This is a genomic window from Spongiactinospora rosea (assembly GCF_003315795.1).
GTDB classification, from domain to species: domain Bacteria; phylum Actinomycetota; class Actinomycetes; order Streptosporangiales; family Streptosporangiaceae; genus Spongiactinospora; species Spongiactinospora rosea.
Window position 1 is genome coordinate 287,021 of the sequence record NZ_QMEY01000004.1, and the last position, 230,686, is coordinate 517,706.

186 protein-coding genes, 1 tRNA gene and 1 pseudogene (2 of these 188 cut by a window edge) are annotated in these 230,686 nt (G+C 71.8%); 86 read left to right on the plus strand and 102 right to left on the minus strand.

Features of this window, described 5'->3' with window-relative positions; genetic code table 11:
• Nucleotides 1-1,636: the 5' portion of an alpha/beta fold hydrolase gene (locus DP939_RS13230; protein WP_113980953.1), read on the minus strand. The gene continues 923 nt to the left of window position 1, outside the view; only the first 1,636 of its 2,559 coding nucleotides appear in the window; the start codon lies at nucleotides 1,634-1,636; its stop codon lies off the left edge, out of view.
• Between the two features lie 166 nt (nucleotides 1,637-1,802).
• On the opposite strand from DP939_RS13230, the gene DP939_RS13235 reads away from it, so the two are divergent.
• Nucleotides 1,803-3,941, plus strand: coding sequence for an ATP-binding protein (locus DP939_RS13235; protein ID WP_113980954.1), 2,139 nt, complete (start codon nucleotides 1,803-1,805; stop codon nucleotides 3,939-3,941).
• Nucleotides 3,942-4,577: 636 nt separating this feature from the next.
• A complete protein-coding gene (locus DP939_RS13240) occupies nucleotides 4,578-5,585 on the plus strand; it encodes a terpene synthase family protein (protein WP_147267975.1) in 1,008 nt (335 codons plus the stop codon).
• Here DP939_RS13240 and DP939_RS13245 read toward each other — a convergent pair.
• On the minus strand, nucleotides 5,575-5,967 hold the full coding sequence (locus tag DP939_RS13245; protein WP_113980956.1) for an ankyrin repeat domain-containing protein: 393 nt from the start codon (nucleotides 5,965-5,967) through the stop codon (nucleotides 5,575-5,577). The genes DP939_RS13240 and DP939_RS13245 overlap by 11 nt on opposite strands.
• Nucleotides 5,968-6,062: 95 nt before the next feature.
• Here DP939_RS13245 and DP939_RS13250 point away from each other — a divergent pair, with 95 nt between their 5' ends.
• Nucleotides 6,063-6,968, plus strand: a complete 906-nt coding sequence (locus tag DP939_RS13250; RefSeq protein WP_113980957.1) for a proteasome assembly chaperone family protein — start codon at nucleotides 6,063-6,065, stop codon at nucleotides 6,966-6,968.
• A gap of 38 nt (nucleotides 6,969-7,006) precedes the next feature.
• Nucleotides 7,007-8,056: a Gfo/Idh/MocA family protein gene (locus DP939_RS13255; protein WP_113980958.1), complete on the plus strand. Its 1,050-nt coding sequence runs from the start codon at nucleotides 7,007-7,009 to the stop codon at nucleotides 8,054-8,056.
• Between the two features lie 150 nt (nucleotides 8,057-8,206).
• On the opposite strand, the gene DP939_RS13260 is transcribed toward DP939_RS13255, so the two are convergent.
• A complete protein-coding gene (locus DP939_RS13260; protein WP_113980959.1) occupies nucleotides 8,207-9,013 on the minus strand; it encodes a tyrosine-protein phosphatase in 807 nt (268 codons plus the stop codon).
• Between the two features lie 126 nt (nucleotides 9,014-9,139).
• Between DP939_RS13260 and DP939_RS13265 the strand changes: the two genes are divergently transcribed.
• Nucleotides 9,140-10,129 carry a hypothetical protein gene (locus DP939_RS13265; RefSeq protein WP_113980960.1) on the plus strand — a complete coding sequence of 330 codons (990 nt, stop codon included), beginning with the start codon at nucleotides 9,140-9,142 and terminating at the stop codon, nucleotides 10,127-10,129.
• Here the strand turns inward: DP939_RS13265 and DP939_RS13270 are convergent.
• Nucleotides 10,098-12,683: an ATP-binding protein gene (locus DP939_RS13270; protein WP_147267976.1), complete on the minus strand. Its 2,586-nt coding sequence runs from the start codon at nucleotides 12,681-12,683 to the stop codon at nucleotides 10,098-10,100. The genes DP939_RS13265 and DP939_RS13270 overlap by 32 nt on opposite strands.
• 94 nt (nucleotides 12,684-12,777) lie before the next feature.
• Nucleotides 12,778-14,895, minus strand: a complete 2,118-nt coding sequence (locus DP939_RS13275; protein WP_113980962.1) for a M6 family metalloprotease domain-containing protein — start codon at nucleotides 14,893-14,895, stop codon at nucleotides 12,778-12,780.
• Nucleotides 14,896-15,043: 148 nt separating this feature from the next.
• Here DP939_RS13275 and DP939_RS13280 point away from each other — a divergent pair, with 148 nt between their 5' ends.
• Nucleotides 15,044-16,210 carry a PucR family transcriptional regulator gene (locus DP939_RS13280; RefSeq protein WP_113980963.1) on the plus strand — a complete coding sequence of 389 codons (1,167 nt, stop codon included), beginning with the start codon at nucleotides 15,044-15,046 and terminating at the stop codon, nucleotides 16,208-16,210.
• Here DP939_RS13280 and DP939_RS13285 read toward each other — a convergent pair whose 3' ends face one another.
• A complete protein-coding gene (locus DP939_RS13285) occupies nucleotides 16,211-18,004 on the minus strand; it encodes a PP2C family protein-serine/threonine phosphatase (protein WP_113980964.1) in 1,794 nt (597 codons plus the stop codon).
• 68 nt (nucleotides 18,005-18,072) lie between these two features.
• Nucleotides 18,073-18,759, minus strand: coding sequence for a GntR family transcriptional regulator (locus tag DP939_RS13290; RefSeq protein WP_113980965.1), 687 nt, complete (start codon nucleotides 18,757-18,759; stop codon nucleotides 18,073-18,075).
• Nucleotides 18,760-18,852: 93 nt separating this feature from the next.
• Here DP939_RS13290 and DP939_RS13295 point away from each other — a divergent pair, with 93 nt between their 5' ends.
• Nucleotides 18,853-20,160, plus strand: coding sequence for an MFS transporter (locus DP939_RS13295; RefSeq protein WP_113980966.1), 1,308 nt, complete (start codon nucleotides 18,853-18,855; stop codon nucleotides 20,158-20,160).
• Between the two features lie 177 nt (nucleotides 20,161-20,337).
• Here the strand turns inward: DP939_RS13295 and DP939_RS13300 are convergent, their stop codons facing one another.
• Together DP939_RS13300 and DP939_RS13305 are read right to left on the minus strand one after the other, a co-directional pair.
• Nucleotides 20,338-20,742 carry a hypothetical protein gene (locus DP939_RS13300; protein ID WP_113980967.1) on the minus strand — a complete coding sequence of 135 codons (405 nt, stop codon included), beginning with the start codon at nucleotides 20,740-20,742 and terminating at the stop codon, nucleotides 20,338-20,340.
• Between the two features lie 132 nt (nucleotides 20,743-20,874).
• A complete protein-coding gene (locus tag DP939_RS13305; RefSeq protein WP_113980968.1) occupies nucleotides 20,875-21,534 on the minus strand; it encodes an HAD family hydrolase in 660 nt (219 codons plus the stop codon).
• A gap of 80 nt (nucleotides 21,535-21,614) precedes the next feature.
• Between DP939_RS13305 and DP939_RS13310 the strand changes: the two genes are divergently transcribed.
• On the plus strand, nucleotides 21,615-22,373 hold the full coding sequence (locus DP939_RS13310; RefSeq protein ID WP_113980969.1) for a Uma2 family endonuclease: 759 nt from the start codon (nucleotides 21,615-21,617) through the stop codon (nucleotides 22,371-22,373).
• Here the strand turns inward: DP939_RS13310 and hrpA are convergent, their stop codons facing one another.
• The 3 genes from hrpA to DP939_RS13325 all read right to left on the minus strand — a co-directional run bounded on the left by hrpA (nucleotide 22,374) and on the right by DP939_RS13325 (nucleotide 30,772).
• Nucleotides 22,374-26,246: an ATP-dependent RNA helicase HrpA gene (gene hrpA, locus DP939_RS13315; RefSeq protein ID WP_113980970.1), complete on the minus strand. Its 3,873-nt coding sequence runs from the start codon at nucleotides 26,244-26,246 to the stop codon at nucleotides 22,374-22,376. It abuts the gene before it with no gap.
• 193 nt (nucleotides 26,247-26,439) lie between these two features.
• On the minus strand, nucleotides 26,440-28,419 hold the full coding sequence (locus tag DP939_RS13320; RefSeq protein WP_113980971.1) for a Xaa-Pro dipeptidyl-peptidase: 1,980 nt from the start codon (nucleotides 28,417-28,419) through the stop codon (nucleotides 26,440-26,442).
• Nucleotides 28,420-28,501: 82 nt separating this feature from the next.
• The gene (locus DP939_RS13325; RefSeq protein ID WP_113980972.1) at nucleotides 28,502-30,772 is read right to left on the minus strand and encodes a HelD family protein; all 2,271 of its coding nucleotides are present in this window, start codon (nucleotides 30,770-30,772) and stop codon (nucleotides 28,502-28,504) included.
• 138 nt (nucleotides 30,773-30,910) lie between these two features.
• Between DP939_RS13325 and DP939_RS13330 the strand changes: the two genes are divergently transcribed.
• Nucleotides 30,911-31,912 (plus strand): FkbM family methyltransferase, encoded by a 1,002-nt coding sequence (locus tag DP939_RS13330; protein ID WP_113980973.1) that lies wholly within the window; start codon nucleotides 30,911-30,913, stop codon nucleotides 31,910-31,912.
• Between the two features lie 18 nt (nucleotides 31,913-31,930).
• On the opposite strand, the gene DP939_RS13335 is transcribed toward DP939_RS13330, so the two are convergent.
• From DP939_RS13335 to DP939_RS13380, 10 genes are all read right to left on the minus strand, one after another.
• The gene (locus DP939_RS13335) at nucleotides 31,931-32,440 is read right to left on the minus strand and encodes a flavin reductase family protein (RefSeq protein WP_113980974.1); all 510 of its coding nucleotides are present in this window, start codon (nucleotides 32,438-32,440) and stop codon (nucleotides 31,931-31,933) included.
• A gap of 206 nt (nucleotides 32,441-32,646) precedes the next feature.
• Nucleotides 32,647-35,313, minus strand: a complete 2,667-nt coding sequence (locus DP939_RS13340) for a fumarate reductase/succinate dehydrogenase flavoprotein subunit (RefSeq protein WP_113980975.1) — start codon at nucleotides 35,311-35,313, stop codon at nucleotides 32,647-32,649.
• A gap of 5 nt (nucleotides 35,314-35,318) precedes the next feature.
• Nucleotides 35,319-36,026, minus strand: coding sequence for an ABC transporter ATP-binding protein (locus DP939_RS13345; RefSeq protein ID WP_113980976.1), 708 nt, complete (start codon nucleotides 36,024-36,026; stop codon nucleotides 35,319-35,321).
• Complete coding sequence (locus DP939_RS13350) at nucleotides 36,023-36,877, minus strand: ABC transporter permease (RefSeq protein ID WP_113980977.1); 855 nt, start codon at nucleotides 36,875-36,877, stop codon at nucleotides 36,023-36,025. The genes DP939_RS13345 and DP939_RS13350 overlap by 4 nt, the downstream gene beginning before the upstream one ends.
• On the minus strand, nucleotides 36,874-38,295 hold the full coding sequence (locus DP939_RS13355; protein WP_225878222.1) for an ABC transporter substrate-binding protein: 1,422 nt from the start codon (nucleotides 38,293-38,295) through the stop codon (nucleotides 36,874-36,876). Before DP939_RS13355 ends, DP939_RS13350 begins: the two co-directional genes overlap by 4 nt.
• A 5-nt stretch (nucleotides 38,296-38,300) precedes the next feature.
• Complete coding sequence (locus DP939_RS13360) at nucleotides 38,301-38,528, minus strand: 4Fe-4S dicluster domain-containing protein (RefSeq protein WP_113980978.1); 228 nt, start codon at nucleotides 38,526-38,528, stop codon at nucleotides 38,301-38,303.
• On the minus strand, nucleotides 38,528-39,271 hold the full coding sequence (locus tag DP939_RS13365; RefSeq protein ID WP_113980979.1) for a GntR family transcriptional regulator: 744 nt from the start codon (nucleotides 39,269-39,271) through the stop codon (nucleotides 38,528-38,530). The genes DP939_RS13360 and DP939_RS13365 overlap by 1 nt, the downstream gene beginning before the upstream one ends.
• A gap of 216 nt (nucleotides 39,272-39,487) precedes the next feature.
• A complete protein-coding gene (locus DP939_RS13370) occupies nucleotides 39,488-40,357 on the minus strand; it encodes an NAD(P)-dependent oxidoreductase (protein ID WP_113980980.1) in 870 nt (289 codons plus the stop codon).
• A gap of 24 nt (nucleotides 40,358-40,381) precedes the next feature.
• Complete coding sequence (locus DP939_RS13375; RefSeq protein WP_113981163.1) at nucleotides 40,382-40,972, minus strand: TetR/AcrR family transcriptional regulator; 591 nt, start codon at nucleotides 40,970-40,972, stop codon at nucleotides 40,382-40,384.
• A 63-nt stretch (nucleotides 40,973-41,035) separates the two neighbouring features.
• Complete coding sequence (locus DP939_RS13380) at nucleotides 41,036-42,217, minus strand: hypothetical protein (protein ID WP_113980981.1); 1,182 nt, start codon at nucleotides 42,215-42,217, stop codon at nucleotides 41,036-41,038.
• A 332-nt stretch (nucleotides 42,218-42,549) separates the two neighbouring features.
• On the opposite strand from DP939_RS13380, the gene DP939_RS13385 reads away from it, so the two are divergent.
• Nucleotides 42,550-42,822, plus strand: a complete 273-nt coding sequence (locus DP939_RS13385) for a hypothetical protein (protein WP_113980982.1) — start codon at nucleotides 42,550-42,552, stop codon at nucleotides 42,820-42,822.
• 27 nt (nucleotides 42,823-42,849) lie between these two features.
• Entirely contained in the window at nucleotides 42,850-43,089 is a 240-nt protein-coding gene (locus DP939_RS13390) for a hypothetical protein (protein WP_113980983.1), read from the plus strand.
• Here the strand turns inward: DP939_RS13390 and DP939_RS13395 are convergent.
• The 3 genes from DP939_RS13395 to DP939_RS13405 form a co-directional block, all read right to left on the minus strand.
• Nucleotides 43,060-44,064 (minus strand): TolB family protein, encoded by a 1,005-nt coding sequence (locus tag DP939_RS13395; RefSeq protein ID WP_113980984.1) that lies wholly within the window; start codon nucleotides 44,062-44,064, stop codon nucleotides 43,060-43,062. The genes DP939_RS13390 and DP939_RS13395 overlap by 30 nt on opposite strands.
• Nucleotides 44,061-45,293 carry an MFS transporter gene (locus tag DP939_RS13400; RefSeq protein ID WP_113980985.1) on the minus strand — a complete coding sequence of 411 codons (1,233 nt, stop codon included), beginning with the start codon at nucleotides 45,291-45,293 and terminating at the stop codon, nucleotides 44,061-44,063. The genes DP939_RS13395 and DP939_RS13400 overlap by 4 nt, the downstream gene beginning before the upstream one ends.
• A 69-nt stretch (nucleotides 45,294-45,362) precedes the next feature.
• Entirely contained in the window at nucleotides 45,363-47,831 is a 2,469-nt protein-coding gene (locus DP939_RS13405) for a N,N-dimethylformamidase beta subunit family domain-containing protein (RefSeq protein WP_113980986.1), read from the minus strand.
• Between the two features lie 174 nt (nucleotides 47,832-48,005).
• Here DP939_RS13405 and DP939_RS48670 point away from each other — a divergent pair, with 174 nt between their 5' ends.
• Nucleotides 48,006-48,137: a hypothetical protein gene (locus DP939_RS48670; RefSeq protein WP_263972312.1), complete on the plus strand. Its 132-nt coding sequence runs from the start codon at nucleotides 48,006-48,008 to the stop codon at nucleotides 48,135-48,137.
• A 134-nt stretch (nucleotides 48,138-48,271) separates the two neighbouring features.
• Entirely contained in the window at nucleotides 48,272-49,159 is an 888-nt protein-coding gene (locus DP939_RS13410) for a S1 family peptidase (RefSeq protein ID WP_147267978.1), read from the plus strand.
• A gap of 2 nt (nucleotides 49,160-49,161) precedes the next feature.
• Here DP939_RS13410 and DP939_RS13415 read toward each other — a convergent pair whose 3' ends face one another.
• Nucleotides 49,162-49,710: a hypothetical protein gene (locus DP939_RS13415; protein ID WP_113980988.1), complete on the minus strand. Its 549-nt coding sequence runs from the start codon at nucleotides 49,708-49,710 to the stop codon at nucleotides 49,162-49,164.
• Between the two features lie 155 nt (nucleotides 49,711-49,865).
• Between DP939_RS13415 and DP939_RS13420 the strand changes: the two genes are divergently transcribed.
• Together DP939_RS13420 and DP939_RS13425 are read left to right on the plus strand one after the other, a co-directional pair.
• The gene (locus DP939_RS13420; RefSeq protein ID WP_113980989.1) at nucleotides 49,866-50,438 is read left to right on the plus strand and encodes an ArsR/SmtB family transcription factor; all 573 of its coding nucleotides are present in this window, start codon (nucleotides 49,866-49,868) and stop codon (nucleotides 50,436-50,438) included.
• Nucleotides 50,439-50,565: 127 nt separating this feature from the next.
• On the plus strand, nucleotides 50,566-51,930 hold the full coding sequence (locus DP939_RS13425; RefSeq protein WP_158578560.1) for an alpha/beta hydrolase family protein: 1,365 nt from the start codon (nucleotides 50,566-50,568) through the stop codon (nucleotides 51,928-51,930).
• A gap of 19 nt (nucleotides 51,931-51,949) precedes the next feature.
• Here DP939_RS13425 and DP939_RS13430 read toward each other — a convergent pair whose 3' ends face one another.
• On the minus strand, nucleotides 51,950-52,435 hold the full coding sequence (locus DP939_RS13430; RefSeq protein ID WP_113980991.1) for an MSMEG_6728 family protein: 486 nt from the start codon (nucleotides 52,433-52,435) through the stop codon (nucleotides 51,950-51,952).
• Between the two features lie 172 nt (nucleotides 52,436-52,607).
• On the opposite strand from DP939_RS13430, the gene DP939_RS13435 reads away from it, so the two are divergent.
• Nucleotides 52,608-52,865 carry a hypothetical protein gene (locus tag DP939_RS13435; RefSeq protein ID WP_113980992.1) on the plus strand — a complete coding sequence of 86 codons (258 nt, stop codon included), beginning with the start codon at nucleotides 52,608-52,610 and terminating at the stop codon, nucleotides 52,863-52,865.
• Nucleotides 52,866-52,949: 84 nt separating this feature from the next.
• On the opposite strand, the gene DP939_RS13440 is transcribed toward DP939_RS13435, so the two are convergent.
• On the minus strand, nucleotides 52,950-53,426 hold the full coding sequence (locus DP939_RS13440; RefSeq protein ID WP_113980993.1) for an NUDIX domain-containing protein: 477 nt from the start codon (nucleotides 53,424-53,426) through the stop codon (nucleotides 52,950-52,952).
• 35 nt (nucleotides 53,427-53,461) lie between these two features.
• Complete coding sequence (locus tag DP939_RS13445) at nucleotides 53,462-53,857, minus strand: VOC family protein (RefSeq protein WP_113980994.1); 396 nt, start codon at nucleotides 53,855-53,857, stop codon at nucleotides 53,462-53,464.
• A gap of 61 nt (nucleotides 53,858-53,918) precedes the next feature.
• Here DP939_RS13445 and DP939_RS13450 point away from each other — a divergent pair, with 61 nt between their 5' ends.
• A complete protein-coding gene (locus DP939_RS13450) occupies nucleotides 53,919-54,374 on the plus strand; it encodes a MarR family winged helix-turn-helix transcriptional regulator (RefSeq protein ID WP_113980995.1) in 456 nt (151 codons plus the stop codon).
• On the opposite strand, the gene DP939_RS13455 is transcribed toward DP939_RS13450, so the two are convergent.
• Nucleotides 54,346-55,305 (minus strand): CPBP family intramembrane glutamic endopeptidase, encoded by a 960-nt coding sequence (locus DP939_RS13455; protein ID WP_113981164.1) that lies wholly within the window; start codon nucleotides 55,303-55,305, stop codon nucleotides 54,346-54,348. The two genes, DP939_RS13450 and DP939_RS13455, sit on opposite strands and share 29 nt — an antisense overlap.
• Nucleotides 55,306-55,423: 118 nt before the next feature.
• Here DP939_RS13455 and DP939_RS13460 point away from each other — a divergent pair, with 118 nt between their 5' ends.
• Together DP939_RS13460 and DP939_RS13465 are read left to right on the plus strand one after the other, a co-directional pair.
• Nucleotides 55,424-56,671, plus strand: coding sequence for a sensor histidine kinase (locus DP939_RS13460; RefSeq protein ID WP_225878223.1), 1,248 nt, complete (start codon nucleotides 55,424-55,426; stop codon nucleotides 56,669-56,671).
• Complete coding sequence (locus DP939_RS13465; RefSeq protein WP_113980997.1) at nucleotides 56,659-57,297, plus strand: response regulator; 639 nt, start codon at nucleotides 56,659-56,661, stop codon at nucleotides 57,295-57,297. Before DP939_RS13460 ends, DP939_RS13465 begins: the two co-directional genes overlap by 13 nt.
• Here DP939_RS13465 and DP939_RS13470 read toward each other — a convergent pair.
• Together DP939_RS13470 and DP939_RS13475 are read right to left on the minus strand one after the other, a co-directional pair.
• Nucleotides 57,282-58,001: a hypothetical protein gene (locus DP939_RS13470; protein ID WP_147267979.1), complete on the minus strand. Its 720-nt coding sequence runs from the start codon at nucleotides 57,999-58,001 to the stop codon at nucleotides 57,282-57,284. The two genes, DP939_RS13465 and DP939_RS13470, sit on opposite strands and share 16 nt — an antisense overlap.
• A gap of 339 nt (nucleotides 58,002-58,340) precedes the next feature.
• The gene (locus tag DP939_RS13475) at nucleotides 58,341-58,817 is read right to left on the minus strand and encodes an NUDIX domain-containing protein (protein ID WP_225878224.1); all 477 of its coding nucleotides are present in this window, start codon (nucleotides 58,815-58,817) and stop codon (nucleotides 58,341-58,343) included.
• A gap of 88 nt (nucleotides 58,818-58,905) precedes the next feature.
• Here DP939_RS13475 and DP939_RS13480 point away from each other — a divergent pair, with 88 nt between their 5' ends.
• Entirely contained in the window at nucleotides 58,906-59,349 is a 444-nt protein-coding gene (locus tag DP939_RS13480; RefSeq protein ID WP_113981000.1) for a DUF4240 domain-containing protein, read from the plus strand.
• 45 nt (nucleotides 59,350-59,394) lie between these two features.
• Here the strand turns inward: DP939_RS13480 and DP939_RS13485 are convergent, their stop codons facing one another.
• The 8 genes from DP939_RS13485 to DP939_RS13520 form a co-directional block, all read right to left on the minus strand.
• Nucleotides 59,395-61,167 carry a S8 family serine peptidase gene (locus tag DP939_RS13485; RefSeq protein WP_113981001.1) on the minus strand — a complete coding sequence of 591 codons (1,773 nt, stop codon included), beginning with the start codon at nucleotides 61,165-61,167 and terminating at the stop codon, nucleotides 59,395-59,397.
• A gap of 1,159 nt (nucleotides 61,168-62,326) precedes the next feature.
• Nucleotides 62,327-62,401: transfer RNA gene (locus DP939_RS13490), tRNA-Val, on the minus strand.
• Between the two features lie 24 nt (nucleotides 62,402-62,425).
• The gene (locus DP939_RS13495) at nucleotides 62,426-63,382 is read right to left on the minus strand and encodes an ROK family protein (protein ID WP_113981165.1); all 957 of its coding nucleotides are present in this window, start codon (nucleotides 63,380-63,382) and stop codon (nucleotides 62,426-62,428) included.
• A gap of 144 nt (nucleotides 63,383-63,526) precedes the next feature.
• Nucleotides 63,527-63,844 (minus strand): hypothetical protein, encoded by a 318-nt coding sequence (locus DP939_RS13500; protein WP_113981002.1) that lies wholly within the window; start codon nucleotides 63,842-63,844, stop codon nucleotides 63,527-63,529.
• Between the two features lie 158 nt (nucleotides 63,845-64,002).
• Nucleotides 64,003-64,458 (minus strand): peroxiredoxin, encoded by a 456-nt coding sequence (locus DP939_RS13505; protein ID WP_113981003.1) that lies wholly within the window; start codon nucleotides 64,456-64,458, stop codon nucleotides 64,003-64,005.
• Nucleotides 64,459-64,609: 151 nt separating this feature from the next.
• Nucleotides 64,610-65,038 carry a DUF3052 domain-containing protein gene (locus DP939_RS13510; RefSeq protein ID WP_113981004.1) on the minus strand — a complete coding sequence of 143 codons (429 nt, stop codon included), beginning with the start codon at nucleotides 65,036-65,038 and terminating at the stop codon, nucleotides 64,610-64,612.
• Between the two features lie 147 nt (nucleotides 65,039-65,185).
• The gene (locus tag DP939_RS13515) at nucleotides 65,186-65,593 is read right to left on the minus strand and encodes a secondary thiamine-phosphate synthase enzyme YjbQ (RefSeq protein ID WP_113981005.1); all 408 of its coding nucleotides are present in this window, start codon (nucleotides 65,591-65,593) and stop codon (nucleotides 65,186-65,188) included.
• Nucleotides 65,594-65,602: 9 nt separating this feature from the next.
• A complete protein-coding gene (locus DP939_RS13520) occupies nucleotides 65,603-65,797 on the minus strand; it encodes a DUF1918 domain-containing protein (protein WP_113981166.1) in 195 nt (64 codons plus the stop codon).
• Between the two features lie 397 nt (nucleotides 65,798-66,194).
• Here DP939_RS13520 and aceE (DP939_RS13525) point away from each other — a divergent pair, with 397 nt between their 5' ends.
• The gene (aceE, locus tag DP939_RS13525) at nucleotides 66,195-68,948 is read left to right on the plus strand and encodes a pyruvate dehydrogenase (acetyl-transferring), homodimeric type (protein ID WP_113981006.1); all 2,754 of its coding nucleotides are present in this window, start codon (nucleotides 66,195-66,197) and stop codon (nucleotides 68,946-68,948) included.
• A gap of 54 nt (nucleotides 68,949-69,002) precedes the next feature.
• Here aceE (DP939_RS13525) and DP939_RS13530 read toward each other — a convergent pair whose 3' ends face one another.
• From DP939_RS13530 to DP939_RS13540, 3 genes are read right to left on the minus strand one after another with little or no spacing between them, the layout of a single operon-like run.
• Nucleotides 69,003-70,196, minus strand: coding sequence for an ABC transporter permease (locus tag DP939_RS13530; protein WP_113981007.1), 1,194 nt, complete (start codon nucleotides 70,194-70,196; stop codon nucleotides 69,003-69,005).
• Nucleotides 70,193-70,900, minus strand: a complete 708-nt coding sequence (locus tag DP939_RS13535) for an ABC transporter ATP-binding protein (RefSeq protein ID WP_113981008.1) — start codon at nucleotides 70,898-70,900, stop codon at nucleotides 70,193-70,195. Before DP939_RS13535 ends, DP939_RS13530 begins: the two co-directional genes overlap by 4 nt.
• A complete protein-coding gene (locus tag DP939_RS13540) occupies nucleotides 70,897-71,958 on the minus strand; it encodes a peptidoglycan-binding protein (RefSeq protein ID WP_113981009.1) in 1,062 nt (353 codons plus the stop codon). The genes DP939_RS13535 and DP939_RS13540 overlap by 4 nt, the downstream gene beginning before the upstream one ends.
• A 193-nt stretch (nucleotides 71,959-72,151) precedes the next feature.
• On the opposite strand from DP939_RS13540, the gene DP939_RS13545 reads away from it, so the two are divergent.
• Both DP939_RS13545 and DP939_RS13550 read left to right on the plus strand, forming a co-directional pair.
• Nucleotides 72,152-72,805 carry a response regulator transcription factor gene (locus tag DP939_RS13545; RefSeq protein ID WP_113981010.1) on the plus strand — a complete coding sequence of 218 codons (654 nt, stop codon included), beginning with the start codon at nucleotides 72,152-72,154 and terminating at the stop codon, nucleotides 72,803-72,805.
• The gene (locus DP939_RS13550) at nucleotides 72,802-74,127 is read left to right on the plus strand and encodes a sensor histidine kinase (RefSeq protein ID WP_113981011.1); all 1,326 of its coding nucleotides are present in this window, start codon (nucleotides 72,802-72,804) and stop codon (nucleotides 74,125-74,127) included. Before DP939_RS13545 ends, DP939_RS13550 begins: the two co-directional genes overlap by 4 nt.
• A 3-nt stretch (nucleotides 74,128-74,130) precedes the next feature.
• Here the strand turns inward: DP939_RS13550 and DP939_RS13555 are convergent, their stop codons facing one another.
• Nucleotides 74,131-74,655, minus strand: a complete 525-nt coding sequence (locus DP939_RS13555; RefSeq protein WP_147267980.1) for a hypothetical protein — start codon at nucleotides 74,653-74,655, stop codon at nucleotides 74,131-74,133.
• 558 nt (nucleotides 74,656-75,213) lie between these two features.
• Entirely contained in the window at nucleotides 75,214-75,930 is a 717-nt protein-coding gene (locus DP939_RS13560) for a helix-turn-helix transcriptional regulator (RefSeq protein ID WP_113981013.1), read from the minus strand.
• A 119-nt stretch (nucleotides 75,931-76,049) separates the two neighbouring features.
• Between DP939_RS13560 and DP939_RS13565 the strand changes: the two genes are divergently transcribed.
• The 7 genes from DP939_RS13565 (at nucleotide 76,050) to DP939_RS13595 (ending at nucleotide 82,925) form a co-directional block, all read left to right on the plus strand.
• On the plus strand, nucleotides 76,050-76,604 hold the full coding sequence (locus DP939_RS13565) for a DUF350 domain-containing protein (protein WP_225878225.1): 555 nt from the start codon (nucleotides 76,050-76,052) through the stop codon (nucleotides 76,602-76,604).
• A 173-nt stretch (nucleotides 76,605-76,777) separates the two neighbouring features.
• Nucleotides 76,778-77,887 carry a PucR family transcriptional regulator gene (locus tag DP939_RS13570; protein ID WP_113981168.1) on the plus strand — a complete coding sequence of 370 codons (1,110 nt, stop codon included), beginning with the start codon at nucleotides 76,778-76,780 and terminating at the stop codon, nucleotides 77,885-77,887.
• Nucleotides 77,888-78,004: 117 nt separating this feature from the next.
• On the plus strand, nucleotides 78,005-78,901 hold the full coding sequence (locus DP939_RS13575; protein WP_113981014.1) for an ACP S-malonyltransferase: 897 nt from the start codon (nucleotides 78,005-78,007) through the stop codon (nucleotides 78,899-78,901).
• Nucleotides 78,898-79,854, plus strand: a complete 957-nt coding sequence (locus DP939_RS13580; protein WP_113981015.1) for a beta-ketoacyl-ACP synthase III — start codon at nucleotides 78,898-78,900, stop codon at nucleotides 79,852-79,854. Before DP939_RS13575 ends, DP939_RS13580 begins: the two co-directional genes overlap by 4 nt.
• Before the next feature lie 76 nt (nucleotides 79,855-79,930).
• Nucleotides 79,931-80,170 (plus strand): acyl carrier protein, encoded by a 240-nt coding sequence (locus DP939_RS13585; RefSeq protein ID WP_113981016.1) that lies wholly within the window; start codon nucleotides 79,931-79,933, stop codon nucleotides 80,168-80,170.
• Nucleotides 80,171-80,257: 87 nt separating this feature from the next.
• A complete protein-coding gene (gene fabF / locus DP939_RS13590) occupies nucleotides 80,258-81,490 on the plus strand; it encodes a beta-ketoacyl-ACP synthase II (RefSeq protein WP_113981017.1) in 1,233 nt (410 codons plus the stop codon).
• 10 nt (nucleotides 81,491-81,500) lie between these two features.
• Nucleotides 81,501-82,925: an acyl-CoA carboxylase subunit beta gene (locus tag DP939_RS13595; RefSeq protein WP_199565138.1), complete on the plus strand. Its 1,425-nt coding sequence runs from the start codon at nucleotides 81,501-81,503 to the stop codon at nucleotides 82,923-82,925.
• 156 nt (nucleotides 82,926-83,081) lie between these two features.
• Here the strand turns inward: DP939_RS13595 and DP939_RS13600 are convergent, their stop codons facing one another.
• Nucleotides 83,082-83,576, minus strand: coding sequence for a DUF3145 domain-containing protein (locus tag DP939_RS13600; protein ID WP_113981018.1), 495 nt, complete (start codon nucleotides 83,574-83,576; stop codon nucleotides 83,082-83,084).
• A 249-nt stretch (nucleotides 83,577-83,825) separates the two neighbouring features.
• On the opposite strand from DP939_RS13600, the gene DP939_RS13605 reads away from it, so the two are divergent.
• From DP939_RS13605 to DP939_RS48675, 4 genes are read left to right on the plus strand one after another with little or no spacing between them, the layout of a single operon-like run.
• On the plus strand, nucleotides 83,826-84,893 hold the full coding sequence (locus tag DP939_RS13605; RefSeq protein WP_225878226.1) for a S8 family peptidase: 1,068 nt from the start codon (nucleotides 83,826-83,828) through the stop codon (nucleotides 84,891-84,893).
• Nucleotides 84,894-84,914: 21 nt separating this feature from the next.
• Nucleotides 84,915-85,505 carry an RNA polymerase sigma factor gene (locus DP939_RS13610; protein WP_225878227.1) on the plus strand — a complete coding sequence of 197 codons (591 nt, stop codon included), beginning with the start codon at nucleotides 84,915-84,917 and terminating at the stop codon, nucleotides 85,503-85,505.
• Nucleotides 85,502-85,951: a hypothetical protein gene (locus DP939_RS13615; protein ID WP_113981020.1), complete on the plus strand. Its 450-nt coding sequence runs from the start codon at nucleotides 85,502-85,504 to the stop codon at nucleotides 85,949-85,951. The genes DP939_RS13610 and DP939_RS13615 overlap by 4 nt, the downstream gene beginning before the upstream one ends.
• Before the next feature lie 10 nt (nucleotides 85,952-85,961).
• Entirely contained in the window at nucleotides 85,962-88,694 is a 2,733-nt protein-coding gene (locus DP939_RS48675) for a CHAT domain-containing protein (protein WP_147267981.1), read from the plus strand.
• On the opposite strand, the gene DP939_RS13625 is transcribed toward DP939_RS48675, so the two are convergent.
• The 3 genes from DP939_RS13625 to DP939_RS13635 all read right to left on the minus strand — a co-directional run bounded on the left by DP939_RS13625 (nucleotide 88,634) and on the right by DP939_RS13635 (nucleotide 92,859).
• Complete coding sequence (locus DP939_RS13625; protein WP_113981022.1) at nucleotides 88,634-89,449, minus strand: sulfurtransferase; 816 nt, start codon at nucleotides 89,447-89,449, stop codon at nucleotides 88,634-88,636. The two genes, DP939_RS48675 and DP939_RS13625, sit on opposite strands and share 61 nt — an antisense overlap.
• A 112-nt stretch (nucleotides 89,450-89,561) precedes the next feature.
• Nucleotides 89,562-90,152, minus strand: coding sequence for a DUF5998 family protein (locus DP939_RS13630; RefSeq protein ID WP_113981023.1), 591 nt, complete (start codon nucleotides 90,150-90,152; stop codon nucleotides 89,562-89,564).
• A 67-nt stretch (nucleotides 90,153-90,219) separates the two neighbouring features.
• On the minus strand, nucleotides 90,220-92,859 hold the full coding sequence (locus tag DP939_RS13635; protein WP_113981024.1) for a bifunctional acetate--CoA ligase family protein/GNAT family N-acetyltransferase: 2,640 nt from the start codon (nucleotides 92,857-92,859) through the stop codon (nucleotides 90,220-90,222).
• 204 nt (nucleotides 92,860-93,063) lie between these two features.
• Here DP939_RS13635 and DP939_RS13640 point away from each other — a divergent pair, with 204 nt between their 5' ends.
• A complete protein-coding gene (locus DP939_RS13640; protein ID WP_113981025.1) occupies nucleotides 93,064-93,957 on the plus strand; it encodes a carbohydrate kinase family protein in 894 nt (297 codons plus the stop codon).
• Nucleotides 93,958-93,998: 41 nt separating this feature from the next.
• Here DP939_RS13640 and DP939_RS13645 read toward each other — a convergent pair whose 3' ends face one another.
• On the minus strand, nucleotides 93,999-96,092 hold the full coding sequence (locus DP939_RS13645; RefSeq protein ID WP_225878228.1) for a RecQ family ATP-dependent DNA helicase: 2,094 nt from the start codon (nucleotides 96,090-96,092) through the stop codon (nucleotides 93,999-94,001).
• Nucleotides 96,093-96,205: 113 nt separating this feature from the next.
• Between DP939_RS13645 and DP939_RS13650 the strand changes: the two genes are divergently transcribed.
• Complete coding sequence (locus tag DP939_RS13650) at nucleotides 96,206-98,722, plus strand: DNA gyrase/topoisomerase IV subunit A (protein WP_225878229.1); 2,517 nt, start codon at nucleotides 96,206-96,208, stop codon at nucleotides 98,720-98,722.
• A gap of 86 nt (nucleotides 98,723-98,808) precedes the next feature.
• A complete protein-coding gene (locus DP939_RS13655) occupies nucleotides 98,809-99,372 on the plus strand; it encodes a thioredoxin family protein (protein ID WP_113981026.1) in 564 nt (187 codons plus the stop codon).
• A gap of 1,034 nt (nucleotides 99,373-100,406) precedes the next feature.
• On the opposite strand, the gene DP939_RS13660 is transcribed toward DP939_RS13655, so the two are convergent.
• Nucleotides 100,407-100,766, minus strand: a complete 360-nt coding sequence (locus DP939_RS13660; RefSeq protein ID WP_199565139.1) for a hypothetical protein — start codon at nucleotides 100,764-100,766, stop codon at nucleotides 100,407-100,409.
• Nucleotides 100,767-100,906: 140 nt separating this feature from the next.
• On the opposite strand from DP939_RS13660, the gene DP939_RS13665 reads away from it, so the two are divergent.
• A complete protein-coding gene (locus DP939_RS13665; RefSeq protein WP_113981027.1) occupies nucleotides 100,907-101,401 on the plus strand; it encodes a beta-class carbonic anhydrase in 495 nt (164 codons plus the stop codon).
• 42 nt (nucleotides 101,402-101,443) lie between these two features.
• Here DP939_RS13665 and DP939_RS13670 read toward each other — a convergent pair whose 3' ends face one another.
• Nucleotides 101,444-103,516 carry a DNA gyrase/topoisomerase IV subunit B gene (locus DP939_RS13670; protein ID WP_199565140.1) on the minus strand — a complete coding sequence of 691 codons (2,073 nt, stop codon included), beginning with the start codon at nucleotides 103,514-103,516 and terminating at the stop codon, nucleotides 101,444-101,446.
• A gap of 243 nt (nucleotides 103,517-103,759) precedes the next feature.
• Here DP939_RS13670 and DP939_RS47810 point away from each other — a divergent pair, with 243 nt between their 5' ends.
• Nucleotides 103,760-103,990, plus strand: a complete 231-nt coding sequence (locus DP939_RS47810) for a DUF7455 domain-containing protein (protein WP_113981029.1) — start codon at nucleotides 103,760-103,762, stop codon at nucleotides 103,988-103,990.
• Nucleotides 103,991-104,652: 662 nt separating this feature from the next.
• Here DP939_RS47810 and DP939_RS13680 read toward each other — a convergent pair.
• The 3 genes from DP939_RS13680 to DP939_RS13690 all read right to left on the minus strand — a co-directional run bounded on the left by DP939_RS13680 (nucleotide 104,653) and on the right by DP939_RS13690 (nucleotide 109,624).
• Complete coding sequence (locus tag DP939_RS13680; protein WP_113981173.1) at nucleotides 104,653-106,401, minus strand: RNA polymerase sigma factor; 1,749 nt, start codon at nucleotides 106,399-106,401, stop codon at nucleotides 104,653-104,655.
• A gap of 237 nt (nucleotides 106,402-106,638) precedes the next feature.
• Nucleotides 106,639-108,738: a SpoIIE family protein phosphatase gene (locus DP939_RS13685; protein WP_113981030.1), complete on the minus strand. Its 2,100-nt coding sequence runs from the start codon at nucleotides 108,736-108,738 to the stop codon at nucleotides 106,639-106,641.
• A 304-nt stretch (nucleotides 108,739-109,042) separates the two neighbouring features.
• A complete protein-coding gene (locus DP939_RS13690) occupies nucleotides 109,043-109,624 on the minus strand; it encodes an HhH-GPD-type base excision DNA repair protein (RefSeq protein ID WP_113981031.1) in 582 nt (193 codons plus the stop codon).
• A 148-nt stretch (nucleotides 109,625-109,772) separates the two neighbouring features.
• On the opposite strand from DP939_RS13690, the gene DP939_RS13695 reads away from it, so the two are divergent.
• The 5 genes from DP939_RS13695 (at nucleotide 109,773) to DP939_RS13715 (ending at nucleotide 114,082) form a co-directional block, all read left to right on the plus strand.
• A complete protein-coding gene (locus DP939_RS13695) occupies nucleotides 109,773-109,988 on the plus strand; it encodes a hypothetical protein (RefSeq protein ID WP_113981174.1) in 216 nt (71 codons plus the stop codon).
• Nucleotides 109,989-110,263: 275 nt separating this feature from the next.
• A complete protein-coding gene (locus tag DP939_RS13700; RefSeq protein WP_225878246.1) occupies nucleotides 110,264-111,781 on the plus strand; it encodes a hypothetical protein in 1,518 nt (505 codons plus the stop codon).
• Between the two features lie 47 nt (nucleotides 111,782-111,828).
• On the plus strand, nucleotides 111,829-112,584 hold the full coding sequence (locus DP939_RS13705; RefSeq protein WP_113981033.1) for a LamB/YcsF family protein: 756 nt from the start codon (nucleotides 111,829-111,831) through the stop codon (nucleotides 112,582-112,584).
• Entirely contained in the window at nucleotides 112,581-113,222 is a 642-nt protein-coding gene (locus tag DP939_RS13710; RefSeq protein WP_225878231.1) for a 5-oxoprolinase subunit B family protein, read from the plus strand. The genes DP939_RS13705 and DP939_RS13710 overlap by 4 nt, the downstream gene beginning before the upstream one ends.
• On the plus strand, nucleotides 113,219-114,082 hold the full coding sequence (locus tag DP939_RS13715; RefSeq protein ID WP_113981034.1) for a 5-oxoprolinase subunit C family protein: 864 nt from the start codon (nucleotides 113,219-113,221) through the stop codon (nucleotides 114,080-114,082). Before DP939_RS13710 ends, DP939_RS13715 begins: the two co-directional genes overlap by 4 nt.
• Nucleotides 114,083-114,131: 49 nt before the next feature.
• Here DP939_RS13715 and DP939_RS13720 read toward each other — a convergent pair whose 3' ends face one another.
• The 11 genes from DP939_RS13720 to DP939_RS13770 form a co-directional block, all read right to left on the minus strand.
• Nucleotides 114,132-114,689, minus strand: a complete 558-nt coding sequence (locus tag DP939_RS13720) for an NADPH-dependent FMN reductase (protein ID WP_113981035.1) — start codon at nucleotides 114,687-114,689, stop codon at nucleotides 114,132-114,134.
• 188 nt (nucleotides 114,690-114,877) lie between these two features.
• A complete protein-coding gene (locus DP939_RS13725; RefSeq protein WP_113981036.1) occupies nucleotides 114,878-116,116 on the minus strand; it encodes a beta-ketoacyl synthase N-terminal-like domain-containing protein in 1,239 nt (412 codons plus the stop codon).
• A 3-nt stretch (nucleotides 116,117-116,119) separates the two neighbouring features.
• Nucleotides 116,120-117,382 carry a beta-ketoacyl-[acyl-carrier-protein] synthase family protein gene (locus DP939_RS13730; protein WP_113981037.1) on the minus strand — a complete coding sequence of 421 codons (1,263 nt, stop codon included), beginning with the start codon at nucleotides 117,380-117,382 and terminating at the stop codon, nucleotides 116,120-116,122.
• Nucleotides 117,379-118,221 carry a cupin domain-containing protein gene (locus DP939_RS49110; protein ID WP_113981038.1) on the minus strand — a complete coding sequence of 281 codons (843 nt, stop codon included), beginning with the start codon at nucleotides 118,219-118,221 and terminating at the stop codon, nucleotides 117,379-117,381. Before DP939_RS49110 ends, DP939_RS13730 begins: the two co-directional genes overlap by 4 nt.
• A complete protein-coding gene (locus DP939_RS13740; protein ID WP_113981039.1) occupies nucleotides 118,218-118,466 on the minus strand; it encodes an acyl carrier protein in 249 nt (82 codons plus the stop codon). The genes DP939_RS49110 and DP939_RS13740 overlap by 4 nt, the downstream gene beginning before the upstream one ends.
• A gap of 66 nt (nucleotides 118,467-118,532) precedes the next feature.
• A complete protein-coding gene (locus tag DP939_RS13745) occupies nucleotides 118,533-119,900 on the minus strand; it encodes an acetyl-CoA carboxylase biotin carboxylase subunit (protein WP_199565141.1) in 1,368 nt (455 codons plus the stop codon).
• A complete protein-coding gene (gene accB, locus DP939_RS13750; RefSeq protein ID WP_199565142.1) occupies nucleotides 119,897-120,385 on the minus strand; it encodes an acetyl-CoA carboxylase biotin carboxyl carrier protein in 489 nt (162 codons plus the stop codon). The genes DP939_RS13745 and accB overlap by 4 nt, the downstream gene beginning before the upstream one ends.
• On the minus strand, nucleotides 120,378-122,204 hold the full coding sequence (accA, locus tag DP939_RS13755) for an acetyl-CoA carboxylase carboxyl transferase subunit alpha (RefSeq protein ID WP_225878232.1): 1,827 nt from the start codon (nucleotides 122,202-122,204) through the stop codon (nucleotides 120,378-120,380). The genes accB and accA overlap by 8 nt, the downstream gene beginning before the upstream one ends.
• Before the next feature lie 75 nt (nucleotides 122,205-122,279).
• Nucleotides 122,280-123,062: a response regulator gene (locus DP939_RS13760; RefSeq protein ID WP_113981041.1), complete on the minus strand. Its 783-nt coding sequence runs from the start codon at nucleotides 123,060-123,062 to the stop codon at nucleotides 122,280-122,282.
• Nucleotides 123,031-123,960: a sensor histidine kinase gene (locus tag DP939_RS13765; RefSeq protein ID WP_147267982.1), complete on the minus strand. Its 930-nt coding sequence runs from the start codon at nucleotides 123,958-123,960 to the stop codon at nucleotides 123,031-123,033. Before DP939_RS13765 ends, DP939_RS13760 begins: the two co-directional genes overlap by 32 nt.
• A 178-nt stretch (nucleotides 123,961-124,138) precedes the next feature.
• Nucleotides 124,139-124,486 carry an antibiotic biosynthesis monooxygenase family protein gene (locus DP939_RS13770; protein WP_113981043.1) on the minus strand — a complete coding sequence of 116 codons (348 nt, stop codon included), beginning with the start codon at nucleotides 124,484-124,486 and terminating at the stop codon, nucleotides 124,139-124,141.
• Between the two features lie 221 nt (nucleotides 124,487-124,707).
• Here DP939_RS13770 and DP939_RS13775 point away from each other — a divergent pair, with 221 nt between their 5' ends.
• Together DP939_RS13775 and DP939_RS13780 are read left to right on the plus strand one after the other, a co-directional pair.
• Nucleotides 124,708-125,436, plus strand: coding sequence for an SDR family oxidoreductase (locus tag DP939_RS13775; RefSeq protein ID WP_113981044.1), 729 nt, complete (start codon nucleotides 124,708-124,710; stop codon nucleotides 125,434-125,436).
• A gap of 34 nt (nucleotides 125,437-125,470) precedes the next feature.
• Entirely contained in the window at nucleotides 125,471-125,812 is a 342-nt protein-coding gene (locus DP939_RS13780; protein ID WP_199565143.1) for an antibiotic biosynthesis monooxygenase family protein, read from the plus strand.
• Here DP939_RS13780 and DP939_RS13785 read toward each other — a convergent pair.
• The 3 genes from DP939_RS13785 to DP939_RS13795 all read right to left on the minus strand — a co-directional run bounded on the left by DP939_RS13785 (nucleotide 125,799) and on the right by DP939_RS13795 (nucleotide 132,623).
• The gene (locus tag DP939_RS13785) at nucleotides 125,799-127,520 is read right to left on the minus strand and encodes an ABC transporter family substrate-binding protein (RefSeq protein ID WP_225878233.1); all 1,722 of its coding nucleotides are present in this window, start codon (nucleotides 127,518-127,520) and stop codon (nucleotides 125,799-125,801) included. The genes DP939_RS13780 and DP939_RS13785 overlap by 14 nt on opposite strands.
• A gap of 737 nt (nucleotides 127,521-128,257) precedes the next feature.
• Entirely contained in the window at nucleotides 128,258-130,603 is a 2,346-nt protein-coding gene (locus tag DP939_RS13790) for an AAA family ATPase (protein ID WP_113981047.1), read from the minus strand.
• A 181-nt stretch (nucleotides 130,604-130,784) separates the two neighbouring features.
• The gene (locus DP939_RS13795) at nucleotides 130,785-132,623 is read right to left on the minus strand and encodes a tetratricopeptide repeat protein (protein ID WP_199565144.1); all 1,839 of its coding nucleotides are present in this window, start codon (nucleotides 132,621-132,623) and stop codon (nucleotides 130,785-130,787) included.
• Between the two features lie 227 nt (nucleotides 132,624-132,850).
• On the opposite strand from DP939_RS13795, the gene DP939_RS13800 reads away from it, so the two are divergent.
• Together DP939_RS13800 and DP939_RS13805 are read left to right on the plus strand one after the other, a co-directional pair.
• A complete protein-coding gene (locus DP939_RS13800) occupies nucleotides 132,851-134,425 on the plus strand; it encodes an MFS transporter (protein ID WP_113981048.1) in 1,575 nt (524 codons plus the stop codon).
• A 61-nt stretch (nucleotides 134,426-134,486) separates the two neighbouring features.
• Nucleotides 134,487-135,221: a DoxX family protein gene (locus DP939_RS13805; protein ID WP_113981049.1), complete on the plus strand. Its 735-nt coding sequence runs from the start codon at nucleotides 134,487-134,489 to the stop codon at nucleotides 135,219-135,221.
• A gap of 9 nt (nucleotides 135,222-135,230) precedes the next feature.
• On the opposite strand, the gene DP939_RS13810 is transcribed toward DP939_RS13805, so the two are convergent.
• Nucleotides 135,231-136,451 carry an ROK family transcriptional regulator gene (locus DP939_RS13810; protein ID WP_199565145.1) on the minus strand — a complete coding sequence of 407 codons (1,221 nt, stop codon included), beginning with the start codon at nucleotides 136,449-136,451 and terminating at the stop codon, nucleotides 135,231-135,233.
• Nucleotides 136,452-136,688: 237 nt separating this feature from the next.
• On the opposite strand from DP939_RS13810, the gene DP939_RS13815 reads away from it, so the two are divergent.
• The 3 genes from DP939_RS13815 to DP939_RS13825 all read left to right on the plus strand — a co-directional run bounded on the left by DP939_RS13815 (nucleotide 136,689) and on the right by DP939_RS13825 (nucleotide 139,985).
• The gene (locus DP939_RS13815) at nucleotides 136,689-137,285 is read left to right on the plus strand and encodes an RNA polymerase sigma factor (RefSeq protein WP_113981178.1); all 597 of its coding nucleotides are present in this window, start codon (nucleotides 136,689-136,691) and stop codon (nucleotides 137,283-137,285) included.
• A complete protein-coding gene (locus tag DP939_RS13820; RefSeq protein WP_113981051.1) occupies nucleotides 137,278-138,285 on the plus strand; it encodes a CU044_5270 family protein in 1,008 nt (335 codons plus the stop codon). The genes DP939_RS13815 and DP939_RS13820 overlap by 8 nt, the downstream gene beginning before the upstream one ends.
• Nucleotides 138,286-138,353: 68 nt before the next feature.
• Nucleotides 138,354-139,985 (plus strand): heparinase II/III domain-containing protein, encoded by a 1,632-nt coding sequence (locus DP939_RS13825; RefSeq protein WP_113981052.1) that lies wholly within the window; start codon nucleotides 138,354-138,356, stop codon nucleotides 139,983-139,985.
• A 64-nt stretch (nucleotides 139,986-140,049) separates the two neighbouring features.
• Here DP939_RS13825 and DP939_RS13830 read toward each other — a convergent pair whose 3' ends face one another.
• Nucleotides 140,050-140,277 carry a hypothetical protein gene (locus tag DP939_RS13830; protein WP_113981053.1) on the minus strand — a complete coding sequence of 76 codons (228 nt, stop codon included), beginning with the start codon at nucleotides 140,275-140,277 and terminating at the stop codon, nucleotides 140,050-140,052.
• A 170-nt stretch (nucleotides 140,278-140,447) separates the two neighbouring features.
• On the opposite strand from DP939_RS13830, the gene DP939_RS13835 reads away from it, so the two are divergent.
• From DP939_RS13835 to DP939_RS13845, 3 genes are all read left to right on the plus strand, one after another.
• Entirely contained in the window at nucleotides 140,448-142,745 is a 2,298-nt protein-coding gene (locus DP939_RS13835; protein WP_225878234.1) for a transglycosylase domain-containing protein, read from the plus strand.
• A 105-nt stretch (nucleotides 142,746-142,850) separates the two neighbouring features.
• Nucleotides 142,851-144,788 carry a serine/threonine protein kinase gene (locus tag DP939_RS13840; protein ID WP_113981055.1) on the plus strand — a complete coding sequence of 646 codons (1,938 nt, stop codon included), beginning with the start codon at nucleotides 142,851-142,853 and terminating at the stop codon, nucleotides 144,786-144,788.
• Nucleotides 144,788-146,668 carry a serine/threonine-protein kinase gene (locus DP939_RS13845; protein ID WP_113981056.1) on the plus strand — a complete coding sequence of 627 codons (1,881 nt, stop codon included), beginning with the start codon at nucleotides 144,788-144,790 and terminating at the stop codon, nucleotides 146,666-146,668. The genes DP939_RS13840 and DP939_RS13845 overlap by 1 nt, the downstream gene beginning before the upstream one ends.
• An 8-nt stretch (nucleotides 146,669-146,676) precedes the next feature.
• Here DP939_RS13845 and DP939_RS13850 read toward each other — a convergent pair whose 3' ends face one another.
• On the minus strand, nucleotides 146,677-146,922 hold the full coding sequence (locus tag DP939_RS13850; RefSeq protein ID WP_199565146.1) for a hypothetical protein: 246 nt from the start codon (nucleotides 146,920-146,922) through the stop codon (nucleotides 146,677-146,679).
• A gap of 206 nt (nucleotides 146,923-147,128) precedes the next feature.
• Nucleotides 147,129-147,317, minus strand: a complete 189-nt coding sequence (locus tag DP939_RS13855; protein ID WP_113981058.1) for a DUF5999 family protein — start codon at nucleotides 147,315-147,317, stop codon at nucleotides 147,129-147,131.
• Nucleotides 147,318-147,592: 275 nt separating this feature from the next.
• Here DP939_RS13855 and DP939_RS13860 point away from each other — a divergent pair, with 275 nt between their 5' ends.
• Nucleotides 147,593-149,086 carry a M48 family metallopeptidase gene (locus DP939_RS13860; protein WP_113981059.1) on the plus strand — a complete coding sequence of 498 codons (1,494 nt, stop codon included), beginning with the start codon at nucleotides 147,593-147,595 and terminating at the stop codon, nucleotides 149,084-149,086.
• 4 nt (nucleotides 149,087-149,090) lie between these two features.
• Here the strand turns inward: DP939_RS13860 and DP939_RS13865 are convergent, their stop codons facing one another.
• Nucleotides 149,091-152,612 carry a serine/threonine-protein kinase gene (locus tag DP939_RS13865; protein WP_158578561.1) on the minus strand — a complete coding sequence of 1,174 codons (3,522 nt, stop codon included), beginning with the start codon at nucleotides 152,610-152,612 and terminating at the stop codon, nucleotides 149,091-149,093.
• 259 nt (nucleotides 152,613-152,871) lie between these two features.
• Between DP939_RS13865 and DP939_RS13870 the strand changes: the two genes are divergently transcribed.
• From DP939_RS13870 to DP939_RS13905, 8 genes are all read left to right on the plus strand, one after another.
• Nucleotides 152,872-153,342 (plus strand): carboxymuconolactone decarboxylase family protein, encoded by a 471-nt coding sequence (locus DP939_RS13870; protein WP_113981061.1) that lies wholly within the window; start codon nucleotides 152,872-152,874, stop codon nucleotides 153,340-153,342.
• 348 nt (nucleotides 153,343-153,690) lie between these two features.
• Entirely contained in the window at nucleotides 153,691-153,870 is a 180-nt protein-coding gene (locus DP939_RS13875) for a hypothetical protein (protein WP_113981062.1), read from the plus strand.
• A 236-nt stretch (nucleotides 153,871-154,106) separates the two neighbouring features.
• Complete coding sequence (locus DP939_RS13880; protein WP_113981063.1) at nucleotides 154,107-155,315, plus strand: dipeptidase; 1,209 nt, start codon at nucleotides 154,107-154,109, stop codon at nucleotides 155,313-155,315.
• On the plus strand, nucleotides 155,315-156,907 hold the full coding sequence (locus DP939_RS13885; RefSeq protein WP_113981064.1) for an ABC transporter substrate-binding protein: 1,593 nt from the start codon (nucleotides 155,315-155,317) through the stop codon (nucleotides 156,905-156,907). The genes DP939_RS13880 and DP939_RS13885 overlap by 1 nt, the downstream gene beginning before the upstream one ends.
• A gap of 16 nt (nucleotides 156,908-156,923) precedes the next feature.
• Nucleotides 156,924-157,883, plus strand: a complete 960-nt coding sequence (locus DP939_RS13890) for an ABC transporter permease (RefSeq protein ID WP_113981065.1) — start codon at nucleotides 156,924-156,926, stop codon at nucleotides 157,881-157,883.
• Nucleotides 157,880-158,770 (plus strand): ABC transporter permease, encoded by an 891-nt coding sequence (locus DP939_RS13895; RefSeq protein WP_113981066.1) that lies wholly within the window; start codon nucleotides 157,880-157,882, stop codon nucleotides 158,768-158,770. Before DP939_RS13890 ends, DP939_RS13895 begins: the two co-directional genes overlap by 4 nt.
• 14 nt (nucleotides 158,771-158,784) lie before the next feature.
• The gene (locus tag DP939_RS13900; protein ID WP_113981067.1) at nucleotides 158,785-159,630 is read left to right on the plus strand and encodes an alpha/beta fold hydrolase; all 846 of its coding nucleotides are present in this window, start codon (nucleotides 158,785-158,787) and stop codon (nucleotides 159,628-159,630) included.
• Between the two features lie 43 nt (nucleotides 159,631-159,673).
• Nucleotides 159,674-160,678 carry an Lrp/AsnC family transcriptional regulator gene (locus DP939_RS13905; RefSeq protein ID WP_158578562.1) on the plus strand — a complete coding sequence of 335 codons (1,005 nt, stop codon included), beginning with the start codon at nucleotides 159,674-159,676 and terminating at the stop codon, nucleotides 160,676-160,678.
• Here the strand turns inward: DP939_RS13905 and aceE (DP939_RS13910) are convergent.
• A complete protein-coding gene (gene aceE, locus DP939_RS13910; protein ID WP_113981069.1) occupies nucleotides 160,660-163,260 on the minus strand; it encodes a pyruvate dehydrogenase (acetyl-transferring), homodimeric type in 2,601 nt (866 codons plus the stop codon). The two genes, DP939_RS13905 and aceE (DP939_RS13910), sit on opposite strands and share 19 nt — an antisense overlap.
• Nucleotides 163,261-163,337: 77 nt before the next feature.
• Nucleotides 163,338-163,856 carry a winged helix-turn-helix transcriptional regulator gene (locus DP939_RS13915; protein ID WP_113981070.1) on the minus strand — a complete coding sequence of 173 codons (519 nt, stop codon included), beginning with the start codon at nucleotides 163,854-163,856 and terminating at the stop codon, nucleotides 163,338-163,340.
• A gap of 81 nt (nucleotides 163,857-163,937) precedes the next feature.
• Here DP939_RS13915 and DP939_RS13920 point away from each other — a divergent pair, with 81 nt between their 5' ends.
• Nucleotides 163,938-165,335: an MFS transporter gene (locus tag DP939_RS13920; RefSeq protein WP_113981071.1), complete on the plus strand. Its 1,398-nt coding sequence runs from the start codon at nucleotides 163,938-163,940 to the stop codon at nucleotides 165,333-165,335.
• Nucleotides 165,336-165,382: 47 nt separating this feature from the next.
• On the opposite strand, the gene DP939_RS13925 is transcribed toward DP939_RS13920, so the two are convergent.
• Both DP939_RS13925 and nrdR read right to left on the minus strand, forming a co-directional pair.
• Nucleotides 165,383-168,208 (minus strand): vitamin B12-dependent ribonucleotide reductase, encoded by a 2,826-nt coding sequence (locus DP939_RS13925; protein ID WP_113981072.1) that lies wholly within the window; start codon nucleotides 168,206-168,208, stop codon nucleotides 165,383-165,385.
• A gap of 136 nt (nucleotides 168,209-168,344) precedes the next feature.
• The gene (gene nrdR, locus DP939_RS13930) at nucleotides 168,345-168,827 is read right to left on the minus strand and encodes a transcriptional regulator NrdR (RefSeq protein WP_113981073.1); all 483 of its coding nucleotides are present in this window, start codon (nucleotides 168,825-168,827) and stop codon (nucleotides 168,345-168,347) included.
• A 2,678-nt stretch (nucleotides 168,828-171,505) separates the two neighbouring features.
• On the opposite strand from nrdR, the gene lexA reads away from it, so the two are divergent.
• Nucleotides 171,506-172,210: a transcriptional repressor LexA gene (lexA, locus tag DP939_RS13940; RefSeq protein WP_113981075.1), complete on the plus strand. Its 705-nt coding sequence runs from the start codon at nucleotides 171,506-171,508 to the stop codon at nucleotides 172,208-172,210.
• Between the two features lie 1,426 nt (nucleotides 172,211-173,636).
• Here the strand turns inward: lexA and DP939_RS13945 are convergent.
• Nucleotides 173,637-174,410 (minus strand): putative protein N(5)-glutamine methyltransferase, encoded by a 774-nt coding sequence (locus DP939_RS13945; protein WP_113981076.1) that lies wholly within the window; start codon nucleotides 174,408-174,410, stop codon nucleotides 173,637-173,639.
• A gap of 194 nt (nucleotides 174,411-174,604) precedes the next feature.
• Nucleotides 174,605-175,303 (minus strand): flavin reductase family protein, encoded by a 699-nt coding sequence (locus DP939_RS13950; protein ID WP_225878235.1) that lies wholly within the window; start codon nucleotides 175,301-175,303, stop codon nucleotides 174,605-174,607.
• A 132-nt stretch (nucleotides 175,304-175,435) separates the two neighbouring features.
• Here DP939_RS13950 and DP939_RS13955 point away from each other — a divergent pair, with 132 nt between their 5' ends.
• Entirely contained in the window at nucleotides 175,436-176,329 is an 894-nt protein-coding gene (locus DP939_RS13955; RefSeq protein WP_113981078.1) for a DUF4429 domain-containing protein, read from the plus strand.
• Between the two features lie 30 nt (nucleotides 176,330-176,359).
• Here DP939_RS13955 and leuS read toward each other — a convergent pair whose 3' ends face one another.
• Nucleotides 176,360-178,813 carry a leucine--tRNA ligase gene (gene leuS / locus DP939_RS13960; RefSeq protein ID WP_113981079.1) on the minus strand — a complete coding sequence of 818 codons (2,454 nt, stop codon included), beginning with the start codon at nucleotides 178,811-178,813 and terminating at the stop codon, nucleotides 176,360-176,362.
• A 498-nt stretch (nucleotides 178,814-179,311) separates the two neighbouring features.
• Here leuS and DP939_RS13965 point away from each other — a divergent pair, with 498 nt between their 5' ends.
• Complete coding sequence (locus tag DP939_RS13965) at nucleotides 179,312-180,571, plus strand: hypothetical protein (protein ID WP_158578563.1); 1,260 nt, start codon at nucleotides 179,312-179,314, stop codon at nucleotides 180,569-180,571.
• 23 nt (nucleotides 180,572-180,594) lie between these two features.
• Here DP939_RS13965 and DP939_RS13970 read toward each other — a convergent pair whose 3' ends face one another.
• The 4 genes and pseudogenes from DP939_RS13970 to DP939_RS47830 form a co-directional block, all read right to left on the minus strand.
• Nucleotides 180,595-181,869 (minus strand): cytochrome P450, encoded by a 1,275-nt coding sequence (locus DP939_RS13970; protein ID WP_113981081.1) that lies wholly within the window; start codon nucleotides 181,867-181,869, stop codon nucleotides 180,595-180,597.
• Between the two features lie 50 nt (nucleotides 181,870-181,919).
• Nucleotides 181,920-183,095, minus strand: a complete 1,176-nt coding sequence (locus DP939_RS13975) for a cytochrome P450 (protein ID WP_113981179.1) — start codon at nucleotides 183,093-183,095, stop codon at nucleotides 181,920-181,922.
• A gap of 80 nt (nucleotides 183,096-183,175) precedes the next feature.
• Entirely contained in the window at nucleotides 183,176-183,877 is a 702-nt protein-coding gene (locus DP939_RS47825) for a GMC family oxidoreductase (protein ID WP_318656287.1), read from the minus strand.
• Nucleotides 183,878-183,901: 24 nt separating this feature from the next.
• Nucleotides 183,902-184,759 (minus strand): annotated as a pseudogene (locus tag DP939_RS47830) (GMC family oxidoreductase); the annotation flags it as partial.
• A gap of 210 nt (nucleotides 184,760-184,969) precedes the next feature.
• Between DP939_RS47830 and DP939_RS13985 the strand changes: the two are divergent.
• Nucleotides 184,970-186,502 carry a long-chain-fatty-acid--CoA ligase gene (locus DP939_RS13985; RefSeq protein ID WP_113981082.1) on the plus strand — a complete coding sequence of 511 codons (1,533 nt, stop codon included), beginning with the start codon at nucleotides 184,970-184,972 and terminating at the stop codon, nucleotides 186,500-186,502.
• A 75-nt stretch (nucleotides 186,503-186,577) separates the two neighbouring features.
• On the opposite strand, the gene DP939_RS13990 is transcribed toward DP939_RS13985, so the two are convergent.
• The 3 genes from DP939_RS13990 to DP939_RS14000 all read right to left on the minus strand — a co-directional run bounded on the left by DP939_RS13990 (nucleotide 186,578) and on the right by DP939_RS14000 (nucleotide 191,063).
• A complete protein-coding gene (locus DP939_RS13990) occupies nucleotides 186,578-187,837 on the minus strand; it encodes an SAM-dependent methyltransferase (protein WP_113981083.1) in 1,260 nt (419 codons plus the stop codon).
• Between the two features lie 13 nt (nucleotides 187,838-187,850).
• Entirely contained in the window at nucleotides 187,851-189,227 is a 1,377-nt protein-coding gene (locus DP939_RS13995) for an FAD-binding oxidoreductase (protein ID WP_225878236.1), read from the minus strand.
• A 246-nt stretch (nucleotides 189,228-189,473) separates the two neighbouring features.
• Nucleotides 189,474-191,063: a serine/threonine-protein kinase gene (locus DP939_RS14000; RefSeq protein WP_113981085.1), complete on the minus strand. Its 1,590-nt coding sequence runs from the start codon at nucleotides 191,061-191,063 to the stop codon at nucleotides 189,474-189,476.
• Between the two features lie 131 nt (nucleotides 191,064-191,194).
• Between DP939_RS14000 and DP939_RS14005 the strand changes: the two genes are divergently transcribed.
• From DP939_RS14005 to DP939_RS14015, 3 genes are all read left to right on the plus strand, one after another.
• The gene (locus DP939_RS14005) at nucleotides 191,195-192,328 is read left to right on the plus strand and encodes a CaiB/BaiF CoA transferase family protein (RefSeq protein WP_113981086.1); all 1,134 of its coding nucleotides are present in this window, start codon (nucleotides 191,195-191,197) and stop codon (nucleotides 192,326-192,328) included.
• Nucleotides 192,329-192,391: 63 nt separating this feature from the next.
• Nucleotides 192,392-192,643, plus strand: a complete 252-nt coding sequence (locus tag DP939_RS14010; RefSeq protein WP_113981087.1) for a helix-turn-helix transcriptional regulator — start codon at nucleotides 192,392-192,394, stop codon at nucleotides 192,641-192,643.
• Nucleotides 192,640-193,170, plus strand: coding sequence for a hypothetical protein (locus DP939_RS14015; RefSeq protein ID WP_147267983.1), 531 nt, complete (start codon nucleotides 192,640-192,642; stop codon nucleotides 193,168-193,170). The genes DP939_RS14010 and DP939_RS14015 overlap by 4 nt, the downstream gene beginning before the upstream one ends.
• 25 nt (nucleotides 193,171-193,195) lie before the next feature.
• On the opposite strand, the gene DP939_RS14020 is transcribed toward DP939_RS14015, so the two are convergent.
• Nucleotides 193,196-193,666 (minus strand): GyrI-like domain-containing protein, encoded by a 471-nt coding sequence (locus DP939_RS14020; RefSeq protein WP_113981089.1) that lies wholly within the window; start codon nucleotides 193,664-193,666, stop codon nucleotides 193,196-193,198.
• A 170-nt stretch (nucleotides 193,667-193,836) separates the two neighbouring features.
• Here DP939_RS14020 and DP939_RS14025 point away from each other — a divergent pair, with 170 nt between their 5' ends.
• The 3 genes from DP939_RS14025 to DP939_RS14035 all read left to right on the plus strand — a co-directional run bounded on the left by DP939_RS14025 (nucleotide 193,837) and on the right by DP939_RS14035 (nucleotide 197,605).
• Nucleotides 193,837-195,276, plus strand: coding sequence for a GuaB1 family IMP dehydrogenase-related protein (locus DP939_RS14025; protein WP_113981090.1), 1,440 nt, complete (start codon nucleotides 193,837-193,839; stop codon nucleotides 195,274-195,276).
• Between the two features lie 69 nt (nucleotides 195,277-195,345).
• On the plus strand, nucleotides 195,346-196,056 hold the full coding sequence (locus DP939_RS46955; protein WP_199565147.1) for a general stress protein: 711 nt from the start codon (nucleotides 195,346-195,348) through the stop codon (nucleotides 196,054-196,056).
• Nucleotides 196,057-196,078: 22 nt separating this feature from the next.
• Complete coding sequence (locus DP939_RS14035) at nucleotides 196,079-197,605, plus strand: ATP-dependent DNA ligase (protein WP_113981091.1); 1,527 nt, start codon at nucleotides 196,079-196,081, stop codon at nucleotides 197,603-197,605.
• Nucleotides 197,606-197,620: 15 nt separating this feature from the next.
• Here the strand turns inward: DP939_RS14035 and DP939_RS14040 are convergent, their stop codons facing one another.
• The gene (locus tag DP939_RS14040; protein ID WP_263972313.1) at nucleotides 197,621-198,157 is read right to left on the minus strand and encodes a DUF1707 and DUF4870 domain-containing protein; all 537 of its coding nucleotides are present in this window, start codon (nucleotides 198,155-198,157) and stop codon (nucleotides 197,621-197,623) included.
• 535 nt (nucleotides 198,158-198,692) lie between these two features.
• On the opposite strand from DP939_RS14040, the gene DP939_RS14045 reads away from it, so the two are divergent.
• Together DP939_RS14045 and DP939_RS14050 are read left to right on the plus strand one after the other, a co-directional pair.
• On the plus strand, nucleotides 198,693-199,031 hold the full coding sequence (locus tag DP939_RS14045; protein WP_111172243.1) for a hypothetical protein: 339 nt from the start codon (nucleotides 198,693-198,695) through the stop codon (nucleotides 199,029-199,031).
• 183 nt (nucleotides 199,032-199,214) lie between these two features.
• Nucleotides 199,215-200,414, plus strand: coding sequence for a DUF4192 domain-containing protein (locus DP939_RS14050; protein WP_113981093.1), 1,200 nt, complete (start codon nucleotides 199,215-199,217; stop codon nucleotides 200,412-200,414).
• Here DP939_RS14050 and DP939_RS14055 read toward each other — a convergent pair.
• The 3 genes from DP939_RS14055 to DP939_RS14065 all read right to left on the minus strand — a co-directional run bounded on the left by DP939_RS14055 (nucleotide 200,314) and on the right by DP939_RS14065 (nucleotide 203,902).
• Nucleotides 200,314-201,081 carry an EI24 domain-containing protein gene (locus DP939_RS14055; protein WP_263972314.1) on the minus strand — a complete coding sequence of 256 codons (768 nt, stop codon included), beginning with the start codon at nucleotides 201,079-201,081 and terminating at the stop codon, nucleotides 200,314-200,316. The two genes, DP939_RS14050 and DP939_RS14055, sit on opposite strands and share 101 nt — an antisense overlap.
• A 736-nt stretch (nucleotides 201,082-201,817) precedes the next feature.
• The gene (locus DP939_RS14060; protein WP_199565148.1) at nucleotides 201,818-202,411 is read right to left on the minus strand and encodes a Maf family protein; all 594 of its coding nucleotides are present in this window, start codon (nucleotides 202,409-202,411) and stop codon (nucleotides 201,818-201,820) included.
• A gap of 576 nt (nucleotides 202,412-202,987) precedes the next feature.
• Complete coding sequence (locus tag DP939_RS14065; RefSeq protein WP_113981096.1) at nucleotides 202,988-203,902, minus strand: IS982 family transposase; 915 nt, start codon at nucleotides 203,900-203,902, stop codon at nucleotides 202,988-202,990.
• A gap of 252 nt (nucleotides 203,903-204,154) precedes the next feature.
• On the opposite strand from DP939_RS14065, the gene DP939_RS14070 reads away from it, so the two are divergent.
• From DP939_RS14070 to DP939_RS45420, 3 genes are all read left to right on the plus strand, one after another.
• Nucleotides 204,155-205,411 carry a pentapeptide repeat-containing protein gene (locus DP939_RS14070; protein WP_158578564.1) on the plus strand — a complete coding sequence of 419 codons (1,257 nt, stop codon included), beginning with the start codon at nucleotides 204,155-204,157 and terminating at the stop codon, nucleotides 205,409-205,411.
• 315 nt (nucleotides 205,412-205,726) lie between these two features.
• A complete protein-coding gene (locus tag DP939_RS14075) occupies nucleotides 205,727-206,254 on the plus strand; it encodes an RICIN domain-containing protein (protein WP_147267984.1) in 528 nt (175 codons plus the stop codon).
• Between the two features lie 109 nt (nucleotides 206,255-206,363).
• The gene (locus DP939_RS45420) at nucleotides 206,364-206,681 is read left to right on the plus strand and encodes a hypothetical protein (RefSeq protein ID WP_147267985.1); all 318 of its coding nucleotides are present in this window, start codon (nucleotides 206,364-206,366) and stop codon (nucleotides 206,679-206,681) included.
• 61 nt (nucleotides 206,682-206,742) lie between these two features.
• Here DP939_RS45420 and DP939_RS14080 read toward each other — a convergent pair whose 3' ends face one another.
• Together DP939_RS14080 and DP939_RS14090 are read right to left on the minus strand one after the other, a co-directional pair.
• Complete coding sequence (locus tag DP939_RS14080) at nucleotides 206,743-207,180, minus strand: hypothetical protein (protein ID WP_147267986.1); 438 nt, start codon at nucleotides 207,178-207,180, stop codon at nucleotides 206,743-206,745.
• Between the two features lie 843 nt (nucleotides 207,181-208,023).
• Nucleotides 208,024-209,562: an FAD-dependent monooxygenase gene (locus DP939_RS14090; protein WP_113981101.1), complete on the minus strand. Its 1,539-nt coding sequence runs from the start codon at nucleotides 209,560-209,562 to the stop codon at nucleotides 208,024-208,026.
• An 84-nt stretch (nucleotides 209,563-209,646) separates the two neighbouring features.
• On the opposite strand from DP939_RS14090, the gene DP939_RS14095 reads away from it, so the two are divergent.
• On the plus strand, nucleotides 209,647-210,267 hold the full coding sequence (locus DP939_RS14095; RefSeq protein ID WP_158578565.1) for a TetR/AcrR family transcriptional regulator: 621 nt from the start codon (nucleotides 209,647-209,649) through the stop codon (nucleotides 210,265-210,267).
• Between the two features lie 164 nt (nucleotides 210,268-210,431).
• Here DP939_RS14095 and DP939_RS14100 read toward each other — a convergent pair whose 3' ends face one another.
• Both DP939_RS14100 and DP939_RS14105 read right to left on the minus strand, forming a co-directional pair.
• The gene (locus DP939_RS14100; protein ID WP_147267987.1) at nucleotides 210,432-213,053 is read right to left on the minus strand and encodes a DUF6493 family protein; all 2,622 of its coding nucleotides are present in this window, start codon (nucleotides 213,051-213,053) and stop codon (nucleotides 210,432-210,434) included.
• Nucleotides 213,054-213,200: 147 nt separating this feature from the next.
• Nucleotides 213,201-214,151, minus strand: coding sequence for a LysR family transcriptional regulator (locus tag DP939_RS14105; protein ID WP_113981104.1), 951 nt, complete (start codon nucleotides 214,149-214,151; stop codon nucleotides 213,201-213,203).
• Nucleotides 214,152-214,260: 109 nt separating this feature from the next.
• On the opposite strand from DP939_RS14105, the gene dnaE reads away from it, so the two are divergent.
• A complete protein-coding gene (dnaE, locus tag DP939_RS14110) occupies nucleotides 214,261-217,803 on the plus strand; it encodes a DNA polymerase III subunit alpha (RefSeq protein WP_113981105.1) in 3,543 nt (1,180 codons plus the stop codon).
• Nucleotides 217,800-218,108, plus strand: a complete 309-nt coding sequence (locus tag DP939_RS14115; RefSeq protein ID WP_113981106.1) for a DUF6300 family protein — start codon at nucleotides 217,800-217,802, stop codon at nucleotides 218,106-218,108. Before dnaE ends, DP939_RS14115 begins: the two co-directional genes overlap by 4 nt.
• A 7-nt stretch (nucleotides 218,109-218,115) precedes the next feature.
• On the opposite strand, the gene ftsH is transcribed toward DP939_RS14115, so the two are convergent.
• Both ftsH and DP939_RS14125 read right to left on the minus strand, forming a co-directional pair.
• The gene (ftsH, locus tag DP939_RS14120) at nucleotides 218,116-220,155 is read right to left on the minus strand and encodes an ATP-dependent zinc metalloprotease FtsH (RefSeq protein ID WP_113981107.1); all 2,040 of its coding nucleotides are present in this window, start codon (nucleotides 220,153-220,155) and stop codon (nucleotides 218,116-218,118) included.
• Between the two features lie 96 nt (nucleotides 220,156-220,251).
• Nucleotides 220,252-220,749 (minus strand): DUF1269 domain-containing protein, encoded by a 498-nt coding sequence (locus DP939_RS14125; RefSeq protein ID WP_113981108.1) that lies wholly within the window; start codon nucleotides 220,747-220,749, stop codon nucleotides 220,252-220,254.
• Between the two features lie 444 nt (nucleotides 220,750-221,193).
• Here DP939_RS14125 and DP939_RS14130 point away from each other — a divergent pair, with 444 nt between their 5' ends.
• On the plus strand, nucleotides 221,194-222,243 hold the full coding sequence (locus DP939_RS14130) for a DUF3616 domain-containing protein (RefSeq protein ID WP_113981109.1): 1,050 nt from the start codon (nucleotides 221,194-221,196) through the stop codon (nucleotides 222,241-222,243).
• 7 nt (nucleotides 222,244-222,250) lie between these two features.
• On the opposite strand, the gene DP939_RS14135 is transcribed toward DP939_RS14130, so the two are convergent.
• Nucleotides 222,251-222,976, minus strand: coding sequence for a peptidyl-tRNA hydrolase (locus tag DP939_RS14135; RefSeq protein WP_113981110.1), 726 nt, complete (start codon nucleotides 222,974-222,976; stop codon nucleotides 222,251-222,253).
• A complete protein-coding gene (locus DP939_RS14140; protein ID WP_199565149.1) occupies nucleotides 222,957-224,243 on the minus strand; it encodes an MFS transporter in 1,287 nt (428 codons plus the stop codon). The genes DP939_RS14135 and DP939_RS14140 overlap by 20 nt, the downstream gene beginning before the upstream one ends.
• A 71-nt stretch (nucleotides 224,244-224,314) precedes the next feature.
• Between DP939_RS14140 and DP939_RS14145 the strand changes: the two genes are divergently transcribed.
• Nucleotides 224,315-225,337, plus strand: coding sequence for a GlxA family transcriptional regulator (locus DP939_RS14145; RefSeq protein ID WP_199565150.1), 1,023 nt, complete (start codon nucleotides 224,315-224,317; stop codon nucleotides 225,335-225,337).
• Here the strand turns inward: DP939_RS14145 and DP939_RS14150 are convergent.
• On the minus strand, nucleotides 225,280-226,488 hold the full coding sequence (locus DP939_RS14150) for an MFS transporter (RefSeq protein WP_199565151.1): 1,209 nt from the start codon (nucleotides 226,486-226,488) through the stop codon (nucleotides 225,280-225,282). The two genes, DP939_RS14145 and DP939_RS14150, sit on opposite strands and share 58 nt — an antisense overlap.
• Before the next feature lie 339 nt (nucleotides 226,489-226,827).
• Here DP939_RS14150 and DP939_RS14155 point away from each other — a divergent pair, with 339 nt between their 5' ends.
• Complete coding sequence (locus DP939_RS14155; RefSeq protein ID WP_158578566.1) at nucleotides 226,828-230,373, plus strand: S8 family peptidase; 3,546 nt, start codon at nucleotides 226,828-226,830, stop codon at nucleotides 230,371-230,373.
• Between the two features lie 189 nt (nucleotides 230,374-230,562).
• Nucleotides 230,563-230,686 carry the start of a S8 family peptidase gene (locus tag DP939_RS14160; protein WP_158578567.1) on the plus strand. 3,452 nt of this gene lie beyond the right edge of the window, so only the first 124 of its 3,576 coding nucleotides appear in the window; it begins with the start codon at nucleotides 230,563-230,565; its stop codon lies beyond the right edge, outside the window.

The following is a 230,686-nucleotide window of genomic DNA, read 5'->3' on the forward strand; positions in this document are numbered from 1 at the left end:
CCGCCGCCGCGTCCGGCATGGCGTAGCCGAGGTCGGTGGTGCCGATCGAGACCCTGAGCCGGTGGCCCGGGGCGAACCGGTGATCGATCGCGGGCAGCCGGAAGGTCACCTCGCCGCCGCCCTCGGGGACGGTGAGCCTGACCGGCGCGACCAGGCCCTTGGGCAGGACCGGCGCGCGGGCGTCGGCGGCCACGTCCTGGAGCCTGGCGAACAGCGTCACCTCCCGGCCCGGCGCGTCGGTGCCGGACACCCGGACGGTCACCGCCGGGCTCCCGGTCACCTGGACCGCCCGGGTCAGCGGGCGGGTCTCGAAGCTCGCGCTCTGGCCCGGCACGTCCGCCGCCGCGCCGATCAGCTCGGCCGCGCCGCCCGCGCCGGGCCCGCCGAACCCGGGGATCGAGGACACCGCGGCGGGCGCTCCCCCCGGCGGGGCGGCGACCCGCTGCTCGGGGCCGGACAGCGGCAGCGTGGTCCGCGCCGAGCCGGCCAGCCCCGGGTAGTCGCCCGCGGTGGCGTGCAGCAGCACCGGCTGCCGGCTGCCCGGGTCGCGCCCGCCGTCCCTGGTGACGGTGAAGGCGCTGCCCGGTACGCCCGAGCCGCCGTCGCGGGCCAGGAAGTGGCCGAACCAGCTCAGCGTGCGCTCGTGGATCCAGTCGATCTCGCCGTGGCCGCCGTCGTGACCGCCGTCGAACCAGGCGACCTGGACCGGCGCGCCCGTCGCGGCGATGGCCTTGGCGTTGGCGTCGGCGTGGTCGAGCGGGAACAGCGAGTCGCTCTGGCCCTGGAGCAGCAGGGTGGGGACACGGATCATGCCGGGCACCGAGACCGGGCTGGAGCGGCGCAGCAGCTCCACCGCCTCGGGGGTGGCCTTCCCGGTCTCGGCCACCTTCCGGTACAGGTCGCAGATCTCCGGCAGGAACCGGCCGCACGCCGCCTGTTCGGCGGTGAGCGGCACCGCGGGCGGCATGGGCGGCATGGGCGGGCCGGGCCGCTGCGGGGCCCCGGCCCTGCCGAAGAAGATCCCGGCCCACATGCGCTTGAAGACGCCGTGCTCGGGGCCCTGGCCGGTGGCGTCGGGGAACAGCGCGGTGGCCAGGTCGTGCCAGGTGATCTGGGGGACGATCGCGTCCACCCGGGGGTCGTGGGCGGCGGTCATCAGGGCGATGGCGCCGCCGTAGGAGGCTCCGGCGATGCCCACGCGCGGGTCGCCCTTGGCGTCCAGCCGTACTTCGGGCCGGGCGGCCAGCCAGTCCACGAGCTGCCGGGTGTCCTTGACCTCGTACTCCGGGGAGTTCAGGGCGATCTGGCCGGTGGTGCGGCCGAAGCCGCGGGCCGACCAGGTCAGCACCGCGTAGCCCGCGGCGGCCAGCCGCTCGGCCTCGTCGCGGACGCTCGCCTTGGTGCCGCCGAAGCCGTGCGCGAGGAGCACGGCGGGCGCCCTGCCGCCGTCCGGCGGGGTGAAGAACGTCGCGTCGATCCGCACCCGCTGATCGCCCGCCGGGCCGTCCAGTACGTCGATCGTCACCTCGGCCGCCGTCACCGAGGGTGACGACGGCCACAGGGCCCATGCTCCCGCCGCCGCCACGACCACGGCGGCCAGTGCCGCGATGATCCAGCGTCCCGCCCAACGCCTCATGCGGCGAGCCTACTCAGCGGTATCAGAGATCGCTGAGAGGGTTTGTCCTGATTGTGGGCTCGATGCGGAAAACCTCGATCCGGCTTATGCTTGCGCCCCCGGACAGCCGTCCGCGCCGGGGGTACGATGCGCAGGCAGGTGTCAGCTACCCCCCGGTGAGGCGGCCATGGCAGCCCCAGCAGGATGGCGGCGAGAGGGCAATCTGCCCGCGGAGCTCACCAGCTTCGTCGGGCGGACCCGGCTGCTGACCACCCTCAAACGCCACCTTCAGGAGTCACGGCTGGTAACCGTGACCGGCATCGGCGGTGTGGGAAAGTCCCGTACCGCGCTCCGGCTCGCCCATCAGGTGCGGGCCGACTACGCCGACGGCGTGTGGTTCGCCGACCTCGCCCGCCTCCAGGACGCCGGGATGGTCGAGCACACCATCTCCGCGGCGCTGGGCATCGCCGACCAGTCGGCGCGGCCCGACCGCCTGACCGAGTGGGTCGGCGCGCGGGACATGCTGCTGATCATCGACACCTGCGAGCACCTGATCGAGTCGTGCGCCACGCTGGTCCTCCAGCTCCTGCACCAGGCCCCGAAGCTGAAGATCCTGGCCACCAGCCGCCAGTCGCTCCAGGTCCCGGGCGAGCAGGTGCTGCCCATCCCGCCGCTCGCCGTACCGGGCGACGACCCCGGCGAAGATCCTTACGGCAACGAGTCCGTCGAGCTGTTCGCGGCGCGGGCGGGGGCCGTGGTCCCCGACTTCGCCCTCGACGAGCACAACATCGGCCCGGTGGCCGAGCTGTGCCGCAGGCTGGACGGCATCCCGCTGGCGATCGAGCTGGCGGCGGTCCGGCTGCGCGCCCTGTCGGTCCAGCAGATCCTCTCGCTGCTGACCGACCGGTTCAGCCTGCTGGCCGGGGCCAGCCGTACGGCCCTGCCCCGGCACCAGACGCTGCGCGCGGCCATCGGCTGGAGCCACGAGATCTGTGAGCCCGCCGAGCGGCTGCTGTGGGCCAGGCTGTCGATCTTCGCGGGCGACTTCGAGCTGGACGCGGCCAGGTCCGTCTGTCACGAGCCCGGCAGCCTGCCGGAGGAGCGGATCACCGACCTGGTCACCGGGCTGGTGGAGAAGTCCATCCTGCTGATGGACCAGCACGGCAAGGGCGTGCGCTACCGGCTGATCGACACCCTGCGCGACTACGGCGAGGAGTGGCTGGACAAGCTCGGCCAGACCGACGAGATGCGCGCCAGGCACCGCGACTACTACCTCAAGCTGGCCAAGACCGGCGAGCACGCCTGGTCGGGCAGGCGGCAGGTCTCCTGGTTCATCCGGATGCGCCAGGAGCACGACAACGTCCGCGCCGCGCTCGAACACTGCCTCAACCACGACGAGCACAAGAAGATCGCGCTGGAGCTGCTCAGTGCGCTGTGGTTCCTGTGGGTGGCCTGCGGGCTGGCCAGGGAGGGCCGTCTCTACCTCGAACGCGCGCTGGCCGCCAACCCCGAGCCGAGCAAGGAGCGGTGCAAGGCCCTGTGGGTGCTGTCCTATCTGTGCAGCGCGCAGGGCGACATCGACGCGGCCCAGCTCTGGGCCGAGCAGTGCAGCACCGAGGCGGTGATCGTCGGCGACTCCGCCTCGGTCATCCTGGCCACCAAGATGCAGGGCACCGCCGCCTCGCTCAGGGGCGACCTGAAGAAGGCGACCGCGCTGCTCGGCGTGGCCATCGAGTTCAACCGGGCGGGCTCGGAGCTCAATCCCGGCCTGCTCCCGGCGATCCTGGAGCTGGCCTACGTCCTGATCGCCCAGAACGAGCCGGTGGAGGCCGAGGCGCTGCTCGCCGACCTGCGGCACACCTGCGAACAGCGCGGTGAGCTCTGGCTGCGCTCCTACGCGCACTGGGCCACCTCGCTGGCGCAGCGGGCCGGTGGCCGGGCCGAGGAGGCGCTGTCCAACGTCCGCGAGGCGCTGCGGATCAAGGCGCACTTCCACGACGTGCTCGGGGCCATGATGTGCCTGGAGGCGATGGCCAGCATCGCCGCCGACTCGGGCCAGGCCGTCCGCGCGGCCCGTCTGCTGGGAGCGGCGGAGACCAACTGGCCGCTGTTCGGGCTGCCGCTGCTGGGCTCGCCCTTCTTCGGCGGCGAGCACGAGCAGAGCGTCAAGGAGTGCAAGAAGCTCATCGGCGAGGCCGCCTATGAGGAGCACTTCCGCCAGGGGGCGCGGCTCAACATGGACGAGGCCATCGACTACGCGCTCGACGAAGATCCGGGGGCTCGGCCGCAGGCAGGGCCGAACACACCGCCCGACCTCGGTCTCTGAGCGGCGGGGCCACCCGCTCCGAGCGAGCGCTTGGAATGGGCGGCCCGGCCATATTCGTTTCGCCCGGAGGCGGCGCGCGAGAGCGCTTTCCAGGAAAGCCGCCGGTCGCGGGTTCTGACGGGCGGGCGGGGCGGGGAAATCGCCGGCGTTTTTGTCAGGACTTCTTTTCGCCGCCCGCCGGACGGAGACAAGGCCGTGGCGGCGCGGGCCGGGCCGAGGTGCCCGCCGCCATCGCGGACGAGGGTCCGGCGGCCCCGGCGGGCGGCACCCTCCTACTATACCCATAAATCCGATCGAGATAGTATGAAATCCGGCCGGACCGGCGATCCGGAGGCGATGAGGCGGACCTTGGCGGGAGGGGTTGCTAGAGCGGGGCGGCCGGGTCAGCGTGGAGGAACCGAGAGCATCTGGGCAGGTAGGGGTGGAAATGGTGGAGGTTTGGGATGGTTAGGAGGGACTTGGCGGGAGCGACCTCCCATCCGAAATTCCGGGCTTTCTGACATAAGACACAGAAGCCACTAGATCATGATCAATCATGATTGGCCCGCCCCTACGGGGGGTATAGCCGCCTCCATCGTTTGCGGCCTATGGTGCTTAATGCTCCTTTCGCGACAGAACGGCTGTATGGAGGTATGTGTGGATAGCGTGGTACTGCCTGACTTGTGCGTACCGTTTCCGTCGCGTATCAATCCGTTCGAGGCCGAGGCGGCCGAGCACACCACTCGATGGGCCGCCCGGCTGGGTCTCATCTCCGGCGGGGCGGAGGCCGACCGGTTCGCCGGCGAGTCCTACGCCCGGCTGGTGGCCCGGTTGTATCCAGAGGCATCGCTGCCCGACCTGGCACTGGCCGCCGACCTCAACAGCTGGTTCCACGTCTTCGACGACCAGTTCGAGCTGGCGGACGTGGGCAGGGACCCCCGGCTGGCCCGGCGGCTGGCCGAGCGGGCCGAGGCCCTGTTGCGCGGCGAGCCGCCCGGGCCCTCGGCGGGTCCGGTGCTGCGGGGCCTGGCCGACCTGGGCGCGCGGATGCGGGTCAGGGCCGGTGAGGTGTGGTGGCAGCGGTTCTCCGCCGATCTGGGGCAGTGCCTGGACGCGGCGATGTGGGAGGTGGACAACCGGGCGACGGGGAAGGTGCCGGACCCGGAGACCTACGTGGACCGCAAGCTGGACATCGCCTACGTCCCGCCGTCCTTCGACCTCATCGAGCTGGTCGAGCACTTCGAGGTGCCGATGGCCATCCGCCACTCCCCCGAGTACACCACGCTGCGGCACGAGGCCGGGCACGTCGTGGTCTGCACCAACGACGTGATCGGCCTGCGCAGGGAACTGCTCCAGGGCGAGTTCCACAACCTGGTCATCGTGCTGTGGAAGGCCAACGGCGGGTCCTTGCAGGAGGCCGTGGACCAGGTGGAGCACACCGTCCGCGAGCGGATCGGCCGCTTCCTCGCGGCCAAGGACGCCCTGGAGCGCCGGCTCGACGCGCTGCGCGCCAACGAGCAGGTGCGCGTCGCCACCCGGAGATGCGTGACCGGGCTGGAGGACTGGATGCGCGGCTACCTGGACTGGGCGCTGGAGACGCGGAGGTTCACCGACACCGTGCTGCCCGGCGAGGTGGGCAGCTTCCACCGCGAGCTCATCGACTGAACCAGCGCAGGAACTCCTCGTTGCCGAACATCCGCGCGGTGTCGACCGCGGACGGCGTGCCCTGGCCGGGATCGGCCCCCGCGTCCAGGAGCGCCCGCACCACCTCGGGTTCCTTCTTGAACACCGCGCCCGCCAGCGGCGTCTGGCCCCGGTCGTTGGCCCGGCCGGGGTCGGCGCCGCGCTCCGCGAGCGCCCGGACCGTGGCCGCGTGACCGTGGTAGGCGGCCAGCATCAGCAGGGTGTCACCTTTTTCGTTGGTGAGATTGGCGGGCAGCCCGGCATCGACGTAGGCCGCCAGGGTGTCGGTGTCGCCTGCTCTGGCCAGGTCGAACATCCGGGTGGCGAACTCCTGGACCTCTTCGCTCGGCTGATCTGACTCCATGTCGGCCATTGTGCACCGGTAATGTGCGCACGGCGGAATCAGCGGTGCGCGGCGTAGGTTTGAGTGGGACAGGACTCACGAAAGGGTGGGGGAACGTGTTCGACCCGACGGATCTTTATCGGCTCGGCGATGACCTGCCGGAGCTGACCGATCCGGTGCTGCTCTACCACTTCGACGGGTTCGTCGACGCCGGGGGGGCGGGCAGGCTCGCGTTCGGCCACCTGCTCGACGAGCTGGAGCACCGGACCGTGGCGACGTTCGACGTCGATCGGCTGCTCGACTACCGGTCACGCCGCCCGATCATGACCTTCGACACCGACAGGTGGGTAGAGGCGGAGACGCCACGGCTCGCCGTGCACCTCGCGCACGACACCACCGGCACGCCGTTCCTGGTGATGACCGGCCCGGAGCCGGACCGCGAGTGGGAGCTGTTCATCACGGCGGTCGGGCAGGTCGCCGCCCGGCTGGGCGTGAGCAAGATGATCACCGCGCACGGCATCCCGATGGCCATCCCGCACACCCGGCCGCTCGGGCTGACCGCGCACGCCAGCCGACCGGAGCTGATCGGCCCGCAGAGCACGTCCTTCGGGCGGGTCCAGGTGCCGGGGAGCGTGGCGGGGCTGCTGGAGTTCCGGCTGGGCGAGCAGGGGCGCGACATGGTGGGCTACGCCGTGCACGTGCCGCACTACCTGGCGCAGGCCGAGTTCCCGCAGGCCGCGCTGGCCGCACTCGACGCCGTCACCCGGAGCACCGGCCTGGTGTTCCCGCTCGACGGCCTGCGCTCCGCGGCGGAGAAGACCACCGCCGAGATCGAGGAGCAGATCCAGGGCTCGGCCGAGCTGTCCACCGCGATCACCGGGCTGGAGCAGCAGTACGACGCCTTCGCCGCCGGTTCGGCAGGCCAGAACCTGATGGCCGAGAGCACCCCCATGCCGACGGGTGATGAGCTGGCCGCGCAGTTCGAGCGGTTCCTGGCCGAGCGGGACGAGACCGAGAGCTGATCGCCGAGGTCAGCCGCATGATCCTCTAGGGTGGAGGGATGGGTTCTGAGGAGCTGCGGGCCGGTCTGATCGGCTACGGCACGGGGGGCGAGTTCTTCCACGCGCCGCTGGTCGCCGCCACGCCGGGCTTGCGCCTGGCGGCGGTGGTGACCCGCGACCCGGCCCGCGCCGCGCGGGTGCGCACGGCGCATCCCGGCACGCAGGTGGTGGAGACGGCCGAGCGGCTGTGGCAGGAGTGCGACGTGGTGATCGTCGCCTCGCCCAACCGCACGCATGTGCCGCTGGCCACGCGGGCGCTGGAGGCCGGTCTGCCGGTGGTGGTGGACAAGCCGATCGCGGGCACGGCCCGCGACGCCGAAGGGCTGGTACGGCTGGCCGCCGAGCGCGGCCTTATGCTCACCGTCTTCCAGAACCGCCGCTGGGACGGCGACTTCCTCACCTTGCGCGCGCTGGTGGAGTCGGGCGAGCTCGGCGAGGTGCGCCGATTGGAGTCGCGCTTCGAGCGGTGGCGGCCGGTGCCCAAGGGCGGCTGGCGCGAGGCGGGCGGCCCCGGCGAGTACGGCGGGCTGCTCTACGACCTCGGCAGCCACCTGGTGGACCAGGCGCTGCGGCTGCTCGGCCCGGCCGTCGAGGTCTACGCCGAGTCCGACGTACGCCGCGAGGGCGTCGCGGGCGACGACGACACCTTCATCGCGCTCACCCACGCGGGCGGCGCGCGTTCCCACCTGTGGGTCAGCGCCGTCGCCCCGCACCTGGGCCCCCGGCTGCGGGTGCTCGGTTCGCGGGCCGCCTATGTGAAAGAGGGCCTGGACGTGCAGGAGGAGCGGCTGCGCGCCGGGGCGCGGCCGGACGAGCCGGGGTTCGGCGACGAGCCGCCCGAGCGGTGGGGCGTGGTCCGCGCGGGCGGCGACAGCCGCAGGGTGCCCACCCTGCCGGGGGCCTATCTCGACTTCTACCGGGGTGTGGCGGCGAGCCTGCGGGAGGGTGCGCCCCCTCCGGTCGATCCCGCCGGCGCGGTGGCCACGCTGACCGTGCTGGAGGCCGCCAGGGAGTCGGCGGCCGGCCGGACCGTGATCAGGCCCGGCTGACCGGCAGGGTCAAAGCGAGGCACTGCCCCACCGACTCACAGCGAGTCGCCGCCCTGCGGGCTCGGGCCGCTGAGGCGGCGGCTTTACCGCGGGTCCCGGCGGCGGGCGTCGAGCCCCCAGGGAACGCCCGCGGTGGCCGGGCCGTGAGGATCACAGAGGGTCGCGGAGGCGGGCGCGCAGGGCGCGGGTGTCCTCGCCGGTCCAGCCGTTGGCCGACAGCCAGCCGAGCGGCCCGCCGAAGCGGGCGTCGAGCCCGGCCAGGAACCGCTCGATGTACGGCGCCCGGGGCAGATGGTGGTCGATCGGGCGCTTGTCCAGATCCGCCCGGTAGGTCTCGCTGGTCCGCAGCCGGGCGATGACCTGGCGGATGCGGTCGCCGGTGGCCACGTAGTCCGCGACGATCGACTCCCGGGTGGCCCCGGCGACGCTGAGGGCCAGCGCGCACACCACCCCGGTGCGGTCCTTCCCGGCCGCGCAGTGCACGATCGCGGCCCCGTCGGCGCGGGCCAGCACGCGCAGCGCGGCGATCACCGAGTCGGGGCGGTCGCGCAGGTAGGCGCCGTAGTAGCCGGAGACGCGCAGGACGGCGGGGTCGGTCTTCACGGGTTCGGCCGGTGAGGGCAGCACCCGGCCGGCGTCCACAGTGTCGGCGGCGACGTCGGTGTGGACGCCGCGCTCGGAGAACAGCGTGTGGTGGTGGATCGTCACCTCGGGCACCTCGGTCAGCGGCCCGGGGCCCTCCAGCGCCACCTCGGCGTGCGAGCGCAGGTCCACGACCTGCCGCAGCTTCAGCTCGCCGACCAGCAACGCGATGTCGCCGGTGGTCAGGCCCTGCAGGTTGTCGGAGCGCAGGACCCTTCCCGCGCGGATGGTCCCGCCGTCGGACGTGGGCAGTCCGCCGAGGTCGCGCACGTTGGCGGCGCCTTCAAGGTCGATCCAGAGCGTCACTGCGTCCATCCCCCCATAGGCTCAGTAGCTATTACTGTCATATATCGCCGCACATGGGTTAGGACAGGAGATGTCGCCCTTCCGCGGCGTACGCCGTGCGAGGGGATCGAGGAGAGCGGCGCGACGGGAGGGCCGGTGGACCCCGAGGCCAGGTACCGGCGAGTACAACAGGCACGTGCGCCACGCGCGGAGTTCGACCCCGCGCTCGACGGGCAGGTGCGGTGGCTGCTGCAGAGCGCCCCGATGGCGTTGCGCGCCGCCAGGGCGCAACGGGCCAGGAACGGCGCCCCGGCCCCGCACCCCGGCGAGGGCCCGAGCGGTTTACGCCGCACCGCCCAGGCGCGCGGCAGGCGCACGGCCGATTCCTTCCCGTTGTTCGCGCTGATCGGTTTCCTCATCCTGGTCGCCGGTCTGACCGACTTCCGCGGCCTGCTGGTCGCGCTCGCCGTCGCCGGGATGGTGGCGGCGGTCCGCTGGGCCGCCGGGGAGTCCGGCGGCAGGAGCGAGCGGCGGCGGGTGGCGCTCGCCATCGAGCACGGCGACCGGTACGTACTCCCGGAAGACCTCGACCGCGACTGCGCCGACCTGCTGCGCCGCGCCCAGGAGGCGGCCGGCTCGGTGCTCGCCTCCGAGATCAACAGGTCGGGCCTGATCGACACCATCGACAACGCCGTGACCCTCCCGGAGGAGACCTGGCAGATCGCCCGCAGGCTGGCCCGGATCTCCGCGGTGGCGGCCGAGCACCGCAGGATCGTGCCCAGGGACCTGCCCTACGAGGTGTCGCAGGCGTTCACGCCGTACGACGACGCGCTCGCGGCGGCGCTGTCCGCGCTGACGGCCCGGGTCCGCGCGCTGGAGGACTACGCGCTCCAGGTCTACCGCGCCGACCAGGTCTACCGGGCCTTCCAGCAACTTGAGGTACTGGCCGAACGCACCCCCGACTACCAGGACCTGCTCGCCGAGACGGTGTCCGCCCCGGAGGCCGCGCCGCGCGTCGAGCGGCTGGCCGACCAGGCCGCGCAGGTGCGCGAGACGTTCCGGCAGAGCGTCGCGGAGGTCAGAAGGGCGGGGGCCGGGCTGATCGGCGGCGGCCTCAGCGAGGATCCCGGGGATCTGCGACGCTGAGGTATTCGCGCACCCGCCGCATCGCCGCCTGGTCGCCGAGCGTGGCGAAGTCGTCGTACGCCTGGCGCAGCGGCGCCTCGGCGTCGCCGGCGCGGCGGGCGTCCAGGCGCACCCGGCCCAGGTAGTACTGCGACTGGGCGGCCCACCAGCGGTCGCCCAGCTCATGGAAGGCGTGCAGGGCCGCGTTCAGGGCGTTCTCGGCATCGGCGTACCTGCCCAGCCGCGCGTGCGCCCGGCCCGCGGAGACCAGGGTGCGCGCCTCGCCCCAGGTGTCGCCGAGCGAGCTGAGGATGTCGGCCGCCTTGCGCACCTGCTCGAGTTCGAGCAGGCCGTGCTCGCGGCCGGGGTTGCCGACCTCGCCCGCCGCGCGCAGGCAGCGGGCCACCTCCCACTGCTCGCCCCTGGCCCGGAACATCTCGGCCGCCCGGTGCAGGGTGAGCCCGGCCCGGATGAACGCGCCCCCGGCTCCCGCCGGGTCGCCGCCGCTACTGCGGCTCCTGGCCTGCGCGGACAGCACCTCGCCGTAGACCCGCAGGGTCTGGGCCTCCGAGTAGCGGTTGCCGTCCTCCTCGAACACGTTGAGCGCCGATTCCAGCAGCACCGCGGCCTCGTCCAGGCGCGACTGGCGCAGCCGCAGCTCGGCCAGGTTGCGCTGGGAGCGGGCCGACCACCAGCGGTCGCCCTCGGCCCGGAACGCGGCGATGGCCTCGACCAGGAACGTCTCGCCGCGGTCCATGTTGCCCTCGCTGGACAGCGTCATCCCGACCGCGCGCATCGCGCGGGCCGCCCACCAGGTGTGGCCGCCCTGGGTGAAGATCTCCAGGGCGCGCTCGGCGTCGGCGAGGGCCTCCCGGCGCAGGCCCAGGCCACCGGTCACGGCCGAGCGTTCCAGCAGCGCGACGCCGAGCGATCTGGGGTCGTCCAGGTGCTCGGCGGCCTCGCACACGATGTCGGCGACCGCCCGCCAGTCGCTCCAGTAGGCGCGCAGCGAGTGGCACAGCGAGCAGAACGCCCGCCCGACGCCGAACGCGGGCTCCCACAGCCCGAGGTTCTTCGCCTGGTGGACCATCGCCACCAGGCTCAGCCGCTCGACGTTGAGCCACTCGGCCGCCTGGACCTGTCCCCCCGCCGCGCCGCCGGGGTGCCTGCCGGCCGGCGACCAGTCCTGCGGCCAGCGGGCCATGGCCGCCCTCTGGGCGTGGTGGCGGTAACCGGCCAGCACCCGCTCGATCGCCGCCCTGCGGCCCTCCTCGGCCTCCTCGGCGACGGCGATGTCATGGGCGAACAGCCGGACCAGCTCGTGCAGCCGGTAGCGCAGCTGCCGGGCGGCGTCCGTGCCGGAGCACTCGGCGAGCTGCGCGTCCATCAGCGCCTCCAGGTGGTCGGCGCCCTGGATCGGCTGGATGGCCAGCAGCTCACCGGCCACCCGGTCCGGTACGTCGGGCGCGGCGACCTGGCTGAGCAGCCGCAGCAGCCGCTTCTGGTCGTCGGTGCAGTCGGCGTAGCTGAGCTGGAGGGAGGCCCGCACGCCCTTGTTGGGGGCGAGTTCGAGCTGGTCGAGGCGGCGGCGTTCGTCGGCGAGGCGTCCGGCCAGCTCGGCGAGGGTCCAGTTCTCTCTGGTGGCGAGGCGTCCGCCGCAGATGCTGATCGCCAGCGGCAGCCGGTCGCACAGGCCGACGATGGCCTGCGCGGAGGCGAGGTCGGCGGCGACCCGCTCGCCGCCCGCCAGGCTGGCCAGCAGTTCCACGCCCATCGCCTCGCTGAACACGTCGAGCCGCTTGTCGTAGGTGTTGAGCAGGTACAGCGGGCGGCGGGAGGTGACGATCACCGCGCAGCCGGGCTCGGCGGGCAGCAGCGGCAGCACCTGGTCGGCGTCGTCGGCGTTGTCCAGGCCGATGAGGATGCGCCGGCCCCTGGTCCAGGTGAGCCAGAGCTGGCGCAGCTCGTCGGTGCCGCCGGGGTCGGTGGCCAGGCGTACGCCGAGGGCGCGCAGGAACCCGGTCAGCACCTCCTTGGGATCGATGGGGGCGTCCACGCCGCGCAGGTCGGCGTACAGGCGGCCGTCGGGGAACCAGTCGCCGATCTCGTTGCCGAACATGGCGGTCAGGGCCGACTTGCCGACGCCCGCCCTGCCGTACACCGAGACGACGAGCGCGGAGGTGGCCTCGGGGCCGGCGGTGTGCCCCCGGCCGTCGAACCGCTCGGCGAACACGCCGCGCAGCTCGGCCAGCGACTCTCCCCTGCCGGTGAAGTGGGCGCTGGGTGGCGGCCACTGGTCGGGGGGCCGCCAGGAGGGGCCGATCTCCGGCTCCCGCGTCTTCTCCACGCCACCGGGAAGCCTGGCGTTGCCCCAGGCCAGCAGGCCGACCAGGAGGCCGGCCACGACCGTGACGGCGACCCTGGCCAGGATCGGTAACTCGAACACGTCGGGCGAGGTGGCCAGGATGCTGGCCCCCGCCGCCGCGACCCCGGCCGCCGCGGGCGCGGCGACCCGCATGCCGCGGTGGGGGCGCGCACGCCCCCGCCTGCCGGTCCACCGTGTCGCCCCGGGCATCGGCCCAACCTCCGAGAGAGATCGGCTCGGTGTTTCGATTCAACCAGATGCCCGGGGGACCGGTGCGTTCGCGCGGCGGGGAGTTCGGCGGGGTTCAGCGGTGGGCGCGGGCGACGCAGGTGGCGGTCGCGGTCCTCGCCGGGTCGCTCTCGGAACGGGCGGTGAGGGTGATCTTGCCGATCCGGTCGCCGCCCGACCGCTTGGCGTGCACCGGTACGAACACCGTCTCGCCGAAGCGGGCCGTGGCCAGCTCGTTGGGCAGCGCCACCGACCAGCCCTTGCCATGCGCCTTGGCCGACAGCCGGTAGACGTCGGAGCGCAGGTAGGAGCCGACGTCCTCGGGGTGCGCGCCGCCCGGCGCACCCGCCCTGCCCGTGTTGCGCAGCGGGAAGGTGCACCTGGCCCAGGAGCCGCCCGCCGGGACCCCGGCGGTGGACGACAGCCGTACGCCGCGCCGCTGCTCGCCCGCGCCGTCCAGGGAGCGGATCGCCACGGTGTAGGAGAGCACGCCGCGCCGGTCGCGGTGCACGTCCAGTACGTAGAAGTGCAGCCGGTTGGCCTCGTCCACGTACTCGAACTCACTGCCCGAGCCGGTCCCGGCGTGGAACAGCGCGTCGGAGAGCTGGCGGTAGTCGCCCACGGTGATCGGCACGGCGGTGCCGTCCGGCAGCACGTAGTCGGTCATCCCGATGTCCTGCGGATTGGCGTCGATCACCCACTCGAACGGCTTGAACGGCCGGACCTCCTCGTTCCTGGTCTTGGCGAGCAGCACGCCTGCGTCAGGGGTGAAGGAGTCGGCGCCCATCCGGTCCACGACCTCGATGGTGTAGTTGTCATAGCCGCCGCCGTCGCAGAACGGGTCCTTGGCGGGGTCGCAGGCCGGGCTCTTGTCGCCGGTGCCGAAGGCGACGTTTACCCCGGAGAGGCCCTTGCTCCCCGGCTGGACGACGCGGGCGGTGACCTTGGCCACCACGAGCCCGGACTCGTCCAGCGCCTCACGCGACAGGCGCAGCACGTTGGCCTCGTCCACCAGGCCCAGCTTGATCTTGTTGCGCAGCATGTGCTGGGCGCCCATCGAGCCGCCGCCGGTGGGCGGGATGCTCCACCGGCTGTGCGGGCCGCCGGGGCCGTTGAAGGAGCCGCGGCTGAGCATCTCCCAGATGCCGGTGTAGGCGCGGCGCGGGGGCACGCCGTAGGGGTTGTTGTAGTTGTCGCCGATGCCCAGGATGTGGCTCAGCTCGTGGGCGAAGACGCCCTGCCCGGAACTCTCCGCCTGGGTGGAGGAACCGGCCTCGGCGTTCGGCCACATCGACGACGCCGACGCCCAGGAGGTCCAGTCGACGTAGCGGGTGTTCGCCCAGTTGGGCAGGGCCGGGTCGGGGGGCCCGAAGTCGTCGGTGACCTGCTCCTTGACCGGGAACTTCATCATCCCGAACTCCTGCCAGGTGGCCGACTCGTCCTGCCCGGCGCTGAGGAAGAAGACGAAGTCGAACCCGGCGGGCACCTGCTGCCCGACGTCGGCGATCCATGCGGCGCGGCCGTCGGTGCGCAGGTTGCGGTCGCACCTGTCACCGGCGGGGCAGGCGGTGTTCCCCTGGAACTCCATCCCGTACTCGTGGTCCTTGCCCGGCATCTGGTACGGGCCGAAGGAGGTGAGGTCCACGCCGTAGCGCCCGCCGGAGTCCTCCATCCAGTACTCGTGGATGGTGTGCCCGCGGTTGGTCTGGTTCGGGGTGTTGAGGAAGTCCTGGTAGAAGCGGGCGACCCGGTCGCGCGGGATGTCGTGGGCCTCGGCGCTCGGGTTCTTGAAGACCGTGGAGCCCTGCGGCTGGGTGACCACGAACGGCTGGTTGGGATAGTCCAGCAGGACGAGCGCGCCCTTGAAGGTGCGGACCGAGCCCTTGACCGAGGGGTCGGCCCAGTTGGTGCCCGGGGGCTTTCGGTAGTCGGCCCACGTCATGTTGTCGGGGTTCTTCCAGTTCTGTGGGTCGATCGGGTCCGGGGCCCCGGCCGCGACGCGTACCCGCGCGCCCGGCCCGTCGCTCTGCCACGGCTGGGCCTGCGGCCAGTGGTCGTACCGCCAGGGGTGCTCGGGCTGCGGGGGCGGCTCGGCGACGGCGGGCACCACGCTGGACACGGTCGTGCCCGTCACCGCGAGCGGGACGAGCAAGGCCGCCGCGATCAACGACCTGACGAACCTCCGGCTGCTCACAGCATCACCCCTCCGCGCTACGGCCTGCGCCACGACACACTCAGCGAAGGACGCTACATACGCTCTTGACGTAGATCACCGAACAGTTGTAGGGAAGGTGCGCGGTCATTTTTCCGACAGTTGACAAAAATGGCTGATCGGAGGTGTCATGGCCGGCGATCTCCAGGGCCTTGTGGACGATCTCGCGTCCCGGCTGCGCCGGCCGCTGCTCCTTGAGGACCGCCTGCAACGGGTGGTCGCCTACAGCGAGCAGAACGGGCCGATCGACGACATCAGGCGCGACTCCATCCTGCGCAGGCACACCGCGACGGAGGTCCGCGAGTGGCTGCGCCAGGCGGGCATCCACGAGTCGGCCGGGCCGTTGCGCACCCCGGCCGCCCCCGGGCTCGGCCTGTTACCCCGGGTGTGCCTGCCGGCCAGGCACGGCGGGCGGCTGCTCGGGTTCCTGTGGTTCATCGACGCCGGGCCGCGCATGACCGACGCGGAGGTGGAGGTCGCCGCGCGGGCCACGCCCGCGGTCGCGCTGGCGCTGTTCCGGGAGAGCATGGCCAGCGGGCTGGCCTCGCGCCGGGAACTGGAGGCGGTCACCGAACTCCTGGCGGGCGCGGCGGGGGCGGCGGCCAGGACGCTGATCGAGGCGGGGGCCTTCCCACAGCGGGGGCCGGTCACCGCGCTGGTGGTCCGGCCCGTGTCCGTGCGGGAGGCCGACGACGCCTCCCGGCTGGCGCTGGAGCAGGGGCTGCTGGCGGTGCGCAGGAGGGCGGGGGCGCGCAAGCTGCTGCACCTGGTCCGCTTCGACCACGGGGTGCTGCTGGCCGAAGGATGCGCGGTACGGCCGGACGACGTGCACGAGGCGACGGCCGGGGCGGTCGTCGTCGGGGTGGGCAGGCCGCGGCCCGCGCTGCACCTGGCGGCGGGCTCCTACCTGGAGGCGGCCCAGGCCGCCGAGATCGCGCTGCGGATCAGCGGGCTGGGCCGGACGGTGGAGTGGGCCGGGCTCGGCGTCTACCGGCTGCTGACGCAGTTCCCGCCGGGGACGTTCGGGCTGCACCCGGGGCTGGAGCCGCTGTTCGCCGACGACGCCCACCTCCCGCTGCTGGAGACGCTGGAGACCTACCTGGACCTCGCGGGCAGTGCGGTCGCCACCTCACGGACGCTGCGGCTGCACCGCACCTCGCTGTACTACCGGCTGCAACGCGTCTCCGAGCTGACCGGCGCGGACCTCAAGGACGGCGGCGAGCGGCTGACCCTGCACCTCAGCCTGAAGCTCGCCCGGCTGGCCGGGCGCTACCGCCCGCGCGGCGAGGCACCCTGATCACAGCACGCGCACGGCCAGGATGCAGATGTCGTCCTCGCCGCGTTCGTCGCGCAGCTCGCCGAGGACGCGGTCCAGCACCCGCTCCGGGTCCTCCTCGGCCGCGGCGCCGTGGGCCGCCGCCAGCAGGGCCTCGAACCCCTCCTCGATGTCGCGCCCGCGCCGCTCGACGACCCCGTCGGTGTAGAGGAGCACCAAATCACCGCGGCGCAGCGGCGTCGTCTCCAGCGTGTAGGAGGGCGACTCCATCGCGCCCATGATCGGGCCGGGCCGCACCTGGAGCAGGGTGGCCGTGCCGTCCCGCAGCAGCACCGGCGCGGGGTGGCCCGCGCAGATCCAGGCCAGCTCGCCCGTCTCAGGGTCGAAGTGCCCGATGATCGCGGTACCGGTGACCGTGATGGCGCCCGCGCCGTGGTAGATCAGCTCGTTCAGCCAGGTGCCGAGCCGGTCGGCGGGCGCGCCCGTGTACGCCAGCCCGGCCAGGCCGCTGCGCATCTGCGCCATCAGGCTGGCCGCGGTCAGGCCGTGGCCCATCGCGTCGCCGACGGCGAGCAGCACCCGGCCGTCGGGCAGCGTCCGGGCCTTGTACCAGTCGCCGCCCAGCCGATCGACCTCCTCGCCGGGATAGTAGCGCAGGCCGACGCGCAGCCCGGGAAGGTCCAGCGCGCCGCGGCGCAGCGGCAGCAGGGTGTCCTGGAGCCGGGCGGCCACCCGCTGCTCCTCCGCGGCCTGCCTGCGCGCCTGCACGGCCCGGCTGTGCGCGGCGGCCAGCGCGCGCTCGCGGCGGCGGCTCGCGGTGATGTCGATGGCCAGCACCCGGATCGCGATCAGCACGCCCGCGCTGTCCAGGACCGGCTCGCTCACCATCCGGATGTGCCTGACGCCGTGCCGGTGCATGGCCCGGAACTCGGTCTCGGCGGCCTCGCGGTACTCCAGCAGCGTGCGCACCCCCTCATCGACCACTGCCTGGTCCTCGGGCACGATCTTGCCGGGGAAGACGTCGATGGGCATCGGGCCCTCGCCGTCCTCCCTGCCGAAGATCTCGTACATCTGGCGGGTCCAGCGGACCTTGCCGGTGGCCAGGTTCCACTCGCCCCAGCCGAGTTCGGCGATGCGCTGCGCCCGCTCCCAGCCGGCCACCAGCCGCTCCTCGTCGTCGTGGGCGCGCCAGGAGGTGAGCAGGCCGTCGGCCGCGCGTACCGCCCTGGCGGTGATCGAGGCGGGCCACAGCCGGTCCCCCAGCACCTCGACGTACTCGAAGGGCCCGCGGTGCATGGACTCCCCCGTCTCCATCACGCGCACGTACTCGTCGTACAGCGAGGAGCGCACCACCCCGGGGTTGCGCACGATCAGCCGGTGGCCGGTGAGCCGGTCGGCGGACCGCCCGGTCACGTCCGTCGCGCCCGGGCTCATCGCGGCGTAGTAGAAGTCGATCACGCGGCCCGCCCGGTCGTTGATCGGCACGAGGTAGCAGGCCGAGACGTGCGGGACCTGGAGCGCGACGTTGATCCACTCCGGGACGCGGGTCCTGGCCTCCTCGGGGATCGAGGGCGGCTCGCCGCCGCGCATCGACAGGGCGACCTCCAGCACGTCCACGCCGCTCTCCCGGGACAGCCCTGCGAGGTATTCCGAGGCGTCCACCGGGCGTATCCCCATCCTGGCCGCCAGCTCGCAGACGGTCGCGCTGATCACGGCGTCGCGGCGCATGTCCCCGCGCAGCCGGTCGAGCTGCCGCCTGATCAGCTCCTGCGCCGGGCGGCTCGCGGTCAGCCCGTCGGGCGGCACTGCGCTCATCTTCGTGCTGTTCCCCGGGTCCGGTATGCGCCCGTCCGTTTCCGGGGAAATTCGTGGCCGTGAACGGCTCAGGCCGCGCCGGGCCCGGCGCGGCGGAAGGCCTCGATCAGCATCGCCTCGGCGTCGTCGAGGTAGATCTCCAGCTCGCGCTCGGCGCGGTCGTGGTCGCCCGCCTCCAGCAGCGCTACCAGATCCTTGTTCCGGGGGACGAACGGACCGTGGAACAGCCGCGGGTCGATCATCACGTGGAAGACCAGGCGCAGCTCGGCCAGCAACTGGCGCATCAGGTCATCCAGCCGCTCGCTGCCGTTCATCTTGGCCAGGGCCTGGTGGAAGCGGAGGTTGGCGGTGCCGACGTCGCGCCAGCGGCCCTCCTGGACCGCCCGGTCGCCCTCCGCGAGCGCTTCGCGCAGCGCGGCCAGGCCCTCGGGGGTGGCCCGCCGTACGGCGGCGCCCTCGATCACCCGCCGCACCCGGTAGAGGTCGGACACGTCTTCGGCGGAGAGGACCTTGACGAACACCCCCCGGTTGAGCCGGTGGGTGAGCAGCCCCTCATGGGAGAGCAGCCGGAACGCCTCCCGCAGCGTGTTGCGGGAGACGCCGAGCGCCTTGCCGATCTCCATCTCCGACAATCGCTCCCCGGGGGTGAAGAACCCCTCGGCGATCCGCTCCCGCAGGATGTCGGCGACCTTCTCGGCCGTGCTGCTGCGGCCCAGGCGCTCGCGGTCGTGCTCCAGCGCCGTGAGTTGCTCCATCCAGCCAAGAAATCATTCCACAAACCTCTTGTCGAATTGTTGAACAATCCTTATGTTGAAGGAAATCTCCCGCGCACAGAAGCGGAGCACACGATGACCGGCCCACAGTCCCAGGCGCGGCGTGTGATCGTCGCCGGCCTCATCGGCACCTCACTGGAGTGGTACGACTTCTTCCTGTACGGTACGGCGGCCACGCTCGTCTTCAACAAGCTGTTCTTCCCCACTTTCGACCCGCTCGCGGGCACGTTCCTGGCGTTCGCCACCTTCGCGGTGGGCTTCGTCGCCCGCCCGGTCGGCGGCATCGTGTTCGGCCACTTCGGCGACCGGGTGGGGCGCAAGAACATCCTCGTCGTGACGCTGCTCCTGATGGGGATCGCCACGGTGCTCATCGGCGCGCTGCCCGGCTACGCCTCGATCGGCGTGGCGGCCCCGCTGCTGCTGGTCATCCTGCGCTTCCTGCAGGGGCTCGGCCTCGGCGGGGAGTGGGGCGGGGCGGTGCTGATGTCCATCGAGCACGGCGACGCGCGCAGGCGCGGGTTCAACGCGAGCTGGCCCCAGGTGGGCGTCCCGGCCGGAAACCTGCTGGCCGCCGCGATGCTGGGGCTGATGTCGGTGACCCTCCCGGAGGAGGCGTTCCTGAGCTGGGGCTGGCGCGTCCCGTTCCTGCTCTCCGGCGCGCTGGTCATCGTGGGGCTGTGGATCCGGCTGCGGATCGCCGAGTCGCCGCTGTTCTCGGCCGTCGAGCAGGCCGGCGCGAAGGCCAGGATGCCGGTGCTGGACGTGCTGCGCGCCCACCCGAGAGCCCTGCTGTCGGCGATCGGGGCGCGGATCGGGGTGGACGTCGCCTTCTACACCTTCGCCCTGTTCATCGTCCAGTACGTGGCCAACGTGCACGGCCTGCCGCGCTCGGTCGGGCTCAACGCGGTGCTCATCGGCTCGGCGGTGCAGCTCGTGCTGATCCCGCTGTTCGGCGCGCTGTCCGACCGGTACGGCAGGCGCCCGGTCTACCTGGCGGGCACGGTGGCCGCCGGAGTGTGGATCTTCGCCTTCTTCCCGCTGCTGGACACCCGGTCACCGCTGCTGATCACGGTCGCGGCCATCGTGGGCCTGATCACCCACGCCGCGATGTACGGCCCGCAGGCCGCGTTCATCGCCGAGCTGTTCAGCACCCGGCTGCGCTACAGCGGGGCCTCGATGGGCTACCAGATCGCGGGCGTGCTCGGCGGGGCGCTCGCGCCGAGCATCGCCCTGGCCCTGCTGGAGGCGACCGGCGGCACCGTGGCCATCTCGCTGTACGTCCTGGCGGCGCTGGTGCTCACCGTCGCGGGCCTGGCCATCGCCCCGGAGACCCGTGACGTGGACCTCGCCGCGGGCGCGGCGCCGTCCGCGGCCAAGGGCTGACCACCGCTTCACCGGGAGGGCACGGAGCCCGCGCGGCCACGCGGGACTCCACCCGCACGCGGCACGGCCGTGGGGGGCGCGCCGCGTGCGGGGCCCGGCACCTTGCCCGGCATCTCGTCCGGTCTCTTGTCCGGTACGGCGTGCGGCACCGCGGGGGCTCGCACGCCGTACCGCCGTTCAGTCCGTCCGGGCGGGCCGGAACACCACGACCAGGATGGCCACCGCGACCCCGAAGGTGAGCAGGCCGAGCGGCACGTGCGTCGAAGCCGCGCCCATCCCCCCGGTCATCGACTGGCCGAACCCCAGCAGGAGCAGCACCAGGCTGGCCGCCGCCGGCCACCCCGGCCCGCGACCCGCACGCCAGTACACGACCGCCAGCACGAGTTGGACGAGGCCCAGCACATGGACCGCCGCGGACCCCGCGCCGTGCAGGCCGCGCATGTCCGCCCCGCCGATCATCTGCCCCGCGGTCACCGCCTGCACCAGGATGGAGGCCACGTGCAGCGCCACGGCGACCCGCAGGGAGGTCACCACCGCCCCCGCCCGCCCTGCCGTACGCGTGGACCCGGCCGCTGCCGTCATCGGACGCCCCTTCTTCGGAAGATCTCCCGGCACCGCGCTCCCGCGACGTTCGCGGCCAGGCACCGGCTTGCACGCCTGTCAGCATCGCGGTGGACCACCGGGCGGGGCATCAGCCCACGGTGGGCGGCCGGGCTACACCCTGGGGTGTAGGAGGGCGGTCAGCTCGGTCAGCCCGCCGATCACGACGTCGGCCTGCGCCGCCTCCGGCCGCGCCGCGTGCAGGAAGCCCCACGGCCCGCGGCGCAGCAGCGCGGTGCGCATCCCGGCGGCGCGGGCGGGCAGCACGTCGTTGTCCAGCCGGTCGCCGACGTAGAGGATCTCGGCGGGCTCGCGGCCCACCACCGACGCCACCTTGGCGAAGAACGCGGGCTCGGGCTTTTCCACGCCCCACTCGGCCGAGGTGTGGATGGCGTCCACCGGGAGGTCCATCGCGGCCAGCGCCCCGGCGGCCTGCGGCGGCTGGTTGCCCGCCAGCACCACCTGGTAGCCGGCGTCGCGCAGCGCGCCGAGCGCCTGCCGCACGTCGGGGTAGAGGTCGTCGGCGTCGAAGTTCTCCCGCAGGCCGGTGGGGTCTTCGCGGCGCCACGCGGCGGACTCGGCGGTCAGGTCGAAGTCGGGCCGGACCAGCCGCAGCGCGTCCGTCTGCGACCGCCCGAGCGCCGCCATCCCGCCGATCAGCCCCATCAGCGTCAGCCGCGGCACGCCGAGCCGATCGGCCCACCGCGCCCAGATCCGCGTCTCATCGATCAGCGTCTCGCCCACGTCGAACACCAGCGCCCGTATCTCCCGCATTCGAACACCCTAACGGCCAGCACGCCCGGCACCGGCATGCGATACTCAACGTGTCCGTTCGACCACGAAGGGATAGAGCCATGGTCATAACGAAAGTTCGTCGTGCCGCGAAGGTCGTAGCTGAAGATTCGGCGGAAGAGGAGGCGGTAGAAGCAGCGGAAGAGGCAGGAGACGAGGCGGAAGAGGCCCAGGAGACCCAGTACGACGACCCCTGGGAGCCCCTGGTGGAGCCGCAGCCCCCGGCCCCCCCGCCCCTGCCGCACGCCGAACTCGTCCCCGGCGACGACCGGCGGCTTCCCGCCACGCCGAGAGAACTCCTCGGCGCCCTCCCCCCGCTTCCCCGGCTTCGGGCCGAGATCATTGAAGGAAAGCTCATCGTGAGTCCCGCCGGCACCACCAAGCACGGTCGGCGCATCGCCGCCCTGTTCCGGGTCATGGACCCGATCGCCGCCGAGAAAGACTGGGAGGCGTTCCCCGGCCACTGCGGCGTCTGTATCGAAGGTCCCCGCGATTCCGTGGAACCCGACTTCGTGATAGCCCCGGTCGACTGTCCCCAGTGGGGCGACAGCGAGCTGGTCTCATCGTGGTTGATCATGGTCGCCGAGGTGGTCTCCCCCGGCAGCATCAGGGTGGATCGCGAGCAGAAGCTGCGATTGTTCGCCCTCGGCAGGGTCCCGATGTACCTGTTGATCGACCCCGAGGACACGCAGCCTTCGGTCACCGTCTTCAGCGGCCTCAAGGACGACGCCTACAGCGTCATCTCCAAGGTCCCCTTCGGCACGCCGATCCGGCTGCCCGAGCCGATCGGCATCGAGCTCGACACGTCGATCTTCAAGTGATCAGCCGGTGATCTTGTCCATGGCCTTGCGGATGCGCTTTTCCGACACCGGGTAGGGGGTGCCGAGGGTCTGGGCGAAGAAGCTGACCCGTAGTTCCTCGATCATCCAGCGGATCTCGGTCACGTCGTCGTCGCCGCGCCGGTCGGGGGTGAGCGAGTCGAGCAGGTCGTGGTAGTCGTCCTCGACGCGGTGGACGGTGAGCATCCACTCCTCGTCCCGGAAGGGGTCGTCGGGGAGTTTGGCCAGGCGACGCTGGGCGGCGCGCAGGTAGCGATTGAGATCGGGCAGGCGGCGCAGGCCGGTGGCGGTGACGAAGCCCGGGAAGACGAGCCTGCCGATCTGGTCCCTGACGTCCTCCACGGCGGGCCCCGAACGCATCGACGCGAGCGTCATCGTCACGTCGTGCCAGATCCCGAGGATGCCCTCGACCTTGGTCACCACGTCGAGCGTCACGTCGAACAACTCAGCCCGCACATGGTCGCGTACCCGGGCGAAGGCCGCCTCGTCCCAGGCCGGGCCGCCGGCGTCGGCGATGAGCCGGTCGGCGGCACAGTCCACGCAGTCGTCGAACAACGCCGCCGCCCCGGCGTGCGGGCTGCGGCTGAGCATCAGTTTCTGCTGGTTGCCGAGCTGCCCGAGCACCCACTTGGCCGGTGACGGGCTGCCCAGCAGCACCAGGCGGCGGGTGCCGGTCCACATCGCGCGGCGCTGCTCGGCCTCGGTCTCGAACAGCCGCACCGCGACGCTGCCGCCCTCGTCGGCGAGCGCCGGGTAGGCCCGCATCCGGCGCTGCTCGAAGGTCTTGGGCAGGGTGCCGAGGTCGGTCCAGTCGCGCAGCCCGGTGCGCTCCAGGCCGCCGCCCGCCCGCGACAGGGTGGCCCGCAGCCGGGGGGCCAGGCGGCGCTTGAGTTCGGCAAGGTCCTTGTCCTCGGCGAGGGTGCGCTTGCCCTCCACCACCCGGAAGGTGATCTTCAGGTGGTCCGGCACCTGGGCGAGCTGCCAGTCGCCGGGGGCCAGGACGACCCCCGTCATCTGCGCAAGCTCCCGGGACAGCACGGTGAGCAGCGGCTCCTCGCGGGGCCTGGCGCGTTCGAGCACCCGCCGGGCGAACTCGGGCGCGGGCACGAAGTTGCGCCGCAGCACCTTGGGCAGCGCCCGGATCAGCGCGGTGACCAGCTCGGCGCGCAGGCCGGGGATCTGCCAGTCGAAGCCGTCCGGGGAGACCTGGTTGAGCAGCGAGAGCGGGATGTGCGCGGTCACGCCGTCGGCGTCGGCCCCGGGCTCGAACTGGTAGGTCAGCGGGAACCGCAGGGCGCCCTGCCGCCAGATGTCGGGGTAGTCCTGTTCGCTGACCTCGCCCGCCCGCTCGCTGATCAGCATCGATTTCTCGAAGTTGAGCAGGTCGGGGTCGTCCTGCCTGGCCTGCTTCCACCAGGCGTCGAAGTGGCGGGCGGAGACGACGTCGGCGCCGACCCGCTGGTCGTAGAAGTCGAACAGGGTCTCGTCGTCGACCAGGATGTCGCGCCGCCTGGCCCGCTCCTCCAGCTCCTCGACCTCGGCGAGCAGCTTGCGGTTGTCCCGGAAGAAGGCGTGGTGGGTCTCCCAGTCGCCCTCCACCAGGGCGTGCCGGATGAACAACTCGCGGCACAGCTCGGGATCGACCCGGCCGTAGTTGATCTTGCGTTGCGCGACGATCGGCACGCCGTACAGGGTGACCTTCTCGAAGGCCATCACCGCGCCCTGGGACTTCTCCCAGTGCGGCTCGGAGTAGGTGCGCTTGATCAGGTGCTGGGCCAGCGGCTCGACCCACTCCGGCTCGATCTTGGCGTTGACCCTGGCCCAGAGCCGGGAGGTCTCCACCAGCTCGGCGGACATCACCCACTGCGGCTGCTTCTTGGCCAGCGCCGAGCCGGGGAAGATGGCGAACCGGGCGTTGCGCGCCCCGATGTACTCGGTGATCGGGCGGCGCTGGCCCTCCTGGGGCTGGCGCTTGTCGAGGTCCTTGACGCCGAGGTGGGAGAGCAGACCGGCGAGCAGCGAGATGTGGATCTTCTGTTCGTCGCCGGGGGTGCTGTTCAGGGTGATGCCCAGCGACTTGGACATCTGCCGCAACTGGCCATAGACGTCCTGCCACTCGCGGACCCGCAGGTAGTTGAGGAAGTCGGCCTTGCAGATGCGGCGGAACTGGCTGGAGGACAGCTCCTTCTGCTGCTCCTGGAGGTGCCGCCAGAGGTTGAGGTAGGTGAGGAAGTCGGATTCCTTGTCGGCGAACCGGCGGTGCTTCTCGTCGGCGGCCTGTTGTTTGTCCGAGGGGCGTTCGCGCGGGTCCTGGATGGACAGCGCGGCGGCGACCACCATGACCTCGCGGACGCAGCCGTTGCGGTCGGCCTCGATCACCATGCGGGCCAGCCGCGGGTCCACCGGCAGCGCGGCCAGCCTGCGGCCGAGCGGGGTGATCCGCCTGGTCTCGTCGAACGCGCCCAGCTCGCGCAGCAGGTTGACGCCGTCCTTGACCTGACGCTGGTCCGGCGGATCGACGAACGGGAAGGCCGCGATGTCGCCGAGCCCGATGGAGGTCATCTGCAGGATGACCGACGCCAGGTTGGTGCGCAGGATCTCCGGGTCGGTGAACTCCGGGCGGGTCAGGAAGTCGTCTTCGGCGTACAGGCGGATGCAGATGCCGTCGGAGACCCGGCCGCAGCGGCCCTTGCGCTGGTTGGCCGACGCCTGGGAGATCGCCTCGATGGGCAGCCGCTGCACCTTGGTCCGGTGGCTGTAGCGGGAGATCCGGGCGAAGCCGGGATCGACGACGTACTTGATGCCGGGGACGGTGAGCGAGGTCTCGGCCACGTTGGTGGACAGCACGACCCGCCGCCCCGAGTGGCGCTGGAACACCCGGTGCTGCTCGGCGGCCGACAGCCGGGCGTACAGCGGCAGGATCTCGGTGTTCTTGAGGTTCTGTTTGGCCAGGGCGTCGGCGGTGTCGCGGATCTCGCGCTCGCCGCTGAGGAAGACCAGGATGTCGCCGGGGCCTTCGGCGCACAGCTCGTCGATCGCCGCGGAGATGGCGGAGATCTGGTCGTCCTGGTCGTCGTCGAGCGGCCGGTAGCGCACCTCGACCGGGTAGGTGCGGCCGGAGACCTCGACGATCGGCGCGTCGCCGAAGTGGCGGGAGAAGCGCTCGGGGTCGATCGTGGCGGAGGTGATGATCACCTTCAGGTCGGGGCGCCTGGGCAGCAGCTGTTTGAGGTAGCCGAGGATGAAGTCGACGTTGAGGCTGCGCTCGTGCGCCTCGTCGATGATCAGCGTGTCGTACTGGTCGAGCATCCGGTCGCCCTGCAGCTCGGCCAGCAGGATGCCGTCGGTCATCACCTTGACCAGCGTCTGTTCGGCCACATGGTCGGTGAAGCGCACCTTGTAGCCGACCGCGTGGCCGACCTCGCCGCCCAGCTCCTCGGCGATCCGCTCGGCCACTGTGCGGGCGGCGATCCTGCGCGGCTGGGTGTGCCCGATCAGGCCGTTGACCCCGCGGCCCAGCTCCAGGCACATCTTGGGAAGCTGGGTGGTCTTGCCCGAGCCGGTCTCCCCCGCGACGATCACGACCTGGTGGTCGCGGATCGCCGCGAGGATGTCGTCGCGGCGGGCGCTGACCGGCAGGGCCTCGGGATAGGTGATCTCGGGCACGGCCGAACGGCGTGCCGCGACGCGCGACTCGGCCGCCGTCATCTCGGCCGCGATCTCCGCCGCGATCTTCTGCTGGGCGGCGCGGTTGCGCACCTTGCGCGCGCCCTCCAGCCTGCGGCGCAGCCGCCGCTGGTCGCGCAGGGTCAGCTCAGGCAGGCGAGCGCGCAGCTCATCGAGCGGAGATGTCACGAAGAAGGCCCCATGGTCGCTTTCCCGGCCGCCTGCGGCGCGGCCGTCCCCAGCAAGGATAGGCAAGCCTGTGGGGCACTTCCCAACGGTTATCCACCGTGCCGGGGGGCCGGGCCGGTCCGAGCCCGCCGATGGGGCGGCGCACGCCCTGGTCAGCGGGCTCGGTGATCGATGGGTCCTGTTGTCCGGGTCGTCAGTGCAGGCGCGGCTCCGGTACGGGCAGCGGGACGTAGGCGGGCCCGCGCCAGTCGGCCTGCGGCTCGGGCAAGCCGAGCTGGTCGAGCTGGTCGGGTTGGTCGGGTTGGTCGAGCCGGTCGGGGGCGGTCAGGCTCCTGGGCGGTACGAGCGGGACGTTGACCTCGCTCCTGGACAGGTCGAGCGTCACGGTCGCGCCGGTCGCGGCCTCCTGGCTGAAGTCGCGGTCGGTGCCCGCGATGATCAGGCCCAGCCGGTGCCCCTTACGGAAGACGTAGTCGTGCGGCAGGGTGTCCCAGCGGACGTCGGCGTACACGCCGGGCCGCAGCGGGGCGGGGCGGCTCACCGAACGCCGGTTCTGGGCGTCGATCCAGCCCCTGGCGATGACCTCCACAGGGCGTTCGGTGGTGTTGGTGACGGTCTTGCGGTAGCAGCCGTCGTCGAGTCCGGCCGCGTCGCCGTGGCAGCTCTCCTCGGCGACGGTGGTGATGCCCTGGCCGCGCCGCCAGTCCACCCGGGGCGCCGCGCCGTAGTCCACGAGCAGCGCGGTCAGGTTGGCGGTCGGCCGGTCCAGCTTGAGCCGCAGATCGACCTCCGGGGTGCCGGACAGGCGCAGGTCCAGCGGAAGTTCGCCGGTGACGAAGGCCAGCCTCCCGGGCGCGGGGGTGCCCACGTCGGCGACCATGACGTCCTCGGGCTGGGAGATGTCGGTGAACGACGCCTGCGCGCCGCGCCGGGCGGGCCGCAGGCCGAGCGTGCCGCCGGGGCCGGGGCGCAGCGGCACCCGGATCGCGGCGGGGGCGGGCCAGTCCCGCTGGGTGATCCAGGTGTCCGGGCCGGTCTGCACGTCGGCGCGGGGCTCGCGCATGATGCCGTTCGGCACCCGGTACAGCCAGTGGTCGAACCAGCGGTGCAGGGTGTCCACCCAGGCGTCGCGGCGGAAGTCGAAGGGGTCCACGTGGTGGTACTGCCCGACCCACACCTTGCGCGGCACCCCGTACCGGCCCAACGCCCGCCACCAGGTGGCGAACTGGTCGGGTTTGACGTTGAGGTCGTTGGCGGTGTGGACGGCGAAGACGCTGGCCCGGATGTTCCGCGCGGCGGCGAGCGAACCGGCCAGGTAGTCGCGCTCCTTCCAGAACGCGTTGTAGTCGCCGGTCGTGTCGCCGTCCTCGGCGTCCAGCCGCGCGCGTACCGCGGCGCACTTGGCCGGCGGGTCGGTGTCCACGAAGTCGGCCAGCCAGGACATGTAGTCGTAGACGTAGACGACGCCGTTCATCCGCTGGTAGCGGTACCACGAGCTGATCGCGGAGATCGGCACGATGGTCTTCAGGCCCTCCACGCCGGTGGCCGCGACCGCGTTGGCCAGGGTGCCGTCGTAGGACTTGCCGATCATGGCGGCGTCGCCGTTGGTCCAGGTGGCGGCGGCGGGAGTGCCGTCGGCGCGGTAGGCGCGGGCGCGGCCGTTCAGCCAGTCGATGACGGCCTTGCCGCCGAGCACGTCGGACCGGCCGCCGGAGTCCGGGCAGCCGTCGGACCGGGTGGTGCCCGCCATGTCCACGTTGAGCACGGCATAGCCGCGGGGGACGAAGTAGTTGTCGTAGAACAGCGGGAACCGGGACACCTCGCCCGCGGCATCGTACAGCTTGCGCTCGGACTCGTTGCCGCGCCCGGAGTTGTCGTAGTACGGGCTCTCGTCGATGATCACCGGGACCTTCAGCCGCGGCCCGGACTCCCTGGGCCGGATGATGTCCACCCGGACCCGGTCCTTCCTGCCGTCGGCGTCGCCGTCGAGCGGGGACTCGACGTAGACGTGCTCGCGGATGGCGTCGGCGTAGGAGAACACCGGCTGGGTGCGTCCGTTCTCGACCGTGACGGTGGGTCCGGCCGCCGCCGACGCGGGCGGGCTCAGCGCGATGCCGATGGCCAGCGCCATCGGCACGCAGGCTAAACCGGCCCGCCGTCGTTCGTGAGACATGCGTTTCCTCCCGGGGCTGTGCTGACGAGAGCCAGCGCAATGTCTCACGTAACATCCGGCTCGTCCACGGCCGCGCGGGGCGCTACGGGCGGGCGGGCAGCCCGGCCAGCGGCGCGGGCAGGTCGCCGTCGTGGACGACCCCGAGGCGGCGGGTGGTCCTGGTGAGCGCGACGTAGAGGTCGGAGAGGCCGCGCGCCGACTCGGCGACGATCCGCGCCGGGTCCACCACCAGCACCGAGTCGAACTCCAGGCCCTTGGCCCCGCTCACGTCCAGTACCACCACCCGGTCGCCCAGGTCGGCGCCGGCCGCGCGGTCGCCGACGATCAGCTCACGCGCCTCCCCCAGCCCTGACGTGGGCACCAGGACCGCCAGCCTGCCCTCGCCGACCAGGCCCGCCTCGGCGGCGACCAGGGCGGGCAGGTCGTCCGTCCGGGTCTGCCAGGGGGACTCGCCGGTCTCGCGTACCGAGCGCGGCACGGTCAGCTCCGGGTCCAGCAGGGTGAGCACGCCCGCGGCCACGTCCATGACCTCGGCGGGCATCCGGTAGTTGACGTTGAGCGTGCGGAGCACCCACCGGTCGCCGACGTAGGGGGCGAGCGCCGCCCGCCAGGACGTGGCCCCGGCCGGGTGGCCGGTCTGGGCGATGTCGCCGACCAGGGTCATCCACCTGGTGGGGACCCGGCGCATCAGCATCCGCCAGGCCATCTGCGACAGCTCCTGGGCCTCGTCCACGATGACGTGCCCGAAGGTCCAGGTACGGTCGGCCGCCGCCCGCTCGGCCACGCCGCGCCGGTCGCCCTCCTCGTGCCGCTCGGCGAACCGCTCGGCGTCGATCACGTCGGCGGCCGACAGCATCTCGGCCTCTCCGGCGACGTCCACGTCCAGCGAGCGCGACCCCTCGGAGATGTCCAGGACGCCCTGCGCGTAGGCGATCCGCTCGCGCCGTTCGGCGGCCTCGGCGGCCCTGGCCGCGCGTTCGTCGCGGCCGAGCAGTTCGGCGGCCTCGTCCAGCAGCGGTACGTCGGCGGCGGTCCACCCGCCGCCTGGCTCGCGGGCCAGCAGGTCGCGGCCCGGGAGGCCGGGCGCGGCGGCGGCCAGCCGTCCGGGGGCGGCGAACAGGTCGGAAAGCAGCCGCTGCGGGGTGAGTACCGGCCAGAGCCGGTCGATCACGGCCCAGACCTCGTGGTTCTCCTCCAGCATCTCCTTGCGGATCAGTTTGAGGTCGTCGGCGTCGAGCAGGTCGTCCCCGTCCTCGATGCCCTCGCCGAGCCGGGCCGCGTACTGCCGGGTGAGGACGTCCGCCACGGCCTTGACCACCAGCGGGCGCGCCTCGTTGTGCAGCAGCCTGGTGGCGCGCACCTGCTCGCGGATGCGGGCGCAGATCTCGGGCGACAGAGTCAGCTCCCGATCGTCGTGCACGACGGTGAGGTCTTCGTCAGGGACCCACTGCCGGTCGCGTACGGCGGCGGCGAGGACGTCGGCCATCTGCGGGCGGCCCTTGACCTCGGCCACGGCGGGCGGCTCGGGCCGGTCGCCGGTCACCCCGGGGAACAGCTCGCCGACGGTGGCCAGCAGCACGCCGGTCTCGCCCAGCGAGGGCAGTACCTCGCCGATGTAGCGCAGGAAGGTGGCGTTGGGGCCGACGATCAGCACGCCCCGCCGTTCGAGCAGGTCGCGGTGGGTGTAGAGCAGATAGGCCGCGCGGTGCAGGGCGACCACGGTCTTGCCGGTGCCCGCGCCGCCCTGCACGACGAGCACGCCCCGGTGGGGGGACCGGATGATCTCGTCCTGCTCGGCCTGGATGGTCTCCACGATGTCGCTCATCCGCCCGGTGCGGCCCGCCGTCAGCGCGGCGAGCAGGGCGGCCTCGCCGGTCAGGGCCTCGGGGTCGGCCGAGGTGAAGTCGAGCGTCTCGTCACTGATCGCGGTGACCGTGCGGCCCGTGGTGGAGATGTGCCTGCGCCGCTGTACGCCGTGCGGGGACGCGCCCGTGGCGACGTAGAAGGGGCGGGCGGCGGGGGCGCGCCAGTCGAGCAGCAGCGGCTCGTAGTCCTCGCCGGTGTCGTCGTGGATGCCGATCCTGCCGATGTGGTAGCGCTCGCCGTCGCTCAGGTCCAGCCGGCCGAAGCAGAGCCCCCGCTCCGCCGCGTCGATCTGCGCGAGCCGCCGGGTGTGCCGGGTCGCCGCGACGTCGCGCTCGACCAGCGCCTGACCGCTGTCCCCCGGCCCGGAGGGCAGGTCTTCGCGCAGCGTCGCGGAAAGGCGTCGCGCCGTTCGCTCCCGCAGGTCGTCGAGCCGGCCGTAGAGCATTGACACGTACTCCTGCTCGCGGGCGATCTCATCGGTTGACAACGCCTGCCCCCCATGGGATAATAAACTTGGAAGTGAGTTGTGCTCATACGTTAAGCACTAACTCCTCAATGTATCGTGCCCCGCGTCCCGGCGCCAGCCGATGTGTGCGCGGGGCCGTTTTCGGCCAGACTCGTGGGCATGCCGAATGCCATGCCGAGCAGAAACCTGCGGCGCGGGATCGCCATCTCCCTGATGCGCGCGGCGCGGGCCGCCAACCGCTCACGCGTCGTGCGCGTGGCCCTGCGCGGCCGCAGTGTCCGCCGTTTCCCGCTGGTCAACAAGATCTACCACGCGGTGTTCCGCGCGGGCGTCACCGGCGAGCACGCGAGCGACGTCACGGCCGCCTACCGGGGGCTCAGCCTGACCGGCCCGGCCTGGGACCGCACGGTCATGCCGTCGGTCGCGGGCGGCTACTACGAGAAGTTCGAGGTCTCGATCTTCGAACGGCTCGCCGCCGCGACCGGCGGCATGATCCTGGACGTGGGGGCCAACATCGGCGTGTATGCCTGCGCGGGCGCCGCCCACCTGCCCCCGCACGGCAGGCTGACCGCCTTCGAACCGGTCCCCGAAAACCTCGGCTACCTGCGACGCAACATCGAGGCCAACGACCTCGCCGGACGCGTCACGGTGGAGCCCATGGCGGTGGGGGCCGAGGAGGGCGAGCTGACCTTGCACCTGTCCGGCGAGCAGTCGGGCAAGCACTCGGCGTCGGCCGCCAACGCCGGGACCGCGCCGGACGCGCCCGGGGGCACGGTCACCGTGCCGATGACCTCGATCGACGCCTACCTGGCCGGCCGGGACGAGCGGCCGGACATCATCAAGATCGACGTGGAGGGGTACGAGGGGTTCGTGCTGCGCGGGGCCGCAGCGACCCTGGCCGGGCTGCCCACCCTCCTGTTCGAGGTGCACCCCGAGCTCCAGGCCAACTGCGGATGCCCGGCCGGCGAGCTGCTGGACCAGGTCTACGCGCACTACCCCTGGGTGTTCGTCGTGGACGAGCTGAACGACCGCCTGCTCCCCCACTCCCGCGCCGAGCTGGACGCGCCCGGCGCGATCGGGCTCTACCGCTCCAACCTGGTCGCCATCGGCAGGAAGGACCACCTGGCCGCCGTCGCGCGCTGGCACGACGTGCGGCCGTGAGCCCGGCAGGCGTTCCGGTCAGGGGTTGTGGGGCGCGAACCGCCCGAACCTTCCCTGGTGGTACAGCAGCGGGCGGGTCGCCGCCCGCACGCTCACGTCAGTGACCAGCCCGACGACGAGGAAGTGGTCGCCCACGGCGATGACCTCACGCGGGCGGCAGTACAGGTGACCCGACACGTCGTCGAGCACCGGCTGGCCGAGCGGGCCGCGGTTCCACCGGGTGGGGGCGGCGAACCTGTCGATGTCCTTGCGCGCGAACCTGGCGGCGAGCTCGGCCTGCTCGCTGGCCAGGATGTTGACCACGAAGTGCTCGGCGGTCCGCATCCAGGGCCAGGTGCTCGATGATCGGTCCACGTAGAAGGAGACGAGCGGGGGGTCGAGGCTGACAGAGGTGAACGAGGTCGCGGTGAGGCCGACCGGCGTGTCGCCGCTGGTCGCGGTGACGATGACGACTCCGGCGGCATGGACGGCGAGCGCCCGCCGAAATCGGTCCCGGTCGACCGCCAGGTCCGGCAGGGTCTCAGTCATGGGTGGTCCTGCTCATGTTCATGAAGCTACGATCCCGATGACCGAAAGCCAATATTTCCTACCAGCTTTACCGGTTTTGTTGGGGTGCTCATTGCGACGCTTCGCGTCGCGGCTCGGGCGCTGATCGCCGGTGCCCTCATGGGCCCTCCCCTCCTCTGTTCCTTTCTTCAGAGCACCGGTGCGGGCTTGGGGATTCCTTCGGGGGCTTAGTTCAGGGCGTGGCGGGCGTAGGCGCGGACGTCGGCGTCGGGGTCGGTGAGGGCGTTGCGGAGGGCGGTGGTGACGGTGGGGTTCTGGTCGGACCAGTTTCCGAGGGCCTGTACGACGGCCTTGCGGACGTCCAGGTTCTCGTCGGTGAGGGCGGCGACCAGGGGGGCGGTGGCGGTGCGGGGGCCGGCCGCGGCGAGGCAGCGGGCCGCGCCGACCCTGACCTGCCAGGCCGAGTCGCGCATGGCGGCCACGGCGAGGTCGGAGAGCGGCGCTCCGGTCGCGCCGGAGGCCTCCAGGGCCGCCGCACGCACCAGCGGGTCGGGGTCGCCCGCCAGGGTCGCCAGGGCGGGCGTGGGCTTGCCGATCGTGCCGAGGCCCTTGGCCACCCACACCCGCACCTCGCGCGACGGGTCGGCGACGGCCCCGGCCACCGGCTCGGGCTCGTCCAGCGAGACCAACCCTCGTACGGCCTCGATCCGCACCCGGTGGTCGGCGTCGTCCAGGGCGGGGGCGAAGGTGTCGCGGTCGCCGAGGCGCAGGGCCCGCAGGACGTCCAGCGCGGTCGCGCGGACCACGACGTCCGGGCTCGCGGTCCGTGCGGTGAGGCCGATGGCGAGTTCGCGGGTGGCGGGCAGTACCTCGACCAGTTCGCGCAGGCCCGCAGCGGCCGCGTGCCGTACCGTGCCGTGCCGGTCGGCGAGCGCGGTCACCAGGGCCGTCCCCGCTCCTTCGGGCACCGTCTCGGTGAGCGTGGCGATGGCCGCCCTGCGGACCTTCGGGTCGTCGTCGGCCAGGTAGGGCGCGAACCGGTCCAGGCCGGGCTGCTCCTCGGCCATCCGGTTCAGTTCCAGGATGCGCGGTGAGCGGCCGATCGCCGCGCGCTCGGCGCGTTCGGCCTCCACCCGCTCACGCGCCGCGGGCGCGAACCCGGCCACCACCGAGGCCGTCCCCGGCACCGGCCGGAACTCCGGCACCGGCACCAGGTACGGCTCGACCGGACGCTTGATGAACTCCATCCCGTCATCGGAGCGCTTGCGCAGATTGAGGTGGAACAGCCACTCCCCGTCGTCCGTCTGCGGCATGTCCGCCCGGTCGTGGTAGAGCCCCCAGCGGCTCTCCGTGCGGACCAGCGACGACCTGGCCGCCATTTCCGCGCAGTCCCTGATGAAGTCCACCTCGGCGCAGCGCATCAGCTCGTGCGGGGTCCGCCCGCCCATCGCCGCGATCTCCTCGCGCATCCGCTCGAACGCCTCGACCGCGAGGTCCAGCTTCGCGCCGGTCTTCGGCGGCGCCACGTAGTCGTTGACGAAGCGGCGCAGCTTGTACTCCACCTGCCGCTGCGGCGGCCCGTCGGGGTTGCGCAGCGGCCGGTAGATCAGCTCGTGCGCGGCGGCGATCTGGTCCTCCGGCAGCCCCTCGCCGGGGTCGCCGTGGTGGCCGGCGGCGTGCGTGCCCGCGAGGTCGCCGTACACGAACGCGCCGATCATGTAGTTGTGCGGGACGCACGCCAGGTCGCCCGCCGCGTACAGGCCGGAGACCGTGGTGGCCCCGTGCTCGTCCACCCACACCCCCGACGCCGAGTGCCCGCCGCACAGCCCGATCTCCGAGATGTGCATCTCCACGTCGTGGGTGCGGTAGTCGTGGCCGCGCCCGGCGTGGAAGGTGCCCCGGGTGGGGCGCTCGGTGGAGTGCAGGATGCCCTCCAGCGCGCTGATGCTCTCCTCTGGGAGATGGGTGAGCTTGAGGTAGATCGGGCCGCGGGCCGAGCCGATCTCCCTGGCCACCTCCGCCATCATCTGCCCTGACCAGTAGTCGGAGTCGACGAACCGCTCGCCGCGGTTGTTGACCTGGTACCCGCCGAACGGGTTGGCCACGTAGGCGCAGGCCGGGCCGTTGTAGTCCTTGATCAGCGGGTTGATCTGGAAGCACTCGATGCCGCTCAGCTCGGCCCCGGCGTGGTAGGCCATGGCGTGGCCGTCACCGGCGTTGGTGGGGTTCTCGTAGGTGCCGTACAGGTAGCCGCTGGCGGGCAGCCCCAGCCGGCCGCAGGCTCCGGTGGCCAGGATGACCGCGCCCGCCGAGACCGTGACGAACTCCCCGCTGCGCGTGTCGAAGCCCACGATGCCGACCGCTCTGCCCTCCGGGGAGGTGAGCACCCGCACCGGCATGACCCGGTTCTCGATCTGCACGCGTTCGCGGATCTCGCGCCGGCGCAGCACCCGGTACAGAACCTTCTTGACGTCTTTGCCCTCGGGCATCGGCAGGACGTAGCTGCCCGAGCGGTGGACGCGGCGCACGGCGTACTCGCCGTACTCGTCCTTCTCGAACTTCACGCCGTACCGTTCCAGCCGGCGGACCATCTCATAGCCGCGGGTGGCGGTCTGGTAGATCGTCTTCTGGGCGACCACGCCGTCGTTGGCGCGGGTGATCTCGGCGACGTAGTCCTCGGGGGTGGCCTTGCCGGGGATGACCGCGTTGTTCACGCCGTCCATGCCCATGGCCAGCGCGCCGCTGTGGCGTACGTGGGCCTTCTCCAGCAGCAGCACCCGCGCGCCGCGCTCGGCGGCCGAGATGGCGGCCATCGTGCCCGCCGTGCCTCCGCCGACGACCAGGACCTCGCATGACAGGTGCCGCCGTCCCTCGGTGACCGATGGGATCTCCATGTGCCTTACAGCTCCTTCACGATCTGCTCGCGGGTCGCGCCGGTCAGAGAGCGCAGCCCGCCGGTACGGCCGAGCACCAGGACGCGGTCGCCCAGCAGCAGCGCCTCGTCCACGTCGTGGGTGACGAACACGACGGTGGCCGCGGTGTCCCGCAGCACGTCCAGCAGCAGGCGCTGCATCTCGGCGCGGGTCTGGGCGTCCAGCGCCCCGAACGGCTCGTCCATCAGCACCGCGCGCGGCGTGCCCACCAGCGCGCGGGCGAGTTGCACCCGCTGGCGCATGCCGCCGGAGAGCTCCCTGGGCAGCCGGTCGGCGAAGCCGGCCAGGCCGACGCGGTCGATCCAGGTGAGGGCGGCGCGGCGGCGCTCGGCCCGGCCGACGCCGCGGATGCCGAGCGGCAGTTCGACATTGCGCAGCACCGAGCGCCAGGGCAGCAGGCCGTCCTCCTGGAAGATCATCGCCCGGTCGGGGGACGGCCCGCGCACCTCCGCGCCGTCGGCCAGGATCCGCCCGGCGCGCGGCGCGAGCAGCCCGGCCAGGCCGCGCAGCAGCGTGGACTTCCCCGATCCCGAGGAGCCGACCACCACCACGACCTCGCCCGGCGCCACCTCCAGCCGCACCTCGTCCAGCACCGGGTGCGCGCCGTACCCGAGCGCCGCCCCGGCGAGGACCAGCCGCATGCCCTTGCCCGTCGTCGTGGTCACCGTGGTCATCGGCCCGTTCCTTCCGCCCGGGGCAGCCAGCGGGTCGCCCGCCGGCCGGCCAGTTCGATCGCCGCCGAGGTGAGCCAGCCCAGCGCGCCGATCGTGACCATCCCGACGACCGTCGCCGGGTAGTCCACGAGCGTGTACGCCTGCCAGGTCCGGTATCCCACCCCGAACTCGCCCGAGATCATCTCCGCGGAGATCACGCAGATCCACGCGACGCCCATGCCGACCGACAGGCCGCCGAACACCCCGGGCAGCGCGCCCGGCAGCACCACGTTGAACAGCACGTGCCGGCGCGACCCGCCGAGGGTGAGCACCGCCTCCTCCCACAGCGTCGGCAGCGCCCGCACGGCGTGCCGGGTGCTCACCATGATCGGGAAGAACGCGGCGGTGAACGTGATGAACACGATCCCCTGCTCGTCGGCCGGGAACAGCAGGATCGCGATCGGCACCAGCGCGATGGCCGGGATCGGGCGTACCGCCTCCAGCAGCGGCGAGAGCACGTCGGCGGCCCACCGCGAGCGCGCCACGACGATGCCGACCGCGATCCCGGCGACGGCGGCCAGGCCGAACCCGCTCAAAATGCGGATCAGGCTCTGCAACAGGTCCAGGTAGAAGATGGACGTGCCGAGCTGCCCGGCCAGCTCCGCGGCGATCTCGTCCAGGGCAGGGAGCCGGTCGAAGCGCAGCCAGATCCGGGCGTCGGTGACGGTCAGAAGCTGCCACAGCGCGGCGGCCACGGCCACCGCGGCGATCCGCACCGCCCAGCGCCGCCACCGCGGGCCTCCCTCGCGGGCCGCCCCCGGCGGGCTCGCCACGGCCGGGGCGGCCCGTTCGGCTTTGGTGCCGGTGGTCATCGCGCCCCGCTCTCGGCCACGGCGTCCGCGTAGGAGACGGCACGCGTCTTCGGGTGGGCGGCGCGATAGGCGTCGGCGCCCTCCTGGGTGGTGAAGGGCAGGAAGCGGGCGTCCTTCTTCGCGCCGGGGTCCTTCAGCCAGACCGACGAGCCCGCGAACCAGCGGGTGCCGGTCGTGGTGTCGGGGACGTAGGCGGCGCGGATCCGGGCGTCGCCCGCCGCGGCGATCTGGCGCAGCAGGCAGGCAGGGGTCGCGGCGGGGCGGGTCTCGGCGGTCCCGGCGAGCCACAGTTCGGACGCGGTGGCGGGGTCGGTCACCGGCTTCTCGCACACGGGGTCGGTGCCGGTGATCTTGGCGGGGTTCGCGGTGGAGGCGGCGTCGGTGTCGTAGGCCGGGCCGTACGCCTTGCGGATGTAGGAGTCGTTGACGAACCGCTTGAGGTCCACCCCGGAGAAGCCGTCGCCGATCCGGGCCAGGTAGGGCACGTCGTGCCGGTGCGCGGCCTTGAGCGGTTCCTTCAGGGTGACGTCGAAGGTGGAGATGCCGCCGGGGCCGTTGTAGAGGTAGACCACCTCGGCCGGCAGCCCGGTGGTGGCGGCCACCGACTCGGCGGCGGCCAGCGGGTGTTCGTGCAGGTAGCGGGTGGCGTCCAGCTGGGCCTTGAGGAAGGCGTCCACGACCTCGGGACGCTGGTCCGCGTACGCCCGGCGTACCACCACGCCGTGGAACGTCGGCACGTCCAGCGCAGACCCGTCGTAGACCAGGCGTCCCTTGCCCTGGAAGACCAGCAGCCCCGGCCAGGCGACGAACTGCGCGTAGCCCTGCACACCGCCCGACTCCAGCTGCGAGGCCCCCACCGGAGGCTGGTGGTTGACCACCTGGACGTCGGTGGCCGGGTTCAGTCCGGCCTTCTCCAGCGCCTGGACCAGCGTGCCGTGCCCGGCGGAGCCGACGCTGGCGGAGATCTTGCCGCCCTTGAGGCCGGTCAGGTCCTTGACCGGCGAGTCCGGCGCGACGACCACCATGTTGAGGCCGCCGCGCAGGTTGTAGCCGGTGGTGGAGATCAGTTCGGTGCGCGCGGACTCGGTGGCCTGCGTGCGGGAGGCGTTGATCAACAGCGGGTAGTCGCCCATCGAGCCGATGTCGATCTTGCCCGCCACCATCTTGGCGGTGATCGGCGCGCCGGTGTCGTGGTCCTGCCACTCCACCTTGTAGCGGGGGCCGAGCCGCTTTTCCAGGTAGCCGAGCGAGCGCAGCAGCGTGCCCGCGGTCACGGTGTTGATGGTCTTGGACTGGTAGCCGACGACCACCTTGATCTTCCCGCTGTCGCCGGAGGCGCCGGACACCGAGCATCCGGCCGCGGCGAGCAGGGACACGGCGGCCAGGACCTTGCGCATGGTCTTCCTCATCGCGGTCATCGCGGTCATCGCAGCAGGTAGGGGATGTTGATGGTGACGGCGTCCACGGGGCACCTGGCGGCGCAGGGGCCGCAGTACCAGCACTCGTCCACATGCATGTACGCCTTGCCGGACACCTCGTCGATGGCGAGCGAGTCGAGCGGGCACGCCTCGACGCAGAGCGTGCAGCCGGTGATGCACAGGGCCTCGTCGATGGTCACCGGGACATCGACGCGTTGCTCCACCAGAGCCATCAGTCCTCCTCCTGGTCGCGGCGCAGGTGGCCGCGCATGGTCAGCCGGTCGCCGCGGAAGCGGATGAACTCCAGGTCCACCGGCCGGCCGTCGGCCAGGTGGGCGAGGCGTTCGACCATGAGCAGCGCGGACCCGCGCGGGACCGCGAGTACGGCGGCGGTGTGCGGGTCGGCGTTCACCGCCTCCAGCGTCAGCTCCGCCATGCCGAGCGGCTGCCCGGCGATCCCCTCCAGCAGCACGAATATGTCGTTGCAGGTGAGGTCGGCGTCGAACAGCGGCTCGCCGACCTCCCTGACCAGGTAGGTGAGGTCGAGCGACAGCGGCAGGCCGTTCAGGCTGCGCAGCCGTTCGAGGTAGACGACCTGCTCGCCGGGGGGCAGGCGCAGGCGTTCGGCGACGGCGGCGGGCGGCACGATGACGCTCATCGTGCGGACCTCGTTGGTCACCTCGCCGTGCTCGCGCAGCGTCTCGGCCAGGCCGAGCAGCTTGTGCAGGCCGTGCGGGTACTTCTCCCCCGCCACCGTGGTCCCCACGCCGGGGACCCGGTCCACGAGCCCTTCTTCGCGTAGCAGGCCCAGGGCCTCGCGCACGGTGTTGCGCGAGGCCCCGAACTCCCGGGCCAGCACGCCTTCCAGCGGCAGCGCCCCCTGCCGGAACCGGCCGTAAAGGATCTCCCTGCGGAGCACATCGGCCACCTGCCGGGCGCGGTCCGCGCGGGGCCGCCGGACGTCTGTCATCCCCATGCTCACCTCCCTGAACTGCGGCAAGCCTATCTATCAGGTAGGTAAATGGGGATAACGGACAGGTTGCGCCGGTTCCGCCCACCAGAGGGGAGCCCTGACCTGCGGAGATGTATGGGAGGCTGCAAGATCTGCCAGGTCAGCGGTGGCGCAACGGCCCAACACAGAAGGCGCCGGCCCGGTATGGGCCGACGCCTCGTCATCTCCCCAGGCGGGGGCTCAGGGGGTGGGGGAGCCGGTGGGGAAGCTGGCGAAGTAGCCCGCGGCCATGTCGTCGTCGCCGTGGCCCTGGGCCTCGGCGCGGCGGAAGCGCTCACCAGCGGCCACCGCCATGTCCACCTGGACCCCGGCCCCGGACGCCGCCTCGGCGATCAGCCGGGTGTCCTTCTCCGCGTTGCGGACGGTAAAGCTGGGCGTGTAGTCGCCGTCCCTGATGGACTTCATCTTCGTCTGCACGTACCCACTGTCCAGCGCGCTGCCGGTGACCACCTCGGCGAACAGCGAGGGGTCCAGCCCGAGCGCGCGCAGCAGGGCCAGCGACTCGGCCAGCACCGCGGTGAGGGTGATGGCGTACCCGACGGTGGTGAGCTTGAGCCGGGTGGCCGCGCCCACCTCCTCCCCCACCCAGATGGTCCGGGCGCCGACCGCGGAGAACACCGGCTCCAGGCGCTCGTCGGCGGGGCCCGCGGCCAGGACCACCAAGGTCCCCGCCTCGGCGGGCTGGCGGGTGCCCTGTACCGGGGCGTCCGCGAAGATCAGCCCGTGCTCACGGGCGAGGGCGGCGAGCCGGTCCAGCGCGACGAGGCCCACCGTGCTCATCTGCGCCCACACCTGCCCGGCGGCGAGCCCCGGAGCGGCGGCGGACATGGCGGCGTGCACGGCGTCGCCGTCGCTGAGCATGGTGATCACGACATCGGCCCCGGTCACCGCCTCGGCCGGGTGGGAGGACACGGTGATGCCGTCGGCCTGGAGCGGCAGCGCCTTGTCCCTGGTCCGGTTCCACACCTTGACCTGGTGGCCGTTCTTGGCCAGGTTGCGCGCCATGGGCGCGCCCATGATCCCCGTGCCCAGCACCGCGACGGTCGTCATTCTCAACTCCGCTTTCTTTGGCGATCAATCTTTAACGAACAGTCCAGATAGGACGAGATCCACGACCGCCAGCAGCCGTCGCCGGTCGGCGCCCGCCTTGCCCTGCACGCGCAGCCCCTGGATCGTCGTCACCAGCAGGTCGGCCATCGCGGTCACGTCGGCGTCGGGGGGCAGCTCGCCGCCCTCCCTGGCGCGGCGCAGCACGGCGGCGATCGACGTGGCGTTCCGGTCCAGAGCATCCCCCACCACGCGGGCGGCGACCCGGTCGTGCGGCAGCCGCTCGGTGGCGGTGTTGGTGATCAGGCAACCCCGCCGTTCCGGGTCGAGCACCGTGGCATCAACGAGCGAGACCAGCAGGTCACGGAGCACTTCGCGAGCGGGGGCGGCTCGTTGGAGCCGGGCGCCCGACTCGGCGGTCGAGCGCTCGACGTAACGGATGAGGGCCGCCTCGTGCAGCCCCGCCTTGCTGCCGAAGGCCGCGTACAGCGAACCGCGGCCGACGCCGGTGGCCTCGACCAGGTCCTGGATCGAGGTCGCCGCGTAGCCCTGGCGCCAGAAGACGCCGATCGCGGCGTCCACGGCCGCGTCCATGTCGAACTCCCGCGTGCGTACCACGCGGCCCACCTTACCGCCTGTTTGTAACGATCGGTCAAGTAAGGTGGCGGGGGGTTCCGCGGGCTAGCTCCAGGTGAGGCTCTTGCGGCGGATGACCGCGAGCCGGAAGGCGGCGTCCTGGTGGCCGCAGCGGGCGGCGAGTTCGTGGAAGAAGGCGGCGAGCGGGCGCTTGGCCTGGCCCTGGAACTCGTACTGGCAGCCGAACAGGTAGGCGAACTCGGCCGCCTCCTCCTTGGCGTTGAGGTGGTCGCGCAGCCGCAGGGCCCCCGGCCGGCCGGCCTCACCGGCCCGGCGCAGCCAGTTGCTGGCGTCGAACGGCTCGTCGCGGAGCAGGTGGATCACGGCGAGCTGGAAGCACGCCTCGGCGTCGCCGTCGCTCGCCCAGCGCGCGAGCCGGGCCTCGGTCCTGCCGTGGGTGTTCAGGTAGAAGCGGGCGAGTACGTGAGCGGGTGCCATGGTCACGTCATCACCCCAGCCCTCAGCCGCCGCCCCCGGCACGCTCCCCGGACCCCCAGGCGTGCCGCCATATCCGTCGGCGTCGTACCCGGCAGGCCCGTACCCTGCCTCTTCAAAGCCGGCAGGGCCGTACCCGGCGGGTCCGGGCGCGGCGGGGTCAGACCCGACGGAGCCGTACCCGATGGCGTCGGGGCCGAGGGGGTCGGGTTCGGGCGGGGGGCCGGAGGATGCCGTCCCGGGGGCCGGTTCGGCGGGGGTTCCGGGAAGTGCCGCGTCCGGAAGGGGCGTCTCCCGGCGCGGTTCCGGGACGACCTCCCGTACGTCCGGCCCAGGCGCCGCCAGGGCGGCCTCCTCGACACCCGGCCCGGCCGGCTCACCGACCGCCCCTGACGGCCGGGTTACCGGCCCCACCGACTCGACCGGCTCCGGGGGCCGGGTGGTGGGCTCGGGGTCGCCGGTGGGGTCGGTGGTGGCGGCGCGGGCGGCGCGGAGGTGTTCGCACCACTGCTGGACGGTACCGAGGCCGTCCGTGGCGAGGCCGGACTCGGCCGCCGCCGCGTGGCAGGCGCGGACGAAGGCCGAGACCCATTGCCAGTCGGGAAGCCGTACGCGCTTACCGGAAAGGATCTCCTGGGTGGTGCTCTTGATCAGCGGGCGGGAACCGGGCAGTTCGCTGCGCTCTGACAGGGCTTGCAGGTATTTGTAGCTCGGTGCCCCCACCGAGTCACGCAACCCGTTAAGCCGGGCGATGAAGGCGGCATTCGGCCCGCTGTGGTGTGTTTTGCCCATCTTTTCCCATCTTGTAATGCCGCAGGGATTAGGGATATGCACATGTTTACCGCACGACGGCGGCGGCTTACCGGACATTCCACCCGCAGCGCCGTCCTGAATCGGCCTGAACCACCATTCATTACCACTTCCGGCTGACTTCCGCTGATTCCGGATGACTCCGTACGACTCCGGACGACATCCGGCCCCCACCCACGCCACCGCCCGCACGCACCGGCCGCCAAAAGGGATTCGTCCGGCGTCGTCCGGACACGTTTGAGCCGGTGGCGAGCCCGACAGCGGGTCCGGCATCGTTTTTCGCGTCCAGCACCCCTATCACGGAGGCCACATCAATGTCGTGCCTCACGGACGCCCCGTCCGCCGACCCGGGCGCCATGATCGCCCCAGGCGCCGGCGCGCCCGCCGTACCGCAAGGCGGCGACGTCCCGCCCCCCGGCCCCCCGCGACCCGGGCGGCGGGACGACCCGGACGAAGGGGAGCTGCGCACCCTGCTCATCGCGACATGGGTGCTGACCACATGGCGCATCCCGCCCGGACCTCTGGAAACGCTCTCGGTCGAGGAACTCATCGAGTTCTGGGCCGACGAGCGGACCGTCACAGGCTGACCGACCATCCGAAGGACGACCCCGACCATGTTCTCGACACATCAGTGGCTCACACTGATCACCACCGCTCTGGTGGCCGCCATCGCGTGCGGGCTCACCCTGGCGGCGGGCGCGTCCTGGCCCGCCGCCCTGCTCACCTGCGGGACGGCCGCCGCCGGGACCCTGGCCCTGCTGCCGCACCTGCTCGGCCGTTCCGACCAGAAGGACCCCGGCAGGTTCGACGCCCCCGCCGGTCCCTCAGGTCAGGGCCCCGACCACGGTCGGTGAATCGGCGTCCGTGATCAGTGTGCGCGGGGGGCCGCCGTCCAGCGGGGCGACCCAGATGTCGGCCGTGGTCCTGCCCCCCGCCGTCTTCGGCGCCGCGTACATCACGTGTTCGTCGTCCAGCCAGGCGAGCTGGTCGTCGATGCTCCGGGACTCGCCCAGCGCGTGCTCGCGGCCGGTCTTGAGGTCCAGCCAGTGGAAGCGCCAGGCGTCCTGGGATGTGTCGTTGACCCGCTTCTTGTAGGCGATCTTGGTCTGGTCCGGCGACAGGGAGGGGCACTCGGCGTTGTCCTGGATCGCGGTCAGCGTGCGGGTGGCCAGGTCGCCGCGGGCCAGGTACGTACGCCCGGACGCCGCCACGGTCACGAAGAACCGGTCGGAGTCGGCCGCGAACGTCACCCCCCAGACGTTGCGGTCCACGCTGCGGTCCTGCTTGCCGTTGATCAGGAAGGTGAAGTCCTCCAGGTCGCCGACCACCCTCCCGCCCCGCTCGTAGACGATCGTCTCGGTGGAGAAGCCCAGCGAGATGTAGTTGTGCCCGCTGACGAAGACCGTCGTGGCGAAGTGCCGTCCGTCCGGGGCGACCCGCGCCCGGCTGGGCACGCCGGAAAGCGGCTCGTCGCCGGTCTCGGCGAGCCCTTCGTCCAGCGCCGCCACCTCGTACGGGCGGCCGGGCGCCTGCCCGGTCCGCAGGCACACCGCCTGCCGTCCGGCCGCCGCGACCCGGAGGCACCGCGGCCCGGCCAGGCCGCGCCGCCCAGTCTCCTCACCGGCCCGCACAAAGCCGATGCGCCCCTGGTCCGGCCCCGGACGCAGGGAGCGGAAGACGATGTGCCGCTCCTCGAACAGCGCCGGATCGGCGGTCCCGGCGGCCGAGGTACCGCCGCGGGAGAGCACCGAGCTCAGCACGGTACCCCCGGCGACGGCCACCAGCAACACCGCCAGCCCGATCATGATCTTGTTGGCCCGGTTCTTCATTCCCGTCCTCCCAGGGGGCCGCGCAGCAGCGTGGGCGCGGCGAACAGCAGTACGACCGCCAGCCCGCCCGCGAACGCCCACAGCGCCGGGGCGGGACCGGTGGCCGCCCACAGCGCGCCGAAGACGACGGCGGCCAAGCCCCTGCCCAGCGCCACGCAGGTCTGCAAGGCCGAGATCGCGGTGGCCCGCCACTCGCCGGGGACCATCGCCGCCGCGGCGGCGGGCAGTACGCCGTCGGTCGCCGCGTAGTACAGGCCGAGCAGCGCGAGGGTCACCCCGGCCGCGGGGAGGCCGTCCGCCCCGCTCGCCACCACGTAGGCGGCCACGATCGCGACGTGCCCGGCCACGAAGACGCGCGGCCTGCCGTACCGGTCGGCCAGCCGCCCCAGCGGCACCGCGCCGATCAGGTAGACCGCCCCGGTGGCGAGGAACAGCAGCGGGAAGATCTGCGCCGAGACCGCGCCGCGCTCCAGCAGGGTCAGGTAGATGAAGGCGTCGCTCACGGTCAGCGCGGACATCGCCGCCGCGGCGAGCAGCATCCGGCGCATCGGGGTGCGGCGGGCGGCCGGCCGCAGCGCCTCGCGCGGGCGTACGCGGGGGCGGGTGGCAGGGGCCGCCGGGCGTTCGGCGACCTTGCCGATCAGCAGCAGCACGCCGAGCTTCGCCACGCACATGGACACGGTGAACACCGCGTCGAAGTCGCCCGGAACCACCGCGAGCAGGTAGAACGCGGCCACCGGGCCGAGCAGCGCGCCCAGCGTGTCCAGGGCCCGGTGCACGCCGAAGGACCGGCCGAGCGCGCCCGGCGGGCTGGACTCGGCGATCAGCGCGTCGCGCGGACCGGTGCGCAGCCCCTTGCCGATCCGGTCCAGCCCGATCGCGCCGGACAGCGCGGCGAAACCGGCGGCGGGCAGCAGCACGGCCTTGGACAGTACACCGAGCCCGTACCCGGCCACCGCCACCGCCTTGGGGCGGCCGAGCCGGTCGGCGGCGTACCCCCCGCCGATCCGCGCCACCGCGGTGCCGGCCTGGTAGAAGCCGTCGAGCAGGCCGAAGAACAGCGGGGACAGCCCGAGGCCCATGGTGACGAACAGCGGCAGCACGGCCGTGACCATCTCGGTGGAGATGTCGGTGAGCAGGCTGACGAGCCCGAGTACGACCACGGTGCCCGGCACCCGGCCCGCCTTGCCCGGCCCGGCGGCGGGGGTGCCTCGAACGCTTATGTACAAGGAACCGTACCTTTCATCGCAGGCGTGACCAGGGGCCACCGGGAACCGCGTTCCCGGTGGCCCGGTCCGTCACCGGGTGCCGGCCGCGCCCTCCTTCCCGGCTCCCTTCGTCCCGGGCAGCGGGTCGCCCGAGGTGAACTTCTTCAGCACGTTCTCGGTGATCCTGGTGAGGTCGTTGTCGTAGCCGTTGTTGTAGAAGGCGCCGCTCCACACCATCGAGGAGGCGGAGAAGACCGCCCCGCCGTTCGGGTAGTGGATCAGCGTGACGTCACCGCGCACCATCGGGTTGGTGTCGCCGCCCTCGAACAGGGCCGAGGTGTTGATCTCCTCGACCACGTGCATGTACTGCTCGCCGAACGGCTGCGAGGTGCCGAGCACGATGGCGTTGGGCGGCGTGCCGAGCGAGTAGTCCACCCGGTCCACCTCCTCGCCCATCGGGCCGCCCTGGCTCTGCAGGCTCGGCAGGTCGCCGCCGATGCCGTCCTTCTTCGACACGCCATCGAAGATCCACGCCCCGGCCTCGGAGTAACCGGCCTCCGACCGGTCGAAGGGCTTGTTGTAGTAGGCGAAGCCGGAGGGATGCCCGAAGCCCTGCGCGGAGAAGCCGACGCCGACGAGTTCCTGGGGCGGGGTGCCGCGGAAGCGCCACAGCCCGCCGTACTCGCCGTCGGTGCTGTGGTAGTACTCGCCGGGGGCCGCCTGCCAGGCCTCGGTGCCGTCGTGGCGGCGCAGTTCGGTGTACTCCCTGGTCCGGTTCAGGGCGGTGACCCAGTAGAACCCGTTACCGCCGAGGTACATCAGCCGGCCGCCGTCGCCGAGCCAGTCCTTGATCGCCTCGTGCTCGGTGGTGGAGATGTACTCGGGGTGGGTGCCGGTGATCACCGTCTGGTAGCCGTCGAGGATCTTGCGGCCCTCGCGGTCGATGTCGTGGTCGGTGATGTAGTCGACGTCGAACTTCCTGGTCTCCAGCCAGTCGAAGATGTGCGTGTCGGCCTCGAAGCCCCACGGCCGGCCCTCACCATTGGGGCCGGTGGTCAGCGGGCGCAGGTTGGTGATGGGCCGCTTCTGGCTGGAGTAGACGTAGCCGCTGCCGTCGGCGTGGTTGGAGTACTGGCTGAGGGAGCCGCCGGTCTGGCCGTACGCGAGGTAGGTCAGCGTGGGCACCAGCATCGCGATCTTGGAGCCGGTCTGCTTCGGCCGGACCACGAAGGTCGCGTGGTAGACCTTGCCGGCCGCCTCAAGCCGCGCCGCGTAGATCCCGCTGCGCGCGTCCTTGGGGACCTTCCAGGTGAACGCGGGCTTCCACGCGGCGTCGCCGAGGTCGTCCTCGTGGAAGTGGATCGCGCCCCACTGCTCGGGGTCCTCGTTGTGGTTCATCGTCTTGCGGTCCCAGTCGTGGCCGGTCATCGCCCGGACCGGGAGGTTCACCGCCGTGCCGGAGAGCCGGTGCGGGCCGGTGTCGGCCACCTGGTCGCCGGACATGTGCCGGGAGAAGTCCCAGGCGGCGGCGGGCCGGGGGGCGTGCCGTCCCTGGGCCACGGCGTCGATCTCGCGCTCGCTGAGCGCGCGGTCGTACAGGGCGGGCGATTCGATCTTGCCGTTGTAGAGGCCGGCGGGCCGGGTGTCCCCTGAACGGTCCCAGTAGCCGGCCATCAGCAGCGGATCGGAGGTGTGGGCGACTTGTCCGGAGCCGACCTGCTTTGTGGTGGTGGCCGCGGAGTCGTCCGGCAGGGTGGACACGGGGCGCTGGGTCACGGTCGCCCTGCGCGTCCGGGGGTCGTAGGAGGCGGCCACGAAGTACCAGCCGGAGTTGTTGACGTGCTGCGGGCGGGGGCGCTTGGAGAAGTACATCTCCGGGCCGCCCATCGCCGCCGCCCACGGCTTGAGCTTGACGCCGGTCGAGACGGTGTCCGCGCCGACGCGCAGCGCGAGCGCGCCCTGCTCGTCGATGAACAGGCCGTACCCCCGGCGGTCGGTCTCGGACCACTTGGTGACCAGGCCCTGGGCGCGTGGCGTGCCCACCGGCGTACGTTGCAGGGCCGTCCGGTTGTACGGCGAGCCGGGGATCGTGGACGGCGCGATCCACGCGGTGATGGTGAAGCCGCCCGAGGGCCGCAGCCGCCGGTCATCGGGCACCCGTACGTAGGAGCCCAGCGGCAGCGGCTGGTGGGCGCCCGGGTAGGTCTTGTTCACCGGGCTGTCGATGACCTGTTCCTTCAGGCCGGGTCCGGCCGGGTCGGCGTCGCCGTGGGTCACCCTGACGATCGTGCTCTTGAACTCGGGCGCCTTCGTACTGACCATGATCTGCACGGACTCGCCCGGCCGGACGCTGAGCCGGTCGGGGTAGCCGCTGATGCCGAGCGCGTCCAGCGACTGCTGGGGGGCGATCGGCTCGACGGGCAACGGCTCGTTGGGGACGTACTCCACGGGCGCCGCGAGCGGATCCTCGCGTACCTCCGCGTGCGACTGCGTCAGGCCGGGCACGGCTGCGACCAGGACGGCCGTGACCAGCACTGTCGTGGATCTGGATCTTCTCATCCGCAATGGACCTCCTTGGCATGGCGGTGCTGCGTGCGGGGGGTTCGGGGGATCGATAAAGAAGTCCGTAAATAGCGGAATCGCCAGAATTTATTGCCTCAATGGCGGTCTAGGTTGAGAGTCCGCCCGGGTACGGTCTCCGGAAAGGGCGGAATGCACGCCGAGCGGTGAGCGGTGAGCGGTGGACGGGCAGCGGTCAGCGCGCCCGGCGGCGTCGCCCAACGGTCGAAACACCGCGACGAGCGGTCCGCCCTCCTGGACGGCGGCGGCCGGGAGCGCGTCCGGCACTTCCCGGCCACAGTGTGATTACTCCATGAACTCGTTCGGTGGCACACGGTGACAATAATGGTCCGGCTTGCTACCCCTGAATCGTGCGCCCCCTTCCGTGCCGCTCTCCCGGCTGAGCCGGTCCCTGTCGTCCAGACCTTCCGGAGCACCACATGATCCATGTGTCCCTCCCTCGCGTGGCCTTGACCGCCGCGCTCGCCGCGGCCCTCGCCTGCGCCGGTCCGGCCCCCGCCGGCGCGGCGGGCGCCCAGGCCCAGGCCGCCGAGTTGCGCGCGCTGAAGCTGCGCCTGGACCGGCTCGCCGAGCAGGGCAGGGCCGGCGACGCCCAGTACTGGTACATCGACCACGCCCGCGGCAAGCTGCACATCGCCGTACTTCGCGGCGCGGACGACGCCGTGACCAGAGGCTTCGCCGGTTCGGCGGCGGAGAGCCGCACCATCACCTCCGTCATCGGCCGGCCCCTCGCGCCCTACGTCGGCAGGGCCGCGCACGCCCCCGCGAGCCGTACCCGAAGGTCCGGCCCCGTGTACGGCGGGCAGCAGATCACCACGGGCGACGCCTTCTGCTCGACCGGCTTCACCGTCGGCGCGGGCCGGGCGGACCGGCTGCTGACCGCCGGTCACTGCTACCGGTACGGCTCCTCGTGGTACCTCGGCGGCCACCACCTCGGCGAGATCACCCGGCTGCGCTACCCCGGCGGGGACGTCTCGGAGATCACCCCCGAGCCCGGCTGGCGGCTCACCGGCAGCGTGCTGCAGTCCGACGGGACCTACCAGCGGATCGGCTCGGCCGGTCAGGTGCACCTGGGCCAGCGGCTGTGCAAGACCGGCGCGCGGACCGGCACCTCCTGCGGCGTCGTCTACGCGCTCGACGCCACCGCCGACTACGGCGACGGGCCCGTCCATGGCCTCGCCGTCACCGACCTCTACGCCGCCGAGGGCGACAGCGGCGGCCCAGTCTACGCGGGCGGCACCGCGATCGGCCTGGTCAGCGGAGGCCCGCAGGGCGGCGGCCCGGCACTGATCAACCCGCTCTACTAGCCCTACCGGCCGTGGGCGCACGAGCAGGCCGCCTGGGCGCGCTCGTCGGGGCGGGACCGCCGGTGCAGCACCATCGCCACCACCATCGGGGCGAACACCAGCGAGTTGTAGAACAGGTGCAGCTCAACCCTCGGCACGAGGAGTTGCACCACGCTGGTCGGTACGGCCCTGCCGAAGAAGGGGGTGCCGCTCGCCGCCTGGATGAGCAGCAGCAGGTGTTCGATGTGGTGCCAGATCTGGATGCCCAGGGAGATGTTCCACCACACGCGTGAGCGTCCGGTGAAGCCCTGGCGCAGCGCGGCCAGGCCCACGAGCATCACCAGCGCGTAGCCGTAGTGCAGCGCCTCGGAGGTGACCAGCCAGGGGAACCACAGCCCGAGCACGCCGCGCGCCTGGGGCAGCGGCCAGCCCATCACCCAGATCTGGATCGCCTGCACGATGTGCTCGGCCCAGTGCGCCAGCACGATGAACAGGAAGACGTTGAGAGCGGCCTGGTGCCCGCGCCCGTTGAGGGTGCCGATCAGGCCGGCCCGCACTGGTATGGCGGTCATGGCTGCCTCCATCCGCGTCGGTGCACCTGCCGGTTGTACGACGGGGGGCCGCCCGGCGGATTCACGCATCCGGCGCTGGGCCGACGATTGTCACCATCCGGTCAGCATGCGAGCCGGAGTTGCACGAAAACCCGTGCATCATTTACCGTGTAACTGTGCCCGAACCAGCACCCGTACCCGCCGACCTAGGGACCATCAAGGCCCTGGCCAATCCCATCAGGCAGCGCATCCTCGACCACCTTCGCGAGGGGCCCGCCACCTCCACCACGCTCGCCAAGGCGCTCGGCATCACCACCGGGGGCACCAGCTACAACCTGCGGGTGCTGGCCGACCACGGGCTGGTGGAGGAGGTGCCCGAGCTGGCGCGCGGGCGCGAGCGGTGGTGGCGGCGGGTCCCAGTGGACCTTCGGTTCGCGCCGCTGAGCCACCGGGACGACGACATGCGGACGGCCCTGGCGGAGCTGGAACACGGGTTCCTCGCCGCCGACGTGGAGCTGTTCGAGCGATTCCGCGCAGCGCGGGACGGCATGGGCCCCTGGGGCGATGCCATGCCGTACTCCCGGGGGGAGATCCGCGTGACGCTGGAGGAGCTGCTCCGCTTCTTCGAGGAGTACATCGACCTGGTGAAACGCTACTCACGCCCGGCGGGCGAAGGGCCGCCGGACGCCCGGGCGGTGCACACCCGATTCCTGGGCTTCCCCGATCCCGCGCCGCCACCGGACGACTGAGGCGGCGAAACGAATGCGGGGCCGTCGAGCGGCAACTCGGCGACCCCGCGGCGAAAGATCCGAATCACCTCGCCCGAGGGCGAGTCCTTCCGTGAACCGGCCTTCCAACAAGAAAGGAGAGCACTTCATGCTGTCCTTGAGCAAATCATCGGCCCTGTCCGCGCTGTTCGCCGCGCTCGCCACGCTGGGCCTGGTGGCCGCCCCCGCGGCCACCGCCGACGCCGTGGTCCGCACCGAGGTCACCATCCACAGCGGTGACGTACGTCTGCGCGGCATGATCTACGCCCCCGCCGCGACCGGCCGCCGCGCCCCCGCCGTCGTCATGGTGGACGGGGCGGGCCCGCGCACCCTGGACAAGACGGCCGGCAAGGCCGCCGAGTTCGCCCGGCGCGGGGTGGTCGCCCTGGTCTACGACAAGCGCACCAAGGGCTACAGCCAGACCAGCCGCTCCTTCCCCGCCCTCGCGCAGGACGCGCTCGCCGGGGTGCGCCTGCTGCGCGCCCGGCCGGGCGTCGATCCCGCGCGGGTCGGCCTCTGGGGCTTCAGCGAGGGCGGCTGGGTCGCCCCGCTGGCCGCGTCCCGCTCGCCGGAGGTGGCCTTCCTGGTCACGGTCGGCGCGGGCGGCCACTCCCCCGAACGCGTCCAGGTGTGGAGCAACGCCAACTTCCTGGCCCACGCGGGGGTCACCGGTGCCCGGATACGCCCGCTGGCCGTCAACCTCACCCGGGTCATGGTGGGGGCGGGGCTGTTCGGCGCGTCCGGGCACGAGCCGGCGCCGGTGCTCGCCCGCGTTCACCAGCCGGTACTGGCCCTGTGGGGCGAACACGAGCGCAGCGTCCCGGCCGCGGACAGCTCGAAGATCTTCGCCGCGACCCTGCGCGCGGCCGGGAACCCGAGCCACACGATCAAGATCCTGCCCGGCGCCGACCACGGGCTGATGCAGAGCCCGGACGGATTCGCCGAGAGCGACCGGTTCGTACCTGGATACTTCGACCTGGTCACCTCCTGGATCCACGGCCTGGGCGACCCGCCCGCGTCCTCGGCGGACGCCCCGCCGCGCCAGGACCTGGCCGCCGAACCGGTGACGCCACTGGCCTGGTGGGAGTCGGTGCCGGTGCAGCTCGGCGCGCTGGTCGTGCTGCTGGCCGCGTTCGCGGGCTACCCGGTCGCCGCCCTGATCCGGCGGCGGCGCGGGGCGGCCGGTGACGTGCGCTGGCCCGCCCTGCTGGCCGGGACCGGGCTGGTCACCGTGCTGGGGACGGTGCTCTACCTGGGATATCTGCTGGCCACGGCGGCCAGGGAGCCGGGGCCCGTGGTCGCGGGCCGTCCGGTGGTCTGGCTGGTGCTGCAGGTGCTCGCGGTGGCGGCGGCGGTCGCGACGGTGGGCACGGCGCTGACGCTCCGGCGTACCGGGGGCGCGGGACGGCTCGCCCTGACGGGCGGCGTGCTGCTGATCGGGTGGGCGGCGTACTGGGGGTTGTTCGTGCCCTGACGGGTGGCCGCTGGCCGAATCACCGGGGCGGGCGGCAGGCGGGGGCGCGGCCCGAGGACGGCCAGACGTACGGCAGGTCGTCCGGCTCGTCGCCGAACAGCGGCCGGTAGTGGCCCGGGTCCTTGCGGAGCAGCGCCGAACGGTGGCTCAGGTGGAACCCCGGGTCGCCCAGCCACGGCGGCAGCTCCCCCGCCTCCGCCAGCGCGGCCTGGTCCCGGGCCCGGCCGATGCCACAGACCGCCGCCAGCTCCGTGGTCATCGTGGCGGCGCAGGTGTCGGCCCGGCCCAGGCCGCTCCAGTGGGCGCACACGTCAAGGCCGTACCGGACCAGGGCCTCCTCATAGCCCGCCCACATGGCGACGGCGGGGTGGTGCCGCCAGCCGTACCCGGGGACGGTGAGCGCGCGGAAGACCTGCAGCGCCTCAACGCGCTGTTTGCCGAGTCGTACCGGATCGAGAACTCCAGCGGACGCCCGGAAATCGGGATAGGGAAGAAATGTCTGCATAACCCCTCACGCCCCTGTCATCCCCAGCGCAACAGCGTTACAATCCCGCAACGGCAGAGGTCAAGACCTAGCCATAGATCATGGTCCGGCCGTGCAATGGCACGGCCGGGCGGGAAACCGGATCCGGCAAAGCCCCGCGGGGCCTTCGCCGCATTTTTTGGGGGTGACCGGCGTGCCGACACGGAATGACGACGACAGCATCCTGATCCGTCGCGTACGCGAGCGTACCGCCGCGCTCCTTGAGGCCCTCACCAGCGACACCGACGAATCCGATTTCATCCGCCGCCGCCTGCAGCAACACGCGCGCGAGGTCGTCCGCGCCCGAGCCCGGCTCGCCGCGGGCCCCGCCCTTCCCGATATCCAGGATCTTTTGGCGGAGCCCCCGGAGGAGCCTTCTCTCGTACCTGGCTACTCGGGCAAGCGGGAATAGCGCGTTTTCGCGTCCGGCGGTTATTCCGGTCGCCTGTGGCACGCCGTGGAACGAGCCCGGGAATGCCTTTACCCGTCAGCGGGGTCATGCGGGCGGGACGGCCCTGCCGTACTCCAGATAGACCGTCTCGCCCAGCTCCCGGGCGACCACTCCCGCCTTGACCCGCCGCGCCAGCGGCCCGGCCAGCACGTCATCCAGCTCGTCGGGCGGGCAGAAGTCGTATCCGCTCAGCTCGCCGTCGGTGAACGTGATCCGCGAACGCGTCCCGTCGTCGATCTCACCGCCGTCGAAGACGAAGAGGATCGTGCCGCCGTCTCGCGTACCGGGCTCCCAGTCGGCCACCAGCAGCCGCCCGATTTCGGGCTCGATGCCGAGCTCTTCGCGCACCTCGCGCACACACGCCTGGTAGGGCGTCTCCCCCGGCGAAAGGCACCCGCCGGGGATGTCCAGCCCGGCCTTGTAGACCGGCCGCACCAGCATCACCCGATCGGCCGTGTCGAAGAACAGCGCCCCGGCGGCGGCCCTGAGCAGGGCGAACGTCGGCCCAGCACGGTCGTTCACACCTCCGACCCTACGCTTCGCCGCCTGGGCGGGCGTCAGTAGGACTGGAGCTCGATCAGCGTGCCGGCCGGGTCGCGGAGGTGGGCGGCACGAAGGTTCTCCCCCCACTCCGGCCGGTCGGCCGCGCGGGCCACGAGGGTGCCGCCGTGCCGCAGGCACAGGTCCAGCCCGGCATCCACGTCCGGGACCCGGCACACGAACATCACGGTGTCCTGCTCCGCCGACGGCCCCGGCCCAGGCAGGGCGTCGGCCATCATGTCGCGGTCGATCAGGGCGAGGACGCACTGGCCGCCGACGTCCCAGCTGGCGTACGGGCCGGTCGGCGAACCGCCCGCCGGTTTCGCACCGGCGAACGACGCCAGGATCGCATCGTAGAAGGCGTGGCAGTCGGCGAAGCGGGAGACGAGCAGGCGGGGATGCAGGGCGTCCATGGCGGCACTCCTCAAATTAGTGGGTCCGCACCCACTATAGGTCTACCCCTAGAGTTCAGGCATGGCCTCCGACGAATCACCGCCGCCGACGCTGGTCGCGCTCAGCGCCTACCTGCTGTCCAAGGTCGGCAAGACCGCCCGCGGGCGGATCGCCGAACGACTCGCCCGCCGCGGGCTGCGGCTGTGGGACATGGCGGTGCTCGCCTCCCTGGCCGACTTCGGCCCGCACGCCCAGCGGGACCTGGCCCACCGGCTCGACATCGACACCAGCGACATGGCGAAGGTGGTGGACCGGCTCGCGGGGTCCGGGCACGTCGAACGCTCCCGAAGCCCCGCGGACCGGCGCCGCGTCTCGGTCGCCATCACCGGCGCCGGCCGCGCCCTGCTGGCCGAACTGGAGGCCGAGACCCGCGCCGTCCAGGACGCGCTGCTGGCCCCGCTCGCCCCCGCCGAGCGCGACCAGCTCCAGGCCCTGCTCCGCCGGGTCTTCACCGCCGCCGCGGACTCGCCGTCGTGAGACGGCCGGTCAGGGCCAGGAAGGCGACGAACGCGCCCATCACGATCCAGCCGGGCCACCCGTTCAGGCCCGCCTGGAGCGGGTCGATGGGGTGGGCGGCGTCGGAGAACAGCCAGATCATCTGGACACCGGCGTTGCTGACGAAGGTGTGCGCGAGCACCGCGGGCCAGACGGAGACCGAACGCAGGCGCAGCCAGGCGAAGATCGGCACGATCAGCACCGTACTGATGATCATGTAGACCACCGAGGCCAGCGGCGAGTGACCCGGGTACTGGCCCCCCATGACCAGCGTGGGCAGGTGCCACAGCGCGAACACCACCGCCGTCAGGCCCATCGCGGGCCAGACGCCGAGCGAGGTCAGCCGCGGCAGCAGGTAGCCCTGCCAGCCCAGCTCCTCGCCGAAGAACATCGGCAGCCAGAGGATCATCGTGAGGATCAGGGTGCCCAGCCACAGCGCGAGTTCCGCCACGGGGACCCCGGTCTGTCCCAGCGTGGCCGGGGCGAACTGCGCGCGGAACCCGGAGAAGTTCGCGAGGTCCAGGCGGTAGGCGCCGGTCAGGGCGGCCACGCCGAGCGCGAGGAGCTGGAGCACGCAGGGCACGGCCGGCGCCAGCAGGCTCTCCCGGGCCAGCCGGCCCAGTGGGCGCGGCCTGACCAGGCCGATCGCCGCCCGGATGCTCGCCGGTCGATGGATCAGCCGCAGCACCACGAACGCCGACAGCGCGGGGGTCAGCATCATCACCGCGATGCAGATCTGGGTGAGCAGGGTCATGTCGTGCGCGGCCTCGGTACGGCGGAAGCCGCTCAGCAGCAGGGGCAGCATGGCCGCCCACGCGCCGCCGAAGGCGAGGGCCACGAAGATCCCGATGGCCCGCCAGGGCACAGGGTCCGATGCGCGCCGGGTGTCGTGGCGCGGGAGTCCGATCGTCATGTACGCCGACGCTAGGTACGCGGGCGGCCTGGCCACGAGCAGGTACACTCCCCGGGCAATGGTGTAGCGGGCTCCACTGCCGGGTCCGGTGAGAGCGGTGAGACTGGCCCCTGTGGACGTGAGTGAGAGACGGGCGGGCACGCGTGGACCGCTGAGCGCGGGGGTGCGGTCGGCACGGTACCTGACGGTCGCGCTGTTCACCGGCGTCGCCACACTGCCCATGCCGATGCTGCTGCTCGGCGCGACCGCGACGGTGGCCGCGGCCGGGCTCGGGCTCATCCTGCTGCCCACGGCGTTGCTGGGCCTGCGCCGGTGGGCCGACCTGGCCAGGCGGCGGGTCGGCGCGTACCTGGGCGAGGCGGTGCCGTCGAGGTACCGAGAGCCCGGCGGCCGGTTCTGGCAGACGCTGACGGACCCGGCGACCTGGCGGGACATCGGGTGGATGTTCGCGCACATCGCGGTGGGCATCCCGTTCGGCGCGATCGGGCTGATCGCCCTGGCCGGTCCGGTGGTGACGGTGGCCCAGGCGGCGCTGTGGTGGGTGCTTCCCGCGGACGAGCCGCTGACGCTGCTCGGCATGCCGGTCACCGGGTGGGGCACCGCGCTCGGCGCGGGCGCGGCGCAGCTCGTACTGTGCGTCGCGCTGCTGCTGTGGGCGACGCCGGCACTGGCCCGCGTGCACGCGCGCATGTCGCGCGCGCTGCTGCGGGCCTCGGCCGCCGAACGGCTCGCCGAGCGGGTCGACGCCCTGACCGAGAGCCGCGCGGACGCGCTGGAGGCGCACGCGGCCGAACTGCGCCGGATCGAACGAGACCTTCACGACGGTGCCCAGGCCCAGCTCGTCGCCCTGGCGATGCGCCTCGGTGTCGCCGAACGGACCATGGCCGAGGACCCTCAGACGGCCAGGCGGCTGCTGCGCGAGGCGCAGAGCGGGGCGGAGGAGGCGATGGCGGAGCTGCGCGACGTCGTACGGACGATCTACCCGCCGATCCTGGCCGACCGCGGCCTGGACGGCGCCGCCTCGGCCCTGGCCGCGCGCTGCCCCGTGCCCGTCCAGATCGCCGTGGGCCCGCTGGGCGCGGTACCGGCGGCCGTGGAGGCGACCGCGTACTTCGTCATCGCCGAGGCCCTGACCAACGTCGCCAAGCACGCCCGCGCGAGGCGGGCGCGCGTAGGGGTCCGGCGCGACGGGCCGTCCCTGCTGGTCGAACTCACCGACGACGGCATCGGCGGCGTGGACGAATCGCGCGGCAGCGGCATCGCGGGCATCCGCCGCCGGGTCGCCGCCCTCGACGGAACCACCCGCATCACCAGCCCGCCCGGCGGGCCGACGACCCTGGAGGTGACGCTGCCGTGCGAGTCGTGATCGCCGAGGACAACGTCGTCCTGGCCGAGGGCCTGAACCTCCTCCTCGCCTCGGCGGGTTTCGAGGTCGCCGCGATCACGGGCGACGGGCCGTCGTTCGTGGCGGCCGTGGCACGGCACGCGCCCGAGGTGGTTGTCGTGGACGTACGCCTGCCGCCGTCCTTCCGGGACGAGGGCATCCATGCCGCGCTGGAGGTCAGACGGCGCAGGCCCGGCCTGCCGGTGCTGGTGTTCTCGCAGTACGTCGAGCAGGTCTACGCCAGGGAACTGCTCGCGGACGGCCGCGGCGGGGTCGGCTACCTGCTCAAGGACCGGGTGACCCGGCTGGAGGAGTTCCTGGAGTCACTGCGCCGCGTCGCGGCCGGCGGCACCGCACTGGACGCGGAGGTCGTCTCCCAGCTCCTCGCCCGCAAGGCGGACCCGCTCGCCGATCTGACCCCGAGGGAGCACGAGGTCCTCACCCTCATGGCCCAGGGTCTGGCCAACACCGACATCGCCACCCGGCTCGTCATCACCGAACGCGCGGTGCACAAGCACATCGGCAACATCTTCCTCAAACTCGACCTCGCCCCGACCGACCCGGGCCACCGCCGCGTCCGCGCCGTACTGACCTACCTGGGCCTCTGACCCGCGAGCGGTCGGCTGGTCGATGGATCCACCTCGATCCAGCCGCTTTGGTACGGGTTGGCCACCCCACCGATGTAGACCTCGTCATATCGGCTGAACATGGTCCGCGTACCGCCGAAATCATCTGGCTCGCTCTTGATGGCGGCGGTCACCTGAAACGGCTTGTCCCCGTCATTGATGACTTGATCGGTCATCACACCCCGATCGAGAACCTCCAGCACGATGGAGAACCGGCAGTGATGCTCAAGGGTCCAGGCCTTCACATGGAAGACGATCTCCTCGTCCGGCTTCAGCGATATCGTGTTCTGCTGAAAGTAGTCCCCGCTCCAGTTCCCGCTTTCATCTTCGGCCTTGCCACGCGGCTCGGGCTCGTCGAGATCCAGGCCGATCTTCACGATTCTCTCCGGCGCTCCGGCGCTCGGGCTCTCGAAGTACGCGCCGGAAAGCGGCTCCCGGCATTCCGTGTCCGCCTTCATCCCCATGATGCGCACGGGCCGATCCCGATTCCCCCGGGCCACGATCTCGATATCGGTTTCCATGATATCCACACCACCCCGCCGCCGGAACCACTGGGCATGGGCCTCCGTATGCGCGGGAATGGCATTGATCGCGGCCAGGTCACCGGCCGACAGCCCCGGAGCCGACGAGAAGGCCCAGCTGTTGCTCTCGGACAGCCGCTGGACCTTCACCAGATCCACCGCCACCGCCGACCCCGGCCTCTGCACCGATGACGGACCGGGAGTCCTCGGTACGACCTCCGGCACGGCGGGAGGCGCCATCCGCTCCTGAATCGTCCAGACCAACACCGCGACCAGTACCGGCGTCGCAACCGCACTCCCGACCCACCTGACAACAGGCCGCTGCCACCAGCGCCGCGGCTGAGCCGAATGCAGGTTCCGCGGATACCTTGCGGGTCTTCCCATCAGGCTCCTTTCCCAGCACCAGCCATGATGGCACGCGACCGCATATTCGGGCAGCAAAAAGAGCCCGCGACGAAATGGATATATCCCCGCAAACCAGCAATATTCCCATTAAGTGAGCGATCACTCGGCGGGCGCGATCCGCCCGTGCTCCAGATAGACCGTTTCCATCGATCCACGGGCGGCGGCCGCCGCCTTGAGCCGACGAGCGAGCCGATCGATCAAAAGCCCGTCCAGCTCTTCAACGGAACGGAATTCGTACCCGCTCAACTCGTTGTCGGTGAAGGCGATCCGCTCGATCATCTCGCCACCCAAGATCCCGCCGTCGAACACGAACACGACCTTGTCCCCCTCCGGCGGAAGAGGCGCCCAATCGACCACGAGCAGTCGCCCGATGACCGGCCGGATGCCCAGCTCTTCCCCCACCTCCCGGACACACGCCTCATACGGGGTCTCCCCCGGCTCGACATACCCGCCCGGAATGTCCATAAAGGGCTTGTACGTGGGATGAACGAGCAGCACACGACCATCGCCATCAAAGAACAGCGCCCCAGCGGCGGCACTGGCCAGGGCGAACCGCGGGACCCGCTGATCATTCACGGCCTCGACCATACGCCGCAGGGCCGCATCTATGCGGGCGCGGCCATCTCATGAATCCTGTCGTCCCCCCGTGCCATGATCCCCCGCTATGGATCCCGATGAGTTCTGGCACCTGATAGAGCACTCCGGGCGCGAGACGAATGGCAAGAAGGCCCGCGCGTCATGGCTGCAAAATGCCCTGGAACAACGCTCCGCCGAGGCGATCATCGCCTTCGAGCACATCTGCGCGGCCAGGCGCCGAGTGGACGCCCAGGATCCCGGCTCATCCCCCACTCCCAAGGTCGGAAACGCTGGCATCCCGGCGCATGAGCTCGCCCCACGCTATGGGATCAGCGTGCGGTCAGAATCGGCGCACCTCCGCGGTACGGCTGTGATGAGCCGCCGCCACATCGTGGTGCCGCAACGAGTCCAGGCCGCGTTCCGAGGCGCGCCAGGAGGGCTACGCCGGCCGTACGCGATGGCGGCGAGCGCGCCGCCTCCTGCTGCGGGCAGCGGCGCGCCTAGGACGTGCGCGCGGTCGGCGCTCTCCTGACTCCGGCCGCTCAGAACACCACGGCTGTTCTCGGTGGACATACCCTCAGGCCGGTGGCGTCCAAGCGGCTACGTAAACCGTCTGGGGGCCTGATGGAACGTTGTAGCCGCGGACGCGCACCTGCCAGATGCCGGGTGCGACGGGCGCGGACGCCCGACACCTCTCGAAGACGCTGGCGATAGAAGTGCTCGACGCCCGGACGATACCGGAAGGATCGACCAAGTACAGATCGATGTCGTTGTGGGCGGCGCCGAACTCAGGCCACCAGATCGCGGCATCGATGAAGGGAGCTGTACCACTTACCGTGCCGAATGGGTGGTTGACCACCTGGCCGTTGGAAACGCTCACCTTGCCGAACATCGCCGTACCGTCCTGTGTCAGGCGCAGCGGACCGGCGCCGGTCGTGTTGTCGAACTGCGGCCGCTGCCCGGCGAGGATGAGGTGCGCGTACACCTGACCCGGATCGATCGTGCCGGTGCCGCCGCGGAGCCAGTTCCGCAGCAGCGCCGCCGCGCCGCTCGCGTAGGGTGTGGCACCGCTCGTGCCGGTGTAGATGTGCCTCGCGGTGTCTGAGGCGTTGCTCGCCGTCTCGGTATTCGTCGGGGCCTGGACGTCGGGCTTGAACCGGCCATCGGCAGTGGGGCCACGACTTTGACCGGGGATCTGCTGAAGGGTCTGGACGTCGAAGTTTCCGACCCCGATGACCCGGCGGGCATTGGCCGGGCAGCGCACGGTACCGGCGTTCGGGCCGAAGTTCCCGTTGGCGGCGACCACCACCGCCCCCACGTCGAACGCCGCGTCGGCCGCCTGCGCGAGTGCGCCCTGGTGGTCGGCGGTCCCTTGCATCTCCGCCACGATGACACGGTCGAGCACCGAAACCGCGGTCTGGAAGCCGCGTATCGCCGCCGCCTGGTCGAGGTTGCAAGGTGAGACCGATGGGTAGATCTTGAAACTGTCCAGCGTGATTCCGGTGACACCGCGAAAGTCGTTTCCCTGGTTGGCGTTGGCCGTGATGATCGCCGCCGAACCTGTCCCGTGGTTGCAGGTGTCGTTGGGGTTGAGGCTGGTGCCGGTGTTGCAGTCCGCGCCGCCGTTGACGCAGTCCCGGCGCAGGTCGATGTGCGACGGATTCGTGAACTGGGTGTGGGTGGACCGCACGCCGGTGTCGAGCAACCCGATCCAACCCGCATTCAACCCGAGGTTGAAGTATGGGTCGGAGTTGATGCGGGCCCGTCCGTCGTCCACCTCATCCTGTGGGGGCTCCTCGCCGGAGAACCGCGGCTCGATCGACACGATGTCCTCGCGGGCCGCGAGACGCTCCACCGATCGAAGGGGCATGTCGAACACGCCGCCCTTGATGATCCAGAACGGTTCCACCAAGTCCGCTTCGTAGCCGGCCAGCTCATCCGTCAGCCGCTGATACTCCGGCTCCCGGCGCGCTGCGATCGATCGCACCAGTTCCTGGGCCCGATCGAGCAACCGCCGGTTACGGCCGGAGTCGCGCGGCTCGTCGACCGCGGGCTCCGGGAAACGCGGGAGGGACGTGGAATCCGAGAAGACGACGATGATATGCGCCCGCTCGTCACCAGGCCGGCCGGCCAGCCACTCGCGCAACACCGGATGGACTTTCTCCCGGTCGTAGCGCGGGCTTGGCTCGTCCACCTGTTTGGGCTCGCGCGCCTCTTCGTAGAAGATGGCGTCGTCGGCGACCGGATGCTCCTCGACCCGCTCGATCACCCCTTGGCGCAACTCGACGTTATACATCACATTGTAGACGTCCTCGGTTTCGCGCCCTGCCGGATCGGTAAATACCGTCATGATTTTCCCCTATGGTTTCGATCTTCCAAGGAGACCACGTGAACCCGACTGGCCGCCGCCACGTCCTTCACAGAAACAATGCGGAGTGAATGATGACCTCGCGTCGTCTGCCACGGTCGGCGGATGGCAAAGAGCGGTGGCCGTGGGCTACTTGCGCGGCCTGCACCGTTCGTAGACCTCTTCTCAGACAACCACTTATCTGGCTGTATGCACTACCTCATCAACAGTTTTGGGTCTACATTGACATTGTGCGAACGATTTCATTGAATGGGGAGGGTAGCCTTGGTTTCAGGGTTTACCGGAAGATGCGTTTATGGCAGCATCGATGCCGACGGCTTCACGCGTAACTCGGTGAACAGTTCGAAAACATCTATGACGCGTCGGTCCAGGCCGTGTACCACGCCGGGTGTCGCACCCGTGATTCCGCTGGCCGCTCTACCGGCCACATGGCACGGTGATCCGGTCCGGTGCGAGCTCTGCCGTGCGATTCGGCGATCTGGGCGAGTATGCCGTCCAGCACGAGGATCGCGGGCCGGCCGGACGCTTGCCAAGGCCCGCGACCTGCCCGACTCGTCGATTACCCGCCCGGTCCGCAGCAGGTTGGCGAGCGCGACGGCACGGATCGCGTACGCGCGGCCAGCCGCCGCCTGTCCAGGTCATAGGCCGGCGGGCAAAGCTACGCGGGAAGGGATCCAGGAAGTTCCGCGGGCGTCCTTTGCTCGCTTTCTCGTCTGGGCCATCGCCTGGTAGGGCAGCCGCCATTCGTTAGTTGACCTGGATATACGCGGTGCTCAGGCGGGCTCGGCGATGGAACCAGCGGGCGCGGGCTTGATGGCGGCGTCGCCAGGTCGGCCAGTGAGACACCCTCTGTCAGCCTCAGGCCGCGCGTTTGAGCCCTCGGTTGCGGTTGGCCGTGTGAACGGCTTCGTCGTGGCCGCGGTCGGACTTCGCCCGGCGGGTCTGGCCCGCCCGGCCTGCGACGAAAGCGCTCAAGGCGATGGAGCCCCCACCGCCGACGAGGCTGAGGGCTTCGTTAGGGCGACGCGGTCGGGCAGAAGGCGGTGAGCTGCGGATGCTTCCGTGCTCCCGGTCGGCGGTGTGCTCCCGATTCCGTGATCCACGAAAGCAAGATCCCGAGGTCGGCGACCTGGGGAGATGCTGGTGGGCGGTACTGGGTTCGAACCAGTGACCCCTCGCTTGTAAGGCGAGTGCTCTACCGCTGAGCTAACCGCCCGCCGTTCGTGGTCGGCACTACACCTTACGGTACTGGGGCCGTGTTGGGCACATCAGGCGTCCAGGTGGTGCCGATGTCGGGGTGGCCGGCGATGTGCCAGCCGAGGAGGGCGGCGCCGAGCATGCCGGCCTGGGGGCCGAGGGCGGCCGGGCGGAGGGGTGGGGCGGGGCGGAAGGCGAGGTGGGTGGAGAGGCGGTCGGCGAGGGGGGTGAGGAGGAGGGGGCCGGATTCGGCGAGGCCGCCGCCGATGACGATCAGGGAGGGGTCCAGGAGGAGGGTGTAGGTGGCGAGGGAGAGGGAGAGGGCCTGGACGGCGTCGGTCCAGACCTCGGTGGCGTCCTTGTCGTCGCCGGTGGCGGCGCGGGCGGCGATCTCCTCGGTGGGGGCCGTGCGGCCCGTACGGCTCGCGTAGCGCCGTGCCACGGAGGCGGCCGAGGCGTAGGTCTCCAGGCAGCCCCGCTGGCCGCAGGCGCACGGCTCGCCGTCCGGGTAGACGGGGGTGTGGCCGATCTCGCCGCCCCAGCCGGTCGCGCCGGCGTACGGGGAGCCGTTCAGTACGCAGGCGCCCGCGATGCCCGTGCCGATGGGCAGGAAGAGGAAGTCGGAGACTCCGCGCCCGGCGCCGATGACCGCTTCGGCGAGGCCGCCGGTGCGTACGTCGTGGCCGAGCCGGACGGGCACGCCCTCGGGGGCGAACGCGGACGCCGGGACGTCGCGCCAGCCGATGTTGGCGGAGAACAGGGCGGCGTCCGGGGTGACCAGGCCGGGGACGCAGAGGCCGACTCCGGCCAGTTCGGTGCCACCGGGCGAGACGCGCGACAGGTCCAGGATGAAGGTGCGGATGGCCGCCACCACGGCGTCGGGGCCGTCGGCGCGCGGGGTCGGGCGGCGTTCGGTATGGAGGACCACGCCATCCCGGGTGACGGCGCCTCCCTTCATGGAGGTGCCGCCCACGTCGAGGCCCACTACGAACGCGCTCATGCCGCCCATCCGTTGATTAAATGCTGAAAAGGGGGTGTTCGTCACGCCACGGCCGTTATGTGGACAGCGGCGCCTTGACCATAGCGCAGCCGCGCCCGGTTCTCCTTAGAGCACTCCGGCCCCCACTTCTGGGGCGGGGGCGGGTCAGTTGCGGCCCAGGACGCGGTTGAGTGCGGCCTCCACCTCGGCGGACAGGCCGGGCGGCGTGGCAGGGGCGAGGACGCCGGAGGTGGTGGATCTGGCGGCCGGGCGTTCGGCGCCGCAGTCGCGGCACTCGACCTCGCCGAGCCGGCAGATCAGGCGGGTGGAGCCGCACGTCTCACAGGCGTCGAGCCGCAGGTCCGCGGCGCCCTGGCAGTCCGGGCAGATGAGGACCTGGCCTCCGTCGCTGACGCCGCGCAGCCAGGGGCTGGCGCCGCGGACGGGGTCCGTCTGCCGGGCCCCGCAGCGGTAGCAGGGCATCCTCGCCTCCGTCAGGATCGATGCTGGACGGTCACCACCGGCCGTCCCGGGCGAAGCCGCCCTGGCAGGCCGGGAAATCCGGAAATCTGGAAATATCTGGATCCCGTCGTGCCAGAAGGTCACATCGGGCCTAGCGCGATCATCACGGGCTCACGAACTCACGAGATCGCTGCGAGCGCCGCGGTGTACTCCGCCGTGTCGCGCGCCGAGTGGATCGGGTTGACGACCTTCCAGCGGACCACGCCCTCACCGTCGATGACGAAGGTGCCCCGCAGCGCGAGACCCCTGTCCTCATCGAAAACACCGTACCCCCGCGCCACCTCACCGTGCGGCCAGAAGTCCGACAGCAGCGGGAACGTGTACCCTTCCCGGTCTCCCCAGGCGCGCAGCGCGAAGATCGAGTCGACCGTGACGGTCAGCACCCGCGCCTCGTCGCGGCGCGGCGCGAACTCGTCGCGGATGGACCGCAACTCGCTGGTGCAGACGCCGCTGAACGCCAGCGGATAGAAGATCAGGACGATGTTCGACCCCCGCAGACCGGAGAGCCGGACCGGGGTGCCGTGCTGATCCTGCAGCTCGAAGTCCGGGGCGGTGGATCCGACCTCGACGGACATGCAAGGTCCTCCCGATCACCAGCCAGATGACACGTCTGGGCACATGGACAAGCGGTCACGGCGCGCGTCGGGCGCGCGCACGCGTTCTGCCGCACGGCCCGCGCGGAGCCGGCCGTACGGCAGTGACGGCCCCCGATGAACGAGCGACGGGCTAACGACGCGTCTTCGGGGTCGCCAGCCGGGTCCCCGACCAGTCGGCGGCGGCGCTGATGCTGCTGGTCTGCGACAGACCCGCCGTCGTGGCGTCCTCTCCTATGTCGCTCGGCTCCACGTGGCCGCTCCTGCCGGCCTTCGGCGTCAGCAGCCAGATCTGGCCACCATCGGCCAGCCCGGTCTGAGCGCCGGTCAGGACGTCGAACAGGTCGCCGTCACCGTCGCGCCACCAGAGCAGCACCACGTCAACGACGTCGTCATAGTCCTCGTCGACCAACTCGCTGCCGGTCAGCTCTTCGATGGACTCGCGAAGTTCTTCGTCGCAGTCCTCGTCCCAGCCGATCTCCTGCACCACCTGACCCGGCTTCAGGCCGAGTCGTTCGGCCAGGCCGCGCTCGCCCTGCGCCTGACCCGCGGTCGCGCTCACGTCTATCCCTCCTGCTTGAATGGCCCCGTCCGATGCGGACGTCCGGCCCTATGTGGGCCTTCGCTTCGGCACAGTCCACACGCTGTGACCCGCCGACGTCAACGGTCGCCACGGCAACGGGCCGCCCGAGGCTGCGGTATGCCCGGATTAGTCGGACAAAAAAGACAAACGAACTCGACGGTTCGGGTTGTCCACGTTGAGATCCACAATCGTGATCGACTGCCATGTGCCCAGCGCGAGCCGCCCGCCGACCACGGGGACGCTCGCGTACGGCGCCACGAAGGCCGGCATGACGTGCGACCGCCCGTGGCCCTCGGACCCGTGGGCGTGCCGCCACCTGCCGTCGGCCGGGAGAAGGTCGCCCAAGGCCGTGAGCAGGTCCTCGTCACTGCCGGCGCCCAGCTCGATGAGCGCGACGCCGGCCGTGGCGTGCGGGACGAAGACGTGCAGCAGCCCGTCCTCGCCACAGCTTCTCGCGAAGTTCTCGCACTCCCGGGTGATGTCGTGCACACGGTCCCGTGTCCCGGTCGTGACCTCGATCTCCGTAGACTTCACCAGTCGATCTTACGGCCGCCGTTGAGCTGGGACGACGACGGCGTCAGGGCCGGGAAATACCAGACCGGTGTGCCCGTCGTCGAAGCGCACCACGTACGGCGGGCCTCCGCCGGGTCCGCGTACCTCGATGATCTCCCCCCGGCGGTCCCGCTCCCCCACGATGTTGCCGTGCACCAGGAGCCGATCACCAACCGTCGCGTTCATGTGCATCCCTCCTTCCGCATGGCCACGGTGTCTTCCACATTGGTACGACGGGCGGGATTGGGGAAGAGGGCACGGGCGTCCGTGCGGGAGAGTGAGGAGAACTTCGACCGAATCGTTACGCTCGCCGTGAACGCGACACGCCTGTGGACCCCTCCGGACGCCCCCCGCGACCCCCACGCCGCTCACGTCGCAGAACGAACCTTTGCCGGTGGGGCCGCCACATGCCAGAATCGTCCTACGATCGGTGGACTAGGCCACATCCGGGCGACTGCCAGCAGGTACATCTTGGCTACTCGACAGTAGAGATGCGCATTGCTGGGTAAGCAGCCAGGATGGAAGTGACCTAGACACCATACAAAGAGGCTTCACAAGTCCATCCTCGGAAGGCGAAGACCCAGTGGCTTCCGGACGCCAGCGTTTCTCGATCATCAGTGACGGCCTACCCAGCCAGCTTCCTGATGTCGATCCCAGCGAGACCCAGGAGTGGCTCGAATCGCTCGACACCGTCGTCAAGACGGAAGGGCGTTCGCGGGCCAGGTACTTGATGCTGCGCCTGCTGGAGCGGGCCCGTGAGCACTCTGTCGGCGTGCCGGGACTGCGCAGCACCGACTACATCAACACGATCCCGCCGGAGCGGGAGCCGTGGTTCCCCGGCGACGAGCACGTGGAAAGGCGCATCCGCGCCTATATCCGGTGGAACGCCGCCGTCATGGTGTCGCGCGCCAACGCGCGCACCAACGTCGGCGGGCACATCGCCACCTACGCCTCCGCGGCCTCGCTCTACGAGGTGGGCTTCAACCACTTCTTCCGCGGCAAGGACCACGGCGAGTCCGGCGACCAGGTGTACATCCAGGGCCACGCCGCACCGGGCATCTACGCCCGCGCCTTCCTCGAAGGCCGGCTCAACGAGGCCCAGCTCGACGCGTTCAGGCAGGAACTCTCGCACGGGTTCAAGGGCCTGCCCTCCTATCCGCACCCGCGGCTGATGCCCGACTTCTGGGAGTTCCCCACGGTCTCCATGGGCCTGGGGCCGATCAGCGCGATCTACCAGGCGAGGTTCAACCGCTACCTGCTCAACCGCAAGATCAAGGACACCAGCCGCAGCCACGTCTGGTGCTTCCTCGGCGACGGCGAGATGGACGAGCCGGAGTCGCTCGGCGCGATCGGCCTGGCCGCCCGCGAGGAGCTGGACAACCTCACCTTCATCATCAACTGCAACCTCCAGCGGCTGGACGGGCCGGTCCGGGGCAACGGGAAGATCATCCAGGAGATGGAGTCGTTCTTCCGCGGCGCCGGCTGGAACGTCATCAAGGTCGTGTGGGGCCGCGACTGGGACCCGCTGCTCGCCGCCGACGTGGACGGCGTCCTCGTCAACAAGATGAACACCACTCCCGACGGGCAGTTCCAGACCTACTCCGTCGAGAGCGGCGAGTACATCCGCGAGCACTTCTTCGGCGATGACCCGCGGCTGCGCAAGATGGTCTCCCACCTGTCCGACGAGGAGATCCGCAGGCTGTCGCGCGGCGGCCACGACTACCACAAGGTGTACGCGGCGTTCGCGGCGGCGCGCGAGCACGTCGGGCAGCCCACCGTGATCCTCGCCCAGACGATCAAGGGCTGGACCCTCGGCAAGGACTTCGAGGCCCGCAACGCCACCCACCAGATGAAGAAGCTCACCAAGGCCGAGCTGAAGGAGTTCCGCGACCGGCTCTACCTGCCGATCCCTGACTCGGCCCTGGAGGGCGAGCTGCCGCCCTACTTCCACCCGGGCGAGGACGACGACGAGATCGCCTACATGAAGGAGCGCCGCGCGGCGCTCGGCGGCTACCTGCCCAAGCGGGTGGTCCGGGCCAAGCCGCTGAAGCTGCCCGGCGACCCGGTGTACGCCGACCTGCGGCGCGGCTCGGGCAAACAGGCGGTGGCCACCACGATGGCCTTCGTCCGCCTGCTGAAGGACCTCATGCGCGACAAGGAGATCGGGTCGCGGTTCGTGCCGATCATCCCGGACGAGGCGCGCACCTTCGGCATGGACGCCATGTTCCCGACCGCGAAGATCTACTCGCCGCACGGGCAGACGTACGAGGCGGTGGACCGCAACCTGCTGCTGTCCTACAAGGAGTCCACCGAGGGCCAGATCCTGCACGAGGGCATCAGCGAGTCGGGGTCGATGGGATCGGTGACCGCCGCGGGCTCGGCGTACGCCACGCACGGCGAGCACATGATCCCGATCTACGTCTTCTACTCGATGTTCGGCTGGCAGCGCACGGCCGACCAGATGTGGCAGCTCGGCGACCAGATGGGGCGCGGCTTCCTGCTGGGGGCCACGGCCGGGCGTACGACGCTCAACGGCGAGGGCCTGCAGCACGAGGACGGCCACACGCCGCTGATCGCCTCGACCAACCCGGCCGCGGTGTCCTACGACCCGTCGTGGGCGTACGAGATCGCGCACATCGTGCGTGACGGCCTGCGCCGGATGTACGGCGAGCGGCCGGAGAACATCTTCTACTACCTCACCGTCTACAACGAGCCCTACCCGCAGCCGGCCGAGCCCGAGGGCCTGGACGTGGAAGGGCTGCTGCGCGGCCTCTACCGGCTCTCCCAGGCCCCGGAGGGGGCGGCGGAGCGGCCGAAGGCCAACATCCTGGTGTCCGGCGTGGCCGGGCCCTGGGCGCTTGAGGCGCAGCGGATGCTGGCCGAGGAGTGGGGGGTCGCCGCCGAGGTATGGTCGGCCACCTCCTGGACCGAGCTGCGCAGGGACGCCCTCAACTGCGAGGAGCACAACCTGCTCAACCCGGACGCCGAGCAGAAGGTGCCGCACATCACCCGTGCCCTGTCGGGCGTCGGGGGCACGTTCGTGGGCGTCAGCGACTACATGCGGGCCGTGCCCGACCAGATCGCCCGGTGGATTCCCGGTGACTGGGCCTCGCTCGGCACCGACGGGTTCGGCCTGTCCGACACCCGCTCGGCGCTGCGCCGCCACTTCCACGTGGACGCCGCGTCGATCACGCTGGCCGTGCTGACCCAGCTCGCCCGGCGCGGGGAGGTCGAGACCGAGCAGCTGCGCGAGGCGATCAGCCGCTACCACCTGAAGAACGGCGTGACGGAGGCCGGTGGCGCGGAGTCCAACGACACCCAGTCGATGGGCCTGTAACACGAGCCGCACGAGGGGCGCCCCGCCGTTGTACGGCGGGGCGCCCTTCGCGTCTCAGGTGGTGGCCAGGGCCTCGGTGGGCGACAGGCGGGCCGCGCGCATCGCGGGGTAGAGCCCGGCCAGGGTGCCGATGACGAGGGTCGCGCCCACGGCGCCGCCGATCGCCCAGGGCGGCACCACCGAGGGCCAGTCGCGCGCGTAGGCGTACCCGACCGTGACCGCCGCGCCGAGCAGCGCCCCCGCCGCCCCGCCGAGCGCGGACAGCAGCAGCGCCTCCGCCATGAACTGCACCCGCACCTGCCCGCGGGTGGCTCCCAGGGAACGGCGCAGCCCGATCTCCCTGCGGCGTTCCAGCACCGAGATGACCATGGTGTTGGCCACGCCCACGCCGCCGACCAGCAGCGCCACCGCGCCGAGGCCGAGCAGCAGGCCGGTGAACGCCCCGGTGGCCGCCGCCTTGGCCGCCAGCGCGTCGGAGGGGCGGCTGACCTGCACCTCCTCGGGGTTCTCCGGATTGACCGTACGCGGCAGCACGGCCTGCACATCGGCGACCGCGGCGTCGGCCGACCGCTCGTAGATCATCGTCGGGTGGCCGTCGAAGCCCAGGTACGTCCCGGCGGCCGGGAAGCCGACCAGCGCCGAGCGGTCGATCTCGGGGGCGAGCGGCAGCGGGTCCAGGATGCCGAGCACGGTGAACCACCGGCCGCCGATCCAGACCTGCCCGCCCGCCCTGCCCAGGCCGAGGCGCTGCGCGGAGACCGAGCCCAGCACGACGGCGGGGTACTTCTCCGTGGCCGCGTTGAGCCAGGTCCCGGAACGCACCCGGCCGCCGAGGGTCTTGACGAGGTCGCCGTCGGCGGCCCGTACGGCGATGCCGCCGGTGATCTCCTCGGGGATCCGGTCGGTGCGGCGCACGCCGGCGTCCAGGTCGCCGGTGGCCGAGGCCGTGGTGACCGGGCCGATCCTGCGGACCATGGCGAGCGCGTCCAGCGGCAGCTTGGCGGCGTCGCCGAACAGGGTGTTCCCGGGCTGCACGGTGAGCAGGTTGGTGCCGAGCCGGTCCAACTGCCGCAGCAGGCTCTCCGCGGAGGAGGCGGAGATGCCGATGACGCCGACCATGGTGGCGATGCCGATCGCGATGCCGAGGGCGGACAGCACCACGCGGGCCGGGCGGGCGCGCAGCCCGGCCGCGCCCACGCGCAGGACGTCGCCGGGGGTGAGCCGCGTCGCGGCGAGCCGGTCGCTCATCGCCGCTCTCCCACGACCGCCACGGCATCCCGGTCGTCGGACACGATCAGGCCGTCCTTGAGCCTGACCCGTCTGGGCGCCCATTCCGCGATCTCCATGTCGTGCGTGATGATCGCGACCGTGGTGCCTGAGGCGTGCAGCCCGGCCAGTACGGCCAGCACCTCCGCCCCCGCGCCGGAGTCGAGGTTCCCGGTCGGCTCGTCGGCCAACAGCAGCGGCGGGTCGCCGACCACCGCCCTGGCCACCGCGACCCGCTGCTGCTCGCCGCCGGAGAGCTGGTGCGGGCGGTGCCCGAGGCGGTGGCCGAGGCCGACCCGTTCCAGGGCCGCCGCCGCGCGTTCGCGCCGCTCGCGCAGTCGCGGCCCGCCGTACAGCAGGCCGTCGGCCACGTTGTCCAGCGCGCTGACGCCCGCCGAGAGATGGAACTGCTGGAATACGAACCCCAGGTGACGAGCCCGGAGCGCGGACAGCCGCCGGTCGGTCAGGCCGCCCACGTCGTGTCCGGCGATGGCGACGGTGCCGGTGGTGGGACGGTCCAGGGTGCCGATCATGTGCAGCATGGTGGACTTGCCCGATCCGGAGGGGCCGACGATGGCGAGCAGTTCCCCGGCGCCGATCCGCAGGTCCACTCCGCGCAGCGCGGCGACATCACCGGCGTAGACCTTGGTGACCCCGGTGAGTTCGACGACGTTGGCGGCGCTCACGAGGCGGGCACCCCGACCTTCATGCCCGCGGCGAGGCCGTCGCCGGTGATCTCGACCCGGCCCCCGCCGTACGCGCCGGTCTCCACGGCGACCAGGCGGGTCGCGCCGCCCTCGACGACCTCCACGCCGAAGCCGCCCTCGCGCAGCGCCAGCAGCGCCTCCACCGGGACGGTGAGCACGTCCTCGACCCGCTCGCTCTCCATCGCGACGGTGACGGGGGCCTGGTCCAGACGGCCGGTCTTCCGCCCGCCCAGCGAGATCTCCACGTCGATGGTCGAGCCGCCGCCCTCCTCCGCGCTGACCTGCTGGGCGACCGTGCCGACGCGGACGATGCGGCCCTTGACCTCCTTGCCGCCCGGCAGCTCGATGGCGACCCGCGCGCCCTTGCGGGCCAGGGCCTGGTCGTCGGTGTTCAGGTCCACCTGGACGATCCTGCGGGTGCCGGTCACGGTCAGCACCTCGCCGCCGTTGATCCTGCGGCCGACCTCCGCCGAGACGCCCGCCACCCGCACGGCCCCGTCCAGGAAGACGACCTGGGCGGCGTCCACCGCGCCGGTCTGCGGAAGGCCGCGGTCCTTCTGCCACTCCTTGACGGCGGCCGACGTGGCGTAGGTGAAGTCGTCGTCCACGGTGAGGTCGTCGCCGTAGCCGAGCGCCCTGAGGTTGCGTTCGAGCTGTTCCACGTCGGGCCCGTCGCTCACGGCGGTGTTCAGCTCGCGGTAGAGCGGCAGCCTGCCGTACATGAGCACCAGCGGGCGGCGATCCACCTTGAGCAGCGCCCCGCCCCGCTTGATCACCTTTCCCTCGGCGGGGACGGCGGTGACCGTGCCGGAGCCGGTGTAGGACACCTTGCGCTCCTCGGCGTAGGTCAGCTTGCCGCTCACCGACTCGGAGTCGACCAGGTCGGTCCTGGTGATCTCGGCGGTGGCCGGTGGGGGCGCGGCGGTGGCGCCGGGCTCGGGGCCGCCCTGCCGGTCGGAGTTCACCGCCGCCCATGTGCCGCCGCCGATCACCGCCACCGCCGCGACCCCGGCGAACAGCGCGCCCTTGCGCCTCATCCGCCGCCTCCCGGGCAGGCCGGCCGGTCACGTCTCATCGTCCTCACCTCCGGCCCACGGGACCCACGCCCGTGGCACCACCCGATGTGTAGGGCGACGGGGGTTAGCGGAGGGTAAGCGGATTCTTCCGGGCCGGGCGGCTTATCGGCTCCTAACATCGGGTGGTTCACGCTGGTCACCGGAGGTGCGTGAGATGCGCGTGCTGGTGGTCGAGGACGAGCCGGAGATGGCCGACGCCATCGCGGGCGGGCTGCGGCGCAGGGCCATGGCGGTGGACGTCGTCTACGACGGGGCGGAGGCGATGGAACGCCTGGCGTACGTCGACTACGACGTGGTCGTGCTGGACCGCGACCTGCCGGACGTGCACGGCGACGACGTGTGCAGGCACCTGGTCGCGACGGGGGCGGGCGGCAGGGTGCTGATGCTGACCGCGGCGCACACGGTGACCGACCGGGTTGCCGGGCTCGGGCTGGGGGCCGACGACTATCTGCCCAAGCCGTTCGCGTTCGCCGAACTCGTGGCGCGGGTGCGCGCGCTGGCCCGGCGTACCGCCCCGGTCAGGCCCAGCGTGCTGGAGCGCGCGGGCCTGCGGCTGGACCCGGCGACCCGCGCGGTGACCAGGGACGGCAGGGCCGTCGGGCTGACCAGGCGGGAGTTCGCGCTGCTGAAGGAGCTGATGCTGGCCGAAGGCGCGCCGGTCTCGCCCCGCGACCTGCTGGCGCGGGCCTGGGACGAGTACTACGACGCGGGCACCGGCGCGCTGCGGGTCGCCATGGCGACCCTGCGCAGGAAGCTCGGCGACCCGCCGGTCATCGAGACCGTGCTCGGCGCGGGATACCGCCTGTGAGGCCCGTACGACGGGCGGCGGCCGGCCTGTCGGCCGTCGGCGACCTGGTGTCGGGCATCGGGCTGCGCGCCCGGCTGATGCTCCTCTACAGCCTGCTGTTCCTGCTGGGCGGCGCGATCTTGGTGTGGGTGACCTACCTGCTCACGGAGCGGGCCATCCAGGACCAGTTCGTGGCGAGCAAGCCGCTGGCCGCCCTGACCAAGGCGGCCGAGGTGGCCCTGCCCACCCAGGGGCCGCTGATCGGGACGGGCGAGGACATCTTCACCCGGCGCGGGCCGGTCGAGGGGCCGGTGGCAGGGCCGGAGGGCAAGGCGATGGCCAGGGCGGAGGGCTTCCTCAGCACCACCCTGGTCGAACGGCTGGAGGCCGGCCGGGCCGCGGTGCTCGCGGACGTGCTGCGCAACTCCGTCCTGATCATGCTGGGGGTGGGCGTGGCCGGCGTGCTGTTCGGATGGGCGATGACCGGCCGCGCGCTGAGCCCGCTGCGCCGGATGACCTCCGCCGCCGAACGCCTCTCGGAGAGCACCCTGCACGAGCGGATCGCGCTGCGCGGCCCGCGCGACGACGTCAAGCGGCTGGCCGACACCTTCGACGCGATGCTGGACCGGCTGCAGCGCGCCTTCGACGGGCAGCGGCGGTTCGTCTCCAACGCCTCACACGAGCTGCGCACGCCCATCGCCATCAACCGCACGCTGATCGAGGTGGCGCTGGAGGAGCCGGACGCCTCCGATGACCTGCGCGCCCTCGGCAGGGCGCTGCTCGGCACCAACGCCCGGCACGAGCGCCTGATCGAGGGGCTGTTGCTGCTCGCGCGCTCGGAGCAGGAGGTGATCGCCCGCAACCCGGTGGACCTGCGGCAGGTCGTACGCGGGGTGCTCGACCAGGCCGGGCCCGCGGCCGAGCGGCGGCGCGTCACCGTGACGGCCGACCTGCCGCAGGTGTGGGCGGCCGGTGAGGCGCTGCTGCTCGAACGCTGCGTTTTCAACCTGGTGGAGAACGCGGTGAAGTACAACCTGAAGGGCGGGGGGTTGATGGTCCGGCTGGCGGACGAGCCCGGCGAACCCGGGGAGCCCAGGGAGGTCGTGCTCACCGTGGAGAACGACGGCGTGGTCATTCCGCCCCACGACGTGGCCGGCCTGTTCGAGCCGTTCCGGCGGCTGCACGACAGGATCGGCTCGTCCTCGGGGTCGGGGCTCGGGTTGTCCATCGTCCGCGCCATCGCCGTGGCGCACGGCGGGTCGGCCGCCGCCACCGCGCGCCCGGACGGCGGCCTGTCCGTGGTGGTCCGCCTCCCGGCGGCCGGGGAGCGAACCCCCGTCTAGGGATCAGCGGCGCTTGCCACGGCCGCCGGGGAGATGGTCCTCGCACGCCTTCATGGCCTTCTCCATGGCGGCGTCACCGCCGGCGCGCATGGCCGGCTTGGCCATCTGCAGGCCCTTGCCGGGCTGCGGGTCGGGCATGTCGATGCCGTTCTCGCGCATGCACGCGGCGAACTTGAGCATGGCGTCATGCGTCTTCGGGTCGTTCATCCGGTCGGCGATGGCGCCCTCGATGTACTTGCCGCACGCCTTGTGCGCCTCGTCCAGCTTTTTCTTGTCGGCTCCCTTGATCCGGACGGTGGCCATTCCGCCCCCCTTGGACTCGTTGATCTTGACACCGTGTTCGCGCATGCACTGGGCGAACTTGGCCGGGTCGGCCGAGACCGAGGGGGTCGGGGACGCCGAGGCGCCCGCCCGCCCGGTGCCGGCCACCGAGGCGACCCCGCTGGACGACGCCTGCTGACCGCATGCCGTGAGCGCGGAAAGCGCCGCCACCGCTCCGCTGAGCACGACCGCACGCCGGACTCTCATCGGATACCTCCGTGGAAACCCTCGACTTCAGGCGAGGGAGGAATCGGATCTCCTGCGGAGCGGGGCAGGATTCGGCCGAAGTGTGGTGCTTCTTGTACGTTTGGTGACATCCGCCGGGTGGTGGTCAGGTCTGGTGGGTCTGCCGCCGGGCCGGCGGGATGTGATGCCTGTGGAGGCCGTGTAGGACCGGTCACCGCTGTTCCTCCGCGATCGGTGGGTAGGGCGGTCGCCGGTGAAGCAGGAAGGCCCGGCTCGCGAGAGCCGGAATCCCTCTCGTTCACGAGGGGGAGGAGGTCAACTGCACGCACCTCCGAGAACCCGCGGGCCTTCGCCGCGCGACGACACGTCCATGTCTAGGGCTGCGCGGGTTAGCGAGGCGTAAGGGCGCTACGTGCTGCCGGGGTGTCTCCCGGGCGCGCCGCCGATCGGCGGTGGGCGGCGTGCCCGGGAAGTCGTGGAGTCCCGGCCCGGGACAGGTCAATGGTCACCGGGCCGGGCGACAACGGCCTGTCGGTGTTTTCGGACGCGTGCCCGGCCGTTGGCGGGGTTTTCGGCCGGTCAGTCGAGCGCCGGGTTGCGCAGGACCATGTCAGGAAGGTCGGTCGTGAACTCCTCGGGCGCCCGCTCGGGGCAGCGCTCCCCGGTGAGCGCGGCCGCGGTGATCCGGTCCAGGCGGAAGACCCGGACGTCTTCGCGTAATCGGCAGTAGCCCACGAGGTACCAGAAGCCGCCCCGGCCGCCCAGGAAGACGCCGGGCTCCACGTCGCGGGTGGTCACCGCGCCCTTGCCGTCTCGGTAACCGAGGCGCAGGACGCGGCGGTGCTGGAGCGCGTCCTCGATCACCCGGGCCACGTCGGCCGAGGCGGCCGCGTCGTCGGCCTCGGCCTGGTCGAACAGACGCACCCGGGCGGCCAGCTCCCTGGCCCGCTCGCCGTCGCCGCCGGGCATGGCCGCGACGACCTTGCGCAGCGCGGTGCGCGCGTGCCGGGCGAACGGCCGCCCGCCCGCGCTGCCGAGCGCGACCGCGATGGCCACCGCCTCGGCCGGGGTGAAGTTGAGCGGGGGCAGCGACATCGCCTTGTCGAGCACGTAGCCGCCGCGCCTGCCGGGCTGGGGGTAGATGGGGACGCCGGACTGTTGCAGGGCCGCGATGTCGCGCTCGATCGTGCGCACGCTCACCTCGAACCGGGCCGCCAGGTCCGCCGCGGACCGGCATCGAGGCGAGATCGCCCGCAGCTCCTCGACGAGCGCGTACAGCCGATCGGTACGGTTCACACTCCGAAACTACGCCCGCGCACCGACATTTCCAGGTCTCCGGCGGCCGGGAGCGGGTGGTTACCGGCAAGTGCGGCAACGCCGTGCGTGCCAGTAATCTGTGGGGGTTACCGTCCATCGTGAGCCCCACTCACCGCGTCCGGCGTACCGCCGTGCCCGGCAGGGACGGCCGGCTCCGCGACCACGAGGAGTCAAGCCAGATGGTGACCGCCCTGGCCACCCCCCTTCCGGACGAGCTGGCCGCCCCCCTCGCCGACAACCTCGGCCGCGGCGCGCTCGCCATTCTGGCCTACGCGACACTGGGCGTGCTGCTGCTGATCATCGGCTTCTACGTGATCGACCTGGCCATCCCCGGCAACCTGCGCGACCTCATCAAGACCGACCGCAACCCCAACGCCACCCTGCTCGCCTCCTCCGGCCTGGCCTCCATCGGGCTCATCGTGGCCGCCTCGATCTTCTCCTCCAGCGGCGAGCTGCACGAGGGGCTGCTCACCACCCTGGCCTTCGGCGTGGCGGGCATCGCGGTGCAGACCGTGGCGATGCTGCTGTTCGACCACATCATCGGCATCTCGGTGCGCGATCTGGTGCGCGAGACGCGTCCGCAGCCCGGCGCGCGGCTGCTCGCGGTGATCCACCTGCTCCTCGGCCTGATCACCGCCGTGGCGGTGCTGTGATTCCGGTACGCGCGTGAGCACCCCAAGTGACCTGGCACTCTAGGAACGTGACCGAGGCATCGGAAAGGCAGTCCGGCAGTCCCGCGCCCGGCGGAGGACCCGCCGCGGACGCCGCGGACGCCGAGAACGGCGGCAAGGCCCGCGCGGACACCACGCGGCGGCTCGAACGCGCGATGGGCACCCTCGGCACCGCGGCCATGTCGCGGATGGACGAGCGGCTGCCGTGGTTCCGCGCATTGTCGGCGGAGGACCGCTCGTGGGTCGGCCTGGTGGCGCAGGCGGGCATCGCCGCGTTCGTGGAGTGGTTCCAGCACGCGGGCGAGGGCAGGCCCACGCCGAGCATCGAGTTCTTCGGCACCGCGCCGCGCGAGCTGAAGCGCTCGATCTCGCTCCAGCAGACGGTGGACATCGTCCGTGTCGTGGTGGAGGTGGTGGAGGCGCAGGTGGACGACCTGGCCGCGCCCGGCGGCGGCGGCCAGCTCGAACAGGCCATGCTCCGCTACACCCGCGACGTCGCCTTCGCCGCGGCGCAGGTCTACGCCCGTGAGGCGGAGGTGCGCGGCGCGTGGGACGCGCGGCTCGAAGCCCTCATCGTGGACGCCCTGGTCAGGGGCGAGGTCGATGACGGCCTGCACTCCTGGGCCGCGGCGCTCGGCTGGACGTCCTCCCCCGTGGTGGTGCTGGCCGGGCGTACACCGCCGGGCAAGCCGGAGTCGATCATCGACGGGCTGCGCGAGCGGGGCCGCAGGACGGGGCTCGACCTGCTGGCCGGGGTTCAGGGCGACCGGCTGATCGTGATCGTCGGCGGCGCGGAGAGCGCCGCGGCGGCGGCCAGGCAGATGGCGCCGCGGTTCGGCACCGGGCCGATCGTGATCGGCCCGGAGGTGCCCGACCTGCACACCGCCGCCCGCTCGGCGCGGGCGGCGCTGGCCGGGTTGCGCGCGGCGGGCGGCTGGCCGGACGCCCCGCGCCCGGTCAACGCCGACGAGCTCCTCGCCGAGCGGGCCATCGAGGGCGACGACGACGCCCGCGCGCAGCTCATCGAGAACGTCTACCTGCCGCTGGCGGGCACGCCGCTGCTGGACACCTTGGCCACGTACCTGGAGCAGGGCACGTCCCTGGAGGCCACCGCCCGGCTGCTGTTCGTGCACCCCAACACCGTGCGCTACCGGCTCAAGAAGATCACCGAACTGACCGGCTACCAGCCCACGGAAGGCCGTTCCGCCTTCACCCTCCAGGTCGGCCTGATCTTGGGCAGGCTGACCGAATCACCCGTTAGCTGACCCCTGTCACGTCATTATTGGTCCGCACGAACTGTAGGATCTCTACAAGAAACCGTGGACAAAGTTCGTACGGATCTCTATCCGGGTGGTGAACTTCTACAGGGCAGGCTGGATTTCGTGCTCGTCATCGTCGCTCCGGGCCAAGGCGCCCAGAAACCAGGCTTCCTCGCCCCATGGCTCGACCTGCCCGGCTTCGCGGACCGTTTGGCCGCGTGGTCCGAGATCGTCGGCCTGGATCTCGCCGCCTGCGGCACCACGGGGAGTGCCGAGGAGATCCGCGACACCGCGGTCGCCCAGCCGCTCCTGGTCGCCGCCGCGCTGGCCGCCGCCGCGGAGCTGGGCGGCACGCCCGACCTCGTGGCGGGCCACAGTGTGGGCGAGTTCGCCGCCGCGGCCATCGCCGGGGCGCTCACCCCGGCGCAGTCGCTGGAGCTGATCCGCGAGCGCGCGCAGGCCATGGCCAAGGCCGCCACGCTGACCGAGACCGGCATGACGGCGGTCCTCGGCGGCGAGGAGCAGGAGGTGCTGGCCGCGATCGAGCGGCACGGGCTCACGCCCGCCAACATCAACGGCGCCGGGCAGATCGTCGCGGGGGGCACTCTCGAGGAGCTGGCCGCCTTCAAGGGCGACCCGCCCGCCCGCGCCCGCCTGGTCTCGCTTTCCGTGGCGGGAGCGTTCCACACCGTGCACATGGCGCCCGCCGTCGAGCGGCTGCGCGCCGCGGCGGCCGGCGTGACGCCCGCCGACCCGCGGATCACGCTGCTCTCCAACCTCGACGGTGAGCCGGTCGCAAGCGGCGCGGACCTGCTGTCCCGCCTGGTGGAGCAGGTCGCGAGCCCGGTCCGATGGGACCGCTGCATGGCCACCATGACCGAGATGGGCGTCACCCGGATGATCGAACTACTTCCCGGCGGCACGCTGACCGGCCTGGCCAAGCGCGGCATGAGCGGGGTGGCCACCGTGGCCCTCAAGACCCCCGACGACCTCGACAGCGCCAGGGAGCTGCTCAAGTGAAACTCGCACCAGGCGCTCCCGGCGCCAAGATCCTCGCGTTCGGCCACTACCAGCCGGCCAACGTCGTGACCAACGACGACCTCGCGAAGACCATGGACACCAACGACGAGTGGATCAAAAGCCGGGTCGGCATCGCCGAACGGCGGCTGGCCTCGCCGGACGAGACCGAGATCGACTTGGCCGTGCACGCCGGGGGCAAGGCGCTGGCCGCCAGCGGCCTGGCCTCGGCCGACATCGACCTGGTGCTCGTGGCCACCTGCACGATGGAGTCGCAGATCCCCAACGCGGCCGGGCGGGTCGCCACCCGCCTGGGCATCCACGCCCCCGGCGCTTTCGACGTCAACGCCGCCTGCGCGGGGTTCTGCTACGCCCTGGCCGCCGCCGCCGACGCGATCCGCGCCGGTTCGGCCCGCAACGTGCTGGTGATCGGCACCGAGAAGTTCTCCCACTGGCTGGACTGGAACGACCGCTCCACCGCGGTGATCTTCGCGGACGGCGCGGGCGCCGCGGTCGTCGGCCCCTCCGACGTGCCCCGCATCGGCCCGGTGGCCTGGGGCAGCGACGGCGAGAAGTCCGACGCGATCATCGTCAAGGACCGCAACTCCTTCCTCCACCAGGAGGGCCAGACCGTCTTCCGCTGGGCCACCACCGCCCTGCACCCCGTGGCCAAGGACGCCTGCGACCGCGCCGGGATCGACCCGGCGGAGCTGGCGGCCTTCGTCCCGCACCAGGCCAACCTGCGGATCATCGAGTCCATCGCCCGCAAGATCGGCGCGGACAACGCCGTCATCGCCCGCGACATCGTGCTCGCGGGCAACACCTCGGCGGCGTCGATCCCGATGGCGCTGTCTCGCATGATCGAGCGCGGCGAGGTCCCGTCCGGCGGGCTGGCCCTGCTGCTCGGGTTCGGCGCCGGGCTGACCTATGCCGCCCAGGTGGTCGAGCTTCCCTGAGACCTGTACGGCGACGCCGTACGGACCGCAAGACCCGATTCCACGCAAAAGTAACCAATCAAGGAGTTATCGCGACATGGCCATCACCGAGCAGGCGATCCTGGACGGCCTCGGGAAGATCATTAACGAGATCACCGGCATCCCGGCCTCCGAGGTGACCCCGGAGAAGAACTTCGTGGACGACCTCGACATCGACTCCCTGTCCATGGTCGAGATCGCCGTCGCCGCCCAGGACGAGTTCGACGTCGAGATTCCCGACGAGCAGCTCAAGAACCTCAAGACCGTCAAGGACGTCATCACCTTCATTCAGGGCTAGTCCGTGGGGCGGACGCGGGCCCACCGCGGCCGTCCACGGGCGGATGCCCGCGATTTACAGCAACCGACCAAGAGGAGTGCACACAAAGTGGCTAGGGACCAGGTACGTGTCGTCGTCACCGGGCTCGGCGCGACGACGCCCCTCGGTGGGGACGTGGGTTCGACCTGGTCGGCGCTCCTCGCCGGTCGGTCGGGCATCGACACACTCACCCAGGACTGGGTCGACACGGTACCGGTGAAGTTCGCCGGGGTGGCCGCGGTTGACCCGGCCGAGGTGCTCCCGCGGCCGGAGATGCGCCGGCTCGACCGCGCCGAGCAGTTCGCGCTCATCGCCGCCAGGGAGGCCTGGCAGGACGCCGGGGCCCCCAAGGTCGACGGCGACCGCCTGGGCGTGGTGGTCGGCAGCGGCATCGGCGGGATCACCACGATCCTGGCCGCCTACGACACCTACCGTGAGAAGGGCTGGAACCGGCTCTCGCCGTTCACCGTGCCCATGCTCATGCCGAACGGCTCGGCCGGCTGGATCAGCATCGACCTCGGCGCGCGGGCCGGAACCCACGCCGTGGTCAGCGCCTGCGCCACCGGCGCCGAGTCCATCGGCTACGCGATCGACATGATCCGCTCCGGGCGGGCCGACGTGGTCGTGGCCGGCGGCACCGAGGCCGCCATCCACCCGCTCAACGTGGCGTCCTTCGCCGCGATGCGCGCCATGTCCACCCGCAACGACGAGCCGCAGCGCGCCTCCCGGCCGTTCGACAAGGGCAGGGACGGCTTCGTGCTGGGCGAGGGGGCGGGCATCTTGGTGCTCGAATCCGAAGAGCACGCCAAGGCCAGGGGCGCACGCGTCTACGCGGTCGCCGCGGGCGCCGGGTACACCAGCGACGGTCACCACATCTCCGCCCCCGAGCCGAGCGGCGTCGGCGGGCAGCAGGCCATGCTCTTCGCGATGCGCGACGCCGGGCTCGACCCGAGCGACATCATCCACGTCAACGCGCACGCCACCTCGACGCCCATCGGCGACGAGATCGAGACGCATGCGATCAAGGAGGCGATCGGCGTCCACCCGCTGGTGACCGCGACCAAGTCGCTCACCGGCCACCTGCTCGGCGGCGCCGGCGGCATCGAGTCGGTCTTCACCGCGCTCACCCTGCACGAGCGGATCGTGCCCGCCACCGCCAACCTCGACGACCCCGCCGACGGCATCGAGGTGGAGATCGTCTCGGGCGAGCCGCGCAAGCTGCCCGACGGCGACCTCGCCGCGATCAACAACTCGTTCGGCTTCGGCGGCCACAACGTCGCGATCGCCTTCACCACTCACTGAGGAGTCGTTCATGACGGTACTTGACAACAGGGTGGTGAGCACGGCCTCCGACGAGGAGGCCGTAGATCCTCGCGACCCCCGGGTGCGCCTGGCGGCGCTGCTCGACGAGGGTTCGGTCCGCCTGATCACTCCGGAGGACACCAGCGGCGCCCTCGCCGCCATGGGGCGCGTCGAGGGCGTGCCGGTGGTCGCCTTCTGCAACGACGCCAGGACCCAGGGCGGCGCGATGGGCAGCGAGGGCTGCGAGCACATCGTGCACGCCTACGACGTGGCGGTCAGGGAGCGGGTGCCGATCATCGGCATCTGGCACTCCGGCGGCGCGCGGATCCCCGAGGGCGTGGAGTCGCTGCACGCGGTGGGGCGGGTCTTCGCCGCGATGACCAAGGCGTCCGGGGTCGTTCCGCAGCTCTCCGTGGTCGTCGGCCCGGCGGCCGGGGGCGCGGCCTACGGCCCGGCCCTCACCGACATCGTGGTGCTGGCCGACCAGGGCCGCATCTTCGTGACCGGCCCCGACGTGGTGCACAGCGTCACCGGCGAGCAGATCGACATGGCGGGCCTCGGCGGGCCCGAGCCGCACAGCAAGCGCAGCGGCGTGGTCCACGTGGTGGCCAAGTCCGAGCCGGAGGCGCTGGTACAGACCCGGCGGCTGGCCGTGCTCCTCGGGCACCAGGGCCGGACGCGCGCCGAAGAGGTCAAGGAGATCGACTTCAGCGACCTGCTGCCCGACTCGCCGCGCCGCGCGTACGACGTCAAGCCGCTGGTCAAGGGCCTGCTGGACGAGCCGGGCGTGGAGCTGCACCCGAAGTGGGCGCCCAACGTCGTCACCACCCTGGGGCGGATGGCCGGCCGCACGGTCGGCGTGATCGCCAACAACCCGATGCGGCTGGGCGGCTGCCTGGACGCGACCTCCGCCGAGAAGGCCGCCCGGTTCGTCCGGATGTGCGATGCGTTCGGGGTGCCGCTGGTCGTCCTGGTGGACGTGCCCGGCTACCTCCCGGGCGTCGGCCAGGAGCACGACGGGGTCGTGCGCCGGGGCGCCAAGCTGCTGCACGCCTTCGCCGAGGCGTCCGTGCCCCGGGTGACGCTGATCACCCGCAAGGCGTACGGCGGGGCCTACATCGCGATGAACTCCCGCTCCCTGGGCGCGACCCGGGTCTTCGCCTGGCCGACCGCCGAGATGGGCGTGATGGGCAGCAAGGCGGCGGTGCGCCTGCTCAAGCGACGTCAGCTCGCTGCGGTCTCCGAAGAGGAGCGCCCGGCGCTGGAGGAGCGGCTGACCGCCGAGTACGAGGAGATGACCGGCGGGCTGGCCCGGGCGATGGAGCTGGGCGTCGTGGACGAGATCCTGGAGCCGGCGAACACCCGCGGGGCCATCGTGAAGGTCCTCGCGCAGGCCACCCCGGCCCGCGGGGCGCACGGCAACATCCCGCTCTGAGGGCGATTTGTCACGCTTTCGCGTGACACAACATGATCGTAAGCGGCGAAGCCCCCGCACCGATGATCGGTGCGGGGGCTTCGCCGTACCCGCCGGCGGGTGTGCGGCTTCCCCGACCGCGCACACGCGCGACGTGCCAGGCGGCCTCGCCCGCGGCTACACGGCGGCGTGCAGCCAGCGGACAGGCGCCCCGTCTCCCGCGTAGCGGAAGGGCTCCAATTCCTCATCCCATGGACGTCCGAGCAACTTGTCAAGCTCATCCTCCAGCACGCCCCGGCCCTGCGCGGCGGTCAGCATGGCCGCGCGCAGCCGGTCCTCCGGCACGAGGATGTCACCGCTGGCGCCGATGACCGCGGTGAAGACGCCGAGGGTCGGCGTGTAGGCGTGCCGGGAGCCGTCGACCCCCGGCGAGGCATCTTCGGTGATCTCGAACCTGATCCGTTGCCATCCCATGAGCGAGGACGTGACGGCCGGGGCGGTGCCCGGATGGCCTTCCCACTCCGCCTGCGCGCGCACGGTGCCAGGCGCGGCGGGCTGAGGAGTCCATCTCAGGTCGACGGGCACGCCAAGGACGCCCGCGACCGCCCATTCGATATGCGGGCACAGCGCAGGCTGAGCCGAGTGGACGTAAAGCACGCCACGAGCAGACACCGGACCTCCCGTTTCGGTACGAGGTGCGCCTTCCCCAACGGCCTCGTACTGGGATGATCACAAGTGACTGTAGGAGAGACTACCGTCGGTCGTGACGTGACACCAGAGGCGGGGTCATACCTATGTGTTGCGGCGGTGCCACTTGACACAGCACTCTCTTCGGCAAGATACACTGCGTGACCGATCGATTACCCGTCGATTACCCGACGCGGGCACGCCATCGGCCGTGCCGAACACCACGGAGCTGCTGTGGATCCTGAGATCGCGATCGTGGAACGCTCTGGAGAGCCTCCCGCCCTCATACGCCCGGGACAGCTGATCACCGACCTGCGCGGCGCGGGCGCGCTGGAGCGCTGGACCCACGCCGCTTCGGCGGCCGACGGCGTGTGCACCGTACGCCTGACCGCCGGCGTCGATCCCCTCCAGATCGCCGCCGACCTCGGCGACCGCGGCCATCTCGTCTCGCCCAACCACGTCTTCGTGGGGCAGCCGCTGTGGTTCGGCGGCCCGGCCTCCCGCGCGGTCCCGGCCGAACCGATCGCCTGGACGCCCGGCCCAGGGGCTCCCGGCGGGCCACAGATCGCCGTGCTCGACACCGGCATCACCGAGCATCCCTGGTGGAAGCCCGCCCCGTGGTTCGGCGAGGTCGGCATGAGCGCCGCCGAACTGGCCGACGCCGACCACGACGGCCGGCTCGATCCCCAGGCCGGGCACGGCACGTTCATCGCGGGGCTGCTGGTACGGCGGGCGCCCGGCGTACGGCTGCGCGTGCTGAAGGTCCTGGACGGCAACGGCATCGGCGACGAGGCCCGGGTGCTGCGCGCCCTGCACCGGCTTCGGCACGACCCTCCGGGGATACTCAACCTCTCCTTCGGCGGGCACACGCCGGGCGACCGGCCCCCGCCGCTGCTGGGCGCGGCGCTGGCCGGGCTGGCCGAGTCCGGCACGGTGGCCGTCGCCTGCGCAGGCAACACGCCCTCTGCGCGGCCGTTCTGGCCCGCCGCGCTGCCCGGGGTGATCGCCGTGGGCGCGCTCGACACCGCCGAACTCGCCCCGGCCCCGTTCACCGCGCACGGGCCGTGGGTCGACGCCTGCGCCCGGGGGGAGTGGCTGGCCAGCAGCTTCCTGGACATCGGGGGGTTTCGCGGGTACGCCCGCTGGAGCGGCACCTCCTTCGCCGCCGCCCTGGTCAGCGCCGCCATCGCCGAGGTCGCCCGGCACGGCTGCGTCCCCGCGGAGGCCGCCGCGGACGTGCTCGACCCTGATCGCGGTGAGCGGATGCCCGGCCTCGGCGTCGTCGTCCCGGCCCGGTTGTGAGCGGCGGCCATGGAGGATGCGTTGGAGGATGCCTTGGAGGAGCGCATGCACGACGTGCGGCCCGGCGACCTGCTGGTCGCCGCCGCCCACGGCGACCAGCAGGCGTGGGACGCGCTGGTGAGCAGGTTCGGGGCGGCGATGTGGTCCACCGCGAGGGCGTGCGGCCTGGGGGCGGCCGACGCGGAGGACGCCGTACAGGCCGCCTGGCTGCGGCTGCTGGAGAGCATGGGGGGCATCCGCGAGCCGCATGCCGTGGGCCTGTGGCTGGTCACCACCACCCGCAGGGAGGCGATCCGGCTGGCGGGGCGGCGACGCCGCGAACACCCCGCACCCGCCCCTGCGGAGGAGCCCGCGCACGCGGCCCGCACGGCCGTACCGGACATCGCCTCGGCGGTGCTCGACGCCGATGAGGCGGGGCGGCTGTGGCGGGCGGTGGAGTCCATGAACGAGCCCTGCCGCTCGCTGCTGCGGCTGATGGCCACGGCCCCGGACGCCGGGACGCAGCGGCTGGCCGCACGGCTGGGCATGCCCCCGGGCAGTGTGGGGCCGACGCGGGCGCGCTGCCTGCGCCGGTTGCGGACGATCGTGGAGACCCGGGAGGCGGCCCGATGACCGGCGACGACCTGCTGATCGCGGCACTGCACCTGGCCGCCTCGCGCGATCCGGTGCCGGGCCACGTCACCGGCTCGGCCAGGGACGCCTACCGGCTACGGGTACCGGGCGCGGTCACCGCCCGGCCGATCCCCGCTCCCCCGCCCATCGGCACACGCGCGGGGACGGGCGACTGCCGGCGGCTGCGGTACGCCGCGGACGGGCTGATCGTGGACATGGAGGTCGTGGTGGGCGCGGGCGCGATCGACATGGCGGGCCGGGTGAGCCCGCACCCGGGCCCCGGCGGCCACCTAGAGATCCGCACCCTCCACGACACCCACCCCCGCCCCCTGCCCGACACCGGCCAGTTCGCGGCCTGCGGCCTCCCCCCGGGCTGGTACAGCATCGTCTGCCACCGGGACACCCGCCCCCCGGTCGCAACCACCTGGACCCGCCTCGGCCGCTGAGGAACCCACCATGCCAACCCCAAACAATCCCCCCACCCCAGGCGAAACCGCCCCACACCCCCTCCCCAACGAGGTCGCGAGCGCCTCCACGGTCCCGGGCGAGAAAGCTGTACGGACGGGCGGCGCGCCACCCGGGCACTCCCCCACCCCCGGCAACACGCCGCCCGGGCGGCCCGCTGCCCCCGGCAACGCGCTGCTCGGCCGATCCGCAGAGCCTGGCACGGACGATGTACGGGAGCCCGGCGACGGCCTGCCCGGGTGGGTGGTCGAGGCGGGTGGGGTGTTGGCGGCGGCGTGGCGGGCCGTGGTGGAGAGTGCGGTGGATCCCGTGGTGAGCCGGTGGCGGGCCGGGGAGGTGCTCGCGGTGACCCAAGGGGAGGGGGATCTCGCGGCGCGGGTGGTGGCGAGGCGGGCGCTGGCGCTGGCAGCGCGGGAGTTGGGGGATCTGCCGCTGGCGGAGGAGGAGTTGCGGCGGGCCGTACAGGAGGGTGCGGCGGCGGCACCGCAGCCGACCGCTCAGGCGCGGCTGTCGCTGGTCACCGTGCTCACCGAGCTGGGCCGCCCCGCTCAGGCGCTGGAGGTGGCCGACGCCGCCGAGCCGTACCTGTGCCGCGCCGAACGCGCCAAGCTGGACACCCAGCGCGCGGTGGCGCTGAGCCGCCTGGGCCGGTTCGGTGAGGCGGTGCGGTGCTGCGACCACGCGGTGCGCGTACTCACGCCACCCGCCGGCCCGACCGCCGGCACCGGAGAAGACGACCTGCGGTTCCTCGCCGGGGCGCTGCTGAACCGCGGGATCACCGCGGCCTACCTGGGCGATCCGCGCGCCGCCCAGGACGACCTGGAGCGCTGCGCCGAGCTGGCCGCGACCGTCGGCCTCGGCCATGTCACCGCGCTGGCCAGGGCCAACCTGCCGTTCGTGGCGGCCAGGCGGGGCGACATCGGCGGGGCCTTCGCGCACTACCGCGACGCGGAGGAGGCGCTGGCCGCCTACCCCGAACGGCTGGCCACGATGCGCTGCGACCTCGCCGGGGCGCTGGTGGCGGCGTACCTGCCCGGGGAGGCCAGGGCGCTGCTCGGCCTGGCCGTGCCGGAGCTGGAGTGCGCCCGCGCCCTCGGTGTCCTGGCCGAGGCCAGGCTCCTGCTGTCCGAGCTGGAGTTGCAGACCGGCGACGCGTACCGGGCGGCCCGTACGGCGGCGCGGGCCTGCACCGAACTGGAGGAGCAGGACCGCGACGCCTGGACCCCGCTGGCCACGAGCGTCGCCCTGCGCGCGCGGCTGGCCATCCGCGGCCCCGACCCGGCCCTGCTCCCCGCGTTGATCAACTGCGCGGACCGGCTCACCCTCCCCTTTCCCACCGCCGCCGAGGCACTGCGGCTGACGGCGTCCGAGGTCGCGCTGGAGGCGGGCCGCCACGACCTCGCCGATGCGCTGCTCAAGCCGCTGGTCACCGGGCCGGGAGTGGCAGGGCGGCACGCCGAGGCCATGACGCGCGCGTTACGCGGCGACCAGGAGGGCGCGCTGCGGGCGGTGGCGCGCGGTCTCGCCGACGTGGGCGCTTCGGTGGCGGCGCTCACCGATCCGATGACCCGCGCCCACGCGGTCAAGGCGGGCGAACGGCTGGCCGCCTTCGGCCTGTCGGTCGCGATCGGCACCGGGCACGCCGGTACGGCGCTGGCCTGGGCCGAACGCTGGCGCGCGGTCGTCCGCACGGGTGTTCCCTCCTGCCCCGGGCTGGGCGCACTGCGGGCCGCGCTGGGCGGGGCCAGGCTGGTGGAGTACATGGGGCACGGCGACCGGCTCACCGCCGTCGTGGTGAGCCGGACCGAGGTCACCATGCACCCGCTCGGCCCTGCGAGGCGCGCGGCCGAGGCGGGCCTGCGGCTGCGGTACGGCCTGCGCCGCGCCGCCTGCCGGGACGGGGCCGGCTCGGTGAAGCGTGAGGCGGCGGCCGTGCAGGCGGAGCTGATCGCGCCGCTGGCTGGACGCCTCGGTGACGGCCCGCTGGTCATCGTGCCCACCGGGCCGCTGTACCCACTCCCCTGGCCCGCTCTCCCGGCGCTGGCCGGGCGGCCGGTGTGCGTGGCCGCGAGCGCCGCCGGCTGGCTGGCGGGCGACCGTACTTCGGCGGCCCGGCAGGCGGCGGGAGGCGTGGTCGCGGTCGCCGGTCCGGGGCTCGTGCACGCCCGCACCGAGGCGGCCATGGTGACCGCCCGCCATCCGGGCGCGCGGTGGGTACCGGCCCGCGCCGCCGCGGTACTGGCCGCGCTCGACGGGGCCACGCTGGCGCACCTCGCCACCCACGGCACCTTCCACGCCCACAGCCCGCTGATGTCCGGGCTGGTGCTCGACGACGGTCCGCTGATGGCCTACGACCTTCTGGGGCTGCGCAGGCCACCCCGGCTGGTGGTGTTGTCGGCGTGCGAGGCGGGCATGGCGCACGCGCCCACGGACGGCGGGCCGCTGGGCCTGGCGGGGGCGTTGCTGTCCCGGGGTACGGCGTGCGTGGTCGCCTGCGTCGTGCCGGTACGCGACGAGGAGGCCCTGATTCTGATGACCGCCTTCCACGACCTGCTGGCCGCAGGCGGCACCCCGGCACGGGCACTGGCCACGGCGGCTTCTGCGACCGGGGTACGCGGCTTCGCCTGCTTCGGCGCGGGGCACCGGCCCCTGGGTAGCGGCTCTCAGCCGGTGGCGATCGGGCGGTCGGGGGAGGTGATCCAGTCCGACCATGAGCCGATGTAGAGGGCCGCGGGGACCCCTGCGAGGTGCAGTGCCAGCACCTCGTGGGCGGCGGTCACGCCGGAGCCGCAGTAGGCGCCGGTCGGGGTGGCGGGGGTGACGCCCAGGGACTCGAAGCGGGTCTTGAGGCGGGCGGGGGGCAGAAAGTGGCCGGAGGCGTCGACGTTGGCCGCGGTGGGGGCGTTGACCGCGCCCGGGATGTGCCCGGCGACGGGGTCGATCGGCTCGGTCTCGCCGCGGTAGCGCTCGGGGGCGCGAGCGTCGAGCAGTACGCCGTTCGCCGGGAGCGCGCCCGCCTGCTCGGCGGAGAGCACGGGCATGCCGCCCGGGTGCGCGGTGAAGTCGCCCGGATGTACGTCGGGCGCCGTGGTCTCCACGGGCAGTCCGGCGGCGGTCCAGGCGCGGAAGCCGCCGTCGAGGACGCGGACGTCGGGGTGGCCGAAGTAGCGCAGGGTCCACCAGGCGCGGGCGGCGGCGGTGGAGTCGGCGTCGTCGTACACCACGACGGGCCGCGCGCCCGAGACGCCGAGGCGGCGCATGGCGGCCTGGAAGGCCGCGGGCTCGGGCAGCGGGTGCCTGCCGCCGGGCGCGGGCGGCGTCGGCGGGGCGGCGAGGTCGGTGTCGAGGTCGCAGAACACCGCCGCGGGAATGTGCCTCTCACGGTAGGAGGTGAGACCGGGCGGCCCGGCCAGCCGCCAGCGCACGTCGAGCACGGACGCGCCGGGCAGCGCGGCCAGACCGGCAGGTGTGATCAGCATCGGACGACACTCCTCGGGGTGGTCGGGGTTCCCTGCGTCGCAGCGAAACGCTACGACATGGCGACCCCCGGCACGGCCACGCCAGGCCGTCCGGCCCTCGGGGACAGGGGTCTCAGGGGGTGGTGCGGGCCGTGGCGGCGGAGAGGGCCTTGGCGAAGGCGAGTACGTGGGCGACCGCCTCCGCGCCGTCGGCGGCGTCGCTGACCCGCAGGGACAGGTCGTCGGCGGTGATCGCGCCGGTGTAGCCGTGGTCGGCCTCGCAGTTCTCGTCGCCGCAGGTGGCGGGCTCCAGATCGACGTGGGAGATGCCGCCCCAGCCGATGTTGAGCGTGGCCTCGGTGGGGGGCACGCCGGGCGCGTAGGCGGCCGGGTCGGGGACGACCCTGGTCACCGCGACCGACTTGATGCGGCTGAGCCGCACGGCCTCGGTGGTGGTGGAGGCGTGGGCCACGGTGACGCCCTCGGCGGGCGGATGCTCGTCGGTGTGGCACACCAGAAGCCGCGTCGGCGTGAGCACCAGCACGGTGACGTGCCTGCGGACTTCCATGGCCGGGTCGAAGGTCGCCTCATGGTGGACCACGTAGGCGTCGACCGCCTCTTTGCCCAGCGCGGAGTCGACCGCGTCGGACACGAGGTCGGGGTAGTAGCCGCTGCGATCGATCGCCTCGCGCAGGCCCGCGGCCGAGACTCGGGTTTCCCTCATGGGTCCATCCTGCCCTGTCCGAGGGCCCGGTTTCACCCGCCGGCCCGGGGTACGCCACCCGCCCGGCTCAGCGCAGGCGGCGCGGTCCGTCGTCGGGACGCGGGCCCTGTGGGACCCGCAGTACGGCACGGGCCCCGAGCACCGTCACCCCGCTCTCCCCCACCAGGACGGGGTCGAGGTCCAGGCGGTCGAGTTCGGGGAGTTCGTCGGCCATGCGGCCGGTGAGGACCAGCAGTTCGCGCAGCGCGCCGACCGCCACCGGGGGGTAGCCGTACTCGCCGAACAGCAGCGGTGCGGCCCGGATCGACCTGATCAGCTCGGCGGCGTCGCCGGTGGACAGCGGGGCCAGGCGGTATCCGCGGTCGCCGAGCAGCCTCGCGGTGACCTCGCCGAGCCCGAAGGACACCACGGGCCCGACCGACGGATGCTCCACCGCGCTGATCAGCGCGGGCACGCCCGGCTGCGGAGCCATTCGCTGCACGGCGATCGGGACGCCGGGGCCGAGCTGGGCCGACAGCCCCGCGTACGCCTGGCGCAGCGCCTCGGGCCCGGTCAGGCCCAGCCGGACCGTCCCGGCCCGCGCGGCGGCCTCCCGGTCGGCCGCCTTGACCACGACCGGCCAGCCGAGCCGGTCGGCGATCTCCACGGCCTCGTCGGCGGTGGCGGCCACGGGGGCGGGCCACACGGTGACGCCGTAGGGGGCGAGCAGCCGGGCGGCGTCGATCTCCACGGCCCCGGTACGGCCGGCCAGCGCGTCGCGTACCAGGTCACGGGCCTCGGCGGTGCCCTCTCCCCCGCCGATCGGCGGGTGCTCCAGGGGCCGCTCGCGCCACTGCGCGTGCCGTACGACGTGGGCGAGGGCGCGTACGGCCTCCTCGGGCGCCGCGTAGGACGGGATGGACCCGCGCCCGGGGTCGTGTCCCTGGGGGTCGCGGCTCAGCTCGGGGAGCATGCCGACGCGGCCCTCGAACGTGGCGAGCACGGGCTTGCCCGCCGCGTCGGCGGCGTTGCTCAGCAGTTCGGCGGCGACGGCCGCCGCGTCGCCGGGGATGGGCGGCATGTAGATGACGACCACGGCGTCCGTCTCGTCGTCGGCCAGCTCGCCGGAGAGCGCCGCGCCGAACGCGGCGGCCCCCGCCTCGGCCCCGAGGTTGACGGGCGGCCGTGGGTCGAGCCCGGCGGTGACGCAGGCGTCCAGTGCCAGCAGGGCCAGCGCGTCGGAGTTGCTCACCACGCCCACCCTGGGCCCGGCGGGCAGCGGCTGGTACGCGAGCAACTGCGCCACGTCGAACTGCTGGATCAGGTCGTCCACCCTGATCACGCCCGCCTGCTCGAACAGCGAGCTGAGCGCGCTGTCGGGCAGTTTCAGCGCGGGGGCGGCGTGGCCGATGGGCACGCCCTGGGTGGTGCCGCCGCTCTTGACCACCACCACCGGCTTGCGCCGCGAGACGCGCCTGGTCAGCCTGGCGAACTTGCGGGGATTGCCGATCGACTCCAGGTAGAGCAGGATCACCTCGGTCGCCGGGTCCTCCTCCCAGAACTGCAGCAGGTCGTTGCCGGAGACGTCGGCTCGGTTGCCCGCGGACACGAACGACGAGATGCCCATGTTCCGCTGGGCGACGCGGTGCAGCAGGGTGGTGCCGAGCGCGCCGGACTGGCTGAAGAAGCCGACCCGGCCGCGGGCCGGGATGGTGGCGGCCAGGGTGGCGTTCAGTCGTACGCCGGGGTCGGTGTTGGCGATGCCCAGGCAGTTCGGGCCGACCACGCGCAGGCCGTGGGATCGGGCGATGCGGACCAGCTCGTCTTGTCTGTCCCGGCCCTCGGGGCCGGTCTCGCCGAACCCCGAGGAGACCACCACCAGCCCGCGCACGCCCTTTTCCGCGCATTCGACCACCAGGTCGCGCACGCCCTCGGCGGGCACGGCGAGCACCGCGAGGTCCACCTCGCCGTCGATGGCGGTGACGCTGGGATAGGCGCGTACGCCGGCAAGCGCCCTGGCCTCGCGGTGGACCGGGTAGACCGGCCCGGCGAAGTCGGCGGCGAGCAGGTTGCGGAGCACGGTCTGGCCCACGCCGCCGGGCCCGCGCGAGGCGCCCACCACGGCCACGGAACCGGGGGTGAGCAGCCGTTCGATGGACCGCGACTCGGCGCGGTGCTCGCGCGCGGCGGTGACCTCCTGGGAGGTCTCGGTGGGGGTCAGGTCGAGCGTCATCCTGACCACGCCGTCGGCGAAGCGGCTCTGGGCGGTGTACCCCGCCTGGCGCAGCACGGCCATCATCTTCTGGTTGGCGGGCAGCACGTCGGCGACGAACCTGCCGATGCCGTGCTCGCGGGCGGTGGCCGCCAGGTGTTCCAGGAGTACCGAGGCGACGCCGCGGCCCTGGTGGGCGTCCTCGACCAGGAAGGCGACCTCCGCCTCGCCGTCCTGGATCTTGTCGTAGCGGATGACCGCGACCATCTCCTCGCCGATGGTGGCGATGAGCGCGACGCGATCGACGTAGTCGACGTTGGTGAACCGGGTCACCTCGCGGTCGCTCAGCCGCGGCCGTGGTCCGAAAAAGCGGAAATAGATGGATTCTTCGGATAGCCGGGAGTAAAACGACCGGAGCCGTTCGGCATCGGCGGGACGAATCGGCCGGACGTGCGCGGTGCCGCCGTCGGCGAGAACGACGTCGGCCTCCCAATGCGCGGGATAGTATGCAGCCATCGGACGCCTCCACACTCACACCAACAGTCACGAGCGTAAACCGCCATCTCAGATGACAAGACCAGTGGCCCTTGTTCAACAACGCTTGTGCATCGACTGGCGTCCTCTGTCGGCTCTCTGGCCCAAAGCCCCGCGAGAAACTGTTAGGTTTCTCGGCGTCAGACGTGAGGCCACGTGAAGGCAGTGCAGCAAGGCGGTGACGTCATGACCCGGGTTGTCGTGGTGGGCGATCTCATGACCGATGCGGTCGCGCGTGCACGCTTCCCACTCGCAAGGGCCAGCGACACCCCCGCGATCGTGACCATGCACGGCGGCGGGTCGGGTGCCAACGTGTCGTCGTGGCTCGCGGTCGAGGGGGCCGATGTGGCCTTCATCGGCCGCAGGGGCGCCGACATCACCGGCCGCAACCGCGACATGGAGCTGATGGGCTACGGCGTGGACGCCCGGCTCGTGATGGACCCCGAGCGGCCGACCGGCACCTGTGTGGTGCTGGTCACGCACAAGGGCGAGCGCACCATGCTCTCCGACCCCGGGGCCAACGCCGCGCTGTCGCCGGAAGACCTGCCGCGCGACCTGTTCAGCTCGGGCGGCCACCTGCACCTGTCCGGGTACACGCTGGTCAACGAGGGTTCGCGGGACGCGGGCATGACGGCGCTCGACCTGGCCAGGCGGGCGGGCATGAGCATCTCGGTCGACTCCTCCTCGGCCGCGCCGCTGGAGCGCACGGGCGCGGAGCCGTTCCTGGAATGGACCCACGGGGCCAAGCTGCTGTTCGCCAACGCCGACCAGGCCAAGGTGCTCACCGGGCGCGACGACCCGGCCGCCGCCGCCAAGGTGCTGACCGCGTGGTTCCCGCAGGTGGTGATCAAGCTCGCCGCCGACGGCGCGCTCTGGTACACCAATAACCGCGCGGAGCCGGTCAGGGTGCCCGCCGAGCCGGTGGACCGCGTGGTGGACGGCACCGGCGCGGGCGACGCCTTCGCGGCCGGGTTCCTGCCGCCGTGGCTGGCGGGCAAGCCGCCGTCCGAGGCGCTGTCGGCGGGCTGCAGGCTCGCCTCGAAGGCGATCTCCCACCTGGGCGCGCGGCCCCGCCTCTGAGCTCTTAGGAGTTTGAGCTTTAGGGCCGGGGCCCGGGGCGCTCAGGTCGTGACGGCCAGCGCCAGGGGCAGTACGGCGGGCGCGCCCGCGTGCCGCAGCAGCGCCGCGGACATGGTCATCGTCCATCCCGTGTCCACCCGGTCGTCCACCAGCAGCACCGGCCCTCCGGCCGCCGCCACGGCGGCGCCCAGCTCCGGCGGGGTCATCAGGGTCGCCCTGATCGCCTGCACCCGCTGGGCGCTGTTGAACTGCCGTCCGGGCGGGCCCGAGCGGTAGCCCAGCTCGCCCAGGTAGGACAGGCGGCCCACGGACGCCAGGCGTTCGGCCAGGCCGCGCACGAGCGCCGGACGGCGGGCGGAGGGGACGTTGACCACGGCCACCGGGCGCTCGCGCCACTCCCACGCGGACAGCACCTTGATCACCGCGCCGAACACGTCGTCGGGCACCGGCCCGTCCGGGGCGCCGTCGGCCAGCAGGTCGCGCAGCCGGTTGCCCCAGCCGATGTCGGTCAGCCTGCCCAGCGCCCGGCCGGGCTCCGCGCCGAACTCGGGCTTGATCCGCCCGCTGAGATCGGCGATGCCGGTCGGCCACTGCCTGCGGGCCTCGACCTCCACGCCGGGGCGCGCCAGGCGTTCTCTGGCCACCTCGACGGCGGCGGGCGCGACCTCCGCCGCCCGGTGCTCGCCCGTGCAGTTGTCGCAGCGCCCGCAGGGGCGCGCGGCCGGGTCGTCGAGGTGACGGCGCAGGTATTCCTCGCGGCACTCGGTGGTGGTGAGGTAGCCCAGCATGGCCTCCTGCTCGGCGCGGCGCTCGGCCGTGATGCGCGTGTAGCGCTCGGTGTCATAGGCCCACGGCTCGCCGGTGGCCTCCCAGCCGCCCTTGACCCTGCGCACCGCGCCGTCCACGTCGAGGACCTTGAGCATCATCTCCAGGCGGCCACGGCTCAGGTCGACGCGGGTCTCCAGGGCCGGGGTGGACAGCACGCCGCCGTCGAGGGCCGCCAGCGTGGCGCGTACGACCGGCTCGGGGGGAAAGGCGAGGGAGGCGAAGTATGCCCAGATGGCCCGGTCTTCTGGGCCGGGCAGCAGGATGACCTCCGCCCGCTCGACGCCGCGCCCGGCCCGGCCGACCTGCTGGTAGTAGGCCACCGGGGACTGGGGCGCGCCCGCGTGCACGACGAACCCGAGGTCGGGCTTGTCGAAGCCCATGCCCAGGGCGCTCGTCGCGACCAGGGCCTTGATCTTGTTGTTCAGCAGCGCCTCTTCGGCGGCCAGGCGCTCGTCGGGGTCGGTCTGGCCGGAGTAGGCGGCCACCTCGTAGCCCTGCTCGCGCAGGTAGGCGGCGATCTCGTGGGCGGCGGCCACGGTGAGGGTGTAGATGATGCCGGAGCCCGGAAGCTCGCGCATGGTCTGGGCGAGCCAGGCCAGCCGCTGTTCGGCGGTCGCCAGGCGTACGACGCTCAGGCGCAGGCTCTCCCGCTCCAGCGGGCCGCGCAGGACCAGGGTCTCCTCGCCCATCTGCTCGGCCACGTCACGGGTGACACGGGCGTTGGCGGTGGCGGTCGTGGCCAGCACCGGGATGCCGGGCGGCAGGTCGTCGAACAGGGTGCGCAGCCTGCGGTAGTCGGGGCGGAAGTCGTGACCCCAGTCGGAGATGCAGTGCGCCTCGTCCACGACCACCAGGCCGGCGCTCTCGGCCAGCTCGGGCAGCACGTTGTCCCGGAACTCGGGGTTGTTCAGCCGCTCGGGGCTGACCAGCAGGACGTCCACCTCGCCCTCGGCGACCTGGGCGTAGACGTCTTCCCAGGCGCCGGTGTTGGCCGAGTTGATGGTCACGGCGCGGATGCCGGCCCGCTGCGCGGCGGCGATCTGGTTGCGCATCAGCGCCAGCAGCGGCGAGACGATGACGGTCGGGCCCTCGCCCAGCTCCCGCAGCAGGGCGGTGGCCACGAAGTAGACCGCCGACTTGCCCCAGCCGGTGCGCTGGACGACCAGGACCCTCTGGCGCTTGAGCACAAGCGTCTCGATCGCGGTCCATTGGTCATCGCGCAGGCGCGCGTGGTCTCCGGCGAGGGCGCGCAACCGCTCCTCGGCCGCCTCGCGGACCATCGCGGCTTCGGGAAGGACGTCAGCCATGAGGTCCTTGTTACCAGGTTTTACCGACCCGCATAGCCGACCTTCCGGACATCTCACGCATGCCGCACAGCAGGCTCCGTCCAGGTCGCGGAACGGTCGTCACCTTCGGCACAATGTTCGACATGGCCCGACGAACGACGACGCCCCCGCCGGAGGACTTCGAGGAGCGGATCATCGATATCGATGTCTCCTCCGAGATGCGCACCAGCTACCTCGAATATGCCTACTCGGTCATCTACCAGCGCGCGCTGCCCGACGCCCGAGACGGCCTCAAGCCGGTCCAGCGGCGCATCCTCTACTCGATGAACGAGATGGGCCTGCGGCCCGACCGGGGGCACGTCAAGTCCTCCCGCGTGGTCGGCGACGTCATGGGCAAGCTCCACCCGCACGGCGACACCGCCATCTACGACGCGCTGGTGCGGATGGCCCAGCCGTTCTCGATGCGGCTGGGGCTGATCGACGGGCACGGCAACTTCGGCTCGCCCGACGACGACCCCGCCGCCATGCGCTACACCGAGGCCCGCCTCGCGACCGCCGCGACGATGCTCGTCCAGTCGATCGACGAGGACACGGTCGACTTCAAACCAAACTACGACGGGCAGGAGACCGAGCCCACGGTCCTGCCGTCCGCACTGCCCAACCTGCTGGTCAATGGAGCCTCGGGCATCGCCGTGGGGATGGCCACCAACATGGCCCCGCACAACCTCATCGAGGTCATCGCCGCCGCCCGGCACCTGATCAAGCACCCCGAGGCCGGGCTCGACGCGCTGATGCGGTTCGTCCCCGGCCCCGACCTGCCCACCGGCGGCACGATCATCGGCCTGGACGGCGTCCGCGACGCCTACCAGACCGGCCGGGGCACCTTCAAGATGCGCGCCAAGTGCGCCATCGACCAGGTCACGCCGCGACGCAAGGGCATCGTGGTCACCGAGCTGCCCTTCAACGTCGGCCCCGAGCGGGTGGTCACCAAGATCAGGGAGCTGGTGACCGCCAAGCGGCTGCAGGGCATCTCCGACCTGAAGGACCTCACCGACCGGCACAAGGGCCTGCGCCTGGTCATCGAGATCAAGAACGGCTTTAACCCCGAGGCCGTGCTGGAAGACCTCTACCGGCTCACCCCGATGGAGGAGACCTTCGGCATCAACAACGTCGCCCTGGTCGACGGCCAGCCGCGCACGCTGGGGCTGCGGGAGCTGCTGCAGGTCTACGTCGATCACCGGATCGACGTGGTGCGCCGCCGCTCGGCCTACCGCAGGCGCAAGCGGGAGGAGCGGCTGCACCTGGTCGACGGCCTGGTCATCGCGCTCCTCAACATCGACGAAGTCATCCAGGTCATCCGTTCCTCCGACGACTCCGGGCAGGCGCGTGCGCGGCTGATGGAGGTCTTCGAGCTGTCGGAGATCCAGGCGGCCTACATCCTGGACACCCCGCTGCGCAGGCTGACCAGGTTCGACAAGCTGGAGCTCGACCGGGAGCGGCAGACCCTCCAGCAGGAGATCGCCGAGCTGACCGAGATCCTGTCCTCCGACACCCGGCTGCGCGCGGTGGTCTCCAAGGAGCTGGCGGAGGTGTCCAAGCAGTTCGGCACGCCCCGCCGCACTGTCCTGCTGGAGTCCTCCGGGGCCGCGGGCGCGGTGGCCGTGCCGCTGGAGGTCGCCGACGACCCGTGCCGGGTGCTGCTGTCCTCCACCGGCCTGCTCGCCCGTACGGCCGACGCCGCCCCGCTCGCCACCGAGGGCGAGCGCGCGAACCACGACGTGCTGGTGTCGGCGGTCGCCTCGACCGTGCGCGGCGAGATCGGCGTGGTCACCTCGCACGGCCGCATGATCCGGGTCAGCGTGGTGGACCTGCCCACGCTGCCGTCCGCGGCCTCCCCGCCCACGCTGTCGGGGGGGCATCCGGTGAGCGAGTACGTCACGCTCGCCTCCGGTGAGACGGTGGTCGGCATCGGGTCGCTCACCACGAGCGGCGCCGGGCTCGCGCTCGGCACCGCGGGCGGTGTGGTCAAACGGGTCACCCCTGACTATCCGGCCAACCGGGACGAGTTCGAGGTGATCGGGCTGAAGGACGACGACCGGGTGATCGGCGCGGTCGAGCTGCCCTCCGAGGATCACGACCTGGTGTTCATCACCTCCCACGCGCAGCTTCTGCGCTTCCCGGCGTCGGCCGTGCGCCCGCAGGGCAGGCCGGCGGGCGGCATGGCGGGCGTGCGCCTCGACGAGGGGGCCACGGTGATCTTCTTCGGCGCGGTGGACCCGGCGCTGCCCGCCCGGGTGGTCACCATCGCCGGTTCGGCCACCGCCCTGCCCGGCACGCAGACCGGCGGCGGCAAGGTGTCCGACTACGCGGAGTTCCCCGCCAAGGGGCGGGCCACCGGCGGCGTACGGGCCCAGCGCTTCCTCAAGGGCGAGGACACCCTGCTGCTGGCCTGGGCGGGGCCCGCGCCCGCCAAGGGCGCGTCCCCGACCGGCAAGCCGGTGCCGCTGCCGGAGGAGTTGGGCCGCCGCGACGGGTCCGGGATCCGCATCACCAACGCGGTGGCGGCGATCGGCGGCGGGCTGGGCACGCACCCGATCACGGCCGGGTCGCCGCCCGCGACCGCCCAGGACGACGGCGACGACCCCTTCTGAGGTTGCCGAGCGCGCCGGTGGCATGTCCTCGCCCGCCCTCGCGGGTCGGGCGGGGACGGGCCGCCGAGGTGCGCGACAATGGGGGCATGCCTGTCACCTCGTTCATGGTCCCACTCGGTACGCCGGCCCCCGGCTTCGACCTGCCCGCGGTCGGTGGCGGACACCTCTCACTCGACGACATCAAGGGCGCTCCGGCCACGCTCGTGGTCTTCCTGTCCAACCACTGTCCCTACGTCCGGCGGATCGAGGCGGGCATCGGAGCCTTCGCCGCCGACTACGCGGATCGGGTGACCATCGTCGCCATCGGCAGCAACGACGTGGTCAACTACCCTGACGACGACGCCGGCCACCTGGCCGAACAGGCGGCCAGGGCCGGGTTCGCCTTCCCTTATCTGATCGATGAGACGCAGGAGGTGGCGCGGGCGTACCGGGCGGCCTGCACACCTGACTTCTTCCTCTTCGACGGGGAGCTGCGGCTGGCCTACCGGGGCGAGTTCGACGACGCCCGCCCGAAGAACGACGTACCGGTCACCGGCGCCTCCCTGCGCGCCGCGGCCGACGCGGTCCTCTCGGGCACCGCCGTCCCCGAGCCCCAGCACCCGAGCCTCGGCTGCGGCATCAAGTGGAAGCCGGGCAACGAGCCCACCTGACCCTCAGGGGGCCTGGCGCCGGGTCGGCCGGGCCCCACGGAGTTCCGCCGGGTTCGGGGCGCTGTACGGGCGCGAGGGGGATCGCGCTGATGTGCACGGCTGATGCCTCCCGTCCAGCGATGTGTCATCAGAGCCGCGGCCGGCCCTCAGCTACACCGCGCTTGCGGATCATCGGCCGCGCAGGCAAGCGGCCAACGGTACGCCCCCGGTCGGCCGGCGTGGATGTGGGCGTGTCGCCCTTGGCCTTCGCTTCGCTCAGGCGTCTTCCCGCTTGCCGGGCTTCGCCCGACGCCGGTGCCGCGCCGTTCGCCCGCTGATCTTTGGGAAGGGGGCGACGGTACGGCATGCCGTGGTGTCCACCGCCCCGCCGTACGTGGCCCGGCCCCGTGTCCGGTGTTTCGCGTGTGTCGAGGCCGGTCGCCGTTCTCAGCACCGGCTGAAACGCCCCCAGGTCGCCCACCGCTCCCCGGCCACACTCCTCGGCTGCACGGAACACGGCCTGGCACCGAACCAAGCCAGAGTCGGCCACGCAGGCGATCGACCAACAGTACGACCCCGGCCACACTCCTCGGCTGCACGGAACACGGCCTGGCACCGGACCAGGCCAGAGTCGGCCGCACAGGCGATCGACCAACGGTACGACCCCGGCCACGCTCCTTGGCTGCACGAACGCCTGGCGTCAGACCAGGCGAGGGCTCCCACTTGCCGATCATCGGCCGCGCAGGCGATCGGCCAACGGTACGACCCGCGTCGGCGAGCCGCAGGTCCACCGACTGCCGGTTCAGGCCGGCGAACGCGGTGATCCGGATGAGCGCGTCGGTCTCGGTCACGTCCCGGCATCCTTCGTGGTGCCGGGTCGCGAGCGGACCCGGCCCCGGCCGAACGGCACCCTGGCCGCGAACCTGCATCGGATCAGTCAGGGGCCGCCATCTGGGAAACCCCGGCCGTGTGGGCGACCGGTCCCCCGTACGACCCCAGCCGCACGGCGGCCTGGCACCGGGTCCGGCAAGGGCCCGCTGCCTGTGGATCACCGGTCAAGGGGTGCGGCTCTTCGGCTGTACGGCGGCTGGGATGCACCCCTTCACGGCGGAGGGGCGGCGGGGGGCGGTGGCGATGGTGAGGAGGAGGCGCCAGGGTTCGCCCTCCCAGGAGCGGATCAGGGCGACGGTCTCGTCGTCCGGGGTGAACGTGTGGCCGCCGTTGATGAAGCAGCCGGCCTGGACCAGGCCGGTCATCAGGGGGTCGTCGTCGCCCAGGGCCGCGACGTAGGCCGCCGCGTCCAGCAGTGCCAGCGCGCACCGGGCGTTGCGCTCGTCGTCGCGCAGCTCGACCCGGTCGAGCCGCCACCGGGCCTGGCCGCGCAGGTAGGCGGCCACGAATTGGCTCTTGCTCATGCCCTCTCCACGGTAGTCGGACCCTAAGTTAGGGCAGTATCACTCTCCGTGGCGGCCATTTCTGCAATCTTCACTCTGGCATGCCCCGCCCATGGCCACCCGGCGGCACCGCTATCGGGACATGCTGAATCATTGTCACCATGACCGCGTTCGATGATGTGCTTGCCGGTAATCGTAAGTTCACCCGCAAATTCGCTCATTCCGGCCTGACCGGGCGGGCCGCCCGCGGCCTGGCCGTGGTGACCTGCATGGACTCCCGGATCGACCCGCTCGGCCTACTCGGCCTGAAGGCCGGAGACGCCAAGATCCTGCGCAACGCCGGTGCTCGGGTGACCGACGACGTCCAGCGGACCCTCGTGCTCGCGGTCTACCTGCTCGGCGTACGCCGGGTGCTGGTCATGCCGCACACCGACTGCGGCATGACGAAGGTCAGCGACGACGACGTGCACCGGATGGCCGCCGAGCACGGCGTGGACACCCGCAGCCTGGAGTTTCACACCGTCCCCGACCAGAGCGAGGCCCTGCGGCACGACCTGGTGCGGGTGCGCACCAGCCCGTTCCTGCCGCCCGACCTGCCGGTCGGCGGCGCGATCTACGACGTGCACACCGGCAGGCTGATGCCCGTCGAGCTCTGACCGTGCCGATCCCGCCCGCCGTGCCGCGGCGCGGTGGGCGGGTCAGGCGTCGATGTGGTCGCGGTCGACCTCGGCCGCGTTGCCCACGATGAACTCCCGGCGGGGCGCCACGTCGCTGCCCATCAGCAGGTTGAAGATCTCCTCCGCGGCCTGGACGTCCTCGATGCGGACCCGGCGCAGGGTGCGGTGGCGCGGCTCCATGGTGGTCTCGGCGAGCTGGTCGGCGTCCATCTCGCCGAGGCCCTTGTACCGCTGCACCGGGTCCTTCCAGCGCTTGCCGCGCCGCTCCAGGTCGCGCAGCACCTTGTGCAGCTCCGCGTCGGAGTAGCAGTAGATGTACTTCTCCTGGTTGCGCCCGGGGTTGCTGATCTCGATGCGGTGCAGCGGCGGCACCGCGGCGAACACCCGGCCCTCCTCGACCATGGGCCGCATGTAGCGGTGGAAGAGGGTCAGCAGCAGGCAGCGGATGTGCGCGCCGTCCACGTCGGCGTCGGCCATCAGGATGACCTTGCCGTACCGCGCCGCCGAGATGTCGAAGGAGCGGCCCGACCCCGCGCCGATGACCTGGATGATCGCCGCGCACTCGGCGTTCTTCAGCATGTCGGCGACGGACGCCTTCTGGACGTTGAGGATCTTGCCCCGGATCGGCAGCAGCGCCTGGAACTCCGAGTCGCGGGCGGCGCGGGCCGTGCCGAGCGCGGAGTCGCCCTCCACGATGAACAGCTCGGTGCGGTCGATGTCGTCGCTGCGGCAGTCGACCAGCTTGGCGGGCAGCGCCGAGTTTTCCAGGGCGCTCTTGCGGCGCTGGTTGTCACGGTGCTCGCGGGCCGCGATGCGCGCCTTGGCGGCGGCCACGACCTTCTCCAGAACGGCCCGCAGTTGCTGCTTCTGGCCGCGCTTGGGGGTGGCGAAGATCTCCTTCAGCTCCCGCGAGACGACATGGGAGACGATCCGCGTGGCGGCCGAGGTGCCGAGCACCTCCTTGGTCTGCCCCTCGAACTGCGGCTCGGGCACCCGGACGGTCACCACGGCGGTGAGCCCCTCCAGGATGTCCTCCTTCAGGACGGGGTCGTCGCCGTTCTTCAGCAGGCGGGTCTCGCGCAACTGCTCGTTCATCGTGCGGTGCAGGGCGCGCTCGAAGCCGGTCAGGTGGGTGCCGCCCTTGGGGGTGGCGATCACGTTGACGAACGAGCGCACGGTGGTGTCGTAGCCCTTGCCCCAGCGCAGCGCCACATCGACGGTCAGCTCCCGCTCGACCTGGGTCGGGGTCATGTGGCCCTGGTCGTCGAGCACCGGCACGGTCTCGTGGAAGTGGCCCGCGCCCTGCAGCCGCAGCACGTCGCACACGGCCTCGTCGCGCGCCAGGAACTCGGTGAACTCGGAGATGCCGCCGTCGAAGCGGAACTCCTCCTCGACCGGCTCCTCGCCGCGGTCATCGCGCAGCGCGAGGGTGAGCCCGGGGACCAGGAACGCGGTCTGGCGCAGCCGCACATGAATCTCGTCCAGCGACAGCTCGGCGTCGGGCAGGAAGATCTGCTTGTCGGCCCACCAGCGCACCCGGGTGCCGGTGCCCTTGTCGCCGAGCCGCCTGTCGTCGCGCAGCCCGGACTTCTTCTTGAACTTGGCCGTGGGGCCCTCGCCGTCGAAGACGCCGGGCACGCCGCGCCGGAAGCTGATCTCGTAGATCCGCCCGTCGCGGTCGACCTCGACGTCGAGACGCGAGGACAGCGCGTTGACCACGGACGCGCCGACGCCGTGCAGGCCGCCGGAGGCGCCGTAGGAGCCGCCGCCGAACTTCCCGCCCGCGTGCAGCTTGGTGTAGACGAGCTCGACGCCAGCCAGGCCGCTCTTGGGCTCGATGTCCACCGGGATGCCGCGGCCGTTGTCGCGGACCTCGATCGAACCGTCGCGGTGGAGCTCGACCTCGATGCGGGTGCAGAAGCCGGCGAGGGCTTCATCGACCGAGTTGTCGACGATCTCCCAGAGGCAGTGCATGAGGCCACGGGTGTCGGTGGACCCGATGTACATCCCCGGCCGCTTACGGACCGCCTCAAGCCCTTCCAGCACGGACAGATGACGGGCCGTGTAGGTCGTCTCCAGACGTACGGCGGTCACACCGACTCCCACTCTGCATCGAACATGTGTGCGTAGCTTACCGTTCTTCCCGATCGTGCGCGTACAAGCTTGCCATTAGGAGAGGATTGGCGTTACCTGGAGAGTGATCCCCGTCACTTTCTGACACATTCCGCTCTGGGCGTAGCGGAGGGGTGATTGGGAACGTCCAGGTCCGGTTAGATGTTGTCCCAAGTGACTGACGCCAGATCCCCGTCCCGGCGGGGATGACCCGAAAGGCGATACGTGACTGGAGCTCTCGCCCCCACCAAGCCGCTGACGGCCCTCGATCGCTGTGACCGATGCGGCGCCCAGGCCTACATTCGCGCGACCCTGCCCGTGGGTGGGGAGCTGCTGTTCTGCGCCCACCATGGGCGCCAGCACGTAGCGGCATTGCGCGATAAGGGCGCCGACATCCAGGACGAGTCCGCGCGGCTGAGCGAAACCCCTTCGATCGCACGCGACGACGAAAGATAAAGGTCAACGGACCCGGTGGCGACACCGGGCCGGCATCGTCCATCCGGCGCGCTCGCCCAGCGCCCGGGACACGGTGCCGGGTTCCGTGAATACGACATATGCCCGTTCGGCGCCCTGTTGCCCGCACAGCGAGGACAGGGCGCTCTGCACACCGTGGTGAACACCCCGCGCACGGCCGCCGTGTCCTGCGCACCACACGGGACACCACCTGGGGATCTCCGGCCTCCACCGGGCCGATCCCCGATTCAGCCATGCATTCGGCCATGCCACAAGGCATGTTCTGCGGCTCGCGGCCGCCATGCCTCCGCGCCCGCCGTGCCCGTGCGCCGGATAACAGCGCCTCCGCACCAGCGCGACACCGGCAGGAGCAGGGCAGCGCCACGTGGGCAGCCGTGAGCGTGGCGAGGCGCTGCGCGTCGGCCATGCTCAGATCGTCCCTTCTGCGGTGGTCCGGCCTGGGCCCACCGGCTGACTACCCGCACCGGGAACGCCCTGGCGACCACGGAGTGCCCCCGCGGTGAACCGGCGATGAGATCACTGGGAGTCTACGACGGTTGTCCGCGTCCCGTGTACGGGTGGTCTCTCTGAGGGCGATCCGCCCCCTGAAAGCGACCGGTCACCAGACGCCTGCCGACGCCTGGTGACCGCGGTGCGACGCGGCCTCAGTCGAGGTAGTCGCGAAGAACCTGGGAGCGGGACGGGTGGCGGAGCTTCGACATCGTCTTGCTCTCGATCTGGCGGATCCGCTCGCGGGTCACGCCGTACACCTTGCCGATCTCGTCCAGCGTCTTCGGCTGCCCGTCGGTCAGCCCGAACCGCATCGAGACCACCCCGGCCTCCCGCTCCGACAGCGTGTCCAGCACCGAGTGGAGCTGCTCCTGGAGCAGGGTGAAGCTGACCGCGTCGGCCGGGACGATGGCCTCGGAGTCCTCGATCAGGTCACCGAACTCGCTGTCGCCCTCCTCGCCCAGCGGCGTGTGCAGGGAGATCGGCTCGCGGCCGTACTTCTGTACCTCGATGACCTTTTCGGGGGTCATGTCCAGCTCGCGGGCCAGCTCCTCCGGGGTCGGCTCGCGGCCGAGGTCCTGGAGCATCTGGCGCTGCACCCGGGCCAGCTTGTTGATGACCTCGACCATGTGCACCGGGATGCGGATGGTGCGGGCCTGGTCGGCCATCGCGCGCGTGATCGCCTGGCGGATCCACCAGGTGGCGTACGTGGAGAACTTGTAGCCCTTGGTGTAGTCGAACTTCTCCACCGCACGGATCAGGCCCAGGTTGCCCTCCTGGATGAGGTCCAGGAAGAGCATCCCGCGCCCGGTGTACCGCTTGGCGAGCGACACCACCAGCCGCAGGTTGGCCTCCAGCAGGTGGTTCTTCGCACGGCGGCCGTCTTCGGCGATCCATTCGAGTTCGGCGCGGACGTCGACGGGGAGGTTGTCGCCGTCGGTGCCGAGCTGTTCTTCGGCGAACAGGCCGGCCTCGATCCGCTTGGCCAGCTCGACCTCCTGCTCGGCGTTGAGCAGCGGGACCTTGCCGATCTGCTTCAAGTAGTCCTTCACCGGGTCGGCGGTGGCGCCCGCGGCGGCGACCTGGGCCACCGGCGCGTCATCGTCGTCGTCGGAGAGGATCAGGACCTCGTCCTCGTTCTGCGTGACGACGACCGCCTTGGTCTCTCCGGGGGCGTCCGCGACCGGCTCCGGCTCGGCTTCGGAGTCGGTGTCGGTGTCGTCGTCGGCCGTGTCGACCTCGTCGGTGGTGTCCACCTCGTCGCCTTCGACGTCGTCGAGCTCGAAGTCCTCAAGGTCGACATCGACGTCGAGATCCAGGTCGACGTCACCGTCGTCATCGACGTCGGCGGGCTTGGCGTCGGCCGGCGCGGCGGCCTTGGCCGGAGCGCCCGGCTCGGGCCGCGCCTTCTTGGCCGCGGGGGCCGCGGGAGCGGCGGGCTTGGGCGCGGGCTTCGCCGGGACGGCCTTCTTGGCCGGGGCCCGCTTGGCGGCCTCGGCGCGCGCGGTCTTGTCCGCGGGCGCCTCCGGCTTGGGCTTCCTGGCGATGACCGGCTCGGGCTCGCTGACGACCGCCGTCACGGTCTCGGGCTGCGGCTCTTTGGCGGCGGCCGAAGCGGGCTTGGACTTCTTGACGGGGGCGGCCGTACGGCGTTTGCCGGAACCGCGGGATCGCTTGGGCGCGGCGGCCGAGTCGGCGGCGGTCACCACCACGGTCACGCCTTCCTTGCTCAGGCTCCGCAGGAACCCGGCGGCGTGCGACATGGGGATGTCTGCCTCCTCGAAGGCCTTGCGGACATCCTCGGACTCAAGGAAACCCTGCGAGCGCCCACGCTCGAGCAGTCGCTGAATGACGGGCTCGTTCAGCTCCGATGGCTTTGAGCGAGTCGAACTTGCAGGCGACACGAACACCTCTCGAACGAACGCGTGGCGACAATGGACCCAAGTTGCCCGCTAGGGGCAGATGCCTTCTTGTTGTGCTGGCCGTACGGACCGCGACGGACCTGCCCAGCATTGTGACACGACCCCGCACTCCATACGGCCGCCTCCCGGCGGTTGCCCTCCACCCTAGGCCGACCGGGAGAGTAGTGCGTACGGAAGCAGCGCACTGATATCCGAAAGCAACCGTTATGACTGTTTCATTCAGTCACTCTTCGTGGCATCGGGCACGTGAATCGCCAGGACAGTAACGTCATCATCCTGCTCGTACCCCGCCAGCATACGATCTACCAGGAAGTCAAGCAGCAAATGCGGGCTTCCGACCACTTCCGGCGGGGCCTCCTGCACAACCGAACAAGGCTCCGCGAGTCCGGCATCGAGACCGCGCTTGCGGTTCTCCACCAGACCGTCGGAGTACAGCACCGCCGTGTGCCCCGGCGGCACACAGAACCTGAACTGCTTGCGGCTGGCCGCCCAGCCGAGCGGAGTGCCGGGCTCGGCGTCGCAAAGCACCGGCACACCCTGCGGCGAGACGAGAACGGGCGGCGGGTGACCGGCCAGCGCCAGGGTGCCCTCCCCGGTGCCGGGCTCGACGACCATGTAGGCCAGGGTGGTGACCTGCTCTTCGTCCTCCGTCGCCTCGAAGACCCGGTCCAGGCCGGTCAGCACGGCCGCGGGCGGCGGGTTGGTCAGCGCCAGGGCGCGCATCGCGTTGCGGATCCGGCCCATCCCGGCCGCGGCCGTGACGCCCTTGCCCATCACGTCGCCCACCACCGCCGCGACCCGGCTGTCCTGCAGGACGAACGCGTCGTACCAGTCGCCGCCGACCTGCACATGGCGGCTGCCCGAGCGGAAACGCTGGGCCAGCATCAGCCCGGGGACCACCGGCAGGCGGTCGGGCAGCAGGCTGCGCTGCAGCGTCTCGGCGGTGCGGTGCTCGCGCTCGAACAGGGTGGCCCGCTCCACCGCCAGGGCGCACTGCCCGGCCAGCGCCTCCAGGAAGACGCCGTCCTCCTGGGAGATCTTCTGCTGGCGGGTGAAGGAGAAGCGCAGCGCGCCGAGCGCCCGTCCGGCGGCCAGCAGCGGCAGGCCCACCCAGGCGCGCTCCTCGTCGTGGCCGGTGAACCTGGAGATGGTCTCCTCGTCGGCGCCCGCGTCCCTGAGCTGGGTGGCCAGGCTCTCCGGCGACTCGGCGAAGACCGGCCTTCGGCTGTTGACCGCCATCGTCATGACGCTGGTCTGGCTGAGCGGGATCTCATCGCCCGGGAAGCCCGGCACGTCGGGCACGCCGCTGCCGTTGATCAGCTTCAGCACCGGGCGCTCGGAATCGAGCAGCGCGACCGCCGACTTGTCCGCCGCCACCGCCGTACGGCCGACGTCGATGATGACCTGGACGACCTGCTCCACCGTCAGCGCCTCGGCCAGTATGGCCGTCGCGCCCTGGAGCCGCGCGGTGCGCAGCGCGGCGGCGCCGAGCTGGTCGGTCAGCCTGCCGCGCATCTCCTCGGCCTCGCGCTGCGGCGTGACGTCGGTGTTCGCGCCGACCCACTCCACCACGCGGCCGTGCCGGATGATCGGCACCGCCCTGACCTCGAAGTGCCGGTAGCCGCTGGCCCTCGTGCGGACCCGGTAGTTCCATTCGAACATGGTCCGGCCGCGCAGCGCCTCCCGCCACGCCTCCTCGGTGTGCTGGCGGTCGTCGGGGTGCACGACGTCGAGCCAGCCGTGGGCGAGGTACTCCTCCAGCCCCTGGCCGGTGATGGCCCGCCAGCGCGGCGCGTCCTCGACCACCGCGCCGGACGGGGAGGTGATCCACACGAGCTGCGACTGGGCCTCCACGAGCGAGCGGTAGCGCTCCTCGCTGCGCCGCAGGTCTTCCTCGACCTGCCGGCTCTCGGTGATGTCGGCGCCGATCAGGGCGACCGTGCGCAGCCGGCCCTCCTCATCGCACAGCGGCGAGAACGACAGCGACCAGTGCCGGGTCTCGCCGTCGGGGGTGCGCACGCGCACCCGCTGGTCACCGTCGTGGATGCCGCGGTTCTCCTCCACGACCGTGCGGAAGGCGCCCTCGATGAGCGCGGTCAGGTCGGCGGCCAGGGCCTCCCTGGGCAGCTTGCCCACCAGGCCGTCGATGGCGACTCCGACGACGTCGGCGAAGACGTCGTTGGCCCGCTGGAAGCGCCCTTTGGTGTCGAAGAAGGCCAGCGCGAAGGGAGTCTGGCCCATCAAGCCGTTCAGCAGTGCGGAATCCGTGACATCCACATCCGACTCCCGGGGACGGGGCACGGAGGTCTCGGCACTCATGGTCGGCACCTCCGTAGCGTGCCAGGGTCTCCCACGAGGCACATCTCCAAACTCGAGAATCGGTCTTGCGCAGCTCCGGGGGGACCGGATACTGCAGTACATCATCTGCGATGCACATGCGCGTACGGAAGCCCCGGCCGCTATGCGGTCAACGCATCCTGCCAAATCCGCCGCGCGCCGCGCAGCAGGATCAAGCTACTCGGCCCGCCCGGCGCTCCGCTTTCCCGCCCTGCCACCAGGCCATGTACGGGTCGGTCCGCAGTTCAGCCACGGTTCAGCCGTCTTCACTGCGCTTCAGTGCGATTCAGCCCGGCTCGGCCGCCCGTTTGGCCGCCTGCTTCGCGGCCTGTTTGGCCGCGCGGACCCTGGCCAGGGAGTCGTCGTCCACCACGTCGGCGACCGAGCGGTGCGAGCCCTCCTCGCCGTACGGCCCGGCGGCCTCCCGCCAGCCCTCGGGCGTGATGCCGAACTGCTTGCCCAGCAGCGCCAGGAAGATCTGCGCCTTCTGCTTGCCGAACCCCGGCAGGTCGTTCAGCCGGCGCAGCAGCTCCTTGCCGTCGGGCACGTCGCGCCACAGCGCCGCGGCGTCGCCGTCGTAGTGCTCGACCAGATAGGCGGCGAGCTGCTGGACGCGCTTGGCCATCGAGGAGGGGTAGCGGTGCACGGCCGGCTTCTGCGCCAGGAGCGCCGCGAACTCCTCCGGATCGCGGTCGGCGATCTCGTCGGGCGACAGCTCCCCGCCCAGTCGCTTGGCGATCGTGAAGGGCCCGGTGAACGCCCATTCCATCGCTACTTGCTGATCGAGGAGCATCCCCGTGAGCAGGGCGAACGGGTTGCTGCCGAGGAGTTCGTCGGCGTCGGCCCGCTGGGCGATCTGTATGCGCATGAAACCAGCTTCGCATGTCGGCCGGTGAGGGGTTGACACCGGCGAAAGAAGATATGGAATGGGAGCGCCGGTCCTACGACGCGAAGAATGCGACCTTGTGATGCGCGATCTCGCCGCACGACCAACCATCGGCACCGTTGTCGGCACCGTGAGCACCGCCGTCCCGCCGGACCCCGTGATCGAACGCCTGACCGCGGAGTTCGGTGGCGTCCCCCTGGAGTCCGTGGCGCGCCGCGTCGCCGACGTGCGGACGCGCGCCCGCCACCTCGGCATCGCGGCCACCCCCGAGATCGTCGAACGGGTGGCCAGGGAACACCTGCTCGCCCTCGTCAACTCCGCGCCACCGCCGCGCATTCGCCGGTAACATAGGGGATCACCGGGCCGCGCCCACCGCACCGCATCGCCCGGTGACGCGAGAAGGTTGGGCCATGAGCGGCGCCGGGTGCGCGGCCGCCCGCGACGGCCCGCCCAGTACGGCAGCCCAGGGCTCGCCCGGCCGACACAGGAGGGGTGCGTGATCGAGCGAGCCATCGCCCATGACGGCCTCGGGCTCGGGCGGCCGCGCCAGGAGGTTGCGTGATCCGTAAGCACCGTCGAGCTCCCCAGGAGTCCCCGCCCCCAGACGATGTGTTCGCGGAGATGCTGCAGGCCGCACGAGAGCTGCTGGCCGTGCGCAGCCCGCTCGACGCCGAGCTGATGGTCTCCGACATGATCGGCGCGTGGTGGGGCAGGCGCCTGCCCGGCGGCGACGTGGAGCAGGTGCTCGGCGAGGGGCTTGTCGACTACGCGGCCAAGGCGGGCACGCCCGCGGCGCTCACCCTGCTGATCGCGATGGCCTACCTCGGCACCGCCAGGCAGGCGGCCAAGGCCGAGGGCGCGGCGCTGGCGCTGATCGAGTCCGGGGTGGCCCGGCCGGGCTGGGCCGACCGGGTCGGCGCGGTCAAGCCCACCGGCTGCTACGTCTCCCGCGACGCCTACGGCGACCAGGACACCGTGGTGTGCACGTTCGGCTACCGCGGCCTGACCGGCACGGCGGGCGAGGAGCGCCACGCGCTGGTCCTCGTGGTCGACTACAACATGCGCGGGATGGCCCGCGACGCCTGGGTCTCCTCCCACGTGGACACCTTGCTGGACAAGGCGCGGGCCGAGGCCGACGGCAACCCGATGCTGCGCTTCGAGGAGCTGCCCGCCCAGCAGGCCAGGGCGCTGCTGGAGTCGGCGATGAGGGCCACCAGAGACGCCTTCGACCGGCACGGCCCGCCGCCGGTCAGCGACAGCTACGCGACCTACCACGCCTTCGCCCGTTCGCGGATCAAGGCGCTGCCGCCCGGCCGCAAGCGGCCCGCGCCGCTGCACACCGAGGCGCCCTACAACCGCGAGCGGCGGGCGATGCTGGCCGCGGAGTTCCTGGCCTCCGACGCGGCCGAGCACCTGTCCGACCCGTCGGCGGCCTCGCGCTGCGCCGACCACATCATCGACTACGGCTGCGAACAGGACTTCGGCCGTCCGCTGCGGGTCAGCCCCACCAAGTGCGAGACGTTCCTGCTCGACTGGCTGCCCCGCAAGATCATGCTGAGCGCGGCGGAGCAGGAGGCGGTCCCGTACGTGCTGTCGGCGTGGGCGCGCTTCGCGGCCGGCCGCACCGCACTGCCCGAGCCCGGCCTGCGCGCCACGCTCGACGCGATCTGGGAGGCCACCACCCGCTTCGCCGAGACCTACCGCGACCCCGCCTCGCTCGGCCTGGACCGCGAGCTGGTGGAGCGGCTGCTGCCGGACGGCGACCTGTCGGCGCTGGCCCGGCGGGTGTTCGCGTTCCCCTACCTGCAGGGCGCGCACGGCGACATACTGCTCGACCGGCTCAACCCCGCGGTCGAGGCCGACCGGCGGATCCTGCTGGAGATCGACCACCTGCACGACCGCAACCGCCCCGACTACCAGGAGCACCTGGCCTGGCACGAGGAGATCGCCAGGCGGCTGTGGAACGGCGACCCGCCACAGCTCTGGGAGGCGGCGCAGCGGCTGCTCGACCTCGGGCACGACCGGCACGACGTACTGCATGTGCTGATCGAGATCGCCGAGCGGATCGGCGACGACCCCGACGAACTGGCCGCCGCCTTCGACGACATCGCCGACATCCCCGACTCGCCTCCGGTCTGAGTCGGGCCGGGCGGGTCTAGGGTGGGCGTGACGGCAGGAGGTGCGGGATGGAGATCGACCTCAACGCCGACCTCGGCGAGGGGTTCGGCATCTGGCGGCTCGGCGACGACGACGCGCTGCTCGACATCGTCACCAGCGCCAACATCGCCTGCGGGTTCCACGCGGGCGATCCGCTGACGATCCGCCGCACCTGCGCCGCCGCCGTCGATCGCGGTGTGATCATCGGCGCTCAGGTCTCCTACCGCGACCTGGCGGGGTTCGGGCGGCGGGCGATGGACGTCGATCCGGAGGAGCTGTCGGCCGAGGTGCTGTACCAGATCGCCGCGCTCGACGGGATCGCGCGGGCGATGGGCGGCCGGGTGGCCTACGTCAAGCCGCACGGGGCGCTGTACAACCGGGTGGTCCGCGACGCCGCGCAGGCCGACGCGGTGGTCAGCGCGGTCGCCGCCTTCTCCCCCGCGCTGCCGCTGCTCACCCTGCCCGTCTCCGTGCTGCGCGACGTGGCCGCCGAGCGGGGCGTGCCGACCGTGACCGAGGCGTTCGCCGACCGCGCCTACACCGGCGACGGGCGTCTCGTCCCGCGGCGCGAGCCCGGGGCGGTGCTGCACGACGTCGGCGAGGTAGCGGCCCGCGCCGCCCGGATGGCCGCCGGTGGCACGGTCACCGCCGCCGACGGCACCGAGGTGAAGGTCGCCGCCCGGTCGCTGTGCGTGCACGGCGACACCCCGGGGGCGGTCGCCATGGCCCGCGCCGTCCGCGACGCGCTCACCGCGGCCGGCCTGTCCGTGCGGCCCTTCGCGTGACCGGCGGTCAGGCGCCCGCGATCCGGCGGGCGGGCGAGTACGGCCTGCTCGTGGAGACCGGTGAGCTGGCGATCTCGCACCGGCTGGACGCGCTGTTGCGCGCCGAGCGTCCGCCCGGCGTCGTGGAGATCGTGCCCGGTCCGGCGACCGTGCTGGTCGTCGCGCCCGGGGCCGATCTGGCGCGGCTGCGCACCCGCCTGGCCGCGCTGGCCGACGCGGCGGGTGAGGCGCCTCCCGAACGCCCGTCCGGCGCCGACACCGTCGTCATCCCCGTCGTCTACGACGGAGCCGACCTCCCCGGCGTCGCCGAGCTGACCGGCCTTTCCGTCCAGGAGGTCATCGCCAGGCACACCGGCACCGAACTGGTCGCGGGCTGGCTCGGCTTCGCCCCCGGGTTCGCGTACCTGACCGGGCTGGACCCCGAGCTGCACGTACCGCGCCTGGCCACCCCGCGCACCTCGGTGCCCGCCGGCGCGGTCGCCATCGCCGGACCCTACTCGGCCGTCTACCCATCGGCCTCGCCGGGCGGCTGGCGGCTGATCGGGCACACCACCGTGCGCACCTGGGACGTCCACGCCGATCCGCCGTCGATCCTGCGTCCCGGCACGCGGGTGCGGTTCCAGGCGGCGGGCCCGTGATCGAGGTCGTCGTACCCGGGCCCTACGCCACCGTCCAGGACCTGGGCAGGCCCGGCTACGCGCATCTGGGCGTGCCGCGCTCGGGGGCGGCCGACGAGCGCGCCCTGACCCTGGCCAACCGCCTGGTCGGCAACCCGGAAGGGCACGCGGGCGTCGAGCTGACCTTCGGCGGGGCGCGGCTGCGGTTCGCCGGACCGGCCTGGATCGCCGTCACCGGCGCGCCCTGCCCGCTGCGCCTCGCCGGGCGGGCGGCGGCGATGTACGCGCCGATCTGGGCGCCGGCGGGGGCGGAGCTGGCGATCGGGGCTCCCGCGGCGGGGCTGCGCACCTATCTGGCGGTGCGGGGCGGCGTCGAGGTCGAGGCGGTGCTCGGCAGCCGTTCGCACGATTCGCTGTCCGGGCTCGGACCGCCGCCGCTGCGTCCCGGCGACCGGCTGCCGGTGGGCGCGGCCGGCGACCGGCCGATCACGGTCGATGCCGTGCCCGGCCCGGCGTTCCCGGCCGAGCCGGTGCTCGGCGTGCTGCCGGGGCCGCGCGAGGACTGGTTCACCGAGGCGGCGCTGCGCGCCTTCTACGGCACGCCGTACGACGTCACGCCGGACGGTAACCGCGTCGGGGTCCGGCTGAGCGGCGCGGCGCTGCACCGGGCCCGCGAGGGCGAGATCCCCAGCGAGGGCATGGTCACCGGCGCGGTCCAGGTGCCGCCAGACGGGCGGCCCATCGTCTTCCTGGCCGACCATCCCCCCACCGGCGGTTATCCGGTGATCGGCGTGCTGACCTCCCGCGCCGTGGCGGTCGCCGCCCAGCTCCGCCCGGGCGACCAGGTCCGTTTCCGCCCCGGTGGGCCTGGAGCGCAGTGAGTCCGCTTCCCCCGTGCCGGCGTGCCGCCAGGGGGAAGGCGGTACGGCTTCATCGCGGATTCGTGGTGGACGCCCCGTCCAGGGCCTTGATGATCAGGTGGGCGGCACGGCCGAGTTCTTCGCGGACGTGGGGGGCGTCGATCTCTCCTGTCTCGGAGTTCACGTCGCCTCGCCCGACCGGTACCCCGACGCAGGCCTCGTCCACGACCGCCGCCCCGGTGTAGCCCAGGACGACGCGCAGCGCGCGATGGGCGCCCTGCGCACCGGTGGTGGACGACGAGATGTTGATCCAGCCCGCGGGCTTGCCGACGATCTCGACCCCGCCGACGGTCCAATCCAGCAAGTTCTTAAACGAACCGGGCAGATCTCCCGCGTACTCCGGCGTGCAGAACAGCAGCGCGTCGGCCTCGGCGATCAGCGCACGGAGGCGGACGACCTCGGAGGGAAGGGGGTCGACGTCGTCGTCCGGGTTGAAGTGGGGGAGCTTCATCAGATCGAGATAGGTCAGGCAGCGAGCCGCGGTAGGGAGGAGTTCGGGCACCGCCCGCACCACGGCGGTGTTGGTGGATCCTGCCCGTGTGCTGCCGCTGATCAAAAGGAGATTCATGGCGCGGCCTCTCTGGAGAGCGAGCGGGGCGGTGCCCGACGGCGGGTTCGGCTGCTCAGGCTAGAACCTTGACACCGGTGTCAAGGCAAATCCGGCATGAGCCAGGCGCAGGGCCGAACGGCGGCACCCGCGTCCGTACCCCCGCCTACCGCCGGCCGCGCCATGCAGGCCGTTTCACGCATCCCTGGTCACTCCTCGTACTCGGGTGCCTTGAGCACGATCGCGGAGTTGAAGCCGCCCGCGCCGCGGGCAGCCACCAGGACCGTGTCGAGCGTGCCCTCCCGGGCCTCGGTGACCAGGTTCAGGCCGTGCCGCCGGGCCGCCTCGCGGGCGTCGACGTTGACCGTGGGCGGCAGCATGCCGTGCCTGATCGCCAGCGCGGCCCAGGCGAGATCCAGTGGCGCGCCCCCCGAGCACAGCCGCCCGGTCATCGTCTTCGGGACGGTCACCGGCACCCGCCGGTCGCCGAACACCTCCCGCAGCGCCCGCGCCTCCAGTTCGTCGCCGGACACGTCGCCCGCCCCGTCGGCGAAGACGGCGTCCACGTCGTCGGGCGTGCAGCCGGAGCGGGCGATCGCCTCGCGCATCGCCCTGGCGTACTGGCCGGACTGCATGGGCGGGCGGGTGGCGTCGGTCGCGTCGTGGGTCGCGGCCGACCCCGCCACCTCGGCGTACACGGTCGCGCCGCGCAGGTGCGCGCGCCGCCACTCCTCCACCACCAGCATCGCGCCGCCCTCCCCCGGCACCTGCCCGGTGGCGTCCGGGGCGAACGGCCGGTAGGCGGTGGCCGGGTCGGGGTCGCGGCTCAGCGTCTGCTGCCCGGCCTGGCAGGCCATGGCGTACGGGGACAGCGGCGCCTCGGTGCCGCCGGTCACCACCACGCCGGTGCCCCTGCCGATCAGCCGCCGGGCCTGGGCCAGCGCGTCCACGCCGCCCGCCGCGTCGGCGACCAGGACCCCGCAGGCCCCCTTGAGCTGGTGCTTGATCGAGATCTGGCCGCTGCTGGCCGCGTAGAACCAGCCGATCGACTGGTAGGCGCTCACCGAGCGCGGGCCCTCCTTGTAGAGGGCGTGGATCTCCCGCTGCCCGAAGGCGTTGCCGCCGGACGCCGCCGCCGTCACCACCGAGAGGTGGAAGGGGAACTCCTTTCGCGTGTCCAGACCGGCGTCGGCCAGCGCCAGATCGGTGGCCGCCAGCGCCATCCACGTCCAGCGGTCGGTCTGGACGATCAGGCGGTTGGCCACGAACTCGGTCTCATCGAAGCCGGGCACCTGCCCGGCGACCCGCACCGGCAGGCCGGACGCGGTGCGGTCGGGCAACTCCCGGATACCGCTGCGCCCGGCCAGCCCGGCCAGCCAGTGGTCGGCCGTGCCGATGCCGGTCGGGGCGACCACCCCGATGCCGCTGATCACCGCCCGTTGCCGCACTCGTCACCCCCGGAACCTGGAAAAGATCATCGCTGACTGGAACCCGCCGAAACCGCTGCCCGCCGACAGGGCGTGCGCGACGGTCGCCTCCCTGGCCACGACCGGGATGTAGTCCAGGTCGCAGTGCGGGTCGGGAGTGGTGAGGTTGGCCGTCGGCGGTAGTACGCCGCGCTCGATCACCAGCGCGCAGGCGGCCATCTCGATGGAGCCGATGGCCCCGAGCGAGTGGCCGATCACCGACTTGATGGAGCTGATCGGCACCCGCCGCGCCGCCGCGCCGAGCGCCCGCTTGTAGGCGGCGGTCTCGTGCCTGTCGTTCTGTTTGGTGCCCGAGCCGTGGGCGCTGACGTAACCGATCTCGGCGGGGTCGAGGCGGGCCTGGTCCAGTGCCTCGCTGATCGCCTCGCCCAGCTCGAACCCGTCGGGCCGCAGCCCGGTCATGTGGAAGCCGTTGGCCCTTGCGGCGGACCCGGTGATCTCGCAGTAGATCCGGGCGTCCCTGGCCAGGGCGTGCTCCAGCTCCTCCACGATCAGCACCGCGGCTCCTTCGCCCAGCACGAACCCCTTGCGGTCGGCGTCGAACGGCCGGGAGGCCCGCTCGGGGTCGTCGTTGCTCGGGGTGGTGGCGCGGATGGCGTCGAAGCAGGCGACCGTGATCGGGGAGATCGGGGCGTCCGACGCCCCCGCGATCATGATGTCGGCCTCGCCGTCCTGGATGAGGGAGTGGGCGTGCCCGATGGAGTCGATCCCCGAGGTGCAGCCGGTGGACACCACTGCCGCCGGGCCGCACGCGCCGAACCGCACGGCCAGCTCGCTCGCCCCGCTGGCCGGGACCAGCGCGCTGTACAGGAACGGCAGCGCGTGCCGCGCCTCCACCTCCCAGTGGCGGCCGTGGTCGCTGGCCACGACGTACTCGTCCTCCAGCCGGATGGTGGCCCCGACCGCGCTGCCCAGCGACACGCCCATCCGGTCGTGGTCGATCTCCTCGCGGGTGAGGCCCGAGTCGGCGAACGCCTCATCCGCGCACGCCATCGCCATCAGCACGAACCGGTCCAGCCGCCGGAACTCCCGCGGGGTGAACCCGTGGGCGAGCGGGTCGAAGTCGCACTCGGCGGCGACCTGCGAGCGGAAGGGCGCCGGGTCGAACACGCTGATTCGCCGGATCGCCGGCTTGCCGCCGACGATCCGCGTCCAGAACTCCTCCCTGGAGCCACCGCCCGGAGCGATCACGCCCACTCCGGTGACGACGCTGCGGCGACCGGTCATGCCGGCTCCGCGGCGGGCTCGCCGAGCGTCTCGGTCTCCACGTGGCCCAGCTCGGGCCGGGGCGCCAGCGGGGCCAGGGTGAACACCACCAGCGCCTCGTCGTCGCCGGTGTTGACCACCCGGTGCCGTACGTTGCGCGGAATGAGGACGGCGTGGTCCCGGACGGCCGCGGTCGGCGTGCCGTCCAGGTCGATGCGGACCTCGCCGCGCGCGACGAACAGGTATTCCTCCGAGTAGGGGTGGTAGTGCTCGGTGATCCGCTCGCCCGGCCCGAGGCGCACCGCGCCGCAGAAGCCGAACGCCGAGCCCACCGTGCTGGGCGCGACCAGCGTGCGCAGGTCGCCGCCGCGCCGGCGGTTGGAGACCACGTCGTCGAAGCCCACGACGGCCTGGCGGCGCAGCCGCACCCGCTCGGCGATGAGGTCCATCTGGATACGGCTGTTGCGGTTGATGTGCTCGGTCATCCCGGCGGTGTCCACCGGCGCGCCCGGCTTCATGTGGAAGTCCTGGATCCACCGCATCCGGGTGCGGTCGGCCTCCAGCGCCTCGTAGGTCCAGGTGATGTTCATGAACTCGAACGGGCCGGTCTCCACCCGCCTGGCGCGCACGGTGTAGGTGTCGAGGTCCCACTCGCGGTAGGAGACCCACGACCACTGCCTGCCCTCCTCGTCGGGGTGCATGGTCAGCCGGAAGGTGACCGCGTTGGCCTCCTCCGACAGCACCTCGACCTTGGCGTACTCGGTGAACAGGTCGGTCCAGCCGCGCACGTCGTTGGTGTGCCGCCAGACGAACGCGATCGGGGCGTCGATGTCCACGGTGTTGTCGGTGTGGCCGATCATGCCGCACTCTCCAGTCGCTGGTTGACCAGGTGCTTGGCCTGCTGCGGGGACGTCTCGGCCGCCAGGTCGTCCTCGACGTCCACGCCGAACCTCTCCTGGATCCGCGTGGCGATCTCCATGCGGGCCAGGGAGTCGAGGTCGAGCTGTTCGAAGGTGAGCGAGAACGACTCGTCGGGCACGTCGGGTGACAGTCCGACCGCGGTGAGTAGCGTCCTGAGATCGTGATCGGTGAGAGCCTGTGACATGGGTCACTCCAGGGGGAATGGACTGATTTAGCGACTGATTTATCGACTGATTTCAGAAGGCCGGGCTCATAGGCCGCCCGCCAGGAGGTCGTTGACGAACCCGGTGGTGTGCCGCCCGTCGGCGAAGACCGGATGGCCCAGCAGCCGGCGGAGCAGCGGGATGGTGGTCCGCATCCCCGGGCCGTCCACGACGGTCTCGGCCAGCGCGCGTTCGGCCCGGGCGATGGCCTGCTCGCGGGTGCCTCCCCAGGCGACCAGCTTGGCGATCAGCGAGTCGTAGTAGGGCGGGACCGTGCCGCCCGCCACGAACCCCGCGTCCACCCTGATGCCGGGGCCGCCGGGGAGGTCCAGCCGATCCAGCCGGCCCGGGGTCGGCCGGAACTCGGCGCCGGGGTCCTCGGCGTTGATCCGGCACTCCACTGCCGCGCCGTCCAGGCGGACGTCGTGCTGGGTGTAGCCCAGCGCCTCGCCCGCGGCGATGCGGATCTGCTCGCGGACCAGGTCCAGGCCGGTGATCATCTCGGTCACCGGGTGCTCGACCTGGATGCGCGCGTTGATCTCCATGAAGGTCGCCGCGCCGTCCGGGGCCAGCAGGAACTCCATCGTGCCCGCCCCGGTGTAGCCGACGCTCAGCGCCCCGCGCACGGCGTGCCGCCCCAGCTCCGCGCGCTGCCCGTCGGACAGCCCGGGGGCCGGGGCCTCCTCCACCAGCTTCTGGTTCCTGCGCTGCAGCGAGCAGTCGCGCTCGCCCAGGTGGACCGCGCCGCCGTGGCCGTCGCAGAGGATCTGCACCTCCACGTGCCTGGCCCCCGGCACGTAACGCTCCAGGTAGACGTCGCCGTTGCCGAACAGGGCGCGGGCCAGCGCCACGGTCTCGCGGTAGGCGTCGCGCAGCTCGGCCGGTGAGCCCGCCACGGCGATGCCGCGCCCGCCGCCGCCCGCCGCGGCCTTGACCACCACCGGGTAGCCGGTGGTGGCGGCGGCGATCCGCTCGGCCTCGGCCAGGCTCGTCACCGGCCCGGCGCTGCCCGGCAGCACCGGGAGCCCGGCCTCGGCCATCAGGCCGCGCACCCGCGCCTTGTCGCCGACGCGTTCCATGACCTCGGGGGCGGGCCCGATGAACGTGATCCCGTTCTCCGCGCACACCCGGGCGAAGTCGGCGTCTTCCGACAGGAAGCCGTACCCGGGGTGGACGGCGTCGGCCCCGTGCCGCCGGGCCGCCTCGATCAGGCTCGGCATGTAGAGGTAGCTGCGCCGCGAGGGCGGCGGCCCGACGCACACCGCCTCGTCGGCGAACGCCACGAACGGCGCGCCGGCGTCGGCCGTGGAGTGGACCGCCACGCACGGGACGCCCATCTCCCGGCACGTCCGGGCCACCCGCAGCGCGATCTCGCCGCGGTTGGCGATCAGGATCTTCTTGAACGGCGCGCTCACGTCGCGCCCTCCACTCTGACCCGCAGCAGCTCCTGGCCGTACTCGACCGGCTGCCCGTCGGCCACCAGGATCTCCACGACCTCGCCCGGCCACTCGCACGGCACCTGGTTCATCAGCTTCATCGCCTCGACGATGCCCACCGGCTGCCCGGCCGAGAGCCGGTCGCCCTCGCGGACGAACGGGGCCTCGCCGGGCTGCGGAGCGGCGTAGAAAGTGCCGACCAGCGGGGCGCGTACGGCCTTCACCTGCGGATCGGCGGCGGCGGGAGACGCCGGCGCGGGCAGGGCGGGCGCGTCGTCGCCGAGCCGCGCGGGCTCCGCCGCGGCCGGGCGCGCCCAGGCGATCTCCAGCGAGCACTCCCCGACCCGCAGCGCGACCCGCTCGACCGCGCCGGGGATCGTCTTGACCAGGCTGCTCACCTCCGCCCGCAGCAGGCGCAGCTCCTCACCGCGCGCCGAGCCCGGCGCCATCGGCTCATCAGCCATCGGTCACCATTCCCAGCCGGCGGAATCTCGCGTGCCTGCGCTCCCTGCGGCCCGCGGCGGGCTCTTTGGCCTCCTCCTCGATCGCGGCGAGCAGGGCCGCGGCGAGGTTGGCCGCCACCGCCGCGTGGTCGGCCTGCGCCCCGCCGTACGGCTCGCGGATCACCCCGTCGGCCACCCCCATCCGCAGCAGCTCCGGCGCGGTCAGCCGCAGCGCCTCGGCCATGGCCGGGCCCTGGGAGGGATCGCCGCACAAGATCGTGGAGCAGCTCTCCGGACTGATCACCGAGTAGCAGGAGTGCTCCATCATCAGCAGCCGGTCGGCGACGGCCAGCGCTATCGCGCCGCCGCTGCCACCCTCGCCGGTCACCACCGAGACGACCGGCACCTGAAGGTCGGACATGCCGGCGATGGTCTCGGCGATCGCCCACGCCTGGCCGCGCTCCTCGGCCTCGACGCCGGGGGCGGCCCCCTGCGTGTCGACCAGCGTGACCACGGGCAGGCCGAGCCGGTCGGCGAGCCGCATCAGCCGCAGCGCCTTGCGGTAGCCCCACGGGTGCGGCATCCCGAAGTTGCGGGCGACCAGCTCGGCGGTGTCGTGGCCCTTCTGGTGGCCCACCAGCACGACCCGCACCCCGCCGATCGAGCACAGGCCGCCCACGATCGCGGGGTCGTCGCCGTGCGCGCGGTCGCCGTACAGCTCGACGAAGTCGTCGGCGATCAGCCGGACGTAGTCGAGGGTGGTGGGCCTGTGGATGTCGCGCGCGGTGCGGACGGTGTCCCAGGCGCTGGCGCCGGTGTCCAGCTCGGCGGGGTCGGTCACGACCGCCACGCCCGGCTCTCGCTCCGTGGGCGGAGCCGGGCCGCTCACCGGGGAGGCCAGGTCGAGCACGCGGGTCAGCAGCGGGCGCAGGGCCCCGCGGTGCTCCACCCGGTCCAGCAGGCCCTTGCCGAGGAGGTATTCGGCGGTCTGGAAGCCCTCGGGCAGCGGGCGGCCGGTGGCCGCCGCGATGACGCGCGGCCCGGCGAAGCCGATCAGCCCGCCCCGCTCGGCCACCAGGACGTCGCCCAGGGTGGCGAACGACGCGGTGACGCCGCCGAAGGTGGGGTCGGCCAGCACGCAGACGCGCAGCACACCGGCCCGCTCCAGGCGGCGCAGCGCCTGCGCGGTGGTGGCCATCTGCATGAGCGACAGCACGCCCTCCTGCATCCGCGCCCCGCCGGAGCAGGTGATCAGGATCAGCGGGGTGCGGGTGTCCAGGGCCTCGTCGGCCGCCCTGGCCACGGCCTCGCCCACCGCCGAACCCATGCTGCCGCCCATGAACCCGAAGTCCATCGCGAGCACGACGACCTCGTGCCCGCCGATGGCGCCCCGGCCGTGGCAGGCGGCGTCGGCCAGCGAGGTCGCGCGCCTGGCCTGGGCCAGGCGGACCGGATAGGGCCGTGAGTCGGAGAACCCCAGCGGGTCGCCGCCGCGTACGGCGGGCGCGGGCCGGAAGGAGCCGGGGTCGAGCAGCATGCGCAACCGGCGCAGCGCCCCCACGCGCCCGTGGTGCCCGCATTCGGGACAGACGTGCAGGTCGCGGGCGAGCCTCGGCACGTAGAGCAGCGAACGACAGCGCCCGCAGGCCGTCCAGCGCTCCTCGCCCTCGGCCGGGCCGCCGCCGCGCGGCCCCGTGGCGGGCGGCGGTTCGGGGACGGGCTCGGGCGGCGGTGCGGGCGGGGGCACGGGCAGCGGCGCGAGCCCGGACGCCGGGGCGTGCGGAGGTGCGGACTCGGGATCGGGCTCCCAGCGATCGACGATGAGGGTCCGGTCGGTCACGGTTGTCTCCAGTCGTGGCTAGTGGTGACTCCGGTCAGGACACCGGCCAGAACACCGCTCTGGTCACAGGCCACGCTAGGCAGCCCCGTCCGCCCTGTCGCCCGCCGACGACATGAACTCCCGTCTCCCCTTTCCGGTGGACACGATCGTCTGATCGAGGGAGTCCCAGCCCTGGCCCGGCTGGATGAGACCGCGCTCATACGCGTAGATGACGACCTGCACGCGGTCGCGCACGCCGAGCTTCTGGTAGAGGTGCTGGACGTGCGACTTGACCGTGCTCTCGCCCAGCAGCAGCATGCGGGCCATGTCCTCGTTGCGGTAGCCGCGCACCAGCAGCCGGAAGACGTCGACCTCCCGGTCGGTCAGCCCGATCAGCTCGGGCACCGCCGAGGCCGAGAGCACCGGCCTGCGGGCGAACTCCTCGATCAGCCGCCGGGTGACCGACGGCGACAGCAGCGCCTCGCCCGCCGCCACCGTGCGGACCGCGCCGACGAGCTGCTCGGTCGGGGTGTCCTTGAGGACGAAGCCGCTCGCCCCGGCCCGCAGCGCCTCATAGAGGTTTTCGTCCTGGTCGTACATCGTCAGGATCAGCACGCGGGTGACCGCTCCGCCGCCCGCGGCGGGCGGGCCGCCGTGCGCGGTGAAGATCTCCCTGGTGGCCTCCAGGCCGCCCATCCGGGGCATGTTGATATCCATCAGGACGACGTCGGGGCGCAGCGCGCGGACCTGTCTGATCGCCTCCACGCCGTTGGCCGCCTCGCCGACCACCGACAGATCGCGCACCCCCTCGAACGTCGCCCGCAGCCCGCTGCGGACCAGCGGCTGATCATCGACAATGAGCAGACGGACACATCTCATGAGCTTCCCCCGTCTCTGTGGATCGTCTGGCGTGCCCGCGCGCCTGCCGCAGGGCCTGCTCCTCGGCCGGCAGCCAGGCCTGCACCACGAAGCCGCCGGAGGTGAGCGGGCCGCAGACGAACCCGCCGCCCTCGGTGATCACGCTTTCCCGCAGCCCGGCCAGCCCGTGGCCGCCCGCCGCGCGCGGCACGTAGCCGGCGGGCCGCCCGCAGCCGTTGCGCACGCTCACCGAAAGCCGGTCGCCGCCGAACCCGAGCCGCACCCGGACCGTCGAGCCGTCGCCGTGCTTGAGCGCGTTGGTGAGCCCTTCCCTGACCACGCGCAGGGCGATGGCCTCGACCGGCTCGGGCAGCCTGCGCTCGGCGCCGGAGATGGCCAGCTCGACGGGACCGCCCGGCTCGTCGTGGGGCACCTGGGAGACCACCGTTGCCACCTGGGCCGACAGCGGGTCGGCGCGGTCGGGCGCGGCCTGCGCGCGGTCGCCGCGCAGCACGCCCACCGTGCGGCGCATGTCGGCGAGCACGACGCGGACCATGTCGTCGATCGACTCGGCCACCGGGCGCGCCTGCGGCGCGAGGGGCGGCAGCCTGCGGGCCTGCATCGCGATCATCAGCAGGCCGTGGCCCACCGTGTCGTGCAGCTCTCTGGCGATGCGGCGGCGCTCGCGTAACACCTCGGCCGCCACCGCGCCGGCCACCGGGCCCGCTCCGGCGTCGATCCGCACGGCGGCATCGATGTCGGCATTCGTGTCGGCATTCGTGTCGGCATCGGTATCGGCGTCAGCGCCCGCCTGCTCGGCCGCGCGCCCGCCGCCCCGCCCGATCGCGCGCAGCACCAGGGACGCGCCGACCGCCAGCAGCGCCCCAAGGGCGGCGGCGCCGAAACACTCTCTTCCCATCACGGCACCCTGGCTCCCGTTCAGCACCGAGTCGTGCACGCCGGCGACGTACACTAACTCATTGTTGCTGACCGTATGCGAAGAGTAAAGAGCGCGTAAGGTCCACTCGCCTCCCGACTGCGCGGACACGCCACGAAAGGGCGGCCGGCGCGGTGCGGGCGCCGGCCGCGGGGCCCGGTCAGGCGACGTGGACGGGGCCGGAGGCGCTGCGCTCGGCGATCATCGTGTGCAGCTCCATGCGCGCCGTACGCCGCAGCCGCCGCAGTCCGGCGGTGACCGTGTCCTGTTCCTCACTCCTCTCGAACGCCCGGAACGCCGCCCGGTCCACCCAGTCCGACGTGATCACGTACGTGGGCTCGGCCGCGTCGGTCCGGCACAGCGTCTGACGGACGCAGCCGGGCCACCGGCCGGCCCAGTCGGCCACCTCCGCCCAGGCCCGCTCGAACTCCGCGGTGTCGGCCGGCCGAACGGTGAAGACGAGCACCGCCCGCACCGGTGGCCCTGGATGGGGCCCGGTGTCCATCATCCGTCCTCCTAATGATCCGCCTGATGATCCGCTGAGGATCGTGATCCGTGGTCGCCGAATCTCATGAGCCGTCCCTGCCAGAGTTCCGCCGGAATCGGCCGCCGTCTTCCCGCCGCCGTACCGGTCGCCCCCTCCGTCGCGTGGTGGAGACGCTGGCCCTGCGGAGGTAGACAGCGCTGATAGGCAATGACCGTGGACCGGACGACCACGGGAGGAGACCCATGGAGTTGAAACTGGACGGCAAGCGCGCGCTGGTGACGGGGGGGACGCGGGGCATCGGCCGCGCCGTCGCGCTGACCCTCGCCGGGGCGGGCGCCGACGTCGTCACCTGCTACCGGCAGGAGTCGGAGGCCGTCGAGTCGATTCGGCGCGACCTCCGGCTGACCGGCGGCGACCACCATGTGATCCAGGCCGACGTGAGCGACCACGAGCGGGTCGCCCACCTTGCCGCCGAGTGCCGGGCCCGGCTCGGCGGGCTCGACGTGGTGGTCAACAACGCCGGCGCCATCTCGCACGTCGCGTTCGCCGACCTGTCCCACGAGGAGTGGCGGCGGATCGTGGAGACCAACCTCACCGGCGCCTTCTCCGTGGTCCATGAGACGCTGCCGCTGCTGTCGGCGGGCGGCTCGGTCGTCCTGATCGGCTCGCGGGTCGCCACGGTGGGGCTGCCGATGCGGGCCCACTACACCGCCTCCAAGGCGGGCCTGGTGGGGCTGTCGCGCACGCTGAGCAAGGAGCTGGGGCCCAAGGGCATCCGGATCAACGTGGTCCAGCCGGGCGTCATCCAGACCATCGACATCCCCGCGGGCCGGGCCGACCACTACAAGTCGATCATCAGCCTGGGCCGCCTCGGGCAGGCGGAGGAGGTCGCCAACGTGGTCGCGTTCCTCGCCAGCGACCTGGCCGGCTACGTGACGGGAGCTACCATCGACGTTGACGGGGGCACGTGATCGTGCCCCGGTGCGGGCATGAGGAGGTCGTTTGGTGACCGGCCGTATCCGTGTGCTGCTGTGGTACCGCGTGCCGCCGGAGGCCGAGGCCACGCTGACCTCCGGCTACCACGCCATCGCCGAGGCCATCGCGGGCACGCCCGGGCTGCTCTCGACCGAGCTGTGGAGCTATCCGGGCGACCCGGGGGCGTTCGCGGTGACCAGCGAGTGGGCGAGCCGCGAGGAGTTCGAGCGGTGGGAGCGCAGCCCCGGCCACCGGCCCGCGACCGCGCCGCTGCGCCCCTACTACGATCCCGAGCGCTCGGTCGAGGTGATCGAGATCGCCTCGGCGTCGGCGGGCGGACCGGCGGCCAGGGCCCGCACTACTGCCGGGTGAAGCCGATGTCGGCGTACCGCAGGTCGTGGAAGCCGCGCGCGCCCGCGTTGGCCAGGCCCGAGCGCACCGCGACGTTCTGGGGGCGCTGGTAGAGCGGCAGGACGTTCACCTGCCGCCAGATGAGCGCGTCGGCCCGGTTGGTGAGCGTGCGGGCCTCGGCGGGGTCGAGCTCCCGGCTCGCCTTGCGCATGGCCGCGTCGATCCCGGCACCGCCGATGCGGCCTAGGTTGGCGTTCCAGTGCTTACGCCCGCCGGGGGCGCGCACGCCGTCGGCGTACAGCCCCTGTGAGCTGGACAGCGGGTACGGCGTGCCGATGTAGGAGAAGGGCGCGATGTCGTAGTCGCCGGGGATCACGTACTTCGCGAAGAAGTCGTCGCCGGGGACCTCGCGCAGCGTGAGTTCGATGCCGATCTCCTTGAGCATGGCCTGCGCCAGCTCGCCCTCCGACCGGCCGAGCTGAAGGCCCTGCGGGATCAGGAAGGTCAGCCGGAGCGGCCTGCCGTTCTTCTGCCTGACGGTGGGCGCGGTCAGCGCCGGGCCGCCCGCCTGGGCGGGCAGCCGCCAGCCCGCCTGGTCCAGCACCCGCCGCGCCGCGGCCGGGTCGTGCCGGCCGATCTCGGCCGCGTTGGCGCGGTAGCCCCGCTGGCTGGGCATGAAGAAGTGGTTGTCCAGCGGCTCGCCCGGCCAGTCCAGACCGGCCAGGTCGGAGCGGGCGATGGCCGCGCGGTCGATGCCCATCGCGACGGCCCTGCGCACGGCCGGGTCGGACAGGATCGGGCTCTCGCCATTGAAGGTGAAGTGCCGGAAGTCGGGCCCCGCGGCCTGGCGGACCCGCGCGTCCGGGACGTTCTTGGCCTTGCTGTAGGCGGGGGCGGACGCGCCGACGTCGGCGATGTCCAGCTCGCCCGCGGCGAACGCGCCGGGCAGCGCGCCGGCCGGCATGGCGCGGAAGACGATCCGGTCGAGCTTGGCGGGCCGGCCCCACCAGGCCGGGTCGCGGACGATGGTCACCGTCCGGGCCGCCGGGTCGAACGCGCCGAACTTGAAAGGTCCCGCGGTCACCGGCAGCGCGTTCAGCCAGGACCGGTCGAACGCCTGGCGGTCGGCGTTGGTGCCCTTGGGGTAGAGCGGCGTGAACAGCGAGCGCCAGTCGGCGAACGGCCGGGTGAAGGTGATCACCACCTGGTGGTCGTCGCGTCCCTTGGCCACGCTCTTGATGTCCCGGTAGCCGGTGGTGGACGCGACTCTGCGGCCGTCGCCCCTGCCGTCCAGCGCCTTCCACTGGGCCTCGAAGTCGGCCCAGGTGATCGGGGTGCCGTCGGACCAGCGCGCCTTCGGGTTGAGGGTCAGGGTCACCACCTGCCGCGGCCGGGTGGAGGTGAGCGCGGCCTCGGTCACGTAGTCGGGGTCGGGGGTGACCACGGCCCGCTCGTCGGAGCGGAACGGCGCCGGCATCAGCGCGTCGGTGACCAGCTCGACCTCGGGCAGGTTGCCGTCCACGTGGTTGCGGTTCCACTGGAGCGGGAAGTCGTCGATCCCCCAGCGCAGTACGCCGCCGTCGGCGACCCGCTCCCGCGGGACCGGGTTGATGTCGGACGGCCTGGCCACCGTGGGCACGGCCTGCTCCGTCCGCTCCCCACCGGAGCCACAGCCCGAGGTACCGGCCAGCGCGCCGACGGCGAGCACGACGGCACCTCCCGACCGCAAGTGCCGGATCTTTCCCACAATCCCCTCCCAAGTCACGCGCGCATGACCCGCCCGGCGGAAACCACCGTTCGCCCCCGATCACCGCTGCGCTACAGAGTGTAATCACAACAGCCCGCACAGCGATCGTTTCCGCCGCGCCCCCGCGCGGCCATCGATCGGACATCACCCCTGGTGACGATGGCCAGGTCGGCACAGGCGGCCATCACAGATGGCGTCGTGCGGAGTGATGGGACCTTCCCGCGGCCGAAGTGGCCGACCTGCGCGACACCCGATTCGAACGTTCCCGTTCACCCCACCCGACGGAACGCCATCACACCGCGCCGCATCGCAGCCCGCCCGGACAACGACCGACTCAACCGGCCAGCACCCAGATCGTCGACCAAGCCCGGCACAGGCCGCGCGGTCAACGATCGGCCGGCTCACCACCGCGGCTTGTGGTCAGATCGGCCGCACCCACGGGATCACCGTGAGCGGCCGAACCGACATCGCGGCCCGGCTCGGACAGACGATCAGGCGAACGCGCCGTCGCCCAGGTCGTCATCCAGATCCCAGCGATCGGACGTCATCGCCGGTGATGACGGCCAGGTCGGCCGCACTCGCGAGGAACCGGACGCCACGGCCCGCCCGAAACGACGACCGGGCCGGCCCCATCGCCTCGGCCGCGAGCGGCGAACCGGGCATCGCGGCCCGCTCCGGCAACGGCCAAGGCGGCCGGTCACCGCCCAGGCGTCGCGTGGTCAGCGGTCGGCGAGTTCGTCCACTGCGGCGCGGACGTCGTCGCTGGTGATGGTGGTGAGGTCGGCGGCGGTGGCGGTGTCGCCGCGGGCGGCGAGGCGGACGTCGCGGCGCATGGCGGCGCGCTCGAACAGCGAGCGGGCGAAGCGGCCGTTGCCGAGGTTGTCGATCAGGCCCTCGCCGCAGACCCAGGCGAAGACCTCGGCCAGGTCGCGCCCGGCCGCCTCGTCGAAGCGGTCGCCCGCCTGTTCGGCCAGCAGGCCCGCGATCTCGGCCAGCTCGTCGGGCGCGTAGGAGGGGAAGCCGACGCGCTGGTTGAACCGGCTGGCCAGGCCGGGGTTGGTGGACAGGAAGGCGTCCATCTCCCTGGCGTAGCCGGCCAGCACGATCACCAGCCGGTCGCGGTCGTCCTCGGCCCGCTTGAGCAGGGTCTGCACGGCCTCCGCGCCGAAGGCGTCGCCGCCCGCGTAGCCGGTGTTGATCAGGCTGTACGCCTCGTCGATGAACAGCACCCCGCCGATCGCCCGGTCGACCAGCTCGTTGGTCTTGATCGCGGTCGCCCCGAGGTGCTGGCCCACCAGGTCGGCGCGCTGTGCCTCCACGACGTCGGGCCGGGCCAGCAGGCCGAGCGCGGCGAAGATGCGGCCCAGGATGCGGGCGACCGTGGTCTTGCCGGTGCCCGGCGGGCCGGTGAAGACGAAGTGCCGCATCTGCGGCGGGGTGGGCAGGCCCTGTTCCTGGCGCATCCGCGCCACTCGGAGCTGCGCGGTGATGGCGTGTACCTGCCGTTTGACCGGGTCGAGCCCGGCCATCCGGTCGAGGTCGGCCAGCGCCTCCTCCAGGGTGGGGATCGCCGCGAACCCGCGGAACCTCGCGGTCAGCTCGTCGAACGCCTTGGTCACGTCGGGGGTCGCGGTGACCACCAGGTCGTCGGCGCTCGGCGCGCCGCCCGCGCCCACCACCCGCACGTCGCGCGCCTGGGCGGCGGCCTCCACCAGACTGCGGGCGAACCTGGCGTTGCCCAGGTCGTCCACCAGCCCGCGGCGCTCGACGTCGGACAGCAGCCCGGCGAGCACCGGACGCGCGTCGGCGGCGAGCCTGTCGCCCCGGGCGCGCTGCAGCTCCTCGGTGATGCCCAGCAGCTCCTCGGCGCTGTAGCTGGGGAACTTGACCCTGGTGGCGAACCTGGAGGACAGCCCGGGGTTGGACGACAGGAAGGAGGTCATCTCCTTCTCGTAGCCGGCCAGGATGATGATCAGCCGGTCGCGGTCGTCCTCGGCCCGCTTGAGCAGGGTCTGGACGGCCTCCGAACCGAATCTGTCGGCCTGCCCGTCGCCGGTGTTCATCAGGCTGTACGCCTCGTCGATGAACAGCACCCCGCCGAGCGCCCGGTCGATCAGCTCGTTGGTCTTGATCGCGGTCGCCCCGAGGTATTCGCCCACCAGGTCGGCCCGCTGCGCCTCCACCACGTAAGGCGTCTCCAGCAGCCCGAACGCGTAGAAGATCTTGGCGAGGGTGCGGGCCACGCTGGTCTTGCCGGTGCCCGGCGGGCCCGCGAAGACGAAGTGGCGCATCGGCCGCTCGGTGGTGTAGCCCGCCTCGGCGCGCAGCCTGGACGCCTCGATGGACGCGGCGATCGAGCGCACCTGCTCCTTGACCGGCAGCAGTCCGATCATGCGCTCCAGCTCGCCCAGCGCGTCTTCCACCGAGATCGGCGGCGGCGCGGCGGCCTCGGCGGAGGCAGCGCCCTGCTGCGGGGCGCCGTCGCGGGCGCGGGCCTGGACCGGCTTGGCCTCGCCCGCGGTGAGCGCGGCGCGGACCCTGCGGGCGGCGGCGAACCGGTAGGCGAGCACCACGGCGGCCCCGGCCCAGGCCCCCCACAGCGCGACGATCGGGGAGGCCAGGAACAGGGCCCCGGCCAGCAGGCCCGCCACCACCAGCGCGGCCAGCGCGGTGGCCCACGGGGGGACCCAGCGGATCAGGTGGGCGACGCCCGCGACGACGCCGCCGAGCAGCATCATCAGCATGGGGGCGAAGGACTGGCTGCCGAACATGCTCTGGAAGACCGGCAGCAGCATCGCCCATCCGGCCACGACCAGGGCCGTGGCCGCCGCCCGGGGGAAGCGCAGGGTGAGCGCGAGGAAGCCGAGCACGATGAGGGTCAGCAGGAGGGCCTTGTCGAGCTGCCAGCCGAGCGCGATGGCGACCCCGACGGAGGCGATCGCCACGACGACGTAACCCGCCCGCCGGACGCCCGGTGATATCTGGAAATAGCGAACTCGGATCTGCTCGAACAGACCCCTGGCCGCTGCACGCCCCGTCGGCCGGGCCCTGCCGGAATCCCGCATCACGCCTCCCCGGTCCGCCCCCGGTTATACCGCACGGGAGCGACATTTGGGCGCCTGCGTCGCCCGGCGTTTCGCCGTGGCGGGCCGCGTGCTACAGAGCCGGCCGGACGCCGGTGCCCGGCCCGGCCCGTCGTCTCACGGGCTCGCCTGGTGAATCGCTCGGAGGAATGCCTGGTGCCGGTCAGGCGCGGCCCGGCCGGTCACCATGGTGCCTTCCCTGATGGCGGCCCGGGTATTCGCCGATGACGACTTCCTTCGGCGTCACCCGCAGCACCTCGGCCTCGGGGTCACCGAGGGCTATCCCGCGCACCTCCGCCCAGAACCGGCGTTCCATCGGATCGGTCACGAAGACCGCCACCTTGGGGTCGCGCTCGGCGGCCTGCCAGGCCTCGTCGGCGGCGATCAGCCGGAGTTCGCCCGCGGGGCCGACCGAGGCCACGGCCCCGACGGCCAGGGCGCGGGGGCCGCTCGCGTCGGTGTAGGCGAGGACCACGCCGCGGGAGGAGGTGAACGCCCGTCGTACCTCCTGGCTCAGGCCCACGCCGGGACGGACGTCGGCGGGGGGCCACGTCCCGCAGCCCTCGCACATGACCAGGGAGGGCCGCCACGGACCCGGGGAGCCGCGCCACCAGGCCCGTACCGCGCGTAGCGCGAACACCAGCGCCATGGCGAGCAGCGCGGCCAGGCCGGTTCGCCAGCCCCACACCGCGACCGGTACGGGCAGGACCGCGGCCGACAGCCCCAGGCAGGCCACGAGGAGCAGGGCCAGGGCCACACCGAGGGAGGGGTCGGCGGCGAGGACGGTCCGCGTACGGCCGGATAGTCCGGCGGACCGCCTGATCCGCGCCAGCGCGAGCGGCACGAGCAGCGCGCCGAGCCCGGCGTACGGCCGTCCGGCGCCCGCCGCCACCCCCGCCAGCACCAGCGTGACCGACCAGGCGCGGACCGCCAGGATCCAGATCGCCACGGCGGCGTCGCGCCTGGCGGTGCGCTCGGGCAGCGCGGCGGCGAACTCCGCGAGCGCGCGTACGGGCCTGCCCCGCCACCCTTCGGCCAGTACGCGGACCACCGCCAGGGCGGGCGCGTTGCCGAGCACCAGCCCGGCCGACCCCGCCCACACCACGCCGGGGGTCTCGGCGGGCAGTGCGGCGACGGCGACCGCGTACGCGAGCACCACCAGCGGCGTCACGCCCACCGCCACGCCGAACCACAGGTCGCGCCCGAGCATCCCCGGCACGTATCTCCAGGTCCGTATCCTGCGGGCCTGCCGCAGGGTGAGCGCCGCGACGATCACGAGCACCAGCAGCCCGCCGGCTCGGGCCTCGGCGCGCAGGCCGGTCGGCGCGGCGACCGCCATCGCCGCCGCCAGGGCCAGGGCGAGCAGCGCGCGTACCTGCCTGGACCACACCTCCAGCGCCCGCCGTGCCCGGCCGGTCTCCCGGGGATCGACCGGCCAGTCGTCGTCGTGGTGGCCGCGCGGGCGTTCCCAGCGCAGCAGGGTCAGCCCGAGGTTGATCCGCGCCGCCGGATGCCCGGGGGCCTCGCGCAGCGCCGCCCGGTACGCGGCGGCCGCCCGCCCGTGCTCGCCCCTGAGCAGGGCCAGGTCCCCGGTGAGTACGCGGACGTCGGGCTCCTCGGGGGCGAACCAGAGCGCCTTGGCCGCCTCGTCCCACGCCTCGCGCCTGCGTCCGGGGATCCGGCGCAGGGCCGACGCCGAACGCAGCCGGGCGGGCCACGACCCCGGCGCCAGCAGCACGGCCCGCTCGGCCGACTCCACCGCCTCCTGGTCATGTCCGAGGCGTTCCAGCGCCAGGCTCTCGATGCGATGCGCCCATTCCAGCCGCTGGTCGCGGGCCAGCGCCTGCCGGGCCGCCTCCAGCGCGGAGTCCGGCTCCCCCGCGTTCAGCCGCGCGACCGCTGAAACACACCACTCGCGCGGATTGTCGGGATTGCGGGGGACCCATGCGGCGACAGGCCCCGGTCGGGGCGGCCGGGCCGTCTGCTCGCGGTCCCTGTCCACGATCGCAATGGTCCGTGTGAGATCACCGTTTGCCTAGGTCCCCGACACATGGCTGTATCTCTCTAGAGAGGTAGTCGCTTCTAGATCACACCTTGTCCGCATCTGTGGGGATTGGCGTATCCGATCCGCATACCACATGACACATCCTTCGATGCCCGCCCCCGGGCGGGGTGCGATGGCCTAAGCTGCCACGCATGTTCGTGCGGGCCGGGTCCCCCTGAGCGGCCATGATCACGTTCGGGATGGTCGCCGACTCCCAGGTTCAGCGGGCCGGGAGCGGCATGCGCCGCCGCCGGGTGAGCCGGTGGGCGGTGCTCGCGCTGCTGTGCTTCAGCCTGCTGCTGATCGCGGTGGACGCCACCGTCCTGCACATCGCGGTCCCCGCGCTCACTGCCGCCCTCGAACCCACCGCGATCGAACTCCTCTGGATCATCGACGTCTACTCCCTGGTGGTCGCGCCACTGCTGATCACCTTCGGCACCCTCGGCGACCGGTACGGCAGGCGCAGGCTCGTCCTGGCCGGTTACGCGGTGTTCGGGATCGCCTCGGCGGCCGCGGCCGCGGCGGGATCTCCGGCCGTGCTGATCATCGCCAGGGCACTGCTCGGCGTGGGCGGCGCGATGATCATGCCCGCCACGCTGTCCATCATCCGTGAGGTGTTCACCGACCGCAGGGAGCGGGCGTTCGCCCTCGGCGTGTGGAGCGCGGTCGCGGCGGGCGGGGCGGCGGTCGGCCCGCTGATCGGCGGCGTGCTGGTGGAGCACGCCTGGTGGGGCGCGGTGTTCCTGATCAACGTACCGATCCTGCTGGTACTGCTGCCCGCCGCCGCCCGGCTGCTGCCCGAGTCCACCGGCGCGGACGCCACCCGCCACCGCTGGGACGCGCCCAGCGCCGCGCTCTCCGTGCTGGGCATCCTGGCGCTGGCCTTCGGCCTGAAGGAGGCGGGCTCAGGGCACGTGCTCGGCGTGGGTCCCGCGCTGGCGATCTTCGCCGCCGGGGCGGGCCTGCTGGCCGTGTTCGTGCGCAGGCAGCGGCGGCTGGCCCACCCGCTGCTCGACGTGGAGCTGTTCGCCCGCAGGGGCTTCTCCACCGGCGTGGCCACCGTGCTGCTGGCCGTGTTCGCGCTGGTCGGGCTGGAGCTGATGCTCGCCCAGTACCTCCAGCTGGTGCTGGGCGACAGCCCGCTGACCGCCGCCGTGCGGATGCTGCCGCTGATGGTCGCCGCCGTCGTGGGCGGCCTCTCCGCCGCCCGCCTGCTGCGCCGCTGCGGGCTGCGGGCGACCATGGGCGGCGGGCTGGCGCTCACCGCGCTGTCCCTCGCGCCGACCCTGTGGTGGGGCACCGAGAGCCACCCGGTGCTGCTGACGCTGTGCTTCGCGGGCATCGGCTTCGGCGTGGAGGTGGCGCTGCTGGCGGCCTCCGACACGATCATGGCCGCGGCCCCCGAATCCCGCGCGGGCGGCGCGGCGGCGATCGAGGAGACCGCGTACGAGCTGGGCGCGGGGCTCGGCATCGCGGTGCTCGGCACGATCACCACCGTCGTGTACGCGCCCGCCGTCCCCGGCCTCGCGGGCGTGTCCGCGGCGGCCACCGCCCAGGCCCGCCAGTCGCTGGCCGCCGCCGCCCACGTCGCCGAGCAGATCGGCGGCACGGCCGGCCGCGCGCTGCTGAAGGCGGCGCGCGAGGCGTTCGTCGGGGCGCTGCACTCGGCGATCGGCGTCAGCATCGCGCTGCTCGCCTGTACGGCGCTGGCCGCCGCGGTCCTCGCGCCCCGCAGGCCACCGGACGACGACCCCTCGTGATGTTCGGACCACCCCCCGGGAGGGCAGTCGGTTATGGGCAACCACGACAGGGCGGGGAAAGATGAGTGACGTGCACCGTACTCTCCACGACCTCGCCTCGCTCGCCGCCAGGCTGGGCGTGGGCGGCATATTCTTCGCCACCGGCTGGCACAAGCTGGAGGCCGGGCTGACCGCTACGGCGGGGCAGTTCGCCACGCTCCAGGCCCCGGCCCCGCAGGTGTGGGCGGCGGTGACCATGCTGACCGAGCTGATCGGCGGGGCGCTGCTGGTCGCGGGCCTCGTGGTGGGGCCGTGCGGGCTGCTGCTGTTCGCCGAGGCGCTGGCCGTGTTCGTGATCGCGAGCGGCGACCAGAGCCTGCCGCTGACCGGCGACGTCGATCTGATCATCGCGCTGGGCGCGGCCTCGATCCTGCTGTCGGTGGGCGGGGCCGGGCGGCTGTCGGTCGATCACATGGTGGTGATCAAGCGCCGCGAGGCGGAGGAGGCCGACGACTTCGCCGCCGACGCCGAGGCGGACCACGTACTGGCCTCCTGGCGCGAGGCCGACCCCGCGCCCGCCGTGACCGCCGCGCCCGGCGAGGAAAAGGACAAGGCGGCCGAGCCCTCTTCCGCGGAGTCCGGCGGCCCCGCCCGTGCCCCGAAGCCCCGGCCGTCCACCGCCAAGCCGCCGGAGGACCCTCCGTCCGGCGACACGCTGGTGGCGGGCGCCCGCGACACCGCTCCCCAGCGCCCGCCCGCGCGCAAGCCCGGAGGCCGCCGCCCATCGACGCCACGCGCGACGGACGACGGCTCCTGAAGGCGTGACTCAGGGGCGGGCGGGGAGGCGGCCGGACTCGATGGAGTCCAGCACGCGGGCCGCGCCGCCGAGCGCCGCCGCGCCGTACCCGAGGGTGGAGGCCACGATCCGGCAGCCGCCGGCGTCCGGGGCGATCGTGCGGACGCGCGCCTCGGCCTCGGCCGCCGGGATGAGCCAGGGCGCGAGCGGCACGTAGTGACCGCCGAGCACCACGGCCTGCGGGTTGAGCAGGTTGGCCAGGATCGCCACGCCCTTGCCCAGGCTGCCGCCGATGTCGGCGAGCACCGCGAGGGTGGCCCGGTCGCCCGCGCGGGCCAGCCGCACCACCTCGTCGATCTCCGGCGCCACCACCGCCGGAGACACCGTCGGGCCGCCGTCGGAGAACCGGCCGAACACCGCGCCGATCCCGGCGACCGCCTCCAGGCAGCCGAGCCGCCCGCAGCCGCACCGCGGGCCCGCCGGATCGACCTGTACGTGGCCGAGTTCGCCGCTGAACCCCTGGCCGCCGCGCAGCAGCCGGCCGTCCACGATCACCCCCGCGCCGACGCCGACCTCGCCGGTGAGGTAGACCAGGTTGCCCGCGCCGCCGTACGGGCCGAAGCGGTGCTCGGCCAGCGCGCCGAGATTGGCGTCGTTGTCCACCTGGATGGGGAACTCCGGGTCGCGCAGCGCCGCCGCGAGGTCGTGCGCCAGGTCCACGTCATGCCAGTTCAGGTTGGGCGCGAAGCGCACCCTGCCCTCCACGCCCACCAGCCCGGGAACGGCCACGACCAGCCCGAGGACCCGCCGCTCCTCCCTGACCATCCGGTTGACCGTACGACGGGCCAGCGCCGCCACCGCGGCCACCGCCTGACTCGCCGACGCGCCCACACCGGGAAAGGACTTGCGTAAGGTCAGCACCTGACGTCCGGACAGATCGACCGCCACCACGGTCAGGCCGTCGACGTTCACCTCGATCCCGGCCGCCGCGTACGGCGAGCCGTCCAGCACGAGCATCGTCGCCGGGCGCCCGACGCGGTTCTCCGTGAGCCCGGTCTCGCGTACCAGCCGCCGCTCGATCAGATCGGCCACCAGGCTGGAGACGGTCGCCTTGTTCAACCCGGTCGAGGCGGCGATGTCGGCCCGCGAGCACGGCGCGTTCTCCCGGACGAACCTCAAGACCACCGCGAGGTTGGTCGCCCGGACGTCGTTGAAGTCAGCGGGCCGCGGGCCCGTCGTAGAAGTGATCAAGGTGAGCCTCGTTCCCGCTCGCGCCAGGCTGCGCCCATCATGCCGCATCCCCCGCCCCAGTAACATGCCGACGGTCCTGTACCGAACCGCCCAAATACCACGAACTCCACCAGACCGGAGATGGCCCTCCGGGCGGCGTGAAAGTGAACCGCGGGATCGGGAGAGTAAGGAGTGTCCGACGTTCCCGCATCGCGAAAGGCAGTACATGAGGGGAAGATCTACCCGGTGGAGACCGGCGTGACCGCGATCTCGTGGGCGGGCCCTGCCGCGGGCGGGGAGGCCGCGGCGCGCCCGCTGGCCGACGCCGACCGGTTCTCCGAGGTCTTCGACGCCTTCTTCGCGGAGATCCACCGCTACGCCGCCCAGCGGCTCGGCCCGGACAGCGCGGAAGACGTGGTGGCGGAGACGTTCCTCGTGGCGTTCCGCAAGCGGGCCTCCTACGACCCGGCGCGGGCGACGGTCCGGTCCTGGCTGTACGGCATCGCGACCAACCTGATCGGCCGGCAGCGGCGGCTGGAGGTGCGCACGCTGCGGGCGCTGGCCCGGCACGGCGTCGATCCGGACGCGCCGGGGCACGAGGAGCGGGTCGCGGTACAGGTGAGCGCGCAGAGCCTGCGGCCCAGCCTGGCGGCGGCGGTCGCGGCGCTCGACCGGCGCGACCGCGACGTGCTGCTGCTCGTCGCGCTCGCTGGGCTGAGCCATGAGGAGATCGCGGCGGCGCTCGGCATCCCCTACGGCACGGTCGGCTCCCGGCTGAGCCGGGCCAGGCGCAAGCTGCGCGATTCGCTGGGCCCTGTCAATCCGATGCTCGTCACGGAGGCCGGGCATGGGTGAACCGCACGAGGACCTGCCGGAACTGCGCGAGTTGCGGGAGCTGTACGGCGAGCCGCCGCCGCCCCGCCCCTCCGCCGCCGCCCGGGTGCGCGCGAGGCTGGACGACGAGCGCCGCCGCCGCGCCCGGCTGCCCTGGATCCTGGCCGTGGCCGCCGCCACCGCCACCGCGGTGGCCGTCGTGGTGAGCACCGTGCCGTCCACGCCCGCCGCCACCTTGACCGGGCGCTCGGTGCTGCTGGCCGCCGCGACCGCCGCCGCGGCCGTTCCGGGCAAGCCCGCCGGGGCCTACTGGCACGTCAGCAGGCTCCGCAGCGATATCCGGCGGATCGGAGGTCACCAGCTCGTCAGCGAGCGGCTGAACGAGCAGTGGGCCACCGAGGACGGCCGCCACTGGCGGGGCGAGCGCGACCTCGGCATCCGCCCCAGGTCGCCCGCCGACGAGGCCGCCTGGCGCCGGGACGGCTCGCCGTCCACCTGGCACGGCGTGGCGCTGAACACCTCGCCGGGCAAGGGCGGCCTGGCCCAGGTCACCGGCCGCGCGCCGTTCAGCATCGCCGGGCGCGACCTCACCGTGGCGCAGATCCTGCGGCTGCCCGGCGACCCGGCCGATCTGGAGCGCCGGGTGCGCGGCATGCTGCCCGCGGACGCGCCCGAGGGCCTGTTCGCCGACGCGCTGTGCGGGCTGCTGTGGAGCAAGCCCTCCCCGCCCGGCGTGCGCGCCGCCGCCTACCGGTTGCTCGCCGGGCTGGCGGAGGTGCGGTACCTCGGCGACAGCGCCGACGAGCGGGGCCGGCCCGGGGCCGGGTTCTCCTTCACCGTGCGGCGTTCGGACGCGCCGGTACTACGAACGCTGATCATCGACCCGCGCACCTCTCAGGTCCTTTCCTCCACGGATCAGGGGCCGGGCGAGGAGAAGCGCTCCGAACTCGTCCTTTCAGCAGGCTGGACCACCAGCGAACCGTCCCCGCCACGGGTCCCGGCCAAGCCTTCGCCGTCCTGACCGGCTGAACCGGCATCTTCCCCCAGCACGGCCGTGCGCTCGGCCGTCGCCCGAATTGGAGCAAGCGCTTGTTCTGGCATGCCCGCAGAAAGCCCGAGCCCGGCCGCCGCCCGCTGGACCCGCCGCCCCCGGACATCACCGCCGACCGGCTCGCCGGCCTGTTCCCCGGGGCCGACGCCGACGCGGTGGCGCGCGGGGTGGTCGCCTTCGCCGGACAGCCGCCCGCCGAACTGGGCCGCACCCCTAGTGGGGGCATCGACTGGCGTTTCGACCCGTACCGGAACCGGTCCTGGGCGCTCAACCTGCACACGCTGCGGTGGATGGGACGCCTGGTCGTCGCGTACGAGCGGTCCGGCGAACGCGGCCACCTGGAATGCGCCACCGACATCGCCCGCGACTGGGCGAGCGGCAACCCGCGCGGCGGCGCGCGGGTCAGCGAGTGGGCCTGGGCCGAGCACGCGGTCGCGCTGCGCGGCCCGGCGCTGGTGGCGCTGAGCGCCCACGTCCTCGATCCGTGGCTGGCCGCCTCCCTCGCCGAGCACGCCGACGTGCTCGCCGACCCCGCCCTGTACCGCGAGGGCCACAACCACGGCCTGGACCAGGACATCGCGCTGCTGCTGATCGGGCGGCGGCTGGGCGACACGGCCCGGACCCGGCTGGCGATCGACCGCATGACGGCCTCGGCCGAGCTGGCCATCGACGAGCAGGGCGCGCTGCACGAGCAGGCCCCCCGCTACGGGCTGTACGTGCACCGGCGGCTGGGCGTGGCGCTGCGGCTCATCGAGAACTGCGGCCAGGAGGTGCCCGCCCGGCTCGCCGCACGCCGCGCGGCCCTCGCGCACTACATCGCGCACGCCACCCAGCCGGACGGACGGCTCGCGCCCCTCGGCGACAGCCCCGCCGACACCCGCCCGCCCCGGTTCGCCGCCGCGCAGACGTCCACGGTGCGGGTGTTCGACGCCGGTTACGTGTTCGGCCGCACGGCGTGGGACGACCCGCAGGCCGCGTACTACTCGATCCGGTTCGGCCCGGGGCGGCGGCTGCACGGCCATGAGGACCATCTCGGCGTCACCTACCACGCGGGCGGGCACGACGTACTGGTCGAGGCGGGGTTCGACTCCTATGAGCGGACTGAGTTCAGGCAGTGGACGCTCTCCCCCGAGGCGCACAGCGTGCCGATCGTGCAGCGGGCCGCGTTCCGGCCGGGCACGGCGACCTCGCTGGACGCCTCCGCCATCGGGCCGTCCAGGCAGTGCCACCGGCTCTCCGACGACGCGTACGGCGTGCGGCGCACCCGCACGGTCCTCGTGAACCACGGCCCGGACCTGATGGCGGTGCTCGACGAGGTGCCCGATGGATGGACGCTGCGCGACCTGTGGCACTTCGCCCCCGCGCTGCGCGTCGCCGCCACCGCCGAGGGCCGGGTGACGCTCGCCGCGGATGACCGGCGCGTCACCCTCCTGCAGTTCCGCCCGCCGGACCACGCCCCCGTGCCGGGCCAGTCCGTACGGCAGGGCACGGTCTGCACCGGCTATCTGCGCAGGGCGGAGGCGGTGACCGTGGTCTCGCCCGCCGCCTCCCGCCTGCTGACCCTGATCGTGCCCGGCCCCGGCGACCCCGAGGTCACCCCCGGCCCGGATGGGGCCCTCACCGTCCACACCGCCACGGGCCCCGTGACACTGCCCGCCGGGCTGTTCTGAACGTTGCGGTAACGCGCGTCGCGGAGACCCCCGCGAGGGTCTCCGCGACGCGTCGCCGCTCAGGTCAGCTGTTGTTGCAGCTTCCCTGTGGCTGCGAGCCGAGGATCGGCAGGTCGAGGTTGATCACGTTGCCGATGAGGTTGGTGTTGGAGCAGTAGACGGCGGGCGCGGGCGCCGGGGCCGGAGCGGGGGCGGGCGCGGGTTCGAGCGTGGCGGCGGCGGGGGTGGCGAGCGCCACGGCGGTCAGGCCGCCGGCGAAGGCGACCGCGATGATCCTGCGCGAGAAACGCATGGGGTTCCCTTTCTCTGGGCAGTGCGTTTCCTCGATTATTACCCTCTGTAGCCATTCGGGCACAGTAAGTGTTACGGCGCGCAGAGTCACCAATGTGCAGCCGGACCGCCTCAGTCCTGGTACGCCAATCCGGTCTCAAGGCCCCCACGAATACCCCATAATCTAGTCACATGTCGAAACGGGGGATGAGTCTGGCCGGGTCCGGCTCCAAGATCGTAGCTCTGGCCGGAATGGGAGTCGCCGCCGGAGTTCTCGTCGCCGGGATCGCCCTGCCCGCCGTAGGCGGCGTGGGACTGGGCGTCATCTCGGTCAAGGACGAGCTCAACCTCAATCCGGAAGACCTCAAGGAACCGCCGCTCGCCGAGCGCACGACGATCCTTGACGCCAACGGCAAGCAGATCGCGCAGTTCTACGAGGAGTACCGCGAGGTCGTCCCGTTCGACCAGATCGCCGACATCATGAAGACGGCGATCATCTCCATCGAGGACTACCGCTTCTACCAGCACGGCCCCATCGACATCGAGGGCACGATCCGGGCCCTCGCCACCAACCTTCACTCCGGCGGGGTCAGCCAGGGCGGTTCGAGCATCACCCAGCAGTACGTCAAGCAGGTGCTGCTCAACCAGGCCGACTCCAAGAAGGAACAGCAGAAGGCGATCGAGGCCAGCTACGCCCGCAAGCTCAACGAGCTGCGCTACGCGATGGCGATCGAGAAGAAGTACTCCAAGGACCAGATCCTGGAGAAGTACCTGAACATCGCCTACTTCGGCGCGAGCGCCAACGGCGTGGAGGCGGCGGCCAAGCGGTTCTTCGGCGTCAAGGCGTCGGAGCTGACGCTGGCCCAGGCGGCGACGCTGGCGGGAGCCGTACAGGACCCCAACGCGACCGACCCCAACCGCGGCAAGAAGTTCCGCGAGGCGCTGCTCCACCGGCGCAACATCGTGCTGGACCGGATGGCCGAGCTGGGGAAGATCAGCAAGGCCGACGCCGCCGAGGCCAAGGCGGAGAAGCTGGGATACAAGGGCACCCCGCTGCCCGGCGGTTGCGAGAACAGCGAATACCCCTACTTCTGCATGTACGTCCGGCAGGACATCCTGAGAAACCGCGACTTCGGCAAGACCCCCAAGGCCCGGCTGGAGTTCCTCAACCGCGGCGGCCTCACCATCAAGACCACGATCAGCCCCAAGATGCAGGCCGCGGCCGACAAGGCGATCAAGAAGCGGGTCTCGCCCACCGACTACGCGATGGCCTCCGAGGCCCTGGTCGAGCCGGGCACCGGGCAGATCAAGGCGCTGGCCTCCAGCCGCGCGTACGGCAACTCCAAGCGCAAGAAGGAGATGTCCTACAACGTGGTCGCCGACGCCGAGCACGGCGGCGGCACGGGCTTTCAGGCCGGGTCCACGTTCAAGATGTTCACCCTGGTCACCGCCCTGAAAGAGGGCATGAAGGTGAACGACGGGCTGACCGCGGGAGCCGGGTTCAGCTCCGGCTACTCCGGCTTCAAGAACTGCAAGGGCGAGAGCGTCGGCGACCCCAGCCACACCGTGACCAACGACGAGGGCGCCCCCGGCTTCCGGACCTTGCAGACCGGCACGTGGGGATCGGTCAACACCTTCTTCATGGCCCTTGAGCAGCGGGTCGGCCTGTGCGACGTGGTCAAGACGGCCAAGTCGATGGGCATCAAGCGCTCCGACGGGCTGGACTTGGTCGAGGTCCCGGTCTTCACGCTCGGCGTGAACGAGATGGACCCGCTGACCGTCGCCAACGCCTTCGCGGTGCTCGGCGCCCGCGGCAAGTACTGCGAGCCGATGGCGATCAGCCAGATCACCGACAGGTACGGCAAGGTCGAGAAGTACAAGCCGAAGTGCCGTCAGGCCATCGACGCCGAGGTGGCCGACGCCGCAGCCCATGTGCTGGAGGGCGTCTTCACCAAGGGCACCATGCGCGGCGTGGGCGGCATCGGCCGCGACGCGGCGGGCAAGACCGGCACCACCGACAGCCAGTCCACCGCCTGGTTCGCCGGCACCACCCCCGACCTGGCCGGAGCGGTCAGCATCGGCGACCCGCGCGGCGCGGTCACCCACAAGCTGAACGGCGTGACCATCGGCGGCAGGTACTACGGCTCGGTCTTCGGGGCCACCATCCCCGGCCCGATCTGGAAGGACACGATGATCGCCGCGCTCAAGGGCACGCCGAAGACCTCCTTCGAGCCGATCAACTCCTCGCGCTTCGGCGGCTGCGGCTCGGGCTGCGCGCCCAAGAAGAAGGTCGAGTCCGACGACGACGACGGCCGTGGTAACCGCGACGGCAACGACATCATCGTGGAGCTGGGCAACGAGGAGGCCCGCGAGCAGCAGGGTCCGCAAAACGGCTGGGAGCAGGGCCGGGAGCGCGGTCGTGAGCAGGGCCCCGAGCAGGGTCCTGACCTGGGCCTGGAGTTCGGCAGGGAGCAGGATCTGGAGCGCTGACCCCCGGTCGCCCCGCGGATTTCTCTCGGTCACCTTCCGGGTCTACGACACGGGTCGCCTTAGCCCCATAATTGGTGATCTACGGGCGGATTGGGAGGAATTCCGATGCCGGAGATCAGCGCGCTACGGCCGGGCGACCCCGCCGAGGTCGGCGGCCACCGGCTGACCGGACGCCTGGGCGACGACGTGTTCGCCGCCCAGGCGCGCACGGGCGAGCGGGTCGTGGTGAAGCTGCTCCTCCCGGACGTGGACCGCGAGCGCTTCCACCGGGCGATCGCGCCCCTCCAGGGGTTCTCCGCCTTCTACACGGCCCGCGTCCTCGCCACCGGCGTCCACGGCGACCGGCTGTTCGTGGTCAGCGAGTACATCGACGGGCCCACGCTGGCCGAGTCGGGCGGCCTGGTGACCGGGGTGGGCCTGCACCGGCTGGCGGTGGGCACGATGACCGCGCTGGTCGCGATCCACCAGGCCGGGCTGGTCCACGGCGACCTGCGGCCGGGCAACGTGGTGCTCGGCCCGGACGGCCCCCGGGTGATCAACTTCGGCGTGGCCAGGGCGGTGACCTCGACCGAGACCGGGGCGACCCGCAGGGTGGAGCTGCCCGCCTACACCGCGCCGGAACGGCTGAGCGGAGGCCCGCCCAGCGCCGCGGCCGACGTCTTCTCCTGGGCGGCGACCATGGCGGCGGCCGCCTCCGGCCGCTCGCCGTTCGACGGCGGCACGATGGCCGGTACGGTCAACCGGATCGTCAACGACGAGCCCGAGCTCCCGGACCTGGGCGAGCTGCACGGCCTGATCACCGCCTGCCTGGCCAAGGACCCGGCCAGGCGGCCCGCGGCCGGTGACGCGCTGCTGCGCCTGGTGGGCGAGCCGAGCGTGCTCACCTCCCAGGTGTCGGTGGCCACGCCCCCGTCGCGGCAGGACGGCACGACCCGGCCGGTCGGCAGGGGCCGCGGCGTCCTCACGGCCGGGGCGGCGTTCCTGGCGGGGGCGCTCATCGCGGGCACCGGCGTCTACTTCCTGGTCCCCGGCGAGCGCGGCCAGGCCGTCGCGGACGGCGAGACGACCTCGACGGCCACCCCGCAGCCCCCGGTGATCACCGCCCGGCCGCCGGTCACCCCCGGTTCCACGGCCGCCCCGCTGGAGAAGGTGGAGGGCAAGGCCGCCAGTGACCTCAAGCTGGACCGGGCCCAGGCCACCCTGCACGAGCACCCCAACGATCCGCTCCGCCTCCAGGCGTACCTGGAGGTGTCCAGCCCGTTCGGCAGCTATGTCAGGGACAGGTCCGGGGCCTTCAAGCAGGTCGGCACCGGCGAGGAGCCCCAGGTGTCGCCGGACGGCACCTGGGTGGTGCTCAACCCCTGGCTCAAGTTCCGCGACTCCGACACCGACCAGGTGCGGTTCCTCCGCCCGGACACCGGCGAGCAGTTCACCGTGTCCACCGTCAAGAAGCCGCTGAAGACGATGTTCCCGGTGTGGTCCAGGGACGGCTCCAAGGTGCTGCTGTCGATTCACGACGACCACGAGCCGCAGCGGATCACCGGTTTCGTGCTCATCGACGTGCGCACCAGGACCGCCACCCAGGTCGAGGCCGAATACACCGACGACGCCGCGCTGGCCTTCACCTTCACGCCGGACGGCACGGTCGCCCGCGGCTACCACGACGGCAAGGCCGTCGGGATGGAGTACTACAACCTGTCCGGGCAGGTCACCAAGTCCTTCCACTGGGTGGGCAAACCCCGCTCCCGGGACTGGTTCTCCCCGTCGGGCGAGCGGTTCGTCACGGTCTGCCCTGATGAGAAGAACTACTGCGTCTGGGACACCAAGACCGGCGACCGCAGGGCCACCGTGCGGACCGGCCCGGACGGGCAGCAGCTCCTCGGCTGGTTCAACGAGAACCACCTGCTGGTCCAGGACCCGGTGAAGGGCAAGAAGAACGCGGACCAGGTCAAGGTCATCGACTTCGTCGGGGCGACCAAACGGGTGCTCGCCGACGTGCATCCGCTGAAGGCGGCGCTGCAGTTCGCCCGCGTGGCGCGCTGATGGCCGCCGCCCCGCCCCGGCCCGGTGACCCGGCGGCGGTCGGCGGGTACACGATCACCGGCAGGCTCGGGCAGGGCGGGCAGGGGGTCGTCCTGCTCGGCGAGGGGCCGGACGGCGAGCGGGTGGCGATCAAGCTGATCCAGGCGGGCCTGGCGGACGGCGACGCCCGCGGCGCGTGGGCCGCCGAGATCGGGCTCGCCCGCAGGGTGAAGGCGTTCTGCACGGCCCAGGTGCTGGACACCGGCGAGTCGGACGGCGTGCCGTACATCGTGAGCGAGTTCGTGGACGGGCCCAGCCTGGCGCAGGTGATCAAGGAACGCGGGCCGCTGGGCGGGGCCGAGCTGCGCCGCGTGGCGATCGGCACGCTCACCGCGCTGGCCGCCATCCACCAGGCCGGGGTGGTGCACCAGGACTTCAAGCCGGGGAACGTGCTGCTCAGCAGGGACGGCCCGCGGGTGATCGACTTCGGCATCTCGCGCGCGCTGGACGCGGCCGAACGGACCGGCGAGGACCTGCTCGGCACCCCGCCGTTCATGGCGCCCGAGCAGTTCGCCGGGCTGCCCTCGGGGCCGCCCGCCGACCTGTTCGCCTGGGGGTCCACGATCGTGTGCGCGGCGACCGGCCGCCCGCCGTTCGGGGCGGGCGACCTGCCGGCGGTGATCAGTGGCATCCTGCACGCCGAACCGGACCTCGGCGCACTCGACGGCGAGCTGCGCGAACTGGTCGCGCGCTGCCTGGCCAAGGACCCGGCGGCGCGTCCCACCGCGACACAGGCGCTGCTGACCCTGCTCGGCCATCCGGTGCCCGAGGTGCGGCTGCTGGCGAAGGGCCAGGAGTCGGCCGCCCCGCCCGCGCGCCGCCGCCGGTGGCCGGTCGTCCTGGCCGCCGCGGCCTGCGCGGTGGCGCTCGCGGTCACGGCGGGCGTCCTGCTCACCCGTACGGGCCCGGCCCCGCCGGCGGCTCCCGCGCCCAGGGGCGGCAGGATGCCGCTGACATCGACCTCCGAGGTCCGCATCCCCGGCACCGGGATCACCCTGCACGAGAACCCCGCCGACCCCGTGTCGGTCTCCAGCTACGTCGACGGCCGCGATAAGACCAGCGGCACGCCGTCCTACGTGCGCGACCCGCGCACCCGCCGGTTCGCCTACCACGGTGGGTTCCAGTACCCCGTCACCTCACCGGGCGGCGGCTACGTGGCGTCCGTGTCCGTCGGCGCCCTGACCGACCCGACCTTCGAGACGATCCGGATCGTCGATCGGGTGCGCGGGCAGGAGGTGCAGATCAGGAGCGTCGCCAGACCGGCCTACACCGCATCCCCGGCATGGCGCGGCGACGGGCGGCTGCTGTTGCTGACCATCTATCCCCAGCCCGGCACGGGACGCAAGGAGACCGACGGCTTCGTGGTCGTCGATCCGGCGGCGCGGACCGCCTCGGTGGTGTCCCTCCCCGGCGGACACGACTCGGCCTACCAGTGGGGCGCGGACGGCTCGACGGTGCTGCACCAGGGCGCGGGCGGCACGGTCGCGGTGCACGACCTCAAGGGCAGGGTGCTGCGCTCGTTCCGCGGCGTCGGGCAACTGCTCGCCATGAACGCGGCGAGGTCATGGGCGGGCACGGTGTTCGGCACGACCTGCCCGGGTCTTTCGGTGAGCCTCTGCCTGTGGGACGCCGCCTCCGGCGCGCGGCGGGCGTCGGTGCCGCTGCCCGAGCGGGTCGTCGTCCGGGGCTGGCTGGACGACCTGCACCTGCTCGCGGTGCGGTCCGGCCCCCGCACCACCGAAGTGATCATGCTGGACCGGCGCGGCGCGGCCGTGCGCACGCTGGCCGAAGGGCCGACCGCCGATCTCGGCGACGTCACCCTGTGGTTCACCGCGAACTGACCGGCCGCTCAGGCCGGCGCGCCCACCCGGTCCACGATCTGGTCGGCGCCCTCCTCGCGGGCGCAGTGCGCGCAGCAGTACCACCGGTCACCGGCCTGTACGCCGTGCCCGATCACCCGGCACCCGCAGTGCTCGCACACCGGGGCCATCCGCTGGATGGCGCACTCGAAGGAGTCGAACACATGGGTCGCCCCCTGCGCCCGGATCTCGAAGGCCATGTCGTAGTCGTTTCCGCAGGTCTCACAGCGTGCCAACGGTCTCTCCCCCATCGCGTCTCGAACGCCTGCTCCGAAGGGAGGACTACCCGGGGCCGGGCCATCAAGTCGCCCGCACATCGGCAAGTTACGGCCACCCGGGCGGGGACGGCGTCCTGCCTGCCTCCGCCGAAGGCAGGTCGCCGTGCCGCCACAGGTGGCGGGAACGCGCCGGAGATCCGGCGGGCCGGGCGGCCGGGGCGGCGCTAGGCCGCGACGGGCGCCCGGTGCGGATCGACCGCGCGGCCGTCGGGCAGCAGCAGGCCGGTGTCCTCGAAGAGCAGGACGCCGTTGCAGAGCAGGCTCCACCCCTGGTCGGGGTGCGCGACGATGACGTGTGCGGCCTCGCGGTCGGCAGAGTAGGCAGTGGGGCAGGTCGGCTGGTGCTGGCACATGATGGCACCTCTCAGGGTGGCGCTCGTGCGTGCGTGCATGTCCCATTCTGCCGAGCGCCACCGACACTTTTCCTGCTCGACGGGGCCATGCACCTTCACGACTCCAGAATGTTCCACATCGCTGAAGAACCGCTTGCAGAACACTGAACCTTCGCACAACGCCGGCTGGAGCCGAGCCGGGCGGCCCGGCGGCAGCGCCCGAGGATTCGTCATATTAAGCAGGGAATTCCACTATTTTTGTGGGCAATGTCGTCGCCCCTGGAGTCCTTCCCCCGATGACCACCGCACTACGGGCCGCCCTGGCCTTCACCCTGCTCGCGGGCTTCTACGCGCTGGTCGCTCTCGTCTTCGCCGGCGCCGTCTTCTTCGACGTCTATCTGTTCGTCGATTTCCACGCCCGCGGCATTCAGGTGGCCGCCGTACTGACGCTCGCCGCCATCGCGCTCGCCAGGGCGCTGTGGATGGTCAGCCGGGCCAGACCCGGCGAGGAGCCGGGCGTGGCCGTGGACCAGCGTCAGGAGCCGGAACTGTGGCGGGTCGTCACGGACCTGGCCCAGCGGGTGCGCACCGCCCCGCCCGACGAGATCCGGCTGGTGGCCGAGGTCAACGCGGCGGTGGGCGAGGAGACCCGGCTGCTCGGCCTGGTGGCCACCCGCCGCCGGATGTACATCGGGCTGCCGCTGCTCCAGGCCCTGACGGTGGACGAGATGCGCGCGGTGCTCGGCCACGAGCTCGGCCACTACAGCGGCGCGCACACCCGGCTCGGCGCGCCCGTCTACCGGGGCCGGGTGGCGCTCGGCGCGACCGTGGATCACCTGGGCCGCCACCCGGTGCTGCAACGCGTCTTCCTCACGTACGCCAAGCTCTACATGCGCGTGTCCCAGGCCGTCTCGCGGCGTCAGGAGCTGGAGGCCGACCGGTTCGCGGTGGCCATCGCGGGCCGCGAGGCGATGGGCGGAGCGCTGCGCAAGGTCCGTTTCACCGCACTGGGCTGGGACCTTTTCATGTCGGGCTACCTGAGCATGGCGGGCGCGGCGGGCAGCCGCCCGGCGCAGGTCATGTCGGGATTTTCCGCGCTGCTGGCCGAGTCGGGCAGGCAGGCCGAACTCGCCGCCGCCGCCGAGCAGCCGGAGACCACCTCGCCCTACGACTCCCATCCCAGCCTCGCCGAACGGCTGGCCGCCATCGCCGCGCTGCCCGACCCCGGGCACGTCCCCGACCGCAGGCCCGCCACGGCGCTGCTGGTCGATCCGGTGGTCGCGGCGAACGCCGTGGAGGGCACCATCTGGTCCCCGCAGGCGCTGGCCACGCTGCGGCCGGTGCCGTGGGAGGACATGGTGGCGGCGGCGATGTACGAGATGCGCAACGCCGAGGCGCTGCACGACCTCGCCGTGGCGGGGCAGCGGGTGATGGGCACGCCGCTGCCGTACCTGGACGCGGCCTTCGAGGCGCTGGCCAGGGGGCAGGCCGCGGCGCTCACGCACGAGCTGCGGCAGCTCGGCTGGAACCCCTCGGAGACGCTGCTCGGCGGCGTGCTCGGGCAGGCGCTGGAGGCGGTGCTGATCCAGCACGGCGAGGCCCGCTGGCGGCTGTCGTGGTCGGGCCCGGCCCGGCTGCTCTACACCGACGGCGAGGAGGTCGCGCTGTCGCACTACGCCGCCAAGGTCGCGAGCGACCCGTCGTCCATCCCCGGCCTTCGCGAGTGGCTGGCCGAGCAGGGGATCGCCCCCGACTACACGCCTCCGGCACGGGCCGCGGCGGTCGGCTGACCCGCTACGCGCGGCAGACGTCCTGGTAGGGCAGGCCGGGCAGGGACGCCTGCCACTCCTTCTCGGTCAGCGTACGGCCCGCCCTGCGGCACGCCGCCGCCGCCAGCCACTCCGGGTCGGTGCGCACCCTTGCGAGCCGCCCGTCGCCGTCGAGCGTGGACAGCCACCGGCCGTCCGGGGAGAGGGCCAGCGCGGCGATCCCGGCGGCCTGGCCGATGACCGGGCGGCCCAGTGCCCGGCCGCTGTTCACGTCCCACAGCGTGACGTCACCCGAGGAGTCCGCGGTGGCGGCCAGGCCGCCCTCCGGTGGGGGGTCGGTGGAGAAGGCCGCGGAGAACGCCAGGTTCGTGACGCCGCGCCCGGTGCCGCGCAGCGGGAGGTCCAGGTACTCCGCCGCGCCCGGCCGCCACACGGCCAGCGGGTCGTCGGCGGCGAACGCGGTGCCGTCCGAGGCGAAGTCGGGGGCCGCGGCCCCGCCCTTCGCGGTCATCGGCACGCCCGGCCGCCCGGTGGTGGCGTCCAGCAGCCGGACCCCGTCCTCGCCGGTCATCGCGACGGACCGGCCGTCCGGGGTGAACGACAGCGCCCTGACCCGCTCGGTGTCGAAATGCCAGCAGGGCGCGCCGCCCGGCAGCTCCCACAGGACCACCCGGAGCGAGGGCGCGACGGCCCGCCGGCCGAGCGAGGCCAGCCGGCGGCCGTCGGGGCTGAAGGCCAGCGCCTCCTGGTAGTCCACCGGCTTCTTGTTGAGGGTGGCCCGTTTCGCCCCGGTCGCGGTGTCCCACACCCCGATCTCGCCGCGCTCGGCGTGGCCGCTCGCCGCGACGAGCCCGCCGTCCCGGCTGAACGTGACGCGGAAGCGGGGGTTCTCGCCCTTGCCGGGATCGACGGCCAGGACGTGGTCCTCGGCGTCGGGACGGGTGAGGTCGCGCAACCGTACCTCGCCGGTGGCGTCGTCGCGCCCGGCGACGAGCCGCCCGTCCGGGCTGAGCGCCTGCCAGCGCTCATCGCCCCCGGTCACGGCCTGGAGATCGAGTCCGGCCACGGTGTCGCCGTCGAGGTAGCGCAGGGTGCGGCCGTCGGGGTCGAAGGCGACCTTCGGCGGCAGCCCGGCCTCGGGCACCATGGCCCGGACCGGGATCTCCTGGTCCAGCGCGAGACCGCGGTCGTGCAGCCGGTAGATCTGGAGCCCGCCCGCGGTGATCGAGGACAGCAGTCTGCCGTCATGGCTGAACCGCAGGTCGCCGCCGTTCCATCGGTCGAGCGACTCGCCCTGTTCCTCCCCGGTCTTCGGGTCGTGCAGGGTGATGATGGTGTCCAGGCCGGAGGCCATCGACCGGCCGTCCTCGCGTAACGCGATCTTGTGGGCGCAGCCGGGGCAGCGCGGCAGCAGCGCCCGCCGCTCGCCGCCCGGCGGGGCGATCCGGCTGACCCCGCCGTCCAGGCTGGGCATCAGCACCGCGCCGGCGTCGGGCATGGTCGCCGGGCCGCAGCAGTCGTGGACCGGGGTGCTGCGGCCGGTACGGGTGTTCCACAGCGTGACGCCCTGGCCGACGCTCACCGCGAGCAGGTCCTGGGCCTGGTCGTATCCGATGGAGAAGTCGTAGTCCTGGTAGTCGGGGGGAAGCCGGTAGGTCCAGGGGCGCGCCTCGCCGGTGCCGAGGTCCCAGAGCCGGATGCGCCCGCCCGCGGTGACGGCCAGTTCCCTGCCGTTGGGGCTCAGTGCCACGCTCTTGACCGGCGCGGACTCCCCGATCGGGAAGCTGCCCGTGCGCCTGCCGGTGCGTACGTCCCAAATCCGCACCTCACCGGCGCTCACGCTGACCAGCGTGCGGCCGTCGGAGCTGAGCGCGCGCGCCGCCGAGGCCGCCGGGTCGCGGAACACGCCCACCTCCGGCCGGGCCACGGACGCGGTCAGGGCCTCCCTGGTCTCCGGCAGCGGGGCCAGCTTCCAGGCCGCGACGCCGAGCAGCATGGCCCTGGCGGGGTCGGTGGTCCGCAGTGCCTCGGCCAGGCCCGCGATCCTGCGCGCCTCGGCCTCGATCCGCCGGGCGTCGGCCACGGCGCTCTGCCGTACCGCGAAGGCCCCGGCGATCAGCGCGAGGGCCAGCAGGGTGGCCATCGCGGCGGTGAGCGTCCGGCCCCTGCGCACCCGGCGGCGGGCCAGCGCGGCGGCGGCCTCCAGGAAGTCGCGCTCGGCGGGGCCGAGCGTGATGTTGCAACGCTGGGTGGCCGCCCAGTGCAGGGCCTCGGCCAGGTCGCCGCCCGCGAACAGGTCGCCGTCCTTCCTGCCGCGGGTCCGCCAGCGCCTGGCCCCCTCGGCGATCGCGTCGTGGACGGCGAAGCCGTCGCGGTTGGCGGCCACCCAGGCGCGCAGCCGCGGCCAGGCGTGCACCAGGGCGGGCCTGGCCAGCGTGACCTCATCGCCGTTCACGGTCACGAGGTAGGAGAAGACCGCGAGGACCCGCTCGGCCTCGGGGCGTCCGTCGGTGATCTCGGCCAGCGATGCGGCGCGCAGCGCGAGCCGTCCGTCACCGGTCACCGTGACCAGGCGCAGGAAGACCTCGGGGACCGCCGCCTGCTCGGCCGGGTCCAGCATCTCGTACGCCTGCTCGGCCAGCGTGCCGAGCGCGGGGTCGCCCAGCGCCGGGTCGCCGGTCGGGGTGCGGACCTCGCGCGCCTCCGAACTGCCCTCGGCGAGCAGCCGCGAGACGTCCGGCCCGGGGTCCCCGCTGATCAGCGCGAGCAGCAGCGCCTTGGCCGCCGGACGCTCGGCGGGGTCCTTGGCGAGCGCGGCGCCGACCAGGTCGCGCAGTTCGAGCGGCAGCCCGCCGAGATCGGGGTCGGTGGAAAGGACGCGGTGCATCACCGCGCCCAGGCTCTCGCCGCGGAACGGGTCCTCGCCGGTCGCGGCGAACACCATGATCCCGCCCCAGGCGAACACGTCGGCCGCGGTGCCCGCCCGCTGGCCCATGAAGATCTCCGGGGCCATGTAGGTGGGGGTGCCCGTGACCAGCCCGGTCGAGGTGAGCGACATCTCGGGGGTGCGGGCCACGCCGAAGTCGATGACGCGCGGGCCGTCCGGGCCGAGCAGCACGTTGTCCGGCTTCAGGTCGCGGTGGATCACCCCGGCCTCGTGGATCGCGGTCAGCGCCGTGGCGACCGCGGTGGCCAGCCGGTGCAGGTCGCCTCCGGTGAAGGTACGCCCGGCCGCCACCGCCTGGCGCAGGCTCGGCCCCTCCACGTATTCGGAGACGATGTAGGGCCGTCGCCCGTCCAGGTCGGCGTCCAGCACCCGGGCGGTGCAGAACGAGGCGACCCGCTGAGCGGAGGCGGCCTCCCTGGCCAGCCGGTCGCGCAGCCCGCGCCGCCCGTCCGGGTCGCCGCGCAGCACCTTGATCGCCACGCGCCGCCCGTCGGGCGCGTACGCCTCGTACACGACGCCCTGCCCGCCCGCGCCCAGGCGGCCAGAAAGCCAGTACTCGCCCAGCCGATGCGGGTCACCATCGCTCAGCGACTGCGCCATTCTGCCCCCTGCACTCGTAGCTGGGGTGTTGGACGCCGGATCCGGCGGCAAAGTTCTCGTTCGACGGCAGGCAAAAAACATGCGTCTAAGTGATCCCCTGGAAACGCTCCTCCCACTCCCCCTCATCGGGTGTCCGTCCGCCGCGGCCGACAGGAGATTGGACGTACGGCAGGGCCCGGAAGTTCGAAAGCGGTGTCACGTTCCCGCCCGCCGCTCGGTCTTCCTGGCGAAAGACCGAACTCGGACATGGGGAGAAGCCATGAGTCAGCGTCTGAGCCTGCCGGAGGTCGCGCCCGCGGCGTTCGAGGCGATGCTGGGACTGGAGAAGTTCATGCGGGCCAGCGGCCTGCCGAGGTCCACCTACGAGCTGGTGAAGCTGCGGGCCAGCCAGATCAACTCCTGCGGGCTGTGCGTGGACATGCACGCCAAGGACATGCACGAGGAGGGGGAGAGCCTGGAGCGGATCTTCAGTGTGGCGGCCTGGCGGGAGACCTCGTACTACACCGACGCCGAGCGGGCCGCGCTCGCGCTGACCGAGGAGGCCACCCGGCTGGCCGACCGGTCGGAGGCGGTGCCGGACCACGTGTGGGACGAGGCGGCCAAGTACTACGAGCCGCCGGTGCTGGCCGCGCTGGTGATGGCGATCGTCACGATCAACGCGTGGAACCGCATCGGGGTGACGCTGCGGGTGCCCGCGGGCGCGTACGCGCGGCCCCGCGCGAAGGCGTAGCCCGCCGGGGATCGGCCCACGGCCGGCCGCCGTCCTCGCACGGCCGGCCGGGCAGGTCCCTTGCAACCGTTCGTCAACCTCCACGGGGGAAGATCGGTACACCCGGCGGCGGAGCCGGTTGGAGAGGAGGCAGATCATGCGACGCATCAGCATCACCAGGCCGCGCAGGCCACGGCGCCCCGCTGTCACGAACGGGCTTGACCTGCGCTCGCCGTCCGGCCGCTTACTTCCCTACTGAGAGGTCACAGTGGCCCCAGGAGTCACTTCTTTACCGTCGTCTTACGGGGTGATCTGTAGTTATCTTCTGGTAACACAGGTAACGGAATCATCACGATGGGGGGCCATGAGATGAGGAAGCTCGCGGCGGTGCCGCCGCACACCGCACGCCACAAGATCCGTGACATCCGCTCGGCGCGCCGCCGCCCGGCGGCGCCCGCCCCCGATCCGGCGGTCGTGGACCTGCGCGCCTGGACCGGCCGCAACGTCATCCGCTTCCCTCGCGGGGGCGACCCCGCCCCCGCGGCCTGACCCCCGCACGACCCGCACCACAGCGCCCGGACGGCTCCCGCCGCTCCGGGCTTCTTCATGTCCGGCCCTTTACCGAAGATCGCGCCGGAGTGCCGATTGATCGCTGATACGTGCCCGGCGGTTGACCCTCACGCCGAATTCGGGCAAGCTTTCGCCATACTTCGCCGATTATTGGCATGTATGAGTGATTTATTGCGGGTCGTGGCGATCCGCTCCAGAGAGAGGGGACATCGCTCGTGCTAGAGCCCGCCAAGCGGTACACCGGCTACCGGTCCTACGACTACCTGGAGCCCGGCTCCGACTACCGGGTGTTCGACCTCGCCCCCGAACTCGGCCGGGTGCCCGCGTACGAGGGGGTGCCCCTCTCCGGCGAGCAGGAGGGCCGGGTGCGCCGCCTGCTGACCGACAACGTCGTGGTCTCCCTGCACGACCACCCCTCCGTCTTCCCGTCCGACATCGGGCAGACCGTCGAGTACAACCGCACCGCGCGCCACCACACCGGCTACGAGGGCCTGGCCCGGTCCGGCATGACCGCCGTGTTCGACAACCTGATGGACGGCACCTGCTGCATCACCAGCCAGGCCGGCTGGAAGTGGACCGATGTGGTGGCCGACATCGGCATGCGGCTGTCCGACCTGGCCCACCAGGACTACGTGATCAAGGTCGAGCGGCTGGACGACATCCGCACGGCGCACGAGACCGGCCGGATCGGCCTGGTCCTCGCCCTTGAGGCGGCGACCATGATCGAGAACGAGGCCGACCGGATCGACATGCTGTACGGCTTCGGCGTACGGCAGATGGGCATCGCCTACAGCGAGGCCAACTCGCTGGGCAGCGGCCTGCGCGAGCGCAGCGACGGCGGCCTGACCATCTTCGGCGAGAAGGCCGTGCGCCGGATGAACAAGCTCGGCATCGCCATCGACGTCTCGCACTCCGGCGACCGGACCTCGCTCGACACGATCAGGCACTCGGACAAGCCCATCCTGATCACCCACGCCGGGGCCCGCTCGGTCTGGCCCACCAACCGGATGAAGCCGGACGAGGTCATCAAGGCCGCCGCCGAGCGCGGCGGCGTCATCGGCCTGGAGGCCGCCCCGCACACCACGCTGTCCCCCGGCCACCCGCGCCACTCGCTGGAGTCGGTCATGGACCACTTCACCCACTGCGTGGACCTGGTCGGCATCGACCACGTGGCGTTCGGCCCCGACACGCTGTTCGGCGACCACGTCGGGCTGCACGACGCCTTCGCCGAGCACCTGTCCATCAAGCAGGCGCACGGCAGCGCCTCCTACGAGAAGGTCCCCTACGTCGACGGCCTGGAGAACCCGGCCGAGTGCTTCTGGAACATCATCGCGTGGCTGGTCCGCAACGGTTACTCCGACGACGAGATCACCAAGGTCGTCGGCGGCAACGTGCTGCGGGTGCTGGAAGAGGTCTGGTACTGATGAGACGCATCGCACTGGCGGCGGCCGCCGCCGCGCTCGCCGCCGCCGTGGCGGCCTGCGCCCCGAGCACCCCGTCGTCGGGGACCGGCGGCGCCACGGGAGGCAGCGGCGGAGGAGGGGCCGACCGGATCACCATCGGCACCACCGCCGACGTGGTCAACTTCAACCCCCTGGTCGGCAACAGCCGCACCGACACCTGGGTCACCAACCTGATGTACCCGCACCTGATGCAGATGGACGAGTCGGGCCAGCGGATCCCCTACTTCGCCACCGAGTGGTCCTACGGCGACAAGGGCAAGAGCGCCACCGTCAAGCTGCGCGACGACCTCAAGTGGTCCGACGGCAAGCCGGTCACCGCCGATGACGTGGTCTTCACCATCGAGGCGGTGAAAAAGGAGAAGTTCGGCGTGGTCGCCGGGCTGATCACCGCCCTGGACAAGGCCGAGGCGGTCTCCCCCACCGAGGTGAAGTTCACCCTGACCCGCCCGGACGGCACCTTCCTGCACAACGTCGGCTTCTGGATGCCGGTCGTCCCCAAGCACATCTTCGAGAAGGCGCCGAGCGTGCAGAAGTTCGCCAACGCCGAGAACTGGGTCAGCGCCGGGCCGTACCGGCTGACCAAGGTCGAGCGCGGCCAGCGCTACCTGATGGAGCGGGTGGACTCCTTCGGGCCCGCGCCCGGCGGCAAGCCGGGCGTCAAGGAGGTCGTGTTCCGCGTCTTCCCCGACGTCAACACCGAGGTCTTGGCGCTGCGCAACGGCGAGATCGACATGATCGGCAACGTGCTGCCGCCCGCCACCGCCGCCACGCTGAAGAGCGACGCCAAGATCAAGCTGACCCAGATCCCGTCGCTGGGCTGGGCGCACCTGCAGTACAACACCAAGCGCAAGCCGCTGGACGACGTGCGCGTACGGCAGGCCCTCGCCTACTCGGTGGACTACGAGGCGATCAGGAACATCGCGATGCAGGGCTTCGCCAAGTCCTCCAACGGCAGCGTGCTGACCCCCTCCCAGCCCGACTACGTCGATCCCACGATCAAGGAGTACCCGTTCGACCCGGCCAAGGCCAAGGCGCTGCTGGCCGAGGCGGGGCAGCAGAACCTGAGCGTGTCGATGATCTACGACCAGGCCGACCCCAACATCGCCAAGTGGGCGCCGATGGTCCGCGACTCCGCCAAGAAGGCCGGTATCACGATCAAGCTCCAGGGGCTTGAGCGCAACACCTACGTCGACAAGTCGCTCAAGCACGACTTCGACATCTACGCCGGCTCCTGGGCGATCATGGACAACCCGCCCGCGAACTTCGGGCTGGCCTTCAAGACCGGCGGGTTCATCAACTACGGCCAGGTCGCCGACCCCAAGCTGGACGAACTCATCGACAAGGGCCAGCGCGCCCTGTCGCCGGAGGAGGCCAAGGCGCCGATCCAGGAGGCCGCCCGCATCATCCGCGACCAGGTCTACGACAACGTGCTGTACGTCGAGACCTTCAACATCGCGCACTCGGCGGAGTGGACCAACTGGAAGCCGATGCCCAGCGAGCTGCTGTCCATCCTGAACCCGCTCTCCCTGGCCCAGGTCAAGCGGGCCGGCTGAGTTCGGGGAGGTCACGGTGACGCTGAAGTTCATCGGCACGCGGCTGCTGCGCGGCCTGGTCACGCTGTGGTTCGCCGTCACCGTGACCTTCTTCCTGGTACGGCTGCTGCCCGGTGACCCCGTGGTCACGGTGGCCGACCCCAACATGACCGAGGAGCTGCGCGCCAAGCTGCTCGCCGACTTCGGCCTGGACCGGCCGCTGCTGGTCCAGTACGGCAGCTACCTCGCGCAGCTCGTCCAGGGCAATCTCGGCATGTCGTTCCGTCAGTCGCTGCCGGTCACGACGGTGCTGATGGAACGGCTGCCCTGGACGCTGATCCTGACCCTGTCGGCGATGGCGGTGACGATCGTGGTGGGCATCCCGCTCGGCGTGCTCGCCGCCACCCGGGCGCGCGGCTGGGTCGACCGGATCATCCAGGTCGGCGGCATCACCGCCCAGTCGCTGTTCGTGCCGAGCATCGGGGTGTTCCTGCTGTACGTCTTCGGCGTGCTGCTCGGGTGGTTCCCGATCGGCGGCGCGCTGGACCCGGACGCGAGCGGTGTGGCGGCCAGTCTGAGCATGCTGCACCACCTGGTGCTGCCGTGCCTGTCGCTGGTCTTCATCCAGCTCGGCGGCTACGTGCTGACCATGCGCTCCACGCTGATCGAGACCATGAGCGAGGACTACGTGGCGCTGGCCAGGGCCAAGGGCGTACGTCCGGGCGCGGTGGTGTGGAAGCACGCCGTGCGCAACGCGCTGCTGCCCACCACCACCATCGCCGGACTCCAGCTCGGCGCGCTGGTCGGCGGCGCGGTGCTGACCGAGACGATCTACGCCTACCCCGGCATCGGCCGGGCCATCTTCGAGGCCGTCGGGCAGATGGACTTCCCGGTGCTCCAGGGCGCGTTCGTGCTGCTGGCCGCCGCCGTCGTGGTGGCGAACCTGGTGACCGACGTCGCCTACGGCCTGCTCGACCCAAGGGTGCGTACCTCATGACCACGGTGGCCGCGACGGACGAGACCGGCAAGACCAAGAAGCGACACCGGGAGCCGACGCCGCGGCGCAGGACGTGGGAGGGGTTCCGGCGCAACCCGCTCGGCATCGGCTCAGTGGCCGTGCTGGTCCTGATGGCCCTGGTCGCGCTCTGCGCGCCGCTCATCGCGCCCTTCCCCGAGGGGTACGGCACGGACATCTCCCTGCCGCCGAGCGCGGCGCACTGGTTCGGCACCGACGACGTGGGCCAGGACGTCTTCGCCCAGGTCGTCTGGGGCACCAGGGTGAGCATCACGGTCGGCGCTGCCGCCTCGGCGCTGGCCATCCTGATCGGGCTGCTGCTCGGCGTGGTGGCCGCCTACTTCAGGCGGCTGGACACCCCGCTGGGCGTACTGATCGACCTGTCCCTCTCGCTGCCGGTGCTGCCGCTGATGATCCTGGTGGCGGCGCTGGCCGGGCCGAGCGTGACCACGCTGGTCATGGTGATCGCGCTGTTCAGCTGGCCGGAGGTGGCGCGGGTGGTGCGCTCCCAGGCGCTGGCGATCGTGCCGCTGCCGTACGTGTCGGCGGCCCGGATGCTCGGCGCGTCGGCGGGGCGGATCATCAGGAGCCACCTGCTGCCCGGCGTGATGCCGGTGGTCGGGGTCTCGGTGGTGCTGACCGTCTCGCGGGCGGTACTGGCCGAGGCGGGACTGTCCTTCCTCGGGCTCGGCGACCCCGGGAGCTGGTCCTGGGGCGGGATCCTGCACAAGGCGCAGTTGTCCGGGTCGCTGGCCTCGGCGTGGTGGACCACGCTCTTCCCCTCCCTGGCCATCCTGCTGCTGGTCGTGGCGGCGACGCTCGTCTCGGTGGCCTACAACGACGCACGCAACCACCGCGGCGAGCGGTGAGGAAGGAGCGCGCGATGCGCGTCCGGATCAATGACAACGAGCTGAACGTCGAGGTGCTGGGCGGCGAGCGGCCCGGCGCGCCGACGCTGATCGCCCACCACGGCGCGCCGGGGCTGGGCTCGCTGGCCGAGCCGCGGGCCACCTTCGGCCGGCTGGCCGACGACTACCGGGTGATCGTGTTCGACGCCCGCGGGTCGGGGGCGAGCGAGGGCCGCGAGCCGTACACGCACGAGCAGTGGGTCGCGGACGTGGACGGCCTGCGCGAGTGGGCCGGGGCCGAGCGGATCGTGATGGCGGGCGGGTCCTACGGCGGGTTCATCGCGATGGAGTACGCGATCACGCACCCGGACCGGGTGAGCGCCCTGGTGCTGCGCGACACCACCGCCGACAACTCCAACCAGGAGCTGGCGCTGGCCAACGCGCTGGCCTCGGCGCGCGTCGCGATCGACCGTGCCAGGCTGGACCGGATCATGTCCGGCACCGTGCGCGACGACGACGACCTGCGGGACTGCTGGCGGGAGATCCTGCCGCTGTACGACCACGACTTCGACCCCGCCAAGGTCGCCGAGCGAGTCGACGCCACGCCGTACCGCTACCGGACGCACAACCACGCGTTCGCGGTGAACCAGCCGAACTACGACATCAAGCACCTTCTTCCGCGAATCACCGCGCCGACACTGGTGACCGTGGGCCGTCACGACTGGATCACGCCGGTGTCGTGCAGCGAGACGATCGCCGGGCTGATCCCGGACGCGAAGCTGGTGGTCTTCGAGAACTCCGGGCATTCGCCACAGGTGGAGGAGGCCGGTCTCTTCGAGGCCACTGTCCGTGATTTCCTGACAAAGACTGCTATTTCATAAAAAGTGGCGCTAACCGAGTTATAAAAGCGCCAAAATGCACCCGATGAATGAACTCGACTCCCTCGATCGGAAGATCCTGGCCGCCCTGCACATGAACGGCAGGGCGAGCTGGACCGACATAGCCCAGGCCATCGGCACCTCGACCACCACGGTCGCCCGCCGCGCCCAGCAGCTCATCCAGGACGGTGTGGTGGTCGTCGCCGCCGTCCCGCACGTCGAGCACCGTGGGCCCGTGGACGTCTTCCTGGTACGGCTGGCCTGCTCCCCCGGCACCCAGTTACGGGTTGCCGACCGACTCTCCCGGTTCCCCGAAGTAAGGTTCGTCGCGGTGGTGACCGGCAGTCACGACATCGTCTTCGAGCTGGTCGCACCGAAGAGCCGCGACCTTTTCTCCATCCTCGTGGACGAGGTGCAGCGCATCCCCGGGGCCATGCGCAGCCAGGCCGACCTGGTGCTGCACACCTACAAGATCTCCTACGACTGGAGCCTGCAGGGCCTGGACTTCGCCCCGGAGGCGTTCGCCGTCGAACCGATCGCGCACTCCTGCGGCCCGCACCACCTCGACGACGTCGATCGCGACATCCTCGACGTGATGCGCGACGACGGCCGGGCCAGCTTCCAGTCCGTCGCCAAGCATCTGGGCGTCAGCGAGAGCACCGTGCGGCGGCGCTTCGAGGTGATGACCGAGCGGGGCTGCGCGACGATCTCCACCTTCATCCCGGCCTCAGCGCTCGGGTATGAGGCCGAGGTGCTGTTCTGGCTGTCGGTCGAGCCCGCCCGGCTGGAGGCGGTGGCCGGGGTGCTGACCGGGCACCGCGGGGTCCGCCACATCTCCGCGACGCTCGGCCAGTCCTCCTTGCTGATCGAGGTGATCATGCCGACCACGGCGGAGCTGCACGAGTTCACCAGCCGCACGCTGGCCGGGATCCCCGGCATCCAGTCGTGGACGGCCAGCGTGCAGCTCCTCACCGTGAAGCGCGGTTTCCTGCCGGTGCCGTGGGCGCAGGCGCACCTGGCGGCGGTGACGGGTCAGAAACCGGCCGGCTGACCCTCCGTACGCGCGGGGGCCAGACCGTACTTCGCGATGGCCTGCTCGGCGAGGTCGGGCTTGCCCAGCGCGCTCAGCGCCGCCACCACGATCCACGGCGCGTCCACCCGGAAGTGGCGGCGGACGGCCTCGCGGGTGTCGGACAGGCCGAACCCGTCGGTGCCGAGCGAGGTCCACTCCTGCGGCACCCATGCCCTGATCTGGTCGGGAACCGCACGCATCCAGTCGCTCACCGCGACCACCGGCCCGGCCGCCTGCCCCAGCGTCTGGGTCACGTACGGCACCCGGCGACGCGCCCCCGGAGCGCCGAGGGCCGCCGCGTCGCACTCCATCGCCTCGCGGCGCAGCTCGCTCCAGGAGGTGACCGACCACATGTCGGCCGCCACCCCCCAGTCCTCGGCCAGCATCCGGCGCGCGTCCAGAGCCCAGTGCGCCGCGGTGCCGCTGGCCAGCAGTTGCAGCGACCCGTGCCCGTCGCCCGCGTGGCGGTACAGGCCGCGCACGATGCCCTCCTCCACGCCGTCCGGCATGGCGGGCTGCGGCATCGGCTCGTTGTAGACGGTCAGGTAGTAGAAGACGTCCTCCTGCGCCTCGCCGTACATCCTGCGCAGGCCGTCGCGGACGATCGCGGCCACCTCGTACCCGAACGCCGGGTCATACGCCAGGCAGGCCGGGTTGGCCGAGGCGAGCAGCTGGGAGTGCCCGTCGGCGTGCTGCAGGCCCTCCCCGGTCATCGTGGTGCGGCCCGCGGTCGCGCCGATCAGGAACCCGCGCCCCATCTGGTCGGCCAGCGCCCACATCTGGTCGCCGGTGCGCTGCCAGCCGAACATCGAGTAGAAGATGTAGAAGGGGATCATGGGCTCGCCATGCGTGGCGTACGAGGTGGACGCCGCGGTGAACGACGCCATACAGCCCGACTCGGTGATCCCCTCGTTCAGGATCTGCCCGTTCGCCGCCTCCTTGTAGGACAGCAGCAGGTCGCGATCGACGGCGTCGTAGCGCTGCCCGCGCGGGGAGTAGATCCCGGCGGTCGGGAACAGCGACTCCATGCCGAAGGTGCGCGCCTCGTCCGGCACGATCGGCACCCACCTGCGCCCGCTCACCGGATCGCGCATCAGGTCCTTGACCAGGCGGACGAACGACATAGTGGTGGCGACCCCGGCCCCGCCCTTGGGTTTGGCGGCGGCCTGGAACGGTTTGGCGTCCGGCTCGGGCAGCGGCGCGGGGCGTACCCGGCGGGCGGGTACGTGCCCGCCCCTGGCGGCGCGCAGTTCGGCCAGGTAGGCGGCCTCCGGGGAGGTGGGGCCGGGATGCGCGTACGGCGGCAGGTCGCCGCCGAGCGCCTGGTCGGGCACCGGCAGACCGAGCCGGTCGCGCATCGCCCGGAACTCGTCCTGGCTCAGCTTCTTCATCTGGTGGTTGGCGTTGCGCGCTTCGAAGCCGGTGCCGAGCGTCCAGCCCTTGACGGTCTGCACCAGGATCACGGTCGGCACGTCGGGGGTGTCCAGCGCGGCGCGGTAGGCGGCGTGCACCTTGCGCGGCTCGTGCCCGGCCCGGGAGCCGCCGACGATCGCGGCCAGCTCCTCATCGGTGAACCGCTCGCCCAGCCCGCGCAGCGGCCCGGCGAACAGTTGCTCGCGGATGTAACCGCCGTCGCTGGCGGAGTAGGTCTGGAACTGCCCATCGGGCACCTCGCCCAGGGTCTGGGCCAGCAGGTCACCGCCCGGGGCGTCGAACAGCCGGTCCCACGCAGCGCCCCACAGCGACTTGACCACGTGCCAGCCCGCGCCGCGGAAGACGCCTTCCAGCTCCTGGACGATCCGGGTGTTGCCGCGCACCGGCCCGTCCAGCCGCTGCAGGTTGCAGTTGATCACGAAGGTGAGGTTGCCGAGCCCTTCGCGGACGGCCAGCGTGAGCGCCGCGGTCGCCTCCGGCTCGTCCATCTCGCCGTCGCCGAGGAACGCCCACACCCGGGAGCCCGAGGTGTCCTTGATGCCGCGGTCGCGCAGGTAGCGATTGAATCGGGCCTGGTAGACGGCGTTGATCGGGCCGAGGCCCATGGACACCGTCGGGAACTGCCAGAAGTCGGGCATCGCCCGGGGGTGCGGATAGGAGGGCAGCCCGCCGATCGTCTCGCGGCGGAAGGCGTCCAGCCGCTGCTCGCTGAGCCTGCCCTCGAGGAAGGCGCGGGCGTAGACGCCGGGAGAGGCGTGGCCCTGGAAGTACACCTGGTCGTCGGCGTTGAAGAAGTGGTTGAACCCGACCTCGTACAGCCACGCCGCCGAGGCGTAGGTCGCCATGTGGCCGCCGAGCCCGAGCCGGCTCGCCCGGGTGACCATCGCCGCGGCGTTCCACCGGTCGTAGGCGGCGATGCGCTCTTCAATCTCCAGGTCTCCTGGATAGTCCGGCTCGGCCGCGGTCGGCACCGTGTTGATGTACGGCGTCGCGCCCAGGCCCACCGGGACCGTCTGCCCGAGCCGGCCGACCAGGTAGCGCGCCCGGTCGGGACCCGCCTCCCGGATCACGGCCGCAATGGACTCCAGCCACTCGGCGGTCTCTTCGGGATCCAGGTCATGGATCATCCTTTACCCCCATCGTCGGGCGTTTTATTCATAGGATGATTACATGTCCACTCTAGTCCCTGGACGGTGGGACCGGCTTAGAGGACCAATGGTTCCAGCAGGCGGCGGGGGCGGCGCAGAGCGATGCTGACCGGGTCGTTCTGGGTGTGCTCGACCTCCGGCGCGAGGCGCATCTCGATTTCCGGGAGGGCCGGGACGACGCCGCAGCCCGAGCAGGCGGCGCTGGGTTCGAGCGGCACGCCGCACGGCTGGTGGAGGAAGACCCGCCAGCGGTCGGCCGACAGGTGCCGTTCGCCCCACCGGGCCAGCGCGAACACCACCGGCCACAGCTCCTGCCCCATCTCGGTCACCACGTACTCGTCGCGCGGCGGCGACTCGCGGTAGCGGCTCTTGCGCAGCACTCCGGCCTCGACCAGCACGCTGAGGCGCTGGGAGAGCACGGCCCGCGGGATGTTCAGGTGGGTGAGGAAGTCGCCGTAGCGGCGCACGCCGTACAGGGCGTCGCGTACGACCAGCAGCGTCCATCGCTCCCCGACCAGCTCCAGCGACCTGGCCAGCGAGCAGTCCTGCGCGTCGTAGTTCTTGCCGAGGCCCATGCGCCCATCCTAGTTCATTCACCGAACCGAGGCGTGCTAGCGTGCTGATAGTTCAATGAACGAACTTAGAAAGGCGACCTCTTGGCCTCCCCGTCGACCCTCGCCCCGCCCGTCGACCCACCGCGCACGGCACGCGGCGTCGCCGTGTCCGTGTGCGCCGCGCCGCTGATCACCATGGTCGCCTACACCGCACCGATGGTCACGATCCCCGAGAGCGGGGCCGACCTCGCCGCCACAGGCTCCGGTCCCGCCTGGATGCTGAACGCGATCTCGCTCGGCCTGGCCGCCACGTTCCTGGTCGTCGGGGTCCTCGCCGACGACTACGGGCGCAGGCGCGTCTACCTGGCCGGCACCTGGGTGCTCGCGCTGAGCGCCCTGGTCTCCGCGCTGGCCGTGAACGCCCCCATGTTCGTCGCCGCGCGACTGGCCGCGGGCGCGGCCAGCGCGGCCATGCTCGCGGCCGGGCTCGGCATCCTCGGCCGCGCCTACCCGGCGGGCCCTCGCCGCGCCGCGATGACCGGGCGCTACGGCGCCATGCTCGGCCTGGGCATCGCCACCGGACCACTGCTGTCCGGCGGGCTCACCGCGCTCTGGAACTGGCGCGGCGTCCATTTCACGATCGCCGCCGCGTCCGTCGTGCTGGCCGTCATGGCGGCCCGGCTGCTGCCCGCCGCCGATGAGGGCGGTACCGCCCGCCGGTCCGCGCCCGACGTGCCGGGAGCGCTCACCCTCGCCCTCGGCGCCACCGCCCTGCTCATCGCGATCACCGAGGGCCGCTCGGGCTGGGTCAGGCCGGTGGTCATCGCGTCCCTCGTGGTCGCGGTGGCGCTGCTCACGGCCTTCGTCCTCATCGAACGCCGCCGCCGCGCGCCCCTTCTCGACCCGGCGCTGTGGCGTCGCCCGCTGTTCCTGGTCTCCACCGGCGGCACCCTGGTCATCGGGGTGGCGGTGATCGGATTCATGAGCTACCTGCCGACCGCGTTGCAGCTCGCGCACGGCATCTCCGCGCCGACCACCGCCCTGTTGCTCTCGATGTGGTCGGGCATGTCCTTCCTGACCGCGCTCCAGTCGCGGCGGCTACGCGTACGGCCGGCCGTACTGCTCGCGATCGGGCTGCTGATCGCCGCCGCGGGCGCGCTGCCGCTGCTCGGCGCGGCGGGCCCGGCGCCCTCCTGGCCGCGGATCGCGCTCGCCCTGGCCGTCTCCGGCGCGGGCAGCGGCCTGATCAACGCCGCGGTCACGCACCTCGCCATCGAGAGCGTGCCCGCCGCGCGGGCGAGCATGGGCGCGGGCGCGAACAACACCGCCCGCTACGTGGGCGCCGCCATCGGCGTCGCCGCCATGAACGCGCTCACCGGCACCCTGGGCCTGGCCACGGCCATGAACACCGGCGTGATCGCCACCGCCGCCATCGCCGCCCTGGCCGCACCCGCCGCCCTCGCCCTCAGCCGGGCGGCGTCGTCCGCGCAGGCGTCCTGAACGCGACGAGCGCCCGGCCTCCTCGGAGGCCGGGCGCTCGCCCGGTGTCAGCTGCAGCCGCTGGTGGAGCCGCAGCCCTCGCAGACGTAGCAACTGCCCGCGGGACGCATCTTGATCCCGCAGGTCATGCAGAGCGGGGCGTCGGCGGTACGGCCCTGGTGGCTCTCCAGCGCCCGCACCTCCTGACGAACCGGGTCCGGGCGAGGCGCCTCCTGCGCGGGAGCGCGCTCGATCGGGGCCGACTGGGCCAGCGCCTCGGCGTCCATCACCTCGTCGTGCTGGGCCGCCGGGTCCTCGCCGCGCTGCTGCGCCGCCCGCTCGGAGGCGGAGAAGATGCCGAGCGCGGCCCGCTCGTCGTACGGCAGGTGGTCCAGGGCGAGCCTGCGGAAGATGTAGTCCATCACCGAGGCGGCCATCCGGACGTCCGGGTCATCGGTCATCCCGGCCGGGTCGAACCGCATGTTGACGAACTTGCTCACGTACGTCTCCAGCGGCACGCCGTACTGGAGGCCGATCGAGATCGCCACCGAGAAGGCGTCCATCACGCCCGCCAGCGTCGAACCCTGCTTGGACATCTTCAGGAAGACCTCGCCGAGGCCGTCGTCCGGGTAGGAGGAGGCGGTCATGTAGCCCTTCGCGCCGCCCACCGAGAACCGGGTGGTGGTGCTCGGCCGCTGGCTCGGCATCCGCCGCCGGGTCGGCCTGGTCACCTCCACGACCTCCACGATCGCGGGCTCGGCCGGCTTGTCCTCGCCGCCCTTCTTGGCGACCGACAGCGGCTGGCCCACCTTGCAGTTGTCGCGGTAGACGGCCAGCGCCTTCAGGCCGAGCTTCCAGCCCTCCAGGTAGACCTGCTCGATGTCCTCCACCGTGGCGGACTCGGGCAGGTTGACCGTCTTGGAGATGGCCCCGCTCAGGTAGGGCTGGGTGGCCGCCATCATCCGGACGTGGCCCATCGACGCGATCGCCCGCTCGCCCATCGCGCAGTCGAACACCTCGTAGTGCTCCGGCCGCAGGCCCGGCGCGTCCACCACGTGCCCGTGCTCGGAGATGTACTCGACGACCGCCTCGACCTGCTCCTGCTGGTAGCCCAGCCGGACCAGGGCGCGCGGCACGGTCTGGTTGACGATCTGCATCGACCCGCCGCCGACCAGCTTCTTCAGCTTCACCAGCGCCAGGTCCGGCTCGATGCCGGTGGTGTCGCAGTCCATCATCAGGCCGATCGTGCCGGTGGGCGCGAGCAGCGACGCCTGCGCGTTGCGGTAGCCGTTCCGCTCGCCGACCTTCAGGCACTCCGACCACTGGCGGGTGGCCTCGCGGTGGATGCCGGTGTCCATGCCGCCGATCGTGCGCAGGTCGTCGTTGGCGGCGGCGTGCTTGCGCATGACCCGCTTGTGGGCCTCGGCGTTGCGGGCGTACCCGTCGTACGGGCCGACCACCCCGGCGAGCTCCGCGCTGCGGCGGTAGGAGACGCCGGTCATCAGGCTGGTGATCGCGCCCGCGATGGCCCGCCCGCCGTCGGAGTCGTAGGCGTGCCCGGTGGCCATCAGCAGCGCGCCGAGGTTGGCGTAGCCGATGCCGAGCTGCCGGTACGCGCGGGTGGTCTCGGCGATCTTCTCGGTCGGGAAGTCGGCGAAGGTGATCGAGATGTCCATCGCGGTGATGATCAGCTCGGTCAGCTTCACGAACCGCTGGACGTCGAAGTCACCGTCGTCGTTCAGGAACTTCAGCAGGTTGATGCTCGCCAGGTTGCACGAGGAGTTGTCCAGGTGGACGTACTCCGAACAGGGGTTGCTGGCGGTGATCCGGCCGGTCTCCGGGGTGGTGTGCCAGGAGTTGATCGTGTCGTCGTACTGTACGCCGGGGTCGGCGCACTCCCAGGCGGCCCTGGCCATCTTGCGGAACAGCTCACGCGCGTCCACGGTCTCGATGACCTCGCCGGACAGCCGGGCGCGCAGGCCGAACTCCTCGCCGTTCTCCACCGCGCGCATGAACTCGTCGGAGACGCGCACGGAGTTGTTGGCGTTCTGGTACTGGACGGAGACGATGTCCCGGCCGCCGAGGTCCATGTCGAACCCGGCGTCGCGGAGCGCGCGGACCTTGTCCTCCTCGCGCGCCTTGGTCTCGATGAACTCCTCGATGTCGGGGTGGTCCACGTCGAGCACGACCATCTTGGCCGCCCGCCGGGTCGCGCCGCCGGACTTGATGGTGCCCGCGGAGGCGTCCGCGCCGCGCATGAAGGACACCGGGCCGCTGGCCGTGCCGCCGCTGGACAGCAGCTCCTTGCTGGAGCGGATGCGGGAGAGGTTGACCCCGGAGCCGGAGCCCCCCTTGAAGATCACACCCTCTTCCTTGTACCACTCCAGGATCGACTCCATCTGGTCGTCCACCGACAGGATGAAGCACGCCGACACTTGCTGGGGGCTGGCGGTGCCGACGTTGAACCACACCGGAGAGTTGAAGGCGAAGAGCTGGTGGATCAGGGCGTACTTCAGCTCGTGGTCGAAGATCTCGGCGTCCTCGTCGGAGGCGAAGTAGCCGTGCTCCAGGCCGGTACGGGTGTAGACGCCGACGACCCGGTCGACGAGCTGCTTGAGGCTCCACTCGCGCTGCGGGGTGCCCACCGCGCCGCGGAAGTACTTCGTCGTCACGATGTTGGCGGCGTTGACCGACCAGGAGTCGGGGAACTCGACGCCGCGCTGCTCGAAGTTGACCGATCCGTCCCGCCAGTTGGTCATGACGACGTCGCGGCGCTGCCAGGTCACCTCGTCGTACGGGTGCACCCCCGGGGTGGTGTGAACGCGCTTGACCTTCAACCCCTTACGGCCTCGCCTGCCCCCGCGTGCCGCCGCGCCGCTGACCGTCTCGGTCATGACTTCCCCCTTCCAGGCTCACCTGAGCCCTCGAAATGTGGACCACATGTCGCGCCGTGTGAATCGCCCCCGGCGCCGGGGTTGACTTGACCCGTGTAGCTCGTGTCCGGTGTGTCGCAGTCGGCTGTTGTATGTCTCAGTCGGCGTCGCCGCCGCCCCCGGCCGTGGCGGCCGAGCGCTCGGTGCGCAACTGCGCGATCTCGGCCTCGAAGTCGGCGAGGGTCTCGAACCCCCGGTAGACCGAGGCGAAGCGCAGGTAGGCGACCTCGTCGAGATCGCGCAACGGCCCCAGGATCGCGAGCCCCACCTCGTTGGAGGGGATCTCCGCGGCCCCCGTGGCCCTGATGCTCTCCTCGACGCGCTGCCCGAGCTGGGCGAGCGAGTCCTCGCTCACCGGCCTGCCCTGGCACGCACGGCGTACGCCGGCGATCACCTTGTCCCGGGAGAACGGCTCGGTCACGCCGCTGCGCTTGCTCACCATGAGCAGCACCGTCTCCTGCGTGGTGAACCGCTTGCCGCACGAGGAGCACGTACGCCGGCGCCTGATGGCCGCGCCGTCCTCCGTCGAGCGGCTGTCGATGACGCGTGTGTCAGGATGCCTGCAGAACGGACAATGCACGCGCGCCTCCCAACGACCGCCACCAGGAGCCCACGCGCCGCGCCATTCCCGCACCCGAAGCACCCCTCGCCGAGGGGAACGCTCGCGCACGCCCCACGGACTGCCATGGTGCGGTAACGGAACACAACCTATGGTGAACTACATCGGTGTAACTACTAGATGTTGTGGTCCCAACCTAGAAGCGCGGGCCGATGAACGCAAGTCGAACCCCCTGTCGCCCCCCAAAATCGCTGCTCAGCCCGCGCCATATAGAACACCCCGGGCGTGTCGCGCCTTCCCCCCGCCTACCCCACTCTCCCAGGCCCCCACCTGCTCAAACGCCCCACCACTATGCAAGAACACCACCCCCCATCGCCCACGCCACACGCCGTCACGCCCCAGAAGACACCCCCGCACGCCGCCGCCCCAGCCCCTTCCGCGAGCTGTTCACCAGCGGACCGCCCCACCCCAACGTGCCTAGACCAGTCGACGGGACGCCACCCACCCGCCAGAGCTTCGCGCCCCCGCCGCCTACAGCGTCAAGCCAGAAAGCCTCCGGCGGCACCTAGCGCCACCAGCAGGGCCGACACGGCCCTGCCGCTGTTACAGCTCAACCTCATCGGGCAGCACCCATCTCCGCCCGCACTCAGCCGCCGACCCGGCACGTCAGCGGAAACGCGCACCACCGCCGCGCATGCCTGCCGTAACCGCCCGTTCCAGCAGGACCCACCCCGCACTTCCCAAGCCAGACGGATGGCGTCCCACCTAGTGGTGTAAAAGTCCAGTGATCGCGGTCATACCTGGTGGACCGGCAAGAACGGCCGTGGTCCGCCGGATCATGACCGCCCGGCCGCACCCCCACGGACGCCGCAACGGCGAGACGCACGACGGCGGTGCCCGGCGCCCGCCAGCGGCGGTCCGCCGGAACGCGGAGCCAGGCGGCATTTCCACCACTCGTAGGGACGCCATCGCCAGACGACCCCGACCCCGATCAAGAACCCCGCACACCACACCCCCGCTTACGCCTCACCCCTGTCGCGTCGCCGACCCCTTCAACCCCTCACTCACCGACCGACTGCCCCACCGGAACATGCAACACCCCAGACGCCCCCGGCACCCGCCAAGTCTCCGCGACCACCGCCGCCCGTGTGCCGAGCCAGAAGACCCCAAGGGCGATCAGCGCCACCAACACGGCCAGCACAACCCTCCCCCGCCGCGTCAACCGCACCGCCCCCGGCGCGGGCGTCCGCCCCTCCGGCCGTGCCATACGCTGCGGCGACCCCCCGCCGCCCCGACCGGCCGACCCCTTACCAGGGGCGTCGCCCACGACCACCAGCCGAACGCCACGGCGCCCCGCAACCTCTCGTCCCGACCCAGCGGCCCGGCGACGGCGTGACGACCGCCCTCGACCGCCCCCCGCAGAGGAGACAGGCACTCCGGACGCGCCGACAGGGCGCGATCTCGCGCGGCCGGTCACACGCTCCTGCGCCTGCGGCCGCACCCGCGCGGCCCCGGCCGCGCCGTCACGACCACCAGAAGAGGAGCCATACCCCCCGGAAACGCCGTACCCCCCAGCCGGACGCGCCCCAAGGGCCACGCCATCACGGCCGCTCAACCGCCTCACGCCATCCCTCGCGGCCGAACCCGATCCCCGGCCACCGGTCGTACGCACCTCCCCCTGAACCGCAGACCGCCGCCTCGAAGCCACCCCTTCGCGACCACCCTCCGAGGAAGAGACCGATACCCCATAGGCACCGCGATACCCCGTGGCCGCGCGCGGTCTCCGGCCGCCAGTCGTACGCACCTCCCCCTGAACCGCAGACCGCCGCCTCGAAGCCACCCCTTCGCGACCACCCTCCGAGGAAGAGACCGATACCCCATAGGCACCGCGATACCCCGTGGCCGCGCGCGGTCTCCGGCCGCCAGTCGTACGCACCTCCCCCTGAACCGCAGACCGCCGCTTTGAAGCCGCCCCTTCACGACCGCCTTCCGAGGAGGACACCCCGGACGTGCTGCCATACCCCACGACCGGCCCCGGCCTCCGGCCGCCAGTCGTACGCACCTCCCCCTGAACCACAGACCGCCGCCTGGGAACCAGCTCCTCCGAGGAGGAGGAGACGGACCCCGTCGCAGGACGCGGTCTCCGGCGGTCGGTGGCAGGGGCCGCCTTTTGTGTCGAGGGCTGCCGCCGGGGGGGCCTCGCCGGCTCGTCGCCCATGCCCCCGGCCCCCGGCCCGGCATCGAGGCCAGGCCGCCTGGCCGCCCCTTCCCCGCCTGGGCCGGGCGCGGCCCGGACGTCGGGCGTTCGCCAGGCCGCCGCCGATGCCTGGCGGCGGCGTTCGGCGGAACGCCGGGCCGCGGCACGGCGCAGGGACTCGCGACGCGCGAGGGTGGACCATGGGATCGCGGCTTGTGTGGTTGTGGTCGTCGTGGTTGTGGTCGCCCGCATGATGACCTCCCGCCCACGGGCCGGCCGGTCGAATCGGCCGGTATAAGATCGCCAAATCGAACACGGTGTCGATCGAACTCCCGTACGATGTTGTACACCACGCGACCGATAATTTCGAGGAGCAAGTCGAACAATTGTTTGATGATGATCTTCAATGAAGATACGGTTGCTGTGTGCGACATGAAGACCACGGTCCGGAAGGAAGCCACGTGAGCCCGGCGAGCCGGTCCAGTAGGCGAGGAGGCAGATCATGAGTGGGCGTGACGATGGGGCAGCGAGCGACCTCGCGGTGCGCAGGCGCGACTCACTGGGCCTCACCCCCAGACAGCGCAAGATCCTCGAAGTGATCCGAGACTCGGTGCAGCAGCGGGGATATCCGCCCTCCATGCGCGAGATCGGCGAGGCGGTGCAGCTCACCAGCACGTCGAGCGTCTCCCACCAGCTCACCGCGCTCCAGCGCAAGGGCTACCTCCGCCGCGACCCGCACCGGCCGAGGGCCCTTGAGGTGCGCCTTCCCGGCGAGCCGGTCCTTTGGGTCGACCCCGACGCCGCGACGGAGGACACCGCGGTCAGCCGTCCGACGGCCGCCTTCGTGCCGCTGGTCGGCCGCATCGCGGCCGGTGGCCCGATCCTGGCCGAGGAGAGCGTCGAAGACGTCTTCGCGCTGCCCAAGCAGCTCGTCGGCGAGGGCACCTTGTTCCTCCTCCAGGTGTCCGGCGACTCGATGATCGACGCCGCCATCGCCGACGGCGACTGGGTCGTGGTGCGCCAGCAGCCGGTGGCCGACAACGGCGACATCGTGGCCGCCATGATCGAGGGCGAGGCCACGGTCAAGACCTTCAAGCGCAAGGACGGCCACGTCTGGCTCGTGCCGCACAACGCCAACTACGAGCCCATCCCCGGCGACGAGGCGAGCGTCCTCGGCAAGGTCGTCGCCGTTCTGCGCAAGCTCTGAGCCATCCCCGCCGAGCAGGCCGCCACCCCCACCAGGGCCGTGGCGGCCATCCTCGCCGCATTCTCCCAGCCCCTGCCGGGCCAAACCCCCGGCACGGTGTCGGCTTCGACGGCCGAAGTCGCCCGGCCGTAACGGCCCCTGCCAGGGTCACAGGCCCGCGCGACCGCACAAGCAGGTCGCACTCGCCTCAGCCGCCGCGCGATCAAATCCCGAGCATCGCCGAGCGCCCGCCGAACCGTGTGGGTACGAATCGCGTCCCATGGAGTGGTAGACACTTCGCGCAGCCCAGCATGCCGACCTGAACGTCCCCGTCTGCGCCACACCGCTCGGAACGGGCGGCGTGCGCGATGGGCACCATCGGCGCTTGTCAGATGGAGTGAGCGCCCAGATCGTGTCGCAGCCTTGCTCAGTCGTATGCGCCCAGCCGTCGCACGATCACATCCGGCGCATCGCCAAGGGCCCGCCGAATCCGGCAATACGACCGATAGATCCGGATCGCCTCCCACGGCGTGGTGAAACTTTCCGATGGCGTCCCCACGAGTGGCGGAAATGCCGCCTGGCTCGGCGTTCCGGCGGACCGCCGTTGGCGGGCGCCGGGCACCGCCGTCGTGCGTCTCGCCGTTGCGGCGCCCGTGGGGGTGCGGCCGGGCGGTCATGATCCGGCGGACCACGGCCGTTCTTGCCGGTCCACCAGGTATGACCGTGATCACTGGACTTTTACACCATTGGGTGGGACGCCATCGACTTTCCCTCAGGCCCGGGTGGCTGACCTGAACGTCCCCGTCTGCACCACCCGGAGCAGGCAGATTGCTTAATGGGCAGCCGCCACGCGATCGCACTCCGAGCATCGCCAAACCCGGAAACACCACCCATGGATGCGGATCGCGTCCCGCGCGGCAGCGGCACGATGCCCGACCTGAACATTCCCGGCTGCACCACTCGGAGCGGGGCGGAGATCGCGTCCCGCGGAGTGGTGGAACTTCCCCGCAGCCTGGCGTGGCCCACCTGCGCGATGTCCGATTCGAACGCTCCCATTTACACCACTTGGCGGGACGCCATCCGGACGGATCGCCCGATGGGCACATCGGCACCTATTAGATGAAGTGAGCGCCCAGCCAGTGCGCGATCACACCCCGGGCATCGCCAAACCGACAACACGGCCCATGGATGCGGATCGCGTCCCGCGCGGCAGCGGCACCTTCCCACAGCTCATAGTGGCCCACCTGCGCAATGTCCGATATGAACATCCCCACACGAAAGGGTCAGCGCCCGTTTCGTGTCGCGGCCCGATCATGAGCCATACGTGAGAGCGCGTTGAAGAGGCGGCCCGCCGGCGGTCACTGTCTGATCAACCCAGGCACTAGTCGGTACTCCCCGCCCCGGGCAAGCCACCTGGAACGCCCTCCATCTGACCACCGGGCACAGCTCAGAGCAGAGTGCCGATCACCACTGTCGCGTTCCATTCGGCGGAGTGGGCCACAGTGGCGGTGAGGCCGCCGGTGGTCATGGCCGTGGTGGCGGGGGTGGCCTGGCGTTCGCTGGTTTCGATCAGTAGGTGGCCGCCCGGAGACAGCCAGGTCGCGGCCGTCGTGGTCACTCGGCGCAGGATGTCGAGGCCGTCCCGGCCTCCGTCGAGGGCGATCCTGGGTTCGTGGTCGCGGGCCTCGGGTGGGAGTAGCCCAACCTCGTCGCTCGGGACATAAGGGACGTTGGCCACCAGGACATCGATCCGCCCGCGCAGCCGCGACGGCAGGGGGGCGAAGAGGTCGCCTTCGTACACCAGCCCGCCCAGCGGGTCGCAGTTGCGGCGGGCGCAGCGGACCGCCACGGGGTCGAGGTCGGTGGCGTGCAGTTGGGCGGCGGGGATGGCGGTGGCCAGGGCGACGCCAACGGCACCTGAGCCGCAGCAAAGATCCACCACGAGGGCCTGCGGTGGGGCGAGGGCGGCGGCCCGGCGTACCAGGAACTCGGTACGGCGGCGCGGTACGAACACCCCCGGATCGACCGCGATCCGCAGGTCACAGAACTCCGCCCAGCCGAGAACGTGTTCCAGCGGCAAGCCCCTGACCCGCCGGTCCACCAACGCGACGAGTTCGGCCTCCGAGGAGGCCGCGGCGATCAGAAGTCCGGCCTCGTCCTCGGCGAACACGCACCCGGCGGCGCGCAGCCTGGCAGCGACGACGGACGGTGAGATCGGCATTGAAGAGGGAGAAATCCACACAAAGAGCGCCTTTCGGAATGCCGACGGGCGCTCTCCCGGCCCCCTACCAGGGGCGAGCCGAACGGCGGCGAGGCGAGAGCACCCGGCCTGATCTGGCGGTAATGGGTCTCACCTCCTTGATGCGCTGAGACCGCCACACTATCCGAGCCCCCTTCGCCCGGCAAAGCCGATTCCTACCCCCGTCCGCCCGCGATGGCCCGGGCGCGGTCGATGTCCGGGCCGCGGTAGAGGCGTTCGGGGATGCTCGCCAGCGTGGACGGGTGCACCTGTGGCCCCAGGCCGTAGAACTTCTGGAAGCTCATGATCAGCGGACGCCACGCGTCCGGGTCGATGTGATCGTCCGTACCCTTCATCCGGATGTCCTCGTCCACGTACACGCGCTGCACACGCACCTCGAACACGAGCACGCGGCCGTGCTGGGCCGGGTCGTCGGCGGCCATCCGGTGCACGCCCGTCACGACCGCCTCCAGGTGGACCTGGCACTCGGCGACCCGTGGCGGCGATACGGTGTCGGCTGCGATCGGCGTGACCTCGGCCAGATGGAACTTGTCCGGTTCGTAACGGTAGCCGCGGGCCTGCTTGGAGGCCGGTACGGGATCGGCCCCCGTGGTGAGCGCCAGCCGGTCCACCGTCCCGGCCAGCGCCTCGGAGGGCAGGTTGAGCACGCACTCACCGGTCCGCAGCAGGTTGTGGCTGGTCTGGGACGCGGCTCCCAGGCCGAGCATGGCCCGCCAGCCGAGCCAGAAGGCGGACGACATGGGGGCCAGGTTGGGCGTCCCATCCTCGTTGAGGGTCGAGATGAGGACGACCGGCGTCCCGAAGTACAGGATGCCGGGCTCTATGCGCGTGTGATCGATCGGTACTCCAGACACGCCTTCCAGCTTCGGCGAACCGGACCGCCTTCGCTGGCGGTTAGCAGACGCCGCGTTGCGCCCGTGAAACGAACGGCCAGGAAGTCGCCCGCCCGGATATCCGCCGCATCGCCCGCGTTCTAGGCTTGGCACATGGCGGACGTACTCACTGGACAGGGATGTTCGTGGACCTTTGAGGCGGGCGCGGTGCGGGTGCGGTTCCATCGCGCGATGAAGGTCCCCAAGTTCCTCCAAGAGCTGGGCGAGCGCCTGATCCCGTACGAGGCGCTGGCCGACGTGTCGCTCACGCCGGGCAAGCGGGGCACCATCGTGCTGCGGGCCATGCCCCGGCAGGGCGCCGACCCGGTGCTGATCGCCGCGGCCGGGCAGCTCAAGGAGACGCTCGACCCCTACCGCCTGGTGCTGCCCGCCGACCGCGAGACCCTGGCCGACTACTACGCCGAGGAGATCCGGCGATCGATCACCGACTCCGGTCCGGCCGCGCGCTGCCTGGTCCAGGCGCCGCCGACGCCCCGCTCGTTCAAGGCCTGGGACGGCCAGGCCCACTTCGACGGTGAGGCCGTGCGGTTCCAGTGGTTCTGGTCGAGCGCCGAGAGCGTGAAGTACCGGGCGGGCGACCAGCGCTTCCCGATCTCCGAGATCGAGGGCGTGGAGTGGCGCTCACCCGACGTCTTCAACGGCTACCTGCGGCTGCGGGTGCGCGGGGTGGAGGCGCCGAAGGAGCCGGAGAAGGACCCGGCGTCGGTGGTGTTCGGGATGGGGTACGGCCTGACCGCCGAGTCGCTGCCGTTCGCGGCGGCCCTCGTGGGCGCGATGAGCGCGCTCGACGGCGACCGCCGGGCCGCCGAACTCACCCCCGCCGAGCCCGCGGCCGACCCCGTGACTGAAGAGCCGGTCGTGGCCGTGATCGACCGGGGCGAGGACATCCCGGCGCTCATCCGCAAGCTCGGCGAGCTGCGCGACGCGGGCCTGCTCACCGAGGAGGAGTTCCAGGCCAAGAAGGTGGAACTCCTCTCCCGGCTCTGAACCGGCCCGCGCCGCCGAAGACCGCCCCCGCTACGGGACGATGTTGACCAGCTTCGGCGCGCGCACGATGATCCTGCGGGGCGTGCCGGAGAGCTGCGCCTGTACCTTCTCCGAGCCCATGGCCAGCGCCTCCAGCTCGGCGTCGGTGATGTCCGGGGAGACCTCCAGGCGGTCGCGGACCTTGCCGGCCACCTGTACCACGCACGTCACCGACTCCTGCACCAGCAGCGCGGGATCGGCCTCGGGCCAGCCGGCCTTGGCCACGGACGGCGAACCGCCCAGCCGCTCCCAGCCCTCCTCGGCCACGTAGGGGGCGACCAGCGACAGCAGGACGGCCAGCGTCTCGGCGGCCTCGCGCACGGCGGGGTCGGCGGGGCCGGGGCCGGTGTCGATGGCCCGCCGGGCGGCGGTGGTCAGCTCCATCATCCGGGCCACGGCGACGTTGAACCGCTGGGACTCGACCAGCTTGGTGACCTCGTCCACGGTGCGGTGGGTGACCTTACGCAGCTCCAGGTCACCGGCGGTGAAGGAGACGCCCGGCTCACTCGCCACCTCGCTCATCACCCGCAGCGCGCGGGCCAGGAACTTCTGCGATGCGGCGGGCGAGACGTCGGCCCAGTCGATGTCCTCTTCGGGCGGACCGGCGAAGATCATGGTCAGGCGGACCGCGTCGACCCCGAAGTCGTCGATCTGCGCGCCCAGGTCGACGCCGTTGCCCAGGGACTTCGACATCGCCTTGCCGCGGTTGATGACCTGGCCCTGGTTGAGCACCCGGATGAACGGCTCGGTGAAGTCGAGCATGCCCATGTCGTGCAGCACCTTGACGAAGAAGCGCGCGTAGAGCAGGTGCAGCACGGCGTGCTCGATGCCGCCGACGTACTGGTCGATCGGCCCCCACCTGCGGACCTTCTCGACGTCGAACGGGCCGTCCTCGTAGCCGGGCGAGCAGTAACGCAGGAAGTACCACGAGGAGTCGACGAAAGTGTCCATCGTGTCGGTGTCGCGCCGGGCGGGGCCGCCGCACTTGGGGCACTCGACGTTGACCCAGTCGGTGGCGCCGGCCAGCGGGGAGACCCCCTTGGGGGCCAGCGCCTCACCGCGCAGGTCGGGCAGCCTGACGGGGAGCTGGTCGTCGGGGACGGGCACCTCGCCGCAGTCGGCGCAGTGGATGATCGGGATCGGGGTGCCCCAGAACCGCTGGCGGGACAGCAGCCAGTCGCGCAGCCGGAAGTTGACCGCGGCCTTGCCCCGGCCGTTGTCGTTCAGGATCCCGATGATCTTCTTGATCGCGTCGGCCTTGGCCAGGCCGTCGAGCGGCCCGGAGTTGACCAGTGTGCCCTCGCCCGGGGTGGCCTCACCGGTCTCGCCGGGGTCGGCCAGGCCGGTGTGGACCACGACCCGCACCGGCAGCGCGAACTTCCTGGCGAAGTCGAGGTCGCGCTGGTCGTGGGCGGGGACCGCCATGATCGCGCCATGGCCGTAGTCGGACAGCACGTAGTCGGCGGCCCAGACCGGGATGCGCTCGCCGTTGACCGGGTTGACCGCGTGGACGCCCAGGAAGACGCCGGTCTTCTCCTTGTCGGTGGACAGCCGGTCGATGTCGCTCAGCTTGGCGACCTCGGCGCGGTACGCCTCGAACGCCTCCCGCTGGGCGGGCGCGACGATCTCCTCGGCCAGCGGGGCGTCCGGGGCCACCACGAAGAAGGTGGCGCCGAACAGGGTGTCGGGCCGGGTGGTGTAGACGGTGACCGGCTCCTCGCGCCCCTCGATCGTGAAGAGCACGTCGGCGCCCTCGGAGCGGCCGATCCAGTTGCGCTGCATGGTCAGCAGCCGGTCGGACCACAGGCCCTCCAACTGGGCCATGTCGTCCAGCAACCGGTCGGCGTAGTCGGTGATCTTGAAGTACCACTGGGTCAGCTCGCGGCGCACGACCTCCGCGCCGCACCGCTCACAGCGGCCGTTGACCACCTGCTCGTTGGCCAGCACGGTCTGGTCCTGCGGGCACCAGTTGACCAGGCCGCCCTTGCGGTAGGCCAGGCCGCGCTCGAAGAAGCGGTTGAACAGCCATTGGTTCCAGCGGTAGTAGTCCGGGTCGCTGGTGTGCAGGCGGCGCGTCCAGTCGAAGCTGATGCCGTACCGCTTGAAAGAGGTGGCCTGGGTCTCGATGTTGGCGTAGGTCCACTCCGCGGGGTGGGCGTTGCGCCGGATCGCCGCGTTCTCCGCGGGCAGGCCGAAGGAGTCCCAGCCGATGGGGTGCAGCACGTTGTAGCCGCGCTGGAACCAGTAGCGGGCGATGACGTCGGCCAGGGCGAAGACCTCGCCGTGGCCCATGTGCAGGTCACCGGAGGGATAAGGGAACATGTCGAGCAGGTAGCGCCGCTCGCGGGGGTCGGCGGGGTCCTCGCTCGCCCGGTAGGGGTCAAGCTCCTCCCACCGCCGCTGCCACTTGGCCTGCAGCGCCTTCGGATCATATTGCTCGGTCACGGTTGGTCCCTCGGTTTGAGCTGCTGAGCCGTCGGCCCCTGGACTCACGGTGCACCTCGCGGACCCGGATCGCGGTCCATCGATCGCGCAAGGCCCACAAGAAAGCCCCTCGCGAACGCAAGGGGCATGCCGCGCGGCGGGGCTGGGGTCAGCCGGGCCGGCGCGGCCCGCGAAGAAGTCGGGGCGCGTAACGCATACACCAAGGGTAGCGCAGAGAACAGTCCCCCGCTGTCGGGTCGGTGAAGGCGGGCGCGGGGTGGCGGACGACCCCGACACGGTCGCACGGGCCTCAGGCCGCGGCACGGGGAGCGATACCCGATGGTGATAGATCCGTTGTGACCTCTTCTGTCCCTTTAGTTTACTGTTGTCCGCGTGGCGATCTCAGGCGACCAGGACCCCGGAAACCCCGGCGTACGTGGCATGCCGCTGCAGGACCCGCCAACAGATCCGAAGGGATTCTCCCGTTTTCCTGCGGTACCCCCTGATTCACATGAGATCATGCCCAGCATCGCAAGTCCGGGCACGATCGCGGGAGGTACGGGACGCATGGCCCCGGATCAGTCGAGCCATCCCCAGATGCCACCGGCGTGGCCGGATGCGCCGCAGGGCGGCCCCGCCGCCCCGCCGCCGCGCGAGCGTGCCCCCGACCAGGACCGCAAGGGGCGCAGGCACTCCTCCGCGCCGCCCCGGTCCTGGGAGGACGACCCGCTCGGGCCGCCGCACACGCCGCCCGCCACACCTCCGCCGGCCACCTCCGACGTGAACTACGAGCGGACGATGGCCGTCCCGATGCGCCCGCGCGAGGAGGCCGGCGCGCCGCCGCGCGAGCGGTCCGCGCCGCGGCGGCAGGGCGACACGCCCGGCGGCACACTGGGCCGCGACCCGGCCGACCCCAACCGCCCCTTCGTCACCGCCGGGCAGATCAGCGGCCCGAAGACCCCGCCGCCCGAGCGGCAGCAGGAGCTGTGGAACACCGTCTTCGGCGACAATTACCAGGCGATGGAGGACGAGGAGGAGCCGGAGCGTACCGGCAAGCCGGTGTGGATCTACGCGCTGGCCGGGACGATCGTCGTCGCGCTGGTCGCCGTGCTGCTGTGGTGGGCGTTCACCTCCGGGCCGCTGGCGGCCGCGGAAGGGCCCGCTTCCACGCAGATCGCCCAGAAGACGGCCGCGCCGCAGAAGCCCGCCGCGCCCAGGAAGACGCTCCCCCGGCTGCCGCGGTACAAGGGGGCGGCCTCGCAGAGCGCGGGCACGCTGGCCGACCAGCTCGGCGCGATCACGCTGCCCAAGCTGGGCCCGCCGTGGCGGCAGGACCTCCGGCCCACCGTGGCGGAGAGCTTCGGGTATCCGACCCGGCAGTACGTGCCGGCGGGCCGGGACGCCGCGGGCAAGACGCAGTACGCGCAGGTGCTGTCCGGTCCGTTGCCGAAGCAACTGGCCGCGAAGTACACCTCGCCGGAGGACCTCACCCCGGTGGTCAGCGCGGTCGCCTTCCAGGCCCGCACGAAGTACTTCGCCAAGGGCAACACGATCGCCAAGACCGTTCACCAGACCAAGCCCATCGGCGGGATGCCAGCCGAGCTGATCGGCTATGAGATCACCTCGGCCCAGACCAAGACCACCATGGTGGTCGCGGTGGTGTCCACCGGCCGGAACGTGCCCACCGTGGTCACCATGACGGTGCCGGAGAGCAGGAAGAAGCTGCTGCCCGACATCAACACCGTCTTCGCCGGCATCCGCCCGCTGAACGGCTCCTGAGCCCTCCCGGCGCACGGGGCCGTCTAGAGGCGGGCCACCTCCATGTGCTTGACGCCGTTGATGAAGCTGGACAGCAGCGGCTCGGGCTCGCCCACCTCCAGGCGCGGCACGCGGCGCAGCAGCTCGCCGAACATCACGCCGATCTCCCTCCTGGCCAGGTGGGCGCCCAGGCAGAAGTGCGGTCCGGGACCGCCGAAGCCGACGTGCGGATTGGGGTCGCGGGTGATGTCGAAGCGGTGCGGATCGGTGAACACCTCCTCATCGCGGTTGGCCGACCAGTAGAACAGCACCACCTTGTCGCCCGCGCGATAGGTCGTGCCGTTCATCTCGTGGTCGCGGGTCAGCTTCCTGCGCATGAAGTTGACCGGCGCGGCCAGCCGGATGATCTCCTCGACGGCCCTGGGGGTGTGCCCCTCGATGTCGGTGAGCCAGCGGGCGCGCTCGGCCGGATGCTCGGTGAGCAGGCGCATGCCATGGGAGATCGCATTGCGGGTGGTCTCGTTGCCGGCCACCACCAGCAGGATGAAGAACGAGCCCAGCTCGGCCGGGGTCAGCGCCTCGCCGTCGATGTTGGCGTTGACCAGCGAGGAGGTCAGGTCGGACGTCGGGCGCTCGGTGCGGTGCGCGGCGAGGGCCTGGACCAGTTGCTGCAACTCCATCCCGGCGGCGAGCAGCCGGTCGGCCAGGCCGTCGATGTCGCCGAAATCGGGGTCGAAGCCGCCCAGGATGATGTTGGAGCGGTCGAGGACGAACCGGTGGTCGCTCTCGGGGATGCCCATCATGTCGCAGATGATCTTCAGCGGCAGCCGCGCCGCCACCTGGGACACGAAGTCACCGCCAGGACCCGCCGCCAGCAGGTCATCGACGATCACCCCGGCCGCCCGCCGCACGTCGTCCTCGAACTGCTTGATCATCTTCGGCGTGAACGACCGCGACACGATCCGCCGCAACCGCGCGTGCCGGGGATCGTCCATGTTGATCATCGACCCGAAGTACTCGGCCAGCTCGGCGGGCATGTCGGCGATGTTGGTCGCGCCGCCGTCGCCCGAGCAGAACACCTCGGGCAGGCGGCTCGCCGCCACGATGTCCGCGTGCCGGACCAGCGCGTGGTAGCCCGGCCCCGCCGGCCCCAGGAAGAACTCCGGCTCCTCGTAGAAGACCGGCTGCGAGAGCTCGCGGAGCAGCCGGAAGGCGTGCTCCCGCTCGGCCATGGGCCTGGCCCAGAAGTCGTAGTCGGACAGATCGAAGTCCGCCGCGGTGGTGATCGGGGTGCGCCCGGTGGTGGGGTCCACACTCATGCCCCCAATGATCTGCTTGCGACCGAGCGCAGTCAACCCATTACTCGTGGCTAGAAATCGCAGGTCATCCTTTTGATCCCATTGATGAAGCTGGAACGCAGACGGTCGGGCTCGCCCACGGACCTGATGGCGGGCGCCCGGGTGAACAGCTCGCGCAGCATCAGCTGGATCTCCCACCTGGCCAGGTGGGCGCCGAGGCAGAAGTGCGGTCCGGGACCACCGAAGCCGACGTGCGGATTGGGGTCGCGGGTGATGTCGAAGCGGTGCGCGTCGGCGAACACCGCCTCGTCGCGGTTGGCCGACCAGTAGTAGAGCAGCACCTTGTCGCCCGCGCGGTAGGTCGTGCCGTTCATCTCGTGGTCGCGCGTCAGCGTACGGCGCATCCACGCCACCGGCGAGGCCACCCGGACGATCTCCTCCACCGCGCCCGGCAGGCGCGCGTCGAGGTCGGCGACCAGCAGCTCGCGCTGGCCGGGGTTGGTCGTGAACAGGTGCAGGGCGTGGGAGATCGCGTTGCGGGTGGTCTCGCTGCCCGCCACCACCAGCAGGATGAAGAACGAGCCCAGCTCCTGGAGCGTCAGCGCCTCGCCGTCGATGTTGGCGCTGGTCAGCGCGCCGATGAGACCGGCGGGCGCGGATCCGGTGAGCGTGGCGACCACGTCCTGGAGGCGCTGGGCGGTGCCGAGCAGCAGTGTCCCGGCCTCCTTGGGGTCGGTGATGTACTCCGGATCGCCGCCGGACAGCAGGATGTTGGACGCCTCGAAGACGGTCTGGTGATGCTCTTCGGGGATGCCCATCATGTCGCAGATGATCTTCAGCGGCAGCCGTGCCGCCACCTGGGACACGAAGTCACCGCCAGGACCCGCCGCCAGCAGGTCATCGACGATCACCCCGGCCGCCCGCCGCACGTCGTCCTCGAACTGCTTGATCATCTTCGGCGTGAACGACCGCGACACGATCCGCCGCAACCGCGCGTGCCGGGGATCGTCCATGTTGATCATCGACCCGAAGTACTCGCGGAACCGCTCCGGCATCTCGTGGATGCTGGTGGTGCCCTGGGCCGAGCTGAAGATCTCCGGCCTGCGGCTGGCCTCCACGACGTCGGCGTACCGGACCAGCGCGTGGTAGCCGCGCCCCGGCGGGGCGAAGCTCACCGTGGGGGCGGCGAACCACCTCGGCCCCGGCAGCGCCCGCAGCACGGCGAACGCCTCCTCGCGCTCGGCCATCGGCCGCGCCCAGAAGGCCGGGTCGGTAAGGTCGATCTCCCCGGCCGAGCTGATCGGAACCGGCACATGCCCTCCTCTGGTCAGCGTCCGGCTTCAATCCTGCCACCTTCCGACCATGCCGCGATGATCAGATCGGCGGCCCGCTCCCCGATCATGACGGCGGGTGCGTGGGTGTGCCCGCGGTTGATCAGCGGCATCACCGAGACGTCGGCCACGCGCAGGCCGTCCACTCCCCGTACGCGCAGCTCCGGATCGACGACGGAGTCCTCGTCGGTCCCCATCCGGCAGGTGCCCACCGGGTGGTACAGCGTCTCGCTGCGCTCGCGGATCCAGCGGTCCAGCTCCTCGTCGGTGCGGGCGCCCCAGTAGGGCCGCATGGGACCGGTGGCGTACGGGCGCAGGGCGCCGGTCCCCACCAGTTTCAGCGCCAGGCGCACGCCCGCCGTGAGCCTTCGCAGGTCGGCCTCGGCGGTGAGGTAGCGCGGGTCGATCGCCACGTCCCGGCCGCTCAGCGAGATTCGTCCGCGGCTCTCCGGCCGCAGCAGCACCGCCGCCACCGTGATGCCGTGCCCGTCCGGCGGGGTCAGCCCGTGGTCGGCGAAGGCCACCGGCACGAAGACCAGCTCGATGTCCGGCGCGGGCTCCTGCGGCGAGGTGCGCACGAACGCCAGGGCCTCGCCGACGTTGGAGGTCAGCATCCCCCTGCGGCGGACCAGGTAGCGGACCAGGTTGGCCAGGGACTCCGCGCTCGCCAGGGTGATCTCCGCGGGGCAGCGCATCATGACCCCGGAGGTCAGGTGGTCCTGGAGGTTGCGGCCGACCTCCGGCCGGTCCACGAGCGGGGGCACCCCGTTGGCCCGCAGGCCGGCGGGGTCGCCGATGCCGGACAGCATCAGCAGGTGCGGCGAGCCGATCGCGCCGGCCGACAGCACGACCTCGCGGCGGGCGGCGACCACCGTGCCGCCGTCGCACTCCACGCCGGTCGCCCGGCCGCCTTCCAGCAGCACCCGGTGGGCCTGCAGGCCGGTGAGCACGGTGAGGCCGGCGCGCCGCCTGGCCGGGCGCAGATAGGCGTCGGCGGAACTCCACCGCCTGCCGCGGTACTGGGTGACCGGGGCCTGGTGGCAGCCCTCGGCGTCGTCGGGGCCGTTCAGCTCGGCCAGCCGCGGCAGCCCGATCTCCTCGCAGGCCCGCAGGAACGCGCCGGTGACCGGGTTGGGGCTGCGCAGCTCGGAGATGTGCACCGGGCCGCCGACGCCGTAGACATCGCCCACGTTGGAGCCGATCCGGTTCTCCGCCCGCTGGAAGTAGGGCAGCACGTCGTCATAGGACCACCCGGGCACTCCCCAGCCGTCGTAGTCGGCCCGGTGGCCGCGCACCCACATCTACGCGTTCATGCTGGACGAACCGCCCAGCACGCGCCCGCGCGGCCAATAGAGCCTGCGCCCGTCCATCTCGGCCTGCGGGACGGTGCTGAAATTCCAGTCGCAGGAGGTCTTGAACAGCTTCTTGAAACCGGCCGGAATCCGGATCTCCGTCTTGTCGTCGGCGCCGCCCGCCTCGATGAGCGCCACTGAGACGCCCTCCTCCGCGGACAGGCGGTTGGCCAGGACGCACCCCGCCGAACCAGCGCCGACGATCACATAGTCGTACTCGGTCGACATGCCACGCCTCTTCCGTGAGATCAGCCGAACAGCACCGCCGGGTGAGCGACCCGACACCTGCTTACTCCGCGCCGGCCCGCGGCGTCCACGAAATCAGCGGACCTGCCAAGAAAGCGCTGATCGCTTTGTATTCCGGCGCACCTACCGGCCGGAACGCCGTTTTGTCACTATGAACGCATTCCCGACGCTCCGGCTCAGGAGGATGCCCCCATGCTCAACCTCGCCACCGTTCTGGAGGACAGCGCGCGCGACGTGCCCGAACGCACCGCCGTGGTCCATGGCGGCCTGCGCCTGCCGTACTCGATGATCGACTCCGTCGCGTGCCAGGTCGCCGCCCTGCTCACGGCAAGGGGCATCGGACGGGGCGACAGGGTCGCCCTCGCCTGTCCCAACGTGCCCTACTTCCCGTTCGTCTACTTCGGCATCCTCAAGGCGGGCGCCACGGTGGTGCCGCTGAACGTCCTGCTCAAGCCGGGCGAGATCGCCTATCACCTCGACGACTCCGGGGCCAGGGCGCTGTTCTGCTTCGAGGGCACCCCCGAGCTGCCGCTGGGCGAGCGCGGCCGGGCCGGTTTCGAGGCGTCTTCCGCGGAGCTGTTCATCGTGCTCCCGGCGACCCCGCCGGCCACCGAGTCGCCGTACGGCGAGACGCTGTGGGCCGCGCTGGACGGCGTGCCGGCCACGTACTCCACCGTGCAGACGAACGCCGACGACACCGCCGTCATCCTCTACACGAGCGGCACGACCGGACACCCCAAGGGCGCCGAGCTGAGCCACCAGAACATGCTCATGAACGCGATCATCTCCGACGAGATGCACCTGCGCCGCGAGGAGGGCGACGTCTATCTGACCTCGCTGCCGCTGTTCCACTCCTTCGGGCAGACCGTGCTGATGAACGCCGGGTTCCGGCGCAGGGCCACCCTGGTGCTCCAGCCCCGCTTCGAGCCGGCCTCCGCCCTGGGCCTGATGCGCGATGAGGGGGTCACGCTGTTCGCCGGGGTGCCGACGATGTACTGGGCGATGCTCGCCGAGATCCACGCCCGCGGCGGGCCGGTGCCCACCACGCTGCACAGCGCGATCTCCGGCGGCTCCGCCGCGCCGCTGGAGGTGCTGAAGGACTTCGGCGAGACGTTCGGGATCGGCATCCTGGAGGGATACGGCCTGTCCGAGACCTCACCCGTGGCCTGTTTCAACCAGCGCGGCAAGCCGAACAAGCCCGGCTCCATCGGCACCCCGGTGTGGGGGGTGGAGATGAAACTGGTGGACCCGGAGTGGAACACCGTGGAGGGCGAGGGCCCCGGCGAGATCGCCGTGCGCGGGCACAACGTGATGACGGGCTACCACGACCGGCCCGCCGAGACCGCGGAGGTGCTGCGGGACGGGTGGCTGCGCACCGGCGACATCGCCACCCGCGACTCCGACGGCTACTACTTCATCGTGGACCGCGCCAAGGACATGATCATCCGGGGCGGGTTCAACGTCTACCCGCGCGAGGTGGAGGAGGTCCTGATGGGCCATGACGCCGTGTCGCTGGCCGCCGTGGTGGGGGTGCCGGACGAGGCCCACGGCGAGGAGGTCAAGGCGTACGTCATCAGGAGGCCGGGGGCCGAGCTCGGCGAGCGGGAGCTGATCGCCTGGGCCCGGGAGCGGATGGCCGCCTACAAGTACCCGCGGCTGGTGGAGTTCCGCGACGCGCTGCCGATGACGGCCACCGGCAAGATCCTCAAGCGCGAGCTGCGCTGAACGCCACGTAGACGGCGGAACGCCCGGCCCCCTCGAAAAGGGCCGGGCGTGACCGGAAAGCCCGCAGAGGAGCCGTCAGGGCCAGTTGCGGCCCGGACGCAGCGGCATGTGGGCCGCCCCGTCGCGGTCCAGCTTGGTCGCCAGGATCTGGTGCAGCTGGACCTTGTTGCGCTCGAAGCCCACGACCGAACCGGCCATGTAGAGCCGCCACACGCGGGCCGTGCCCGCGCCGACCTCCGCGACCGCCTCGTCCCAGTGCTCGTCCAGGTTGGCGCACCACTTCTGGAGGGTCTTGGCGTAGTGCTCGCGCAGGTTCTCCTCGTGCCGGATCTCGTAGCCCATGTCCTCCATCTGGCGGATCAGGTGGCCCACCGACTCCAGCTCCCCGTCGGGGAAGACGTAGCGGTTGATGAACCCGCCCTTGTTGATCGACTTCTCGACGCCGGTCGGCCGGGTGATGCAGTGGTTGAGCAGCCGGCCGCCCGGCTTGAGCCGGTCGTACAGGAACTTGAAGTAGAAGGGCAGGTTGTCCTTGCCGATGTGCTCGGTGAGGCCGATGGAACTGATCCGGTCGAAGCCCGTCTCGGCCACGTCGCGGTAGTCCATGTGCCGCACCTCGGCCAGCCCGCCGAGCCCCGCGTCGGCGATGGCCTTCTGTGCCCATTCGGCCTGCTGGCGGGACAGCGTCACGCCGAGGCCCTTGACCCCGTAGTGCTTGGCCGCGTGCATGACCATGCCGCCCCAGCCGCAGCCCACGTCCAGCAGGCGCATGCCCGGCTGGAGGTCCAGCTTCTTGGCCACCAGGTCGAACTTGGTGTACTGCGCCTCCTCAAGCGAGGAGTCCTCCTCCGGGAACACGGCGCAGGTGTAGGCCATGGACGGCCCGAGCACCCACTCGTAGAACCGGTTGGAGACGTCGTAGTGGTGGTGAATGGCCTCCGCGTCGCGCTTCTTGGCATGCCTGCTGCCCAGCCGGGCCAGCATGCTCGTGCGCATCTCCTGCTTCGGCGGCGGGACCCGCATCAGCAGTGGCTTCATGCCGAGCGACCGGACCGCCGCGATCTTCTCGCGGGCGGGTATGTCGTTGATGGTGAGCGACCACATGCGGTCCAGCAGGGTGTACATGTCGCCCCGCAGGTCGATGTGGCCGGAGACATACGCCCTGGCCAGCCCGAGTTCGCCGGGCGCCTGAGCGAGATACGCCACCGCTATCGGCGTCTTCACCTCGATCTTGAGGTCGGCGCCGTCCGGGCCCGCTTTGCTGCCGTCGTACGCGCTGAACGCGACACCGGCGTCGGACCCGACAACTTTCTCGAAGATCTGTGCTAGTGACACAGAAGCAACCTCCTTAACGCCCCCGTACACATTTGTCGTAGAGGTCGAGCAACCGGCCACCCGGATCGTATGCCCGCTTGACCGGCCAGTAGGCGTCTCCGTTGTAGAGCCGCCAGAACTCGTCCCGGGGGTAGAACGACGTCGAGTACAGGGACTTGTGGCCGTCGAGGTCGTGTACGGCGTTCTCGATGAGCCGGTTGTGATAACCGTCGAACTGCCCTCTGGGCAGTGGCACGGTGCCCCAGAACCCGAAATTCAGATAGAGCCGCCCCTGCTCCAGCGGGTAGAGCGGCCAGTCGCCGGACGCCTTGAGCGGGCACATCCACACCGGCGTCATGCCGACCTTCTTGTGGAAGAAGTCCAGGAACTCCGCGCCCCGCTCGATGGGCACCTCGATGTCCTGGATGACCGACTCCTGCGGAGGGTTGCCGCGCCAGCGGTCGTAGCGGGCCAGCAGGCCGTACTTGCGGTCCATCCCGACCAGCCTGCGGTAGACGTCGGAGCGCATCCACCGGCGCGGCATCAGCGAGCGCACCAGCGGGCGCTGCACGCCGAAGGCGCGCGAGCACCAGAACCAGTCGGTGTCCCAGCGCCACAGGTAGTCGCGCACGGTGAGCCAGTCGCGCGTGCGGGTCTGGATCGACCGGTAGTAGATGCGCATCCCGGTGTAGTCCGAGACGTACGGCGCGCGGTCGGCGAAGCGGCCGAGCGTGATGTACAGCTCCCCCGGCCCGAAGAAGACGCCGTCCACGAAGTCGACCGGCTCCCCGTCGTGCTCGCGGCTCTCGCAGATCTCCCGCATGGCCAGCAGGCACTTCTCGGCGTCGGTGAACGGGAGGTGGGTGAGCTTGACGTACGGCGAGACCGGCTTGAGCTTGATCCGGATGCGCAGCGCGTAGCCCAGCGTGCCGTAGGAGTTGGGGAAGGCGCGGAACAGGTCGGCGTGCTCGTTGTCCTCACGGGCCACGACGATGCGCCCGTCGCCGGTGAGGATCTCCAGCTCCTCCACCGACTCGTGCGGCAGGCCGTCGCGGAAACTGGTCGACTCGATGCCGAGCCCGGTCACCGCCCCGCCGAGGGTGATCGTCTTGAGCTGCGGCACGACGTACGGCATGAGGCCGTGCGGCAGCGTGGCGTCCACGAGGTTCTCGTAGGTGGTCATGCCCTGCACCTCGGCGGTGCGGGCGACCGGATCCACCTGGATCACCTGGTCGAGGTCGCGGGCGGACAGCTTGGCGGCCCGCGAGCCGCCCCCGGCGTCGCGGAACCTGAACAGGTTGGTCGTGGCCTTGGAGAGCCGTGGCGCGGAGTCGTCGGGGATGGCGGCGTAGGACTCCTTGATCTGCTCGACGGCCCGCCGGTGTGCCAGCATCTGTCCTGTATCGCGCATGGAACGTCCTGGCATGACACCACCCCCAGATTTCCAGAGACGGAGATCGTCCCCTGGCACGCTATATCCAGAAAAGTCGGCAGACCAGCCTCGACGTGTTAAGCGCCGGAAAACTCGGTATCGCCGGTCGGCTCTGGTCCTTCTGCTCTCACATGTGCGAAACGAGCGAAACTCTACCCCTGACTGATCCGATCGCCACGCACGACCCCCCGGAGAAAACCTCTCACATCCCCCTGGTCACCCCTGTCACCTGGCCCGACGCGTCCCCGTCGCCCCTGTCGCGCCGCCGCCTTCGCTCGCCGCGAACGATCGGAACACCTGTTCCCTGAGCCGGTGGCGCTTGCCCCAGTCGCGCGAGATCATGGTCCACTCCAGCACGTACGCCGTGCCGTCCACCACGACCGCGCGGCGCAGTTCCCGGTACGTCCGGCCGGGCGCGACCCACGGCGCCCTGCTCGTGTCCCCGCTCCTCCAGGTGAACTCCCACTCGGCCGCGCGGCCCTCGGGTACGGCGACACTGCCCGTGCGCAACGTCGTCACCTCCCGCGCGTAGGGGGTGAGCAGCCGCTCCGCGGCCCGCAGGATCTTCGCGGGATCATCGCCCGCGCCCTTGACCATCTCCACACCGAGGTGCGCGTTACCGTCCCTGCGCAGCCATTCGGCGTGGCCGCCGTCCCGTGAACCCCGCCAGCCGCGCGGGAAGGCGATGGACCAGCCCGCCGGGGAGGTCCAGATCGGCAGCGGGCGGGGCGTCCGCGTGGGGTGGGGCGTCGCGCTCTGCCGCGAGACGGGCCCGGCCGAGGGCGTGGAGGCCGCGGTGGTGGCGGCGACCGGGCGCGGCGCCGTGGAGGTGGCCGCGTCGGCCGCGTTGCGCCCGCGGGGCAGCGCGTTCCAGGCGACCACGGCGCCCGCCACCAGTACGACGCCCGCGACCGCGGCCGCCAGCGCGACCTTGCCGCGCGGCCTGGGCCCTCGCGGCGGCGGGCCGGTCACGCGGTCGCGGGCCCGCTGGGCCTCCTGGATGTCGGCGAGCATGCGGTCGGCCTGCTCCGCGGTGAGCCTGCGCGCGGGATCGCGCTCCAGCAGGCCGCGCAGCACCGCGTGGAAGATCTTGGGGATGCGGCCGTAGACGGGCTCCTCGGTGAGGATGGCGTTCAGCGTCTCCATGGTGTCGGCGCGCTCGAAGGGCGAGCGGCCCATCAGCCCGGCGTACAGGGTGGCGCCGAACGACCACAGGTCCGAGGCGGCCCCGCCGATCCCGCCACTGGCCCGCTCGGGGGCCAGGAAGCTCGGCGAGCCCGCCACCATGCCGGTCTGGGTGAGCGAGCTGTCGCCCTCCGCGGTGGCCACGCCGAAGTCGGTGAGCACCGCCCGGCCGTCCTCGGTGACCAGGATGTTGCTCGGCTTCACGTCGCGGTGCAGCACCCCGGCCCCGTGAGCCGCGCTGAGCGCGGACAGGATCTGCCTGCCGATGTCGGACAGCAGGCGCACCGGGACCGGCCCGGTGAGGCGCACGATCTCGTCGAGGGGCTGCGCGTCGACCAGCTCCATGATGATCCACGGCCGGCCGTCCTCCTCGACCACGTCATAGATCTGGACGATGCCGGGGTGGTTGAGCCGGGCCGCGGTGCGCGCCTCGCGGGTCGTACGCAGCAGGTGACGCTCGCGCTCGACCGGGGGGAGCCCCGGGGACAGCACGACCTCCTTGACCGCGATCGGCCGATTCAGGAGCGTGTCGTGGCCATGCCAGACCACGCCCATACCGCCCTGACCCAATGCGCTGGACAGCCGGTAACGTCGGGCGATCAACCGTTCGCCGTCGTCCGGTGACGCCATGTCAGATTCCGCCCTTTGATCCCATTTTGGTCGTCGAAAAGTTTCCCATATTCAGTCGTACTCGCGTGGGCAAGCGCGTGTGTTGCGCACCACGACCGAATCTTGTTCCACTTGACCCCCAAGGAGGAACGATGACCCAAACCAATGGATCGGCCCCGCTGTCCGGTGTCAGAGTGCTGGAACTGGCGGGCCTCGCGCCCGGGCCCTTCGCCGGGATGATGCTGGCCGACCACGGCGCCGAGGTGCTGCGCGTCGACCGGGCCGATGCCGTACGACGGGCGGGCGACCGCCCCCGTCCCGACGTGATGGACCGCGGCAAGCGGACCATCGGCCTGGACCTGAAGTCTCCCGAAGGGGTCGCCGCCTTCCGCGAACTGGCCCGGCACGCCGACGTCGTCATCGAGGTGTTCCGTCCGGGCGTGGCCGAACGGCTCGGGATCGGCCCGGACGACCTGCGCGCGGTCAACGAGCGGCTGATCTACGGCCGGATGACCGGCTGGGGCCAGGAGGGCCCGCTCGCGCCCACCGCGGGGCACGACATCGGCTACGTCGCCGCCTCCGGGGTGCTCTCCCTGCTCGGGCGGGCCGGGGAGCGGCCGACGCCGCCGATCAACCTGCTCGGCGACTTCGCGGGCGGCGGCCTGATGCTCGCGTACGGCGTGCTGCTCGCGCTGTTCGAGCGGGAGCGCACCGGCCGTGGCAAGGTCATCGACGCGGCCATGGTGGACGGGGCCGCCCTGCTGGCCGCGATGTTCTTCCACCAGATCCACGCCGGGACGTGGGGGCCGCGCGGCACGAACCTGCTCGACACGGGCGCGCCGATGTACGACACCTACGAGACGGCCGACGGGCAGTACGTCGCGGTGGGGGCCCTGGAGCCGCGGTTCTGGGACGAGCTGGTGGCCGGGCTGGGCCTGACCGGACTCCCCGACCGGGACGACCCGGCGAACTGGCCCGCGCTGCGCGAACGGCTGACCGAGGCGTTCCGGGGAAGGACGCGGGCGGAGTGGGCGGAGGTCTTCGCGGGCACGGACGCGTGCGTCTTCCCGGTGCTGTCGGTCGCCGAGGCCGCCGAGCACCCGCACAACAGGGCGCGCGGCACGTTCGGCCGGGTCAACGGCGTACTCCAGCCCGCCCCCGCCCCCCGCCTGCTGGACGCGCCCCCGGCGGACCTCTCCCCCGCCACCAGGCTCGCCGACCTGGCCTCCTGGGGGTTGCCCGCCGCCACCGAGGCGGACCTCCGGGAGAAGGGCGTCCTGGCCTGACATAGCAGACCTTGTCAAGGATGTAGTAGGTGTACTACATTCCTTAGCATCAGTGCTGCATCTATGGAGGGCTGCGCGGTGTCGCAGGAGAACATCCACAACCGGATCGCGGTGCTGCGGGCCGAGCGCGGCGTCTCCAGGAAGGACCTGGCGGGCGCGCTCGGGGTGCACTACCAGACCATCGGCTACCTGGAGCGCGGCGAGTACAGCCCCAGCCTGCACCTCGCGCTGCGGATAGCCGAGTTCTTCGAGGTACCGGTCGAGGTGGCGTTCTCGCTCCGGCCGTTCCCCCGACTGGGTGAGGAAGGGAGATGACGTTGAGGCTTCAGGAGTGGTGGCGGCACCGTCAGGCCGAGGCGATGCAGCAGGACGTCGCCCCGGCGTGGTACGCCACCAGAGCGCGCAGGCACGCACTCGTCGGCGCGCACGGCGTCGCGCTCGCCCTGCTGTGGGCGGCCGCGGTGCTCTGGCTGTTCTCCCTGGAGGGCCACGGCCGGTGGGGCACGATGCTCATCGTGGCCGGGCTGGTGATCGCCGTCCCCACGATCTCCCTGCTCAACCTGGCCACCCGGGGCACCACCGCGCTGGCCGAGGAGAGCCTGGACGAACGCCAGCTCGCCGACCGGATGCGGGCGATGGCCACGGCCCACCGCGGCACCATGATCATGCTGGCGCTCGTCGCCGCCGGGGCCCTGGCCACCGGCCTGGCCGCGGGGCACGACCTGTCTCTGCCGGTCACAGGCGTCCTTCAGCTCACCATCACCATCGGCCTGACGCACATGATGCTGCCGCTGCTGGTGTCGGCGTGGCGGCTGCCCGACCCGCCCGCCGAGGACGCCTGAGGCCCCTGACCACGAGGGGCCGGCCTCACCCCTGCCTGGGCGGCAGGATCGCGATGTAGAGGTCGGCCCCCTCGGGGTGGTGGACCTCCAGATCGGTGGTGAACGCGCGGGGCGGGGTCGCGCCCGACTCTGTGTGCTTCCACACCCGCTGCCAGCACTCCACCAGCGCCCCCGGCATCTGCCCGCGGGCCTCCAGCTTCAGCGAGGCGGCCTTGGGCACCCGCACCGCGACCATCCCCTCGGGCAGGGCGGCCGCGCTGCGCACGGCAACTCCGACCACCTGGGTGTAGGGGCCGTTGTGGTCGCTTTGGTAGTCGGTGAGGACGGCGTACAGATTCTCGTCGACCTTCCCCGGTACATGCGCGAACGCCCCAGGAGCCCCGGCCCGGGCCCATAGGGCGGGAAGCCGCGCCCGGGTCGGGTCCATCTCGTCGGCATTGGCCGTTCGTACGGCGAAGCCGACGACCAGGACCTCTGGCCGGTCAACGATGTTCACTGCGCCTCCCTCTAACGCCGTGCCATCCACATTGGATCGCGCCGTCAATGTAGCCCCTCCAGGCGCAAATGGATCCTAAGCGGTGATGATCCCTCTCCGCTCACCCGGCTGCCGGACCAGGATTCGGGGAACACCCGAACGTGATGATTCGCCACGTAGAATGGATATACGTGAAGTTCCTGAACGACATGCGGCCGGCATTCGATCTGACCTACAGCGACGTCTTCATGGCGCCGTCCCGCTCATCGGTCGGTTCCCGGCTCGAAGTCGACCTTTCCACCCATGATGGCACCGGCACCACCATCCCCGTCATCGTGGCCAACATGACCGCGGTCGCCGGGCGGCGGATGGCCGAGACCGTGGCCAGGCGCGGCGGGCTCGCGATCATCCCACAGGACATCCCCATCGACGTCGTGGCCGAGGTCGTCGAATGGGTCAAGGCCCGGCACCTGGTCCACGACACGCCCATCACCCTCACCCCGCACGAAACCGTCGGCGAGGCCCTGACCCTGCTGCCCAAGCGGGCGCACGGCGCGGTCATCGTCGTGGACTGGGACAACCGCCCGGTCGGCGTGGTCACCGAGGCCGACTGCCAGGGCGTGGACATGTACACCCAGCTCTCGCAGGTCATGTCGGCCTCGCTGCTGACCCTGCCCGCCGGGCTCGATCCGCGGCGGGCCTTCGAGATGCTGCACGAGGGACGCCACAGGCTCGCCCCCGTCGTGGACGCCGACGGCCGCCTCGTGGGCGTCCTCACCCGCACCGGGGCCCTGCGGGCGACCCTCTACCAGCCCGCCCTGGACGCCTCCGGGCGGCTGCGGATCGGGGCGGCGGTGGGCGTCAACGGCGACGTGACGGCCAAGGCCAAGGAGTTGCTGGAGGCGGGCGTCGACTGCCTGGTGGTGGACACCGCGCACGGGCACCAGGAGAAGATGCTGTCGGCGCTGCGGGCCGTACGGGGGCTCGGGCCGGACGTGCCCGTCGCGGCGGGCAACGTGGTCACCGCCGAGGGCGTACGCGACCTGTGCGACGCCGGGGCCGACATCATCAAGGTCGGCGTGGGCCCGGGGGCGATGTGCACCACACGGATGATGACCGGCGTGGGCCGGCCGCAGTTCTCCGCCGTGCTCGAATGCGCGGCCGAGGCGCGCAGGCTGGGCAGGCACGTCTGGGCGGACGGCGGCGTGCGCCACCCGCGTGACGTGGCGCTCGCCCTGGCGGCGGGCGCGGCGAACGTGATGATCGGCTCATGGTTCGCCGGGACGTACGAGTCGCCGGGAGACGCCCGCACGGACGCCGACGGGCGCAGGTACAAGGAGAACTTCGGAATGGCCTCGGCGCGGGCGGTACGGCTGCGCACGGCCGACGACACGCCGTTCGAGCGGGCCCGCAAGGCGCTGTTCGAGGAGGGCATCTCCACCTCGCGGATGTACCTGGACCCGGCGCGCCCGAGCGTGGAGGACCAGATCGACGCCATCGTGGCCGGGCTGCGCTCGGCGTGCACCTACGCGGGCGCGGTGGACCTGGAGGAGTTCCACCGCCGCGCGGTGATCGGCATCCAGGGGTCGTCCGGGTACACGGAGGGCATGCCGCTACACCAGAGCTGGTAGGAATATCCGGCGGGTGCGGGGTAGGGCGACCCGGGTGGGCACGTCGGCTTCCTGAAAGGCAGACCTACCATGACCGCACCATCCGTCGGCCGGGACACCGTCGCCGTCGACCGGAGGCTCCTGGTCAGTTATGAGCACTACACGTCCGCGCAAAGAACCGTGGACGGCCTCTCGGACGCGGGCTTCCCCGTGGAGCACGTGTCCATCGTCGGTTCGGACCTGCGGCTGGAGGAGATCGTCACCGGCCGGGTCACCAACGCCAAGGCCGCGCTCGCCGGGGCGGGCAGCGGCGTGCTCTTCGGCGCGATCGTCGGGCTGTTCCTCGGTCTGTTCACCAGCACGACCGGCTCCTTCATCGCGCTGGTTTTGTGGGCGGCGCTGTGGGGCGCGATCCTGGGGGCGGCCTTCGGCTTCGTCAACCACGCCTTCCAGCGCGGCAAGCGCGACTTCGCCTCGCGCAACGCGATCGTCGCGGGCCGCTACGACGTGATGGTGGACGCCGCGCACCTCGAACGCGCCCGCGCCATGATGCCGCCGGCCTCCGTCGGCCACCCCGGTGGGCCGGACCACACCGGCCAGGGCGACACCGTCGCCATGGAGACCCCGCCCACCGCGGGGACGTTCGGCCCGGCCGGGACCGGCGGCCAGGAGGGCGGCCCGGTGCCTCCGCCGCGCACCGAGGGGCCGCAGAGCGCCGACCGGCCGCAGTTCCGCCACCCGGACGACGAGGGCACCACGGAGATCGGACAGGAACAGCAGCCGCAGCGGCGTCACTGGTAACCGGTAGGGCACCATTGACGGTGTGTTGCTGATCGATGTGGCGCGGGTGTCCGAAGAGGTGAGCCGGACCTCCTCGCGGCTGGGCAAGATCGGCCATCTGGCCGAACTGCTCGGCCGGGTGCGGAGCGACGAGGCCGAGATCGCCATCGCCTATCTGTACGGCGAGCTGCCACAACGCCAGATCGGCGTGGGCTGGCGCACCCTCCAGGACCTCCCCGCGCCGCGTCAGGTCGCCACCATGACCCTCACCCGCGTCAACGGCCTGTTCGACGAGATCAAGCGGCAGGGCGGGGCCGGGTCGCAGGCGGCGCGCAAGGCGCTGGTGGGCGAGCTGTTCGGCGGGCTGACCCAGCAGGAGCAGGCGTTCCTGGTCCGGCTGCTGAGCGGCGAACTGCGTCAGGGCGCGCTGGAGGGCGCCATGATCGAGGCGGTCGCCAAGGCGTCGGGCGCGCCGTCCGCGGAGGTGCGCAGGGCGCTCACGCTGCGCGGCTGGCTGCCCGCCGTCGGCGCGGCCGCGCTCGCGGGCGGGGTGGAGGCGCTGCGCGGCTTCCACGTGGAGGTGGGCCGCCCGGTGGCGCCAATGCTGGCGCAGAGCGCGCCCAGCATGGCGGCGGCGCTGGCCAAGGTGGGCGAGCCCGCGGCGCTGGAATGGAAGATCGACGGCATTCGCGTCCAGGCGCATCGCGCGGGCGAGACCGTGGCGGCGTTCACGCGCACGCTCGACGACATCACCGCGCAGGTTCCCGAGCTGGTGGAGGCGGTGCGGGCGCTGCCGTACGACGACCTGATCCTGGACGGCGAGGTGATCGCGCTGCGCCCGGACGGGCGGCCGGAGCCGTTCCAGGTCACGGCGTCGCGGGTGGCCAGCCGGGTCGACGTGGCCAAGATGCGCGCCAAGACGCCGCTCAGCGTGTTCTTCTTCGACGCGCTGCGCGTGGCCGGGCGCGACCTGCTCGACCTCACCGACACCGAACGGCACGACGCGCTGCGCGCCGCCGTACCGGAGAATTTGCTCATCCCGCGTCTAACGACCGGGGACGTCCCTGAGGCGGAGGCGTTCTTCGCCGAGGTGGTGCGCCGCGGGCACGAGGGCGTGGTCGTCAAGTCGCCGACGACGCCGTACGCGGCGGGCCGGCGCGGCGCCGGATGGATCAAGGTCAAGCCGCGGCACACGCTCGACCTGGTGGTGCTGGCCGTGGAGTGGGGGCACGGGCGGCGCGAGGGCAAGCTGTCCAACCTGCACCTCGGCGCGCGCGACCCGGAGAGCGGCGGGTTCGTCATGCTCGGCAAGACCTTCAAGGGGCTGACCGACCAGTTGCTGGCCTGGCAGACCGAGCGGTTCCTCGCGCTGGCCGACGGGCCCACGGACGGCTGGACGGTGAGGGTCCGGCCCGAGCAGGTCGTCGAGATCGCCTTCGACGCGGTGCAGACCTCCTCGCGCTACCCGGGCGGGATGGCGCTGCGGTTCGCGCGGGTGCTGCGGTACCGGGAGGACAAGCGGGCGGAGGAGGCCGACACGGTGGAGACCGTGCGCTCGCTGATGTTCTAGCCGCCCCTGGCGGATTTACTTGACCAGGCGCAGGGACAACGGGTAGCGGAACCGGCCGTCGCCGAGCGCCGAGACCCCGCCCATGATGCCCGCCACCAGTCCGCCGATCCACAGCAGCGGCACCAGGACCAGGCCGACGACGGTGATGGACAGCAGGATGGTCGCGCCCAGCAGCGTGATGTGGAAGTTCAGCGCCTCGACGGCCTGCGCGCGGACATAGGGCGAGGTGCGGCCCATGGCCAGCAGCATGATCAGCGGGCCGATCACGGACAGGCCGATGAGCGGCAGGAAGTGCGCCGCGGCGGCGGCCGGGCGGTCATCCGAGGTGCGCGGGTACGGCGGCACGGGGTGGGGATGCCGCGGCGGGTAGGGCATCGGCGGCGGGGGCGGCGGCGCGCCGTACAGGTCGCTCATGACGCCCATGAGGTCGGCGTGGACCTGGGCGTTCATCGCGCGGTCCACCCGCTCGTCGAACTCCTGCTTGTCCAGCCTGCCCTCGGTGTAGGCGGCCTTGACGTGCTCCACCACCTGCTCGCGGTCCTGGTTGCTCACCCGCAGATGCGCTTGCTGCGGCGGCGGACCCTGCCAGTAGGGCGCGGAGGGTGGTGTTCGCGGTGCCATGATCGCAATGCCCTTCTCTCAACGGTGCCGCCTTGTCCGGTACCTCCATCTTGCGTCACCACATGTCCGGACACATCAGTGGGAACCCCGAGCGATCCCCGACTCTGGGGGCGCCGGGCTAGGGGGCGGGGGAGCATGGGCGCGATTTCGGCGGGGTGATCGGGCGGTCACGCGATGTCGCCGGGGCGGATTCGTTAATTGCACGAATCCACTCGGCATGCATATCCGCATCCCCTCGGGCGGGCGTCTATCAAGGCGTATTCGATGTCCTGAACTCCTACAGCGGGGCCCCCGCCCCGCGGTGACCACCGGTTGACCTTGGGCTCGGCGGTAACGCCATGGGCAAAGATTTCCCGGTAAGCGAGGGTGCCGAATTATCCGCCTGAAGCAAGTACACGGGGCCGGAGAAATCCCCTAAGATTCCCGAGACTCAGCGGGAACGCGTCCGGAGAGGTATACAGGGAACATGAGATGGCGGGACCGATACGGGCTGCGCAAGCGCCGCGGTCAACGGCTGGCCAAGTTCGACCGGGAGGCTACGGATGCCGACATCGAAGCGTTGATCGAATTCGCCAAGAGCAGGCGTGGCGTCGAGTTCTACGTCGAGCCTGAGACGTTCGCGACCGACACCACCGCGGTCGCCGTCGCCGACGACGGTGAGTGGACCCGGCGACGGGTGGGCTCCCCCGCCGTCATCCACAAGGTGGCGCGCAACCTGGCCCTGCCGGTCTACGACGTCCAGCTCACCGGCTACCCACCGCGCATGCGCGCCTACAACGAGCGCCGCAAGCAGGCCGAGGGCTGACCCTCCTGCGCCACCCCGGCCACGATGGCCGTGGCCGGGCTTGAAGATCTTTTCCCGGTCACGCCACCGCTTTATATGAACCGCTTTCGTATTAACAGGCCGCCGGTGGCCGGGCGGCCGGGTTTTCCACAGTTGGGGGCTTGGCGAAAATGAGCGGCCGCTCGGGGCGGCAGGCTTTTCCGCATGGCAACCACCCCGCCCCGAATGCTGCTCTCCAGCCCCGTGGACGTGCTCGCCGCCGTCCCCTACCTGATCGGTTTCCACCCGGCCGACAGCCTCGTCGTGCTGGGCCTCACCGGTTCCCGGCCGCACAGTGAGGCCCGGCTGACCCTCCGCTGGGACCTCCCCCTCGCGTCCGACGCGCTCGACCGGTTCGTCCCCATCCTGTTCAAGGAGGACATCACTCACGTCATCGTGCTCGGCTACGGCGCGGGGCCGCTCGTCACCCCCGCCGTCGATCAGGTCCGCTCCCTCGCCCAGGGCTCGGACATCGCGGTGGCCGAGGCGCTACGCGCCGACGGCGGGCGCTACTGGTCCTATACCTGCGCGGCCACCACCTGCTGCCCACCGGAGGGCACCCCCTACGACGTGGCCAGCAGCCAGGTCCCCGCCCTGGCCACCCTGCACGGGATGGTCGCCCTCCCCGACCGCGCGGCGCTGGAAGGCTCGCTGGAGCCGGCCGAGGGAGCGGCGCGCGAGGGCATGCGCGAGGCGACCAAGAGCGCGATCGACGACATGATCGGCAGGTTCCGCACCTGCCGCGACGCCGACGCGTTCGCCCGTGACCTGGTCGCCGAGGGCATCGCCAGGGTCCACACCGCCGTCGAGACCTACACGGCCGGCGGGCGGCTCGACGATGCCGGCGCGGCCAGGCTCGGCATGGTGCTGAGCATCGTGAGAGTCCGTGACGAGGCGTGGACCTCCATGGCCGCCGACGGCCTGCGGGCGCATCTGGCGCTCTGGCACGATCTCGTCCGCCGGGTCGAGCCACGGTTCCTGCCGCCCGTGGCATCACTGCTGGGCATGGCCGCCTGGCACCACGGCGACTGCGCGCTCGCCGACATGGCCCTCAGCCGCGCCCTGGCGGCCGATCCCGGCTATTCGATGGCCGTGCTGCTCACCCACGCGCTGAGCCACATGCTGCCGCCCGACCGGCTCAGCGAGCGGATGCCCCGCCCCGCCGATCTCGACCAGGCCATGGGGCCGCCGCACATGTCCTGGCTCCTTCCCCTGCTCGACCTGATCGACGTTCAGGCGGGCGACTACGCGGCCGAACTGGCGTTCACGACCGCCCCGGAAGAGGCGGCGGCGTCCTCGGATCGCGATCCCCCTGACGCCGCGGCAGTGCCGTCGCCGCCGGACCGAGATGGAGCCGCACCATGATCGCCGCGCCCGCCACCGCGACCGGCATCGCCACCACCGCCCCGACCGGGATGAGGAAGATGAGGAACACGACGACCCCGAAGCCCAGCGCCGCCGCCTTGTTCGCACGCAGCACGCCGAAGCGCTCCTTACGCCGCATGCCCCGCCGCTCCATGGCGAGCGTGGTCAGTTCCACCGTCAAAAAGAACCCCGAGACCGCCGCCCCGAGCACCGGCACCACCGTCTGCCCGATCACCGGCACGAACCCGAGCGCGAACAACGGCACCGTGAACAGCAACGCGAACCAAAGAGTGATCAGGCTGTCCCGGATCGATCGGGGGATCGCCCGCCACCACGGCACGTCGTTGCCCTCCGGCACCTCCCCGTAGGACTCCTCGACCTTCTCCGACAGCTTCTCGTAGAACGGCTCACCGATGATCAGCGTCAGCGCGGTGAAGGTCAGCACGGCGATGGCCAGCCCCATCCCGAAGATCACGATCCCCAGGAGGAAACGCATGGTGTCACGCAGCCCCGGGTTCCACCCATCCGCGAACGGCGTGGCGAAGTCCGCCAGGTCCCCCGCTCGTCCCCCCAGAAAGGTCAGCGCCACCGCGTAGATGACCAGCGTGACCAACGCGGGCAACAGCCCGAACAGCCACCACCGCGGGTGCCGAGCGCACCACCGCATGCCCTCAAAGAAAAACCCAATGCCACCGAAGAACGCCCGCAATACACCCATGCCCGGCAGGCTAACGCCTCCCACCCACCCCCACTCCCCCTCCGGCCCAACCCCACAACACCAAGCCCACGCTCCCCCACCGAACCCCCGAACCCAACGCCCGGCCAGGCACGGCGACGAGGGCCCCCAAGAGCGCTGGAGCAACAGTGGATCTCTCCAACGAAGCCGAGAGCGCATACCGAGACCTACGCAAAGACGACGCCACCCCAGGACCCAGACAACACCAGACCTCGCGAAGCGAAGCCGTGGTGCGTACCGCGACCTGTGGCAATAGAGATGCCACTCACCACGGTCCCCACCAAAACCAGACACACCCCTAATGTCATGGCAACAGCAGATCCTGCAGAACGGAACTGAAAGGCGCACGCCGCAACCTAGCGGAAGGATTCCAACCCCCACCAAAGCCGGACACACTCCAGTGCCCAGACACCAGCAGATCCTGCAGAACGGAGCTGAAGGGTGCATGCTGCGACCTACCGACGGGAGGGTTTCGCCGCACTGAAGGGGGACACATCCCGACGCCCCGGACACGGTGGGTCGCGCAAGACGAAACCCACCATGAGCATCACAACCTACCTGTACGTGATCTCACCCGCCGCCGACGCCCGGCGATGGCCGTTCACTCGCCCACCAGTGCCGACCGTACCCGGCCGGAGAGGGCGGTACGGCACCGGGACGAGACAGGTCACCGATCGACGTGCCAGAGGGCGGGCAGTTCGACGCCCAGTTCGGCGAAGAGGCGACGCAGGAGAGGAAGGGAGATGCCGAGTACGTTGCCGTGGTCCCCGTCGATGCCCTCGATGAACCAACCGCCGAAGCCCTCCAGCGCGAACGCCCCCGCCACGCGCAGCGGCTCCCCAGTCGCCACGTACGCCGCGATCTCGGCATCCGTGGGTGTCCCGAACCGCACCAGGGTGGATCCGAGTTCGGCCGCCTCCCGCCCACCGGCGGCGTCGATCACGCAGTGGCCGGTCAGCAGGTGGCCCTCACTCCCGCGCATCGCCTGCCACCTGGCCGTCGCCTCCTCGGGCGTCGCGGGCTTACCGTACGGCACGCCGTCGATCTCCAGGACCGAGTCACAGCCGATCACCAGCCCGTCGCCGACCCGCTCGGCCACGGCGGCGGCCTTGGCACGGGCAAGCGTGAGCGCGAGGTCCCCAGGCGTGTCGGCGGTCACCGCGTCCTCGTCCACCCCGCTGACGACCACTTTGGGATCAAGGCCCGCAGTACGTAGCAGGGCGAGCCTGGCGGGCGAGGCGGAAGCCAGCACGATCGTCATCAGAAACCTCCGATAATCCCCCGCCATCAGCGGAGAAGGAACCAACGCCCTCACCCTGCGGAGCAGGGCAGAGCCAACCGATTCGCGCATCGAACAAAGACACGATAGTCAGTGGGAGAGAAGATCATGTCACTGCCAGGGCCCATACCCACCCTCGGGATGAACGCCGACATCCCAGTTCCCCCATACTCTCGCCTCCGGGAGCCGATCCCCCGCCAAGCCACACATCTCATGGACGGGAACGTGCCCACTGCCAGCCGGACAGGCGAGAACACCGACCGTCGAAGCCGAACGCGTACATGTCGCCGAGGCTGATCCAGCCGACCCCGTCATCGACCAAGACACGGCGGGAGTGCGTGAAGGCGACGCCCCGCATCTCTGCATACGCTTCGGGGGTGAGCCCTTAGGCTGTCCTGGCTCGGCGGGGCCCCGGCGCCCAGCGCGGTGCTGACCGGCGCGGGCGGGTTCGCCGCCGCCGTGGCGCTGCTGCTGGTGATCGCCTACTTCCTGGACAACAAACGCCCGTAGCGGCCCATCCCCTCACTAGATGATTGATGCCAAGGGGTCTGGCTACGGTCAGTGGTCGTATGCGATCAGGGACCGCTTGATCAGCTGACCGGTTTGGTCGTTATGCCAGATCACGCTGGTCAGCGCGAGGATGCGGGTCAGCACGCGGATGATGACGCCAGCAGGGGTACGACCGCCGTGGCGCTCCAGGTCCAGCTGGCTCTTGAAGGTCTGGTTGATCGACTCGATGGTCTGGCGCAGTGGCTTGAACAGCGCTGCGCCGGCCCGCTCCGGCTCGCCCTGGCGCGCCGGGCGCAGCAGATGCAGCTCACGTTCGGTGAGCTCATTCTCGAAGAGGCGGCCGTAGTAGTGCCGATCAGCGATGATCGTCTGATCCAGATGGGCGGCCAAGACGTCGGGTGCGGCCTCCAGCATGCCGAGCAGTACCTCGCGCTCATCGGCCTTGGCGCCGCTCAGTGCGAACAGCACCGGTAGCCCGCCCAGCGTGCACAGCAGGTGCAACCGCAGCCCCCAGAAATACCGGGAGTGGGAGGCGCAGTAGCCATACTCCGCCCACCCGGCCAGCTCCGAGCGCCGGGCTGTCTCCCGAGAGCGGCCACACTCGACCGGCGTGGAATCGGCCACCCAGACGTCGTCACTCCACAGCGAGGTGTCGGCGGCCAGCATCCGGATCATGTGCCTGACCAGGTCACAGGCGTTACGCAGGCGCCGGTTGTAGTCCGGCTGGCCCGGCAGATACGGGAACATCATGCTCAGCCCGGAGGGGGCGTAGCGCAGCCAGCGGCGCTCGGAGGTGAAGCCCAGCAGCGCCGACAGCACCGCCAAAGTCACCAGTTCGGCATCACTGAGCCTCGGCGCGATACCGACCTTCGGCCGCCACGGAGCCAGTTGCGGCTGGGCCTTCAACACATCATCGATCCGCACGTACAGTGCGGTTGCGAGGGTGTCTAACTCTTTCGTCACACATCGAGCTTGGGCACCCTCGCCCTATCTCCGCAGCTACGCCTTGGCATCAATCATCTAGGTGGCGTGGCCGCCCCAAATTCATGATCAGCTTGTGGGAATATGTATTCCCGTGAGTACGACCGTGCGCTTGTGAACGCCCGGAACGCCTGGTCGCACCGCAGGGACCAATGCCTCAAGGTTTCCGGACAGGCGCGCGGCGGCCACGGTGGAATGGGGGCATGGGTCCTCGATCCCCTCGCGTACCACCGCGTGCGGTCATCGCCTCCGCCGTCGCTGCCCGGGCCCGCCGGGCCGCTCGTGAAACGCCCCCGTCTTCCCCGCCTTCTGCGCCTTCACCGCCTGCCGAACCGCGGCGGGCGGGCCTGGCGGCGATTAGCCGGGGTGGTCCTGGCCCTCGCGGTGATAGCGGGCTGTACGTGGGCGGCCGTGGTGGTGCCGGGGCCGGACTGGGCGCGGTGGGTACTGGCCGGCACCGCGCTGACGGTAGCGGCCGGTTCGGTGCTCGCCGTCTTGATCGGCCCGGCCGCGCGGCGCCTGGCCGGAGAGAACGCCCCGCTGAGCGCCGCCGAGCGCGCGCAGATGACCGCGACCGATCGGATCAAGGCGATCAACGCCGCCCGGCACACGCTGGTCCAGGCCGCCACCGGCCTGGTGGTCATCGGCGGCGTGGTCTTCACCACCCAAGGGCTCTGGTACACCGCCGAATCCCTTAGCACCGCCCGCCAGGCACAGCTCGTCGCCGTGCAGGGCCAGCGCCTGGCCGAACAAGGCCAGATCACCGACCGCTACACCAAGGCCGTCGAACAACTCGGGTCGGCCAAGACCGACGTGCGGCTGGGCGGCATATACGCCCTGCAACGCCTGGCCGCCGACTCCCCCGCGACAAGGACACCCATCCGCCAGGTGCTGGCCGCTTTCGTCCGCGGACACGACACCTGCACCCCACCCCCCGGACAGGAGACGACCTCCCTGCCCAAGCAGTGCACCACCCCTGGCGGCAAGTCCCTCGCCAGCTTGCCGTCTGCCCGGCCGGGAGCCGATGTGCTCGCCGCATTGGCCATCGCCCCCGCCCTGTCCACTCGCCAAGCGGAAGGAAATGCCTGGCGAGCGGACTTCTCCGGCGTGCGGTTCCCCCGCGCGAACCTGAGCGGCACGAACCTGTACGGCGCGAAACTGCGCAACGCGAACCTGTGGGGCGCGGATTTGAGCGGCGCACGCATGAGCTACGCGGACCTGAGCCGCGCGAACCTGGTCGGCGCGAAACTGCACGAGGCGAGAGTGTCCTTCGCCAACCTGAGCGGCGCGAATCTGTTCGACGTGGATTTGAGCGGCGCGTACCTGCACACCGCGGATTTGAGCGGCGCGATGCTGTGGAGCGCGAACCTACGCAACGCGAACCTGCGCAGCGCTGGCCTGCGGGGCGCGGATCTGCGCGACATCAGGGGCGTGACTGCGCAGGAGGTGCGGGAGAAGGCTGTGGTCAATGAGTTCACACGGTTCAGCTGATCGCCGCACGGAGTGCATGGTCATGCATGGGGGCTGCATAACCGGGTGACAAACCATCCCAAACCGGTCATCAGGTGAATGAAGGCTTGAGCCTGTCGGCGTTTCCGCAGATCAGCGCGTTGTCACCACTGGACAGAATGAGCATTCTGTCCGGTTACCCATGAGTTACCAGCAGGATCAATGGGTGAGCCAAACCTACCCTTCTTCACATAACAGCCCTCATCTAATGTTCAGGTAGCCACCCATTGTCCCTATCGGGGCACCGACAGCCTCTGGGCCATTTGGGTCGGTTACGACGCACCGTAAGGAGACTGCTTGAAAAGGCGGATCAAGGCGGCGCTGGTACTTCTGCTGGCCATGCCACTAATGATGCTCCAGCTTAGAGGGGATGCAGGCAGCACGACGCGAGTCATTGCCAATGCCAATTCTCTCTATTGCCCCACTCCGGTGAGTACGGGCACCATCGGGTCGAAGCTGATGCAGCGGTCGTGCGACCCAGATGTTCCATGGGGCTCCTGGAACTTCGACGGCCCGTACACGTACGGGGGCGTCACCTACTACCGCCTTGTGAACTACGCCAACCAGATGTGCATGGCGGTGGACGCCGGGACGTTGAACCCGGGACCGCACATCATCCAGTGGCCCTGCGGGACTTGGGCCGACCATTACTGGCGTTTCGTGCATGTCTCAGGAGAGATCTACCGGATTATCAATCGCAACAGCGGGCAGTGCCTCGCGATCGATTCCGGTTCTACGGCGTGGGGAGCGGCGGTCATCCAGTGGCCCTGCGGATCGTGGCCAGACCACTTCTGGCGAGTGTGGGGAGGAATTCCAGCCGCATAGCGGGGGGATCCGCCGGGGTTACCACGGGTCGGCCCGCTCCACAACCCCCATCACCCGCACCCAGCGCGGCCAAGAGGCGCTGTTCGCCTGGGGTACCGCCGATCCGCCGATGGGCGCCCGCTACCGGCTGGAATGGCGCTTCCGCGCCCACCCCGGCGAGGTGGACGCATCGCCGAGCCTGCGCACCAGCAGCGACCGGATAAAGGCCGCCGGGATCGTCCAGGCCGGAGATGCCATCCTGGCCGCCGTCGCCGAGCCCTTCGACCTGCCCGAGCAGGCTAAGGCGGCGAAAGGAGGGGAGGGTGGCGGCGAGCGCAAGTCCTTCCCGGGCACCCCACCTGGCGACCCCAGAAGCCATGATCAACTTGTGGGAATGACCAGATGGGGTCGGCGGCGAGTGCCTCGTCGGCGGCGGATCGGTAGATAACCCTCCGAACTCCTGGTCAATGGCACCAGAAGGGTAGGAGGAATCGCTGCTTAAGGCACGCTCAGAACGGTGGCTCATCCGCGGCTGGTGCTGCCGACGCCCATGGGTCATAAAATCCGTCGCCGCGAGGGGCGCCAGGCTGTGGTGATGGAACACGAGCGCCGAAGAACGGTGGCGGCAGCTCCTCGGTGTCGAATGCGGCGCTCCACACCTGCCTGAATTCCTCCTTGTGGGTGGGGGTCAGAGGCTCGTACCTGTTGTCCTCGTGCTGCCGCAGATAGTACTGAGCCTGGGGATCCACGTCCGCGAGTGCGCAGCGCGGGGCGTACACCGCCCATACGGTCTCCCATCGTTCCGGGATGATGAGGCCTCGAAGCGTGCGACGGATCGTCTCCTGGCTCGCGGTTCCAGCGAGCCTGTCCGGGCCCTTCGCCTCGGCCGGTTCCTTGGCCTTGTCCGCGATCTGCTTGAGCGGCGGTCGGCCCGCCTGCCTGTACATCCAGCGAAACACACCTCATGTGATGGTGTCCTGGATACTGAACCTTTTTCAACCTCAGGTTCCCAGGTCAAAGGCGGTATGCGAGATGCCGTATCCGCTTGACCAGGCGTCCTGCCGCGGCATCAGGCCCGGCTTGAGCCCGATGGAGACGCCCCTGACCTGGTCCGAGCGACCGGTTGAAAAAGGTTCACTCTCGGCCAGTTCACTAGGGAACGCCGCCCCGGTTAGCGTCCCCTGCCTGGCCCCGATAGCGAAGATGCCGACGAGCCCAGGCTGCGATCTGTCCATGGTCGCCCGGTGGCCGGGCGGTAATCGGGTCATTTCGATGCTTCATTGCGACGGTCGTGGCATCCGGCAACCGGACGGCTCACAAGCTGCCCAGAATTTACTCAAAGTCCAGGCCAGGCGCCCCTATCATTCTTATGAGCCATTTCTGAGACGGCATGCATAACGGGTGACGAACCCTCGCATTCGTCGTAGGCCGGAGCACCAACACCGAACACCCTTGCACGCCGCCGAGATCTCGGCGACGCCGTGTGGCGTGAGTTGCCGCCTGTATCCGCAGGCAGAGCGTGCCGGATCACCCTGGCCATCCCGAGTGGCAATCCAGTCGACATCAACATTGTGATCACGGCGGGCTACCTCAAGGCCGGACATCGGCTTGACGCCCACAGGCCACGAGGCACCGGCAGGAACCGCCGTGGCACCACCGGCGGCGTACCGAGCGAACCGGATCAGGTCCGCGCCGGACATCCCGGACGCGACCACCACCAAGCCGTCACAGCGTCCGAGCATCAGGGGCAGGTGGGCAAGTACCCCGAAGGACGGGTCTGGATTTACCTGCTATGCGCCAGTCAGAGCGGGCCCGAACCACTGGGTGAGGGTTTCTCGCAGCCCTGTCACGTCCCCATCCTCGGCCCCCCAGGCGATGTACCCGTCGGGGCGGACGAGCAGGGCGTGCGGGCCGTCGTCCAGCCCGGCCGGACGTGCGTGGGACACCCGTACGCGGTCCCGCCAGCCCTCGGCCTCGATGGCCGCCTTCCTGTCGCCGGTCAGGTCCAGCAGCAGGCCGTGGCCGTCGGCCAGGAGGTCACCCAGGTTGTCCGTGCCGCCCAGTGCCACCGGGACGAAACGGCCGCCCAGTGGGTGAGAGGAGGTGTGGGGCACCCGCAGGCCGATTCCGGTGAGCATCTCGACGAGATGCCGCTTGGCCTGAGGGCGTTCGATGAGCTCGGCGACGAGGTCGCGCAGGGCGTTGGAGTGCGGGTCGGGGCGCAGCAGGGCGGACTGCGCCTTGGTGTTGCGGAGCACCGTGGCGCCCACCGGGTGGCGTTCGGCGGTGTAGGTGTCGAGCAGTGTCTCGGGGGCGCGCCCGGCGACGACGAGGCCGAGTTTCCAGCCGAGGTTGGCCGCGTCCTGGAGGCCGAGGTTGAGGCCCTGGCCGCCCATCGGGGAGTGCACGTGGGCCGCGTCGCCCGCCAGCAGTACCCGCCCTTGCCGGTACGTCGTGACCTGCCGGGCGTGGTCGGTCACCCGGGTGGCCTTCGACAGGCCGGTCACCTCGACGTCGATCCCGCTGACCCGCCGCAGCGATGCCTCGAACTCCTCCCGCGTGACGGGAGTACGGCGATCGGCCTGCGGTACACCGAACTCGACCGTCACGATCTGTCCCGGAGGCGGTTCGACGAACATCAGCCCGGTGGGCGTCCGGTGGATCCCCGGTGTGAGGGCTGCCGGGTCGGTGAGTTCGGGAGTGGCCAGCAGGGCGAGCATGGCGGCCTCGTCGCCCGGGAAGTCGAACCCGCACGCGCGGCGGACCCGGCTGTGCCCGCCGTCGCAGCCGACCAGGTAGGCCCCCCGCACCTGCTCGCCGTCCGCCAGCGTGGCAACGACCGCGTCGCCATCCTCGCGTACGTCCGTCACCTGCCGTCCCCGGCGGATCTCCGCCCCGAGCGCGAGCGCCCGTTCCTCCAGCACTCGCTCCAGGTGTCCCTGCCAGACCGCCGCCTGAGCGGGGACGTCGGCGAGTCCGTCGTCCTCGTCCAGCAGCGGCAGGAACGCCAGATGCCCCTTGAGCCGCTGGGTGCTCCACTGCTCGGCGAGCGTACGGAGGTCGTCGGGCGCGTCCTCCCCGGGCGGGCCGGAGAAGTCGGCGTACACCGGCCCCTCCGCCGCGCCGGCCCGCCGGAGTACGTCGCCCAGCAGCCCGCGCAGCCGCAGCGTCTGCAGGGTCCGGGCCTGTACGCCGCGATCTCCCTCGTCCTTGTCCGGATCAGGCCGTTCGAGCCGCTCCAGCACGACGACCGACGCTCCGGCCAGCCGCAACTCGGTGGCCAGGAACAGGCCGACCGGCCCGCCGCCGACGACCACGACATCCCACATGGGAACCCCTCCATGAACTTGAATTCAGATTCAGTAAACTTGAATCCAGTTTCAGCACTGAGGTACGGTCGTGTCAAGATGGAGATGATCAATCGACCTCAGCGGCAGTCCCGTTCGCTCGCCACCGAGGCCGCGCTCAAGTCCGCCGCCCGCCGCGTCTTCGCCGCCAAGGGCTACTTCAACACGAAGATCACCGACATCACCACCGAGGCGGGCCGCTCCGCGGGCTCGTTCTACACCTACTTCCCCAACAAGGAAGCCCTGCTGGAGGCGCTGGCCAGAGACTTCCTGGAAGATCTGGAGGCCCGGCAGCAACGCACCGCCGATCGCGCCCCCGAGCTGTCCTATGACCACCTGCGCGCGCACGTGGCCCAGTACTGGCACTCCTATCGCGAGCACCTGCCCGAGATGGTGGCGATCTTCCAGGCGTCGATGGCCGATCAGGCGTTCTTCGCACGCTGGCGAAAGTTGCGCGACGTCGAGTTCGACGAGCTACGCGAGATCACCGCCATCCTCGAACGCCACTCCGTCGGCAATGTCGCCCCGGGCGTCATGGCCTCGGCGGCGCTCTCCACCTTGGAGTTCTTCTGCTACATCTGGCAGGCGGCCGGCGGCGACCCGCCCGGCACCCGCCTGCCCGACGACCAGGCCATCGACACCCTCACCACCCTGCTCCTGCACGGAATGAGGGGCGCACCCCGGTAACCCCAGGACGCCCCAGCGGCGTGTGCCGCCTTAGGCGGCGTGGGCAGAGGAACCCCGCACGATCCGCGACGCCATCACCCCACGGACGCCGTCGCGACACTCGCCGCCGACATCACGATGAGGTAGGGGCCTGCCACCCCCGCTCTCGATCACTAGCGACGGCCTCAGGAGATCGCCTCGTGCAGGCGCCGCGCCTCGTGGATCACCAGGCTTGAGCCCTTGCGCGCCGCCAGCTCCGCCAGTCCCGGGATGTCGTCGCGCGCCCCGGCGAGCACCGCCGCGCGTACGGCGGTCTTGAGCAGTTCGCCCAGTCCCGCCCTGGCCTTCTCGCCGGGGGCGGGCAGCAGCGGCGGCACCGCCTGGGTCAGGGCCGTCCACATCTCGGCGTGCGCCCCGGCCTCCGTGACCTCGGCGAGGACGCCGGTGATCCGGTTGAGTTTGACCTGCCCGCCGCGGACCATGTGGCCCACGGCCCGGCCGAGGTCGGCCGCGGGCAGCTCCCCGTGCGCGGCCAGCGTGAGGATGGTGTCGGTGGCCAGACCCCGCCGGGCGGGGGTCGGATGGTTCATGGCGATGACGATCGTGCTCGCGGTCGCGATGCCCGCCGGGCCGTCGTTGTGCGCCAGAGCGGGCACGGCGCCCACCTCACCGCTCGCCGGAAGGCATTCGAGGAGGTGCGCGGCCAGGGCCTCCCGGTGTGAGGGCATGATGGGCGGCCACCACACCGTGTTCCGGGAGAAGGCGGGATAGCCGGTCTCGGGGGCGAGAGTCCACAGCTCGGCGATCGGGCCGGGCAAGCCCTCGGGTGGTGCGAGGCGGGCGTGCGCCTCCTGCAGCGACTGGTCGTAGTAGGCCGGGCGGTTGAACGCCCCGACCTCCCAGGTCACGGCGGGATCGGGCAGGCCGCCGTCGCGCAGGCAGGCCGCCAGCCGGCGGCCCGCCTCCGACGGCAGTCTCTCCGCCCGCGCGACCAGCGCCGGATCGATCTTGCGCGGCAGCCGCAGCAACGCCTGCAGGAAGTCGTACTCAAGCGGCTCGGCGCCGCCCAGTCGTTCCATGCGCGCGACCAGGGTGGCCGCATCGACGTGCCCGGTGGGCGCGGTCGGCGTGGCCAGCAGTACGGGAACCGTCTCCGCCCGCTCGAAAAGGGAGATGACCTCACGGAAACGCCGCTGGACGAACCGTTGCGGGGCGGGTTCCGAGCTCGGCCAATGGTCGTTCGCCTCCAGCAGCGCGGTCAGCTCGCGGCTGTCCGCAGGAGACACGACGGCCAGCGCGCAACGCGACAGGAGCAAGCGGATGTCCTCGTCGAAGCCGGCGATGCCGTACGCGTAGACGCTCGCCTCGAAGGGATGCCGCCAGTTCGCCCGCCACCAGGTCTGCAATCCCGCCACGACGGCGTCACGGTCCTCGTGGGTCAGCTCGACCAGGCCGGACAGGATGCGCTCGATCCGCGCCGGATCCTCTGGCCAAAGCCGTTCGCCCAGCCCAGCGGCCAGCTCCGGCACGGTCACGATGGGCGGAGGCAGCGCCGGCGGCACCATCGCGGTCGGCGCGGCGGCGGCGACGGGCTCGGGCTCGGCCTCCGCCACCCCACCGAAGGCGGCGGCCAGCCGCTCGCGCAGGTCGGCGGGCAGCCGGGCGGCCGCCTCGCGGATCGCCTCCTTGTCGGGCTCGGCGGTGTGCGGGGCGAGCTTGACCGCGAGGCGTACCGCACGTTCGCGCAGGCTGGGCGTGTCGACGTCGAACATGGGCGCCAGCGCGGCCGCCGCGGCACCACCCCTGGCCGGGGGCGCGCCCGCGATCCACTTCACCGCGGCCGTCATGTTCTTCTTCTCCGGCCGGTACGCCAGCGCCTGGACCGCCTCCGCGAACAGCTCCGTTTCGAGCGCTCCCGCGGACTCCGCGCGGTGCAGCTCATCCAGCGCGAGCTGGACCACGGGCGAGGACGCCGACGGCAGCACACGGACGAAGTCGGTCACCGCGATCTCGGCCGTTTCCGGCTTCAGCTCCCGCCACAGTTCGACGAAGGGAGCGACCTCGGCCGCACCGCCTCCGGTCAGGAACCGGCTCAGGCAGCCGTCGAGCAACACTTGGCGCGGCACGCGGCCCGTCCGGGACAGGGCGACCAGCTCGCCGATGATGGTCAGGCCGTCCTGCCGGCCGGCACCCCAGATCAGCCCCTCCACCACCCCCGCCGCCTGGAACAGGCGCGGCAGCATGTGATCGAGCAACCGATCGTCGGCGAGTAGCGGAGTGCCGCCGTTCCTCCAGTACCGCTCGGCCGTCCGCAGCACCCACCCGGACACGAACGCGTCGTTCTCCGGCGGCTCGACGCCCGTCTCGATCACCAGCGCCGCGGCCAGGTCCCAGGCCCTCAGTGACTCCGCGCGCCACCAGGTGGAACCGGCAGGGGGCTCCCGCAACCGCCGTACCAGGCGGACGGCCAGGTCGCGGCGCCACTCCAGCGGCCGGTCCCCGAGCACGGACATGACCCGTACGGCGTCGGCCTTCGGCTCCACCCAGCTCAGCTCCCGCCGGTTGAGCCAGGCCGCCACCTGCTCCGCCCCGCCCAGACAGGCCGCCCCGGCGAGCCGGTAAAGGGGCGCCAGTTCCCGGATCCGCTGCTCGGCCTCGAAGCCGCCGCTCCTGCGCTCGCTCAGATGGCCGGGCAGGTGCCGCGCCACCGCGCGCCTGCCGTCGCCGTCGAGCCCCTTCAAGAACGCCACGAGGCTCGCGACGGAGCCGGCCTCGATGCGGTCGAGCAGTCCCTGCACTATGTCCACGCGGATGCCCCGATCCAGGAGGTACGTGATCTCTTCTCGATCACGCGCCGCAGCCTATTGATCGACACCGACAATGTCCGCCCGACGCCGATCGGCGCGAACCTACGGCGAGATGGTGATCCGGCCGGTGGCTCAGCAGCAGACGGGCTAGGACGATGCCTCGAAGGCAGGGCGGTCGGGGGCGGGGAGCCATTGGCGGGTGGGGTCGTATGGGGGGAATCGGGATTCGGTGAAGCGGATGAGGGAGCGGAGCAGGGGGTGGTGGTTCTGGTGGTGCCATAGCAGGGAGGTCGGGTAGACCGGGCAGGGGTCGACGAGGGGGATTCGGGCCGTGCGGGGGTGCCAGGGGAGGCGGCAGCGTTCGCCGGTCATGCCGATGCGGGCGCCGGAGACGATCTCGGCGACGTAGTGTTCCCAGCCGAAGTCGGGGCCCGAGGTGTCGATGTGGACGTCGAATTCGGCGCCCAGCAGGCGGTAGTACTCGCCCCATTCGCTGCCCGGGGCGTTGCCGGGCATCCAGACCGTTACGCCGGACAGGCGTTCCATGGGCACCTCCCGCTCGGCGGCGAGCGGGTGGTCCATGCCGACGATCAGGCAGTTGGGCTCCAGGAAGGCGGGGGTGGAGCGCAGGCCGTCTGCAAGGGGGCCGGTGGTGCGGGCGAAGGCGGCGTCGATGGTGCCCTGGGTGAGGGAGGCGGGGGCCGAGCGGAGGCCGTTGGAGGTGATGACCTCGATGTCCGTGCCCTCGATGGTCTGATGGAAGTCGCGGACCAGGTCGAGGGAGGCGAGCCGGGTGTCCAGTACGTCCACGCGGAGGCGGCGGCTGCGGTCGCGCAGCGCCTGGAGGGCCTGGTCGGCGATGCTCGTCAGGGCGCGGGCGTGCGGGAGGAAGGCGCGGCCGTCCGCGGTGAGGCCGGCTCCGCTGCGGGAGCGCAGGAAGAGGCGTACGCCGAGGTCGGCCTCCAGCCTGGCGATCCGCTTGGAGATCGCCTGCTGGGTGATCCCCAGCCGGGCCGCGGCCTCGCTGAAGTAGTGGTCCTCGGTGACGGCGACGAAGGCGCGTACCGCCGCGAGATCGAGGTCGGCGCCCTCTTGCACAACCGTCTGTTGTGCTTTCGCGGCGTGTCGGTTGTTGGACAATGCCGCCTGCTCTCGGGTCGAATGCTCGGGTCGCGGACGAGCCTACAACCAGCGGGAGTGGTCGCCGATGGGGTCCTTCGTGCATCTGCACGTGCACACCGAGTACAGCATGCTCGACGGCGCCGCCAAGGTCGGCCTGCTGATGGACGAGGTCTCCCGGCAGCGGATGCCCGCCGTGGCGATGAGCGATCACGGCAACCTGCACGGCGCGTACGAGTTCTACCATGCCGCCCGCAGGGCCGGTGTCAAGCCGATCATCGGCATCGAGGCGTACGTCGCCCCGGCCTCGCGCCGCCACCGCGGGCCGGTGTTCTACAGCGACAACCTCGCGCTGCGCCGCTCCAACGACGACACCGGCGAGGGCGGTGACGTCTCCGGGCGCGGCCTGTACACGCACATGACGATGTGGGCGGCCGACGCGGACGGGCTGCGCAACCTGTTCCGGCTCCAGTCCCGCGCCTGGCTGGAAGGGCATGTCCAGAAATATCCGCGCATGGATGATGAACTGCTCGCCGAACACGGCCAAGGCATCATCGCCACCACCGGCTGCCCCTCCGGCGAGGTGCAGACCCGGCTGCGCCTCGGCCAGTACGACGAGGCCCGCGAGGCCGCCGCCCGCCACCGCGACCTGTTCGGCCCGGGCAACTACTTCCTGGAACTGATGGACCACGGCCTCGCCATCGAACGCCGGGTCCGCGACGACCTCCTGAGGCTCGGCCGCGACCTCGCCCTGCCCCCGCTGGCCACCAACGACTCCCACTACGTGACCGAGGCCCAGGTCGAGGCGCACGACGCGCTGCTGTGCATCGGCACCGGCAAGCGGCTCGCCGACGCCGACCGCTTCCGGTTCGGCGGCAGCGGCTACCACGTCAAGACCGCCGCCGAGATGCGCGACCTGTGGGACGCCGAGGTCCCCAGAGCCTGCGACAACACCCTGCTGATCGCCGAGCGGATCGGCGACTACGGCGAGGTGTTCGCCCACCGCGACCTCACCCCGCGCTTCCCGGTGTCCGAGGGCGAGACCGAGTCGAGCCGGCTGCGCGCGGAGACCCTGGAGGGCGCGCGCCGCCGCTACCGCGGCGACCCGCCCCGGGAAGTGCTCGACCGCATCGACTACGAGCTGTCCGTGATCGACGCCATGGGCTTTCCCGGCTACTTCCTGGTGGTCGCCGACATCTGCCGGTACGCCAGGGAGCACGGCATCGGCCTCGGCCCCGGCCGCGGTTCGGCCACCGGCTCGATGGTCGCCTACTGCACGGGCATCACCCAGCTCGACCCGATCGAGCACAAGCTGATCTTCGAGCGCTTCCTCAACCCCGAGCGGGTCACCATGCCCGACGTCGACCTCGACTTCGACGACCGGCGGCGGGACGAGATGATCGACTACGTGACCCGGAAGTACGGCGAGGACCGGGTCTGCCAGATCGTCACCTTCGGCACGATCAAGGCCAAGGCCGCGATCAAGGACTCCTGCCGGGTGCTGGGCCTGCCGTACGCGCTGGGCGACCGGATCACCAAGGCGTTCCCCGCGGCCGTCGGCGGCAAGGAGATCCCGCTCGCGGCCATCCACGACGAGCGCCACCCCCGGCACGGGGAGGCCACCGAGCTGCGCGCCATGTACGAGCAGGACCCCGACGTCCGGCGGGTGGTCGACACCGCGACCGGCGTGGAGGGCCTGACCAGGGGCACCGGCATCCACGCCGCGGGGGTGATCCTGTCCAGCGAGCCGCTGATCGACGTTCTCCCGCTGGCCAGGCCGAAGGCCGACGGGCCGGTCATCACCGGCTTCCCGTTCACCCAGGCCGAGGACATGGGCCTGCTCAAGATGGACTTCCTCGGCCTGCGCAATCTCACCGTCATCGGCGACGCCATCGCGAACGTCCGCGCCAACAAGGGGATCGACATCGACATCCTGGACATCCCGCTGGACGACGCCACGACGTACGAGATGCTGGCGCGCGGCGACACGCTCGGGGTCTTCCAGTTGGACAGCGGCGGCATGCGCGTGCTGCTGCGGCTGATGCAGCCCACCACGTTCACCGACATCGCCGCGGTGAACGCGCTCTACCGGCCGGGGCCGATGGAGATGAACGCCCACACCAACTACGCGCTGCGCAAGACCGGCAAGCAGCCGATCGAGCCGATCCACCCCGAACTCGCCGACGCGCTGGAACCCATCCTGGGCGACACCTACCACCTGGTCGTGTTCCAGGAGCAGGTGATGGCCATCGCCCAGCAACTGGCCGGGTACTCCCTCGGCGCCGCCGACATGCTGCGCCGGGCGATGGGCAAGAAGAAGAAAGAGGTCCTGGACGCCGAATGGGACAGGTTCGCCGCGGGAATGCGCGACCGCGGCTTCGCAGGCGAGGCGATCAAGGCCGTCTGGGACGTCCTGGTGCCGTTCAGCGGCTACGGCTTCAACAAGTCGCACACCGCCGGATACGGCCTGGTCTCCTACTGGACGGCCTACCTGAAGGCCAACCACCCGCCGGAGTACCTGGCCGCGCTGCTCACCTCCGTCGGCGACGACAAGGACAAGATGGCCGTCTACCTGTCGGACTGCCGGCGGCTGGGCATCCGGGTGCTGCCCCCCGACATCAACGCGAGCCGGCTGGACTTCGCCGCGGTCGGCTCCGACGTGCGGTTCGGGCTGGGCGCGGTGCGCAACGTCGGCGCCAACGTGGTGGAGGCGATCGTCGCGACCCGCGAGGCCAAGGGCCCCTACACCGACTTCGACGACTTCCTGGCCAAGGTCCCGCCGGTGGTCTGCAACAAGCGGGTGATCGAGTCGCTGGCCAAGGCGGGCGCGTTCGACGGCCTCGGCCATGACCGGGCGGCGCTGGTCGCGGTGCACGAGCAGGCCATCGACGCGGTCATCGACGTCAAGCGCAACGAGGCCCACGGCCAGGACTCGCTGTTCGGCGAACCCGGTCAGGGCGACGCCGCCTTCTCGGTCGCCGTTCCCAAGGGCGAGTGGGACCGCGCCGACCTGCTCGCCTACGAGCGCGAGATGCTGGGCCTGTACGTCTCCGCCCACCCGCTGGACGGCGCGGAACGCGTCCTGGCCGCCAACCGCGACACCACGATCGCCGACCTGCTGGCCTCCGGGCGGCAGGAGGGCGCCGTCCGGGTCAGCGGCATCGTCTCCGGCCTGCAGCGCAAGGTCACCAAGCAGGGCAGCCCGTGGGCGATCGTCACGCTTGAGGACCACGACGCCGCCGTGGAGTGCCTGGTCTTCCCCAAGACCTACACGCTGTACGGCGAGACCCTGGCCGAGGACCGAGTGATCAGTGTGCGCGGCCGGATCAACGTGCGCGACGAGACGCTGAGCGTGTACGGCGAGGAGATCGCCACGCTGGACGTCGACGCCACCGCCGAGCCGCCCGTGGTGATCGTCCTGCAGGAGAGCCATGTGACCGGCCGGCTGGTGCGGGAGTTCAAAAACATCCTGAACGCCCATCCCGGCCCGTCCCCGGTGCACGTACGGCTGCTCCGGCAGGGGGCCCGGCCCCTGCTGCTGCGCCTGGAACCCTTCCAGGTCGCCCCGCGGCCCGCCTTCTACGGTGACATCAAGGCGCTGCTGGGCGCGGGCTCGATCGGCGGCGCATGAGCACGCACGGGAAGTGCCCCCGCTGCCGCGCGGGCGACGTGCTCGCCGTACTCCGCCTCCCGCACACCTGGACCAACACCTCGGGAAACCCGGTCCGGGGGCTCAGCGAGGTGCTGCTGTGCACCCGGTGCGACGCCGCCGACCCGCTGGTCACGTACCTCGCCGTCCACCCGTCGCCCTGCCACCAGGACGCGACCACCCTGGCGCGGCTGCTGCGCCACTGGATCGGCCGCGCCCGCCCGCCCCGGCCCGACCCGCTCGCGGTCGAGGCCGAGTCCGCCGCCTGGCACCGCGGCGACCTGTGACCCCCGGTCAGGCCGGGGTCTCGGGGAGCAGCGGGGCGGAGGTGTGCTTGGGGGCCGGGGCGAGACCCGCCGCGGTGTACGCCTGGGTCTCGTCCAGAGTCTCCTCCTCCAGAAGGGCGATCACGATGGCGTCGAGGCGGTCCCGGTTCTCGGCGAGCACCCTGCGCGCCACCGCGTAGCACTCCTCCACGATGCGCCTGGCCTCCTCGTCCACCGCCGCGAGCGTGGCGGGGGCGGCGGCGGGCGGGCCGTCCTGGGCCGAGCCGGGCAGGATGGTCAGCGGGCCGATCCGCTCCGACATGCCCCACCGCCCGACCATGCCGCGCACGATCGCGGTGACCTGCTCCAGGTCGCTCTCCGAACCGGTGGTGATCATGTTGTAGACGAGGTCTTCGGCCGCCATCCCGCCGAGCGCGCCGATGATCCGCCCGCGCAGGTAGCGCTCGTCGTAGGCGTAACGGTCGCTCTCCGGCGTGGAGAGGGTGACGCCGAGCGCCCGCCCGCGCGGGATGATGGAGATCTTGCGGACCGGGTCCGCGCCGGGCTGGAGCATGCCGAGCAGCGCGTGCCCGGCCTCGTGGTAGGCGGTACGTCGGCGTTCCTCCTCCGGCATGACGATCGCGCGTGCCGTGCCGAGCTGGAGCTTTTCCAGGGCGTCGGCGAGGTCGGCGCTGCGCACCGCGTTCTCGCCGCGCTTGGCGGCCAGCAGGGCCGCCTCGTTGACCAGGTTGGCCAGGTCCGCACCGGTCATGCCGGGGCTGGTCTTGGCGAGCCTGCCGAGGTCCACGTCGGCCGCGAGCGGCACGCCGCGCGTGTGCACCTTCAGGATCTCGGTACGCCCGGCCGCGTCCGGCGGCGCGACCATCACCGTGCGGTCGAACCGCCCCGGCCGCAGCAGCGCCGGGTCGAGCACTTCGGGCCGGTTGGTGGCGGCGATGACGATGACGCCCTCCGAGCCGGTGAAGCCGTCCATCTCGGTGAGGATCTGGTTGAGCGTCTGCTCGCGCTCGTCGTGCCCGCCGATCGTGGCCCCGCCGCGGGTACGTCCGATGGCGTCGATCTCGTCGATGAAGATGATGCTGGGGGCGACCTTGCGGGCCTCCTCGAAGAGTTCGCGCACCCGCGACGCGCCCACCCCGACGATCATCTCGATGAACTCCGACGCGCTCGCGCTGAAGAACGGCACGTCGGCCTCGCCCGCGACCGCCCTGGCCAGGAGGGTCTTGCCGGTGCCGGGCGGCCCGGCGAGCAGCACGCCCTTGGGCAGCTTGGCGCCGAGCCTGCGGTACTTGTCCGGGTCCTTGAGGTAGTCGACGATCTCGACGAGCTCGTTCTCCACCTCGTCGATCCCGGCCACGTCATCGAAGTTGACGCGGATCTTGGCGCTCTCCACCGGTTTGGCGGCCTTCGACCGGCCGAGGCCGCCAAGGCCGCCGAACCCGCCGCCCGGACCGCCGCCGCCCATCATGCTCGCCGAGCGGCGCAGCAGCCAGAACCACAGCCCGGCGAGCAGTAGTACCGGCAACAGCGCGAGCAGCAGGTTGACCAGGAACCCGCGCTGCTGGGTGATCGGCTCCGCGCTGACCACCACGTCGTGCCGGACCAGTTCGCGGTAGATGTCGTCCTCGGCGAAGGTCGGGCGTTCGGTCCGGAACCGGGTGTAGGTGACGCCCTCGTTGTCGGGGTCGGCGGCGGCCTTCTTCAGGTCGCCCTCGATGGAGTAGCCCTGGGCGTAGACCTCCTTGACGTTGCCCGCCTGGACCTGCTTGGTGAACTGCGTGTAGGAGATGGTCTCCATGCCCCCCGCGTCGAAGAACGTCGAGATCACGAAGAACACGGCGTAGGCGGCGAGCAGGGTGACCGCGAAGCGCCACCAGTTGATCCGTGGGCGCTGCGGGCCGCCGGGGCCGCCGGGCAGCCCTTCGGCGCGCCATGGCCGAAGGCCCGCCTCGCGCCGGTCGTCGCCGTTGCCCCGGGCGTGTTCGGGGCTCTCTCTGGAACTTTCGGGGGTGCCGCCACGCTCGTGCGGGGTGCCGGATCGCGCCACGGTCGTCCTCCGTCCCTTCGTCTCCCCTCCAGTCTCTACCGCCCCTGTTCCGGGTCCGCGTCCAGTGTCCGGTGCCGGTTGCTCGGGCGGGGCGGGTCAGTGCCGGGGGCGTACGACGGCGAGCGCGTCGCGGAGCTGGCGTTCGGCGGCGTGGCCGAGGGTGGTGCTAACGATCTTCCCGCCGTACGGCGCGAGCGTGTCGAGCAACCGGCGCGGCGCGGCCGGAACGGCGAGCACGAACACGGCGGCGCTGCCGGGGGTGAGGGCTTCGGCCAGGCGGGGCAGGAAGGTGTCGTCGGCCCCGAGACCGGTCACCGGCTGCGGGGACGCGCCGCCCGCCGAGGCGAGGGCCACGTTGACCAGCGGCATGAAGAAGATCAGCCCGATCAGCCCGCCCCACAGGCTGTGCCCCACCGGACCCGCGGCGGCGGTGGTGCTCGACTGGCGCAGCGCGAGGCGGCCGTCGCCCTCGCATTCGGCCATCACGACGTCGGCGACCTGGGCCAGGTCCTTGGTCCGTGACCTGAGCAGCCCGTCGCGTACCAGGCCCGCGACTCCTGGGTCGCGGTAGACGACGGCGAGCAGTTCGGCCACGAGTACCCCCGAACGTCATGGACCGGCAGAACACCGCGTACCTCCCCATCCAGGGAGATTCTGAACCTGTGATCGCGACATGACCGAGCGGGGCGCAAGCCGGGCGAGGGTCGGACGGGCCGATGGCGCGGCGATCGGCCCGGGCGTCACCTCGCCCGGTCGGCGTGGCGGCGGGGCGTGGCGACCACCATGGCGGTCGCGACGCCCCGGGGCCGCGCGTCTATGGCAAACCCGTACCGGTGCGTAACCGGTGTGGGATCAGTTGATGCGCGTGCCAGGGCGGGTGGTCTCTTCCATCACTGGAACCCCACCGACCCCATCCGGCACGCTCCGAAGCGTACGGCAAAGTGCCTACCTTTCACTGGATTTCGTGAAAGTTCAGGTCAGGTCGGTATATCAAGGGAACCACTCGGCGACTCGCGTACGCGCTGTCATGATGTCCCCATGCCGCAGCACCGGGTGGAACTCCGCTTCAACGACGACTCACGCGATCTCCAGACGCACACCAACCTCTCCGCCATCCGCACCGACGGTCACGGACTGTGGCTGGCCGGGGACGAGACGGCCACCATCGAGCACCTGGTGCCGCGCGAGGGCCGCTACGAAGGTCAGCGCGGGTTCGCCCTGGCCGACTACGTCGAGCTGCCCGCCGGGCGGGACGAGGAGGCCGACATCGAGGGGCTGGCCCGCGACGACGGCTGGCTGTGGGCGGTGGGCTCGCACAGCCGGAAGCGCCGCAGGGTCAAGTCCGGCGAGCCGCACAAGGCGCGCCGCCGGCTCGCCACCGTGCTGCGCGAGGAGAACCGCTTCGTACTGCTGCGCCTGCCGCTGGTCGGCGAGGGCACGCCGGACGTCCGCCCGGTCCGCGAGGACGGCGAGCGCGCCGCGGGCATCCTCGCCGGTCCCGGTGCCAACCTGGCCGACATGCTGGCCGACGACCCGCACCTGTCCCCGTTCCTGGACATCCCGGGCAAGGACAACGGCCTGGACATCGAAGGGATCGCCGTCCGGGGCGAGCGGGTGTTCATCGGGCTGCGCGGGCCGGTGCTGCGCGGCTGGGCGGTGCTGCTGGAGATCCGGCCGCGGGCGCACCGGCGCGACCGGCTGCGGCTCGCCGAGATCCCCGGCGGCGAGGGGCCCGGCGCGCGGTATCGCAAGCACTTCCTGAACCTGCGCGGCCTGGGCGTGCGGGACCTGTGCCCGCACGGCGATGACCTGCTGATCCTCGCGGGGCCGAGCATGGACCTGGACGGTCCGGTCCGGGTGGTGCGGTGGCGGGGCGCGATGGGGCCGGACGGCCCTGCGGGCGCCGAGGTGGTGCCGGCCTCGGACCTGGAGCCGGTCGCCGAGCCGCCGTACGGCGTCGGCGACGACCACCCGGAGGGCATGACCGTGCTCGGCGACGGCTCGCTCATGGTGGTCTACGACAGCCCCGCCCCCGGGCGGCTCACCCCCGAGGGCGGCGTCTACGCCGACGTGCTCCCGCTCGCCTGAGAGCGGATCACCCGGCGTCGCGCAGGGGCCCCTCTCCGGGCGGACGATGACCGGCCGCCTCCAGCCAAGGGGCCTCGGCGACGACCGTGCACGACCCCGGCTCGATCTCGGTGAACCCCGCGTCGCGGACTACCGGCAGGCCGCTTGCCACGAGCCCTTCCCACTGGCCGGGGGCCGCGGTGCGGACGGCGAGCGCCAGCCCCGCCTCCCGCCACGCCTTGCGGGCCGTCTCCTCGCTCCCCCACCAGGCGAGCTGCGCCGCGTGCCCCGCCTGGGCCATGGCCTTGCCCGCCGACATGGTCAGCCCCGGGTTGATCCAGAGCACCGCGCCCTCCGCGGGGGGCGCGGGCGGCGGGGCGGCGTCCTCCAGCTCGGTGCCGCGGACCTGGAGCCTGCTCAGGTCCTTCGGCCAGTCGTCCAGCGGCACCGGCGGATGCACCCGCACCTCGGCCGTGCCGTACGTGACGGTGATCCCGGGCAGGTCGAGGACGCGCCGCCACTCCGCGCCCCGCGCCCGGCGTACGACCTTCCTGATGCCGAGCCGTTCCCATTCGCGCACGGCCATCGACCATTCCTCCGGCTCGGCCGAGCGCGGATCGTCGAGCAGCGTCAGCACCGCGCGGGCGGCGGCCTCCAGGGCGTCGGTGCGCCCGGGCGGCGTGGCCCGCTCGATGCGGACGACGATCGGCAGGACTCTCTTGTCCCCTTGTGTCTCATCCTGCGACTGGTTCACTCTTCAAGGATGCCTGCCGGGGGATCCGGATCGACATGATGGCGGCGAAGGCGCAGAGCAGGCCCGCGCCGTACCACGCCAGGGTGTACTCCCCCAGCGCGTCGCGGGTGAGCCCGGCGGCGGTGGCCGCGATGCCCGCGCCGACCTGGTGGGAGGCGAAGACCCAGCCGAAGACGACCGCGCCGTCGCGGCCGTAGGCGCTGCGGCACAGGGCGATGGTGGGCGGTACCGTGGCCACCCAGTCCAGCCCGTAGAAGATGATGAAGATCAGCATGCTGGGCTCGGTGGTGGCCGAGAACAGGCTGGGCAGGACGAGCAGCGACGCCCCGCGCAGCGCGTAGTAGGCGCACAGCAGGACACGCGGGTCCACACGGTCGCTGAGCCAGCCGGACAGCACGGTCCCGACGATGTCGAAGACGCCCACCAGGGCGAGCAGCCCGGCGGCGACCGGTTCGGCCATCCCGTGGTCGTGCGCGGCCGGGATGAAGTGGGTCTGTACCAGCCCGCTGGTGCTCGCGCCGCAGATCGCGAAGCCGCCCGCGAGCAGCCAGAACGGCCGGGTGCGCGCCGCCGACCCGAGCACCCGCAGGGCCCGCGCGCCCGCCCCGCCGGTCGGCGGAGGCGCGACCTGGCCGGGCGGCGCACCCAGCGCCGTCGTGCCGACGTCCGCGGGGTGGTCGCGCAGCAGCAGCCACACCATCGGGGCGACGGCGAGCGCGGCGGCGGACACGGCCAGGGCGGCCGTGCGCCAGCCGTGGTCACCGGCGAGGTAGGCGAGCAGCGGCAGGAAGATGAGCTGGCCGGTGGCCCCGCCCGCGGTGAGGATGCCGGTCACCAGGCCGCGGTGCCGGACGAACCACCGGTCGGCGACCGTGGCGGCGAACGCGAGCGCCATCGACCCGGTGCCCAGCCCGACGAGCACCCCCCAGCACAGCACGAGCTGCCAGCTCGCCTTCATCCAGATGGTGAGCCCGCTGCCGGTCGCGACGAGGACGAGCGCGGCCGACACCACCTTGCGCATGCCGAACCGGTCCATCAGCGCGGCGGCGAACGGGGCGGTCATTCCGTACAGGAGCAGGTTGACCGAGACGGCCAGCGAGATCGTGCCGCGGGTCCAGCCGAACTCGTCCTCCAGCGGGGTGATCAGCACGCCGGGGGTGGCGCGGAACCCGGCGGCGCCGATGATCGCCACGAGCGCGATGAGCGCCACGGACCAGGCCCGGTGCAGGCGCGGCCGGACGCGCTTGCGATCAGCGGTAACAGTCACCCGGCCATGTTTTCCGACGGACCGGAAGTCCGGCGAGTGGCCGGGTAGCCAATATGTGAAAGGATTCGGCCATGAGCGCGGCGCAGGACGGCACGCACCGGGTCGCGGTCCTCCTGCTCGATCAGGTGGTCGCCTTCGACCTCGGCATCTGCACGCACCTGTTCCGGGCGGCCGAGCGGCCCGGCCAGGTGCCGCGACGGCCACTGTACGAGGTGGAGGTCTGTTCTGCGGACGGCGGGCCGGTGCGATCGACGGGCGGCTTCCACGTCGTGCCCGACCACGACCTGTCCGCGCTGCGCCGGGCCGACACCGTCGTGATCCCCGGCATCCACGACGGCCCGCCGCTGGTCGAGGGCACGCTACCGGAGCCGGTGTACGGCGCGCTGCGCGCGGCGGCGGGCAGGGCGCGGCTGGTGTCGATCTGCACGGGCGCGTTCGTGCTGGCCGCCGCCGGCCTGCTGGACGGCCGCCCGGCGGCCACCCACTGGCGGGAGGCCGACCGCTTCCGTGCGCTGTTCCCCCAGGTCCGGCTCGACGCCGACGTGCTGTTCGTGGACGACGGCGACATCCTGACCTCGGCCGGGGTGGGCTCGGGCATCGACCTGTGCCTGCACGTGGTGCGCGGCGACCACGGGAGCCGGGCGGCCAACGCGCTGGCCCGCCGCTGTGTGGTGGCCCCCTGGCGGGAGGGCGGGCAGGCGCAGTTCGTGGAGCGGCCGCTGCCCTCGGCGCGCGAGTCCGGCACCGGGCCGACCCGCACCTGGATGCTGACGCGGCTGCACGAACCGCTCGACCTCGCCACGCTGGCCGCGCACGCGCGGATGAGCGTGCGGACCTTCACCCGCAGGTTCCGTGAGGAGACCGGGGTCAGTCCGGCCCGGTGGCTGGCCGGGCAGCGGGTGGAGCACGCCAGGCAGTTGCTGGAGCACACCGACCTGCCGGTGGACGAGGTGGCCAGGCGCTCGGGGTTCGCCACCGCGGTCTCGCTGCGCCAGCACCTGCGCGCGGCGGTCGGGGTGGCGCCGCTGGCCTACCGTCACACCTTCCGCGCGGCCTCGCCGGAGTCGTCGACCGCGCGGGAGGCCGCGCGATAGCGCAGGTGCGGCAGCAGGCAGGCGGTGGCCAGCAGTGAGGCCCCCGCCATCGCGGCCATCGCCTGGTGCACGGGCAGCAGTTCGGCCAGCGAGCCGGACAGCGAGGCGGCCAGCGCCTGCCCGGTGACCAGGCCGGTCCCGGCCAGGCCGAGCGCCTGGCCGCGCCGCTGCTCCGGTACGGCCGCAAGGTAGCGCTCCTGCGCGCCGAGGTGCGACGCGAACCCGAACGACGCCACCGCGACCAGCACGGCCGCCACCACCACCGGTGGCCTGGCCAGGAAGGCGAGGTAGGGCAGAGCGAGCAGCACGAACAGCGGCACCGCCAGCCGCCGCCGGACGCGCGCGGTGGTCCAACGCCCGACCAGTACGTCCCCGAGCAGCATCCCGCCCGCCGCCGCGCAGAACAGCCCTCCCGCGCTCGCCGGGGAGTACGGGACGAACAACGCCTCGGCCCCCACGACCAGCCCGTTGGGCACCCACTGGATGAGCAACAGGCCACGGGTGCGGCGGTCGGCGAGCAGCGCGCGGTTGCCGCGCCAGGTCTCGCCGATGGAGGCCCGCCCGGTGGCGCGCGCCGGCCTGGCCCGCAGGCCGAGCCGGTTGACCGTCGCGGTGATCGCGAACATCGCGCTGGTCACCCACAGCGCGCCGGTCGGTCCGGCCGTGCCGATGAGCAGGCCGCCGCCCGCGAAACCCGCGATCTGCATGCCGCCCACGGCGATGTTGAAGACCGACCGGCCGAGCACGTACCCGCCGCCGGGCAGCAGGTCGGCCAGCAGCGCCGTACGTGAGGCGGCCGACACCGCGTCGAAGACGCCGCAGGCCGCCACCATCGCCAGCATCGCCCAGACTGGCAGCACACCGAGCGCGAGCACGCCCATCACCGTGGCCAGGACGAGGTCCCAGGTGACCAGCAGGCGGCGCGGGGGAAGCCGGTCGGCCAGCGAGAGCAGCGTCAGCGCGCCGATCGCCTGCGGCAGGTAGTTCCCGAAGTAGGCCAGGGCGGCCAGCAACGGCGATGCGGTCTGCTGATAGACCAGCGTGGACAGAGCCAGCATCTGGGTGGTCTTGCCGGCGATGCTCGCCGTCTGCGCGCCGAACAGGGTGCGGAACTCACCGACTGCGAAGACTTCCCGATAGGTGTTCACCATCCGATGATCAGGCAGCGGGCGGGTCGCGCGGGAGGCCGGACGTCCGGCGCTTCGCCGGTGACCGGACGGCGGACGGACGTTGACCGGTGCCTGTCATCTTTACGACATGTCGGCAATTGGCCAGCCGAAATCCCTTACCAGCCCTCGCAAGATCCTTCATTGTCATGAGCGGCATTCGCATTCATCCGAAAGATCGGTGCGTTCATGGGCCGGACATATCGAGCGGCCGCCATTGGTGCGGCGCTGACCATAGCCTTGACCCTACCTCTCCTGCCGACGTCACCGGCGGCCGCTCAGGGTCCCCCTCCGACAACCCGGCCGGACCACCACCAGGTCACGTTGATCACCGGTGACGTGGTGACGGTCCAGCGGTTCCCCGGCGGCAGGACGACGGCCACGACGCAGCCGGGCAAGGACCGGGAGAACGTCAGGTTCCACACCACCGAGGTGGACGGGAACTTCTCCGTCATTCCCTCCGACATGGTGCCCTACCTGGCCAAGGACCTGATCGACAAGCGGCTGTTCGCGGTGGGGGACCTGATCGAGCAGGGCTACGACGACGCCCGCGCCCCCGAGTTACCGCTGATCCTCTCCTACGGCGAGGGCGTCAAGGCGGCGAACACCGGTGAGGGCGTACCGCTGACCAGCGTCAACGCGCGGGCCATCCGCCCCAAGAAGAACGCCCTGCCGGTGCTGTGGGACACGGCCCCCGGCGTGCGGTCCGCGGCCGAGCCCAGGCTGCGCGACGGGCTGGCCAAGGTCTGGCTGGACGGCAAGGTCCGCGCCTCGCTCGAACACAGCGTGCCGCAGGTCGGCGCGCCCGAGGCGTGGAAGTCCGGGTTCGACGGCAAGGGCGTCAAGGTCGCCGTGCTGGACACCGGCATCGACCGGAACCACCCCGACCTGCGCGGCAAGGTCACCGAAGCGCGGAACTTCACCAAGGACCCCTCGGCGGCCGACGGCCACGGCCACGGTACGCACGTCGCCGCCACGATCGCCGGGCAGGGCGTGGGCGCCATCGCGCGCAAGGGCGTCGCCCCCGGTGCGGAGCTGGTGGTCGGCAAGGTGCTGGACCACAGCGGCTCCGGCTCGGACTCCGAGGTCCTCGCCGGGATGGAGTGGGCGGCCCGCGAGGCCAAGGCCGACGTCGTCAGCATGAGCCTGGGTGGCGCGGTCACCGACGGCACCGACCCGCTCAGCGTCGCGGTGGACACGCTCAGCGCCGAGACCGGCGCGCTGTTCGTGATCGCGGCGGGCAACGAGGGCAAGGAGTACATGGTCGGCTCGCCGGGGGCGGCGACCTCGGCGCTCACCGTCGGCGCGGTGGACCGCAACGACGCGCTCGCCGCGTTCTCCAGCCGCGGCCCCCGCCTGGACAACGCCCCCAAGCCGGACATCACCGCGCCCGGCGTGGACATCGTCGCGGCCCGCGCGGAGGGCACCACGATGGGCACGCCCATCGACGAGCTGTACACGCGGGCGTCCGGGACCTCGATGGCCACCCCGCACGTCGCGGGCGCGGCGGCGATCCTCGCCCAGCGCCACCCGGACTGGACCGGCGGGCAGCTCAAGAACGGCCTGATGTCCACCACCAAGACCATCGACGGCCAGACCGCCCACGAGCAGGGCAGCGGCCGTCTCGACGTGGCGCGAGCCGCGGCCCAGAGCGTGACCGCGACCGGCGTCGTGAACCTCGGGGTGCGCCAGAGCGACGAGACGGCTCCCGCCGAGGAGACCGTCACCTACACCAACACCGGCCAGTCCCCCGTCACCCTGAAACTCACCGCGACCCTGGAAAACCTGGACGGCGGCGCCCCTCCGCCCGGCGCGGTGCGGATAGGCACTCCCGAGGTCACCGTCGCGGCCGGCACGAGCGCCGATGTAAAGATCAGCGTCGATGTGACGGGGCTCAAGCCCGGCAGGCACACCGGCCGCCTCACCGCCACCGCGACCGGCGGAGCCGAGACCGTGCACACCTCGCTCGCCCTGGAGCGCAAGGCCCCCAAGCACCAGGTGCGCTTCCAGGGCCTGGACAACAACGGCTCGCCGACGGTCCTCACCGGCATCTTCCTCTTCGGCACGAGCGTCCAGGACGACGAAATCCTCATCGCGGAGGAGGAGGGCGTCGAGGTCGAACTGCCCGAAGGGACCTACTCCGCGTTCGCCAACGCGCGAGCCACCGAGGAGGAATCTCCCCTGGTCACCTTCATGACGGTCCCGGAGTTCGAGGTGCGCGGCGACATGGAGATGGTCCTCGACGCGCGCAAGGCCGTGCCCATCGACATCAGGACACCGGAGCCCGTCGAGATCGCCGGGATGACCGCCATCCACGCGTATCGGGAGTACGGCCGACGCAAGATCATCTACGGCTACGCGATCTTCCCGTCCGAAGAGCGGCTGGCCGCCACGCCCACCGAGCCGGTCACCCACGGCACCTTCGAGTTCGCCTCCCGCTGGCAGCTCAGCCCCCGGCGGGTGACCGCCGAGATCGCCGGCTCCCGCGCCCCGCTGATCGTCCGTCCCAGCGGCGGCTCACCCGAGTTCGCGGGCCGCAAGCGGTGGCCGCTGGTCTTCGCGGGCGCCGGCACGGCCCGCGAGCTGAGCAGGATCAACGCGCGGGGCAAGGCGGTGGTCATCACCAGCCACGAGAGCATCGGCGACTACGTCGACAAGCTCCCCGGCATCGCGAAGGCCGGCGCGGCGGCCTTGATCGTGGTCGGGCCGGACGGCATCCCGGTGTGGCAGAAGTGGACGCCGGTTTATGAGCGGGAGCCGTTGCCGACGCTGCTCGTCACACACGACCAGGGGCAGCGGCTGATCGAACGGGCGCGCGAGCACGCCGTCCTCGACGTGTCCGCCGACTTCTCCCCCGATCGGCTCTACGACATCATGCAGGTGTCGCCGGGGCGCATCCCTGCCCGCGTGGTGCACACGGTGAACGGGCGCAACACCGCCACGGTGGAGGCGAGCTATCACGAGTCGGGCGGCGCCGGGTGGGCCACCGAGCAGCGGTTCGGGTGGCGGCCCTGGCAGAAGTTCCTGCTCGCCGCGCAACCTGAGCAGCAGCGGACCGGCAAGACGGCGCATCGGCGGATCGAGTACGTCAGCTCCGGCGACACCCAGTGGCTGCACGTGGTCCAGCACGCCCACACGCCCGACCCGATGGCTCCGCTGCGCGGCGGGATCACCTCGCCCCCGCGCGCTTACCGGGCCGGGGAGCGGGTGACGGAGAAGTGGTTCGGGCCGGTGGTCCGGCCGGCCGTACCCGCGAACATGCCGGACTTCGCCCCGACCAGGACCGGTGACATGTTGTCGATCGACATCCCCGAGTTCGTGGACGCCGAGGGCAACTTCGGCAACGCCGGGGGCAGCCCGGACCCGGACACCGCCGAAGCCAGGTTCTTCCGCGACGGCAGGCTTGTCGAGGAGCGCGCGGGCATCTGGGGGCAGTTCCCCGCCATGCCGCAGAAGGCCGAGTACCGCCTGGAGCTGTCCACCACGCGGACCTCGGAGGAGTGGCAGCACGCCACCTCCACCCGGACGGCCTGGACGTTCCGCTCCGCCCGGGCCGAAGGCACCAAGCGGCTCCCGCTGCTCGGCGTCGACTACGACGTGCCCGCCGACCTCAACGGCGAGGTCCCCCGCGGGCTGCCAGTGCCGCTCGGCTTCGCCGCCCCCGGCGCGAACCGGCTGACCGCCGAGCTGTCCTACGACGACGGCAGGACCTGGAAGCGGCTGCCGGTCTTCCCCGTCGGCCACGGCAGGCATCTCGCCCTGGCCGGGCACCGGGCCACGGACAAGGGCGTGTCCCTGCGGGTCACCGCCTCCGGGCCGGACGGCGCGAAGTTCGAGCAGACGATCATCCGGGCCTACGGAGTCAGATGACGAAACGGCGCCGGCCCGGACGGCCGGCGCCGCCACCCCCCAACGCTCCCCCGTGAGCGGCGGCAACACCCTCGATTGGAGTTCGGCATGGTTTTGAAGCGCTCGCCGGCCGTGGGAGCGGCCTTGGCCCTGGGGTTAGGAGCCCTCGTCGTTCCCGCGTCACCTGCCGCCGCCGAGGAGAAGCCCCCCGTGCCACGGGCCGAGCACCGGGTGACGTTGATCACCGGGGACGTGGTGACGGTCCAGGAGGCCGCCGCCGGGAAGCGGACGGCGACCGTGCGACCGGGCAAGGGCCGGGAGGGCGTCAGGTTCT

Coding starts and splice junctions, on each gene's coding strand:
- DP939_RS13775 (WP_113981044.1), top strand. CDS start 124,708: ATGGAGTTGAAACTGGACGGCAAGCGCGCGCTGGTGACGGGGGGGACG.
- DP939_RS13405 (WP_113980986.1), bottom strand. CDS start 47,831: ATGAGAAGATCCAGATCCACGACAGTGCTGGTCACGGCCGTCCTGGTC.
- DP939_RS13870 (WP_113981061.1), top strand. CDS start 152,872: ATGAGTCAGCGTCTGAGCCTGCCGGAGGTCGCGCCCGCGGCGTTCGAG.
- DP939_RS13495 (WP_113981165.1), bottom strand. CDS start 63,382: ATGAGCGCGTTCGTAGTGGGCCTCGACGTGGGCGGCACCTCCATGAAG.
- DP939_RS13720 (WP_113981035.1), bottom strand. CDS start 114,689: ATGAATCTCCTTTTGATCAGCGGCAGCACACGGGCAGGATCCACCAAC.
- DP939_RS13665 (WP_113981027.1), top strand. CDS start 100,907: ATGACCGCGTTCGATGATGTGCTTGCCGGTAATCGTAAGTTCACCCGC.
- DP939_RS13300 (WP_113980967.1), bottom strand. CDS start 20,742: ATGACGGCAGCGGCCGGGTCCACGCGTACGGCAGGGCGGGCGGGGGCG.
- DP939_RS13555 (WP_147267980.1), bottom strand. CDS start 74,655: ATGAGAGTCCGGCGTGCGGTCGTGCTCAGCGGAGCGGTGGCGGCGCTT.
- lexA (WP_113981075.1), top strand. CDS start 171,506: ATGAGTGGGCGTGACGATGGGGCAGCGAGCGACCTCGCGGTGCGCAGG.
- DP939_RS13965 (WP_158578563.1), top strand. CDS start 179,312: ATGCCCAGCATCGCAAGTCCGGGCACGATCGCGGGAGGTACGGGACGC.
- DP939_RS13340 (WP_113980975.1), bottom strand. CDS start 35,313: ATGGAGATCCCATCGGTCACCGAGGGACGGCGGCACCTGTCATGCGAG.
- DP939_RS14145 (WP_199565150.1), top strand. CDS start 224,315: ATGAGCGCGGCGCAGGACGGCACGCACCGGGTCGCGGTCCTCCTGCTC.
- DP939_RS13915 (WP_113981070.1), bottom strand. CDS start 163,856: ATGGGCCTCGGCAAGAACTACGACGCGCAGGACTGCTCGCTGGCCAGG.
- DP939_RS13425 (WP_158578560.1), top strand. CDS start 50,566: ATGCTGTCCTTGAGCAAATCATCGGCCCTGTCCGCGCTGTTCGCCGCG.
- DP939_RS13570 (WP_113981168.1), top strand. CDS start 76,778: ATGGGCACCCTCGGCACCGCGGCCATGTCGCGGATGGACGAGCGGCTG.
- DP939_RS14060 (WP_199565148.1), bottom strand. CDS start 202,411: ATGACGATCGTGCTGGCTTCCGCCTCGCCCGCCAGGCTCGCCCTGCTA.
- DP939_RS13995 (WP_225878236.1), bottom strand. CDS start 189,227: ATGCGCGATACAGGACAGATGCTGGCACACCGGCGGGCCGTCGAGCAG.
- DP939_RS13805 (WP_113981049.1), top strand. CDS start 134,487: ATGAGTGACGTGCACCGTACTCTCCACGACCTCGCCTCGCTCGCCGCC.
- DP939_RS13790 (WP_113981047.1), bottom strand. CDS start 130,603: ATGCGGGATTCCGGCAGGGCCCGGCCGACGGGGCGTGCAGCGGCCAGG.
- DP939_RS13630 (WP_113981023.1), bottom strand. CDS start 90,152: ATGAGGGAAACCCGAGTCTCGGCCGCGGGCCTGCGCGAGGCGATCGAT.
- DP939_RS13380 (WP_113980981.1), bottom strand. CDS start 42,217: ATGGGCAAAACACACCACAGCGGGCCGAATGCCGCCTTCATCGCCCGG.
- DP939_RS13830 (WP_113981053.1), bottom strand. CDS start 140,277: ATGCGTTTCTCGCGCAGGATCATCGCGGTCGCCTTCGCCGGCGGCCTG.
- DP939_RS13530 (WP_113981007.1), bottom strand. CDS start 70,196: ATGAGCGACCGGCTCGCCGCGACGCGGCTCACCCCCGGCGACGTCCTG.
- DP939_RS14150 (WP_199565151.1), bottom strand. CDS start 226,488: ATGGTGAACACCTATCGGGAAGTCTTCGCAGTCGGTGAGTTCCGCACC.
- DP939_RS13430 (WP_113980991.1), bottom strand. CDS start 52,435: ATGCAGACATTTCTTCCCTATCCCGATTTCCGGGCGTCCGCTGGAGTT.
- DP939_RS13330 (WP_113980973.1), top strand. CDS start 30,911: ATGCCGAATGCCATGCCGAGCAGAAACCTGCGGCGCGGGATCGCCATC.
- DP939_RS13320 (WP_113980971.1), bottom strand. CDS start 28,419: ATGTCTCACGAACGACGGCGGGCCGGTTTAGCCTGCGTGCCGATGGCG.
- DP939_RS13390 (WP_113980983.1), top strand. CDS start 42,850: ATGTTCTCGACACATCAGTGGCTCACACTGATCACCACCGCTCTGGTG.
- DP939_RS13900 (WP_113981067.1), top strand. CDS start 158,785: ATGCGCGTCCGGATCAATGACAACGAGCTGAACGTCGAGGTGCTGGGC.
- DP939_RS48675 (WP_147267981.1), top strand. CDS start 85,962: ATGCCAACCCCAAACAATCCCCCCACCCCAGGCGAAACCGCCCCACAC.
- DP939_RS13410 (WP_147267978.1), top strand. CDS start 48,272: ATGATCCATGTGTCCCTCCCTCGCGTGGCCTTGACCGCCGCGCTCGCC.
- DP939_RS13955 (WP_113981078.1), top strand. CDS start 175,436: ATGGCGGACGTACTCACTGGACAGGGATGTTCGTGGACCTTTGAGGCG.
- DP939_RS13595 (WP_199565138.1), top strand. CDS start 81,501: ATGACGGTACTTGACAACAGGGTGGTGAGCACGGCCTCCGACGAGGAG.
- DP939_RS13655 (WP_113981026.1), top strand. CDS start 98,809: ATGCCTGTCACCTCGTTCATGGTCCCACTCGGTACGCCGGCCCCCGGC.
- DP939_RS13740 (WP_113981039.1), bottom strand. CDS start 118,466: ATGTCACAGGCTCTCACCGATCACGATCTCAGGACGCTACTCACCGCG.
- DP939_RS13690 (WP_113981031.1), bottom strand. CDS start 109,624: ATGCGCATACAGATCGCCCAGCGGGCCGACGCCGACGAACTCCTCGGC.
- DP939_RS13865 (WP_158578561.1), bottom strand. CDS start 152,612: ATGGCGCAGTCGCTGAGCGATGGTGACCCGCATCGGCTGGGCGAGTAC.
- DP939_RS13480 (WP_113981000.1), top strand. CDS start 58,906: ATGGATCCCGATGAGTTCTGGCACCTGATAGAGCACTCCGGGCGCGAG.
- aceE (WP_113981069.1), bottom strand. CDS start 163,260: ATGATCCATGACCTGGATCCCGAAGAGACCGCCGAGTGGCTGGAGTCC.
- DP939_RS13455 (WP_113981164.1), bottom strand. CDS start 55,305: ATGACGATCGGACTCCCGCGCCACGACACCCGGCGCGCATCGGACCCT.
- DP939_RS13245 (WP_113980956.1), bottom strand. CDS start 5,967: ATGGAGTCAGATCAGCCGAGCGAAGAGGTCCAGGAGTTCGCCACCCGG.
- DP939_RS14080 (WP_147267986.1), bottom strand. CDS start 207,180: ATGTACAGGCAGGCGGGCCGACCGCCGCTCAAGCAGATCGCGGACAAG.
- DP939_RS13540 (WP_113981009.1), bottom strand. CDS start 71,958: ATGAGGCGCAAGGGCGCGCTGTTCGCCGGGGTCGCGGCGGTGGCGGTG.
- DP939_RS13685 (WP_113981030.1), bottom strand. CDS start 108,738: ATGAGTGCCGAGACCTCCGTGCCCCGTCCCCGGGAGTCGGATGTGGAT.
- DP939_RS13280 (WP_113980963.1), top strand. CDS start 15,044: ATGGCCGGCGATCTCCAGGGCCTTGTGGACGATCTCGCGTCCCGGCTG.
- DP939_RS45420 (WP_147267985.1), top strand. CDS start 206,364: ATGGGCGCCCGCTACCGGCTGGAATGGCGCTTCCGCGCCCACCCCGGC.
- DP939_RS13445 (WP_113980994.1), bottom strand. CDS start 53,857: ATGGACGCCCTGCATCCCCGCCTGCTCGTCTCCCGCTTCGCCGACTGC.
- DP939_RS13385 (WP_113980982.1), top strand. CDS start 42,550: ATGTCGTGCCTCACGGACGCCCCGTCCGCCGACCCGGGCGCCATGATC.
- DP939_RS13800 (WP_113981048.1), top strand. CDS start 132,851: ATGATCACGTTCGGGATGGTCGCCGACTCCCAGGTTCAGCGGGCCGGG.
- DP939_RS13985 (WP_113981082.1), top strand. CDS start 184,970: ATGCTCAACCTCGCCACCGTTCTGGAGGACAGCGCGCGCGACGTGCCC.
- DP939_RS13945 (WP_113981076.1), bottom strand. CDS start 174,410: ATGCCGATCTCACCGTCCGTCGTCGCTGCCAGGCTGCGCGCCGCCGGG.
- DP939_RS13905 (WP_158578562.1), top strand. CDS start 159,674: ATGAATGAACTCGACTCCCTCGATCGGAAGATCCTGGCCGCCCTGCAC.
- DP939_RS13355 (WP_225878222.1), bottom strand. CDS start 38,295: ATGACCGCGATGAGGAAGACCATGCGCAAGGTCCTGGCCGCCGTGTCC.
- DP939_RS14045 (WP_111172243.1), top strand. CDS start 198,693: ATGAGATGGCGGGACCGATACGGGCTGCGCAAGCGCCGCGGTCAACGG.
- DP939_RS49110 (WP_113981038.1), bottom strand. CDS start 118,221: ATGATCGGCCACACCGACAACACCGTGGACATCGACGCCCCGATCGCG.
- DP939_RS13660 (WP_199565139.1), bottom strand. CDS start 100,766: ATGAGCAAGAGCCAATTCGTGGCCGCCTACCTGCGCGGCCAGGCCCGG.
- DP939_RS14015 (WP_147267983.1), top strand. CDS start 192,640: ATGACGTTGAGGCTTCAGGAGTGGTGGCGGCACCGTCAGGCCGAGGCG.
- DP939_RS47825 (WP_318656287.1), bottom strand. CDS start 183,877: ATGATGCGCTGCCCCGCGGAGATCACCCTGGCGAGCGCGGAGTCCCTG.
- DP939_RS14055 (WP_263972314.1), bottom strand. CDS start 201,081: ATGCGGTGGTGCGCTCGGCACCCGCGGTGGTGGCTGTTCGGGCTGTTG.
- DP939_RS13500 (WP_113981002.1), bottom strand. CDS start 63,844: ATGCCCTGCTACCGCTGCGGGGCCCGGCAGACGGACCCCGTCCGCGGC.
- DP939_RS14010 (WP_113981087.1), top strand. CDS start 192,392: ATGGAGGGCTGCGCGGTGTCGCAGGAGAACATCCACAACCGGATCGCG.
- DP939_RS13285 (WP_113980964.1), bottom strand. CDS start 18,004: ATGAGCGCAGTGCCGCCCGACGGGCTGACCGCGAGCCGCCCGGCGCAG.
- DP939_RS14095 (WP_158578565.1), top strand. CDS start 209,647: ATGATCAATCGACCTCAGCGGCAGTCCCGTTCGCTCGCCACCGAGGCC.
- DP939_RS13310 (WP_113980969.1), top strand. CDS start 21,615: ATGGTCATAACGAAAGTTCGTCGTGCCGCGAAGGTCGTAGCTGAAGAT.
- DP939_RS13345 (WP_113980976.1), bottom strand. CDS start 36,026: ATGACCACGGTGACCACGACGACGGGCAAGGGCATGCGGCTGGTCCTC.
- dnaE (WP_113981105.1), top strand. CDS start 214,261: ATGGGGTCCTTCGTGCATCTGCACGTGCACACCGAGTACAGCATGCTC.
- DP939_RS13625 (WP_113981022.1), bottom strand. CDS start 89,449: ATGCTGATCACACCTGCCGGTCTGGCCGCGCTGCCCGGCGCGTCCGTG.
- DP939_RS13545 (WP_113981010.1), top strand. CDS start 72,152: ATGCGCGTGCTGGTGGTCGAGGACGAGCCGGAGATGGCCGACGCCATC.
- DP939_RS13270 (WP_147267976.1), bottom strand. CDS start 12,683: ATGCCCGGGGCGACACGGTGGACCGGCAGGCGGGGGCGTGCGCGCCCC.
- DP939_RS13295 (WP_113980966.1), top strand. CDS start 18,853: ATGACCGGCCCACAGTCCCAGGCGCGGCGTGTGATCGTCGCCGGCCTC.
- DP939_RS13770 (WP_113981043.1), bottom strand. CDS start 124,486: ATGATGGACACCGGGCCCCATCCAGGGCCACCGGTGCGGGCGGTGCTC.
- DP939_RS13730 (WP_113981037.1), bottom strand. CDS start 117,382: ATGACCGGTCGCCGCAGCGTCGTCACCGGAGTGGGCGTGATCGCTCCG.
- DP939_RS14050 (WP_113981093.1), top strand. CDS start 199,215: ATGGCAACCACCCCGCCCCGAATGCTGCTCTCCAGCCCCGTGGACGTG.
- DP939_RS13975 (WP_113981179.1), bottom strand. CDS start 183,095: ATGGCCGAGCGCGAGGAGGCGTTCGCCGTGCTGCGGGCGCTGCCGGGG.
- DP939_RS13520 (WP_113981166.1), bottom strand. CDS start 65,797: ATGAACGCGACGGTTGGTGATCGGCTCCTGGTGCACGGCAACATCGTG.
- DP939_RS13360 (WP_113980978.1), bottom strand. CDS start 38,528: ATGGCTCTGGTGGAGCAACGCGTCGATGTCCCGGTGACCATCGACGAG.
- DP939_RS13305 (WP_113980968.1), bottom strand. CDS start 21,534: ATGCGGGAGATACGGGCGCTGGTGTTCGACGTGGGCGAGACGCTGATC.
- DP939_RS13235 (WP_113980954.1), top strand. CDS start 1,803: ATGGCAGCCCCAGCAGGATGGCGGCGAGAGGGCAATCTGCCCGCGGAG.
- DP939_RS13860 (WP_113981059.1), top strand. CDS start 147,593: ATGACCACCGCACTACGGGCCGCCCTGGCCTTCACCCTGCTCGCGGGC.
- DP939_RS13505 (WP_113981003.1), bottom strand. CDS start 64,458: ATGTCCGTCGAGGTCGGATCCACCGCCCCGGACTTCGAGCTGCAGGAT.
- DP939_RS13705 (WP_113981033.1), top strand. CDS start 111,829: ATGGAGATCGACCTCAACGCCGACCTCGGCGAGGGGTTCGGCATCTGG.
- DP939_RS14000 (WP_113981085.1), bottom strand. CDS start 191,063: ATGGCGTCACCGGACGACGGCGAACGGTTGATCGCCCGACGTTACCGG.
- DP939_RS14130 (WP_113981109.1), top strand. CDS start 221,194: ATGCCGCAGCACCGGGTGGAACTCCGCTTCAACGACGACTCACGCGAT.
- DP939_RS13645 (WP_225878228.1), bottom strand. CDS start 96,092: ATGGCTGACGTCCTTCCCGAAGCCGCGATGGTCCGCGAGGCGGCCGAG.
- DP939_RS13395 (WP_113980984.1), bottom strand. CDS start 44,064: ATGAAGAACCGGGCCAACAAGATCATGATCGGGCTGGCGGTGTTGCTG.
- DP939_RS13840 (WP_113981055.1), top strand. CDS start 142,851: ATGCCGGAGATCAGCGCGCTACGGCCGGGCGACCCCGCCGAGGTCGGC.
- DP939_RS13585 (WP_113981016.1), top strand. CDS start 79,931: ATGGCCATCACCGAGCAGGCGATCCTGGACGGCCTCGGGAAGATCATT.
- DP939_RS14115 (WP_113981106.1), top strand. CDS start 217,800: ATGAGCACGCACGGGAAGTGCCCCCGCTGCCGCGCGGGCGACGTGCTC.
- DP939_RS13255 (WP_113980958.1), top strand. CDS start 7,007: ATGGGTTCTGAGGAGCTGCGGGCCGGTCTGATCGGCTACGGCACGGGG.
- DP939_RS13370 (WP_113980980.1), bottom strand. CDS start 40,357: ATGACGACCGTCGCGGTGCTGGGCACGGGGATCATGGGCGCGCCCATG.
- DP939_RS13365 (WP_113980979.1), bottom strand. CDS start 39,271: ATGGGGATGACAGACGTCCGGCGGCCCCGCGCGGACCGCGCCCGGCAG.
- accB (WP_199565142.1), bottom strand. CDS start 120,385: ATGGCTGATGAGCCGATGGCGCCGGGCTCGGCGCGCGGTGAGGAGCTG.
- DP939_RS13650 (WP_225878229.1), top strand. CDS start 96,206: ATGTTCGACATGGCCCGACGAACGACGACGCCCCCGCCGGAGGACTTC.
- DP939_RS14005 (WP_113981086.1), top strand. CDS start 191,195: ATGACCCAAACCAATGGATCGGCCCCGCTGTCCGGTGTCAGAGTGCTG.
- DP939_RS13290 (WP_113980965.1), bottom strand. CDS start 18,759: ATGGAGCAACTCACGGCGCTGGAGCACGACCGCGAGCGCCTGGGCCGC.
- DP939_RS13485 (WP_113981001.1), bottom strand. CDS start 61,167: ATGACGGTATTTACCGATCCGGCAGGGCGCGAAACCGAGGACGTCTAC.
- DP939_RS13450 (WP_113980995.1), top strand. CDS start 53,919: ATGGCCTCCGACGAATCACCGCCGCCGACGCTGGTCGCGCTCAGCGCC.
- DP939_RS13615 (WP_113981020.1), top strand. CDS start 85,502: ATGACCGGCGACGACCTGCTGATCGCGGCACTGCACCTGGCCGCCTCG.
- DP939_RS13640 (WP_113981025.1), top strand. CDS start 93,064: ATGACCCGGGTTGTCGTGGTGGGCGATCTCATGACCGATGCGGTCGCG.
- DP939_RS13760 (WP_113981041.1), bottom strand. CDS start 123,062: ATGAGATGTGTCCGTCTGCTCATTGTCGATGATCAGCCGCTGGTCCGC.
- DP939_RS13700 (WP_225878246.1), top strand. CDS start 110,264: ATGCTGCAGGCCGCACGAGAGCTGCTGGCCGTGCGCAGCCCGCTCGAC.
- DP939_RS14090 (WP_113981101.1), bottom strand. CDS start 209,562: ATGTGGGATGTCGTGGTCGTCGGCGGCGGGCCGGTCGGCCTGTTCCTG.
- DP939_RS13350 (WP_113980977.1), bottom strand. CDS start 36,877: ATGACCACCGGCACCAAAGCCGAACGGGCCGCCCCGGCCGTGGCGAGC.
- DP939_RS13925 (WP_113981072.1), bottom strand. CDS start 168,208: ATGACCGAGACGGTCAGCGGCGCGGCGGCACGCGGGGGCAGGCGAGGC.
- DP939_RS13415 (WP_113980988.1), bottom strand. CDS start 49,710: ATGACCGCCATACCAGTGCGGGCCGGCCTGATCGGCACCCTCAACGGG.
- DP939_RS13635 (WP_113981024.1), bottom strand. CDS start 92,859: ATGGCTGCATACTATCCCGCGCATTGGGAGGCCGACGTCGTTCTCGCC.
- DP939_RS13885 (WP_113981064.1), top strand. CDS start 155,315: ATGAGACGCATCGCACTGGCGGCGGCCGCCGCCGCGCTCGCCGCCGCC.
- DP939_RS13835 (WP_225878234.1), top strand. CDS start 140,448: ATGTCGAAACGGGGGATGAGTCTGGCCGGGTCCGGCTCCAAGATCGTA.
- DP939_RS13845 (WP_113981056.1), top strand. CDS start 144,788: ATGGCCGCCGCCCCGCCCCGGCCCGGTGACCCGGCGGCGGTCGGCGGG.
- DP939_RS13895 (WP_113981066.1), top strand. CDS start 157,880: ATGACCACGGTGGCCGCGACGGACGAGACCGGCAAGACCAAGAAGCGA.
- DP939_RS13765 (WP_147267982.1), bottom strand. CDS start 123,960: ATGGGAAGAGAGTGTTTCGGCGCCGCCGCCCTTGGGGCGCTGCTGGCG.
- DP939_RS13260 (WP_113980959.1), bottom strand. CDS start 9,013: ATGGACGCAGTGACGCTCTGGATCGACCTTGAAGGCGCCGCCAACGTG.
- DP939_RS13970 (WP_113981081.1), bottom strand. CDS start 181,869: ATGAGTGTGGACCCCACCACCGGGCGCACCCCGATCACCACCGCGGCG.
- DP939_RS13820 (WP_113981051.1), top strand. CDS start 137,278: ATGGGTGAACCGCACGAGGACCTGCCGGAACTGCGCGAGTTGCGGGAG.
- DP939_RS13335 (WP_113980974.1), bottom strand. CDS start 32,440: ATGACTGAGACCCTGCCGGACCTGGCGGTCGACCGGGACCGATTTCGG.
- DP939_RS46955 (WP_199565147.1), top strand. CDS start 195,346: ATGACCGCACCATCCGTCGGCCGGGACACCGTCGCCGTCGACCGGAGG.
- DP939_RS13875 (WP_113981062.1), top strand. CDS start 153,691: ATGAGGAAGCTCGCGGCGGTGCCGCCGCACACCGCACGCCACAAGATC.
- DP939_RS13855 (WP_113981058.1), bottom strand. CDS start 147,317: ATGTGCCAGCACCAGCCGACCTGCCCCACTGCCTACTCTGCCGACCGC.